Below are 225343 nucleotides of genomic sequence, written 5' to 3'. Positions count from 1 at the left end.
CGGCCCATCCACCGCCCCCGCGACACCCTTGGGGTATCCTGACCGCTCGCGCCGCCGCCCACCGGGCGGCTTTGGCGTATCCGGGCTGACCCCGGGAAAGGGCCGCAAAGCCGTCCAAATGGCTGAATCGGCATGAAATCGTCATATGCGGCCCCCATGCTGAGGCTGCAAACCGGGGGTAGGCCGTGTATGATGCGCCACCCTCTTTTATCTCTTTATCCGTAAGGAAGGATATAACCCGCGATGAGCAACTTCCTCTTCACCTCCGAGTCGGTCTCCGAAGGCCATCCGGACAAAGTCGCCGACCAGATCTCCGATGCCGTCCTCGATGCGATCATCGCGCAGGATCCGCGTGCGCGCGTGGCCTGCGAAACGATGGTGAAGACGGGCGTGGCCATCGTGGCCGGCGAAATCACCACCAGCGCCTGGGTCGACCTGGAAGCGCTGACCCGCAAGGTCATCACCGACATCGGTTATGACTCATCCGACGTCGGCTTCGACGGCGAGACCTGCGGCGTGCTGAACCTGATCGGCAAGCAATCCCCGGACATCAACCAGGGCGTGGACCGCAAGAAGCCCGAAGAACAGGGCGCCGGCGACCAGGGCCTGATGTTCGGCTACGCCACCAACGAAACCAAGGACTACATGCCGGCGGCGATCTACTACTCGCATCGCCTTGTCGAGCAGCAGGCCAAGATCCGCAAGAAGAAGAACTCGCCGCTGTCGTGGCTGCGCCCGGACGCCAAGAGCCAGGTCACCCTGCGCTATGAGGACGGCGTGGCCACCGCCATCGACGCCGTGGTGCTCTCCACCCAGCACGATCCGGACATCAAGCAGAAGGACCTCATCGAGGCCGTGCGCGAGCACATCCTCAAGCCCGTGCTGCCGGCCAAGCTGCTGCACAAGGGCACCAAGTTCCACATCAACCCGACCGGCAAGTTCGTGATCGGCGGCCCGGTGGGCGACTGCGGCCTGACCGGCCGCAAGATCATCGTCGACACCTACGGCGGCTGGGCCCGTCACGGCGGTGGCGCGTTCTCCGGCAAGGATCCGTCGAAGGTGGACCGTTCGGCCGCCTACGCCGCCCGCTACGTGGCCAAGAACATCGTGGCCGCCGGCATCGCCGACCGCTGCGAAGTGCAGGTGAGCTATGCCATCGGCGTGGCCGAGCCGACCTCCATCTCGGTCACCACCTTCGGCACCGGCAAGATCGCCGACGAGAAGATCGAGAAGCTGATCCGCAAGCACTTCGACCTGCGCCCGTACGGCATCATCAAGATGCTCGACCTGATCCACCCGATGTACCAGCAGACCGCGAGCTACGGCCACTTCGGCCGCACCCCGCAGGAAGTGAAGGGCCCGGATGGCAAGGTCTACTCCACGTTCTCGTGGGAGAAGACGGACAAGGCCGAGGCGCTGCGCGCCGATGCCAAGCTGAAGTAAGCGAGGCTTGCTTTGGTGTGAAAAAAACGGGCCGCGAAAGCGGCCCGTTTTTTTGCTTCGTGCCCTCTACGCGCGGTAGAGAGTTGTTTTTTGATTTGCTCCCTCTCCCCTCCGGGGCACGCGGGGAGCGGCCAGGGATGGCCGCGGTTTTGAGGAGCGAGGAGAGAGTTGGTGTGAGGGGGCAATCCTGCCTCAACGATGGCTCCCCCTCACCGTCATTCCTGCGAAAGCAGGAATCCAGCGACTTTCAACCTCTCCTCAGTCCACGGAAAGGCACTGGATTCCTGCTTTCGCAGGAATGACGGCTCTTAGGGCAGACTATCGCGAGCACCCTCCCCGAAGGGGAGAGGGAGCAAAGCAAAAAGGCCGCTTGCGCGGCCTTTTTTGCTGATCCGGTGAAATCCCACACTCACTTATCCGGCGAAGCCCCCGCCGAAGCGACCTTCTGCCCCGCCACCTTGTTGCGCGCGGTCGTTGCCGGGCACGTGGCGCCCTTCTTTTTCTTCGAGCACGTCGCCGCGCTGGCGACGGCTTCCGTCTTCGATCCGCGGCGGTGGTGACGGCGGGAAGTCGAAGCATCCGCCACGGCAGTAGCCTTGGCCGCGGCGACGCCGCCCTTGGTGCGGCGGGCCTTGGACGAGGCCACGGCAGCCGGCGCTTCGCCAGCCTGGGCGACCAGGGACGCCGGCGTTTCCTGGTTCTCGAAGCCGTCGTCGAGCAGGCGGGCCATCAGCCGGTCACGCGAGGCCGCGGTACGGCCGCCCATCACCACGGAGAACAGGCGACGGCCGTCCTTCACGGCGGTGGAGGCCAGGTTGTAGCCCGCGGCGTTGGTGAAGCCGGTCTTCAGGCCGTCCATGCCGGGGTACTTGTCCATCAGGTTGTTGTGGCCGCGCACCAGACGGCCGCGGAACATGAAGTCCTTGGTCGAGAAGTAGTGCGAGTACTGCGGGAAATCGTGGTACAGCGCCATGGCCAGCTTGCTCATGTCGCGGGCCGTGGTGGTGTCTTCCGGGTCGGGCAGGCCCGAGGCGTTGGCGAAGCGGGTGTTGCTCATGCCCAGCAGCTGGGCCTGGGCGTTCATCATCTCGACGAAGTGGCTCTCGTTGCCGCCGAGGCCTTCGGCCACCACGGTGGCGGCATCGTTGGCCGACTTGGTGATCATGCCGAGCACGCAATCCTCGACCGTGATGGTCTGGCCGCTGCGCAGGTCGAGCTTGGTCGGCGCCTTGGAAGCGGCCCACGAGGACACGGGCAGTTCCTGGTCCATCTTGAGCGTGCCGTTCTGCACGGCCTGGAAGGCAAGGTACAGCGTCATCATCTTGGCCAGCGACGCCGGATGGTTCGGCTCGTCCGCGTTGACCGCAGTAATGACCTGGCCGTCGGCCTCGTTGATGACGATGGCGGCGTCGCCCGCGTGGGCCATGCTCGCAAAGCCGCCCGCGACGCTCACGAGCAGTGCGAACAGACCTTGACGCCAGGTACCCCCCCTGGCCGGCGTGTTGGACTTGATAGCCACCCCGATTCCTCGCTTCCGCTGCCGCTTCAACCGGCGTTACAAACCCTGAACTGCAACGCCACCGCCACAGGCCCAGACAATACTTGAATTACATCACATAAGTCCATGTTTCCATGGACGATAAAATGATAACGGCGCCCCGGGCGCCGTCGTAACGTAAATTTCACTGTGAAAGCTTTGTCTACGTGTCAAGTGAGTGTGCCCTCAAAAGGTGTAAGGGAAAAGTCCTTTTTTCTGAAAGTCGCCACTTTTTCGCTAGAAAAAGCAACGACCTTGCCAGGGCTTTCCCTATTCCGTCGACGGCGCCACACGACGATCACTGAGCCTATCGGCCGCGCGCCCGCGGTATTGAGCGCGCCTCTGCCTGATGGGTTGCAGCGGCACATCGCCTAAAATGGCGGGATGTCTCTTATCCAACTCCAGCGCGTCGACTTCAGCATCGGCGGCCCTCTCCTGCTCGAACACGTCGACCTCTCCATCGAGGCGAACGAGCGCGTGTGCATCGTCGGTCGCAACGGCGAAGGCAAATCCACCCTGATGAAGCTCATCGCGGGCGACCTGAAGCCCGACGATGGCGAGATCCGCGTGCAGAACGGCGTGGTCGTCGCGCGCATGGCGCAGGAGGTGCCACAGGACACCGCGGGCAGCGTGTTCGACGTCGTCGCGCAGGGCCTGGGCGATCTCGGCCAGTTGCTCGCGCGCTACCATCACCTGCTTGCCGAAGGCGACATGGACGCACTCGGCGACGTGCAGTCGCAGATCGAAGCACAGCACGGCTGGGATCTCGACCGCCGCGTCACCGACGTGCTCGCGCGACTGGAACTGCCCGGTGACACCGACTTCGCGGCGCTCTCCGGCGGCATGAAGCGCCGCGTGCTGCTCGCGCAGGCGCTGGTGCGCAAGCCCGACGTGCTGCTGCTCGACGAGCCCACAAACCATCTCGACATCGAAGCCATTGGCTGGCTGGAAAACTTCCTGCGCCAGTTCGAAGGCAGCATCATCTTCGTCACCCACGACCGTTCCTTCCTGCGCGCGCTCGCCACGCGCATCGTCGAGATCGATCGCGGCCAGCTCACCGACTGGCCGGGCGACTACGACAACTACCTTCGCCGCCGCGAGGAACGCCTGCACGCCGAAGCACAGGCGAACGCGCATTTCGACAAGAAGCTCGCGCAGGAAGAAGTGTGGATCCGCCAGGGCATCAAGGCGCGACGCACGCGCAACGAAGGACGCGTACGCGCGCTGAAGGCCTTGCGAGTGGAGCGCGCGCAGCGCCGCGAGCTTTCCGGCAACGTGAAGATGACGCTGGCCAACGCGCAGGCGTCGGGCAAGAAGGTGATCGACCTGGAACACGTGCACCAGAGCTACGGCGGCCGCGTGCTGATCGAGAACCTGAGCACCACCATCATGCGCGGCGACCGCGTCGGCATCATCGGCCCCAACGGCGCCGGCAAGAGCACGCTGCTGAAGATCATGCTGGGCGAGCTCAAGCCCGAACGCGGCCACGCCACGCTCGGCACCGGCATCCAGATCGCCTACTTCGACCAGCACCGCGTGCAGCTCAACGACCAGCTCAACGCGCTGGACAACGTGGCCGAAGGACGCGAGTACATCGAGCTCAACGGCACGCGCAAGCACATCATCGGCTACCTGCAGGACTTCCTGTTCTCGCCGGAACGCGCACGCGCGCCGATCACGCGCCTGTCCGGCGGCGAGCGCAACCGCCTGCTGCTGGCCAAGCTGTTCGCGCAGCCGTCCAACCTGCTGGTGATGGACGAACCCACCAACGACCTGGACGTGGAAACGCTGGAACTGCTGGAAGAGCTGCTCACCGAATACCAGGGCACCCTGCTGCTGGTGTCCCATGACCGCGCGTTTCTCGACAACGTGGTTTCCAGCACCCTGGTGCTCGAGGGCGAAGGCAGGATCGGCGAATACGTCGGCGGCTACAGCGACTGGCTGCGCCAGCGCCCTGCTCCTGCCGCGTCCGTGTCCAAGCCCGCGGAGACCCGGGCCGCCGCTCCCGCGCAGGGCCCCGCGCCCGCCGCTGAGGCCAAGCGCAAGCTCAGCTACAAGGACGCCCGCGAACTCGAACAACTGCCCGGCCGCATCGAGGCGCTCGAAGCGGACATCGCCGCACGCACCGAGGCCATGAACGACCCGGACTTCTACAAGCAGGACAACGCCGCGGTAATGAAGGCGAACGAGGCGCTGGCCAAGCTGCAGTCTGAGCTCGATACCGCCTATGCGCGGTGGGCGGAATTGGACGGCTGAGCGGTATCACCGCCTCTCAAACTGGATCACGAGCCTCGCGAGAAACGCAGCGGCATTGCACAGTCGCGAGGGTCATGGGTGCGTCATATGCGGCGACGGCGCGTACGCCATCCTGCGGACACCACTGAACCAACGCAGCTTCACATAGCTTGGCAGGGCACCGAACAGACTGAATGAGTTGACGGGGTGCTGATCATTGACAGCCTCCGTCAACGCCTCGTCCAAGGCAGTCGCCGGCGCAAACCGTTCGCGACTCATCCAGCCCACTCCTGCCCGCATGGTCCCGCAATGTCGACGTTGCGCCTCGATCAAGGTTTCATACAAGAGCGCGGGTTCGCGACCGTACTCGCGGAACAATCTGGACTGCCACGCGAACAGACTTTGCAGACCGGGGTGGTGACTGAAGTAGGGCACTATACGCAACGGGCGAAGTAGCGTTGCCAAGGTAATATCCGCCGCGCTCAGCCGTGCACCGACAATGAAAGCTTGGCGCTTCAGCCGGTCGGCCAACGAGAGCAGAAGCGCTTCCAATTGCTCATAGACACGATCATGACGGTTGCGATCGAAACGGAAGCGCTTTATCAGAAGCATTCCCAGGACTGGCGCAGCCAGCGAACGCCAACCGCGGCGGGTGAAAAGCCCACCACACACATCGGGAAGGAAAAGTCGAGGCAGCACCTGCGGACATTCCATGATCAATTGGGTGTAGCCGAGGCGCCGCGCATAGAGTCCCAGCGACGAGTCCAGCCGCAACATCCACTGCCAGGCTTCGGCGCGTTCAGTGGGCTGATGGGGAAGAAGGGGCCTGTCAGGATAGGTCTCATCCAGGTAGCGAATGATCGGGGACGAATCACTGATGGCAACGCCGGTAGATGCGTCATGGATAAGTGGAACCGTTTGCGCACAGGAAAAGCGCCGCATCTCCTCCTTTTTGTAGGCCACGACATCCACGGCCTGCCATGCCAGACCTTTGATATCCAACGCCCAACGAACTTTCTCTACGTAGTGCGACCATCGCAACTGATACAACGTGATCATTGGCTATTCCTTGATGGAGTCGGTAAGTCATGGCGGCCTCTTGTCGATTTCTCAAGCAAAATGCGATGGAAACCGCTAGCACTTACAGCGCATGAAGCGCTTAGCCCACACTCGCTCCATGTCGGAAGTCGCTTTGCTCAACCCGTATTCTGCAAACCCTGCGATACGCCATTCACGCAAGCCACCAGCGCGGCGAGTAGCGCATCGTCGCTCTCGCCGCCTTCACGCCAGCGCTTGAGCAGGTCCACCTGCAGCAGGCTCATCGGGTCCACGTAGGGGTTGCGCAGGTCGATCGATGTGGCAAGCCGTGGCGCGTTCTGCAGCAGCGCGTCGTTGTTCTTCAGGCGCATCAGCCAGTGGCGCGTGCGCTCGAACTCGTCGCGGATCAGGCCGAAGAACGGCTCGTGCAACGACCCGGCCAATCTCGAGAACGCCTCGGCGATGCCCAGGTCGCACTTCGCCAGCACCATCGACACGTCGTCGAGCATGTTGGCGAAGAACGGCCAGTCGTGGGCCATCTCGGACATGGCTGCTTCGCCATATTCCTTGACACCGAATTCCAGCGCCGAACCCAGCCCGTACCAGCCGGGCAGGATCGAGCGGCACTGCGTCCACGCGAACACCCATGGGATGGCGCGCAGGTCCTGCACGCCGCGCATGCTGCGCCGGCGCGACGGACGCGAACCAAGCGTCATGCGTTCGATCACGTCGATGGGCGTGGCGGAGCGGAAATAGTCGACGAAACCCTCGCGGTCGACGAACGCGCGATAGTGCTCGCGGCTGCGTGCCGCCAGGCGGCTCATGCGCTCGCGCCACAGGTCTTCGCGCGGTTCCTGCGTGCGCGGGCGCAACGAGGCGCGAAGCACGGCGCCGACGGTTTGCTCCAGGTTGCGCAGGGCCAATGCGCGGATGCCATACTTGCGGTGAATCACTTCGCCCTGCTCCGTCACGCGCAGCACGCCGGCCACCGAGCCGCGCGGCGATGACATCAACGCGGGCATGATGCGTGCGCCGCCGCGACTGGCGGAGCCGCCTCGGCCGTGGAAGAAGGAAAGCCGGATGCCCGCCTCCGCCGCCACCTCCAGCAGCTCCACCTGCGCGCGCTGCAAGCCCCAGCGCGACGCCAGCGTGCCGCCGTCCTTGCCGCTATCCGAGTAGCCCAGCATCACCCACTGGCGGTTTCCGCGTGAGGCGAGGTGGTCGCGGTAGACGGGATCGTCCAGCAAGGCACGCAACGTGGCGGGTGCATTGGCCAGGTCGTCCACGGTTTCGAACAGCGGCGCCACGTCCAGCGGCACGCGCCCTTCATGGGTAAGGCCGCCGTAGCGCGCGAGCGCCAGCACGGCAAGCACGTCCGCCGCCGAGCGCGCCATGCTGATGATATACAGGCCCAAGGAAGCGACACCGTAGCGGCCGCGTGCCTCGCGCAGCGTGGCGAACACCTCATGCAGTGCGACGGCGTTGGCGTCGTCGCTGTTGGGCAGCGATTCCTCGCCGCCGGCGTAGCGGCGCAAGCGCTCGGCGCGTTCGCCCGCGTCGCGCGAGGTCCATTCCTCATCCCGCAGCAACTGGGACAGCGCATCGTCGTGCACGCGCGAATCCTGACGCACGTCCAGTCGCGCAAGGTGGAAGCCGAACGTGCGCACGCGCCAGATCAGGCGGCGCACGGCATACGCGCCGGCATGCAGGCCGCGATGGTCGATCAGGCTGGTCGCGATCAGGTGCAGGTCGTCCAGCAGTTCGTCGACCGAGGTGTAGCCCTCGGGATGGCCGTCGTCGAGCGTGGCTTCCAGGCGCGCGCCGATGATGGTGAGCAGGCTGCGGTACGGCATGTCCGCGTGGCGCGGACGCACCTTGGCGGCCGCGACAGGGAAGCGCACGCGATAGTCGAACAGGCGACTGGCCAGCTCGCTGCCGACGGGCACGCGATCTTCCGTCTGGCTCAGCAGGCGCGCCAGGCCGGCGATGTCCTCGATGTAGTGCTCCAGCACATGGGCGCGCTGCGTGGACAGGCTGTTGGCGATCGTGGCGGCGCCCACGTTGGGATTGCCATCCATGTCGCCACCCACCCAGGTGGCGAAGCTCAACAGGCGCGGGATCGGCACGGCCACGCCATAGACGGACTGCAGCGCATCGGCCAGCGACTCGTACAGCGCCGGCACGATGCGATAGATGGGGTTGGCGAGATAGAAGCCGACGTGATGGTGCTCGTCCTGCACGGTGGGGCTGACAGCGGACGCTTCGGCCGTCTGCCAGCCGGCGCTGAGCGCCATGAAGATGCGGTCGTCGTCCTCCTTGCGCTCCTGCGGCGTGCGCGTGGGATCGAAGTTGTCGACCAGGGCGCGCACGATGGCCTGCTCTTTCTCCAGCAGCGAGCGGCGCACGGCTTCGGTGGGGTGCGCCGTGAAAACCGGTTCCACTTGCAACCGTTCCAGCCATTCGATCAGCTCGCCCGCCTCCACGCCCTGCGCCTTCAGGCGCGTGAGCACGTCGAGCAGGGATTCAGGCTGCGGCGCGCCGCCCTCGCGCTGGTAGTCGCGGCGACGGCGGATGCGATGGATGCGTTCGGCGATGTTCACCGCCTGGAAATACGTGGCGAAGGCGCGCGCCAGCGATTCCGCCTTGTCCGTGTCCAGGCCGGTGAGCAGGCCGCCGAGCTCGTCGAGCGGCCCGTTTTCCACGCGGCGCGCGATGGCGGCAGTGCGGATGCGCTCCACTTCGTCAAGGAAGGCCGGGGAAATCTGCTCGGCCAGCATATGGCCGACCAGGGTGCCGAGGCGGCGGACGTCTTCGCGCAGGGGCGCGTCGTGCGGGGCGAACTCAGGACTGCGGTGCTGGTTCATCGATGCCACGTTGCGGATGTCTGGACGTCCAAGACTACCCCAAGCGGGAGGGATTTGTGCATCGCGGCAAAAGAAACAAACCAACCGTCACCGCGTGTTCCCCCAAGCCCGTCATTCCCGCGAAGGCGGGAATCCAGTGCCTTTAGCTCGGCAGGGTGTGGTGCTGCCAAAGACGCTGGATTCCCGCCTTCGCGGGAATGACGAGCAAAGAGAAGGGCGCCCCTGACACCCAGGGCGCCCAAAGTCACTTAATGTCGCGGAGAGCCAGCGTCAGCTTTCGCCGCATCCTTCTCCGGCTTCGCCTGCTTCACATACATCTCCAGCCAGCTGTTCATCTCCGCCAGCATCTGCATGATCGATTCGCGCGCGCGGTACGCATGCGCTTCGTTCGGCAGCAGCACCAGCCGCGCGGTGCCGCCCAGGCCCTTGATGGCGGCGTACATGCGCTCGCTCTGGATGGGGAACGTGCCGGAGTTGTTGTCCTGCTCGCCGTGGATCATGAGCAGCGCGTCCTTGATGTGGTCCGCGTAGTTGAACGGCGACATGGTGTTGTACACGTCCGGCGCCTGCCAGTAGTTGCGTTCCTCCGACTGGAAGCCGAATGGCGTCAGCGTGCGATTGTAGGCGCCGCTGCGCGCGATGCCCGCCTTGAACAGCCGCGTGTGCGCGAGCAGGTTGGCGGTCATGAAGGCGCCGTAGGAGTGGCCGCCCACCGCGATGCGGTTGCGGTCGGCGACGCCCCGGCGCACCACTTCGTCCACCGCCGCTTCTGCGCTGGCGACCAGCTGCGGGACATAGGTGTCATTGGGTTCCTTGTTGCCCTCGCCCACGATAGGCACGGAGAAGTTGTCCAGCACCGTGTAGCCCATGGTGAGGAAGGCCTGCGGTCCCCAGTAGCTGATGCGGTTGAACTTGTACGGCGAATCCTTGACCTGGCTTGCGGCATCCGCCGATTTGAACTCGGTGGGATACGCCCACATCAGCATCGGGCGCGGGCCGTCCTTCTTCGGGTCGTAGTTGGGCGGCAGGTACAGGGTGGCGGTGAGTTCCACGCCATCCTTTCGCTTGTAACGGATCTGCTCCTTCTTCACGCCCTTGAGCTGCGGCAGCGGGTTGGGAAAGTGGGTGAGCTCGCGCAGCTTGCCGTTGGCGCCCAGTTCGCGCACGTAGAAGTTGGTGGGCTCGGTGGGCGATTCGCGGGAGATCAGCGCGCGCGTGCCTTCCGCATCCAGCAGCATCTGCGGATCTTCGTAGTACGGTGCCTGCGACTGGAACAGGCGCGTGCTCTGGCCGGACTGCAGGTTCACGCGATCGATGAACGGACGGTCGCCCTGCGGGGACGCACCCTCGCCGAGGCGGTAGATGCTTTGGCCGTCGGCGGTGACGATGAGCCGCGGTTCGCCGTGCTCGTCGAGCATGGTCGCGGGCGTGCCGGGGTCGCGGTAACGGTCTTCCGACGAGCCCTCGCGCACCAGCACGGGCGACTGCGCCGGCTGATCCGGCGACACGCGCCATTCCTTGACCTGGCGCGTCTTCCACCAGAACTCCTCCACCAGCGCGAGGCTGCCGTTGGCCCAATGCGCACCCGCGTAGCGGCTGCCCAGCTTCGCCAGCGTGGTCGGCGCCTGATCGAACGGCGCCGCCTGCATCTGCACGATGTCGCGGATGTCCGCCTTGCGCGCGGGGTCGCCGCCATCCTGCGCCTCGGCCCACACCAGGGTGGCCGAAGCATCGGCGCGCCAGCTGATGTCGCGCACGCCGGTAGGCACGGCGTCGTTGCCGGTGGGCAGGCCTTCCATCAGCGGCAGATGGGCGATTTCCTTGACCAGCTTGCCGTCGCGATCCAGCACCTCGATGCGGCGCGGGAAGCTGTCCACCGGCACGAGGTAGGAGAACGGGCGCTCCACGCGTTCGCGCAGCAGGTAGCGTCCATCCGGCGACGGCGCGATGGAAAGGGTCAGCGCCGGCTCGCCCAGCGCAGTGACCTTGCCGTCCAGGTCCACCAGCGCGGACTGCGAGCGCAGGTAGTACTCGAACAGCTGGGCATCGTCCTCGTTGCGCAGCATGTCCTGATAGGTGCGGATGGCCTTTACGCCGCCACCGGCTTGCGTCTGCTGCGTGTCGGGCCCGGTCGGGATGATGCCGGCAACCGGCGCCGCGCCCTGCCCCTGCGGCCGCAGCTGCACGAGCAGTTGCCTGCTGTCCGGCATCCAGCGATAGCCGCGACCCGCGACGGTATTCAGCGGCAAGGCGATCAGCCGATGCGCCGAGCGCGCCGCCACGTCCACCACCCACAGCTCGTTGGTGCCCTCGCGTGCGTTCACCTGGTTGAAGGCGAGATAGCGCTGGTCCGGCGACCACGACGAAGTGGCGATGGAGAGCGGCTGCGGCAGCCCTTGCAGGCGGATCTCCTTGCCGGTGGCGACATCCATCAGCCACAGGTCCGTGCCGAACACGAAACGGCTCTGCGCATACGTGCGCGGGTTGATGCGCAGTCCCGCGAGCTTGAGTTCGGGCTGGGCCACCACGTCAATGCCCGGCAGCGGCGGCGTCTGGGTCAGCGCCAGCAGGTCACGGTGCGGGCTGATCGAGAGCTGCGGCGGCCGCGGCGCATCCACCAGCGCCTGCAGCGGCGCGGGCGGGGTGAGATAGCCCGAGGCCGGCGCAACGGCCGGCGCCATGGGCGCCTGGTCCGCCGGAACCTGTGGAGAAACAGCCAGCAGCAGGCCGACCAGCGCGAGGCGTCGGAGCGACATATCCATGTGAGGGGTCCCCTGTGTCGTAAACCCTTGCGACATTAGCGCGACTGGGCGCGGGCCAACCCGGCCATCAGTCATGGTCCGGACTGAACCGGCGCAAGCCCGTGGGCACGAAACCATCATCCGGGGACGCTATACTCCGTTGTCCCGTCGAGGGGCGCTGCGACCGTGGCTACGCAACTTGCGAACCCGGCCAGGCTCGACGGATTTCTCCTGTAACGGCGCCCGGCCAACGATGCGACCTCTCGGGTCGCAACAACCGGAGCTAAGCCACATGAACGCAGTCACCAAGGATTCCGCCCCCCAGGATTTCAAGGTTCGTGACATCTCCCTGGCCGACCTCGGCCGCCGCCGCATCCGCATGGCGGAAGAGGAAATGCCGGGCCTGATGCAGATCCGCGCCCGCTACGCCAAGGAAAAGCCGCTGAAGGGCGTGCGCCTGTCCGGCTCCCTGCATTGCACCAAGGAAACGGCCGTGCTGGCCGAAACCCTGCGCGAGCTGGGCGCGTCCGTGCGCTGGGCCTCGTGCAACATCTTCTCCACCCAGGACGACGTTGCGGCCGCGCTGGCCGCCGGCGGCCTGCCGGTGTTCGCCTGGAAGGGCGAGACGCTGGAGGAGTACTGGCAGTGCACGCTGGACATGCTCACCCACCCGGGTGAGCTCGGCCCGCAGCTGATCGTGGACGACGGCGGCGACGCCACCTTGTTCATCCACAAGGGCGTGGAGCTGGAAGAAGGCAGCGACTGGGTCAACACGCCCAGCGGCAACCATGAAGAACAGGTCATCAAGGACCTGGTCAAGCGCACCGAAGCGGAGCGTCCGGGCTGGTTCAAGAAGATCGCCGCCGAATGGAAGGGCGTGTCCGAGGAAACCACCACGGGCGTGCATCGCCTTTACCAGCTCGCCGAAGCCGGCAAGCTGCTGGTGCCAGCCATCAACGTCAACGACTCGGTGACCAAGAGCAAGTTCGACAACCTGTACGGCTGCCGCGAATCGCTGGCCGACGGCATCAAGCGCGCGACCGACCTGATGGTCGCCGGCAAGGTGGCCGTGGTGTGCGGCTACGGCGACGTGGGCAAGGGTTGCGCGCACTCGCTGAAGGGCTTCGGCGCGCGCGTCATCGTGACCGAGATCGACCCGATCAACGCCCTGCAGGCCGCGATGGAAGGCTTCCAGGTCACCACCATCGAAGAGACGCTGGGCATCGGCGACATCTACGTCACCACCACCGGCAACAAGGACATCATCACGCTGGAGCACATGGCGGCGATGAAGAACAACGCCCTGGTGTGCAACATCGGCCACTTCGACAACGAGATCCAGATGGATCGCCTGAACTCCGCCAAGGGCGTGTCGCGCGAGAACATCAAGCCGCAGGTGGATCGCTACACGTTCGAGAAGACCGGCCACAGCATCTACATGCTGGCCGAAGGCCGCCTGGTGAACCTGGGCTGCGCCCACGGCCACCCGAGCTTCGTGATGTCCAACAGCTTCTCCAATCAGACGCTGGCCCAGCTAGACCTGTGGGCGAACAAGGACACCTACGAGAACAAGGTGTACCGCCTGCCCAAGAAGCTGGACGAGGAAGTCGCTCGCCTGCACCTGGAGCAGATCGGCGTGAAGCTGACCCGCCTCACCCAGGAACAGGCCGACTACATCGGCGTGCCGGTGGATGGCCCGTACAAGCCGGATCACTACCGCTACTGATCGCGCCTTCGGGTGCATCGAAAAGGCCGCCGGAAGGCGGCCTTTTTTTTGCGCGACGTAAGCGGCGTCATCGCATGGCCGGCCCGCAGCCCAGCCACGCCATGACGCCGTGCAGCGACGGCACCTGCATCAGCCAGGGTGCGGCCATGGTCAGCATGCCGGCCGCCAGCACGAATGCGGCCGCGCCACGCCGCGCACCGGATCGCTGCAACCACCGCCCCACGCGCGCGCCCGACCAGGTGAGCGGCACCATCACCAGCCAGGTGCCGATACCGAACGCGGCCATGGTGCCCGCCCCTTTCATGGCGCTCGTCTGCAACCAGGCGGCAGCCAGCATGGTTGCGCTGAGGCCGCAAGGCATCCAACCCCAGAGCATCCCGGCCAGGAGACGACGCCACGCGGTATCGGCAGGCAACAGGCGCCGCTGCAGCGGCTGCAGCCAACGCCACAGATGAACCCCGGGGCGTCCGAGAAAGCGCAGGCGGCCACGCTGATCCAACAACCGCAACGCCACGACGATCAATACCAACCCCGTCGCCACGCGCGCCGCGATGGCGAAAGCGCGCCACTCGAACACACGCAGCAAGCCATCGCCCAGGCCACCGACCAGTGCACCCGCGAGCGCGTAGCCCAGCACGCGGCCGGCATTCAACTGCAGCGATGCCATGAGTCCGTGCCGCGGCGACCACACCGAGAAACCCGTGGCAATGCCGCCGCACATCGCCGCGCAGTGCACGCCGCCAAGCAACCCACTCAGCAGCGCCGCCGACAAGGCGAGCGGATCAATCGGCACGCGCACCGCCTTCGCCGTTGACCGCCTCGGCCTTGGCGACAACGGCGCGATCGCCAGGCTCGTCCTCGCTGAGGATATCGAGCGCCGGCGTATCCATGTCGTCGAACTGCCCCTTGCGCACCGCCCACACAAAGGCGCCGATGGCGAACGCCAGCAGCATCAGGCTCAGCGGAATAAGCATCAGCAGGATGATCACGACGCGGCCTGCTTGCCCGAGGCACGCATCAGCCGCAACGCATTGGCCGTCACCGTCAGGGACGACAACGCCATGCCGAGCGCCGCGAACGCGGGCGTCACATGGCCGGTCATCGCCAGGGGAAGCGCCAGCAGGTTGTAGCCCACGGCCCAGCCGAAGTTCTGCCGCACCACGCGCTGCGTGCGTCGCGCGAGCTGCACCGCCGCGGGAATACGCAGCAGCGACGGCGCGGTCAGCACCATGTCCGCCGCACGCTGCGCCAGCGCGGCACCCTCGCCCATCGCAATCGATACATCGGCGCCGGCGAGCACGGGCGCATCGTTGAGGCCATCGCCCACCATCGCCACCACGCAGCCTTGCGCCTGCAATGCGCGCACGAGCGCCAGCTTGTCTTCCGATGACTGGCGCGCACGCACTTCACCCAGCGATAACTGCTTCGCCAGCCGCTGCACCGCACTGGTGGAATCGCCGCTCGCGAGATGAATGCGCAGACCCATCGCCTGCATCGCGGCGATGGATTCGGCCGCGTGCGGGCGCAGCGTTTCCTGCAGGCAGAACCTGGCCACGGCGTTGCGGCCGTTGCCGAGCCAGAGCTGGCCATCGTCTTCACGCCCCGCGGCGAACGAAGCGCGCCCCAGGCGCCACACGTTTCCATGGATACGGCCGGTAACGCCCTGCCCGCTGAGCTCGCGCATGTCCTGCACGAGTATCGATGTGGACACCTCGGCGAATGCCTGGGCGACGGGGTGGCGGCTGTCCCGCTCCAGCGCGGCGGCTATGTCCCTAGCCTGCACTGGATCGAAGCCGTCGAACGTGTGCACATCGCCCACCGTCAGCTGCACGCTGGTCAGGGTGCCGGTCTTGTCGAACACCACGTCGGTGGCACGTGCGAGATTCTCCAGGCTGCCCGAACGGATCGACAGCACGCCCATGCGCGCCAATGCGCCATGGCTTGCCGCCAGCGCCGCGGGCACCGCGAGCGAAAGTGCGCACGGGCAGCTCACCACCAGCAGCGACAGCGTGACTTCGAACGCGCGTGCCGGATCATGCATGCGCCAGAACACATAGACAGCGATCGCCAGCACGATCAGCACGGAGACGAATATCCGGCCGATGCGGTCCGCCACGCGCGCCAGCGCTGGCCGCTGCGACTGCGCCTGATCGACCAGCCTGGCGAGCTGCGACAATCGCGTCGCGCTGCCAACCTGCGTGGCCACGATGCGCGCCGGCGTCTCCCGGCAGGTGGTGCCCGCGTAGATCGTCGCGCCACGCGTGCGGCTTACCGCACGGGATTCGCCGGTCAGCAGGGCTTCCTCGAACGAGGCATGGGCATCGAGCAGACTGCCATCGACGGGCACCACCTCACCCACGGCCACGCACGCCACGTCGCCCACCGCCAGCGAAGTCACGGGCACGGTGATGCGGCTTCCGTCCGCGAGCTCCTTCACCGCCAGCATGGGACGCGCGCGCGCCAGCGCATCCACCTGCGCGCTGGCAATGCGCCGGGCACGCTGCTCCAGCAGTCGCGCGGCGAGCAGCAGGAACACGAACATGGTCGCGGCGTCGAACCACACCTGCGCGCCGCCACGCATGGTCTCCACCATGCTGGCGAGGTAGGCCAGCAGCGTGGACGCCGCGATCAAGGTGTCCATGCCCGCATGACGCTGCCGAAGCTCGCGCCAGCAGCCTTGCAGGAATGGCCAGCCGGCGTAGAACACCACGGGCGTGGCGACCAGCAAGGCCACCCAGCGGAAGAAGTCGCGCGTGGCTCCCGCCATGTGGTGGCCGAAATCCAGATACAAGGCTTCGGAAAACATCATCGTCTGCATGGCGCCGAGGCCGGCGACACCCAGGCGCATCAGCCATCGGCGCTGCTCGGAAACACGCTCGCGCTCGCGCGCTGCACCGGTCGCGAGATATGGCCGGTACCCCAGCATCGCCAGTCGGGCCAGCAGCTGCGACAAGCGCGTGCGCGTCGGATCCCAGGCGATGCGGATGCGGCCCGTGACGGCATTCGCACCGGCATCGAGCACACCCGCTTCGCCCTGCAGGGCGCGATCGATCAGCCACGCGCAGGCGGCGCAGCGCATGCCGTCGGTCAGCAGGGTAATTTCCAGGCCACCCGCGACAGGCACCGCGTGTTCGCCGAGCAGATCATCGCGATCCCAGCTGGACAGGTCGGGCACGTCCTCCACGCGAGTGCCGGCCGTGCTGCGCAGGCGATAGTAGTCGCCCAGTGCGGATTGGCGTATCCATTCGGCGGCGGCGGCGCAACCGTGGCAACAGAAACCCTGGGTTTCGCCGTTGATATCAAGCCGCACCGGCAACGGCGGCAAGGTCTCGCCGCAGTGATAGCAGGCCGTCGCGCGGCCCGCCTTGCCGATGTCGACCATCGCGTCCACGATCAGGGCGTAAGGCGGATGAATCGCGCCTGTGCCGTCCACTCTCCCCGCAGCGACCAGGTGGCATTGTCGGGCCGCAGCTCGACGAGCCAGTCGTGGCCACCGTCCATGGAACCCACGCCGCGCCATCCCAGCTCGCTCGGCGACAGCTGGATGACACGCCCCTGCACGGCGGGATCACTGGAGGAAAGCGTCAGGCGAAGTTTGCCGCCACGGGGGAAATCGCCATCCATCGGTACGGCTTCGATCATGTCGCCCTTCAGGCGCAGGATCAGGCCGCGGGTGTCCACCTCCGACGGCGGCTCGCGGTCCTGCGCGGCGACCAGCAACTTGCCCACCCGGGTGACCTTGCCCACGGTCTCCATGTCTTCCCGGCCCGGGTGGACGGCGGCGAACAGCAGGGCAAAACCGATCACCACCGACGCCAGCGGCAATCCCACCAGCATCCACACCATGGGCTCGCGCCAGGTACTGCGTGTCTTGGTCATGGCATAGGTCCAAAGAAACTGCTCTTGACGGTGACCGACGCGCCCGCGTCAAGGTCACGCACGTGGAACGTCACCTCATGGCGACCAGTCACCTCGGAAGTGCTCTCCACCGTGACCGGCACCGACAGCACCTCGCCGCTTTGCGCGCTCACGTTCTTCGCGCCACCGTTGAGGCCAATGCCGGGCACATCCGCCGAGGTGACGTCGATCAGGAAACGATGTGGCTGCTCAGCCTTGTTCACCAGCTTGAGGGTGTAGGCGTTCTGAATGTTGCCTTCGGGAGTTTCGCTGTACATGGCGTTGCGGTCGCGCAGCACCTCCGCCATCAGCGGGCTGCGGTGGGTCACGCCGTACAGCCAACCGCCCATGAGGGCGAGCAAGAGCGCGCCGTAGACGAACACGCGCGGCCGCAGCACCTTGCCGGGCTTGCCGTCGATCTGGTTCTGCGTGGAATAACGGATCAGGCCCTGCGGATAGCCGACCTTGCCCATCACCTCGTTGCAGGCGTCGATGCAGGCGCCGCAGGCAATGCACTCGTATTGCAGGCCGTTGCGGATATCGATGCCGGTGGGGCAGACCTGGACGCAGATCGTGCAATCGATGCAATCGCCCAGCTGTTCCGGCGTGAACTTCGGCAACGGCTCGGCGGCCTCCCCCGTGCCCGCCAACGCGATGGTGCCACCCGCCTGGGCGCGGTGGTCCGCTGCGGACGGATGCTGGCTGGCGCGGAACACGTAGTCGTAGGCGGTGACCTTGTCCAGCAGGCCGCGCGCGCGCTCCAGCACGCTTTGCAGGCCGCGCTTGCGGGAACCGCGCGGCTCGCCGCGCATCGGATCGTAGGCGATGATCAGCGTATTGCGGTCGAACATGGCGCTCTGGAAGCGCGCGTAGGGACACATGTACTTGCACACCTGCTGGCGCAGGAAGCCCGCATTGCCCCAGGTGGCGAACGCATAGAACAGGATCCAGAACGTTTCCCAGCCACCCCAGCCGAACGGCATGCGTCGCGCGAGATCGCCAATGGGGCTGAAATAACCCACGAAGGTGAAGCCCGTCCACAGCGAGAACACCGCCCATGTAGCGTGGCGCGCGCTCTTGCGCACGATCTTCTCGCGCGTCCACGGGCCTGCGTCGAGCTTCATGCGCTTGTTGCGGTCGCCCTCGAAGCAGCGCTCGATCCATAGCGACACTTCGGTCCAAACCGTCTGCGGGCAGGCATAGCCACAGAACAGACGTCCCGCCAGCGCGGTAAAGAAGAACAGCGCCATCGCCGCGATGATCAGCAGCACCGACAGGAACAGGAAATCCTGCGGCAGGAACAGCCAGCCGAACACGTGGAATTTTCGCGCCGGAAGATCCAGCAGCACGGCCTGCCGCCCCTGCCAAGTCAGCCAGGGGAAGCCGTAGAACATGCCAAGCAGCCAGATGACGGCGGCGACGCGCAAACGATTGAAACGGCCGGACACGTCACGCGGATAGACCTTGCGTTCGCTGACGTAGTACGAGTCGCTCTCGTCATCGACGACGTGCAGGGGAATGCGGCGACTCATGGTGCTTTACCGGAACGCGCGGACGACTTCACCTGGCGGCTGGGACGAAGAAGTATCCAGGTGAACAGGCTCGACGACGCGGTCGCCAGCCAGATCAGGAAGAAGCCCAGCGTATAGCCCAGTTCCCGGCCGAGCTTCAGCGATGGAAAGGTGATGTCACGCAAGGCGATGGGATCGATAAAGGCGAAGAACACCACCGTGACCACGCCCGCGACGAAGAAGCTCGGCCACAGCAGTGCGCCCAGGCACTGCGGAGTCGGCAAGGATTCGTCACGAGGGGCCACGGTCGTGTTCCGGTGGATCATTCCGCCACCACAGCTCCGGCAGGCGGCGGATCCTTGTGTGGCGACAATGTCCACACATAGGCACCGACCAGGCGTGTGCGCGTGTCGCCAAGAATGGGCTTCCATGCCGGCATGACACCCTGGCGTCCGTCGTTCAACGTCTTGCGCAGCGATGCCTTGCTGCTGCCGTAGAGCCAGTAGCTGTCGGTGAGGTCCGGCGCGCCGACCACCTGGTTGCCCTTGCCCTGGGGGCCGTGGCAGGCCACGCAGATGGTGCCGAACAGTTTTTCGCCGCGTTCGGCGGCTTCATCCTTCGGTTGCGCCGGCTTGGACAGCGACAGCACGTACGCGATGGTGTCATCGACGGCCGTGGGTCCACCCTGCGCGGTGAGCGTCGTGGCCCACGCAGGCATGACGGCCTGCCGTCCTTCCTGGATGGTTTCCAGGATGCGATGCGGCGTGCCGCCCCAATGCCAGATATCGTCCGTGAGATCAGGGAAGCCGGTGGCGCCATGGCCCGTGGAGCCGTGGCAGGCCGCGCAGCGATTGAGGAAGATGGTGCGACCAAGCGCAACCGCCTGCGGGTTCTTGGCGAGCTCGTCGATGGGCTTGCCGGCGTAGAGCTTCAAGGTGTCGTCGAGGCGCGCGTCCTCGGCGGCCTCGTCCAGCGCCAGCTCCTTCTGGGAACTCCAGTTGCCGAAGCCGTGAAAGGTCCCCACGCCGTACCACAGCAGGTAACCCACCGCGAACACGATGGTGATGTAGAACAGGTTGATCCACCAGCGCGGCAGCGGCTTGTTGTATTCGGTGATGTCGCCGTCCCATACATGCCCGGTTTCGTCGGGCTTGGGGTCGGTCGGGCTGCGTCGTGTATTGCCGCGCAGCAGCCAGACGCAACCGATCAGGTTGATCACCACGATGGCGATGACATACCAGCTCCATGCGGAAGTCATGCGATCTCCTCCTTGTCATCGTCCAGCGGCATCTGGGCCGCAGCATCCATCTCCGGTTTCACGGAGGGTCGCCAGAGATAGAGGGTGCCGCCCACGAACAGCACGAGCAGCGCGGCTGTAATCAGTCCTGGCACCATGTCACTCCGCTCCCTCGCCGGCCTGCAGGTCGGTCTGCGATACGTGGGTGCCGAGGCCCTGCAGATAGGCGATCACGGCGTCCAGCTCCGTCTTGCCTTCGACGGCCTTGGCGGCGCCCGCGATGTCCGCTTCGCTGTAGGGATCACCGATGCGCTTGAGGGCGCGCATGTGCTGCGCGACCTCCGCGCCGTCCAGCTTGTTGTCGGCCAGCCACGGGTAAGCCGGCATGTTGGATTCCGGCACCACGTCGCGCGGGTTGTGCAGGTGCGCGCGATGCCAGTCGTCGGAGTAGCCACGCAGGCCGACGCGGGCAAGATCCGGGCCGGTGCGCTTGCTGCCCCACTGGAACGGATGGTCGTAGACCGATTCGCCCGCCAGCGAGTAGTGTCCGTAGCGCTCCGTTTCGAAGCGGAGCGTGCGCACCATCTGCGAATGGCAGTTGTAGCAGCCCTCGCGAATGTAGACGTCGCGGCCGGCGAGCTCCAGCGCGGGATAGGGCTTGATGCCCGGCAGCGGCTTGATGGTTTCCGCCTGGAACATCAGCGGCACGATTTCGGCGAGGCCGCCGAAGGAAACCGCCACGGCCACCAGGATGGCCATCAGGCCGATGTTCTTTTCGAGTTTCGCGTGTGTCTGGCTCATGTCTGTTCCCTCAGGCACGGGCGTCGGCGGCATCGGGGGCGAGCAGCGGCTGCGGCTCGGTGTTCGCGGCGGTCAGGCGGAAGGTCTTGAAGACGTTCCAGGCCATGACCAGCATGCCGGACAGCACGATCAGGCCACCGCCGAGGCGGAACACGTAGTAGGGCTTGGTGGCGTTCAGCGCTTCGACGAAGGAATAGACCAGCGTGCCGGTATCCGGATCGGTGGCGCGCCACATCAGGCCCTGCGTGACGCCGGCGATCCACATGGCGGCGATGTAGACGACCACGCCGATGGTGTGCAGCCAGAAGTGCACGTCGATCAGCTTGACCGAGTACATCTTCGGCAGGCGCAGCAGCCGCGGCAGCATGGCGTAGATGGAGCCGATGGAGATCATGGCCACCCAGCCCAGCGCGCCGGCGTGCACGTGGCCGATGGTCCAATCGGTGTAGTGGCTGAGCGAGTTGACCGTCTTGATCGACATCATCGGTCCCTCGAACGTGCTCATCATGTAGAACGAGAGCGAGACGATGAGGAACTTCAGGATCGGATCGGTGCGCAGCTTGTACCAGACGCCCGACAGCGTGAGGATGCCGTTGATCGCACCGCCCCACGACGGCGCCAGCAGCACCAGCGAGAACACCATGCCGAGCGACTGCGCCCAGTCGGGCAGCGCCGTGTATTGCAGGTGGTGCGGACCGGCCCACATGTAGATGGCGATCAGCGCCCAGAAGTGCACGATGGACAGCCGGTACGAATAGATCGGGCGGCCGGCCTGCTTGGGCACGAAGTAGTACATCATGCCGAGGAAGGCGGTGGTCAGGAAAAAGCCCACGGCGTTATGGCCGTACCACCACTGCACCATGGCATCGACGGCGCCGGAGTAGACCGAGTACGACTTCATCCAGCCGGCGGGAATGGCCAGGTTGTTGACCACGTGCAGCAGGGCGATGGTGATGATGTACGCGCCGTAGAACCAGTTGGCGACGTAGATGTGCTTCACCTTGCGCTTGGCGATGGTGCCGAAGAACAGCACGGCATACGCCACCCACACGATGGTGATCAGCACGTCGATCGGCCACTCGAGCTCGGCGTATTCCTTGCCCTGCGTGTAGCCCAGCGGCAGCGAGACGGCCGCGGCCACGATCACCAGTTGCCAGCCCCAGAACACGAAGGAGGCGAGCTTGTCGGAGATCAGCCGCACGTGGCAGGTGCGTTGCACCGTGTAGAGGCTGGTGGCGAACAGCGCGCAGCCGCCGAAGGCGAAGATCACCGCATTGGTGTGCAGCGGACGCAGGCGGCCGTAGCTGAGCCACGGCACGTCGAAATTGAGGGTCGGCCAATACAGCTGCGCGGCGATGAATACGCCCACCAGCATGCCGACCACGCCCCAGACCACGGTCATCACGGAAAACTGCCGTATGACCTTGTCGTTGTAACTCCCCTCGACGCCCACCATGAGGCCCACTCCTAGGCATAACTGAACGGCGGGAAGTCTGGGGGGCACCCCTGGATGGCCAATTGATCTGGATCAAGGGCGCAAGGGAAGTCCGCTGTCGCGGTTTGTCGCAGGGAGGTCGCCGCCACGGGCTCCGGCCTGGCGGGAACAAACAGATATCTCTATATCGCGAAAAAGAGATATATACTCGGACCATCACCTCGCCAGGGACCGTACCGATGTCGTCCATCAGCTTTGAGTTCTTCCCGCCCAAGACCGATGAACAACGGGATCAGCTCGACCAAGCCGCCAGGCTGCTCAAATCGCATGCGCCCGAATACGTCTCGGTGACCTTCGGTGCGGGCGGCTCCACGCTCAGCTACACGGGCGAAACGGTGCACCGCCTGCATACCGCCCACGGCTTGAACGTGGCGCCGCATCTTTCCTGCGTGGGCGGCACGCGGGCCGAGCTGAAGGCCTTGCTCGACGACTACCGCGCGGCCGGCTACCGCCGCATCGTGGCGCTGCGCGGCGACCTGCCCTCCGGCATGGCCACCCCGGGCGATTTCCGCTATGCCTCGGAACTGGTGCGCTTCATCCGCGAACACTCGGGCGATCACTTCCACATCGAAGTGGCGGCCTACCCCGAAACGCACCCGCAGGCCGACGACGCGCTGGCCGACCTTCGCCACTTCAAGGCCAAGGTGGACGCCGGCGCCGATGGCGCCATCACGCAGTACTTCTACAACGCGGACGCCTACTTCCGTTTCGTGGACGACGTGCAGCGGCTGGGCGTGAAGGTGCCCATCGTACCGGGCATCATGCCGATCTCGAATTTCTCGCAGCTCAAGCGTTTTTCCGATGCCTGCGGTGCGGAAATCCCCCGCTGGATCGCCAAGCGCATGCAGGCGCACGGCGATGATGCGGCATCCATCCGCGAGCTCGCCGCCGACGTGGTGGCGCAGCTGTGTCGCCGCCTGCTGGAAGGCGGCGCGCCGGGCCTGCACTTCTATACCTTGAACCGCGCCCGCGCCACGCGCGCGATTCTGGACCGGTTGCACGGATAACCGACGAGGCGAAGCGTAAGCTCGCCCGATGATCCGAGCCGCCCTGACGCTTCTGCTTTTTCTGCTGCCGCTCTGCGCCATGGCGCAGGACGGCATTCACCGCTGCATCGGGCCCGACGGCAATCCGCTGTTCACCGACCAGCCCTGTGCCGCGCTGCAGGCGACGCCGGTGAACGCACCGCCGCCGACGGCGAAGCCCGCGACAGCGCAAGGACCAGCGGACATCCTCACCGCCGCGCCGCCGGCGACGACCTGCGCGACATCTCTCGGGGAACTGCGCCAAAGCATGGTGGATGCATTCGCCACGCGCGACCCGAACCGCCTGGCCGGTCTGATGATCTGGAATGGCTACGGCCGCAATGCCGTTGTGGCAGACATCCGCTCGCTGGGCGCGCTGATGCGGCGGCCCTTGCTGGATATCCGCACCTCGGACGACGACGATCCCGCGCCAGCGGACAGCACCAGCACCTTGAGCGACCGGGAAGCGCAGCGGCAGAGCGCCGCCGCGAGCGATCAGCTGATCGTGCATACCGCCTCCAACGATGGCAGCGGCGCGCCGCGTGAAAGTCGCTTCGGCATCGTGCGACGTTCCGGCTGCCTCTGGCTGCGCGCATCGGGCTAGAACCTGTTCAAAATCTCTCGTCGGCGCATATTTCTCCTCACCCTCATCCCGCGAAAGCGGGAGGCGCCTTTCAACAGCCGCGGGGCTGGTCATCCCGTGTCTTTAAGCCTTATCGCAGCGAGTAAAGTCGCTGGATCCCCGCTTTCGCGGGGATGACGGTGGGGGAGCGGGCGTGACTGAGGAGATGTTGGACATGCTCTAACGCCCGCGGCTTTGGTGCTGCGCAAGATCGCCCTCCGGACAGGCGCGGTATCATGGCGCGATTTTTCCCCGGAGATCCCCCATGGCGCAGCAGTACCCCGATTGGATCTGGCAGAACGGTGCCATCAAACCCTGGCAGGAAGCCACCGTCCACGTGATGGCGCACGCCCTGCACTACGGTTCGTCGGTTTTCGAAGGCATCCGCAGCTACGCAACGCCCGATGGCGCGGCGATTTTCCGCCTCACCGACCACCTCAAGCGCCTGTACCAGTCGGCCAAGATCTACGACATGGTGCTGCCCTACTCGCAGGACGAGCTCGCGACCGCCTGCCGCGAAGTAGTGCGCAAGAACGGCCTGGCCGCCGCCTACCTGCGCCCGGTGGCCTACCGCGGCCTGGGCGGCTTCGGCCTGTCGGCGGAAACGCCGATCGACGTGGCCGTCGCCGCGTGGGCGATGGGTCCGTACCTGGGTCCCGAGGCATTGGAAACCGGCATCGAAGCCTGCGTTTCCAGCTGGCAGCGCTTTGCTCCCAATACCATCCCGGCCGGCGCCAAGGCGGGCGGCAACTATCTTTCCGGCCAGCTGATCGCGCGTGAAGCGCGTCGCCTGGGCTTTGGCGAGGGCATCGCCATGGCCTCCACCGGCCTGCTCAGCGAAGGCGCGGGCGAGAACCTGTTCCTGGTGTTCGACGGCGTGCTGCACACCACGCCCGCCAGCGCCTCCATCCTCACCGGCATCACGCGCGACACGCTGAAGACGCTGGCCCGCGAAGACGGCATCGAAGTGGTCGAGCGCGATATCCCGCGTGAATATCTCTACCTGTGCGACGAACTGCTGATGTGCGGCACGGCAGCGGAGATCACGCCCATCCGTTCGGTGGACGGCAAGCAGATCGGCAACGGCAAGGCCGGCCGCGTCACGCGCCGCCTGCAGGAACTGTTCTTCGGCCTGTTCAATGGCAAGACCAACGACCAGTGGGGCTGGCTGGAGCCGCTCTGAGCGGCGGGGAAATCAGGTTTTTTGCCGGTCGTTTCCGCGAAAGCGGGAACGACCGGCAGGCGCCGGTTTACTTGAACACGATGCTGGCGATGGCGCCGTTGACGCCGGTGCGCGGGCGCATCGAAACATCCCAGCCGTAGAGGTCGCACAAGCGGCGCACGATCGCCAGGCCCAGGCCCGCGCCGCTGCCGCCCGCACCTTCGCCGCGCACGCCGCGCTGAAACAGCCGCTCGGCATCCTCGGCCTTGATACCCGGACCGGTATCGATCACTTCGATGCGGTCGCCACTCACTTCCACGGTGACACGCCCTTCCAGGGTGTACTTGATCGCGTTGCCGATCAGGTTGGTCAGCGCGACGGAGAGCACCGACGCCGGCGCATTCACGCTCACCGGCTGCTTGACGATCAGCTCCACTTCCAGCGGCTTGTCGCGCATCTGCGGACGCTGGCTTTCGATGACGTCCGCGGCGACCTTCGCCACTTCGGTGGTTTCGCCACGCGTCGGGCCGCGGCGTTCGGCGCGCGACAACAGCAGCAGCGCCTCGACCAGCTCGGTGGCCTGGCGGGATGCGCGCTCGATGCGCTTGAGGCGCTCGCGCAGTTTGTCGGTCAGGTCGGGGGAACCCTGCAGCAGCTCGGTGGTGCTGGAGATCACGGCCAGCGGCGTGCGCAGCTCGTGGCTCACGTCGGAGTTGAACTCGCGGTCGCGCTCCACCATCGCGGTAAGCCGCTGCGAGTACTCGTCGAGCGCGAAGGCCAGTTCGCCCACTTCGTCGTCGGCGAAATGCGGCGCCAGCAACTCGGCCTTGCCGTTCTTGCGAAAATCGCGCAGGCGGCGCGCCAGCTCGCTCACCGGCTTGAGCACCTTGCGCGAGAGCCAGAAGCCCAGCACGAGCGAAAGCAGGCCGAACAGGAATACCGCACCGATCACACTGAACAGCAATTGCTGCTTGCCAAGCTCCTCGCGCGACACGTCGTAGCGCAGGAAGCTGATGATGCCGTTCTCCCGGAAGACGGCCAGCTTGTAGTGATGCCGCTGCCCGTCCTGGTCGCCCTCGTAGATATCGTGAACGCCGTTGCCGAGGTTCTGCCACGACAAAGGCGCACGATAAATAGTGCGGTCGCTGTACATGCTGCCGGTCAACAGGCGGGAGCCGGCGGGCGTCCCCGGATGCTGCTGCGCCTGCTGGTTCGCCCAGCGGGCATCGTCCATCAGGCTGGAGTTGACCAGTTGGTCTTCCACTCTGCTGCGGATGTTGAGCGCCGCAAATGCAAACAACGCGCTGAGGCCGAAGCCGAACAGCGCGAAGGAAACGACCAGGCGAAACCTGAGCTTACGCCTGGACTGCATCCGGTTCGACCATCCGGTATCCAATGCCGTGCCGCGTGTGGATCAGCGGCTTGTCGAAGGGCTTGTCGATGGCTGCGCGCAGGCCATGGATGTGCACGCGCAGCGAATCGCTGTCGGGCAGCTCCTCGCCCCACACGCGCTGTTCCAGGTCCTGGCGGGTCACCACCGACGGGCTGGCTTCCATCAGGGCCTGCAGCAATTTCAGGCCAATCGGGTTGAGCTGGATCGACTTGCCTTCGCGGGTCACCGTGAGCGTGTCGAGGTTGTAGGTGAGGTCGCCGACCTTGAGCACGCGGCTCTGCGGGCCCTTGCCGCGGCGAGCCAGCACCTCCAGGCGCGCGGCCAGCTCCTGCAGGGCGAATGGCTTGGTCATGTAATCGTCGGCGCCCGACTCGAAGCCGGTGAGCTTCTGTTCCAGCGCATCGCGCGCGGTGAGCATGAGGATGGGCGTCTGCTTGTGCGCCTCATGGCGCAGCTTGCGGGCCACGTCGAGGCCATCCATGCCCGGCAGGGTCAGGTCAAGCACGATCACATCGAAATCGTGCACCACGGCCAGATGCAGGCCCGTGACGCCGTCCCCCGCGAAATCGACCACATGGCCGCGGTCTTCCAGATAATCGCCGATGTTGGTGGCGATATCGCTGTTGTCTTCGATCACCAGTACGCGCATGCGTCCTCCATACGCAGCCGGCAACAGGGCCGGCCGAGGCCACAAGCTTAACAAGCTTGCGTCGCCGAAAGGGGGCCCGGGCAGGCAGGAACCTGAACAGGTCTGGGGGCCAGGCAAGAAAAAAGCCCAGGCTGGTCGACTCGTGGTCGCTCGCCTGGGCCCAAGCTACTGCCCCGATACCGAAATCTGCTGTCACCATACCTTGCGGAAGTGCCAGACAAATTGCAGTGCGGACTTTATAGGTCTGGTCCGGTTACATGACAGTTAACCGGTACTCACGCCGGCGTTAACTGTGCTCACTTGCCTACGGGCTGCTGCCGGCCGACATTCATTATGTCCTGCTTCAGCTGCTGCGACTGGCTGTTCTCTTCGTTGATCTGCCGCTGGGTCTTGCACACCGTCTTGGGGATGTTCGACCCCATCGGCTTAATCTGCTCACACACTTCACGATCCGCGTCGTTGTGCGTGAGGATCGCATTGACCTCGGACTGGTTGTTGTAGAGCTGCACCTTGGACGCCTGATCCATCGCGTCGACCGTGCCGAACTTGTCGTAAAGCGACTGCATGGAGCCCAGGTCGCGGTTGACCGTCTCCTGGTCGCCCTTCTTCACGGATTCGAACCGCCCGCCGGGAGCCATCTGCTGACGGACGCGATCGGCTACCGCGGCGAATTCGTCCTTGGTATTGGCCTTGACGTCAGGCTTGGTTTCCTTTGCGTGAACCGACGCCACCTGCAACACGAGCATCATCGCCACCGAGACCGGCAGCCAGTACTTGCGCTTCATTGAGTTCCTCCACCCTGCGGCATCCCCCCTCGGGACGCGCCCTGCAGGAACTTCCGATGGTAGAGCCCGCCGGAAGCGGCGGTCAAAGTGCCAAAGGGCCTAAGCGCGCTGGGAGCGGCGCCGTGTCGGCACCTGCACGGACGTGCCCGCTTCCGCCTCAAGAAACTGAATGATCGCCCCGGCCACGTCCACGCCGGTGGACGCCTCGATGCCTTCCAGCCCGGGCGATGCGTTGACCTCGAGGATGAGCGGCCCGCGCTTGGAGCGCAGCATGTCCACGCCGGCCACGCCCAGGCCCAGCGCCGCCGCTGCCTGCACGGCGATGCGGCGTTCCTCGGCACTGAGCGTCGCCGCCTGGGCCGTGGCGCCGCGATGGATGTTGGCGCGGAATTCGCCCGGCACGGCTTCGCGCTGCATGGCCGCGACCACTTTCTTGCCGACCACGAAGCAACGCAGGTCGGTGCCCTTGGCCTCCGCGATGAACTCCTGCACGAGGAAGTTGGCGTAAAGCCCGCGGAAGGCCTCGATGACGCTCTGCGAGGCGCTGCGTTTTTCCGCCAGCACCACGCCCGTGCCCTGGCTGCCCTCGTTGAGCTTGATGACGTGCGGCGGCTCTCCCAGCATCGCCAGCACGTCGGCGGTGTCGTCCGGATTGTCGCCGAACACCGTCGCCGGCATGTCCAGCCCCTTGGCCGCCAGGATCTGCAGCGAACGCAGCTTGTCGCGCGCGCTGAGCACGGCATCGGAGGAATTGGGCGTGTACACCCCCATCATTTCCAGCTGCCGCAGCACCGCCGTGCCGTAGAAGGTGCTGGTGACGCCGATGCGCGGGATCACCGCGTCGATGCCCTTGACCGCCTTGCCCTTGTAACGGATGGACATGTTGCCCGGCGCGATGCGCACGTAGCAGCGCAGCGGGTCGAGCACGCGCACCACGTGACCGCGCTCGCGGGCCACGTCGACCAGTCGCTGGGTCGAATACAGCCGGGTGTTGCGCGAAAGAATGGCGATCTTCATGAAACACCCGTTGTGCCCGCCCTGACGAGCCGGGGCTGTGTATAGGAAAGCGCGGGATCCACCACGAACCGCCCGTGCAATGCGCTGCGTCCGAGCAGCATGGGAAACAGCATATGCCGCCTGTCGGTCAGATTGATGTCGACCGCGAAACGCTCGCCGGCGAGCACCACGTCGGTGCGGATGAACCAGCGCACCGTGCGCCGCCCGCCCGTGTCGGTGACGGCGCGACGATCGAGTGCCAGGGTTTCGCAGGTGACCGCCACGCGATGGCGGCCGCCGACGGTGACGGAAAAACGCAGCCAGGTATCGCCCGCGCGCTCGAAACTTTCCAGCGTGTCCACGTGCAGCGAACTGCTGCGCGCGCCGGTATCGAGCTTGGCCTTGAGCAGGGGAACGCCGAGCATCGGCAATGACAGCCGCTCCCGCCAGCCGAGGGTAGTCACATCCGCCATGATCAGCGCACGCCGCAGGGATTCGTCTAGGAGCTCGGGTGGGGTCGGGAGCAAATTGGAGCGGGTGAAGGGAACAGAATCCGCCCTCTAACTCGTTGATTTACAACGAATTTGTCAGGTTTCGTCCACGTGCGTGGACTACTTTGTGGACTAATTTTCGCACACTTGCCGTCGAAAGGCACGTGGCACGTCCACCGAGGGCCAGGATGATCTACTGAAAGCTACCACGCGCGGGCGGTGTCGCCAAGGCGTGGCAGGCCGTGGCCAAGAGCACGCAGCCCACCGTGCGCGCACTGCGCAGCGGGGCTGTTCTGTTGCGGATGAGCTGTCGCGCGCTCGAAGCCCAGATGTTTTTTTCATCTGACAGCAGACGCCGAAGGTCTGAAGGCGACTCTATGCGCCCTACCGCCCTCGCGAAACCGCCCACGCAACCCCCGAACCCTGCGGTGATTCAGCTCAGACGCGAACGGTCAGAGCGGCTCTCGTTGCGGCCAGCGGAACAGGCAGATCAAATTCGTCTTTCGCAATTCTTGTCCCTGCCTAAAAACTGCTCTCCATCAGTTTTCTCGCTGGCCAGGCACTCTGTGTTCCCAGCATAAGCAAATGCTGCCCGGATTGGGAGAGGGGCAACGACGGATCGGTTGCGCATTCGCGACCACCGAATGTCGATTTGCGTGAGCAGGTCGCCCCCTCTGTTACAGCCTATCGGTCGGCCTAAGTCTGCGTCGCTTCCAGCGCCGCGCGTTCTTCCTTTGAGGAAAAGAAATGTCCTGAGTTGGCGTCGGTTGGGGAGGAGGTTTTTGCACATGGACAAGGCACGCGCTTCGGGCTCCCGCACCAAGGTCGCATATCACCCCATTGAGGCAGCCATACATTGGTCCGGCCTGTCTCGATTCGAGCGACGCATCCTCGATCTGACGAGCGGCGGAGCGCTGCCCGATCGCGCGGAGATTCCAAATTGGTCGCTGCTGCGCTTAAACGCCGATCGGATACAAGACGCGTTGGTCAACGGCGATCTCCGCTATGGCCGGCGCGGTATCACATGCGATGACCCGTCCGTGCTTCATGACCCGGATCTCACGGTACGCCACGTCGACCTGAAGGCCTGGATGATTCGTTTCTATCCAGACCAGCGCCCCGGCTTTCTGTTCGATGCCTTCGAGCGGCACCTTCATCCCGCGATCAGCATCGATGCCGTACAAGCGCTACTCGCCGACCGAGAAGCGTTGAAGGTGCAACTGGCAGATCGTCTCAAGGCGTGGGATGCACTTCAAGCAGAGTTCCATGCGCTCAGTACCGCATACGAAGCGCGCATGACCGAAGACAAGCAAACATTGAATCTCGGCGCCAGAAGCGAAGGCACCTATCTGAATATCGTGGGAGGTCTGCTGACGCTTCTTCTGGGAAAGTCGCCGAGCGGAATTCCATATTCCTCGTTTGAGACGCTGGAGGCGGTTATCAGCGCACTCACTGCGCATTTCGGCGGCCGATCCGGAATGAGCGAGCGAACGCTGTGGTCCAAATTTGCGGCCGCCAAGCGCCATCTATCGTCTTAGAACTCCGGACTGCAGATGCAGGCTGCCCCTCTGCAATTGCAGTGCAATCCCGAATCGGACGCTATTGAATACGTGGAACTTCCATTGCAACCGCTGCTAAGCGCCAAGGAGTGTCCACCATGTCTTCGCAGACAACCGTCCCTACGGCACAGCCTGAGCATCGCATCTTGCGACGTGCCGAAGTAGAGGCGAAAACCGGCTTCAAGCGGGCCCACATCTACAGCTTGATGAAAGAAGGCCGGTTCCCGAAGGCATTGCGCCTGGGCGTGCGCGCCGTGGGCTGGGATTCGGTGGAAATCGAACAGTGGATCGCTGAGCGCCTTAAAGAGCGCGCCTGAGCCTCTTCTCGTCCATGTCAACCAACGAGGAGAGCGCCATGAAGGTGGTGAGCATCATTTCGACCAAGGGCGGCGTGGGCAAGACCACGACCGCGGCCAACCTGGGCGGCTTCGCGGCCGACGCAGGGCTGCGCGTGCTGCTGCTGGACCTGGACGTGCAGCCCACGCTGTCGAGCTACTTCACGCTGGCGCTGCGCGCGCCGGCCGGCATCTACGAGATGCTGGCGTTCGCGGAGCGGCGCATCGAGCAACTGGTGTCGCGCACGGCCGTCGCCGGCCTGGACCTGGTGCTGTCGAACGACGACCGCGGCGAGCTGAACACGTTGCTGCTGCATGCGCCGGACGGGCGCCTCCGGCTGCGCCACCTGCTGCCGGCGCTGGCGCCGCTGTACGACCTGGTGCTGATCGACACGCAGGGCGCGCGCTCCGTCATGTTGGAGATGGCGGTGCTGGCCTCGGACCTGGCGCTGTCGCCAGTGACGCCGGAGATCCTGGCGGCGCGGGAGCTGCGGCGCGGCACCTTGCAGTTGATCGAGGACATCGCACCGTACCGGCATCTCGGCATCGAGCCGCCGCCGCTGTACCTGCTCATCAACCGGCTGCCCCCGGTGTCGTCGAACGCCCGGCTGATCCAGCAGACGCTGCGGCAGGTGTTCCAGGACCATGCCGGCGTGCGCGTGCTCGATACCGACGTGCCGGCGATCGAGGCCTACCCGCGTGCGGCGACGAGAGGCTTGCCGGTGCATCGCGTGGAGTTCCGCCAGCCGGCGGGCCGCGTCGCGCCGACCGCGTTGCAGACCATGCGCACGCTGGCCAGCGAGCTGTTCCCGCAGTGGCAGGAACGCTTCGCACTCGTGACCGGCCGGCCCGATGCGCAAGCCACAGCAGGGAGCGCAAGCCATGGCGAGCGCCCATGACCTCGCCCGCGGGCACAAGCGGCTGCGCGCGCTCATCGAGTTTGCGCTGGGTGAAGGCTGGCACGTCAAGCGCACGCCGGGCGGCCACCTCAAGTTCACCAAGACAGGCTGCGCGGCGATCTACACCAGCTCCACGACAAGCGATCACCGCGCCGGGCTCAACGCCCGCGCACAGCTTCGGCGCGCCGGCCGAGAAGCGCAGGCCGCCGCGTCCGCATCCACACCGGAGGACGGCCATGGCTGACCTCACGCCGCAGGACATGGCCGCCAAGCTGCTGGCCTCGGGCTTCGAGCGCAGCGGGCCAACGGCTGCCGCGCTGACCGACCCGATCGCCGACACGCCGATGGTCGTCACGCTGGATCAACTGCGCCCCTACGACCACGACCCGCGCGTGACGCGCAACCCGGTCTATGAAGACATCAAGGCCTCCATTCGCGAACGCGGCTTGGACGCGCCGCCCGCGATCACACGGCGGCCGGGCGAGCCGCACTACATCATCCGCAACGGCGGCAACACGCGGCTGGCGATATTGCGAGAGCTGTGGGCCGAGACCAAGGAAGAACGCTTCTTCCGCATCGCTTGCCTGTTCCGCCCGTGGCCCGAGCGTGGCGAGCTGGTCCTGCTCACCGGCCACCTGGCCGAGAACGAACTGCGCGGCGGCCTGACCTTCATCGAACGCGCCCTGGGCGTCGAGAAGGCACGCGAGTTCTACGAGCAGGAGACCGGGCAGGCGCTGTCGCAGTCGGAACTCGCGCGGCGCCTGGCGGCCGATGGCTTCCCGGTGCAGCAGTCGCACATCAGCAGGATGGGTGATGCCGTGCGCTACCTGCTGCCGGCGATCCCCACGCTGCTCTATGGCGGCCTGGGCCGGCACCAGGTGGAGCGGCTGGCCGTGCTGCGCAAGGCCTGCGAGCGCACCTGGGAGCGGCGGGGCTCGTCGCGCGACGTGTCGATGGACTTCGCTTCGCTGTTCCAGGACGTGCTGTCGCAGTTCGACGCCCAGCCGGACGACTTCGCGCCGCAGCGCGTGCAGGACGAACTGGTGGGCCAGATGGCCGAGCTGCTGGCGGTGGACTACGACACGCTGTCCTTGGAGATCGACGACAGCGAGAGCCGGCAGCGGGCATTGACCAGCGAGCCGGCGCCGGTGAGCCCGCCTGCATTAGCGATGTCGGCGCCGCCCGCTGTGACTGCTGCACCGAGACCGCAGATGCCAGCGTCGCCGGCCAGCATTGCGGTCACGCCCGCTGCCACGCCGTCTCTGCCCCAAGCTACGGCGCCGCGCGAAGAGAAGGATGACGAACGCCTGCAGGCGCACATCGTGTCGCCCGCGCCGACGACCGACCGGCTGCAATCCATCCAGCGCATGGTCGCCGACCAGATGGGCGACAAGCTGCCCGACTTCGCGGCCAACGTCCTTCAAGCGGTGCCGGTGCAGGCGGGCGGGCTGTACCCGATTTCGGATGTGTGGTTCATCGAGCCCGGCCTGGACGCGCCGGATCGCCTGCGCGTGCACATCGCGCAGTTCGCCCGCGAAATCGCCGACGAGGCTGCGGTGGCCGATCAGGTCGAGCCGCGCGACAGCGGCATCGGCTTCGTCTGCGTGGTTGGCAGCGAGGGGCGCAGCCTGCCGGCGTTCGCGCAGGCCGTGCTGACCCTGCTGCATGCGCTGAGCGCAGCGTCTTTGCCGGCCACCGGGCTGGATCGCACACGGCTGGCCGACGACCTGGGGCCACTGCTGCACGGCCACGGCAGCACGTCCGCGCGCCTAAGCGATGCGGGGCTGGTCAAGTTGTTCCGGTTGCTGCGCCTCGCGCGCCGGCTGCTGGATCTGGAAACCGATGCGCCGGCCGGCGCATCGGATCACGGCGCCTGAGCGGAGCAGCCCACCATGTCGGCACCGCACCCGCTCAACCAGGCCGTGATCGCGCAGGCGCTGCACGACCTGCGCAACGGGCAATTGCGACGCTGCAAGCTCATGGGGTTCGGCGAGGAAGAACTGGACGCGCTGAAGCATCCGGCCCTCGTCTCCGTCCTGGTCAATGCCACTGTGTCGTGGTGCTCGGTGTCGGTGAACCGCGAAGTGCTCAAGCGGCTGCTGAGTCAGGTGCACGACGTCGAGCAGGAGATCGCCACGGTGGACCGCATGCTGCGTCTGGGCGCGAGCACGGAGATGGTCAGCAAGTTCTTCGGCCTGACGCACCAGGAGGTGGCGCTGCGCCGGGACATCCTGGGCCTGCCCAAACGCAAGGGCCGCCACCCCGTGCTGGACGAAGCGCAGGACGTGGCCTTATGGGAGCACTGGAAGGCCGCCGTCGCGCAGCGCGACATCGCGCTGCACGACGAGGTGGCGATGCTCACGTTGAGCATGGACCTGGCCGAGACCATGAGCCTGCCCATGTCGGTCATCTGGGCGGCGATACGGAACTGGATCGACCAGGGGCTGGTGTAAGGCCATGACGACGGACAGCGCACCACGGCGCGAGGGTCCGGTGGCGCTGTCGGCCCTGTTCGACGATGCGCTCCAGAAACTGGCCCCGGCCCCTGGACCGGCGGCACCGGCCAGAGGCGCTGCTCCACAGGCTGACGCCTTTCTCTACAGCGGCAACCGGCATGAGAGCGTGCCGCGCCGGCTGTTCCTGGACCGGCGCCTGACGCCGCTGGAGCGCAACGCCTGGCAGGTGTTCCGCCTGCAGCTCAACGACGATGGCGTGACGGCCTTCCCGACCTACGACCAGCTCCGGCCGTACTTGGCGTCGATGCCCTGCGCCGCGCAGGCCTCGCACGAGACCGTGGCGCGGGCACTGACGCTGCTGCGACTTACGCGCTGGCTATCGCTGGTGCGGCGGCGCCGCGACCCCAAGACCGGCCGCATTCTCGGCAACCTCTACGTGCTGCACGACGAGCCGCTCACGCCGTTTGAAGCGATGCAGCTCGACCCCGACTACTTGGGCCTCGTCAACCAGGCGCTCACGCACGCGGCGAAGGCGGTGCAGATCGTCGGCGTGCAGACGCTCAAGGAAATCGCCGAAGACCCGATGCTCAGCGGCCGCACGCTGCCGACGCGCTTGCAGGTGCTGGCACAGCGCATGGCGACGGGCGAGTGCGCGGCGGGGAGTTATCCACAAGAGGCTGTGGATCACGAATCCGAAGAAGGCTCGCCGGCCCTTCTTCGGAATGCCGATGCGCCGTCTTCGGATTCCGAAGCAGGGCTGAAACCCGCGCCAGACGGCTCTCTTCGGAATCCGAAGCAGGACCGTACAGTACGTATTCAAAGTCATAGTGAAGTACGTACAGTACCGCGCGCACGAGGCTTGGAAGACAGCTTGCGCCTGCCCCAGCGCTTCCTGGCCTTGAAGGACGAGCAGCAGAGCGGCGCGTTGGTCGCCTTGCAGCAGGTGGACGAGTCGCAGCGGCAGGCAGTGCTGGGCGAATGGGACGCGCGCTGCCGCAACAGCGCGGTCCGCAACCCGGCCGGCTACCTGTTCGGCATCATCCAGAAGGCGATCCGCGGCGAGTTCAAGGCGTGGGCCGGCGAAAGAGGCGCGGCGCAGGCCGCGACACCGCCGCCATCACCAGCGCCATCACCAGCCGAATCGCGGCCGGCCGATCCCGCAGTGGCGCGCGCCTACCTGGACAAGATTCGGTCGAGCCTGCGGCGGCCGTGAGCGAGCTATCCCCTGGGGATAGCCGGCACAGACAGCCTTCCAGCATTGCAAACCGGGCGCAACGTGGATGCGGTTTGTTGACTGACGCCCTTCCAGCCAATGCGAATGCTGACGGCTCGTTCCCTTACCGCGAGTCGTCACCCATGGCCACCGAACGCTCTGAACCGCTGCAACTCAATCTCGGGTCGCTGCGCAGCACGATGTCGCTGACGCTGCACACCCACCACGCTTCCCGCATCTGGCATGGCCGCGCGCCGGCCGAAGGACGCCCCGGCATCATCGGCTTGAACGCCTACATCAGCGTCATGAACAAGATGAAACGGGGCTCCGAGCAGGACGACCCGTACAGCGACTGGTGGATGATGCGCATCGAGGACAAGCTGGAGCAGACGAAGGCCGCGTTGAAGGGACTGCGCGAGCAGGTGGACCAGGCCCTCGCGGACGTGCCCGCGGCGCTGTCGCTGGGCGAGAACATGAACGTGCAGCCGGTGAAGCTGCCGCTGTTCGTGAACGCCCAGCTCGGGTTCATGGCGGTCTACCTGCTGGCCGACTACGACGACTTGGCGCGGCGGCTGATCCTGGCCCACCACACGGCGCTGATCGACCGCAGCACACTGGAGCGCTGGCTCAACGATGGCGCGCATGCGCTGCGCTCCCTTTTCTCGCTGGCACAGCAGTACCGCTATTCCGGTGCGACGCGCGACGACTTTGCTTCCAAAAACGCGGTAGCGCGCACGGCGTTGGAGAAGTTCGGCGAGCTGCCGCAGGACGTGCTCGAAGGCACGCGCCGCTCGCGCTTTGCGCCACCGATCGCGCGGCGGGGCAACCGCGCCGGCACGCCGGCCGCTCACACCAACGCCGACGCCGACACCAGCACCGACACGGCATCGAAGGATGGCGCAGCCGATAGTGCTCGCGGCGAGGACGCCACTGAATGACCGCATCCACGTCATCGCTGCGCTTCGCGCCTTTGGAACAGGCAGACTTCCAGCGGCTGGAACACGCGGCCTACCTAAAAGGCCTTTTGAAGCCCTTTAAAGGTAAGGGGAGTCTGGAGACCTGGGCCAGCCAATGCACCGCGCTACGCGACGACGTGATCGCGCTGGCGCAGCAGCGCATCCTCCCGCAGGCGCGCGCCTTTCCCTTCAGCCGGCTGGACGTGCAACTGGCCCAGCAGGCCACTGGCGCAGGCACGACCTTTCTGCGCTGGCGCAACCTCGACCGTTCCAGCATGGGTGTGGCGCTGTGGGAATCGCTGCTTGCGCGCCCGACGACGCCGGCCTCGCTGATCGACGACCTGTACGCGATCGAGCTGCAGCGCATCGTGCTGAACATGCAGATCAGCCTCGCCCACACCCTTGCCCGCCAAGCCGTGGACTGCGCCAACAAGATGGCCGCAGCCGAGGCGGTCTACCTGCGGCGGGTCCAGGGACGTGCCGCGTCCACCACCACTTCACCCACCACCAAGGAGTCACCATGAGCACGCACTTCGTCGGCGAGGGCAACATCGGTTCTGCGCCGGACTACCGCGAGTTTCCGAACGGCAACGACGAGCCGCGCCGGTTGCTGCGGCTGAACGTCTACTTCGACAACCCCATTCCCACCAAGGATGGCTTCGAGGATCGCGGCGGCTTCTGGGCGCCGGTCGAACTGTGGCACCGCGAGGCCGACCACTGGAAGACGCTGTACCAGAAGGGCATGCGCGTGCTGGTCGAGGGCCGGACGATCAAGGACGAGTGGGAGGACGCCGACGACAACGAGCGCACGACCTTCAAGATCGAAGCACGGCGCGTCGGTATCCTGCCGTACCGCATCCAGGCCGTGACCCTCAGCGCGCGGACGCTGGACTCCGAGGCGACCGTACCGCCGCCCAAGGAGGCCAAGGGGACAAAGCCGCCGAAGGAAACCAAGGCCAAGGCCTGATTCCCGCAAGGGGGCGGCTGTAGCAACCCTCAGACGCCCGCCATGCACCAGCGAGCTATCCCCAGGGGATAGCGCCAAGGTCGTCCACCGAGTTCCAGTCGCTCTCCCGATACGAGCCTCCCGCTGCGCCAGCCGCCGACGACTTGTGGACAAAGCGGGGGCTGCGCCAATCGGCTTTCTTGCTGCCGGCATCTGCCGGCCCCGCCAAGCTGGGGCCATTCGATGAACCGCACATTCCAGAGGAGGCTTCATGCGCGTGTTCCTGTGCGAGAAGCCGTCCCAAGGCAAGGACATCGCCCGCGTGCTGGGCGCCAGCCAACGAGGCAATGGCTGCTACAGCGGCTCCGGCACCGTCGTGACCTGGTGCATCGGACACCTGATCGAAGCAGCGCCGCCAGAAGCCTACGGCGAGCAGTTCAAGCGCTGGTCCATCGACCAGCTTCCCATTCTTCCCGAGCGCTGGCGCGTCGAGGTCAAGCCCAAGACCGCTGCGCAGTTCAAGACCGTGCAGCAGCTGCTCGCCAAGGCGAGCGAACTGGTGATCGCCACCGACGCCGACCGCGAAGGCGAGATGATCGCCCGCGAGATCGTGGAGCTGTGCGGCTACCGCGGGCCGATCCAGCGGCTGTGGCTGTCGGCGCTCAATGACGCGAGCATTCGCAAGGCGCTGGGCGCGCTGAAGCCTTCTGGCGAGACGCTGCCGCTGTACTACTCGGCCCTGGCGCGCAGCCGGGCTGACTGGCTGATCGGCATGAACTTGAGCCGGCTGTTCACCGTGCTCGGGCGGCAAGCCGGCTACCGCGGCGTGCTGTCTGTCGGGCGCGTGCAGACGCCGACGCTGCGCCTGGTAGTCGAGCGCGACCGCGAGATCGCGCGCTTCGTGTCCGTGCCGTTCTGGGCCGTCGAGGTGGTCCTGTCGCATGCGGGCCAGCGCTTCATGGCGAGCTGGACGCCGCCGCCTGGATGCACGGACGACGCCGGCCGCTGCTTGCAGCAGCCGGTGGCGCAGCAGGCCGCCGAGCGCATCCGCAGTGCCGGCCAGGCGCAGGTGCTGTCGGTGGAGACAGAGCGCATGCGCGAAGGCCCGCCGCTGCCGTTCGACCTGGGCACGCTGCAAGAAGTCTGTTCCAAGCAGTTGGGACTGGATGTGCAGGAATCCCTGGACATCGCCCAGGCCCTGTACGAGACCCACAAGGCCACGACCTATCCTCGCTCCGACTCGGGCTACCTGCCGGAGAGCATGCTGGCCGAGGTGCCGGCCGTGCTCAATGCGGTGCTCGCCACCGATCCCAGCCTGCGCCCGCTCATCGACCGCCTGGACCGCAGCCAGCGCTCGCGCGCCTGGAACGACGGCAAGGTGACGGCGCACCACGGCATCATCCCGACGCTGGAGCCCGCCAACCTCTCCGCGATGAACGAGAAAGAGCTGGACGTCTACCGCCTGATCCGCGCGCATTACCTGGCGCAGTTCCTCCCGCATCACGAGTTCGACCGGACGGTGGCGCAGCTCGCATGCGGCGGGCAATCGCTGGCGGCCGTTGGCAAGCAGATCGTCGCTGCCGGCTGGCGCCAGGTGCTGGCAGAGCCGGAACCCGATGGTGACGGCGAGGACGCACAGCGCAGCCAGGTGCTGCCCGCATTGCAGGCCGGCCTGGCCTGCCAAGTCGGCGCGGTGGACCTGAAGGCGTTGAAGACGCTGCCGCCCAAGCCCTACACGCAGGGCGAACTGGTCAAGGCCATGAAGGGCGTCGCCAAGCTGGTCACCGACCCGCGCCTGAAGCAGAAGCTCAAGGACACGACGGGCATCGGCACCGAGGCCACGCGCGCCAACGTCATCGGCGGGCTCCTGGCCCGCGGCTACCTGGTCAAGAAGGGGCGTGCCATCCGCGCTTCCGACGCGGCTTTCACGCTGATCGACACCGTGCCGCCGGCCATTGCCGATCCGGGCACGACGGCGGTGTGGGAGCAGGCGCTGGACATGATCGAAGCCGGCACGCTGACGCTGGACACGTTCATCGAGAAGCAATCCTCCTGGGTCACGCAGCTCGTGCAGCAGTACCGTGGTGCGACGCTCGCCATGAAGCTGCCGCCGTCGCCGGCCTGCCCGCAATGCGCGGCGCCGATGCGCCAGCGCAGCGGCAAGAGCGGTGCGTTCTGGTCCTGTTCCAAGTACCCGGACTGCAAGGGCACGCTGCCGGTCGAGTCTTCGCCGGGCAAGCGTGGTGCGCCGCGCAAGCGGTCCACCGCCAAGACGCCCTGACGCCTGCGATTCCCTCTGCCGCGCCGGCCGCTTCACTGGCGGCGAGGCAAACGTCCCGCGCCCACGGGACACACCCCAGCGCGCATTCCCTTCTGCAACGGTGCGCACATCCCCTCCGGCCGATGCCGGGCAGCGGGATGGAAGGTCTTTGCTCTGCGGGTCGCGCTCCACGCGCCCGCCATGGTCGATGTGCTTGCGTCGATCGCGAGCGGTCCCCTGACGTCTTGCTTGTGCTTGGGCCCCGAGCCTGAGCATGGCGCGAGCCGTCAGGAGACCGCTCCGGTCCACGGTATTCGGTGCCGGTGCCCGCCGGCGGAACAACGGGCTCCCTTTGTGCGCGGATGTGTGCCAGAGGTTTCCGGCCCCAGCCACGAAACGGGCCGGGTGCGAATGCTGACGCAGCGAATGGCTTTGACGACGGCCTGGCCTGCAGCAGCCCACAGGTGGTTTTCTTACTCTTCCGCCGATGGCCTTCGGGTCATCGGCGCCTTGGTCGTGCCCGTCTCCAAAGCGGACGTCGGGCGGTTCCATTTCCCGGGCGACGGCGCGATGCCGCGAGTCCATCCTCGTGCCCTGCGCTGCTGACGGTCGTCAGCACCATGCCCTGGCAGCTTCGGTCTTCAAGGCTGCAGCGCGGCTCGCCGCGCTGACCAAACCCGTCCGCCTCGCACCGACCACCGCGGACGCTCGTCGTTTTCGGCGACGGTGCATTTTCTCAACCACCCGAGGGGAAGCCGATCCCCTGGGGATGCGCGCTCCTCGATCCTTCAAGGAGCACGTCATGTCTGAACCTTCCGCCGCATCTTCCGCCGCATCTTCCGCGGCATCGGTGCGCAGCGGCGCACTGGCGCTGGCCTACACGGGCAAGCGCCTGCCGCTGCAAGTCCTGCGCAGCGCGGCCGGCCACTACATCGGCACGCACGACGACGAAGGCCCGGTTTCACGGGAGTCCGTCGAGTATTTCCCGAGCCCCGAAGCCGCGCAGCGCGCCCTGGCCACTGACGCCTGGACGCAGCGCAGCCACCCCTGATTTCCCTTCCCCCAGGAGCTTACTCATGAACCTGCCATTGCGTCAGGAGCTGTACGACCAGCTCGCGCGTGAAGACGCGCATTTCAGCCGTGCGCCCCAAGCTTTCTTCGAGGCCTGGAAGCGCGGTGCGGAGATCGCCGGTGCCGAATGGTTCGGCGACGGCACCCGCGAAGGCTTGCAGCGCGCCAAGTCCAAGTGGGATCTGCGGCCCAACCTGCTGCTGCTCAACGACGCCCTCGGCGTGCTGAGCAGCGGCCAGCGGATGTTCCTGTCCGCGATGGTGAGCTTCTACAACTCCCGCGAGGGAGGCGCGATGCTCAAGCGTTGCGGCTTCGAGGGCCTGTCCGACCTGGGCGGCCTCGATCTGGAACGGCGCCAGGTCATCGCGGATCTGACGCTGAACTACAACGGCTGGTGAGCCGACCCCGGCCTGCCACCGAACTGCTTTTCCACCCCGTGAGGGACATGCGCGCTGCAAGGCGCCATGTCCCTCGTTTTCTTTCAGACCTGTCCTTCCTGGGCGCCAGCCGCCTGGCTCCCATTTCATCCACTCGCTGGGGTTCAATTCCCGGCAGGGGATTGCCTCGGCCATCCTCTGCCGGAGAAATCCCATGTCCCACTCCAACAATCCTTTCGTCCGTGGCTATGACGGCCTGTCGGTCGAGCGGCTGATCGCCATCTCTTATGACGACGACTGCCCACTGACCTACCAGCCGCTGCACGCCTCGCAGTCGCATTTGCCGGACAGCCAGGTCGTGCGCTATCCGTGCATCTTCTGCGACGACTTCGCCCTCATCACCGAGGGCCAGGACGTGCCGCCGGAGCTGGACGCGCAATGCCGAAGCCACGGCATCGCACGCACCGTGGTCTACGCCGTCATGGCCGAAGAAAACAGCAAGCCGCTGCACGTGGCCGATACCTATTCGGACGAGGCTGCGCGCGAAGTGGTTCGGCGTCTGCGCTTCGACACCGGGCACTACAGCCGGTGCTGGGAGATCAGCAGCGGCCACATCACCGAAGCCGCCTGGCATTTCCTCGCCGAGCTGGCGGACATCGCGACGCCGACGACGTTCATGTTCATCGCCTTCCGCATTCCATACAGCCAGGCGATCGGCGTGAAGCTGATCGCCACGCCCTGGACGGATGCGAACCTGCGAAAGGTCGAAGGCACGACCGCCAAGCGGCTGGATCGGGAACACCGCCGCAAGGGCATGCCCGATTGCCTGGTCGAGGTGCTGCGCCTGGCGGCGCTCGCCGACGTGCGCATGCTGGTGTTCGACGCCGATGCGCCGGTGCTCGACGGACTGCCCGTGTTCGATGAATGACCCTTCCTGAGCCCCGTTCGGGGGGCTCTTTCATTTGGTGAATCGCAGTCGCCGCGCGCTGCCGAAGCAGCGGTGGGAGAACCGGAACCGCCTGCACGGCCGCAAGCACAACAGACGCCCCGCCAATGCGGGAAGGCGCCGATGCCCATTGCCGCTCGCGCTCGCGCGATGCCGACGCCACGCTTACCCCATGTTCCGCTGACACCCGTCAGCAGCATGCCCAGCTAGCCTCGATCTTCAAGGCTAGGGCGCGGTTTTCGACCGCGTTGATCGACCAGTTCGCACCGGCATCCTTGCGCGAACGTCCATCGGTTCCGACCGATGGTGATGCCACCAAGCTGTTCCTTCAACCCACGCGGGGGTTCCACACCTTCCCCGCCTGGGTCGGGTGTGTCTCCGCTTCTTTTCTCAGGAGATTCACCATGACCAGTTCCACCGACAAGTCCTACTTCGACCTGCACATCACGGGCCTCGGGTATCTCAATCGCATCCGCGAAGTGAAGCCCAAGAAAGGCGACGCCTTCCTGGCCTGCGACATCGCGGCGCTCAACGGTCCCAGCGACGACGTGTCCTACGTCCGTTTCGACACGCGCGTCTCGGGCTCCGAAGCGCAGCACCTGGTGCGCCGTTGCATCGAGGCCGTCGATGCCGAGAAGAAGGTGATGATCGGCTTTCGCCTCGGCGACCTGTGGGCCGACACCTTCACCTATTCCAAGGGCAAGCGTGCCGGCGAACAGGGGGTGAGCTTCAAGGCCCGCCTGCTGTTCATCAGCTGGATCAAGGTCGATGGCAAGCTCGTCTACAAGGCCGAGCCCAAGACGACCGAAACCGACGATCGCCAGGATGGTGAAGCGCGCACCCCGGATCTCCCCGCGACGACCGAAGCGCCCGCTGCTCGCCAAGCCGCTGCACCGCAGGCCACCCAGCCCGCTGCCGAAGCTGCCGACGAAGCCGCTGCCGATGCCCCCGCATTGGCCGTTGCCGAGTCGTTCTGATCCGCAAGGCCCCACCCCACGGGGCCTTGTCTCTTTCGTCAGCGGGAGACCTTCATGATCACCATCCCCGGCCAATTGGCCATCAAGACCATCCACGGCAGGAACGGCGACTTCAATGTCGGCCGCCTGGCGACCTCGATCGGCGAGTTCGTCGTGAAGAACGCCGAGCTGGACCAGTACACCGAAGGCAAGTACGAGGGCGATTTCATCATCGCGGAAATCCGTCCGTCCACGTACAACGCCAACGGTCGCATGGTCATCGAAATCCGCGCCCACCTGGGCGGGATGACGCTGTCCAACATCGACGCCCTGAGCCGCGACGACGCCCGCCGGCTGAGTCCGCAGGAAGTCGATCCGCTCGATGAGGAAACGCCGGCCCCTGCGCCCGCCGCGCCGAAGGCACCCGCCCGAGGCAAGGCCCGCAAGTCGCGCGATCCCCTCGTCGATACCACGCCGTTCGGCAGCGAACCGGCCGCCACGTCACCCGCGGCATCTGCCGATGCGGACGACGCAGCGCTGTTCGGCACGCTCTGGCCGCTGGGCGAGACCGTCAAGCTCGATGCCACCGTGGATCGCCGCGTCCTGCGTCAGCAGCGCGACCGCCTCGGCGAGCTGGGCTACGAGTTCGCTCCGCTGTCCCAGGACTGGCACCTCGCTACCGCCTGACCAGTCGCCTGATCCACCGCCGCGCAAGCGGCATTCCACCACCCGCCGGGGTTCTTCCCCCGGCGGGGCGGAACTCCGGCCCTTGTCACAGGAGAAATCCCATGGGCTGGACCTATGTCCGCACCTCGCGCGATCAACTGATCCGCGAGCTGACCGCAACCGAGGACACCGATCACGGGCGCCGCGAAGTCATCGACCACGCGCTGATCGACGACGTGCTGTGGAGCGTGGTGCGCATCACCGCCAAGCAGCCAGGCTTGAGAGGCCTCGCGGCCGGCGAGTCGGTCTGCATCATCTACTGCGACCTGCTGGAGGCCTCGGGCAACGAGTGGGGCTACAAGTCCCTCGTCGAAGCCGAGCATCCCTACTACTACTCGTGCCCGCTGCGCTTTCTCGCGACGGCGCCGGAGCAATGCGCCACCTGGCGCGCAAGGGTGCACAGCTACCACGCAGGGCTCGGTGCAATGGGTGGCGCCGAGAAACCGACGGCAGGGTGAGGTTCATATGGACACCATCCTGTCATCGCTCTCGGTCTCTCTGCTTGCCTTCGTCGAAGACCAGTTGTCGAACAACGACGTGTCCTCCGACGACGAGCTGCTGGAGCACTTCGTCGCCAGCGGCCTCACGGAGGTGCAGGCGCGGCAGGCACTGACCTATCGCGACCTGTACCTGGGCCGCATCTACCTGGAAGGCTTCACGCCGGTCCGCACGGGTGCGCAGGCGCTGCGCTTCAACCCACACAGCCGGCAGTTCGAGCCGGACTGAACCACAGGCCTACCCAGGCCTGCATTCCTCTTCGTTAGCCGCCCGTCCGGCCCTGTATCCCAGGGCCATTTTTTTCGTCCCCGCAATTGTGCGCATCGGCGGCCCGCCCGTCGATGCCCATTGCTCTTTCCTCCAAGGAGATCGTCATGCAACTCGCATCCCGCTTCACCCCTCGTTCGCCGGTGCTGCGTTCCAATCATCCGCTGTCGGATGACCAGATTCGCACCGTCGCCCCGTCCATCTTCGCGGAGAACCCGCACGAAAGCCGCTCCCAGCGCTACAGCTACATACCGACCGCCGCGGTGCTCACCGAGCTTCGCAAGGAAGGGTTCCAACCGTTCATGGTGTGCCAGACCCGAGTGCGCCATGAAGACCGGCGTGAGTTCACCAAGCACATGCTGCGCCTTCGGCATGCCAGCCAGATCAATGGCGCGGAGGCCAACGAGATCATCCTGCTCAACTCGCACGACGGCAGCAGTTCGTACCAGATGCTTGCGGGGATGTTCAGATTCGTCTGCCAGAACGGCTTGGTCTGTGGCGACACGGTGGCCGACGTGCGCGTGCCGCACAAGGGCAACGTGACCGATCACGTCATCGAAGGCGCCTTCGAGGTGCTGCACGGCTTCGGCCAAGTGCAGGATTCTCGCGACAGCATGCGCGCCATCACGCTCGATGAAGGCGAGGCTGAAATCTTCGCCCGCTCGGCGCTGACGCTCAAGTACGACGACTCGGGCAAAGCGCTGCCGATCACGGAGAACCAGATCCTGCGGCCGCGTCGCTTCGACGACAACCGACCGGATTTGTGGTCGGTCTTCAATCGGGTTCAGGAGAACCTGGTCAAGGGTGGCCTGAGCGGCCGTGCCGCGAACGGGCGCCAGCAAAGCACGCGGCCCGTCCAAGGCATCGACCAGAACGTGCGGCTCAACCGGGCGCTTTGGCTGCTGGCTGACGGCCTGCGGCAACTGAAGGCTTGAACGGCCTGAACTCCAGCGGACCTGCTCGCAAGAGCATGGTCCGCTTTTTCTTGGGCGCCGAATGCCACCGGCGCGCGGGACTGTCAGTAGTGGCTTCCCTAGCGCGGCAAGCAACGGGGTCCCGGACAATCTCACTCTGGCTGCACCAACCTGGCTTTTTCCTCCCTGAAGCCAAGCAGTCCATTTCGCCGCCTCGGTTCGCTCCGGGGCGGCTTTTCTATTTCAGGACGCGGGTTGCCTGCGAATAGGGAGACGGCGCACTGCCGTTTTGCGCTCGCTGCGTGGTCGCCCATCAATCAGGCTGCGCCCATGTCCGTCGGCGATGCCGACAACATGCCCAGGTAGCCCAGACCTTCAAGGCTACGGTGCGTCGTGACGCACTGGTTGTTCTTCTCGCCGAGACGTTCACCACGTTCCTTTCCACCCCATGGGGCAATCACTGCCCATGCAGGCGGTGCTGCCTCCTTCTTCATCGAGGACATCACCATGCCCGTACCCAATGTTCCCAAACCGCTGTACCGCATCGACGAATGCCCCGACCTCATGGCCGACGGCTGCGTCGGTGACGAGAACGGCAATCTCGTCTTCCTCTCCATCTGGGCGCGCGACACCGCCGTCCAGCAGTTCCTGGCGCGCCTGACCCTCGGGCGCGACGAACAGGGGCTGGACCAGTTCCACATCGTCAACGCGCAGGGCGGCGTCATCCCGGTCTTCGTCGGCAACGTCGAGAACCTGGAGAAGCGCAGCACCCGCGCCTACCGGCGCACCTTGTTCGGATCGCTGACCAACCTGTGGCTGTTCGACCGACGCTGCGTCAGGCCCGACAAGGCCAACGCGAGCGCGCTGGCCTTGCTGCCACGCGATGCCGCTCACCGGCTCGATCGGCTGTGGACGCTGGTGCAGGACACCTGCCCGCTGCCGCTGCTCGATCACTGGCGCGACCTCGTGCTGGAGCTGCTGCACAGCCGCTCGATGCTGAGCCGCCTTCCGTTCGCCCTCGGGCCGCTGGAAGGTCACCGACTCGCCATCGACGTGCCGGCGCTGACCCAGGCGCTGGGCGGCTTGATCCGCCAGGACGTGCTCACCACCGGCGAGGCCGCGAACCGGACCCACCGCCCGCACCTGCTCGAAGCGGTGGCCTGAAGTCGTCACACCGGACATGCACGCGCGCATGTCCATCTTCCTTCATTCCCAACCAGGAGAAATCCATGGCACTCATGTTCCCGCGGCTTGCCCGCAACTTCGTCAAGAACGGGTACTTCCCGACCGACGAGCCCACGCTCGAAAGAGCACTCGCCGCACTGGCGGCCGCTGACAACGGGCCGATGTGCATCCTCGACCCCTGCGCCGGCGAAGGCGTGGCGATCGCCGAAGCTGCGCATGCCCTCGGGCGTGAGCAGGTCAAGGCGTTCGCCGTGGAGTTCGACGCGGAGCGGGCACGCCATGCCCGTGGCCTGGTCGATCACTGCCTGCACGCGGACCTGATGGACACGCTCATCACGCGCCAGTCCTTCGGCCTGCTGTGGCTCAACCCGCCGTATGGCGATCTCGCCAAGAACGCCGATGGCAACATCGGCTACCAGGGCCAGGGCCGCGCCAGGCTGGAAAAGCTGTTCTACCAACGGACGCTGCCGCTGCTGCAATACGGCGGCGTGCTGGTGTTCATCCTGCCGAGCTACGTGCTCGATGCGGAGCTGGTCGGATGGCTCACGCGGCACTTCGCCGAACTGCGCATCTACCAGGCGGTGGACAAGCAGTTTCGGCAGGTCGTGATCTTCGGCCGCCGGGTTCGCCAGCGCGACCAGGCATCGGAGTCGGTCAAAGCCGTGCGCGGTCTGCTGCTGCAGGTCGGGCAAGGCGACGCCGAAGCCGAGGAACTGCCAACCGAATGGCCGTTCCTGCCGTACACCGTGCCTTCAGGCCCGGCCGAGCCCGAGCACTTCTATCGCGTGACGATGGAGCCCGAGCAGTTCGCCGATGAAGTCGGCCGGCTGCAAGGGCTCTGGCCGATGGTCGATGCGCACCTGGGCGCCGCACAGCAGTTGCTGCGGCCACCGGCGCGTGCCTTGTCGCACTGGCATCTCGCCCTGGCCTTGGCCGCGGGCGCGATCTCGGGTGTGGTGAAGTCGAAGACCGGGCGCCTGCTCGTCGTCAAGGGCGACACCCACAAGGAGAAGACGTTGCAGACGGAGTTCACCGAACGCGACGACGGCTCCGTGGCCGAGACCCGCATCCTGACCGACAAGTTCGTGCCGGTGATCCGCGCCTGGGACATGACACCGGGCTCCGCGACACGAGGCGAGGTGTTGACCATCCGCTGATCGTTGTTCCCTGACGGCTTGCCGTCGCTTTCATTCACCCACCGGGGCCATGTCACCCCGCTGGGGTGCCGTGGCCTCTTTCATTTCTCGAAGGAGCACACCATGGCACTCGCTGTTCTTACCCCTGTCTCGCAGACGCGCTTTGCCCCCGGGCAGGTCGTCATGACCATCGGCGTCGATGCGCTGGCGCGACAAGGCCGGCTCAACCCGGTCCCCTACCTGCGCCGCCACCTCGGGGGCGATTGGGGCGATCTCGACGAGAGCGACCGGCGTCAGAACGACGCTGCGTTGCGCTCTGGCGAGGATCGGTTGTTCTCGTCCTACCAGGTCGCGCCTGACCTGAAGCTGTGGATCATCACCGAATGGGATCGCAGCGTGACCACGCTGCTGTTGCCCAGCGAATACTGATCTTCATTCACGCGGCCTCGCGCCGTTCTTCCCACCCGGGGCATGTCATCGCCCCGCAGGGGGAGGTGCATGCCCCATTTCTTTGGAGCATTACCATGTCCCTCGATACTGTCCCCACCACCGACGCCGCAGGCAGCGAACCCGTCCAGGGCGACCTGCTGGAAGCGGCGGATTCTTCTCTCACGCTCAGCCTTCAGGACTTCGTGTCCGAGTTCGGCGACGAACTGCTCGACTCCCTCAACCGCGCGAACCCGCCGGTCTACACCGGCCAGGCCCGACCGCACCGCCAGGTCGTACTGGCGAGCCTCAAGCGCAAGCTGTTCCAGGCGCAGGCCGAAGTCGTCCACGCTGTGACCGAGTTGCTGGCCGACCGCGGCGAGCGCGCCGCGATCGTCAACGGCGAAATGGGCTGCGGCAAGACGACGGTCGGCATTGCCACCGCCGCCGTGCTGCACGCCGAAGGCTACCGCCGCACCCTGGTGCTGTCGCCTCCCCACCTGGTCTACAAGTGGCGGCGGGAGATCCAGGAGACGGTGGCTGGCGCCAAGGTCTGGGTGCTCAATGGCCCGGACACGCTGGTCAAGTTGATCAAGCTGCGCGAGCAGTTGGGTGTTCCCTCTCCGAGCCAGGAGTTCTTCGTCCTCGGGCGCGTGCGCATGCGCATGGGCTTTCACTGGATGCCGGTGTTTAATCAGCGGCGCACGCTGCACGGCGACGTGGCGGCGTGCCCGGACTGCGGCCAGGTCATCACCGACCTCGACGGCGAGCCGATCAACCCGGTCGAGCTCCAAGCCGAGGAGTTCCGCCGCAAGTGCAGCCATTGCGCCGCGCCGCTGTGGACGTTGATCCGACCGCGAGGCCTGTCCGCCAGTGACCAGTCCTCGGCCGTACTCAAGGCCCTGAAGCGCATCCCCACCATCGGCGAGGTCACCGCGCAGAAGCTGATGAAGCGTTTCGGTGATGGCTTCCTGGCCTCGATGCTCGGGGACAACGTGCATGAGTTCATCAACCTCATGGACGGCAACGGCGAGCTGGTCTTTTCCGACCGCCAGGCGACCCGGATGGAGCGGGCGATGGCGAATATGGAGTTCGGTTTCGGCGAGGGCGGATACCAGCCGTCCGAGTTCATCAAACGCTACCTGCCGCAAGGCACGTTCGACCTGCTTATCGCCGACGAGGCGCATGAATATAAGAACGGCGGTAGCGCGCAAGGACAGGCCATGGGCGTGCTCGCAGCGAAGTCGCGCAAGACCTTGCTGCTCACGGGCACCCTCATGGGTGGTTACGGCGACGACCTGTTCCACCTGCTGTTCCGAGCCCTGCCTGGGCGGATGATCGAAGACGGCTATCGACCCACCAAGAGCGGCAGCATGACCTCGGCGGCCATGGCGTTCATGCGCGACCACGGGGTGCTCAAGGACATCTATTCCGAGAGCACCGGCACGGCGCACAAGACGGCCAAGGGCACCAAGGTCTCGGTGCGCACGGTCAAGGCGCCGGGCTTCGGCCCGAAGGGCGTGCTGCGTTGCGTCCTGCCGTTCACGGTCTTCCTCAAGCTCAAGGACATCGGCGGCAACGTGCTGCCGGCGTATGACGAGGAGTTCCGCGAGGTGGCGATGGACACGGCGCAAGCCGCGGCCTACCGCGACTTGTCGGGACGGCTGACCTCGGAGCTGAAGCAGGCGCTCGCCAAGCGCGACACGACGCTGCTCGGTGTGGTCCTTAACGTGCTGCTGGCCTGGCCGGACTGCTGCTTCCGGTCGGAGACGGTGACGCATCCCCGCACGCGTGCCATCTTGACGTTCGTTCCCGCTCAGTGCAACGAGCTGGAGGTGATGCCCAAGGAGCGCGAGCTGATCGAGATCTGCCGGCAGGAGAAGGCAGCGGGTCGCAAGACCCTGGTCTATTCGGTCTACACCGGCACGCGCGACACCACGTCGCGTTTGAAAGTGCTGCTGGAGCAGGAAGGCTTCAAGGTGGCGGTGCTGCGCGCAAGCGTGGATGCCTCCCGCCGTGAGGACTGGATCGCCGAGCAGCTGGATCGCGGCATCGACGTGCTGGTCACCAACCCGGAACTGGTCAAGACGGGGCTCGACCTGTTGGAGTTCCCGACCATCGTGTTTCTCCAGTCGGGCTACAACGTGTATTCCCTGCAGCAGGCCGCGCGACGCTCGTGGCGCATCGGGCAGAAGCAGCCGGTTCGCGTGATCTATCTGGGCTACGCCAACTCCTCGCAGATGACCTGCCTGGGACTGATGGCCAGGAAGATCATGGTGTCGCAAAGCACCTCGGGCGACGTACCGGAATCGGGGCTCGACGTCCTGAATCAGGATGGAGACTCCGTGGAAATCGCCTTGGCCCGTCAGCTGGTGCATTGAGCGCAGAACTCAGCGGCCCTTCGGGGCCGTTTTTTTCGCGTCAGCACTGGATCGGGTGGCCTATTGGCCATGCCGTTTCCAGAGTGCCATCCTGCGGAACGCGGTGACGATCAGTCCAACCCAAATGAGAAGCGACACGACGCCAGCTGCTATGAGCTGCAGGCTAAATCCAGGAGATGAAACTGACTCGGCCTTCTGCTGCGCGTAGTCCTGCGCCAGTAGCCACCAAAGGAGCAATTGCCCCACATTGGCAATCGTCAGGTAGAAGATGCTCCGATTGAGAGCGCGCCGTTCGATGCTCGGTGCGTCGCCCTTGGGCGCGGTCGGTTCTCGCATTACCAGTCCTCTTCAAAGAGGCTGGTCGGGCGAGCGCCTACGTCCCCAGCCTTGGGGTTGCGTAGGCATCATCAGCTTCCGGGAGGAAGCGGTTTGAGGAGGAATGCCATCTCCTTGCCTGAACTCTAGCATGACTGGCCCAATCCCCGGCCGGGCTGCACATGGGTGGCACCGGGGCGCAATCCGGTAGCGCTCAATTCCCTTTGTTTGCTGCTGGCCGCGACCGCAGCGGCGAAGGTGATGGCTCCATCTCTCGGGGAGCCGACCCAATGCGACTGTCCGCCATTCCATTCCGCCACCTGGCCGCGCCCGCTGTGCTGATCAGCGCTGCGTTGATCGCCGGCTGCGCAGCCACGGTGCAGTCGCGCGATGCGGCCCAACCGCCAGCAGCCGCTCCCGGCGCTACGGTTTCCGTCGCGGAACCCGCCACTCGTCCTGCCGCGCTTGCGGAGCAGATTCCAACGGTTCGCTACGGTCGGTACACGCTGATCGAGTTGGTACCGGAGCCCGCCCAGCGCGACCTGCTGCGGCAGGTCGTAGAGGTGGTGATTCCCCCGGGCCTCGATGCCACCGTGGGCGACGCAATGGGTCATGTGCTGCGGCGCTCGGGATATCGACTGTGCGACACCGAGGATGCCGCGGCCTTGTACGCGCTACCGCTTCCCGCGGCACATCTGCGGTTGGGGCCGCTGATGCTGCGTGACGCTCTGCTGACGCTTGCTGGGCCTGCATGGGACCTGTCGGTCGATGACGGCGCACGCCGAGTGTGTTTTACGCGCGATGCGGCGACCGATACCAACACCCCCGACGCAGCACGGCGTGCAGCGAGTATCCCGGCTGACTCAGGCCACACCGGCCAAGCCACCACCGAGGAGGGACAGCCATGAGCCTGCCGCAGCATTCACCAGCCGATGGTGCTCCACGGCCGCCCTGGCTGAAGATCGCAGTGGCCGTCTGGCTGGCGTTCGTCAGCGTCATCGCTGTCGTCAACAGTGTGGGCTTGTCGCGCCTCACCGAACAAAGCCAGGCGCACGAGCACGACGCGCAGGCGCAAGCGCTCGCAGCCCGTGTTGGCGATCTTGAACGACAAGCCCAGGCGTCCAGTCGCCAGCCCAAGCCTATGACCCAGGCGGACTTCGAGGCTTCCCGCCACACGCTTGAGGAGCGGTTGGCTCATCTGGAACAAGCGCAGGAAAGCGACTCCCACCGCGAAGACGTACAAGCACTACAGGCGCGCGTTGACAGCCTCGAAGCGAGGCTGAAGAAGACTCCCCCGATCGCGGCGGCAGTGCGCAAGCCGGTCGAACCCGTCAAGGCCAAGGTGCTCGAACCGCCGTTCAGCGTGATCGGCCTGGAACTGCGCGGCGGCGAGCGCTTCGTGTCGATCGCATTGCCCGGCATGCCGGCATTGGCCGATCTACGGCTGTTGCGGGAAGGCGAGTCGCTGGGTGCCTGGCAGTTGCAGACGATCGAGGGTCGAACTGCCGTCTTCCGGGTCGACGGCCAAATTGCGCGAATCGCGCTGCCGTAGGGGCCTTCCATGAACCGAGGTCTTGCGCAGGCGATTGGCATTGCTGTGGCCTTCATCGTCGCGGCTGGGGACGGATTCGCGCAGTCCGTACCCGTGGCGACACCGCGCATGACGCCGAGCCAGATGCAGAACGCTACCGACGCAGGGCTCGACGAGCGCCTGGCGCGCGATTGGGGTTTGCGGCCGGAGGAATGGACTCGCTATCGGCAGGTGATGCAGGGACCGCTTGGCATCTACTCCCCGAGCCTTGATCCATTGACCGCGCTCGGCATCGAGGCCCGCAGCGACGAGGAACGCAACCGCTATGCCGAACTGCAGGTGCAGGCCGAGTCGCGGCGCGTGAGCAAGGAGCTGGCCTACCAACGCGCATACGACGCGGCGTGGCAACGCCTATTTCCCGGTCAGCAGCGTGTGAATCTGCCTGGCGCCCAGGCACCCAGCGCGGGGAACAAGGGTTCTGGACGGTTGGCCGTATTCGTCAAGGCCGACTGCCCGACCTGCGATCAGCGCGTGCGCCAGCTGCAGGCCGCAGGCACCTCCTTCGATCTCTACATGGTCGGCAGCCGTCAGGATGACACGCGCATCCGTCAATGGGCGACGCAGGCCGGCGTCGATCCGGCTCGCGTGCGCGCACGCACCATCACGATCAACCACGATGCCGGGCGATGGCTGTCGTTGGGCGTGCCCGGCGAGCTACCGGCCGTTGTGCGCGAAGTGAATGGCCAATGGCAACGCCAGTAAACGCAATGAGCCCTGCGGCACGGCTGGCGAACGCCGCGTGCGTCGCCGCGTCCCTTTGCTTCTTCCTCGTCTCGAATGCCACGGCGCAGGAAATTCCTCCCCCAGCCTACCAACTGGCTGCTGCGCAGGCGGGTATCCCGCCGCCGGTGCTGTACGCCGTGGCGCTGCAGGAAAGTGGCGCACGCCTGCATGGACGCCTGATTCCCTGGCCGTGGACGCTCAACGTCGCCGGCCAGGCCCAACGCTACGCGACGAAGGCCGAGGCCTGCGCGGGCATTCGCAGGGCCTTGGCACGCACGTCCGCCAGCCGCATCGACGCCGGCCTCGGGCAAGTGAACCTCGGCTTTCATGCGCAGCGCTACGCGCAGCCCTGCGACCTGCTCGACCCGTATCGCAACCTCGCCGTCGCCGCCGACATCCTGCGCGAGCAGCACGAAGCGGGCGAGGACTGGATGGTTGCCATCGGCCGCTACCACCGACCAGCGGGTGGCGAGCCTGCCGCCCGCTATCGCCACAGCGTCCGCCAGCACCTCACCCGCGTGCTGGGGCCGCGCACGGCATTGGGCACGGCGCTGAACACCTCGCGTATCTCGTCCCGGAGCAAGCCATGAAGCGCACCCTGTTCGCCTTCCCTCTGTTCGCCACCACCCTGGCGCTGTTGCCCGCGACCGCCGCGCTGGCCCAGACCAACGCCCCAACGTCCGCGCCGCTGATCGTCGTAGAAGACCGCGGCGGCGTCTCGGCCCTGCCGTACTACCAGGCCCTCAACCCACAGGACGCGGGACCGACGCCACCGGCTGCAGGCGTGCCGGCGCCCCGCGTGAACGACCCTACCGACACCGAAGCGGCCATGCTACCGGTGCGTTCGGCGCGGCTGACGCCGGGTGACGAGCGGCGCCGCGTCATCCGCGCACCGGGCCTGAAGCCGCTGTTCCTGGTTGGCGACGACGACCGTTCGCGGGCCTGGCTGCGCCAACGTCAGGCCGTGCTGACGGACCTGCACGCCGTAGGAATGGTGGTCAACGTCTCAACCCCTGAAGCGCTGGCAGCGTTACGCCGGCTCGCGCCCGGCCTGATGCTCTCGCCGGTGTCGGGCGATGACCTGGCGCAGCGCCTGGGTCTGCAGCACTACCCGGTACTGATCACCGCCACCGGCATCGAGCCGTGACGGGTCGTCCGGTGCAGCGTCCGCCATGGCCCAGCCCCATTCGGTCGAGGTCTTGCTGCGGCCCGCGGTGGAGCTATACACCGTGGCGGTCTGCGCCGGCGCCGCGCTTTTGTGCCTGGTGGCCCCGTGGTCGATCGCGCTGAGTCCGCTGCTCGGCTCGGGTAGCGCGCTCGCGTTCCTCGCCTTCGGCGCCATCCGATGGTGGGATGCCTGGGTGATCCTGCGCTACCGACGCAACATCCGGCGCTTGCCGCGCTACGTGATGACCAGCCGCGACGTGCCGGTCAGCCAGCAGCGGCTGTTCGTCGGGCGGGGCTTCCGCTGGGACCAACGCCACACACATCGGCTGATGCAAACCTACCGGCCCGAGTTCCGCCGCTACGTCGAGCCGACGTTGAGCTACCGGACAGCACGGCGCTTGGAGGAGCGGCTGGAGTTCGCGCCGTACCCGCTGTCGCGGATGGCAAAGGCGCTCGCCTGGGACAGCCCGCTCAACCCGGTGCGGCCGCTGCCGCCGCTCGGTGGCCTGCCGCGGCTGCACGGTATCGAACCAAACGAGGTGGACGTCACCTTGCCCCTGGGCGAGCGGGTCGGCCACTCTCTCGTGCTGGGCACCACGCGCGTGGGCAAGACGCGGCTGGCCGAGTTGTTGATCACGCAGGACATCCGCCGCAAGGTGGGCGGCCAGCACGAGGTGGTCATCGTCTTCGACCCGAAGGGCGACGCCGACCTCTTGAAGCGCATGTACGTGGAGGCCAAGCGCGCCGGGCGCGAAGGCGAGTTCTACGTCTTCCACCTGGGCTGGCCGGACATCTCGGCCCGTTACAACGCCGTGGGTCGCTTCGGCCGCATCAGCGAAGTCGCCACCCGCATCGCCGGCCAGCTCTCCGGCGAAGGCAACAGCGCCGCGTTCCGCGAATTCGCCTGGCGCTTCGTGAACATCATAGCCCGCGCGCTGGTGGAGCTGGGACAGCGCCCCGACTACCTGCTGATCCAGCGCCACGTCATCAACATCGACGCGCTGTTCATCGAGTATGCGCAGCACTTCTTCGCCAAGAACGATCCCAAGGCCTGGGACGTGATCGTGCAACTCGAGGCCAAGCTGAACGACAAGAACACACCGCGCAACATGATCGGGCGCGAGAAGCGCGTGGTGGCGCTGGAGCAGTACCTCTCCCAGGTGCGCGTCTACGACCCGGTGCTCGATGGCCTGCGCAGCGCCGTGCGCTACGACCGCACCTACTTCGACAAGATCGTTGCGTCGCTGCTGCCGCTGCTGGAAAAGCTCACGACGGGCAAGATCGCGCAGCTGCTCGCCCCGGACTATGCGGACCTGAACGATCCACGCCCGATCTTCGACTGGATGCAGATCATCCGCAAACGCGCGGTGGTCTACGTTGGCCTCGATGCGCTGTCGGATGCAGAAGTCGCCGCCGCGGTCGGCAACTCGATGTTCAGCGATCTCGTCTCGGTCGCGGGGCACATCTACAAGTTCGGCATTGACGACGGCCTGCCGGGCGCGGCGGCAGGCACCAAGGTGCCGATCAATGTCCACGCGGACGAATTCAACGAGCTCATGGGCGACGAGTTCATCCCCATGATCAACAAGGGCGGGGGTGCGGGTGTCCAGGTCACGGCCTATACGCAGACGCTCTCCGACATCGAGGCGCGCATCGGCAATCGCGCGAAGGCGGGTCAAGTCATCGGGAACTTCAACAACCTGTTCATGCTGCGCGTGCGCGAGACCGCCACCGCCGAACTGCTCACGCGGCAACTGCCCAAGGTCGAGGTCTACGCCACCTCGCTGATGAGCGGTGCCACTGACAGTTCCGACCCGACCGGCCCCACGGCGTTCACGTCGAACACGCAGGACCGCATTACGTCGACCAGCGTGCCGCTGATCGAGCCGGCCCACGTCGTCGCGCTGCCGAAGGGCCAGTGCTTTGCGCTTCTCGAAGGCGGCACCCTCTGGAAGGTGCGCATGCCGTTGCCGGCGGCCGATCCCGACGAGGTCATGCCCAAGGATCTGCAGGAGTTGGCCGGCTACATGCGTCAGCACTACGTCGAGGCCGGCGACTGGTGGGAGAACCAGGGCCTGCCCGGGCTGCAGGACAGCGCGCTGCCGGCCGACCTGGTGGATGACTTCAAGCGCATGGCCGCCGAGACTGCGGAGGCCGAGGCATGAACGACCCCGCCGTTGCCGCGCAGCGCCAGCAGGTTCGCCAGCAGGGGCTGATCGCCGGTCTGGTCACGCTGCCGTTCCGCTTCTTCGGCGTGCTGTGCGGCTCGCTGCTGCTGTGCATCGTCATCGAGTGCATCGGCATGCACTTCTTCTGGCCCGAGCAGGGCTGGCATCACGCGCAGGCCATGCTCCACGACGAGCTCGCCCACGTGTCGGAGCACTTCGCGCGCAGCGCGCTCGTGCAGGAGCCGGGGCGCAGCGCACGCTGGCTCATCGAGCACGCCTACGACTGGATGTTCGTCAAGAGCGGCCTGCTCGACTGGATACGCGACGCGGCCGCGCAGTCGCGCGCGGGCGCCGGCAACACGGCCCACGACTTTCGCTACTACCTCGGCCAGGTCTACGTCCACGTCGAGAGCTACCTGATCGCGTCCGCCTACACGGTGCTCGTGTTCCTCGTGCGGCTGCTGGTGCTGACCTTGACGCTGCCGCTGTTCCTGATGACCGCCTTTGTTGGCTTCGTCGATGGCCTGGTGCGCCGCGACGTGCGCCGCTTCGGCGCCGGGCGCGAATCCGGGTTCCTCTACCACCGCGCGCGGGCCACGCTGATGCCGCTGGCCGTGCTGCCCTGGGTCACGTACCTGGCGCTGCCGGTCAGCGTGCATCCGCTGCTGATCCTGCTGCCCAGCGCCGCGCTGCTCGGTGTTGCGGTGGACGTCGCGTCGGCCACGTTCAAGAAGTACCTCTAGCGCGCTGTTGCCGAATTGGCGCCCAGCGCCGTAAAGCGGTCGCCGCCCGATGCCGATTGATTGCGGCGCTGGAAGGGCCGCGATCCGAGCATGAAGCCATCCGCATCCCCGGAGAACGGCTTCATGAACACTTCCCGCAGTCTCATGCGCATCCTGCGTCCCGGCGCCGTGCTGCTGTGCGTCTGCCTCGGGACGGTGCAAGCCTTTGCGGCGGACGCACCCACGACTGCGAACACGGCCGTCGTGTCGAGCGCGGCGATCACACCGAGCACGGGAGATGGCAGCACCGAGCGCGAGGCACTTGCCGGGCTGGCTCGACAACTTGATCTGCTCGATCGCCTCGCCGCGCACGCCGCCGCAACGGCGCCGCAAGAGCGCACCCGCTACCACTTCGACTACGCCCGCCTGCGCGAGGACGTGCAGCGCGTGCGTGCCGGCGTGCAGGACTACCTCGTGCCGCAACGCGCCCAGCCCCGCGACCCTGTGCCGCTGGCCAGCGACTACACGCGCAGCCGCGACACGGACGGCAAGGAGGCGCCATGACGCCATCCGCCGATCAGGTCGCGGCCTTCCAGGCTAACGGCGGCTTCACGCCTTCGACCGTCTCCACCGTCGCCCTGGGCTTCGTCTTCGCCGTCCTCCTGCTGTGGGGCGTGTGGGCGATGCGTACCGCCTACGTCGGCTGGGCCGATCGGCGTCTTTCCCAACGCCAGTTTCTCGGCGTCATCGTGCGCTTCGTCGCGATGTACCTGGTGCTGGGCTTCTTCCTCCTGTCCTGACCACCACGAAAGGTATTCCGCCATGAACACGTCTTCTTCCGTTGCACCCGGCACCTCCGCTGTGACATCCGATGTCGCGGCCGCTTCCGCGCCGGCATCGTCGTTGCTCTCGCGCCGCGCTGCTGCTCTCGCGCCGCTGGCCGCGCTCGCCGCACTCGCCGCGCCGCGGCCGTCTCGTGCCGCGGGCCTTCCCACGATGGAAGACCCGTCGCGCGGCACGGGCAGCGGCATCATGCAGACGCTCCAAAACTATGGCTATGACATTGTCGTCCTGGTGTCGCTCTTGGTCGTGGCCTCGATGTTCATCGGGGTCTGCTACCACGCCTACACGCGGTACTCGGAGATCCATACCGGCCGCGCGACTTGGGGGCAGTTCGGCCTGACGGTCGCCGTCGGCGCCATCCTGCTCGTGGTCGGCATCTGGCTGCTGACCAAGGCCACCGGCGTCCTGTAAGCGCACCGCGATGGCCGGCCATGCCGAAAGCCTGCAGGACGCTGCCCACGGCGGCCCGCGCGATGGGCTCGTGAGCTTCCTGCCGCATCGCCTCAACCGCGATCCGGTGGTCGTGCGCGGGCTCACCGCCGACGAGCTGTGGGTCTGCGCCGGCCTGTCGGCGGCAGCCGGCTTCATGGCCGGCCTGCCGCTGGCCTGGCTCACGCGCAGCATCGCCATGGTGCCCACGTTGATCGTCCTGGGCATCGGCGTCGGCGTCTTCGTGGGAGGCGGCCTGCTGCGCCGCTACAAGCGCGGGCGCCCCGACACTTGGCTGTACCGGCAACTGCAATGGCGGCTCGCGCTGCGCTACCCGGCGCTGGCCGCGCATGTGGGCGGCGGCCAGCTCATCACCCGCTCGGGCTGGTGGAGCACGCGGCGCCTACTGACCAACCGGCGATCTCCTGCGTTTCGACTGATCCAGCGTTCTTCGCGGGGTGCCGCATGAGTCGTTTCAAGAACGAGGTGGTGCACCTGCAGGCCCACGTCCGCACCTTGCGCCAGGGCGCCGTCGCGCTGCTGGTCATCGCGCTGCTCCTGGGCATGGGCTGGTGGAACGCACCCAAGCGCCTGACCATCCACGTGCCCCCGGACCTGCGCTCAGGCAGCACGCGCCCGTGGTGGGAGGTGCCGCCCGAAAGCGTCTATGCCTTCTCGTTCTACATCTGGCAGCAGGTGCAGCGCTGGCCGACCAATGGCGAGGAGGATTACCCGCGCAATTTGCGCTCCTTGTCGCCCTACCTCACGCCGAGCTGCCGGGCTTTCCTGCAGCAGGACTACGAGTACCGGCGCGGCAATGGCGAGCTGAGGCAGCGGGTTCGCGGCATCTATGAGATTCCGGGGCGCGGCTATGGCGACGACCCGACCACGCGTGTGCAGGTGCTGTCAACGCGCGACTGGATCGTCACGCTGGACGTGAGCGCTGACGAATACCTCGGCTCGGAACAGGTCAAGCGCGCGCTGGTGCGCTACGCGCTCAAGGTCGTGCGCATGGACATCGACCCGGAGCACAACCCGTTCGGCTTGGCCCTGGACTGCTACGCGAACGCGCCGCAGCGCATCGAGGCGCCGACGACGGCACCGGCCGCTTCGCCGGCCAATCCATCGACCGCGCTGCCGATGGTGCCGGCCAAGTCTGGCGGTGCCGCCAATCCGGCCAACTTCGCCACCCCCACCAATCCCGGCAATCCCGCATCCGCCTCGCAGGGAGACACCCCATGAAGCGCACCGTGCTGCCGGCCCTGGCCGGCATCCTCTTGTTTCTTGCGTTCGCGCCCGCGCGCGCCGTCGAAATCCTGCGCTGGGAGCGCTTGCCGCTCGCGGTGCCGCTGGTGGTGAACCAGGAACGCGTGGTCTTCATCGACCGCAACGTGCGCGTCGGCGTGCCGCCTTCGGTAGGCGAGAGCCTGCGCGTGCAGAGCGCGGGCGGTGCGATCTACCTGCGCGCGACCCAGCCGATCCCGCCCACGCGGCTGCAACTGCAGGACGTGGATTCTGGCGCGCTGATCCTGCTCGACATCGCCGCAGAGCCGGCCAAGGCGGGCCAGGCTGCGCTGGAGCCGGTGCGCATCGTCGACGGCGAGACAGCGGCCGTGCGCTACGGCGAGCAAGCCGCCTCGGTCGCCAAGACCGATGACGAGGAGTCACCCGACAACGCTGCGTCCCGCGCCCGCCGGCGCGAGACGCCGGTGGCCGTCGTGCTCACGCGCTACGCCGCGCAGAACCTGTACGCGCCGCTGCGCACCGTTGAGCCTGTCGCCGGCATCGCTCGCGTGAACCTGCGCCGCGAGCTCGCGCTGGACACGCTGCTGCCGACGCTGCCGGTGCGCGCCCGCGCGCTGGCCGCCTGGCGGCTCGAAGACCAGTGGGTGACGGCGGTGGGCCTCGTCAACACCACGGCCCGCGCGCTGGAACTCGACCCGCGTGCCCTGCAGGGCGACTTCGTGGCGGCCACCTTCCAGCATGCGAGCCTGGGACCGGCCGGGCAATCGACCGACACGACGGTCGTCTACCTCGTCACTCGCGGGCACGGCCTGGCCGATTCGCTGTTGCCCAAGATCAGCCGCATCGACGCTACCGTGAACCTGCCCGCCGCCGGTGCGGCAGGTGCCGCCGGTGCACCCCGCGCAGCGCAAGGAGCCGGCGATGAAAAGTAATCCGCTCCTGAAGTGGCTGCTGATCCCGATGGCGCTGCTCCTGCTGTTCGCCGGCATCAAGCTGTTCTCGGGTGATCGCAGTGGCAAGCCCGCGCCGGCCGGTGCCGCCACCCAGCTCACGCCCGAGGAGATGAAGGCACTCGGCATCGAGGGCGATACGCCCCGCGATACCGTCGCCACTCTGGTCGCTCAGGTCAAGCAACTGCGCAACGAGCTGCAGACCGCGCTCACCGACAACAAGAACCAGAAGACCGAGAACGAGCGCATGCGCGCCCGCGAGAGCGCGATCGATCAGCGCATCCAGACCGCGCTGGACGGCGAGCGCGGTCGCATCCAGCAAGACCGCGACCAGGTGGCCAACGACCGCCAGCAGACCCAGGGCCTGCTGCAAGATCTGCAAAAGCGCCTCGACGGACTCTCCAGCAAGAGCAGTCAGGCCGATCTGCCCGTGGGTCTCGGTCTGGAAGACGGCGACGGCAAGAACTTCGGTAGTGGCCAGGGCGCGGGCAATCGCGGCAGCACCAGTGGCACGGCAGGCACACGCTGGGTGGAACCGGATGACGCGAAGCCGCAGGCCAAGAACGGCAGCGCGGCCAGCAGCCCGAGCTTTCCCACCAGCTTCGGCCCGGCGCAGAAAACCCTGTCGAATGCCGCCGACACCGTGGCGGATGCCGGTACGCAGGCGGCAGGCGCGGTGCGCAGCTCGACCCGGCCGGTCTACACGGTACCCACGAATGCGACCCTCATGGGCTCGATCGCCATGACCGCGCTGATCGGCCGCGTGCCGGTCGACGGCACGGTGCACGACGCCTTTCCGTTCAAGGTGCTGATCGGCCCCGACAACCTCACGGCCAACGGCATCGACATTCCCGACGTGGCCGGCGCCGTGGTCAGCGGCACGGCCTCGGGTGACTGGACGCTCTCGTGCGTGCGCGGAAACATCCGCTCCGTCACGTTCGTCTTCAACGATGGCACCGTCCGCACCATGCCCGACGACAGCAAGCTCGGGCAGGACGGCAGTCAAACCGGTGGCGGCACGAACAGCGGCAGCAACGGCGGTGGCAGCACCGGCTCCACGCAAGGCGGCCTGGGCTGGATCAGCGATCCCTATGGCATCCCCTGCGTCAGCGGCGAGCGGCGCAGCAATGCGCAGCAATACCTGGGCAGCCAGGCACTGATCACCGCTGCGGGGGCCGGCGCGGCGTCGCTCATCAAGTCCGACAACGGCAGCGTGGCCGTAGTCGCCAACAGCAACGGTTCGCTCGGCACCGTCGGCATCAGCGGCAACGAGGCCATGGGCCGCATCCTGGCGGGTGGCGTGCAGGAGATGTCGCAGTGGGTCAACAAGCTCTACGGCCAGGCCTTCGCCGCGGTGTATGTGCAGCCCGGCGCCAAGGTCGCCGTGCACCTGGAGCGTCCGCTTCTCATCGACTACGACGCCAAGGGGCGCCGGGTCAATCACACCCTCGGAGGCACCCATGCGTCGGATCTGGATTGAAGCTGTGGCGACCGTGCTCACCATCGCAGTGCTGGGTGGCTGCGCGACGAGCAAGGAAAAACTGCTGCCCCATGGCGACAGCACGATGTTTGACATCTGGCAGCAGGAGACGGGCGGCGGCAGTAGCGCAGGCGGCGCGGTCGGCGGGCAGGCCGCACGCCAGCTGCTCGATGCGCGCCAAAGCCTGCGGCGCCCGCTGACCGACGCCGACACCCGTGCGACGCCCGCGGGCAACGCCGCGTACACGCGCACGGCGAGCAACGAGATTTACCGCCAGTTCCGGCGTCTGCCCAATCCCGATCTCGTCATGTACGTGTTCCCGCACCTGGCCGGCACCGATCCCGTGCCGGTTCCAGGCTACAGCACCGTTTTCCCGCTGTACCAGCGCGTGCAGTACGCAATGCCGGGCGAGCGGCTGGAGGACTACTGATGGCCTGGTTGCCATGGCCGCGCAAGGCGGTGTCGCCTGATTTCGTCTCGACCCTGCCGGTGGAAGCCCCCGACGAGGATCGCGACGACTGCGACGCCTGGGAGCGACACGTAGAGAGGCTGGCCGACGCCGGCATTCCCGAGCCGGGTCGCGCGCGGCCGCACGGCACAGCGACCGAGGCCGACCACCAGCGGCTCTACGACGTCGCGCCCGCGTTCGCAGACCTGCTGCCCTGGGTCGAATACCTGCCCGGCTCCAAGAGCATGCTGCTCGAAGACGGTCAGTCCGTGGCGGCTTTTTTCGAGCTGGCGCCGGTAGGCACCGAAGGCCGCGAGATGGCCTGGCTGTGGCGGGCACGCGATGCACTGGAGAACGCGCTGCAGGATTCGTTCGACGAGCTGGATGACCACCCCTGGATTGTGCAGCTCTACGCCCAGGACGAATCGACCTGGGACCACTACCTGCGCACCCTGGGGGACTACGTGCGCCCGCGCGCGCAGGGGAGTGCCTTCACCGAGTTCTATCTGAAGTTTTTCGCGCACCACCTGCGCGCCATCGCCAAGCCCGGAGGCCTGTTCGAGGACACGACGGTCACGCGTCTGCCGTGGCGCGGCCAAGTGCGGCGTGTACGCATGGTGGTCTACCGGCGCTCGCCCAACGCTGCAACAGCCCGCCGCGGCCAGTCCCCGGAGCAGGCCCTCGCCACGATCTGCGACCGGCTCGCCGGCGGCCTGGCGAACGCGGGCGTGAAGGCCAGGCGCCTGGCCGCAGCCGACGTCCACGACTGGCTACTGCGCTGGTTCAACCCGCATCCGACGCTGCTCGGACCCGGCGCCGAGGACCGCGAGCGCTTCTATGCGCTCACGCGCTATCCCGATGAAGCGGAAGCAGGCGGGAGCGACGCTGAGGTAGAACTGGCGGGCGGCGACTTCGCGCAGCGCCTGTTCTTCGGCCGGCCGCGCTCCGACGTGGACAGTGGCACCTGGTCCTTCGACGGCATGCCGCACCGGGTCGTCGTGATGGATCGGCTGCGCATGCCGCCAGCGACCGGCCACCTCACCGGCGAGACGCGCAAGGGTGGCGATGCGGTCAATGCCCTGTTCGACCAGATGCCCGAGGACACCATCCTCTGCCTCACGGTCGTCGCCACGCCGCAGGACGTGCTCGAAGCGCACCTGAACCACCTGGCCCGGAAGTCGGTCGGCGAGACGCTGGCTTCGGAGCAGACTCGCCAAGACGTGCAGCAGGCGCGCGGCCTGATCGGCTCGGCGCACAAGCTCTATCGCGGCGCGCTGGCGTTCTACCTGCGCGGCCGCGACCTCGACGAGCTCGATGCACGCGGCCTGCAACTGGTCAACGTCATGCTCAACGCCGGCCTGCAGCCGGTGCGCGAGGAAGACGAGGTGGCGCCGCTCAACAGCTACCTGCGCTGGCTGCCCTGCGTGTTCGACCCCGCACTCGACAAACGGCAGTGGTACACGCAACTGATGTTCGCGCAGCATGCCGCGAACCTCGCGCCTGTGTGGGGCCGCAGCCAGGGCACGGGCCATCCGGGCATCACGTTCTTCAACCGCGGCGGGGGGCCGATCACCTTCGATCCGCTGAACCGCCTCGACCGGCAGATGAACGCACACCTGTTCCTGTTCGGCCCCACCGGCTCGGGCAAGTCGGCCACGCTGAACAACATCCTGAACCAGGTCACGGCGATCTACCGGCCGCGCATGTTCATCGTGGAAGCCGGCAACAGCTTCGGCCTGTTCGGCGACTTCGCCGCACGCCTGGGCCTGAAGGTGCATCGTGTCAAGCTCGCGCCCGGCGCGGGCGTAAGCCTCGCGCCGTTCGCCGATGCGCATCGCCTCGTCGAGACACCGAGCCAGGTGCAGACACTCGACGCCGACGACCTGGACGAGGACCGCGACGAGAAGGCTCAGGCTGCGGACGCGGACGAGCAGCGCGACGTGCTGGGTGAACTGGAAATCACCGCGCGCCTGATGATCACCGGCGGCGAAGACAAGGAAGAAGCGCGCATGACGCGTGCCGACCGCAGTCTGATCCGCCAGTGCATCCTCGACGCAGCCCAGCGCTGCGTCAGCGAGAAGCGCACCGTGCTCACGCGCGACGTGCGCGATGCGCTGCGCGAGCGCGCCCGCGACGCCACGCTGCCGGAAGCGCGTCGCGCGCGACTGCTGGAAATGGCCGATGCCATGGATATGTTCTGCCAGGGCGTGGACGGCCAGATGTTCGATCGGCCCGGCACGCCCTGGCCCGAGGCCGACATCACCATCGTCGACCTGGCGACCTTCGCGCGCGAGGGCTACAACGCGCAGTTGTCGATCGCGTACATCAGCCTCATCAACACGGTCAACAACATCGCCGAGCGCGACCAGTTCCTGGGCCGGCCGATCATCAACGTCACGGACGAAGGCCACATCATCACCAAGAACCCGCTGCTTGCGCCCTACGTCGTCAAGATCACCAAGATGTGGCGCAAGCTCGGCGCGTGGTACTGGCTGGCGACGCAGAACATCGACGACCTGCCCAAGGCGGCCGAGCCGATGCTGAACATGATCGAGTGGTGGATTTGCCTGTCCATGCCGCCCGATGAGGTCGAGAAGATCGCGCGCTTCCGCGAGCTGAACCCGGCGCAGAAGGCCTTGATGCTCTCGGCGCGCAAGCAGGCCGGCAGTTTCAGCGAGGGCGTGATCCTTTCCAAAAGCATGGAAGTGCTGTTCCGCGCGGTGCCACCCAGCCTGTACCTTGCGCTCGCGCAAACCGAGCCGGAGGAGAAGGCCGAGCGCTTCCAGTTGATGCGCCAGCACGGCATCGGCGAACTGGATGCGGCCTTCAAGGTGGCCGAGAAGATCGACCGCGCCCGCGGCATCGAGCCTTTGGCGCTCGATGCGCTGACCTGAAGGAGATCGACATGCGCTGGCCTCGTCTCGATCGTTCCCGCGTCGTCCTGGCCGGGCTCGCGGCATTGGCGCTGCTCATCGTCGTCGTGGTCTGGGCGATGCTGCGTCCGGATACTTCGCCCAGCGCCGACCCCGCTGCGACGACGCTGCCCGTCGGGATGCTCGGCGGGGTCAAGCCCGATACGCTGCTCAACGCGCGGCCAGCCGCGCCGATGCCGGCCGGCCCGCCCTGGCGCTACGGCCGCTCGGATGCGCGTTTCACGGTCATCGAATACGCCGACCTTGAATGCCCGTTCTGCCGCGCGTACTTCACGGTGCTCAAGCGCTGGATCGACGCGCATCCCGACGTGGCTTGGCAGTGGCACCACCTGCCGCTGGCGATGCACGAACCAGCGGCGTCCACCGAGGCCCGCCTGGTCGAATGCGTCGGCCTGCACGGCGGCCAGGCGGCGTTCTGGCAGGCCGTCGAATGGGTCTACGCCCACACCCGCGGCGACGGCCAGGGCCTCCCCGAAGGCTTGCGTTATCCCGGCCTCACGCCAGCCGCGCAGCAGTGCGTGGACGGCGCGGCGGCCGACGCGGCGATCCGCGCGCAGGCCGCCGAAGCCGCCCAGCAGCAGATTGCCGCCACACCCACGTTGCGCCTGCAAGACCGCCAGTCCGATAAGACGCTGCTCTTGCGCGGACCTGTCGAAGGTGACGCCTTGCTGTCGGCCATCGACCTAGTAGCCGCGGGGGGCGCCGACGCCGCCCCATCGAAGGAAATGCCTGCCGAGTCCCCCGGCGACATGCCCAGGTAGCCGACGATCTTCAAGGCTACGCCGCGGATGCGTCCGCGCTGATCGCCCCGTTCGCTTTGCATCCCTGGCTGCGAACAACCACCGCGCCCGCGGTGGTGGATGCCGCTTGTTCTCGCTCGTGCTTCTTCATCTCGTCCCGGAGGGTCCACCCCCCGGGGCCGGGACCTCCCAACTTCACCCCTTGGAGGTTCGCTATGTCCTGCATCGTCGCCGACTCCCGCGCGGAGTCACTGTCCCTCATCGCCGCCCAGCACGAAGACTGGATCGTCCGGCAAGCCATCACCTTGCTGGAGCAGCGTCTCTTCAAGGCCGGTCCCTGCCTGTCGGGTCCCGCCGCCGTGCGCGACTACCTGCACCTGAAGCTCGTCGGAGAGCCCAACGAGATGTTCGCCGTCATCTTCATGGATGGCGGCCACCGTGTCCTGTCCTTCGAGCCGCTGTTCAGAGGCACGATCGACACGGCCTCGATCTATCCGCGGGTGGTGGTCCAGCGCGCGCTGGCGCTGAACGCCGCGGCACTGGTCTTTGCCCACCAGCATCCCAGCGGGGTGACCCAGCCCTCGCGCGCCGACGAGGCGATCACGCAAACGCTCAAGACTGCACTCGCGCTAGTCGACGTGCGCGTGCTGGATCACTTCATCGTGGGCGAGGGGCCGCCGTACTCCTTCGCCGATCACGGCCTGCTGTAGCCGCGGGCCTCGATCCGTTCCCGACTCTCTCCCTTCTTCAACCCGCGCGGGTAGTCCAGGCCCGTGCGGACCTGTGGCGCCTGCGCATTTCTTCCCAGGAGCTTTGCCATGCAACCCAAGATCCATGTTGTCGAAGGCGTGTCGTTCGTCGCCACGCCCTACCGCGCCGGCACCTTCATCCGTGAAGACGTGTTCTGGCGCCAGTTCACCATCACCTGCTGCGGAGAGGTCGAGTACCCGGAAGACGATCCGGTCTACGGCACCTGGTGGGCGCCTTGCAAGCTCGCGCTCGGCCAGCGCGGCCTCATCGAAGATGCGATGGCGATGGCCGCCGCGTGCGTGGCCAACGACGAGTTCGAGCTGAACTTTGACTCCGACGCGCTGGGCTTCCGGCCGGAGCTGGTCCTCGTGCATGACGAACTCGGCCGTCTGGTGCTCGCCGGCCAGGTCTGGGCTACGGCCATCCGTTGGTGCGAGCCCGTCCTCTCCGACGACGACATCGCCGCCGTTGCCAAGCAGGTCGAATACCTCCGCGTCGAGGCGGCCTTCGAGGCGGGCTGGGACAACCATTGCACGGCCGCCGGGCTCCGCCTGCAGGCGCGCGTCCTGGCCGGCCGGGTCGTCGATCCGTTCTGGCGCAAGCACGCGCTGCGCGCCGTGCAGGCTGCGGCCGCGATCCACTGATCCCCGCGGGAGCTTCGGCTCCCGCTTTTCTTTGGTCGTTGGCCGAGGCAAAGCGGGGCATCGCTCGTGCGCTTTGTTTGTCGCGGCCGGGCTCGTGTTGGCGTTCGATGGAGCCTTCGATCGACTCCGAGGACGCCTGGCATGACGGCTCCCTTCTTCATCGCTTCGCGGTTGGGGCGAACCCTTCGCACGAGCATGGCGCTGCTCGCGGCCCTCACCGCGCTGACGACGTTCAGCGCCGTGGCAATGGCCGCAGACGTGCTCGTCGTGACCGACCGCAGCCATCCGGTGCAGTCCGTGGCCGGAGCACGCCTCGTCGAGCTGGACCTGCCGGCGCGCATCGAGGCTGAACTGGCGGCCGACCTGCCCGCCGATCCAGCGCGCGCCGCCGCCATCGTGCAGCAGCGTCTGCGCGACGGCGGCCCCGAGCTGCAGCGACGCATCGCTCGCGCCTACCAGGACGTGACCGATGCCTGGGGCCTGGGCATCGCCGCGCTGCCGGCCGTGGTGGTCGATCGCCGCTACGTGGTCTACGGAGACGCGGATGTGGCCCGCGCCGTGGCACGCATCGACACGTTCCGGAGGTCCACACCATGAGCCGCCTGTCGTTGCGGTTGCCGCAGGCCTGCTCGCGCCGTGCGCGCCTGGGCCTTGCCTCGGTGCTGCTGGCCGGTGCCGCATCGTCGTTCGCGCTGGACACCGCCACGATCGTGGCCTCGACCGTCTCGCCTGACTGCCTGGCCTACCGCGTCGTCGGCATCTGCTACTGGCTGTTCTGCACGCCCTTCGGCTGCTCGGTGCGCACGTCCACCAAGGTGCGGCACTACGTGCCCGATGCCGTGGTATCGAGCTACTCGAACACGGGTGCGAACCCGTGGGTCGAGGTGCGCGCGATGAGCATGCCCAACTCCACGGCGAAGGCAGGCGGCGACGGCACGACGAACCACGACAACGAGAACAACCTCGCCAAGTTCAAGAACGCGGACGTGATCGGCCACCCTGGTGGCTACGCCTTCAGCCAGTTCGCCAGCGCGTCGGGCTACACCTGCCAGGGGGCGGGTACGGCCTTCATGCCGTACCTGCTCAGCACGCTGGACACGCTGGCCTGGCGCTACAACATCCCGGAGCTGGTCTACCCGGAAGCCCTCGTTCCCGGCATGCGCGAGATCGGCGCGCGCACGACGCTGAACCTGTGGGGCAACGTCTACGCACGTGGCGGCTTCCTTCACCAGACCGATGACTACAAGAGCGGGGCGGTGGTCGCGCAGCGCGCGGGCGACGTGGTGACCCGCCGCATGCAGCCCCACGTGTACCAGCCCTTGCTCGCCACCGCCAGCGACGGCTACTGGCCCGCCGGTGCGCTGATGGAGAGCGATGCCTCGACCGGCAAGTGGCAAGAGCTGACCCCAACGCTCTCGACCACGTGCGCGGTCTTTCCGAACAGCAACGTGCACGTGCAGGCCCAGCAGGGCGACTACGCCTTCGCGCTGTGGCGGCCCTACGCCTGCTGCCAGCGCCGCGGCCAGGTGTTCCTCGGTAGCGTCGATTTCCAGTGAGGTGATCCGATGAAAGCAGCTCTTTTCCGTTTCCTTCGACGCGCCAGGCCGCACGCACTGTCGATCACGCTCGGCTGCGCCGTCACAGCAGCCGTGGGCGTGGCCTGGGCGCAAACCCGCATCGACCCGAACAGCGTGAGCGTCAGCGGCAGCGTGATCGGCGACGACGTGCTCTACAGCGTGGGCGGTGGCCGCGCCGTCTCCATGAGCGGCGCCGGAAACATGCAGAGCATCGGCGTCGGGATCGGGTGGAACAGCAACCTGATCTGCGGAAACATGAGCATCACGACGACGCTCCAGAATCAACTCAATGGCCTGACCAATGGCTTCCAGGCCATCATGTCGTCGGTCATTCAGAACGCCACGGCCGCGGTGGCGTCGCTGCCGGCGCTGATCATCCAGCGCGCCGATCCGGGTCTCTACAACCTGCTGACCAACGGTGTGCTGCAGGCACGGCTGGATTTCGATCGCTCGAAGATGACCTGCCGCGCCATCGCCAACCGTATGGCAGACATGGCCGGCGGTCAAACCAGTTGGGACCAGCTGTCCGAAGGCATTGCGATGCGCGATGCGGTCAGCGCGAACGGCGACGGCGTGGCTTCCGTCGAGCAGGCCGAGTCCAACAAGGGCAACAACGGTGTGCCCTGGGTCGGGGGCGCCAGCGCGGGTGGTGCGAGCCAGAGCTCGATCAAGGTGGTGGGCGACGTCACCCGCGCCGGCTACAACCTGCTGAACAGCCGCAGCGTCAGCGATACCTCGTCGATCCCGCGCGCCAGCTGCGGCAATCGCCTGACCTGCCAGACCTGGAGCTCTCCCGACGATGCCGCCGCCTTTGCGACGCGCGTGCTCGGCGAACGCGAGCAGCGCACCTGCGAGTCCTGCACCAAGACGCAGACCACGCCGGGCGTGGGCCTGACGCCGGTCATCCAGGAGGAGTACGAGACCAAGCTGCAGGCGCTGCAAGACCTGGTGACGGGCGCGAAGCCCACGACGGTGGCGAACCTGGAAGCGGCCGGCAGCAACTCGCTGCCGATCACGCGCGGCGTCATCGAGGCGCTGCGCGACGAGCCCGACCAGGACCTGCTCGGCAAGCGCCTGGCTTCGGAGGCGGCGCTGTCGTCCGTGCTGGAGAAGGCCCTGCTGTTGCAGCGCACGCTGCTGACCGGCAAGAAGGAACCCAACGTCGCGGCCAACGACCTCGCCGTGAAGGCGGTCGATCAGGAGAACGGCGCGCTGGAGCAGGAGATCAACAACCTCAAGACCGAGCTCGAACTGCGGCGCGCACTCGCGGGCAACTCCGCGATGGCGATCGTCCAGCGCCACAACACGCGGGCCGGCGGCTCGCGGGGCATCTTCGAGGGCGACACCACGCGCGACCGGCTCAAGGAAGTGCAGAAGCCGCGGAGCCACTGATGGCCGGCATCGGATGGCGCTGGCTGCGGCCAGCCTGGTTGTTCAACCGCCGCGTCGGCCTCGGGCTGCTGTGGGCGCTGCTGGTCGCAGGCATTGCGGTGGCGATCAACGTCATCGGCATCGGCGTCGTCGGCAGCGTCGCGGGCTGGGAGCGCTGGCTGAGCGCGCACTCGCTGCACTTCCTGGTCTGGCGGCTGCTGCTGTACGCCGCCACGGCGGTTGGGTGGCGGTGGATGCGTGCTCGCCTGCATGAGCGCGAGCCAGAGCCCGAGGCCGGCCAGCGCCTGCGACGCGCGGAGGTGGCCGCCGTCGTCGCGGTCGTGCTGCTCGAAGCCAGCCAACTGCTGCGCGCGAATTGAAGAACGGGGAGAACGTCATGACGCTCTACACCACGGACTATCTCGAGTATTACCTCACCCTCGTGGGCTGGGTGGTCAACAACGGCATCTGGAACATCCTCGTGGCCTCGGGGGTATTCGCGTTGCCCTTCGGCGCCATCGTGATCCACGAGTGGCTGCGCGCACGCGCCGAGGGCGCGGACGAGGGCAACAAGGGTGTGCTGTCGTCCATGCGCATCGAGAACCGCGTGTGGGTGGCGATCTTCGTCATCATGTTCGCCGGCATCCCCTTCATCCCCGTCGACCTAAGCACGATCAAGTTCGACACCACGCGCTCGGCGCAATGCCAGGTCAACGTGCCTCAGCCCGCCGACACAGGCTGGGCGAACGTCTACACGACTTTGAACAATCAGAGCGCGCTGCTGCCGGTGTGGTGGTTCTTCATGCACGCCATCTCCAAGGCCGTGACCGGCGCCGCGGTGGCGGCCATTCCCTGCGGGACAGACCTACGGCAGATCCGCATGGACGTGGACGCCACGCGCATCAACGACCCGGTGCTCGCGCAGGAGGTCGGCGACTTCGTGCATGACTGCTATGGCCCGTCGCGCGCCAAACTGTTCATGAACCGGCCCACGCTGTCGGATGACCAGATGAACGACGTCACCTGGATCGGGTCGAGCTACTTCCAGAGCAATGCAGGCTTCTACGACACCTACCATTCGAGCACGCCGCGCACGGCCTGGCCTTATGACGCGACGCGCGATGCGGGCCTCGCCCAGGTGGACAGCGGAGGGGGCTACCCGACGTGTCGGCAGTGGTGGTCGGACGGCAGCAGCGGGCTGCGCGCGCGCCTGCTGGCTCAGGTCGATCCCGATCTGTTGACGCGCCTGGGGCGCTGGGCGGGCTTCCTGTCGCAGAACGAGGTCAACGACTCGGTGGTCCGCGCGGTGGTTTCGCCGAAGCAGCAGAAGATGAACCAGGGTTCCGTCTACACGGATTACGGCGGCCAGATTGAGAAATCCCTGCCCAACGTCGTAACGCGCGGCGCGGGGGACCTCGGGCTGGCCGTCGGGTCGATCGGGTTCTTCCCGGCGATGGACGTGGTTCGCCAGGCGCTGCCGATGGTGCTGTCGCTGCTGAAGATGGCGCTGGTGATCTGCATCCCGCTGGTGCTGCTGTTCGGCACCTACGAGCTCAAAGCCGTCATCACCGTGAGCTGCGTCGAGTTCGCGTTGTTCTTCGTGGACTTCTGGTTCCAGCTCGGGCGCTGGTTGGACAGCACGATCTTGGATGCGCTCTACGGCTGGGGCTTCGGAGCGAACCGGCCCCACACCAACTTCGACCCGCTGATCGGGCTGAACAACGCCTTCGGAGACATGCTGCTCAACTTCGTGCTGGCGGCGATGTTCATCGTTCTGCCGACCTTCTGGGTGACCGCGCTCGGATGGGTGGGGGTGCGCGCCGGCAACGCCATTCAAGGCTTGGCCTCCGGCACACGCGATGCTCAAGCAGCGGGAGGCAAAGGCGCAGGGGTTGCGCTCAAGGCCGCGAAATAGTTGCTTCTACGGCTGTTCGTCTTCAGGGTCGTGTGGGTCGATGCGGTGCTCGTCTGACGTGTAGAGGCCGTAGCCCGCCGACCCGTAGCGCCATTCCGTTGGGTTGGACGCCTCGTCCTCGTCGTCCTGATTTCTTGCGATCAGGACGACCAGCACCACGGCGACCAACAGAGTCACCCAGAAAGCTGCGTAGAGCAGCATGGCGAGGACTGCGAGTTGTCCCACCCACAAGATGACGCGCGTGAAGGCGGCAGGTATTCCACGAGCACTGAGGGCGGCTGCGGTACGTGTTTCTTGGCGTCGGTAGCCGCGCCAGGCGCGGCCAGCCGCCCGGCCCAGCCGGCCGCTCCAATGTGCGTTGTGCGAGTTGGTACTCATGTTGCACCTCCGTTCGACAGGGATACCCCACCCGAGCTGTGGTTTAGCTCGCCCCCCGCCGCGAGTTCGTCGCAGACGGGCTGCGTGGGTAGCCTGGCGTCATGTTGATTAGATTTTGCTTCAAAAGTAAAGCCATATGCTATTTTTACGACTCCACCTACAGGGTGGCAACATGCTTGATTGGATTTTGTGCTATTTTTATAGCATGGATGGAAAATCTCGTCACCAAGTAATCAAGAAGCTGCAGGCGGAGCTACCGCGCGGGGCGCCGTTCGATCTGGCCACCCTCGGCCGGTTTCAGGTATCGCCCCAGCTCGCGGCCCACTATGCCGACGGGGGCTGGCTCGTGCGCTTGGCGCAGGGCGTCTACGCTTTCCCCAATGACGAGTTTGGCGTCTACGGGGCACTCAAGTTCCTGCAGCGGCGGGTGCCCGGATTGCATGTCGGCGGCAAGAGTGCCCTGGCGCTGCAGGGCGTCAGGCACAACCTGGGCAGCCGGGACACCCTCGTTCTGTGGGGCGACAGCCGCTACGCGCTACCGGCCTGGTTCACCTCCCGCTTTCCAGCCCGCTACGTCCACGCCCACCTGTTCGAGTGGCCAGACACGTCACTGGCCAGCAAGACCTTGATGACACCTCCGGGCAGTCCCGAGGAGCTAAAGGTGGCGGTTTCGGAGCGGGCCGTTCTGGAGCTGCTTTACGAAGCCGGCACGAAACAAAGTCTGGAAGAGGCGCGCAATCTCTTCGACGGCTTGCGCAGCCCTCGCAAGGACATGCTCGGACAGCTGCTGTCCTGTTGCACCAGCGTGAAGGCAGTGCGCTTGTTCCTCACTTGGGCGCGCGAGACCAACTTCGTGGACGTGGATGCGCTGCTGGCGCACCACTCGGTCCGCAGCGGTAGTTCAACACGTTGGATGAGCCGAATGGACGACGGAACCTTGTTGAGCCTGAAACCTCATGGATAAAGCCTACGCCGACACGGTTCGTCTGCTGCTGTCCGTCGCGCCAGACGTGTTCGCAAGCGACGTCTTCGCCATGAAGGGTGGCACGGCTATCAACCTATTCGTGCAGGACATGCCGCGGCTGTCGGTGGATATCGATGTCGTGTACCTGCCTTGGCAGACCCCACGGGACGAAGCGCTGCAGGCGATCAATCAGGAGCTGGCGGCCATCGCCACCCGTGTCGCACCGCTGGGTGTGCAGACTCGCCTGGTTCGCTCCAAGGACTTGGGAGACACCAAGCTGATCGTCGAGAACGACTCCAGCCAGGTCAAGGTGGAGGTCAACGTCGTGTTTCGCGGTAGCGTCCTCCCGACCGAGCGACGGCCGCTAAGCAGTCGAAGCAGCGACCTGTTCGGCGTTGAATTCGAGTTGCCGATGCTGGCAAGAGACGAGTTGTACGCCAGCAAATTGGTCGCCGCGCTGGACCGGCAGCATCCGCGCGACCTGTTCGACGTATGGCAACTCTACGAATCGGGAGGCATCAGCGATGGCATGGTCGAGTGCTTCGTGGTGTACCTCGCAGGACACAACAGGCCGCCCCATGAAGTGCTATTTGGCAACGACAAGGACGTCGCGGCCGAGTATGAGCGGGCCTTTGTCGGCATGACTGAGGTGGACAGCTCGCTGGACACGCTCCTGCAAGCACGCAGGCAGTTGCGAAGCGAATTGCCGCAGCGACTGACGGCTGCGCAGCGGCAATTCCTGACCGGCCTGGTGCGAGCGGAACCCGACTGGTCCTTGCTGCACTGTCAGCATGCGGCGCAACTACCCGCTCTGCGCTGGAAGCTCAGCAACCTAGAAACCTTCCGGCAGCGCCGACCAGAAGACTTCACGAAACAGGCGGAGATCCTCGAAGGGCTCTTGGGCAAGACTTGACACGCCCCGAAGTTGCCGCTCCGAGGGGTATTCGCTAGAATGGATCACAGGAGATGGCATACCTCCTCTAACCGCCCTCCGAAGGGCTGATGATGCCTACCAAGCTCAACGTGAGCGCGGTAGGCATTTTTCTTTCCGGTTCGACCAATGCCCACCCGCTCCATGTTCTGAAGGAGCCGGAAGTGAACGAATCGTCACGCTTTCCAGGGCTCGCGATTGCGACCGCGAGCGATGAGCCCCCTCCAGGCTCGAGGAGTGCGCTCGCATTCCTGGGCTGCCCGGAGCTGCGGCCATGAATGGCTGCTTCCTGCGCTTCTACGTCCACGAGGATCAGCGCATCCATCGCACGCTGCTGTGGGAGTGGCTCCTGCAACAGGCGAACAAGCTGGGCATCCGAGGCGGGTCCGCCTTCCGGGCAATGGCCGGCTTCGGCAGCCACCACGTCCTTCATGAAGATCACTTCTTCGAGCTGGCCGGCACCTTGACCGTGGAGGTCGAGTTCATCGTCACCGACGACGAGGTGGACCAGCTGCTCGCGCTGCTGCGGAAGGAAAACGTGCGCGTGTTCTACGCACGCATTCCCGCGGTTTTCGGCGTCATCAACCCAAAACAAGGCGACCCCACGAACGGCGGTGTGTTGCCCAAGGAAGGCTCACCATGACCGAAATCTGGGCTCAGGCCGCGCTCTGGCTAGGACTGGCATTGATCGCCACACTGTTGTCGATCTGGCTGAAGGTAGCCACAGCGCTCTCGGAAATCGTCGTCGGCACGATTGCGCAGTTGATCATCGGCGCGCTGCTCGGAAGCACGATCCTGGCAGGCGATGCCTCCTGGCTCAAGTTCCTCGCCGGGGCCGGTGCCATCGTGCTGACCTTTCTGGCCGGCGCGGAATTGGACCCGGTGGTCTTCAAGCGGCAGTGGAAGGAGGCCTGCGCTGTCGGCTTCATCAGCTTCCTGGTGCCATTTCTCGGCTGTGCCGCCATTGCCCGGTTCGCGCTCGGTTGGTCGGGTCAGGCAAGCTGGCTCGCAGGCATCGCGATGTCCACTACCTCCGTCGCCGTTGTGTACGCGGTCATGCTGGAGTTCGGACTCAATCAGACGAACTACGGCAAGACGGTCCTGGCCGCCTGCTTCGTGACGGACCTGGCTACCGTCGTCGCCCTCGGCCTGCTGTTCGCGCCATTCAGCATGCGCACCCTGATCTTCCTAGGGGCCGGCGTGGTCGTCTTCATTGTTTTGCCCATCATTACGCCGTGGTTCTTCCGCCGTTTCGGTGGTCGGCCGTCAGAGCTGGAAGCAAAGTTTTTGATGTTGTGCCTATTCGGCATGGGCGCACTCGCCACCTGGGCAGAAAGCGAAGCCGTGCTGCCTGCTTACCTGATCGGCATGGTGCTGGCGGGCACCGTCGGCAAGGACCATGTGCTGGTCCGGCGCCTGCGCACGCTGACCTTTGGTTTGCTGACCCCGTTCTATTTCATTCGTGCCGGTTCGCTGGTGTCCATCCCCGCACTCGTGGCAGCGCCTGCGGCGATGCTGGTGCTGCTCGTCGCCAAGATGGTCACAAAGATCGTCGGTGTCTATCCGGTCACACGCGCCTACAAGGCGCCGCGCGGCGAGGCCGCCTATACGACCATGCTCATGTCCACAGGATTGACCTTCGGCACGATCGCGGCGCTGTTCGGCCTATCGCACAACGTCATCACCCAGGCACAGTATTCGGCCCTGGTGGCGACGGTCATCCTGAGCGCCGTAGTGCCGACGCTCGTCGCCAACGCCTTCTTCCTGCCGCGCCACTTGATCGACAAGGTTCCGGCGCAGCCCGATGAAGCCGCCGCCATCGGTGAAGGGAGCGGCGCTCCTGTGAGGAGAGCATCATGATCCACAAGATCCTACTTGGGCATGACGGGTCGGCATCCGCCGACCAGGCATACGGCTTCGCCGTCGACCTGGCAAAGCGCTACGGCGCCGAACTACACGTGCTGGTCGTGGCACGCCCCCCGGAGTTCGGTGACGAAGTGGAGGCGGAAGCTGCCATCGAGGATGCGCAGCGCCGCTACCACCACGTCCTCTCGGCGCTGAGAGTGCGCCTAGCCAACGATGGCCTGAGCGCACAAGCCCAGCTCGTCGTCGGCCATCCCGCAGAGCAACTGGTGCGTTATGCGGAGCAGCACCGCATCGACCACATCGTCGTTGGCCACCGCGGACACACGCTGTTCGAGCGCTGGCTGATCGGCTCGATTGCGCGTCAGGTCGTGGCCTACGCGCCCTGCGCGGTCACCATCGTGCGGCAGAGCAGTCCATCGCCTGCATGAGGCCTTCCAGTGCTCCTCGGCCGCATGTCACGTGCCGCCGAGAGCGTTTCCACCGCTGTAGCGCGGGCGTGCCTCCGACGCCGTAACCCGGTACCATACAAACTTTGTGTAACGGTCGCTACATGGTGAATGATGCAAACGACGACGTCCGCTTGGCTCCTTCTGACCTACAAGGTTCCGAGTGAACCGTCAAAGGTGCGCGTGGCCATCTGGCGGCGTATCCGCAGCCTGGGGGCGGTCTATATCCAGAACAGCATCTGCGTGCTGCCGGCAACCACCGAGCACCAGCGTCAATTACGCATGGTCCAAAGCGAGATCGAGCGTGGTGGCGGAGACGCCGTCATCTTCGAGACGCTGGCGCTTGACCCCAAGCAGGAGGAGCGTGTCGTCGCCTACTTCAAGAAGGACCGGGAACAGGACTATGAGGAATTCCTGGACAAGTGCGCCGACTACAAGAAGGAGGTCGCGAAGGAAGTCGATGCGGACCACTACACCTTTGCGGAACTCAAGGAAAACGACGAAGACCTCAAGAAGCTGAAGAACTGGCTGGAGCGCATCAAGACCCTGGATTTCTACGGTGCGCCGGCGCGTGAAACCGCCGAAAAGCAGCTGGCGGAGTGCGAATCGTTGCTCGATGCCTATGCGGCCGAGGTCTTTGAACGCGAGCAGAACTCGAAGGCGCCGTTGAAGGGCAATCCGCGCATCGGTGTCAATGCGCCGCCCGCGGCCAAGAAGGCCCCTCGCAAAACGACTCGGAAGAAGACGTGATCTTCCGCCGCGCTTTCCTCACAAAAGCGGTAGGTCAGCCTGGTACCGCCGCCGTGCCGAACACCTGCGCATAGAGATCCTGACCAAAGCTGGTCGATAGCGCCTCACCTACGACCAACTTGAAGGAGCGGGACCCGTCCTCTCGTCGTTCGGCACGCAGGAACAACGTATCTGCCCGGTGCTCGGCCGCGAGCCGGTGCGCAAAGTCGAACAGGTGCGTGACGGCGACGACCATGATGCGCCGCTCGCGCAGCGCGCTCACCGTTTGGCGTGCGATCTCCGACCCCTCGCGCTCGTTGGTTGAGGCGAAGGATTCGTTGGACAGGAACAGGCCGCCTGGCCGGATGGCATCGGCAATATCGTTCAGCCGCGCCAGCTCCTCGTCCAGCTTGCCGCTCTTGAGCGAAGCGTCCTCTTCTCGCTTGTAGTGCGTGAAGAGGCCGGTGCAGCGCTCACCGACATATGCCTCGGCGCAGACGAACATCCCGGCCTGCATCATCAACTGCGCGACACCGTAGGCCCGCAGAAAGCTGGACTTGCCCCCTTGGTTCGCACCCGTCACGACGATGAGGCCGCGACCCTCGGCTTCAACGGCATTGCCAACGACGGCTGCGCCCATCTTGAGAACCAAGCAGGCGTCGCGAAGGTCCTTGCAAGCAAACTGCAACGCGCCCGGCTCGGCCATGCCGGGCAAGCACCACGGGGCCTGGGCGGCGGCCAGCTTCTCGTGCAGGTTGAGGCAGGCCACGTAGAACGCCAACTCGGTGCGCAGCATCTGGAAGAAGCTCAGGACGTGATCGCAAGACTGCGCGAGCGCGTTGGACACCAGGTTGACGCCGCGATCCTGAAGTTCGCTGAGGAAGCGAGCACCGGCCTCGTCCCGCTCGTGCAGGTGGAACCCGAATTCCGGCGGCCCTCTGCGGAGCCACCGTTGCCAGAACGGACGCTTCTCGGGCGGCAGGCGCAGCACGTGGTGGATGCCTTCGTTACCGCGTCCGAGCGATGCGCTGATAAGCACTCCACCGTCGAACTTCAACGTCTTCAGGTGACGCTGCACAGTAGCAAGGTAGTCGTCGGCGAATTCGGCCCGCAGCATGGCAAAGAGCGCGCTGAATCCCGGCGACCCGAACGTCGCGCCCTCGCGCTCCGCGAAGGTCCGCAGCTTTCGCAGCATGCCGACCAAGAACTGCATCAGGTCGACCGAACTGTGGAGAACACCGCTCGGGTAGTTCATGAAACTGCCGAACCAGTGCTTCTTGCGGCCTTCGATCGTCTCGACTGCCAGGGCGTAGAGCGCGCGCAGTTCGGTCGGATGAGCAAGCGCGTCCATGAGCGCCTGTTGGCGATGCCGCACAGTTGCCGCGTCAGTATCCAGCGCCAGCAAGGTCGCCTTGCGCGCGATGTCGAGCAGAAAATCGTCGTCACCCGCCATGGCCGTCCACAAGGTGGACAGTTCGAGGTCCTGCGAGAGCGTAGCGGCATTCACCGGGACCGGTCGGTCGCCGTCGAAGTCGCGATCCGGGTGCATCAACAAGGCTTTCATGGCGGTATCCGTTTCTTCAGCCAGTCGCCGGTGACGTGGTATTTCTCGGCGATGGCCAGGGCATGCGCCAGGCCGTCAGCCGGCCGCCGTTCGAGCCTAAAGCTGCGCGCCGTCGGGTCTACCGGATCGATCGCGGCAACCATGCTCACCACCGAAGGCGAGAAGCTGGCAAGCTCGTCGAGGAAGGTCACGCAGACCGTGATGGCGTCGAGCAGGGCGAGCCGCTTGAGCACTTCGTCCCCAAGGTACAAGGCGTCTTCCAGCGTGGTCGACGAAAAAATCTCGTTGATCACCACGATCGAGCGCGGCGTCGTCTGGGCCAGGATGTGGTGCATGCGCACCAGATCGTCATGCAGCTTGCCGCGCAGATTGCGAATGTCTTCTTCGCGCTCGAAGTGAGAGAACATTCGATCGAAGAGAAACAGCTGGGCCTGCGCGGCCGGCACCGAGCAGCCGATACAGGCGAGCCAGTGAAGCTGGCCGAACATGCGCGCGAAGGTCGTCTTGCCACCTTGGTTCGGGCCGGTGATGACGATCATCCTTTCCTCGCCATGAAGATTGAAGTCATTGCAGACGATGGACTGCTGTTCCCCAAGCAGGCGGCGGCCCAGGGCCAGATCGAAGCCCGAGTGCACCTCGATGTCCTTCGTTGCGTTCGACACGTCGGGATAGTCGAACGCCAGGCCCGCACGTTTAAATGGGGCGATGAAGTCGAGCCAGCCTATGTAGAAGTGGATCTCACGGTCGAAGCGCTCCACCTGCGGATCAACGAAGACCTGGTGCTCTTGGCGGAATATCGACAGTGCGCCGAACACCTCTGGGTTCAGCCGGGCGACGCAATCCAGTACCTGGGCCTCGATGTGGTTGAGCCCCACAGTGACGGGCAGCTTGGCTAGGTAGTCCTTCACCGCGCCTCGCCGGAATTTCGCGAATGTCTGCTCGATCTCGGCGGTGTAGTCCGGCTCGTCGGCATAACGACGGACCGAGACGTCGGCGCCTTCGATCGTGACGGTATAGGTGATGGCTGCCAGATCGCGCTCCAACCATGCCGCCTGTTCCATCAACCGCGTGAAGGACGAGGACTGTGAGTAGCGCTCGATGTACTCGCGCCAGCGTCGCAGCCCGCGCGAACGCAGAAGCAGCGAGGTCAACTCCTGCCTCAACGTCGTGATGGCCTCGCCATAGCGTTGGACCGCACCAAGATGCCAGCGGTTGCGCTCGTGTTCGTTATAGCTTTTGGTCGCCAGGGGCAGTTGTTGGCGCATGCCCACGAGGCGATCGGTAAAGCCGCGCAAGGCGGCCATGATGTCCGGCTGTTCGAGGTCACGCATCACCTCCTGCCGGTACACGATGGCGTCCTCAGAGGAGAGACTGGCGTGAAAGAACCCTCCGAGGTCGTAGTCCTTCCAAGGCGAGACGACGGCCTCTACGATCTGGTCCAAGCCGAGGTCGTGAAAGCAGTCTGGCTGCTCCGCCGTGTGCACGCTGGCGCCTTCGCCCAGGATGCTCTCAAACGGGATTGCCTTGTCCAGGCCGCGATCGACCTCACGGGCGCGTGGAAGAGTTGAGCTAGCGGTGGCGTCCATGATTGTTCTATGCACCGATGAACCGCGCACGGGCTCCGAGTTCCCGCTCGATTGTCAGCAGCCGGTTGTACTTGGAGACCCGCTCGCCGCGGCATATCGAGCCGGCTTTGATGCGGCTGCTGCCCATCGCGACAGCGAAGTCTGCGAGGAAGTTGTCGCACGTCTCCCCTGAACGGTGTGAGACCACGGCCTCCCACCCCGCGTGCCGGCACAGTTCGATCGCTTTCACGGCCTCCGTCAACGTGCCGATCTGATTGAGCCTGATCAGCGCCGCGTTGCACACCTTTTCCTCGATACCGCGCTCGATGAAGCGGGTGTTGGTCACAAGGAGGTCGTCGCCGACGATCTGGATACTCTCACCCAGCTCCGCCGTCAGGGCTTGAAAGCCGTACCAGTCGCTTTCGGCCAGCGGGTCCTCAATTGAGACGATCGGGTACTTCGCAACCCAGGCCCGGTACATTGCGGTCAGCTCGCTGCTCGTCTTGGTGCGATAGTCCGTGCGCCACAGCTTGTAGCGGCCGTCCTGATGAAAAGAACTCGCCGCCACGTCGAGTGCAAGGGCGATGTCTTTCCCGGGCCTGTAGCCGGCGCGCTCGATGGCCTCAATGACCAAATCGAACGCCTCCTCATTGCTGCGCACTAGAGGCGCGAAGCCTCCTTCGTCGCCGACCGCCACCGTGAGGCCACGGCTGCTCAGCAGCCGTTGCAGGGCGTAGAACGTCTCGGCCACGTATCGCAAGGACTCCGCAAAATTCGGGGCGCCGAGCGGGACGATCATGACCTCCTGCACATCGAGACCACTGTCGGCATGCTTTCCGCCATTCACGACGTTGGCCATCGGCACTGGCAGGCGTGTGGCCTGTCCGCCGCTCAAATAGGCGTAGAGGGGCAACTGTTGACTGCGAGCAGCGGCGCGAGCACATGCCTGCGAAACCGCAAGCATGGCGTTTGCGCCCAGACGCCCCTTGTCTGCAGTTCCATCCAATTCGATCAGGCGCTCGTCCAGGCGTTCCTGATCTGTTGGGTCCATTCCGCACAAGGCGGGTGCAATGAGATCGCGGATGTTCGACACCGCTTGCTGCACGCCTCTACCTGCATATCGGAGCGGGTCGCGATCGCGCAGCTCCACGGCTTCATGAGCACCGATGGATGTGCCGGAAGGTACCGATGACGTGGATCGCATACCGTTGGACAACGCGACGCTGGCCTCCACCGTGGGATAGCCGCGGGAGTCGAGGATCTCCATTGCATCGATGGCAGTGATGTGCAGGCTTTGCATAAGTGTTTGGCGTCTCAATTCATCGGTTTACGCCCATGCCAAATTGACGAGGCGTTTGGCGCTGTGGAGATAGGATTCCGATTGCATCTCCTCAATTCTTGAGACGGTCCGAGCAAATTCCTCAGCCAACGGACCTTGCTCATACAGCTGGCTGGGTGGAACAGCCGCCGACATAATCAATTTGATGTTGTGGTCGTAAAGGACGTCGATGAGCCAGACGAATCGGCGAGCGGCAGCGCCAGCTTGAGGCGTCAACTGAGGCACTTCGGACAGGATGATGGCTTTGAAGCGACTGGCAAGTTGTAGATAGTCGTTCTGCGAATAAAAGCCTTCACACAGGCTTTGAAACGAAAACCATCCAATGTCGTTGGCGCGCCTATGGGCCTTTATTTCCCGGCCATCGACCTTCAATGCCGAGGTGTCGTCGGGGGCCTCCGCAAGCGCTTCAAAAATGCGCTCCAGCTCTGCGTTTGTGCTGTCTCCGATCGGCGAGAAGTAGGTTTTCAACCGAGTCATCATGTGCTCGCGATAGTCAATCCCGCCATCGACGTTGATGACCTGCAGCCGCTCCTTCAATAGCGAAATGGCAGGAAGAAAGCGGTCTCGATTCAAACCATCGCGGTAGAGGTCGTCCGGCGGGTAGTTCGAGGTCGTGATGATCTGGACGTGATGCTCAAATAGCTTGAGCAGAAGGCGGTAAAGAATCATGGCGTCGGCAATGTCCGACACATGAAATTCGTCCAGGCAAATGAGGTGATATCGCGATGCGAGGAGCTGTGCCAACGCATCCAACGGCTCGGCCTCTCCCTGCAGGTCTACGAGCGAGCCGTGTACGTCGTGCATGAACTCGTGAAAATGAATCCGAGTCTTCTTTTTCACGGGAGCAACTTCGTAGAAGCAGTCCATCAAAAGCGTCTTGCCTCGCCCGACGCCGCCCCACATGTAGATTCCCTGCGGGGTGGCCGGGTGAATGACAAAGCGCTTCAATGGATTCGCGATGATCGCTTCGTAGGCTTCCCAATCCTCGTAACTTTGCTGCAGGCGTCCGACCGCCGCAATTTGCGCGGCGTCCGGCGAGAGGCCACGCGCCTTGCAAACCCACTGGAAGTGCTCGGCGACATTCATACGTCCGCCTCGCTGCGCTCCGGAGCCGTCTCCCTGGCCGGGTTCCGATGGAGGACAGGGGACGGCGAGGGCAGCATGTGCTCGCGGCTCCATCGCTGGGCCGACAGCCCTTTCACCGCACGCTTGGCGGCCAGGAGCTGATGCACGGAGATCCAACCGCGCTCGAATGCCTGCGCACTGCCGGCCATGTAGACGCGCCAGACGCGGTAGGTCTGGTCCCCCACGAGGTCGATGGCATCGTTGCGGTTCGCATCCAGCCTCTCTACCCAGTGCGAGAGGGTGCGCGCATAGTGAGGGCGCAGCCCCTCCACGTCGAACACTTCGAGCTGCTGGGACTCCATCGCCGCGGCCGCTTGCGCCATCGTTGGCAGTTCGCCGTCCGGGAACACATAGCGGTCGATGAACTCGCCGGCACCGTCGCGCACGGCTTCGTCTCCGGCTCGGTTCGTGATTCCGTGGTTCAGCACCAGGCCATCGTCGGTCAGCAGCCGATTGATGGTGCCGAAGTAAACCGGCAGATTGCGGATGCCAACATGCTCGAACATGCCCACCGACGCGATCTTGTCGAACACACCCTGACCCCGGATGTGGCGGTAATCTTGCAGGCGCACATCGATGGAGTCCTGAAGCCCCAGCTCTCGGACGCGCTCGCGCACGTGCTGATACTGCCGCTCGCTGAGGGTCACGCCGGTCGCCTTCACGCCGTAGTGCCGGTGAGCCCATAGCAGCAAGGCGCCCCAGCCACATCCGATGTCGAGAAAGCGGTCGCCTGGCTTGAGCTGCAGCTTGCGGCAGATCAGATCGAGCTTGGCTTCCTGTGCCTGCTCCAAGGTTTCCGAGCCGCTCGGAAAGTAGGCGCAGGAATAGACCATCTGCCGATCGAGCCACAGCCGATAGAACTCGTTGGAAACGTCGTAGTGGTGGGCAATGGCCCGCTTGTCGCTGGCCGGGCTATGACGCCAGGGTCTCCAGCCAACGAATCGGCTGAGCAGGCGTCGATGTGCGCCCCCGGCACTCGCCAGCTCGATCGCCAGCCGAACGATGTCCGGGGCCGTCCCTTCGACGTCGATGTCACCGTGGATGTAGGCCCGTGCCAGCACACCGAGATCGGGCGGCATGAGCTTGAGCGCTGCGCTCGGATGAGGCATGCGCAAGGTGACTGCGGCCGGACCGCTGCCGAGCGTTTCGACGCGACCGTCCCAAAATTGCAGCCCCAGCGCAAGCCCGCTGTCCGCGACAAGCGGGCGCAGCGCTTCCACGATGGATGACGAAGGGATTGATGAACTCATGCATGCCTCCTGGAATCTGACCGACGTGTCGGTACGTTGGAAGATCCAGGTAGCAGTGCAACCGCTCAGAGTAGCCTGCAAATGCGCCGGTCAACATTTCCGGGGAGAAATCCTCGGAGGTGTTTATGGCGATGCAACAGCTCAGCACTTTTCTCATGACGGCACTACACACCCGGAATCGGGTCTGTAGGCATCATCAGCCGGCTGGCGGTTTCCTTCGACTAGCATCGAAGGTGGAGGAATGCCATCTCCTAGCCGTCACTATACCCTGATCGGATTCGATCCGTCCAGGCAGGACTTTAGGCCGCCTGGCTACTCAACAGCCGAGGGCATTGACCACCCTTTGAATCGCCGAACAGCCTCAAGCCACACGGTTTCACCACCGGGGCTCAACAAGGCCTTCTGCAAGGTTTCCAGGTGGGCCGCATGCAAACGACCAAGAAATGGACGCACGATGTCCGGCGGCGCCACTGGCAGGATGTGGGCCAGATGTTGCAGACACAGGCCATGGCCTCGCGCGAGGAGCTCGCGATAACGCGCGTGACGCATGAGGTCGAGAAATGTGCCCGATGCGCGTTCCAAGGCAATGGCCTCCGCTTCGCAGCCTCTGCAACGCAGGATGAACCTTTTGCCCGGCTGTATCCCCGCAGCGGAGGCTTCCCGCCGACGCCGGCGCGGACGGTACCAGACCGGCTTTGGCTGCTCGGCAAGTGCCAGCTCGCGCACGATGCCGGCCACTTGCTGCCTTGCCTGTTCGGCCAGTCCGGAAAGCGCGAAAGACGCAACGCGCGCGACCAGGTCCGGGCGCCCTAGCCGGGCCGCCTCGCATACATGGCGCTTGCAGCACGGCGCGAACAGCCACAGGCACCCTGCGGCCACGTCGTCCGCAGCCCAGCGAAGTCCCTCCAGCCAATGCGAGCTGGCATCGCCGATGGCCACGCACACCGGACAGGCATAGGGATCGCCAAGGAACCCGTTCATGGGCTTGGGAGCAGTGCCTGCGTTGGCCTGCAAGAACTTTTCCGAGACTGAGGAAGAATGGCCTAGAAGCGCCAGCGCCTGGGACAGTGCACCCCTCGGCGAGCGCTCCAGACTTCGGCCAGCTGCGAGCAGAACATCCAGGTGTTGCTGTAGAGCTTGGCCGCGGGGCTCGATAGCCAATCGCCCAACGAACGTCTCGAAGTGAGACCAGCACAGTGCATCCACGTCTTCGGCAGGCCCCATGGTCTCCAGCCATCGCTTGCGAATCAGTGACAGAGCTTTGGCGGCCGCTGCGTCCTCGGCCGAACAAGCCGGGCAACGGTGCCCTGCCGAGAAGAATAGGTGCTGGCATCGTTCGTCGATCACCGACTGCTGAAGCAACGGGCGGATCTTCGCGATGGCGCCCGAATAGGCGCGGGCGACCTGCTTCGCATACACCCCGTCATTGATGAGCGTTTGCCCATGCCGGCTGCAGAAGCCAAGGCCATCCGCGATCAGTTCGCTGATCGCGGCGACAGAGGCTCCCGCGCCAAAAGTCTTGCTGAAGTAGGCATCGGAACTCGACTTGGCCGCTTCGCAAGCGGGACAGCACCGGCGGGAAGCATGCGCACGCACTTCAAGCTGTTGAGGGCTCGAATCGGATACGGCCTGGCCCCGCAGTTCGTTGAACATGCTCGATCTAACCCTCCGCCATATGCAGGTGGCCCAGCCCACGCTCGATCAGTTCGCGACCATCACCGGACAATGCGCCCGATCGATGACGCGCTTCGCGACCGACGTCTCCGCGAGTCGCTGCATCAGTCCCCGCCGACGATGGCCAATCACGAGCAGATCGGCGTCAAGCCGCTTCGCCACGCGAACGATTTGCTCGTGAGGATTGCCCTCAGCGACTTCAGTTCTCAGATCAAGGTCCATGTTGCTCTCGCGAGATCGGAGCTGCTCCAGGAGAGCCTTGAACTCCTTGACCTGCATGTCCATGGCCACGCGTGTTTCGACTTCCGGCGTCCATGCCACAGCAACGACGTGCAGTGCCTGTCGTTCGGCCCTCGCCAGGCGAGCCGCCTGTTCAAACGCCGATTCGGCCGATGGCGTTCCGTCGTAGGCCACCAGGATCTTGTTGAACATGACCAAACTCCTTACTTCGCCTCTTGGGGTGCTCCTGGCTCATCAGGCGAACCCACTTCGCCGATCTCAATCGGAGCCTTGATGTAGAACAGGGTCAGCTTCTCGGTGGACAGCTGATCCAGCAAGCGCTGCGCGTCGGCTTCGGTCAAAGCAAAGCCAACTTCGACCGGCAGGTCGCCTGCCAGTTCAAAGAAGTGGTCCTCGTGCAGCTGACCATGGCGACCGTATCCGGCAATGGCTCGAAAGGCAGTCCCACCGTGGATGCCGATCGCCTTCGCCTGCTCCAGCAACCACTCGTAGGTGAGGATTCCGTGGTGCTTGTTGCTCTCTTGCACGAAAAACTTGAGGTAAACGCCTTGCATGTATGACTCCCTTTGTCAGTACGTTTGCTTGTCGGGAATGACGCCGCGCACACCACCGCGTGGGTTCGGCGTGTCGCCGAGGTACCGCGGTATCAGGTGCACGTGGACGTGCGGAATGGTCTGACCAGAGGCAAGACCGATGTTGACGCCCACGTTGAAACCATCGGGCGCATACTCGCGCGCCAGCCACGCCTTGGCCTCTAGCAGCAACGCCATGAGGCTTGCGCGCTCCGTGGCAGTCGCCTCAAAGAAGTCCGCGACGTGGCGGCGAGTGATGATCAGAAGGTGACCGGACGCTACCGGATTGATGTCACGGCGGACCATCGCATGCTCGTTAGCGAGCAAGTCATCGCCGCGAGCACAAAAGGGGCACGGTCCAGCCGCGATGGGGTCGGTCAATGTCGAGCGAATAGCGCGTTGACGATGAGGATGCCCAGGGCGGTCATGAGCAGCGATCCGAACAAATGAAGACTCGCTGCTCCAATTCCCCACCAATACTCTTTGCGTCCGATGAGGGTGACGATCTCTAGGGAAAAGGTCGAGAACGTGGTCAATCCTCCGATGAAGCCCGTGATGACCAGCAAGCGATACTCCGGTGGAAGGCTGGCACTGTGGGTGAAGAATGCACTGGCCAAACCGATCAGCATTCCTCCGACCAGGTTCACCGCGACCGTCCCCATGGGGACGGTCGGGAAGAGCGGGTTCAGCAAGACGCCGAGCCACCAGCGGAGCAAGCACCCGACTCCGCCGCCTCCGAACACCGCAATGACAGATAAAAGACGAGTCATGTTGCTCCTTCTTTGCCGATGGGACACTGGTCAGGAGGCATGGTTTTGAGAGCGAGGCTTGCTCCCTGGAAACACGTGCCTTGGGACCACGATGCCGGCGTACCGTGACGGTCAGGCGCATCGCACCTCCACGCACAGCATGGTTCGGCCTCGGCGCTGGACGCGCAATGGCCGAGGCGGGTGCTTGGCATCGATTCGTCGGGAGAGCTTCTAAACGCATCAGCGCGACCTTGATGTGGAATACACCAGATCGGCGAGCGAGGCAAACAAGCACCTACAGCGCCCCGATCGGGACCTGTAGGCATCATTAGCCCCAAGGGGCGGTTTCCCTGGGCGTTGCACCTAGGGCGGAGGCATGCCATCTCCCTGCTCCAAGTATAGCAGTCTTACCCCCTCAAATGGGAGCTGGCCCAAGCCGCATTGATCGAAGCGCAGCCGCCACTGGCGCGGTATATCCGATCGGGGCCAAAGGGCTGTGAAGGGCCAAGGGAATGGACCCAAGGGGAAAGGCCCTACCCGAAAAGGCCAAAAGGCTCGACCGCTTCCGATTCCTCTGGGCATCTCATGTTTCCGTTCTTCCAAAGAAAAAGGTCATCCCCGGCGATGGCGGCCTCCACACCGTCTCAGTCCCCTGGAACGGGGCTGATCTCTCCTGAGCGGGCATCGGTGCTGTTGGCCACGCCGCGGCGGCAACGGCTGCTCGACCACATCTGGCAGCGCACCTCCCTGTCCCGCAAACAGTTCGCGACCCTCTACCTCTCGCCGCTGGAGCGCTACGCCGAGCTGGTCCAGCAGTTTCCCGCTTCGGAAAGTCACCATCACGCCTATCCGGGCGGCATGCTGGACCATGGCCTGGAGATCGTGGCCTATGCGCTCAAGCTACGGCAGTCCCACCTGATGCCGGTAGGCGCTGCGCCGGAGACTCAGGCGGCCCAAGCCGAGGCGTGGACCGCCGCCACGGCCTACGCCGCACTGCTGCACGACATCGGAAAGATCGCGGTCGATCTGCAGGTCGAGTATGCCGATGGCTCGACCTGGCACCCATGGCACGGCCCGCTGCGGCATGCGTATCGCTTCCGCTACAGGCAGGACCGGGAATACCGGCTCCATGGTGCGGCCACCGGCCTGCTGTACGCCCGCCTGCTCGATGCAGCCATTTTCGACTGGCTCAGCGGCTATTCCGATCTGTGGTCCGCGTTGCTGTACGTGCTGGCTGGGCAGTACGAACATGCCGGCATCCTTGGCGAACTGGTGACCCGGGCCGACCAGGCATCAGTTGCGCAAGAACTCGGCGGCGATCCCGCGAAAGCCATGGCCGCTCCGAAACATGCCCTACAGCGCAAACTGCTCGACGGGCTGCGTTTCCTGCTCCGCGAAGAGTTCAAGTTGAACCAGCCACAAGCCTCGGACGGCTGGCTGACCCAGGATGCCCTCTGGCTGGTAAGCAAGACCGTCTCGGACAAACTACGTGCCCATCTGCTGTCTCAGGGCATCGATGGCATTCCTAGCAGCAACACGGCTGTGTTCAACGTGCTGCAGGACCACGGCATCGTCTTGCCCACGCCCGACGGCAAGGCGATCTGGAAGGCGACGGTGACGAGCGAAGTCGGCTGGACGCACAGCTTCACCTTTTTGAAACTCCCGCCAGCAATGATTTGGGAATTGGCCGATCGGCCGGTGCCGTTCGCAGGGCGTGTCCAAGTCGATGCAGATCAAGAACAGGCACCGCAGCCGTCGATGCCCAACACCCCCGAGATGCAGCGTGCCCAGGCTCAAGAGATCGATACGCCGGGCATGACGCCACCGGCTGAAACGAACATCGCGGCTGGCGTCGACGCGTTGCTTGACCTGTTGGACTTGGAGCCTTCATCCACTGCAACTGGCCCGGCATCGACGCCGAATCACGAGCCCGAGCCGAGGCCGGCAGAAGGAGGGGCGCCGTCAACGGCTTCGCCCGCCAAAGCACCCTCAAGCGTTCACGGTGCCCCTTCAGGCGAGCATTTCGTGACTTGGCTGCGCGAGGGTATCCAGGTTCGCAAACTGATCATCAATGACGCGAAGGCGCTGGTGCATACCGTGGCCGATACCGCCTACCTGGTCAGTCCTGGCGTCTTCCAGCGGTATGCCCAGGAGCACCCGCAGGTGGCGGCAATGGCCAAGCAGGATGACGTAGAGGGCTGGCAGTGGGTTCAAAAGCGCTTCGAGAAGCTGGCATTGCACCGCAAGCACGCCAGTGGTCTGAACATTTGGACCTGCGAGGTCACAGGTCCGCGCAAATCACGTCGGCTGCATGGCTACCTTTTGCAGACTCCGAACTGCCTCTTCGCGGAGCCTCCGCCCAACAATCCGTTTCTTCGCGTCGATGAGAAGTCGCCTTGAATTTCATCGCGCATGCAAGTGAGGGCCGGAGGGGACGCTATGGGGTCGTCCTTCCGAAGAACATCATCTTGCATTCGTCGAGAAGGAAGATCGCGCCGACGACAAGCAGAAACAGGATGGACAAGGCGGTTCCAGATATCGGCTCCGCCAACAGTCCGAAGTACGCCATCAGTGACGCGATGACTGCGTTGCCAATCGTTGCCGCGGCAACCCAGGCGCTTGGCATGGAAGACCAGAACCGCCCCCGGACACGTGTCAGATAGATCGTCGCCTGCGCTGAGTAAATGAGGTAGACGAAGATCAACGTCTGGGTCTGTGGGATCGACATGGCCCATCGGTCCCGCGCAGCCCAAACGACGGCGAAGCCAAGGAGCAGCCATCCCGCAGCGAGAATACCTGCGATCTTGCTAATGGCCCCGATGCTCCACTGCTCCGGTGCCTGCGAGATCCCGGCGCGGTCCGTGGCGAGCGTAATGGTGACCACATCGTTCAGCACCACGAGCACGGCAATCAACGCCAGCGACGTTACGAAGAAGCCTGTGGCCATATAGCCGAAGGTCAGCAGAACAGCCAGTTCGATCGTCCGCGCGATCTTGGTGATCGTCCAGGTCAACATCCTTCGGTAGACTCGCCGGCCGCTGTTGATGACGGCGATCATGTCCTCCAAGCCCGGCCGCGTGAGCACCACCTGGGCGGAGCCCTTGGCGACGTCGGTCGCGCTGCTGACGGCGATGCCGACTTCGGCTTGTTTGAGCGCCGAGGCGTCATTCACGCCGTCGCCTGTCATGCCGACGACGTGACCGGCTCGTTGGAGCTTCTGCACCAGCTGGAACTTCTCTTGCGGATAGCAGCGGGCGAAGCCGTCGAAGCAGAGAGGGTCCTCCGCTTGTGCCACACCGTCGCCGAAGTGGTCTCCAAGGCCCACTTGTCTTGCGACCGCCCGAGCGGTGGCTACGGTATCCCCACTGATCATCAGCACCTTCACGCCGAGATTGCGCACCGCCTGGATGAGCGCCGGTGCATCTTCCCGCAGCGTGTCGCCGAAGGCCAGCAGCCCTCGGACGATGAGGCCGTCTTCCGGCCCGGCCGCGACGGCCAGGACACGGGCTCCAGTCGCTGCAAGCTCCTCCACGCGCTGGCCCATTCCGTCGATCGACTCGGCGATCTGCGCTACTGTCGGCGGTGACCCGAGTACGACCCGAACGGTCTGGTCGCCACGGCGCACGTAGGCCTCCGACCGCTTCAGCGCTGGATCGAACGGGACGAGTCGGAGCCGATCCAGAGGTCGCAGCCCGCGTTGGGCCAGCGCCGACAGGATGCTCAATTCCAGTTGGCTTTGCGACGCCTCGTTGCAGGCCGCTGCAGCCCATACCAGCAGTTCGGCTTCGGTATCGTCTGCAGCGAGAGGAACCAGCGCGGAGATGACCTGCCGGTTTTGGGTCAATGTGCCGGTCTTGTCAACACACAGCACATCCATGGTCGCCGCTTCCTGGACGGCGGACAGGCCGGTCACGAGGACGCCCTCCCGTGCGAGCGCGCGGGCCTCAACCGCGTTGGCGACGGTGAATGCCGCGGGCATCGTCACCGGGACCGTTGCGATCACGAGCACGAGCAGGAACGGGATCAGCGCGACCAGATCAGCGCCGCTCCATAGGGCGAACACCACCAGCAACGCCGCCAGCACGGCGTCGATGGCGACCAACCGGCGAACGACGGCAAAGAGAAGCTGGTCGAGGTGGCCAGCGGACCGCGCGGAACGTACCAGCTCGGCAGTTCGACCGAAATAGCTCTTGGCGCCAGTCACGGCAACGATGGCCGTCACTTGGCCGCTGCGTACAGTGGATGCGGAGTAGATGATTTCGCCCACGCTGCGGGCGACGAGTGCGGATTCGCCTGTCAGTGCAGATTGATCCACTTCGGCCGTCCCCTCGGCAACGGTGCAATCGGCTGGAACCAGGTCGCCTGGACCGAGATGGATTTCATCGCCGGGAACAAGCTCGCGCGCGGGAATGACCCGCCAAGTGCCATCGCGGCGAGCACTGGCGGTTACTTTCAGCTTGCTTCGCAGAAGGTCCAAGACCCCTTGGGCTCGCCGCTCCTGGACGCCGCCCACACCAGCGCTGAAAAGCAGCCAAAGACCGATCAGAAGCGGTTCGTTCACCTTGCCCAGCAGCACTTCGAGGATGAGTGCGATTTCCAGCATCCAGGGAATGGGTCCCCAGAGCCGTTTGAGGATGCCCCTTGCCAGGCTGCCCTGCGCTTCTGGAATCTCGTTGAAGCCGTACTGGTGCAGTCGCGATTTCGCTTCTGTTTCGGAGAGGCCGGACCGGTCATGCGCTTCGAGCGCTGCCGTTTCCGATGCGGTTGTTGTCATGGTTTTGGCTCTCCTGCGTTCTCGTCGTCAAAGAATCTCAGAAGGCGTCCGCGATCCCGCGTCGAGCACTGTCTTCGACCGAGGTTTCAAGCTGTCATTGAGTTCATAAACGACCGGCGTTCCGTTGGCGATTTCCAGCTTCGCGACCCGATCGTCGTCCAGGTCTTCGACGATCGCGGTAAGTGCTCGCAGGGCATTGCCATGTCCAACCATCAGAACACGGCGGCCCTGGTGAAGCGAGGGGGCCACCGACTCCATCCACGCTTCGCGCACGCGGTCCATGGTCTGCAGCAGCGACTCGCCCTGCAAGGCACGGTGCGCCGCCGGCTCTGGGTAGCGTGCGTCGATCGCGATCAGGCTCGACGCTCGCTCATCTACGGGGGGCGGCGTGGCATTTGGCGAGCGGCGCCAGTGTCGTACCTTCGCCTCGCCGAAGGCGCGTAGCGCATCTTCACGGAGCAGGCCCGTGAGTCCGCCGTAGTTGCGCTCGTTCAGGCGCCAGTCCAACTGCTGTGGAATCCAGAATCGCTGCATTTCGTCGAGAGCTATCCATAGCGAATGCACACAACGCCGCAACACCGAGGCAAAAGCGAGGTCGACCTCGATGCCAGCATCGCGCAGTGCGCGGCCCGCTTCGCGCATCTGTGTTTGCCCCAGGGCGGTCAGTTCGACATCTGCCCATCCCGTGAAGCGTTGATCGCGATTCCACTCGGATTCGCCATGGCGCAGGAGAACAAGACGGCCCGACATGGCGAGCCGTCAGCGGGTTGCTCGCCTGCCGGCGCTGATGCCGAGGAGCGCGGCGAGCCCGATGCTCAAGATGGCGACCTTTTCCGCCGACGGCAACGCAACCGCCGGCCCGAAGAACCAGATGGCCGCGACCCATACGACGATGCCCGCGGCGAGCCAGCCGTCGTCGATGAAGAGGGAAATGGCTTCGCTTGCGATCAGGCGCAGGGTGCTCTCTTTGGGAACCTTCGTTGGAGCGAGCTTCGGAGCGGCGATGGCCGCAAGGCGCGCAGCGGCTGTCCGGCCAAGCCGACGGCACAGCGCCACGAGTCCCAGCGACACGACGAGAAACAACGCGATCAGCGCCAAAACGGCCCAATCCTCGCCCGGCCACTCCAGGCTCAGACCTTCACCGACCCAGAACGTACCAAAGGCCGCCAGCAGGACACCAACGCCGAACTTGAGCGTGTTCTCCGGGACGCTGGCGAGCGGGCGGTGCAGGAACAAACCCAGCACGACGACGGTCAGCAGCGCCAAGCCTGCACCGACGATGGCTGGAACCAGTGCACCACCTGCGCCTATGGCGATAACGATGAAAACCACCTCGATGCCTTCGAGCATGACGATCTTGAAAGAGGTCGTGAAGGCCAACGTGTCGATAGACGGGCCAACGGAGCACGCCTGCCTCCGCAGCGCGGCCGTCTCTTCCTCGAAGGCCTTGGCTTCGTCATGAAGCGCCAGCACACCCGCAGCGCGCAATACTGCCTTTCTCAGCCAGCGCAACCCGAAGAGCAGCAGAAGCGTTCCCACGACGAGCTGAACGGTTTGCAGCGGAATGCGCATCAGCGCGGGCCCGAGGGCCGCGACCAGGGCCAGCAAGACGGCCAGCGCTGCGGAGGTGCCAAGCAATGCGGAACGCCAGCCGCGCACGACGCCAACCGCCAGTACGATGGTCAACGCCTCGACGAATTCGACCATCGACGCCATGAAGGCGGCGAGGACAATCGGCGCGATAGAAGTCCAGTTCATGAGATTTCCTTTTGCAGCTACCTGCGGTCCGACCAGATGAGCGCCCATGTGCCTGCAGCCATCAGCACCGCCGCCAGTGCAAACCCGACGACCGGCGATAGTGCGGTCCACACCACGCCGACCGTTGCGCTGGAAACGAACTTGGCGACGCCATTCACCGACCCCAAAGCGCCGTAGCTGAGCGCCAGCTTGTCTGCGTCCACCATCTCCGCGGTGACGGTGGATTCAAGTGCCTCCTGGACCGCCACGTACAACCCGGCGATGAAGAAGATGCCCGCGAGCTGCGGCACGCTGTCAACCTGCAGCCAGAACGCCAGCGCAGTCAGAACCGCCGTCAGGGCACCGAGCACATAGCCGGCGACCAGCACGCGGACATGGCCGGCTCGGTCGGCGAGATAGCCAATCGGATACGACACGACCACCTGGACGACGTTGCGCCACACATAAAGCAGACCTGCGACCTGCGCCGCCTTCACGACACCGAACCTCGGAGTGAGCAGCGTGGTCGCGGCCAGGATCAGCAGGCTGTGAGAAAAGTCGCCTACGCCGAAGATGCCGACTGCGGCGAGATAGCGCTTGAAGCGTGCCGGCAGCCCGCGTACCGTGCTGAAGAACTTCAACGCGGGGTTGGCCGAGTGTTCTGGGTCGCGGACCAGCGTGAGGAAGGCCAGCACTGCCAGCGCGCCCGGGACTACGGACAGCCAGAGCACGAGACGGAACGGACCCGCCGGACTGTCCCATTGCAGCGCCTGTGACCACCCAAGCAGCGCGACACCGAGCAGCGGTCCCGCAACGGCACCAACGGTATCGGCCGCCCGGTGAAAGCCGAACGCGCGGCCGCGTGTCTCGGGCGACACCGCCTGGATGACGATGGCGTCGCGCAGCGGGCCGCGCAGTCCCTTGCCGAACCAAGACACGATGCGCCCCAGCAGGAGCAGGGGCCAGCCGGCGGCCAGCGCAATGAGCGCCTGGCCCACCGGCGTGAGGCCGTAGCCCACCAGTACGAGCAATTTGCGATGCCCGAGCTTGTCGGCGATGTAGCCCGAGACCATCTTGGTGAACGCCGCCACCGCATCGGCGATGCCTTCGATGATGCCCAGGACGGCTGCCGGAATGCCGAGCACGGCGAGGAAGCCCGGCAGGATGACCGTCGTGGTCTCGTAGCAGAAGTCACCCAATGCGCTCGTGATGCCCGCGCCAGCGACGGTTCGATTGAGCCAGCCCTTGGCAGTGCGCACAGGCGCAGCCAAGGCGGCTTCCTTGGATTCACTCATTTCTCGATTCCTTCCTGGTGGTGGACGCATGTGGGTACGCTCGGCCAATGTGGGCAGGTACATGGCGGCACCTTGGTCTCACGGCAGCTCGAATATGGCGAGCACGGGGTAGTGGTCCGAAGCCGCGTCGGTGATCGCGTTTCTAATGACCTGGTAGCTGCGTGCCTTGGCCGCTAGCGCCTGGGACGCCAGCAGATAGTCGCAGCGCATCGTGGCGAACTCGACGTCGCGGTAGCCCGCAGTGGGTACGGTCGGCGTCGCCGCTGCGTCGAACCGGTGTCCCAGATCGACCCACCCAGCCGCTTCGAGGTGCGCCAGCACGCTGCGGTCCAACCCTCGCAGATCGTCGGCGACGTAGCGGGCGCGGTGATGCGGCGCAAGTGCTGTCCAGTCTTCCGGCTCAGGGTCGTGTGGCGAGGCGGAGTTGAAGTCGCCGGTGATCAGGGTCAGCCGGTCCGGAGCAGCCTGCACGCCGAGGTACGCCGCTTCCCTACGGCGTACTTCGGGGCCGTTGGGGCACAGGTGCGCGCTGATGAATGTGACGGGCAATTCGCTGCCGGGCACGGCCACTTTGAGCGTGGCGAGCGTGTGATGGAAGTTCGCGCCGTCGGCCTCGAAGCTCAGCGCCCGCAACGGCGTGCGGATGAAGATGGCGACGTTCTGGCCCGTCCGCGGCGCGATGGCCAGGAAGCCGCGCATGTCGATACGCTGCTCCAACGCATAGAGCCAAGCACCGCCGTTGGCGTCGAACCCCTTGGCTTCCTGCATCAGGAAGACATCGGGACGCAGCTCGTTGACGAGCTCGACTTGGGCTCTGGCGCGCGTGTCGTCTGAGCCGTCAAGGCCCGCGAAGAGGGTGTTGTAGGTGAGGACAGTCAAAGTCACGGGGAACTCCTTTTGATCAACGGTTTTCGTCGTGGGCCTCGAAGACGTGCTGTGCGTAAGCATCCAGCAGCGCCTCGCACTGATCGAGGCGCCGTTTGGCCTCGACGCCGCGTGCGGCGCCGTAGAAGTCGAGCTTGCGGATCTTCTCGAGCCAGGTCTGGAGTTTCTTGAGGTCCGCGTCGTTCTCTTCGAGTTCGGCGTAGGTGAAGTGGCGGGCCCGCGTCTCCTTGGCGACCTCGGCGTCGAAGTCATCGCACTTGTCGATGAACTCGGCGTACTCCTCATCGCGATCCACCTTGAAGCGCCCAACCACCTTATCTTCCTGGCCCTTGTCCAGGGCGACCGTCTCCAGCAGCACGGACTCACCGGCCATCTCGTGAATTTCGTTCTCGATGATCTTCAGCCGGCGCGTGTGATCGTCGTTCTTGGGCAGCAGGCAGACGCCGTTCTGCAGGTAGACGGCGCCCATGCCCTTGAGCTTTCGCCACAGGCCGATCCGCTTCTTGGCGGGTTCGGCCGGCACCTTGTACGTGAGCATGAGCCAGTTTTGCGCTTTCATGAGTTCAATGATAATGAAACGGTCGTTACATCGCAAGAGTGCCGTATGATCATCCTGAATGTGCATCTACAGAATCCGAACTGAAACGAACTCGACGACCATTCGGAATTTGTGTATAGTGGTTGCAAGGAGATGGCGTTCCTCCCCTGACAAAACCGCAGCCGTCCTAGCGCTGCTGATGACGCCTACAGAACCTGACCTTCGTCGGGGCTGTAGGCGCTCGCGTTCACATCCCTCCCGTTGGTCAGCCCGATTGATTTCGAGCCTTGACCAATGCGCAGATTTCTCCGCCACCACAGACACATTGAGCCGCTGCCGAAGCCAGGCAGCTTGCTTCTTATCGCCCACGCCTTTTCGGCCTTGGCTCGCAAGAGGTGGGCGCTGTTCTGCGGCGGCGATCGCAACCATGCAGGCGCGCCGCCCCGCCCGGGGCCGCTCGTGCCGGGCTCAGAGGTGGCCGTTCATTTGGCCGAACTTCGGCCTGGCCGGGCGCCCAAATGAGCGCTGCGCAAACCTATCCACGTGCCCGTGCCGACTCGCCAGTCGGATTGGCTAGTCGTGGCAGTTCGTCTCTGGCGCTAGGCCTTGTCGACCAGCTCGACGCGGCCGATTCGAGACACGGCATGAGCCCGGCCAGTGCGGGAGAAAGTCCTTTCGATCGTCGCGTTTGCTCTGCTGCGGGCGTGTCGGACGTGAATCAGGCGCACGCCACTGCAATATGCGGGCAACCACTAGTCAACCCGATGGATTCGAGCAAATAACCCATGCGTAGATACCTCCGCCGCCCCGAACAAGTCGAACTACTACCGCACCTCGGTAAATGGCTTGTCATCGCTACCGTCATCGCTGCCCTGGCCGGCAGTGCTTCCGCCTTCTTCCTGCTGTCCCTGGACCGCGCGACGGAGTGGCGCGAGGCCCACCGATGGATCATCTGGTTGCTCCCCTTGGCAGGCATGGGCGTCGGACTGGTCTACCACTTCCTGGGCAAGCAGGTGGACGGCGGCAACAACCTCATCATCGACGAGATTCACGATCCCAAGAAGGTGGTGCCGCTGCGCATGGCGCCGCTGGTGCTCGGCGGGACGGTGGTGTCGCATCTGTTCGGCGCGTCGGTCGGCCGTGAAGGTACGGCGGTGCAAATGAGCGGCGCTCTCGCCGACCAGTTGACCCACGTTTTCCGTCTGGAACACGAGGACCGGCGCATCGTTCTGATGACGGGCGTCAGCGCCGGCTTTGCGGCCGTCTTCGGCACGCCGCTGGCGGGCGCCGTGTTCGGTCTCGAAGTGCTGGCCATCGGCCGGATGCGATACGACGCGCTGTTCCCGTGCGTGGTCGCCGCCATCGTGGCGGACCAGGTGTGCCTGGCCTTTGGCGTGCACCATACGCACTACATCGTTCCCGAAGTCGTGCCGATCGGTGCGTGGAGCGTGTTGGCCGTCGTGATTGCCGGCATCATCTTCGGGCTTGTGGGGGCGGTCTTCGCTACCGCAGCGCACAAGCTCGGCGCGACAGTCAAACGGCATATTGCTTACGCACCGTTGCGTCCCTTCGTAGGTGGCGTGGTAGTCGCTGTGGCCGTCTGGGCGCTCGATGCGTACAACTACATCGGGTTGGGCATCCCAGACATCGTGCGCTCGTTCCACGAGCCGATGAAGCCCTGGGACTTCCTGGGCAAGCTGGTGTTCACCGTCGTTTCCTTGGGCACGGGCTTCAAGGGCGGCGAGGTGACGCCGCTGTTCTACATCGGTGCCACCCTGGGCAACGCGCTCGCGCCGCTGTTGCACCTGCCGTTCCCGATGCTCGCCGGCATCGGCTTCGTCGCCGTCTTTGCCGGCGCGGCCAATACGCCGATCGCCACGACGCTCATGGCGATGGAGCTGTTCGGCTCCGAGATCGGGCCGCTGGCTGCCGTGGGCTGCATCACGGCCTACTTGTTCTCCGGCCATACCGGCATCTATCACGCGCAGCGAGTCGGCCACAGCAAACACAGCAAGCATCGCCGCACGGTGCCGGAAGAACTGCGCATCGCCGACTTGGCGCACTTCCGCAAGCAGAAGCACGCCGAACACGCGAAGGAGAAACCAAGCACGTCATCGGCGCCGAGCGAGTCGTCGAGCAACAAAGGCGAACTAAAGAACTCGATTGAGACACCTGCCACATCAAAGGAAAAGCATCAATGACCTCGAAAGCCAGTCAGCAGCACTTGGCCGCATTGCGGCTGTATTTCCCGACTGCAACGAAGGCGAAGGCCACGCGCTTCTGGCATCACTTGAGCGCGCCAGCACTTGCGCAGCATCTGCTCAAGGTTGCACGAGACGCGAAGATCGTCCAGGCCATATTGCACCAGGTGGGCTCCGGCTATCTGCCCGGTGAGCGGATGTCGCATCACCATCCAGAGCTAACCGACATGCGCCATCCGCAGTGCCTCGAATTGCTCGATACCGAACACCGGTTGCGCGACTTCATTCACGAGCACGCAGAGGAGTTGCGCAAGGTGCATGCAGTGCTGTTCCTCTGCGAACTGCCGCTCGGTCATGCCAAGGGGATACCTGTCCATCGTGCGGCCAGAAACAAGGATGCCGGCGATCACCACGAGGAACACGAAGGCCAGACCCAGACACCTCACGCCAACGGCTTTCAACTGACGTTTTTTACTGAGCAGGACCGTCGGCATGGCCACAAGCCCATGGGCGAATGGCTGTTGACGTTCGCAAAGGAGCATGGCGCTGTCGGCGGAACGCTGGTGGGCGGAGGCGAAGGGTTCGACCACACGGGACGATTCCACTCCAGCCACTTCTTTGAGCTGGCAGACCAGCCTCTCGCGATCACTGTTTCGGTCGATGCGGTGTCTTGCAAACGCCTGCTGGATGCGCTGGCCGAAGAGGACATCAACCTCGCCTACGTGAAGGTGCCCGTCGAGTACGGGCGCGTAGGAAAGGCGTCCAAGTAGTTCATCGAGATTTCACCCCAACCAAGAAGGAGACTGACCATGCTGACCGTTCGCAATCTTCGTCCTGAGCCAACCGTTCGCGATTGGCTACAAGAGAACAACCGCTTGTTTGCCGGCTTGCTGCTTTGGTCCGCGGCATTGCTGTGGCTGGCCGGTAGCGGACCTCGCATCGTTGAATCTGCCTGGTATCGCGTCAGTTTTGTGGAGGGTGCCATGCTGTACGACCGCATGCTAGACGAGGCCTCGTGCAAGGCCCTTTCCCTCGATGGCGTTGTGAGCTGTCTGTCTGGGGCTGAACTCGGAGCAACCGAGAAATAGGTTCTCGTGCGTTAGTGCGGCCGCTCATGCATTGCATGTCGGCGGCCGCGTTTGGCAGTTTTTCTTTTCATGCATCGGGTCCGTACATGGCAACTACCATTCAAACAATACACGCGCGCGAAATCCTGGACTCGCGCGGCAATCCAACCATCGAGGTTGACGTCAAGCTGAAAGGTGGCTTTACGGGAAGGGCCGCCGTCCCGTCTGGCGCCTCGACTGGCATCCATGAAGCCGAAGAGATTCGAGACGGCGACGCCCACCGCTATGGTGGCAAGGGCGTGCGCAAAGCCGTCTCGCATGTCAACAAGGCGATCGCGGCAGTGTTGCATGGCCTGGATGCCTGCGACCAAGCGGGCATCGACCGAGTGTTGATCGAATTCGACGGCACGCCAAACAAGTCGCGCCTCGGGGCCAACGCGATCCTCGGCGTCTCTCTGGCCATAGCACGCGCAGCGGCGCATGCGACCGATCAACCGCTGTTCCGGCACCTTGCCGGCGCTCATACGCTCCGCATGCCGGTGCCGATGTTCAACATCCTCAACGGCGGTGTTCATGCGAACTGGCAAGGACCGGATTTTCAGGAATTCATGATCGCCCCTGTAGGCGCCGAGAGCTTCTCCGAAGCGGTTCGCTATGGGGCAGAGATTTACCACCGTCTTCGCACGATCCTCAAGGACCGTGGGTACTCGACCGCAGTGGGCGACGAGGGCGGCTTTGCTCCCACATTGAAGCGCAACAGCGAAGCGGTCGAACTCATCCTGACCGCGATCGAGGGCGCGGGCTATCGCCCGGGCGACGACGTGGTGATCGCGCTCGACCCAGCGTCGAGTGGCTTCTTCAAGGACGGCCTCTACCACCTCCATAGCGAGAGCCGTCAGGTCACTGCCGCGGAACTGGTTGACCTGTACGAGGAGTGGACTACTCGCTACCCGATCGCGGTGCTGGAGGACGGCTTGGCGGAGGACGACTGGACCGGGTGGCGGCTCCTGAATCAGCGGCTCGGCCAGCGTATCGAGTTGGTCGGGGACGATCTGTTCGTGACCAATGTCGAGCGCATCGAGCGCGGCATTCGGGAGGACGTCGCCAATGCCGTGCTGATCAAGCCCAACCAGGTCGGCACGCTCACTGAAACCCGCGCTGCGGTAGATGTGGCTTACACGGCTGGCTGGGGTGCGATGGTTTCCCACCGTAGCGGCGAAACGATCGACAGCTTCATCGCCGATCTGACCGTTGCTCTCGGCACCGGTCACCTCAAGACCGGGGCGCCGTGCCGTGGTGAGCGAGTCGAAAAGTACAACCAACTCATGCGCATCGAGGAAGCGCTGGGAAGCGATGCTCTCTATGCGGGGCGCGCGGCCTTTGTTCGATAAGACGATTAGGGAGCATCACACATGACCAGAATCATTCTCGCCCGCCACGGGCATGTCGATTGGATCGCGCCAGAACGCTTTCGCGGGCGAGCGGAACTGCCCTTGTCGAAGCTGGGCGAATTGCAAGCAGAAGCCCTGGCCGGCCGGATAGCACAGAGCTGGAAGCCGACAGCCATCTACACCAGCCCGCTGTCGCGTTGCATCCGCACCGGCGAAGCAATAGCCCGGACGACCGGCGCTCCCTCCCAGGTACTGGAGGATCTGGCCGACACCCACTATGGGCAGTGGCAAGGCCTAACCCACGAGGAAGTCCGCTCGCGCTGGCCCGCTGAGTCGCGGACTTGGTTCGCGGCGCCGCACCTGGCCGTGATTCCAGATGGGGAGACCCTGGCGGACGTTCTCGTCCGAGCGCTGAAGGCTTTGCAGGTGGTTCTTCATCGTCACAGCGGTCAGACCGTGGTCCTCGTCGGGCACGACAGCATCAATCGGGTTCTTCTGTTGCAGTGCCTCGGACTTTCCCTGACGCGCTATTGGCGGATCAAGCAGGAGCCCTGCTGTGTGAACGAGATCGCGATCGACGGCGATGACTTCACCATTCATCGAATCAACGAGACACATCACACCCTGGGACTGAGCGTCTAGGTCTGTGCCGCACGCGCGAGCAAGGGAGAAAGCGGTTGGACCTTCGACATCTCAGATGCTTCCTCGCTCTGGCGGAGGAACTCCACTTCGGCCGAGCTGCGGACAGATTGCACATGGAGCAATCGCCGCTGTCGCGCACCATCAAGGAGCTTGAAGATCGACTTGGCGTGCGCTTGTTCAACAGAGATCGCCGAGGGACGCACCTGACCCGTGCGGGCGAGGTTTTCTTGCAAGACGTGCGGCGGGTCTTCACTGCGCTGGAGCAGGCCAAAGAAGGAGCCAGGGCAGCGGCTGCAGGTCACTGCGGTTTGCTGCGCGTCGCGCTGTCCGACGGTGCTACCCAGCCTCGGCTAGCAGCGTTGCTGGCCCTCTGCAGAGAGGAAGAGCCTTCCGTCGAAATCCGCCTGTCCGAGGTTCCGTTGATCGAACAGTTGCGCGGGTTGAGAGACGGAACATTCGATGCGGGTTTCGCCCGCTCCGACGAGGTTGGGGACGGGATCGACGCTTATCCGCTGTGGCGCGAGCCGCTTGTTGTCGCGGTCCCTTCACGGCACCCCCTACTTGCGCATCGGCTAATTCCCCTGGAAGAGTTGCTTCGGTACCCACTCGTCATGTGCCATCCAGAGGTTTGCGAAGGATATTGCCGGCAAGTCGACCGTGTTTTGCGCGCTGTCGAGGTTGAACCCAATATCGCCGAACGAGCTACCTCGCTGGAAATGATGCTGACCTTGGTCGCGGCCGGCTATGGAGTGGGCTTCGCAGCTGCCGAAAGGATTGCCGTATGTCGTCATCCTGAAGTTGTCGTGCGACCACTTGCGCACGACGATGCTGAGTTAACGACCTACCTCCTCACAAAGACGGATGCAGAAGGTTCCGAGCGCCTCGACGCATTCGTTGGGCGCGCTATGCGAGAAGCACAAATATCCAATCCTGAAAACTAGGCTGGAGGTTTTTTATTCTTCTTGATCTCACTTAGATTTATTTCGGTATCGGCCATCAGGTTGGTGGCTGTGCAGCCTAGCGCTTCGGCGATTCGGAGAAAGATCGCAAGCGTCGGCATATGCTCCCCGCGTTCAATCTTTCCCATGTGGGAGCGCTCGATGCCGGCCCGATGAGCTAGCGTTTCCTGTGCGGTTCCTTGCTCTGTCCGCTTCATGCGGACGGCCGTTCCGAAAGCGAACGCCGAGTCGGGCTCGTATGTTTTTGTACCGGAGGGACGCCCTCGTTGGATCGAACGCTTCTGCATTGCAGCAGCGTCAGGCATCACTACAAGTTAAACCACGTTAAACTTAACTCAAGAAACAGACCGTTGGGTTGGTGGCGTGAATTCTGCTTAGGAGCACTCGTGACATGACTGCTCGTACCCACCATGTGCCGTTGAGGATCGCTGTGTCGTCCGGGGCTCTATCGCCTCAGGTTGCAGCGTTGCTGTCCAGACAGCGAGCCGAGGAGCCTCAGACCCCTGTAGTCCTCGAAGAGGTTTCGGTTTGCGAACAGGTCTGCGGCCTGGAGGATGGCCGATACGACCTCGGCCTCGCTTTGACCACCGCTCCCGGCCACTCCTTGAATGCGCAGCCGCTTTGGCATGACGAGCTGGCACTTGCAGTGCCGATCAGGTCGCCGCTTCTGAACTTCACGGCCGTGCCGCTGGAGGAGTTCGCACACTATCCCCTGATTCGCTGGCGCAGCGACGAATACGATCCGGTGGATCAGCTCATGGAAAGGCTGCAGCAACAGGCGTGCACTCCACCGGAGATCTTCTGTGTGCGCACGTTCGAGCTGATGGCGATACTCGTGGCTGCCGGCTATGGGATAGGGTTGGGCGCAAAGTCTCGAATCGCGGCCGCGCGCGAGCTTGACATCATCATGCGTCCCCTTGCCGGTGATCGCCAGGAACTGACCACCTACATTCTGCGTCCGCCATGCGAGTTGCCCCCGTCGGTCGATCGTCTGGCCGAGCGAGCGCAGGCAATCTCTGGATAGCTGTGAATGCGGCGGCTTGCTCGCCGGGTCGCTCAATGATCCCCATGGTCCAGATCGTGTGGCTGTGGGGGACTTTGCTCCGCTCGCTGGCGTTGCAGACGTTCAGCGCGGTGCTTGCGCGACTCCGCGACCGCGGGACGCAGGTCGGCCACAGCTTCGGGCTCATCAGTTATTTCCATACCAAGGATGGCCTCAAGCATGTCTTCTAGCGTTGCCAATCCGACGGCGTCTCCGTACTTGTTTGTTACCAAGCCAATGGCTTCATGCTGGGCCAGAATTTTCTCGAAAGCCTTGGCCACGGGCTCGCTCTCGGGGAATGTGGGGATGGGGTGAAGGAAAGACACGAGTGGCGAGGCTCCCTCGCATCCTTTCGCGTAGGCCTTCAGCACTTCTCTATGCGAAACGTAGCCTCTGACGTGTCTTCTGTCGCCTGCAAACAGCGGAATTCGGCTGAATGCATCTGCGCCGGCTGCCTCAATGAGGTCTGACACAGTACACCCCTCATCCAGCATGAACACGACGGCGTGTGGCGTCATCACGTCCTCCAGCAGGATTTCCTGGCTGTAGATCAGATTGCCGATCAACTTAGCCTCAGCGCGCGAGATTGCGCCGTCTTGAGGTGCGGCCCCGACCAGGAATGAAAATTCCTTGCGGGTAAAGCGCTCGCGTTGACGCCGTGCCAACAAGCGTACCAAAGCTCGTGTAATGACCAATAGCGGTGTCATGACTCGCATGAGATGCGACAGCGTGTACCCGGTGAAGGCCGAAAACTGGCCGGCATGCCGCGCTGCAATGGTCTTGGGGATGATTTCGGCCAGAACAAGGAGCAGTACAGTGAGCACGGCGGAAAACAGCCCGACCCAAGCCTCGCCGAACAACTCCGTGGCGTATGCACCTCCAAGCGTCGCGCCCACCGTTATTGACACGGTATTCAGAATGAGAATCGTGCTAATGGCGTCGTCAACCCGAGTCTGCTTGATCTCAAGAAGCCGCGCGGCCCCGAGGCTGCCCGCCGCCCGCCGCTCCAACAATGCGGACGTGCGGACAGAAAATAAGGTCACCTCAAGCAGCGAGCAGAGATGTGACATGACGACCGTCACCACCACCCAGAATGTCAGCATTCCCATGTAATCCTCCGTGATCCATGCCATGGAGCCAAACCAGGTTTCGACCTCGATAGCTTGGGCGTAGCCCTCGGTTCGACTCGAATGAAGCTCGTGAAGTTGCAGGTGGCAAACTCAGGCGGCATATGGGTACCGGTCGAGTGAACCATAAAACCTGGCTTTGTCGATAGCTTCGATAACGAGCGCATGACCCGACCGCCAGGCTCCATTCATCTATGCCTTTCTAGGCGAATTCAGGAACGGACCATTCTTGTTGCTTCACGGTCGCGGTTACTGCGAGCACCGTTTTGTCGAGATTGCCTGCGGTCACACCATCAATGGCTGACTTGCCCCGAAGCATTGGACGGGGTTCGAGCAACGCCTCATAGATGCGCCAGGGGTCCGCACCTCTGGTCAACTTCAGAACCGCCTGAATCAACGCATGCTTGAGCGGATCGAGGTGCCAGTCTGGAACTCGCTGGCCACGATTCCCGACATTCAGCGCCAGCAAGTTGCCGGCCTTGATTTCATAGCTGATCCATCGACGGGACTTGCCAGCCATTTTGGCGTAGTCGGCGACGAGTAAGTTATGTGGCGCCTCGAACACGTCGACCAGTTCCATGCGCTGACGCTGAATATCCGAAAGAGGCTCGTCCATCGCCGACCGAGGCAATGGCACGGCAGGAAGCCGCTGCGATGCCGCGGACACAAGGGGCATCCCGTCGCCGGGTTTCGTAACGATGAGAATCTGCGGAGGCTGCGCTTCAGACTTGGGCCGAGTGCGGTCCGCCTCTACCTCTTCTTCGGACAGGACCGGAACCCCTTCAAGGTGAATTGCAAGTGGCGTGCTTGCGGCCTCGACCATGTTTTGCTCGAACAGGTCGAGGCGGTCGGCCCAATCCTGCATCATGCGTCGGCGCTGCTCAACGTACTCTGCATGGTTGTAGCTGGCGCTGACCTTGTTGGGATCGACGTGCGAGAGTTGTGCATCTACCCACGCCTTCGGATACCCGATTTCGTTCAGCGCGGTGGACATGGTGGCCCGCAGCCCGTGTCCTGTCAGAAGATCCCTGTAACCCATGCGCTTGAGTGCTCCGTTGAGGGTGTTCTCGCTGATGCGTTGCATCGGTTTGCTGTCGTGGCGGAGCAGGAAGTGTTGAGCTGGTTTGAACTGTTCCATCAGGTGTCGAACGATCTCCATAGCTTGCTCTGACAAGGGCACGATGTATGGTGGAACATCCTTGGGCAACTGCCGCTTCTTTCGCATGTCCATTTGCAGTTGCTTCACAACATCCGGCGGGATGATCCAGAGGCCGCGATCGAGATCGAACTGGTCGGGCGTCGCCATACGCAGCTCGCCGGTACGGACTCCGGTCAGCATCAAAAGTCGAAGGCCCAACTGAGTTTGCAGCCGGCCACGGTACCTGCGTAAGCGTTGCAGCAGCTTGGGCAGGTCCGCCATGCGCAGAAACGGATTGTGGTTGACGGGAGGTAGCGGCAAGGCCACGACGTCGAGATCGGATGCAGGGTTCTGTTCAAGGCCAGGCACGATCACCAGCGCATACCGGAACAACTGGTTGAACCAGGTTCTTACCTTCTCTGCAACGGACAACGCCTTGCGCTTTTCGATCTTGGCGATCACCTCTAAGAGGTCGGTGCGCTTGACGTCGTAGACAGAGCGCTTGCCGAGCGTTGGCAGTACGTCCTTGTCGAACACGCGAGGGATCTGCGACAGGGTGGTTTGCCGACCTTGTTTGAGGGCGAGCCCGCGATGCTTGAGCCACTTTCGATACACGGCGTCGAAAGTGTTCTGGTCCGCCAAGCGGACTGCCGCGCGCTTTTGCTTGCGATGAACGTGTGGATTGGTGCCCTTCGAGACCAGCCCGCGGGCCTCGTCTCGGAGAGTTCTCGCCTCGCGTAAGGTCACCTCTGGATACGTGCCGAGCGACATCCGCTTTTGTTTGCCGGCCCATTGGTAGCGGAAGTGCCAGGACTTGTTGCCATTGTCGGCAACCGCCAGGGCAAGCCCGTCTGAGTCTGAAAGGGTGTAGGCCTTGCCGGTCGGTTTGGCTTGCCGGACTGCCGTGTCTGAAAGTGCCATGCTCTTGCTCCTGTTGGGAGTCAGGAGCAGATGCTGGTCTCGTCTACCACGCCCCTCCAGCAACAAACCGGAAGCCGCCACGTCCTCAAAGATGGACTAAATAGTGGACTAAAAAGTCCTGGCTGTAGGCAGCTTCCAGCGGAACACGCTGGATGATGTCAGTGAATAAAATCCAATGGCATCAACGACTTGCAGAACTCCATGGAACTCAGCAGATCGTGAAGTGGAGCGGGTGAAGGGAATCGAACCCTCGTCAGTAGCTTGGGAAGCTACAGCTCTACCATTGAGCTACACCCGCAACGTCCGGCGATGGTAACCCGCCTCCGCGGGACTTGGGAACAACCCCTTTCAGCACGCGCCAGCGCGCCAGGCGAAATACGGCGTGAACCGGACATGGCGGGCGGCTGAACCGCATGGGTCGGCAGCGCCATCGGTCCTTGCGATGGACGGAGCTCCCGTCCGCATAATGTGTCCGCAGGCATCCGCTTTCCCTGCGTGTTTTTGCGGATGCCAGGCAAGACACCCCGCGATGATCTTCGCGTCCAGCTCCGGAGAACCCGATGCGTGTGCTTCCTGCTTTCCTGACATCGCAGCGCGGCTGGCGATGGATGGCGGTGGCCTTGCTGTCCTGCGCCAGCGGTCTTGCGCTGGCGCAAACGCAGGCGCCGCCCGACGACGGCAATCCGGGCGGCGACCCGCCCTCGCGCATCGCGCGGCTTTCCTACCGTCAAGGCGATGTGAGCCTGCTGCCTTCCGGTGATCAGAACTGGGGCGACGCCAGCCTGAACCGGCCGCTGACCACGGGCGACCGCCTGGCCACCGGCGACAGCGGCCGCGCCGAACTGCAGCTGGACAGCGGCACGCTGCGCATCGCGGACGACTCCAACTTCGGTTTCCTGACGCTCAACGACCAGCTCACCCAGGTCGAACTCACCCAGGGCACGGTGAACCTGACCGTGCGCAACATGGAGGACGGCCAAGGCTACGAGATCGACACGCCGACCGTGGCGCTGGTGGTCAACCAGCCCGGCACCTACCGCGTGGACATCAGCGAGGACGGCAAGTCCACCCGCGTGACCGACTTCGACGGCCGCGCCACCGTCTATGGTGAAGGCGGAGCGCAGCGCATGGTGGCCGCGGGCCGCGCCTACGAGTTCGCCGATTCGTCCCTCAATGACGTGACGGTCAACGACATCGAGGGCGGCGACGACTTCGACGCCTGGTGCAACAGCCGCAACCAGCGCTACGCCGCCGCGCCGTCGCAACAATATGTGTCGCCGGACGTGGTCGGTGCGCAGGATCTGGACCAGTACGGCACCTGGCAATCCGACCCGGACTACGGCCAGGTCTGGTATCCCTCGAACGTGGCCGCCGACTGGTCGCCCTACAGCAATGGCTACTGGTCTTACGTCGGCCCGTGGGGCTGGACCTGGGTAGACGCAGCGCCCTGGGGCTTCGCGCCTTACCACTATGGACGCTGGGCCCATGTCCGCGAACGCTGGTGCTGGGTGCCGGGCCCGATCGGCGTCCGCCCGGTCTACGCGCCGGCCCTGGTCGCGTTCGTCGGCGGCGCGGGCTTCAGCGTGTCCCTGAGTTCGGGCCGGCCAGTGGGCTGGTTCCCGCTGGGGCCGGGCGAGGTCTACAACCCGTGGTACCGCGCCAGCCGCGGCTACTACACCAATGTCAACGTCACCAACATCTACGTGCGCAACAACCGCACCGTGGTGATCAACAACATCAACAACAACTACAACTATTTCCGCAGCGGCCGCGACATGCCCCACGAGCGGTACATGAACCGCGACGTGCCGCATGCGTTCAGGGCCATGTCCGCACAGGACTTCGTCGCTGCCCGCAATGCCCGGCAGCACATGGCCTCAGTGGATCCTCGCCAGTTCGCCAATGCGCCGGTGATGTCCCGTGGCGTCAGCGGCCTTGCCCCCGTGCATACCAGCTTTGCGCCACCCCGCCCGTCCACGGCGCGCCAGTTGCCGACCGGCGGCTTCCAGCGCGAGGTGGTGGCGCGCACACCGCCCGCCGCTGGCTTCGCCGGCCGCCCCGCCAACGTGGCCGGCGCACCGCGCATGGCCGCCGCCGCCGCGGCACCGACCAACGTGCGGCTGCTGAACAGCGCGCCGGGCCCGGGCATGCGCACAGCCGCCCCCAACCGTCAGCAGCCATTCGCCGCGCAACCGAACGAACCGGTGCGCGGCAACCAGCCCGCGCAGGCGCAGGGCCCCGCGAACCGTCCCGCTCCGCGTTTTGACAACGAACCCGCCGCCATGCGGCCCGGCGAACTGCCTTCGGCGCGCTTTGCCCGCCCGAACGGGCCACAGCCGCCGACTCAGCGCGGCGAGAACAATCAGGCCCGGCCCGGCGTGAGCTATATCCCCAACGCCGCCGAAGACCGCCAGCGCGTCCAGCTCCAGGGCACGCTGCCCAATGTTCCCCGCATCGAACAGACTCAACCGCCACAGGCCCCGCGCCAGCCGATGAACCAGGACAATGCGGAGCGGATGCAGCGGCAGGACATGCAGCAACGCCAAGCCGTGCAGCAACAACAGGAGATGCAACAGCGCCAGGCGATGCAGCAGCAGGACATGCAGCAGCGCCGGGCCGTGCAACAACAGCAGGAAATGCAGCAGCGCCAAGCCATGCAGCAACAGCAGGAAATGCAGCAGCGCCAGGCCATGCAACGACAGCAGGAGATGCAACAGCGCCAGGCCATGCAGCAACGGCAGGAGATGCAGCAACGCCAGGCCATGCAGCGCCAGGAGACGCAGCAGCGCGGGTACGAGCCCCCGCGCGGCGGCTACCAGCCGCCCCAGCCCCAGCAGCAACGTCAGCCCCCGCAGGGCCACGAGGAACACCGCGCGCCTCCGCCGCCCCGCAAGGACGAACAGCACAACTGAGGCCCCGCAAGGCCTCCCGCCCGAAAAGGCCCGGCCATGCCGGGCCTTTTTCTGCCCCCGGCGCTTACAGCGGCTACAATGGCCCGATGCACATCACGCTCAATGGCAGTCCGCGCGACTGCGCACCCGCCACGACCGTCGCCCAATTGCTCGAAGAGGCCGGTTACGGCCAACGCCGCGTCGCCGTGGAGGTCAACCACGAAATCGTTCCTCGCAGCCTGCACGCCAGCCACGCGCTGGCCGAGGGCGACCGCGTGGAAATCGTCCATGCCATCGGCGGCGGCTGATCGCCCCGGCATCCGTGTTCACGCGACGCTCGCGCGCCGCCGCAGACTGAAGACCCCACGATGAACATCAAGACGCTCGATTCCTCCGATCCGCTGATCATCGCCGGCAAGAGCTACGGCTCCCGCCTGCTCACCGGCACGGGCAAGTACAAGGACTTCGACGAAACCCGCCGCGCCAGCCAGGCGGCCGGCGCCGAGATCGTCACCGTCGCCATCCGCCGCGTGAACATCGGCCAGGACGCCGGCCAGCCCAACCTGCTCGACGCGCTGCCGCCGGAAGAATTCACCCTGCTGCCGAACACCGCCGGCTGCTACAACGCGGTGGATGCCGTGCGCACCTGCAAGCTCGCCCGCGAACTGCTCGACGGCCACAAGCTGGTGAAGCTGGAAGTGCTCGGCGACCAGCGCACGCTTTTCCCCGACGTGGTGGAAACGCTCAAGGCCGCCGAAACGCTGGTGGCGGACGGTTTCGACGTGATGGTCTACACCAGCGACGACCCGATCCTGGCCAAGCGCCTGGAAGAGATCGGCTGCGTGGCCGTGATGCCGCTGGCGGCACCGATCGGCTCGGGTCTGGGCATCCAGAACCGCTACAACCTGCTGGAGATCATCGAGAACGCCAAGGTGCCGATCATCGTCGATGCCGGCGTGGGCACCGCATCCGATGCCGCCATTGCAATGGAGCTGGGCTGCGACGGCGTGCTGATGAACACCGCCATCGCCGGCGCCAAGGATCCTGTGCTGATGGCGCATGCGATGAAGCTCGCCATCCAGGCCGGCCGCGCCGCCTTCAAGGCCGGCCGCATTCCGCGCAAGCGCTTCGCCTCGGCATCCAGCCCGATCGACGGCACCATCGGTTGATCCATGACTGACCCGATCCACCACGACGGCGAACACGACGACGCCGAACACCCGCACTTCATGCGCCGCATCCGCAGCTTCGTGCTGCGCGAGGGCCGCATGACGCCGGCCCAGCAGCGCGCCTTCGACGAACACTGGGCACGCTTCGGCATCGACTACACCGCCGCGCCGCAGGACTATGCCGCCCGCTTCCACCGCGCCGCGCCGGTGGTGCTGGAGATCGGCTTCGGCAATGGCGAGGCGCTGGCGTGGGCCAGCGAGCATGACCTCGCACGCGATTTCATCGGCGTCGAAGTCCATGGCCCCGGCGTGGGCCGCCTGATGAACGCGCTGGCCGCACGCGATGCCACCAACGTGCGCCTGTACAAGCACGACGCCGTGGAAGTGCTGGAGAACGAAATCCCGCCCGGCACGCTGGCCGAGGCGCGCATCTGGTTTCCCGACCCCTGGCACAAGAAGCGCCACAACAAGCGCCGCATCGTCCAGCCGGCGTTCGTCGCCCTGCTCGCCTCCCGCATGGCCCCGAACGGCCTGCTGCACCTGGCCACCGACTGGCAGCCCTACGCCGAGCACATGCTCGAGGTGATGGAGGCCGCGCCGGACTGGCGCAACGACATCGGACCCGGCCAGTACGCCGAGAAACCGGCATGGCGCATCGAGACCCATTTCGAGCGCCGCGGGCTGAAGCTGGGGCACGGGGTGTGGGATCTGCTCTACCGCAAGGTGTGACCTCGCAGCCTTGCCGCCGTCACCCCTGTGACGCACAGGCAGGCAAGAAGACGATCACGTCCCACGTTGCAGGCTAGGTTCACCAGACCGCCGCACCACGCGCTTATACTCACGTCTCAAACAGGGACGAGTCGTCGCAGCGTGAAGTTCCCACTGCCCACATCCAGCCGTCGCCAAGACGCCCAGCCAAGGGGCGCTCGCTAGTGGGACTCGCCCTCACCCCTGAAATGATCCTGGTGCTGGGGCTCGTGGGCTTCACCATGCTGATGCTGGTGCTGGAGTGGATCCGCGCCGACATGGTGGCCCTGCTGGTGGTGGTCGTGATCGGCCTCACCGGGCTCATTCCCTCCGACCGCGTGTTCAACGGCTTCGCCGGTAACGCGGTCATCGCCATCATCGCCATCATGATCATGGGCGCGGGACTGGACCGCGCCGGCGTGCTCACCCTGACCGCCAGCTTCGTGATGCGCATGGCGCGCGGCGTGGAGTCCCGCCTGGGTGTGGTGATCAACCTCGTCACCAGCCTGTTCAGTGCGGTGATCCCCAGCCAGGCGCTGGCCGCGCTGATGATCCCGGTGACCAGCCGCCTCGCCGCCCGCACCGGCGTGCCGATCTCCCGGCTGCTGCTGCCGATGGCGTTCTGCATACTTACCGCCACCAACACCACGCTGATCGCCAATTCCCCGCTGATCGTGCTGAACGACCTGGTGGCCAGCTCGAACGCCAACCTGCCGGCGGGCGCGCACACGATTCCGAAGTTCGGCCTGTTCAGCGTCACGCCGGTCGGCCTCGTGCTCGCCTTCGCGGGCGTCGGCTTCTTCTACTTCTTCGGCAAGAAGCTGCTGCCCGAGCGCGAGGACGAACGCCTCAAGGTGACGCCAGGCCGCACAGAAAGCTACTTCGCCGACACCTATGGCATCGTCGGCGAAACCGCCGAACTCACCGTGACGGCGGAAAGCCCGCTGGTGGGCATGAGCATCGGCGAAGTGGAACAGCTCTATGGCGCGCCGCTGATCCTCGCGATCAAGAGCGGCAACGACGCGCGCATGGCGCCGCCAGCCGACCATGTGATCTGGGTGGGTTCCGTGCTCGGCGTGCTGGGCCCGCGCGACCAGCTCAACCAGTTCGCCAACAACCAGCTATGCAAGCTCTCCTCGCGCATGCGTCAGCTGGGCGAACTGTTCAACCCGTCCCGCGCCGGCATTTCCGAAGCCGTGATCCCGCCGAGTTCCCGCTTCCTCAAGCAGACCGTCGGCGACTTGCGCCTGCGCAAGCGTTACGGCATCTCCGTGCTGGCCGTGAACCGTGGCGACCAGGTGTATCGCGACGACGTGCGCTCGGTGAGCCTGCGCGCGGGCGACACACTGGTGCTGCACTCGAGCTGGCGCGACCTGGTGCTCGCCACCGAAGATCGCGACCTCGTCGTGGTTACCGACATCCCGAAGGAAGAGCAGCGCCCCGGCAAGATCTGGCAAGCCGTGGGTTTCTTCCTGCTCGCCAAGTGCCTTGCCCTGTTCACCCACCTCGACCTGTCCGTGGCCATGATGACCGGCGCCATCGGCATGCTGCTCACCGGCGTGCTGAACATGGACGAGGCGTACAAGGCCATCAACTGGAAAACCATCTTCGTCACCGCCTGCCTGATTCCGCTAGGCTGGTCGATGGACGCCACCGGCGCCGCCGCGTGGCTCGCCCAAGTCGTGCTGCAGCACCTGGGTCACACCAATCATTGGATCCTGCAACTCGCGCTGGCCATCCTGACGCTGCTGTTCTCGCAGGTGATGTCCAACGTCGGCGCCACCGTGATGATGGTGCCCATCGCCATCAGCGTCGCCATCGCCACCGGCAACAACCCCTCCGCCTACGCCCTGATCGTCGCCGTCTCCTCCTCCAACACCTTCCTCCTCAGCTCCGGCCATCCCGCCCTGATGATGGTCGCCGGCCCCGGCGGCTACCGCGGAAAGGATTTCCTGCGCGTGGGCTTGCCGCTGACGGGCATCGTGCTGGTATTGACGTTGGTGACGATCAATCTGATGTATCGGTGAGCGCCCTCATCGCGCGCTCGGCGTACTCACCTGAGCGGCGGTTTTGCGCAATGGGACGCAGTAACGCTGGCTGTTGCGTTCGTTCTTGATGAAGTCGAGCGGCCTAGACCGGTCAAGAAATACTTGAACGCATCCCTCAAATGGATACGTAAGGTGCGCTTGCGGAAAACGTCTAGCAATCCGCCGTGACTGGAGCGGACCCCATCCGCTCGAATCTCCAGATTAGGGAAAAACCACGACTGCAGGTTTTTCTCCCGACACCGCCAACCAAAATCGGTGTCGGCCATGAAAACGAAGTAACGCTCAGACAGGCCGTTGCATGTCTGCCACGAATCCCTTGGAATCAAAAGAAAGGAAGACTGCAGCCAATCCACGGAAAACGGCGCGCCGTTCACGTCTAATCTATTGGGATAGGCATTCAGGTAGGTATCCACATCGCGCTTGAAAAGCCTTCGGCCAAGCAGCGGAATACGCCTGCCAAGAATGGCGCGAATGGAAGGAAAGCGCCGCGCAACCAGCTCATATGAGCCGTCTGGATTACGCTGCGCAACGCCCGCACAACCAAAACTCGGAACAGTGCCACACTGTGAAATGAGGTCAGCGAAGAAATCGACAGACTCAATCTCGATATCCGGATTCACCAGTACCACCCACTCCCAGTCGCCGCCCTTAGCTCCCAAGTTGCACGCCCCCCTTTCGGTGCACTGCCACTCATAATATTTCCCCGTCCCGCGGCGACACTGGCGGGCCATGCTTCCTCGCCACTTCCGCGTATACGGTTGCATACTTGCTCGCCCAGCCTTCCGGGTCCATATATGGGATTGCAGATGTCAGCGCTCTTGCCCCCATGCGGGCCCGCATTCCGGCGTCATTGACCAGCCGGCGCATTGCACCGATAAGCTCGACAGGGCTCTCAGGATCGAACAGGAATCCGCTTTCACCATCAACGATCATCTCGCTGATACCACCTCGACGCGCTCCAATGACGGGTTTACCGAAAGCCATTCCTTCCGCGACCACCATGCCCAGGGGCTCCTCCCAGAGGGAGGGCACCACCGTGATATCCACGTTGGGATAAAAATCGCGTGGCGCTGTCCTTCCAAGGAAACGAATTCGCTCAGATGCCCATCGGCTGCGCAGCGAACTTTCATAACCGGATTGTCCGCTGCCCGCTATCCATAGCTCAACGTCCCCCAGCGCCGCCTCATCAAATGCGTGAAGCAACATATCAATACCCTTGCTCGGATCGATCCTCCCGATATAGCCGATACGAAGAGGCTTGGTCTGCAGCCGCGGTGCTAGCGCTCCGTTGACTCCCAGCTTCCATGGATCGCGAGCATTGTGAATGACTCTCTGGATAGCAACGCCACGGAAATACCCGCTATCCAAGTGGCGCTCCAGCGTGAATCGACTTACGCCGACGACCGCATCGGCACACCTACTCAGGCGCGGGTGAGGAAGCCGAAAAATTCGGCACGACAGGCACTGAGACACACAGTTCGATCCACGACTAAACATGGTGGATTTAACGCAGATGTACTCATAGCCGTGCAAAACCTGGACGATCGGAATACTCGCTCTGCTTAGAGTCCGCATGGCCAAGGCAGACCAACCATTAAGGCAATGGACAGACGCCACGTCTGGTTTTTCGGCCTCAACGACGCGCTTCAGCGCCCCCTGCATGAAGGGATTGAACGAGTCAATTGCATGCCATAGAAGCTTCTTCGATACCGGCTGGCGCTTATTATGCTTCGGAAGATAGAGATTCTTGAGCTTCGCCGTATAGACCGTAATACCATCGCGAACCTCCCTGTGCAGGCCCTCTTGCTCCGACGCAGCAACCAGTACGCAGTCGTGTCCGAGTTCCCTCATCGACCGCATCAATGTCCACACAGTAACCTCGGCGCCGCCGCCCGCTTCAGGATCGGCAAGTGCATGCAAAAACAGGATTTTCATATTCTTTTGGAACCTTTAAAACCGAACCCTTTCCCCTCCACGCGCAAGACCATGAGCAACCTGATGAGTTGGCCCACACACATCTCATCACCAGGGATCTCTGAACGAAAACCGCTCCAAGCCAACGCTTGAGAACAAGCTGGCCGGATAGACAAGGCCTTCTTCATGAGAGCGTGAACTTGGAATCGACACCTAGTGTCGACGCACGGCCGCAGGAGATGGCACGTCTCAATAAGCGCAAACGGGGTGCACGCCCAACCCTTAGAGAAATGAGGCACAACAAACCGATATAGATAGCCTGATTGAGTCGATACTCAAATCTGGATGTCAACCACACATTCTGATCAAACCACACCTGATTTCGCGCACCATAAAAGGCGCGAAGATCAGATCCGCCCATTAACCATCCCAGGAAGGAATTTCGATAGCGACTCTTAAGGTTCCACGATCCCTCCAGATCATCAAGCTCGGCAGGGCATATCAATTCGACTGCGCCGCCACTGGCAGTAATCCGGTACGTATACTCGGTGTCATCCGCGTAAAGTACGAACTCGCGCTTGGGCAAACCGATGTTCTCAAAGAGCTGGCGTGCAGCAAGTAGACCGCCGTAGGGTCCATAAGGGAGCGCCACGCGCTCCGGAAGTCCCTTTGTTGCATAGGGCCAAAGGCAAATCCGACGCCAAACTTTGAACGGTATTTGTCGATAATGAAAGCCCAAAAAACTTGATCTTGGCGGAATGGCCATCGCCATGGGTACGCCTGCAGCGATATCCGCCTGATGATCCCTTCGGAACCCGAGCACTGCGGCATGAGAAGCACCTAATTTCGCCGAATTCCTTTCCAATTGTTCGTGAAGCACCGCGAGCGCCCCTTGCTTGGGCGCGTTGTCGTCATCCATCAGCCACAGGTAATGGGCGCCGCCATCCAGAGCGGCCTGGATGCCTACCGCATAGCCATTGGCCGAACCCGTATTCTCGGTTAGCCGGATAATCTGAACGCGGCTTCCCCATTTCTCTTCGAGCAAGGCGAGATTTGAACGCGACGCGTTACTGACGATGACGGCACGTTCCATGCCTTCCTGATCGAAAGCGCGCCGCAGCAACTCGCCGAGGAAGTGAATGCGATCGGCATAGGTTACGGTTACCAAGGTGGTGGCCGCAGCAAGGCGGCGAAGCGCGTCGGTGTCAGTCATGGCGTCGAATACGGTTCAAGGCGCGCAGGACGTAGCCAAGGCTGACCAATGAGAGCGCAATACATGCGGTCACCTTGAGAGGAAGTGGACTCAGTTCGGATACGCCCAGCATCACGGCAGCACCCGCGCCGACACGCGCAACTAGCGCCGCTGACTTCCCAGCCAGCGCAGGAATGGCCGCGTTGGTACAGAACACAAGCAGCAAAAGGTCCAGGATCATGCGCCCCGTCCAAGCTATGGCCGCGCCGAGCACACCGAAGTTGGACAACAGCAGCCAAAGGCCGAACGCATAAATCGGGAGTTCGGATAGGTGAAGCTTCGCGGTCGTTGCGGGTCGCCCCATGGCCTGAAGAAGCGCGTGGGGAATCCGTGCAAGGCCGTTGACGAGCAAGCCGATAGCAAGCCAGCGAAGCAGTGGTGCCGCCTGCGTTGAGAAATCATGCCCCATCCAGAGAGACAGACCCTCTGGCGCGAAGACATACAAACACAAGGCTGCGGGGAACAGGGCCGCACACATGGCATCACCAGCGTCGGCGTACATGTGTGGCAAGAGGTCACGTCTACCGGACGCCCAAGTCGCGGTAAAGGCGGGAAAGAACACACCAACCATCGCGACCGGGGCGAAACTGAAGCGGTTCACCAGGTCCGAAGGAACAGAATAGAACGGCAAAAGCGACAGAGAGACCATGGCGCCCACGACGAGCTTGTCGAGCTGCGCCATCAGTGGGCTGATCAGGTTGCTCAGTGTGATCCAGCCGCCGAATCCGAGCAACTCGCGCAGATGGCCTCGCTGGAAGCTTCCAGGGGAAACGCGGATCGAATTCAAGCCTCTGACGATAGCGAAGTAGAGACCCGTGGTGATGACACGCGAGATGGCAAGCGACACCGTTGCAGGAACAAGACGGTGGGACCAATGCAGCACCACTAGAGGCGCTGCAAAATTGAGCAGCCCCATGATCAGGCGTACGGTATTGATCGACTGAAATCTTCCATGCGCTTCAAGAACACCAATGAAGCCTGCCGACAGGATGACGAAGGGCAGACTGATGGCGAGAATGCGCAGGCTAACCACCGCCTCGCCAACCATCGTCTCGTCGATCTTAAGCAGCCCGACGATCCATGGCGCGGAAAGCTCGATCAGCAACGCTGCCAGGACGCCCAGCACCAGCATCACCCTCAGTGCGGTAGTCGCGATGTCACCAATATCCGCCGTGTTTCCTGCGCCGATGCGGTCCGAAACGAGCTTCGTCAGCGCTCGACCCATGCCGAAGTCAAAAATGCTGAAGTAGCCGATCAGCGACCATACGATAGTAAGGAAACCAAAGCGCGCACTGCCGTAGCCCGACAGCAAAGTCGGGATGGCGAAGAACGCGAATGCCAGCGGTAGACCCGCACCGGCAAGATTCCAGGCGATGCCGTGCGCAAATGAGCGCTGCTTAGGATCGGACATGGACGGCGCGCTCAAATCACGGCGAAAGGACCGGGCACGCAGATCATCTTCGCCGCCCCGTACCTGCCACGAACAATAGGTGCAGCGATGGCACCGGACCGCGCCATGCGCTCAGAGACGGAGCGCACATGCGCGCCAGCAAGGCGAACAGCCTGATCAATAGGCATTGCTTCGCCTCAGTAAAACGTATGGCGTGTACAGGATGATCTTGATGTCCAGCCAGATGGACCAATGCTTGATGTACGAGATGTCGTACTCGACACGCCGCGCCATCTTCTCAAGCGTATCGGTTTCGCCGCGAAAACCTTTGATCTGGGCCAACCCCGTCATGCCTGGCTTGACTCCATGACGTTGCATGTAGCCGCGGAGCTTCTCGCTGAATTGATGATTGTGCTCAACCGCGTGGGGGCGCGGACCGACGATGGACATGTCGCCACGCAGCACATTGATGAGCTGCGGCAGCTCATCGAGACTGCTTGCCCGAAGGAATTTGCCAAAGCGCGTCACGCGGCTATCGTTGCGCGTGGCCTGAGTAACTTTCCCCGACGCTTCGGAATGCATACGCATCGATCGGAACTTGAGCATCTCAAATTCCCTTCCACCCAGTCCGTGGCGTTTCTGCCGGAAGAAGACCGGGCCGGATGAACTCAGTTTCACACCGATCGCGATCAGCCCCAGGATCGGTGCCAACGGCAGAAGCAGGATGGCCGCGATAAGCCGGTCTTCGATAGCCTTGGCGATACCCGCATGGCCCTCGACGCGGCTTGACCTTAAGGTGATGATCGGCACGCCCGCGACCGCAACCGCATGATGATTGATGAGCTCGTAGCCGAAGAAATCGGGCACAAGCCGAATCGTGACGGGCGTATCGATCGTCATCCGCAGGATTTTCTGGATGACTTCCTCTGCGCGCATGGGCAGCGCGATCCATATTTGATCCGGGCCATGCGTCGAAATGACTTCGGCAAGACCGAACAGATCACCCAGCGCAGCCACCCCCTGAATTTCTACCTGATCGTAAGGCGTGCTGATGCAGCCAAGCACATCCAGGCCCATCCAGGCCTTGCCACGCGCAGCAGCCACGATGCGTTGACCCGCCTGGGTGCAACCAATCAGGAGAACGCGTCTTGAGTCCAGCCCTTGAGCGCGTATGCGTCCCAGCACCCAGCGCAGCACGAGGCGATCGATGGTCAACAGAACGCCGGCCGTCACAAACCACGCGCCGGCCACCACGCGCGAATAGTGATCGGTCGTCTTCAGCGCCCAGGCGATCAGGAGCAAAAGCACCATGACGCAGGTCCATGCCATCCAGAGCCGGGCGGATTCCAACAGGCGGCGTTCGCCACGCCAGCTGCGGTAGACACCTGCCGCGGGAAAGACCACAAGCGTCAGCAATACCGTGCCTATGAGCCCGGACGTGTAGGCCGTACTCAGGTTGGCCGTGCCGAATTCAAGACGGCAGATCGCAAGCGCGGACAGCGCTATGACCACCACGTCGCCAATGCGAAGCATGACGTCTAGTAACGCGGCATGCTTCGAAAAAAGCAGGGGCTCCCCCCCTTTCAGCGTCACCCCGCCAGGAATCGATAACATCATCGCCTCCCGGCAAGCCGTGCGGTGCCGCCAACCGGGCGAGTGACCACACGCGATCGGCCGCGCCGCGACATCTTCAGGCGAGCGCTGTTCAGGCCGAACATCAGTGACCGCCCTCAACGGGATCACTGCCGTATTCGTGATAGGCGTAGGACGAGTAGCCGGTACTTCTGCGCTCGACGGCGTTGAACACGACGCCCTTGATCTTCACATCGTTCTGATCGAAGCGCTGCTTGGCGAGTGCAACCTCGCGCACCTGGTTGAGCCCGAAACGGACGACAAGAAAGTTCATGCCAGCATGGCGACCCAAGACGGCCGCATCGGTAACCGCCAGGATGGGCGGCGTGTCGATGATCAGCAGATCGTACTGCGGGCGGAGGATTTCCAGCAGTTCGTCCAGGCGACGATGCATGAGCAACTCGGACGGATTCGGCGGCACGGTTCCCCGCGCGATGAAGTGCAAGCCATCGACGTTCTGCACCGGCCGAACCACGTCTTCCAGTGAGAGCTGACCAGAGATGACCTCCGACAGGCCCCGTTCGGGAGAGCCACCGATGACGGTGTGCAATGCACCCTTGCGCATGTCGCCATCAATCAGCAGCACACGTTGATCTCCCTTGGCGATCACGGCGGCAAGATTCGACGCAATAAAGGTCTTTCCGGCGCCCGGGCTGACACCCGTGATCATAAGCACGTTGTTCTTCGCTTCGATCCGGGCAAAATGCAAGCTGGTGCGGAGACTGCGCAGTGCCTCGATGGCCAGGTCCACCGGCGCCTCGTTGGCGAGCAGCATAGGCTTTTCGGGCAGGCGCGTGCGCCGACCATGACGGAAGTTCTTCTTTTCCGCGGCGCTGCTTGGGATGGAAGCGTAAACAGACAGTCCGAGCTCTTCGATCACGGACGGATCTTCCACGCCGCGGTGGAGCATCTGGCGCACCAGCACAAAGGCCACCGCCAGGAATCCACCGAAGAAGGTCGAACCAAGGACGGCAAGCACCTTCTTCGGCTTGGCGGGCTTTGAGATATCCACGGCTGCCTTGTCGATGACGCGCACGTTACCCACCGTACCGGCGCGGGCAATGTCGAGCTGCTGCGCCTGGTTGAGCAGGCTGGTATAGGTCGCGTTGGTCACCTCGACATCGCGAGTGAGGCGCAGGAGTTCCTGCTGCGTGTCGGGAAGATCGCCAACCTGCTTGTCGATGTCGCCCTTTTGCGCCTGGAGTTGCCCGATCTGGGACAATAAGGCCTTGTACGCAGGGTGCTCGCCCGTGAAGCGGCGCTACATGTCGGCTTGTTGCAGCCGAAGCTGCTGGATACTGCTCTCGATGGCGACCGCCTGATCAAGCAAGCCCTTGGTCTGCAGGCTTATGTCGACGGATCGCGCCTTCGTCTGGAACAGATTGAGTGCGCTCTGCGCGTTGTCCAGATCCTTGCGGACTCGGGGAAGCTGGTCACGCACGAACTGGAGGCTAGTGGCGGCTTCAGCCGAGTTTCGCTCGACGTTTTGCTTGATGTAGGCATTGCTGACCCGATCAAGAAACAAGGCCGCCAGGTTGGGATCCTTGTTGTCGTAGGCCAGCTGGATGATGCCCGAGTCTTTCCCTTGCTCCGTCGCCTTGAGTTCATCCTGCAACTGATTGATGACGGCGAGCGCAGAGTGATGCTTCACGGCAAAGCGCGCACCCGGGTTCGCGCGAAGCTCGCGAACTTGCATCGTGATGCCCCGGCCGCTGGCGACTTCGCCAACACGACCATGCAACATGACGTCGCCACTATAAAGAAGCGTGTAGCTGCCGCCGCTGCCTGCGACAAGCACCATTTTTTGCTCTTCCAGCGCGAAGGGCACGGACATCTGGAAAATGTCGAGCTTCGACCCACCCCAGTCGTAGCGACTCAGGCCAAGCAGCGGTGATGCCAGCGCACCTTCTGTCTCGGGAACAAAGTTCCGCGCAATCCATCCGCCAAAGATCGGCAATCGATATGGCGCGACCTCGATCTGCAGATGAAGTTCGTCGACGGCCTTGCCGATCACCGAGCGCGATGTGATCAATGCGATCTCGGTGGTAGCCTCGGAGCTAGAGGCGCCCAGCGTCTGGCTGATCGCGCTCAGGCCTGGCAAATCCGGCACTTTCTGCTCTACCTGTATCAGCGCATCGGCTTCATAGATCGGCGTGCCGAGAATTGCATAGCCGACACCCAGCGCTAAGAAGATAGCCGTGACTATGCCGAGCAGCCACTTGTTGTCGATAAGCGTGCCCAGGAGCTCACGCAGGTCGATCTCGTCGTCCTGCGGCGTATACGTTGGTATGGATGACATGATCGATCCCGGCGCTGCCTTACTGAAATGGGTTCACCAGGAATGGGCGGCGCTGGCGCCCATCTGCGGGCGCGTCGCCGCCGTGGCGACAACGTTCCGAACAGGCTGCATGTAAGTCATCCATTTGCGCATGCCCTGCTCGATCATGCCGAATACATGCTCGAACGCCTCACGACTCTGCCGATAGGGATCGGGAATATCGGCGGCGGATACCCACCGATCGAGCAGCATCGTCTTTCCGCTCGCCTCGGGAGCGATGCCCGTCAATGTCTTGAGGTGCTCGCGCTCCATCGTCAAGACAAGATCAGCCTCGCGGAGCATGGATACCGAAAGCTGGCGCGCACGATGGTCCGCGCCATCAATGCCATGCTCCGCCAGCAGCTTGAGCGCCATCTCATCCATGGGCTTGCCCACGAGCGCACCGATGCCTGCGCTCGTGAAGCGAGCGCCCGTGTGCGACATGTGATGACGGAACAGATGCTCGGCCATGGGGCTTCGGCAGATGTTTCCGACGCATACAACAAGGATTTTCTTGAGCACAGGAATGATGAACCCACGCAAATACATGCCGTCGAGGCGGAGATGTGCGCCCGTGAGGCAACGCCTATCCGCCACGCATAATTTTGTTTATCGACGAGATAGGGCTGCGTAAGCACCGGCGAGCGCATGGCTTGCCAGAGAGCTGTTCAATCCTTGAAAGCGGCGTCATCTCGTGAACGAAATTTCTTTCTCGCGCGGTGAATACATGCACGTAATCACTGCGTAAGCGAGACCAGAAAAAGCGTAACGCAACGTCCAATGCGTCATGGACTGGACGAATCTGAAAACGTGGACGAGACATGTCTCCATCTAACGCGCTGTGGTTAGATGTGCAGCACATGGACGTCCGAATAGATCGCTGAGGCACGCGTTTACCTGCGATCTGATCACGATCATCCGAACGGATGACGATGCATCGAAACTCAATACATCACTTCGTTGTTGCTACTGATGCGCCATGTCGCGCACGCATGCATCGAGCGCCACCGCCCGATAAACACGTCAATCACCTGCAAGATCCACCTGACGCAGCAGTCATGAAACTTCGCACCATCGCGGCACTGATCGCCGCCGCTTCACTGATGACCGGGTGTGCACCCGGCCAGCACATGTCCACGCGGCCGGGAACGGCAACGAACGAGAACAGCCTCGTCGACATCGTTCCCATTACGCCATCGCAGCTGGCTGCGGAGAAAGCGAACGCGGCGGCCATGGCCATCGCACCGGCGCTGCTGGCTTACAAGCCGGAGCCCTACCGCATTGGCGCGGGCGACACGCTGTACATCACGGTGTGGGATCACCCCGAACTGACATCGCCCGCCGGGTCGCAGCAGCAGACGCTGGCCAACGGCCGCCTGGTCCGCTCCGATGGCACCTTGTTCTATCCCTATGTCGGCGAAATGAAGGTCGCCGGCATGACCATCGAAGATCTGCGCAAGGCAATCAGCAACAAGCTGTCCAAGTATGTTGAGCAGCCGCAGGTCGACGTGAACGTCATCGGCTACGGCAGCCAGCGCATCACGGTGCAGGGCGCGTTCGTCAAGTCCGATCCGCAGCCTGTCACGGCGATTCCCACCACGCTTGCGCAGGCGCTGGGCGTTGCTTCCATCAATACCGAGCAGGCCGACCTTTCGGGTCTGGTGCTATCGCGCGATGGCCGCGACTACCACGTCGACCTGGATGCGCTGAACACCGGTCGTTCGATGATGCCGGACGTCTACCTCAAGGCGGGCGATCGCCTGTTCCTGCCTTACAACGATCGCCACGAGGTGTATGTGATCGGCGAGGTGAATCGCCCGATGGCGATCACCTTCAAGACCACGGATCTCTCGCTTTCCCAGGCGCTCGGCCGCGCCGGCGGCCTCAATCCGTCGACGTCGAAGGGCAAGGCGGTCTACGTCATCCGTGGCGTCGAGGATCTGGAGAAGGCCAAGGGCAAGGTGTATCAGCTGGATGCGCAGTCGCCGAGCGCGTTTGTGCTGGCCGGCCAGTTCAAGGTGAAGGCCGGCGATGTGATCTTTGTCGGGCCGGCGAGCGTGACGCGTTGGAATCGCTTCCTTTCCCAGCTGCTGCCGTTGACCGGCATGCTCAGCAACGCCGCCAGCGCAGCCTATAACCTCGACCACTGAGACACGTCCGTTGCAAGCGCCGTGTCATGGCGCTTGCTGCATGAGCCAAGCCGACGGCATGAAGGGTGCGCCACCGCCCTTCATGCCGTCGGCTGTTCGGCGATGCACATCTTCGCCCGTTGCACCATGCCCCAAGCCCGTGGGGCCGCTTGAGCAGCCGGAGCGCAGAGCAGCGATCCGCCTGCGCACCCGACATAGCCGGCGCGCTCACTCGTCCAGCCAGACTTCCCCATCCGTCACACGCACGCCCACCCGGCGCAGATGTTCGCCGCGGCAGGGGCCGCCAACGCACAGTCCGTCAGCGTCCTGGAACGAAGCCCCGTGGGCGGCGCAGATCAGCAGGCTGTCCTTCACCAGGAACTTGCCTGGCGCCCAATCCAGTCGCCGGCCCGCGTGAGGGCAGATATTGAGGTAGGCGTGCACCGCGTCATCGCGGCGCAGCACGATGACGCTTTCCTCGCCGTCGCGCAGCATGGCGTCGACGGCAATCGCGCCGTGGTCGGGGATATCGTCCAGCCGGCAAAGCGCCTGGTCGGGAGTTGCTGTGTCCATAGGCACTTGCCTCTTTGGCCGTAAGGCCCCATCGTTACGCATGTAAGTCGTTGATTTTATCACACGGATTTTTAACACATGCGCTTTTCACTGCCCATGCCGCGTCGTTCCCGCCACCCGCTGGTCCGCGCCCTGTCCCTGCTGATCGGGCTGGCCGTGGTCGGCGTGCTGATGGTGTTTGGCCTGGTGGTGGCCGGCGTCTTGCTGGTGGGCGGCGCCCTGGTGTTCGCCCTGCGCCAATGGTCGCGCAAGCGTGGCGTTGTGTCGCCTGCGGGCGCCCACAGCCACAAGCCCGAGGTGATCGAGGGCGAATTCGTGGTTCTGCGCCAGACGCGCCACGCCGCCCATTGAGCCTGGCGGTTCGGGGGCTACTGAGACCCCTGCTCGGCTGAGAATTATCGGCGCAAGATCCGGATGGCTGCGCTAGGACAGCGGCACTAGGCTGGACGCATCAGTTCACCGGATGTCGATCATGAACGCCCGTGCCAACGAAACCACGCTAGAACACGTTCGCCAGCTGCTGGAACGCGCGGACGAAGCCCCGACCCTGCAAGCACTGGCCGAGGCCGCCAGCCTCAGCCCCAGCCACCTGCAGCGCGCCTTTCGCCGCCGCTATGGCATGAGCCCGGCCGAGTATCACCGCGCCCGCCGTTTCGGCCAGCTGAAGAACGCCCTGCGCAAGGGCGCCGCGGTGACGGATGCGGTGTACGACGCCGGCTTCGGCTCCGGCAGCCGCGTCTACGAGCACAGCGACCGCCTGCTCGGCATGACGCCCGCCAGTTATCGGGCCGGCGGTGCCGGCGCGGATATCCGCTACACCACCACCGCCACCCCGCTGGGCCGCCTGCTGGTGGCCACGACATCGCGCGGCATCTGCTCGGTGACGCTGGGCGATACGGATGCGGAGCTTACAGAGCGGCTGGCGAACGAATTTCCCAAGGCCTCGCTGGAACGCGTGGACGCCGGCCGCGAGGAATGGCTGGATGCGGTGATTGCCCGCATCGCCAGCGAACTGGGCTGGAGCCACGCCGCCGCGCCGGAGCTGCCACCGCTCGATGTCGCCGCCACCGCCTTCCAGTGGCGCGTATGGAACGCGTTGACGCGCATCCCCGCCGGCACCACCAAGAGCTACGGCGAACTGGCCGCGGAATTGGGCATGCCCAGAGCGGCGCGGGCCATTGGCAACGCCTGCGGCAACAATCGGCTGGCCCTCATCGTGCCGTGCCATCGCATCGTGCGCGAAGACGGCTCGCTGGGCGGTTGGCGCTGGGGCGTGGAGCGCAAGCGCGAACTGCTGGCCAGCGAGCAGCACCGCGACGAACCGCAGCGAAAGCGCTCGGCCGCCTGACTTGAGCGGTATTCAAGACTACCTTGCGGAAGCCTCGCTTCTGCCATGGCTTCGCCCGGATTAGTGTTGCTGTGCCTGTAAACTCTAGGCGGCATCCGCCCCGCGATGCTCCCCGCGCACCCTGCCATGACCGACACGACGACCGCCAACGCCGCGCCCGCGGCGACTTCGCCCTTTGCCGACGCCCGCGTGCTGGTGCCGTTGGGCCTGTTTGCGCTGTACATCATCTGGGGCTCGACCTATCTGGGCATCCGCTACGCGCTGGAAAGCTACCCGCCGTTCCTGCTCGCCGGCCTGCGTTTTCTTGGCGCGGGCGTGGCGTTGTTCGGCTTCCTGCGGCTGCGCGGTGTGGCCATGCCGACGGCGCGCCAATGGCGCAATGCGGCCGTCACCGGCATCCTGCTGCTGGGCTTCGGCAACGGCTTGGTGTGTTTTGCCGAGGAACGCGTGAGCTCGGGCATCGCGGCGGTCGCCGTCGCCAGCATGCCGCTGTTCGCCGCGCTGTTCTCCGGCCTTTACGGTGAATGGCCGTCGCGGCGCGAAACCGTGGGCCTGGTGATTGGTTTCGTCGGCGTGATCGTGCTGAACCTGGGCAGCGGCCTTTCCGGCTCGCGCATCGGGGCCATCGCACTGCTGGTGGCCGCCATGAGCTGGGCCTTCGGCGCGACCTGGAGCCGCCGGCAGGACATGCCTGCCGGACCGATGAACACGGCCGCGCAAATGCTCTGCGCCAGTGTCGCCATGCTGGGCGTGGGCTTCGCCAGCGGCGAGCGATTGCCGGAACACCCCACCGTGCGCGCCACCGTTGCATTGGTGTATCTGGCGGTGTTCGGCTCCATCATCGCGTTCAGCGCCTTCCTATACGTGCTCAAGCACGCGCGCCCGGCGCTGGCGACCAGCTACGCCTACGTGAACCCGCCGGTGGCCGTGCTGTTCGGCGTGCTGCTCGCCGGCGAGAGCGTGGGGCCGTATGACCTGATCGGCATGGCCATCATCCTGTTGGGCGTGGGCGCCATCACGCTGGCGCGCCAGCGCCGCTGACGCGTTTCGACCTTGGTGGGCTTGCCTCGCACGCGGCGGGGCGACCACCATGCCCCGATCCGCATGGGGACACGCCGATGAATGCGACGAACGAAGGTCTGATGGCCCGCGCCGCGCTGCGCAGTGCAGCTTGGTCGGAGAAATGGTTTCCCGACGCCTGGGTGTTCGCCGCGCTGGGCGTGATCGTCGTCGCCATCGCCGCGATGGCCTTCGGCGCCTCGCCCAGCGTTACCGTGAACGCGTTCGGCGACGGTTTCTGGAGCCTGATCCCCTTCACCATGCAGATGGCCTTCGTGGTGATCGGCGGCTACGTGGTCGCCACCGCGCCGGTGGTCGCACGCTTCATCGAGTGGCTGGCACGCGCGCCGAAAACGGGTCGCGGCGCGATCTGCTATGTGGGCTTGATCAGCATGCTGGCGTCGCTGTTGTCGTGGGGCTTCTCGCTGGTGTTCGGCGGGCTGCTCGTGCGTGCATTGGCGCGTCGCGACGATCTGCGCATGGACTACCGCGCTGCAGGCGCCGCCGCCTACCTGGGCCTGGGTGCGGTATGGGCGATGGGGTTGTCGTCTTCCGCGGCGCAGTTGCAGGCCAACCCCAAGAGCATGCCGCCGGGGTTGATCAACATCACCGGCGTGCTGCCTTTCAGCGAGACGATTTTCCTGTGGCAGTCGCTGGTGTTGACCGCCGTGCTTATCGCGGTGTCGCTGTTGGTGTGCTGGCTCACTGCGCCGTCGGATCGCAGCGCGCGCACGGCGGATGATTTCGGCGTCGTCGATACCTCGACGCCTGCCCTGCCCCCGCGGCAACGTCCCGGCGAATGGCTGGAATACAGCCCGCTGCTCTCGGTGCTGATCGGCCTGCTCGGGCTCGGCTGGTTGGGCTACGAGTTCGCCAACAAGCCGGTGGTCACGGCCATCGCCAACCTCAATACCTACAACTTCCTGTTTCTCACCGCGGGTCTGCTGCTGCACTGGCGGCCACGCAGTTTCCTCAACGCCGTGGCGCGGGCCGTGCCCAGCACGGCGGGCGTGCTGATCCAGTTTCCGTTGTATGGCGGCATTGCCGCCTTGCTCACGCATGCGCCCGGCGTGGGCGATGTGACGCTGTCGCATCGCCTGTCGGGCTTGTTCGTGCACATCGCCACCACGGATACATTCCCGCTGGTGATGGGCGTCTATTCGTCCGTGCTCGGCTTCTTCGTGCCTTCGGGTGGTGGCAAGTGGCTGGTGGAAGCGCCTTATGTGATGCAGGCGGCGAACGACCTGCATGTGCACCTGGGCTGGGCGGTGCAGGTGTACAACGCCGCGGAAGCCCTGCCCAACCTGGTCAATCCGTTCTGGATGCTGCCACTGCTCGGCGTGCTGGGACTGAAGGCGCGCGACGTGGTGGGCTTCACCTTCATGCAGCTGGTGGTGCACGTGCCGCTGGTGCTGGGCTTGCTGTGGGTGCTGGGCCTGACGCTGACGTACGTGCCGCCCGTCATGCCGTAGCCAATGAAAAGGGCGCAGCCTTCGCTGCGCCCTCTTGTTTGCCTCACGCGACGATCAAAGCTCGCGCAATGCCGTCGTCACCGGCAGGCGTGCCGCACGCACGGCCGGGTAGAGGCCGCCGATAAAGCCGATGGCCAACGCCCACTTCAGGCCCGTCCACAGCAGTTCCGGCGACACGCGCAGCTCGAAGCTCAGCTTGCCTACCGTGCCAGCCGCCAGTGTCGAGGCGCTGTAGCCGTTGAAGATCAGCCACGCGAGCAGGCCGCCGAGCACGCCGCCGATCAGTGCGAGCAGCATGGTTTCCAGCATCACCGCCACGACCACGGGGAACCCGCGGAAGCCAATGGCACGCAGCGTGGCGATCTCCCGCGCACGCGAGGCGACGGCGGCGAACATGGTGTTGAGCGCGCCGAACATCGCGCCGATCGCCATGATCAGGCCCACCGAAATGCCCATCACGCGGATGACCTTGGTCATGCCTTCCGATTGCTTGCTGAAGTAGTCCAGCGTGGTGCTGACATCGACCTTGAGCTGCGGGTTGTCTTCCAGCTCCTTCTTGAAGGCGTCGTACGCCTTGGGATCGGTGAGCCGCACCATGACCGACGCGCGGCTGCTGCCACGCCGATAGGTATCGGCCACCACGCTGGCGTCGCCCCACACTTCGGAGTCCATCGCATCGCCCGAGGCGAATACGCCGACCACCGTCCACTGCTGGTTGCCCAGCTTGATCGTGCGGCCGGGCGCGAGCCCGTCGAACTGCTTGGCCGCGCCCTTGCCCACGATCAGCTCGCGCATGCCGGGCTGGAAGTTGCGGCCCTCGATGATCTTCACGTTGGGACGCACGGCCCAGGCCTGCTCGCCGACACCACGCAACTGCACGCTGCCTTCGTCGTCCGCCGTGCCACCCTTGAGCGGAAGATTGGCCGCCACGACGATTTCGGGCGAGGCGATGGGCTGGCCCTTGGCATCCTTGGCGATGCCGGTGGCCTGCGGAATCAGCGTGACGCTGTCGTGGTCGAGCACGGACATCACTTCGGCGGCAGACGAGCCGCGCATCACGATGGCGGTGTCGGCGCTGCCGGTCTTGCGCAGCGTTTCGCCGTAACCCTCGCCCATGGCCAGCAGCGCCACCAGCACGCCCACCACGCCGGCGATGCCGATCACGATGACGGCCGACGAACCCACGCGCTGGCCCAGCGTGCTGATGCCGACGCTCGCCACCGACGCGGCGCGCCGACCAGAGCGCGTGAACGCCATCCACAGCGCGAACAGCAGGACCAGCACGATGGCGCCCTGCCATGGCAAGGCAATCCAGAAGGCAATCGCCGCGACCACAAGAACGAGCAGACCGAGATTGATCAGGAAATTATTCATGTCGCTCTCCTCAGCGGCCCGCGAGCGCGTCGACGATGTTCAAGCGCATCGCCCGTATGGCCGGCAACGCGCCCACCAGCAGGCCGATGGCTATCATCAGCACCACGCCAAGGATCCAGCTGCTGGCGCCGACCACCGGCAGGTTGAGCATGCCGCCGCTGCCGGCGCTGATCGCCGGAATGATCAGCGATGCAATCGCCAGGCCGATCACGCCGCCGAGCAAGAGCAACAGCACGGATTCCGCCAACACGATGCCGAGCACCGCGTGGTTGGAGAAGCCGATCGTCTTGAGCACCGCCAGCTCGCTGGTGCGCTCGCGCACCGCCTGCATCATGGTGTTGCCCGAGAGCAGCAGCAGGGTGAAGAACACGGCGCCCATGATCGAGCCCACGATCAGGCCGATATCCGCCAGCTGCTTCATCCAGTTCGCGGTGGCGGCCTGTTCGGTCTGCGTGCGCGTTTCGTGGTCTGAGTTCGCGGAAATCGCATCGATGGCCTTGGCCACGCGGTCAGCCTGGTTCACGTCGCTCACGCGCGTGACGTACCAACCCACCTGCCCGCGATTGAACGGCGTGGTTTCGTCGAAGTACTTCCAGTGCAGCAGCAGCATCTGGTCGTAGAAGCCGCCGGACTTCTTGTCCTTGGAATGCAGGATGCCCACGATGTCGAACGTCCAGTTCTTGCTGCCCTGGCGATTCGGGAAGATGGTGGACTGCAGCGGAATCTTGTCGCCCACCTTCCAGTTGAACCGCTTCGCCAGCGCCTCGCCGACGAGCACGCCGGTGCGCGTGTCGTCAAATGCCTTGCGCTCGGCCGGGTTCACCTCGATCTCGGGATACAGGTCGATGTAGTTGGGTTCCACCGCGAAGCTGAAGACCTGGTTGTGCGGATCCTGGTAGGCGCCGCCGAACCAGTTGGCGTAGGTCACCATCTTCACGCCCGGCACCTGCGCAATCTGCTGTTCCAGCGATTGCGGCAAGGTCTGGATGAATGACAGCTTGGAGCCCGTCTGCAGGCGCTGCGCGCCATTGGCGCTCTGGCCTGCCTGGTTGAACGAGGTACGCACCGCATCGAGCATGCCGAACAGCAGGAACGCGGCAATGATCGATACCAGCGTGAGTATCGTGCGGGTCTTGCGCCGGAACAGCGCCGCCCAGATGAGATGGAGATATTTCATCGTCGCATCCTCACGCCACGGCCTGTTCGACCAGCGTGCCCTTGTCCAGATGAAGCGTGTGGTTGGCGTACTCGGCGGCCTTGGGATCGTGCGTGACCATCACGATGGTCTTGCCGTGTTCGCGGTTGAGCACGCGCAGCAGGCCGAGCACTTCCTCGGCGGACTGGCGATCCAGGTCGCCGGTGGGTTCGTCGCACACCAGCAAGGTCGGGTCGGACACGATGGCGCGCGCGATCGCCACGCGCTGCTGCTGGCCGCCGGAGAGTTCGCTGGGCTTGTGCGAGGCGCGCTCGCCCAGGCCCACCAGTTGCAGCGCGATGGATGCGTTCTTGCGACGCTGCGCGGCGGACAGCTTGGTGAGCAGCAGCGGCAGTTCCACGTTGCGCTGCGCGGAGAGCATCGGCATCAGGTTGTAGAACTGGAACACGAAGCCCACGTGCGCGGCGCGCCACTTGGCGAGCTGCCCGCCGCTGAGCTGATCCAGGCGCTGGCCGGCGACGGTGATGCTGCCGCCGGTCGGCGTATCGAGGCCACCGATGAGATTGAGCAAGGTGGTCTTGCCCGAACCGGACGGACCCATCAGCGCGAGGAAGTCGCCTTCGGCGATGTCCAGGTTGATGTGGTGCAGCACTTCCACTTTCTGCTTGCCGCGTTCGTACACCTTGGAAAGGTCGCGGGTTTCGATCAACGTGCCCATGGCTGTAGCTCCCGATGCGAATTGCCAGGCATCGCCGGTGGCGATGCTCCCGATCACGCGCTGCTACCGATCACTGCGCAGGTTTGGCTGCGCTCTTGATGCGGTCGCCGTCCTTCAGTTCCGCCGGTGGCGACACCACCACGGTGTCGCCCACGTCCACGCCTGTCGGCAGCAGGCTCTGGTCGCCGATTTTCGATGCCGTGCCTGGCACGCCGCGCTGCTGCACGGTGTCGCCGCGGACGATGAACACCACGCCGTGGCCGTCGCGCTGGGCGATGGCCGCCGTCGGCACCAGCGCGCCTTGCGGCGCCTGCGCCTGGGGCTCGTCCTGCTTCTGTTCCAGGAACGACACGCGCACGCCCATGTCGGGCACGATGCGCGCATCCTTCTTCTCCATCGCCACGCGTACCTTCACGGTCGCCTTGCCGCGGTCGGCGGCAGGCACAATGGCGATGACGTGGGCGGGAATCTTCCAGTCGGGATAGGCGTCCAGCACCGCCTCGGCGGGCATGCTCGGGTTGACGCGGCCGATGTAGGCCTCGTTGACGTCCACGTCCACTTCCAGCGAATCCATGTCGACCACGGTGCCGATGCCGGTGCGGGTGAAACCGCCGCCCGCGGAGAACGGCGAAACGATTTCGCCGACCTGGGCGTCCTTGGTGGTGATCACGCCGTCGAATGGCGCGCGGATTACGCAGTAATCGAAATTGACCTTGGCCTCGACCACCTGGGAGTCCGCCGACGCTGCGTTGCGTTGCTGCGAGATCAGCTGGGCGCGCGTGCTATCGACCAATGTGCGCGATTGTTCGGCGATCTGCTTGGCGACCAGGCCGCGCGTGGCGAGCTGCTCGTTGCGCGCCGCGTCGCGCTCGTTCTGCGCAAGCTGGGCCTGGAACTGTGCCACCAGCGCGTGCGCCGCCGCCGCCGCCGTGCGCGCGGCTTCCAGCGCCGCCTTGTACTGCGAGTCGTCGAGCCGCGCCACCACCTGGCCCTGCTTCACGTGATCGCCTTCCTCGATCAGCACCTCGGTGAGCGTGCCGGTGATCTGCGCGGATACCGTGGCCTGCCGCCGCGCGGTGACATAGCCCGTGGCCTGCAGCACAGCGCCGGCCGCGGCATTGGCCACCGGCGATTGCGCCTGCGCGGTCTGCACCTCGATGGCGCGATGGCCCATCACCAGCCAGGCCACCAGCCCGGCGACCGCCAGCACGAGCACCACGCCGCCGAGGATCCACGGCCAGCGCCCCGGGCTCTGGCCATGCTCTTCGCGCAAATGTTTCTCGATGCGCAGTTCCTTCAACAGATCCGCATTCGCCACACGCTCTCCCTGCCGGTCCCCGCCGGTTCCTCATCTATGTGCACACGATGCTGGAGCGGCCGCGCCGCCTCCAGAGGCCCTCATCAGTCAAACGCGGTGACAGATGTCACGCCACCGATGCCGCGGGCCGAAAGCCGGGCCGGTTGTACTCGCAAGCCGTCCCCGAAAAAAGCTGACATGACAACAGACTGGCGCGTACGGCACGGGATGGTACCCTTCCGCCCCATGTCATACGCCATCACGCCCCCCGCGATTCCGAGCCTGCCCATCATCGGCAGCGAACAGCGCTTTCCCGTGCGCCGCATCTTCTGCATCGGCCGCAACTACGCCGAGCACGCCCGCGAAATGGGCGCCACGGTGGACAAGGATACCCCGCTGTTCTTCACCAAGCCCGCCGATGCGGTGGTCACCGACGGCGCCGACGTCATCTACCCGCAAGCCACGCAGGACCTGCACCACGAGGTGGAGATGGTGGTGGCGCTGGGCGGCGGCGGGCACGACCTGTCCGCCGAGGAAGCTGCCAAGCGCATCTGGGGCTACGGCGTGGGCCTGGACCTGACCCGCCGCGACCTGCAGGCCATCGCCAAGGCCAAGAGCCACCCGTGGGACGTGGCCAAGGGCTTCGACCACTCGGCGCCGGTGTCCGCCCTGCGGCCGGCCGGCGAGGTGACGCTGGGCGCGGACACCGCGCTGACGCTGGAAATCAACGGCCAGCAACGCCAGCACGGCCGGCTCGGCGACATGGTGCATGGCGTGAACGAGATCATCGCCATCCTGTCCACTCTGTTTGAGCTGAAGGCTGGCGACCTGATCTTTACCGGCACGCCGGCGGGGGTATCGGCCCTGCAGCGCGGCGACCGTTTCCGCGCCGAGCTGGCCGGCGTCGCCGTGCTCGAAGGCAAGGTTGCCTGAACCTGTGGACGCGAATGCCTGTCGCGTCCATGGTCTGCTGCGTTAGAGTTCCAGCGCCATCCGGGCCCAGGGAGAGAAAAGCATGAGCATGCTCAAAGAGTTCAAAGAATTCGCCATGCGCGGCAACGTGATCGACCTCGCGGTCGGCGTGGTCATTGGCGGCGCCTTCGGCAAGATCGTCACGTCGCTGGTCGACCAGATCATCATGCCGCCCATCGGCATGCTCACCGGCGGCATCGACTTCTCGCAGATGAAGTGGGTGCTCAAGCCGGCCGACAATACCGATCCGGCGCACAAAATCGCGGAAGTGGCTATTGGCTATGGCACCTTCATCAATACCCTGATCCAGTTCCTCATCATTGCCTTCGCGATCTTCCTGGTGGTCAAGGCGATCAACAAGCTCAGCCGCAAGGAGGAGGCCGCACCGGCCCCTCCGCCGGCGGACGTGGTGTTGCTCACCGAGATCCGCGACCTGCTGAAGTCACAGAACCCGAAGTAAGCGACGGGGAACCTTGCGCGAAAGGCGCCTGCGGGCGCCTTTTTCGTTTTAGCCGCATGTGCGTTCCCCGCACCATGACTTCTGGCCTAAGCGGCCACATGGGCGCGGGCCATAATCGACGTTTCCGCCCAAGGATTGTCCCAATGCGCCGACTGCCGCTTACCCTGCTCTCCGCCAGCCTGATGCTCGCCATCGGCACGGCGAACGCAGCCACCCAGACCACCATCCCCGCCGCAGCCGTAAAGACGGCCAAACAGCTGCGTGACAAGGCGATGAACGACAACACGGCGTACGACGTCGTCACCTCGCTCACCACCGAAGTGGGCCCGCGCCTGGCGGGCAGCCCGGCCGACGCACGCGGCCGCGAATGGGCCATCGCCAAGTTCAAGGCGCTGGGCTTCGACAAGGTCTATACCGAGCAGGTGACCTATCCGCTGTGGGAGCGCCGCAGCGAGCACGCGGAAATCGTGGGCCCCTTTCCGCAGCCGCTGGACCTGATCGCGCTGGGCTATTCCGCCGGCACGCCCAAGGGCGGCCTCACCGCTGAAGTCGTGCGCTTCGACAGCCTCGACGCGCTGAAGAAGGCCGATCCGGCGAGCGTGAAGGGCAAGATCGTCTACGTGGACGCGCGCATGCAGCGCCACAAGGACGGCCATGACTACGCCATCGGTTCAGGCGTACGCGTCGGCGGCCCGGTGATCGCCGCCAAGATGGGCGCCGCCGGCTTCCTGCTGCGCTCCGCCGGCACCGATGCCAACAGCCGCACGCCGCACACCGGCGTCACCGGCTTCAAGGATCCCAAGGAAGCCATTCCCGCCGCCGCGCTTTCCAACCCCGATGCCGACCAGCTCGATCGCGTGCTGGGCTACGGCAAGCCGGTCACCGTCAAGCTCGACCTCGACTGCGGCTTCAACGGCACCTACACCGGCGCCAATGTGATCGGCGAAGTCACCGGCAGGAAGCACCCGGAACAGGTCGTCGCCATCGGCGGCCATCTGGATTCGTGGGATCCGGGCACGGGCGCCATCGACGACGGCGCCGGCGTGGCCATCGCCATGGCGGCGGGCAAGCTGATCCACGACATGCCGCAGCGCCCGGACCGCACCATCCGCGTCATCGCCTTCGCCAACGAGGAGATGGGCCTGTGGGGCGGCCGCGCCTACGCCGACAAGCACGCGTCGGAGGTGTCGAAGTTCCAGCTGGGCACCGAGTCCGATTTCGGCGCACGCAAGATCTGGCTGATGACCGCCAGCGTGAAGCCCGAAGCGCGCGGCGCCATGGATCAGATCGCCAAGGTGCTCGCCCCCATCGGCGTGGACTACGACGCCAAGAAGCCCGGCGGCGGCGGCTCCGACCTGTCGCAGATGCACGGCAAGGGCATGGCCGCGCTCACCCTGGTGCAGGACGGTACCGACTACTTCGACTACCACCACACCGCCAACGACACGCTCGACAAGATCGACCCGAAGGAACTGGCGCAGAACGTGGCGGTGTATGCGGCGTTCTCGTACATGGCCGCGCAGGCGGACGGCGACTTCGGCTCCAAGCCGGGTGCGTTCAAGGACGATGGCGCGGAGGAGTGATCCTTCCGCTTCGCCACAAAAAAGGGCGGCCATGGGCCGCCCTTTTTTGTGTAGCACCGCAGTGCCGTCGCAAGCCCATCAATGGGCCGCTTGCGCCTCGGCCACCTGGCGCTTGCGCGAGAAACGCGCATGCAGCCTATCCAGGTACAGATAGATCACCGGCGTCAGGTACAGCGTGAGCACCTGCGACACCAGCAGGCCACCGACCACGGCGAGGCCGAGCGGACGGCGCGTCTCCGCGCCCGCGCCCAGCCCCAGCGCAATCGGCAAGGTGCCGGCGAAGGCGGCCATGGTGGTCATCATGATCGGGCGGAAACGCACATGGCAGGCCTCGACAATGGCCAGCGCGGGGTCTGTGCCTTCGTTGCGCTGCTTCTCCAATGCGAAGTCGATCATCATGATCGCGTTCTTCTTCACGATGCCGATCAGCATCACGATGCCGACGAAGGAGAACAGGTCCAGCGGCGCGCGGAAGATCATCAGCGTGAGCAGCGCGCCCACGCCGGCCGATGGCAGGCCCGAGAGAATCGTCAGCGGGTGGATGAAGCTCTCGTACAGAATGCCCAGCACCAGGTAGATCACGAACACCGCCAGCACCAGCAGCAGGCCCATGCCCTGCATGGAATCCTGGAAGGCCTGCGCCGTGCCCTGCACGCTGCCGGTGATCGACGGCGGCAGGTTCATCTGCTTCATCGCGCCCTCGATGCTCGCCACCGCTTCGCTGAGGCTCACGCCCGGCGCGAGATTGAACGACACCGTGACCGCCGGGATCTGTCCCTGGTGATTCACCGTCAGCGCCTGCGGCTTGCGCTCGAAGCTCGCCACCGCGTTGAGCGGCACCAGCGTGCCGTTGCTCGAGGTGACGTAGAGCTGCGACAGCACCTCCGGATCGTTCTGCAGGGCGTAATAGACCTGCAGGATCACCCAGTACTGCGATGCCGAGCCGTAGATGGTGGAGATCTGGCTGGCGCCGAAGGCCGAGCCCAGCGCCGTCTGCACCTGGTCCATGGTGAGGCCCAGCGTGCCGAGCTTGTCGCGGTCCACGTTGACGACGATGGACGGCCCATTGAGATCCAGGTCGCTGGTGACGTCCTGGAAGCCGGGCAGCTTGGCGAACGCGGCGATGACCTTGCCCGACCAGTCGTACAGCGCGGCCGTATCGATCGACTGCAGCGTGTACTGGTACTGCGCCTTCGACTGCCGTCCGCCCACCTGGATCGACGGCGGGTTCTGTATGTAGGCACGGACGCCCGGCACCGCGGCGAACTTCGCGCGCAGCTCCTGGATGATGCCGTTGACGTCGAGTGGCCGCTGGTCCGCAGGCTTCAGGGTGAGCGACAACGAGCCGTTGTTGGTGGTGGTGCGCGCGCCGCCGCTGCCCACCGACGACATGTAGCTGGCGATGTTCGGGTCGTCGGCCACGATCTTCGCCAGTTGCTGCTGGCGCTGCATCATGCCGGTGACCGAGGTGTCGTCCGGGCCTTCGACGTTGACGTTGAGCTGGCCCGAATCGCCGGCCGGGATGAAGTCCTTGTCGACCACCACGAACAGCAGCGCCGTCGCCAGCAGGCTGGCCGCGAACAGCCCGAGAATGCTGCGGGGGTGATGCACAGCCCAGGTCAGCGTGTTGACGTAACCGCGCCGCACGCGCTCGAAGCCGGCGTCGAACCACCGCACGATGCGCGCCTTCTTCTCGTGCTCCGCATGCTTGAGGAAGCGGCTGCACAGCATCGGCGTCAGCGTGATCGAGACGAAGCCCGAGATCAGGATCGCCACGCTCAGCGTCACCGCGAACTCGTGGAACAGGCGCCCCACGATGCCGCCCATGAACATCACCGGCAGGAACACCGCCACCAGCGACAGCGTCATGGAGAAGATGGTGAAGCCGATCTCGCTGGCGCCCTTCATCGATGCCTCGTACGGATCCATGCCGTCCTCGACATGGCGCACGATGTTCTCGAGCATCACGATGGCGTCGTCCACCACGAAGCCGACCACCAGGGTCAGGGCCAGCAGCGAAAGATTATCCAGGCTGTAGCCCAGCGCGAACATCGCGCCGAACGTGCCCACGATGGATACCGGCAAGGCCAGCGCCGGGATCAGCGTGGCGGATGCGTTGCCGAGGAACAGGTAGATCACCAGCACCACCAGCACGCCCGCGAGCATCAGGGTGAACTGCACGTCGTTCACCGATTCGCGGATGGATACGGAGCGGTCGTACAGCACGGCCAGCTTGATCGACGGCGGCAAGGTAGCCTCGAACGTGGGGAGCACGGCGCGGATGCGGTCGATGGTGGCGACGGTGTTGGAACCGGGCTGGCGCTGGATGGCCAGCACGATGGCGCGCTCGCCGTTGTACCAGCTCGCCACCTGGTCGTTCTGCACGCTGTCCTCGGCCTTGCCGAGATCGGACAGGCGCACCGGCGCGCCGTTGCGATAGGCGACGATGATGTTGTTGTACAGGTTCGCGCGCTGCAACTGGCCGTCCGAACGGATCTGCAGCAGTTGGCGATGGCCGTTGAGCGAGCCGGTGGCAAGGTTGACGTTGGCGGCCGACACGGCGCTTTGCACGGTATCGATGCCGATGCCGCTGGCGGCCAGCTTCTGCGGATCCACGCTGATGCGCACGGCGTATTTCTGCGAGCCGTACACGTTCACCTGGGCCACGCCGTCGATCATCGACAGGCGCTGCGCCAGCTGCGTTTCCGCATAGTCGTCCACCACCGACAGCGGCTGCGTGCGCGAACGCAAGGTGAGGTAGAGGATGGCCGCATCCGCCGGATTCACCTTGCGGAAGGTCGGCGGCGTGGGCATGTTGGTGGGCAGCTGGCGCTGCGCCGAGGAAATGGCGGCCTGCACGTCCTGCGCGGCGCCATCGATGTTGCGATCGAGCTCGAACGTCAGCGTGATCGAGGTGGAACCCAGCGCGCTGGTCGACGTCATCGACTGGATGCCGGCGATGGTGGAGAGCTGGTTCTCCAGCGGCGTAGCCACGGCGGTCGCCATGGTTTCCGGTGCGGCGCCGGGCAGGCTCGCGTTCACCGTGATGGTGGGGAAATCGACGTTGGGCAGCTCGTTGACCGGCAGCTTCGGATAGGCGGCGATGCCGAACACCAGCAACGCCACCATCAGCAGCGTGGTCATCACCGGGCGTTGGATGCAGAGGGCGGGCAGATTCATGGAGGGACGCGGCTCAGCCGTTGCCGGTCACGACGTGCACGCGCGCGCCATCCACGAGCAGCAGTTGGCCGTCCGTCACCACGGTCTCGTTGCCCGAGAGCCCTTTCTCGATGACGATCTGCGAACCCGTGGTGGGCCCCGCGGTCACCATGCGCTGTTCCACCGTGTCGTCCGCGTTGGCGACGAAAACGAAGCTGCCCAGCGGCGAATTCTGCAGGGCCACCACCGGGATCGTCACCACGTTGGTCAGGCGCGTGGTCGGCAAGGACACTTCCACGAACTGGCCCGGCGTGAGCCGCACGTCGTCGTTGGCGTAGCGCGCCTTCAACTGGATGGTGCTGGTGGTGGCGTCCACGGCGTTGTTGATGAAGTCGAGTTCGGCCTGCATCGCGGGGCCCTTGGAGCCCGGAATGTTCACCGTCACCGGCACCGTGCCGCGCGCCATGGTCGCCTTGATGCCGTCCAGCCCCGTCTCGGGAATGGCGAAGGTGACGTGGATCGGGCGGATCTGGTTCAACACCACGATGGAGGTGTCGTTCGCGCTGACCTGCGCGCCGGGATACACGAGCGGCGCACCGGCGATGCCGTCGAACGGCGCCTGGATCTGCGTGTAGCCGAGCTGCGTGCGCGCCAGTTCCACCGCGGCCTGGTCCGCCTTCACCGAAGCGGTGTAGATGCCCTGGTTGGCCTTGTAGGTGTCGTAGTCCATCTGCGACACGTAGCCCTTGCCGAGCAGCGGCTGGTAGCGCTTGATGACGGTGTTGGCGTTGTCCAGCTGCGCCTGGTCCTTGGCCAGGTTGCCCAGCGCCTGGTCCAGCTGTGCCTGCAGCAGGCTCGGATCGATGCGCACGATGGTGTCGCCCTGCTTCACCTGCCCGCCGGGCGTGAAATGCAGCGACTGCAGCTGGCCGCTCACCCGCGCCTGCACGTTCACCGTCGAGAACGCTTCGGCGCGGCCGATGACCTTGAGGGTGAGATCGAGATCGCCGCGATGCGCCGCCGCCACCTTCACCGGCACGGACACCGGCGCGACCGGCGTCTTTGCGCGTGCGCGCTCGCCGCCGCGATACATCTGCGCGGCGACGATGGCCGCGATGATGACCACGGCCAGCGCTACCCCTTTCCTGCGTGACTTGCCCAGCATGATGTCTCCAACCACCCATCGTCACCCGCGCGTGCTGCGCAGGCGTGCCTTTGTCGGCCGCGTCGCCGGTCCATGAAGAGGTTTACGCATGCACGGGCGCACGACGCGGGCGGGGCAATGCCCACCCCGCGTCCCAGGACCGCATGATCGACCGTCAGCAACCGGCTGACGCCTGCCGTCAGGCAGACGTAATATTGCTGGCAAAGTAGTGTGGCGCGCGCATGACGCGCACCTGCCAAAAGGCCTGGACGGCGTGGTTTTTTGGGGACGAAGCCTGGAAACCCGTTTAGCGGGTCACGCTTCGCCCTCCTCCTCGCCCGCGCCGGCATCGAGCGCCTGCAGGTTTTCCTTCATGCGGTTGAGCACGCCAAGCGCCTGCTCCAGCTCGGCCACCGGAATGCCCTTGGCGGCATCCTTGCGCACGCCGCGCGCGATGAGTTCCATGTCGGCGATGACGCCACGCGCCTGATCGGTGACGTACAGGCGCCAGGCGCGACGGTCCTTGGGGTCGGGGCGGCGCTCCACGAAGCCGGCGGCCTGCAGGCGGTCGATCACGCGGCCCACGGCGATGGGTTCCATTTCCAGCGATTCGGCCAGCTCGGTCTGCCGCATGCCTTCGCGGTGGTAGAGCATCTTGGTGGCCCGCCATTGCGCGCGGGTCAACCCGAATTTCACGGCGCGTCTGTCGAAGTGCTTGCGGATAAGCAAGGTGACGTCGTTGAGCAGATAGCCGAAGGAAATGTCTTCTGCCTTAGTCATGGCGATGGATCAGTCCCAGCGGGCCGGAGGGAAGGTCAAGCATACGTCGCAACATTTTACGAAGCCAATGCCGATGGACATACAGATCATCACAGGTGACATCACCAGCCTCGACGTGGATGCCATCGTCAACGCCGCCAACCGCACCCTGCTGGGCGGCGGGGGTGTAGACGGCGCCATCCACCGTGCCGCAGGCCCGCGCCTGCTGCAAGCCTGCCGGGCCATACCGGAGGTCAGCCCCGGCGTGCGCTGCCCCACCGGCGAGGCGCGCATCACGCCGGGTTTTGCACTGACAGCGCGATACGTCATTCATACCGTGGGCCCCGTCTGGCAGGGCGGCGACAACGGCGAACCCGAGCTGCTGGCGAGCTGCCACGCGCAAAGCCTGTCGCTGGCCACCGAATACGACCTCGACGCCATCGCATTTCCCGCGATCAGCTGCGGCATCTACGGCTATCCGCCCGAGCTGGCCTCGCGCGTCGCGTTGCGCAGCCTGCGCGATGCGTCCGAAGGCGGTCCGCGGCGCGTGCTGGTCTGCTGCTTCAGCGACGCCATGGCCGACATCTGGCGCGATGCGCTCAACGAAGCTTGAACGGATACAGCGGCGGCAAGGGCGATGCATCGGTCGCCTCCGGAGGGGACTGCCAGACGAAGCCGTCCTTGAACGCGGCGGCGAGCCGGTCGCCAAGGCCGGGTTCGTCCGCGCCGGCGTAACGCTTGCGCTGCAGCGCCTCGATCGCTTCGCGCTGCTGCGTGGCCGACAGCGCCGCGGCCAGCTCACCCAGGTTCTGCAGCGAGGGCCGCTCCGCGCGCGCCCAGTCCAGCAATGCGCGAGCTTGCGCGGCGGCATCGCTGCCGCGTGCCTGGGCCAGGAACGCGGCGCGTAGACGTGCCGCCGAGCCTTTCGCATCGTTCGTGGAAGGAACAACCGATGCCGGCTTGGCGCGGCGACGCCACAGGAACCACGCCAGCAGACTCAGCAGCCACAGCCCGAAGCTGATCAAGGCGAGCGTGCGCCACCACCCGCCCTCGACCACGCTGGCGGACGGTTGCACCGCCGCCGCGGCATCGGGCGCGGCATTCGCTTGCGGCACCGATGGCGCCGATGAAGCGGGCGCGCCGGCGCCGGGCAGCACGGTATAGGTGTGGGCGGGAATGCGCGCGGTTTCGGCGTGGTTCTCCGCGACGTTCCACCAGGTGAGCGTAGTTTCCGGAATGGTGAGCGTGCCGGCGCGGTTGGGCACCACGGCAAAGCTCTGCTGCCGCTGGCCCACCAGCCATTGGCCGTCCACCTTCGTGCCGTTCACCGGCTTGTCCGGATACACCGTGGCGCCCTGCAGCGCGGGCAGGCTGAGCGCGGGCAAGGCCTCGTACGGCAGGCCCGTCGCCTGCAGGTTCATCACCAGGTTCAGCGGTTCACCGACGTGCAGGTCGCCGTGCGCGGGGCCGCCATCCAACGTCAGGGTGAGCGCACGCGCCGGCAGCCACGCGCCCTTCGCTGCCTGGGCCGGCGCGGGGCTCACGTCGATGTCCACCGCGGGCGAAGCCGCGGAAACCGGCGTGCCGTTGCCGAAGAAGGCATCGGGGTTGGCCATGTTGACCGACTCGCCCTGGAAGGCCACCGAAGGAATCTGCACGCGCCCCTCGCGCTGCGGCGTAGCGGCATAGCGCCGCTCGATGACGTTGTAGCGGCGTCCGCCACGCTCCGCCTGATAGTTGATTTCGCCGCCGAGGCGACGGAAGTCGACGCCCGTCACCTGCGGGTCTTCCAGCGAGCCGCTGGTCAGGTCAGTCGCGAAAAACAGCCGCACGGTGTAGACCAGTTGCTGGCCCACATAAGCCTTCGCCGGATCGACGGTGGCTTCGAGGAAGACATCCTTCTGCCCGGCCGCCGCGGCGCCGTTATCGGCCTGCGTGACATCCAGGTCGAGCGGCGCGGTGGTTCCGCCAGCGAAGGACAGCGCGGGTATGCGCAGCGTGCCGGTGTGCAGCGGCCGCAACGCCACGCCCACGGTCACCTGCGCAGAGCGCTGTCCGTTGATGATGCTGACGCTGGTGTTGCTCGACGAACCGAGCACGGCGAAGTCATGCGACAAGGCGCTCAGGTCCGGCGCCGCCGCCATGCCGCTACCGTTGGCGCGCAGATTCAGCGTGACGGTTTCGCCCAGCTCCACGCGGTTGCGATCGAGCGTGGCCTGCACGTCGGCAGCCAGCGATGCCAGCGGCCACAAACATGCGAGGCCGCACCACAGGAAGATCAAGGCACGCAACTTCACGGCGAATCACCCTCGCTCGGCGCCGCGCCGCCATGGCGCTGCCGGTATTCAAGCTCGAACTTGCGCCGCAGCAGCGCGCCCGGATCGTCAGGCACGCGTTGCAGCGCCTGCCGCACGTCGGCCGGCAAACGCGCCTGGGCATCGTCCTTGTCGATGACGCCCAGTTCGTGCGGGCCGTGCTGACCCTTGTCCCCGCCCTGCTGCTTGCCCAGCGCCGCATCCATCTGTTTCTGCAAGGCCTGCTGGGCCTGCTCCTGCCGTGCGCGTTCCTGCGCCTGCTGTTCGGGCGTTTGTGTCTGGTTGGCGGAACCCTGCTCGGGCGACCGATCCATGGGCTGCTGGCCGGACTGCGTGTTCTGCTGGCTGCTGTTGCCCTGTGCATCGCCATGCGCGTCCTGGGACGGTTTGCCCTGGCCCTGATCCTGATTCTGCTTGTCCTGGTCGCGCTGCTGGCCGGACTGGCCCTGCGCGTTGTCAGGCGGCGTGGTGGACGGGCCGGATCCCGCCTTGCCCTTGTTGTCCTTCGCGCCGTTGTCGTTCTGCGGTGAATGGGGCTGGCGATGCATCCAGTCTTCCACCGCCTTGCGGTTGGCCTGCGCATCGCTGTTGTTGGGGTTGGCCTTGAGCGCGCGGTCATAGGCATCGAGCGCGCCCTGGTAGTCGCCCTGTTTCGCCAGCGCATTGCCCAGGTTGTATTGCGCATCGCTGCCGGAAAGCGGACGCAGGTCCTTGCTCGCCGTGGCGTAATCGCCGGCGCGATACGCCGCCGCGCCGCGCCACGCGGGATCGCGCGCCACCTGCTGCGCCTGCCTGGCGTCGCCACGCTGAAGGGCCGCGGCCGCCTGCTGGTCCGGGCGACGCCACAGGTCGCTCCATGCGCTGGCGCGCGCGGTGCCCGGCAACGCGGGCAGCAAGGCCAGCGCCGCGATCATCAACCAGCCCCGGCGGAACGATGCGGCGGCCAGCGGCAGCAGCAGCAATAGCAGCCAGGGGCCGCGATCCTGCCATTCGTCGCCGTGCATGTCGCTGGCAAGCACCGCCGGGCTACGCGTGCTCAGTTCCGCGGCGAGCGCGCGGACGTCGCGATCGTCGTCCGTCATGGGCACGTAGGCGCCGCCGCCGGTGGTCGCCAGCGTGCGCAATGCCTCGTCGTTGCGCCTGGCCATCAGCACACCGCCCTGAGCGTCGTGCTGGAAGCCGTTGTCGGCCAGCGGTACCGGCCCTCCTTGCGGCGTACCGATGCCGAGCACCGACACGCGCACGCCATCCGTCGTCGCCTTGCGCGCTGCCGCGAGGGCGGGGTCGTCGACGTCGTCCGTCACCAGCACCAGCGAACCGCCGCCCACTTTCGCGTCGCGGATCAACGCGGCACCACGTTCGATGGCCTGTGCGGCGTTGTCGCCGTCGACCGGCATGGTGTCGGGTGCGAGCGCATCCAGCAGGTCGTTGAGCGCCGAAGCATCGGAAGTCAGCGGAGCCACCACGAAGGCCTCGCCCGCATAGGCGACCAGTGCATTGAGCCCGTCGTGATTGACCGCGAGCAGGTCACGCACCTTGTAACGCACGCGGTCCAGCCGGCTGGGCGACACATCGCGCGCCAACATGCGCTGCGACATCGACACGGCCACGACCTGCGCGGCGCGCTTGGCGTAGAGCGGCTGGGCGACGCGGCTCCAGGTGGGGCCCGCCATCGCCAGCGTGGCGAGCAGCCAGCCCGCCGCGAGCAGCCAGGGCGAAGCACGCCGCTGGGTAACGTTTCCCTTCAGCAGGAACGGCAGTAATTCGGGATCGACCAGGCGGGACAGCTGCTCGCGAACGCCATGGCGACGCGCGGCGAAGGCCACGAGTAACGGCAGGGCGAACAGCGCCAGCAGCCACCAGGGACGCAGGAAATGAAACTGCTGCAAGGCCTCGCTCATGCGAACGCCTCCCGCCGGCGCGGCCGCGGAACGAAGGCCAGCAGCCACGCCGCGACCGCCACTGCGAGCGGCCAGCGGAACAGCTCGTGGCGCGGACGCAAGGAAGGCCCCTGTTGCGGCATGGGCTCCAAGGCATCGATGGCGCGGTAGGCGTCCGCCAGCTGGTTCGAATCGGTGGCGCGGAAATAGCGGCCGCCGGTTTGCGTGGCGATGGAACGCAACATGCCTTCGTCCAGATCGGCTGACGGATTCACCGTATGCGTGCCGAACAGGTCGGGCACGTTCATCTCGGTGGCGCCGATGCCGATGGTGTAGATGCGCACGCCGGCCGCTTGCGCGGCATGCGCCGCATCGAGCGGGGCGATGTTGCCCGCATTGTTCACGCCATCGGTGAGCAGCACGACCACGCGCGCCTGTTCCGGCTGGCCGGCAAGACGTTTCACGGCCACGCCGATGGCATCGCCGATCGCCGTCTCGGTGCCCGCCAGGCCAACGGCGGCGCCCTGCAGCTGCGCCTGCACGGCATGAAGATCGTAGGTGAGCGGCGTCACCAGGAAGGCGCGGCTGCCGAACAGGATCAAACCCATCTCATCGCCGCTGCGGCGCGCAATGAAATCGCCGGCAATCGCCTCGACGGCGCCGAAGCGGCTCACCGGCTGCCCGCTGAGCTGCATGTCGTCGGTGCGCATGCTGCCGGAAAGATCGACCGCGAGCATCAACGCACGCCCGCTGCGCTGCTGCGCCTGCGGCGGCCCGACCCATTGGGGCCTGGCCGCAGCGACCAGCAACGCCAGCCACGCAAGCACGAGCAGCCACGTGCGCCAGCCGGCGGCGCCCTGGCGTTCCGGCGCATCCAGATGCAGACCGGGGTGAGGAAGATGCAGCGCCTGCTGCGGCGCCGCGGGCCGCAGCCACCAGCGCAACAGCCACGGCAAAGGCGCCAGCACCAGCACCCATGGCCACGCGAATTCGGTCATGGCCGAACCTCGGTTGCTTCCGGCACGCCTCGCACGTGACTCGCACGCGCCGACGTTCCTTGTCGCCAGGCCTGTTGCAGCCATCGACGCGTCGCGCCGGCAGCCTGCTCGGCATCGAGCGTGGCCGATGGCTGGTACATCGCGGCGTCGAGCGTGTTGAGCTGTTCGAGCGTCGATGCATCGACGCGCACGCGCGCCAGCGTCTGCCGCCACGCATCGCCGCGCTGCTGCGTGGCGAGCGGATCGATGCGCAAGGCGCCGCGCCGCAGCAGCTGATGCAGTGCCGATGCCAGCGCCTGCGGCTGTTCACGCCACAGGGCGAGCACGCGATCCACTTCCGCCAGCACCTGCGCTTCCGCGGCACGACGGCGGCGCTGACGGCGCCACCACCAGAGGCCGACGAGGGCCACCGCCAAGATCATTGCGGCCAGTGCCCACCATCCCGGCGCCGGCGGCCACCACGATGGCTGCGGCGGCAGGTGGATGTCGCGCAGCAAGGGGCCGTTCCGTGGCGCGGACGCGATCATCGACGCACCCCGGGAGCAAGCAGCGACAGCACGGCATCCAGCGGGTCGGCGGCGGTATCCACCGTCGCGCGGGGAAGCCCGAGCGACTGCGCCATGCCATTGAGCCGCGCCTGCCCCGCGCCAAGCGCCTGCTGGAACTCGCGGCGCTGCCGCTCGCCAAACAAGGCCACGTCGCGTCGCACGCCTTCGTGCTCCATGGGATATCGGCCGGCCGGCGGCATGCCCAACTCCAGCGCGTCAGCCACCACCAGAACACGTATGCCTGCCTTGTGCGAGAGATCCAGCAGACGGCCACGCGCCGCCTCGTCACAGCTCAAGCCATCGCTGATCAGCAGCACGCGATTGGCACCATGCATCAAGCGTCCCGCGCGCAACAGCGCGTCCGACAGTGGCTCGCCTGGCACCGGCGCGTCGTTCGCATCCCAGTCGGCCAGCGCGCCGCACACTGCCAGCGCACCGCGCGTACCTCCTTGCGGGCGCAATAGATGGTGTCCGTTGCCAAACGACATCACGCCCACGCGTTCGCCGGCGCGCACCGCATACCAGGCCGCCAACGCGGCAGCACGCGCCGCCTGCACGGATTTCAGGCGCACGCGCGTACCGAAGCGCATGCTTTCATGCGCATCCAGCAGGATCAGCAGGCGACCTTCGCGTTCCTCCTGGAACAACTTCGTATGCAGGCGGCCGCTGCGCGCTGTCAAACGCCAGTCGAGCCGGCGCACGTCGTCGCCCGGCTGATAGACGCGCGACTCCGCGTAATCCATGCCACGCCCGTAGAGTCGGCCGGACTGCTGGCCCGCGCGCATGGCGTGGCTCTCCAGCCGCGGCAGCGCCGCCTTGGCGACACGTGCGCGCAACGCCACCAGTTCGCCCAGATGCACGCGCGTGCGGCCGTCCGCGCCTGTGCTCATGTTCACCACGGCGTTCACGGCAATGGCACGAGATCCAGCACGCGACGAATCACCTGGTCGCTGCGCACGCCTTCGGCTTCCGCCTCGTAGCTCAGCAATACGCGATGGCGCAGCACTTCGTGGACGATCGCATGCACGTCCTCAGGCAAGGCGTAGTCGCGGCCGGCCAGCCACGCGTGCGCACGCGCACAGCGATCCAGTGCGATCGTGCCGCGCGGGCTGGCGCCCCAGGCAATCCAGCGTTTCAGCTCCGGCCCGTAGGCGCCCGGATCGCGCGTGGCCAGCACCAGCTGCGTGATGTATTCCTCCAGCGCCGGCGCCATGTGCACGTCGAGCACCGCGTCGCGCGCGCTGAATACGTCCGTCTGGCTCAGCGAGGGCCGCGCGACGGGCGCCGGGTGCAGGCTGGTGCGCGCCTGTTCGCGCGCGAGCTGCAGTATCGCCAGTTCCGCGGCGGCATCCGGATAGCCGATGGTCACGTGCATGACGAAACGGTCGAGCTGGGCCTCGGGCAACGCGAAGGTGCCTTCCTGCTCGATCGGGTTCTGCGTCGCCATGACCATAAAGAGTTCCGGCAGGCGCCAGGTGCTTCGGCCCACCGTGATCTGGCGCTCCGCCATCGCCTCGAGCAGGGCGGATTGCACCTTGGCCGGCGCGCGGTTGATCTCGTCCGCCAGCACGATGTTGTGGAACAGCGGCCCCTTCTCGAACTCGAAACTGCCCGATTGCGGGCGAAACACATCGGTGCCGGTGAGATCGGCCGGCAGCAGGTCGGGGGTGAACTGCACGCGATGGAAATCCGCCTCGATGCGCCCCGCCAGGGCCTTCACCACGGTGGTCTTGGCTAGGCCGGGCGCGCCTTCCACCAGCAGGTGGCCGTCCGCCAGCAAGGCCACGAGCAGGCAATCGATCAAGTGCGGCTGGCCGATGACGCTGCGGCGCAGCTCATCTCGGACGTGCAGGAACGCCTGCTGCAGGCGGGTTGAGGGGGAGGCCTCGGGCATATCCATCGGGGATTCCATCGGGGTGAACGTACGACAGACCTTGGCGAACTCCGGAAGTTTAATACCCATGACTTCCGGCCCCCATGCGAGTGGGCAACTGCCTGAAAACAAAAGGGGCGGCCAAGGCCGCCCCTTCTTTCAACCGGATGCCCTGCGGTTACTGCAGGCTCTCGCTCAGGATGCGCGGCGTCACGAAGATCAGCAGCTCCGCCTTGTCGCTTTCGCGCGAGGTGTTGCGGAACAGCGCGCCGATGCCCGGAATGTCGCCCAGGCCCGGCACCTTGGTGGCCGAATTCTGCTTGGTGATTTCGTAGATGCCGCCCAGCACCACCGTCTGGCCGTTGTCCACCAGCACCGAGGTGTTGATCTCACGCGTGTCGATGGTCGGCACCTGGCCGCTGCCCGGCACGGTGACGTAACCGGCCAGCGCATCCTTCTTCACGTTGATCATCAGGTACACGCGGCCGTCGGAGGTGATGGTCGGCGTCACCTTCAGTTCCAGCACGGCGTCCTTGAACTGCACCGTGGCGGTGCCGCTGCCGGCGGCACCCGTGGCGCTGTTCTGGTAGGTCACGTAGCCGATTTCCTGACCCTGGCGGATCACCGCTTCCTGCTGGTTGGCGGTGATGACGCGCGGGCTGGAGATCACCTCGCTGCGGCCCTCGGTCTGCGCGGCCGAGAGTTCCAGGTCGAGCGCGTAGTTCTTGCCCAGCACGCCCAGCGCAAAACTACCGGCCGAAGTCGTCGTCGGGAGGTTCACATTGATGCCGCTCGCCGTGCCGTTCCCAAGATCTGTGCCGCCGGTCGAAATGGTCTGACCGCTCGGGTTGGTGCGCTTGCCCTGCACGCCGAACTTGGCGCCCAGCTCACGGGTGAAGTTGTCGGTGGCGATCACGATGCGCGACTCGATCAGCACCTGCTGCACCGGCTTGTCGAGCACGGAGATCAGCGCGCGCAGCTCACGGATCTTCTGTGGGTTGTCGTTGATCAGCAGGGTATTGGTGCGCTCGTCGAACGAGACGCTGCCACGCGACGACAGGAACCCGTGCGATGCATTGTTCGCACCCGCGCCACCACCCGTGCTCTGCATGCTGCCCTGGGTCAGCAGCTTGGCGATGTCCTTCGCCTTGCCATAGCTGATCGGCACGTAGTCGGTCACCAGCTCGGCATTGTCCTCGGCCTTGATGCGGGCATCGGCGATGCTCTGCTCGTACTTGGCCAGTTCCTCCTGCGGCGCGATCCAGATCACGTTGCCGTTGCGGCGCTTGTCCAGGCTCTTGGCGCGCAGCACCACGTCAAGCGCCTGATCCCATGGCACGTTGACCAGTCGCAGCGTCACGCTGCCGCCCACCGTGTCCGAGGCCACCAGGTTGAGGCCCGAGATATCGGCCAGCAGCTGCAGGGCCGAGCGCACCGGGATGTCCTGGAAGTTGAAGGTCACGCGGTTGCCCGTGTAGACCGGATCCTGGCCCTTGGCGAGCGCGGCGTCGGCCTTGGCGTCCTTCTTCTTCGGAGCCACCTCGACCACGTACTGGTTGCCGCTCTGGTAGGCCGACGTGTCGACGCTACCCTTGGTGCTGATTTCCATGTGCGCGCCGCCGCGCGGGCCTGCCTTGGTGACGATCTGCTGCACCGGCGTGGCGAAATCGAGCACGTCCAGGCGCTGGGCCAGGTTCGGCGGCAGGTTGGCGTGATCGATGTCGACGATCACCTTGTCGCCCTGGTGCTTCATGTCGGCATTGGCGCCCGCGCCGCTGAAATCGATCAGGATGCGGCCCTCGCCGTTCGGGCCGCGACGGAAGTCGATGTTGGACACGGCCGGGCCGTTGGCCAGCGACGGCAGCGCCTTGGACGGGTCGATGCTCGCGGCCGTCGTGGTGGTCTGTGCCTCGGTGCCGTTGTTGACGGTCAGCACCAGGCTGTTGCCTTCCACCCGCGAACGGTAGGTCGAGTCGCGGACCAGCTCGACCACCACGCGGGTACGGCCGCCGGCGGATACCGCCGACACGCCCGTGGTCGCGCCCTTGCCGATATCAAGATGCCTCGCGGCGGCGTTGTCGGTATCGGGCAGGTCCACGGCGATGCGCGGCGGGTTGCCGGTGGTGAAGATCTTCGGCTCCGGCACCGGGCCCTGGGCGAAATTCAGATGCAGCTCGACGCGGCCGCCGGGCAGCGTGTCGTAGCTGATGTCCTTCAGGGTGCTGGTGGCTGCCGCCGCCGCGTTCGACCAGGCAGCGCCCAGCGCCAGCAGGCTCACCACCACATAACGGCTAGCCTGGCGCATCACGCGGCCCCGAACAGTTTTGGATTGGTTGCTCATTGCATCAGCCCCTGTTTCTTATTTCTCGCTGAGCGCGATGCTGGCGGAACGTTCCATCCAGCCACCGTTGCCGTTGGAAACCAGTTCCACCAGGTCGATATGGTCATCGCCGATCGCGGTGACCCGACCATAGTTCTGGCCCATGTATTCGTTGCGATGGACGCGATGGATCACGCCCCCCGGATCCTTCACCAGCACTTCCATGCCGGCACCGGCCCCCACGGTGCCCACCATCTTCAGGCTGTCCAGCGCAAACATTTCCAGCGGTTCCTTGGCGCGGTTCTCGTCCGGCCGGGGCCCCGTGTTGCTGGTGTTCTGAAGCTCGGCCGTGCTCGGACTGAACGGATCGCGCTTGTCCTGGTCGGCGTACTGGAAGGTTTCGAAGGTCTTGATCACGGGCAGCGGAGGAATCGGCGCGCCCTTCTTCTGCTTTTCCTGCGCAACCCACTGGTGCAGGTCGTCCTGCCCGCTGCAACCAGCGAGCATCAGGCCGACGCACAACACCAGCGACGCTTTCGCCAGGAAGGCAGGCGCAGCGGCAGTCAACTTGCTCATTTCTGCCCCCCTGTCTTCGCGGCCGGCTTGCCGTGCGGCGACTTGGCGTTGGCCGCCTTGGCCGACGCGCTTTCGTCTTCGTCCAGATAGCGATAGGTCTTGACCGTGCCCTGCAGCACCAGCAGGCCGCTCTTGTCCTTCGGCGTCAATGACACGTCATGCATGGTCAGGATCACTACGCGGGGCAGAGACGCCACGCCGCTGATGAAGGTGCCGAACTGGTGGTACGTGCCCACCATGCGCAGCTGGATCGGCTTCTCGGCGTAGAAGTCCTTGGGCGTTTCCGGGCCCGGCTGGAACAGCTCGGTCTCCAGTCCCGCCGACAACGCCGTCTGGGAAACGTCCACCAGCAGCTCGGGCATTTCGGTCTTGCTCGGCAGCTGGCGCAGCAACTGACGCAGCATGTCCTGCATTTCATCCAGCTGCTGCTGGAGCGCTTCGAGATTGACCGACTTGGCCTGCTTCTCGGAGAACTCCTTCTTCAGCTGGTCTTCCTTGGCGACGGCGGCCTGCAGCTGGTCCTGCTGGTCGCTGATGAACAGGTACCAGCCCAGGAAGACGATGACGGCGAGCACCAGTCCGGTGAAGAACGTCTTTACCGAGGTCGGCCAGCCGCCGATGTTGTTGCGATCGAGGCTCTGCAACTCCTGGAGGAATTTCATGCCTTGGCTCCTCCGTTGGTTGCGGGCGCGGCCGGCTTGGGCGCCGCCACCGGGGCCGGAGCCGCGGTGCTCGCCTTGGCAGGCTGCGCGTGGGGCGCCGTGGCGGCGTGGGCCGGCGCAGCTGCCGGGCCCGTCGAGGCCGGCGCATGACCATCATCCGCGCCTTCGCCGTTCTCGTCGGTCTTGGGACGATTCAGCGCGACGTCCAGCCCGAAGGCGTAAGGCAGGCGCGTGTCGCCGCCCTTCGTGCCTTCGGAGCGCTCGGTCTTGCGCAGGTCGGCATGGCCCATCCAGGGCGAGGACTCGATGTTGCGCATGTACTCGGCCACGCTGGCGTTCGATTGCGCCACGCCATCCAGCGTCATCGAATCGCCCGACTGCTTGAGGCCATTGAGGCGCGCGCTGGCAGGAATGGTCTTCACCAGTTCGTCGAACAGGTGGACCATCTGCGAACGGTTGGCCTGCAGCTGCTCGATGATCTGCTTGCGCGCCAGCAGGCTCTCGCGAACCTTTTCCAGGTCCTTGATCTTGGTGATGCGCTCGTCGAGCTGCTTGATCTCGTTCTGCAGGTAGGCGTTGCGGTCATTCTGGGTGCCGATGCGCGCATCCATCCAGAACGACCACAGCAGCACGACCAGGATCGCCGCGACGAACGCGGCGCCCAGCTGCATGAAAAACTCGCGCTCGCGCTGCTTGCGGCGCTCGGCGCGCCACGGAAGTAGGTTGATGTGTGCCATCAGTCAAAGCTCCTCAGCGCGAGGCCGACCGCGATCATCAAGGCGGGAGCATCCTGTGCGAGGGACTGGGCCTGCACGCGAGGCGACAACGACATGCGCGCCAGCGGGTTGGCCACCACGCAGGGCACGCCGAGCTGCTGTTCCAGCATGGGGCCGATGCCTTCGATGGAGGCGCAACCGCCGGCCAGCACGACCTGGTCGACCTTGCTGTATTCGCTGCCTGCGAAGAAGAACTGGAGCAGGCGGCTGATCTGCTGCACCAGCGATTCCTTGAACGGCTCCAGCGCCTCGCTCTCGTAGGAATCGGGCAGGCCGCCCTTGCGCTTGGCGCGGCCGGCTTCCTCGTAGGAGAGGCCGTAGCGGCGCATGATTTCATCGGTGAGCTGCTTGCCGCCGAACACCTGCTCGCGCGAATAGATGGTGCGCTGGTTGCGCAGCACCGACAGCGTGGTCATGGTGGCGCCGATGTCGACCACGGCCACCAGCGCGTCGCGACCGACGTTCAACTGGTCGGCCACCATGGCGAAGGCGTTTTCCATCGCGAAGGCTTCGACGTCGACCACCTTGGCGGACAGGCCGCCCAGGTCGAGCGCGGCCACGCGCATGTCCACGTTCTCGGTGCGCGAGGCCGCGAGCAGGATGTTGTTCATTTCCGGGTTGTCGCGCACCGGACCGAGCACTTCGTAGTCCAGGCTGACTTCTTCGATCGGATACGGGATGTACTGGTTGGCCTCGACCTGGATCTGTCCTTCGAGGTCATCCTCGGACAGCTCGCTCGGCATCGGGATCACGCGCGTGATCACCGCCGAACCGGCGACCGCCGCCGCCGCATGCTTGAGCTTGGAACCCGAACGCGCGAGGGCGCGCCGGATGGCTTCGCCCACGGCCTCGACTTCGACGATGTTCTTCTCGACCACAGCATTGGGGGGCAGTGGCTCGACCGCGTAGTGTTCCACGCGATAGCGACCGCCGGCCTGGCTGAGTTGCAGCAGCTTGACGGCTGTCGAACTGATGTCGACACCAACAAGCGGCGGCTTCTTGGGTGTAAAAAGCCCCACGATTTTCCCCCTTGCCCCTGGGCGCCCGGACCAGTGACTGGCACAGTGCGCGTCGGCATTTAATCCAAAAATTAACGTATTGGCAACGGCCTACGAGCGTTTTCTCGACTCATTCGCGTGACGGCATGCACAGGTTTAACGAATGGGCCGGTGGCCTGTTTTTTGCTGTGACAACCACGGTTCATGCCGTGGATACTGCTACATCTATACTCTGTCTTGTTTTGACTCACGTCTCGCAAACACCCAATCATGCAAATTCTTAAGCGGTTGCTGCGCTGGATCCTGGCCCTGGCCTTCACGGGTTTGCTGCTGGGCGTTGCAGCCGTCGGCGTGGCCTACTGGCTTATTTCCCCTCGCTTGCCCTCGGTGGCCGTCCTCAAGGACTACCACATGCAGGTGCCGCTTAGAGTGCTCTCCGCGGATGGCAAGCTGATTGCGAGCTTCGGCGAGACCCGACGCATCCCCGTGGCCATCGGCGACGTCCCCGAGCGACTCAAGCACGCCGTGCTGGCCGCCGAGGATGCCAGCTTCTACCAGCACCCCGGCGTGGACTGGCATGGCATTGCTCGCGCCGGCTGGCACGTGGTGACGTCCGGCGGCGACAAGGGGCCGGGCGGTTCCACCATCACCCAGCAGGTGGCCCGCAATTTCTTCCTGAGCCCGGAAAAGCTCTATTCGCGCAAGCTGACGGAGATCTTCATCGCCCTGCGCATGGAGAGCGAGCTGACCAAGGACCAGATCCTGGAGCTCTACCTCAACAAGATGTTCCTGGGCCACCGCTCCTACGGCGTGGCCGCCGCGGCCTCCTACTACTACGGGAAGACGCTGGACCAGCTCTCCGTGGCCGAATGCGCCACCATCGCCTCCACCTTCCAGCTGCCCTCGCTGGTGAACCCGCTCAACAGCCCCAAGCGCATGATCGCGCGCCGCAACTGGGTGCTGGGGCAGATGCTGGAGAACCGCTACATCTCCAAGGCCGAGTACGACCAGGCCGTCGCCGAGCCGAACAATGCCTCGCCGCATGAGCCGCCGATCGAGGTCGACGCGCCGTACCTGGCGGAAATGGTGCGCCTGCAGGTGCTCGACCGCCTCGGCAACGACGCCCTCACCGAGGGCTACGTGGTCAAGACCACGGTGGACAGCAAGCGCCAGCAGGCGGCGGTGGACGCCGTGCGCTCGGGCCTGATCGACTACGACCACCGCCACGGCTGGCGCGGCCCGGAGGCCCACCAGGAGCTGGCGGCCGACGCCGATACGGACGAGCTGGAACGCGCCCTGGCCGGCTATACCGACATCTCCGGCATGGCTCCGGGCATCGTCACCCAGGTCTCGCCCACCGAGGCCAGCGTCTACCTGGCCAGCCGCGAGCAGATCAAGCTCAACCTGGAAGCCATGAGCTGGGCGCGCCCGCGCATCGACGACACCCGCGTCGGCGCCACGCCCAAGAGCGTGTCCACCGTGCTCAAGCGCGGCGACGTCATCCGCGTCTCCCGCGACGACAAGGGCCAGTGGCAGCTCACCCAGATCCCGGCCGCGCAGGCGGCGATGGTGTCGCTCAACCCGGAAGACGGCGCCCTGCAGTCGCTGGTGGGCGGCTTCAACTTCCTGCGCAGCAAGTTCAACCGCGCCGTGATGGCGGCCCGCCAGCCGGGTTCCAGCTTCAAGCCGTTCATTTACTCGGCGGCCTTCGAGCGCGGCTTCACCCCGGCCTCCATCGTCAACGACGCCCCGCTGGCCCTGCCCGACCCCTCGCGGCCGGGCGGCCTGTGGACGCCCTCCAACGACGACGACAAGTTCGACGGGCCGATCCCCCTGCGCGAAGCCCTGGTGCAGTCGAAGAACCTGGTCTCGGTGCGCCTGCTGGACGCCATTGGCGTGCGCTACGCCCGCGAATACGTCACCCGCTTCGGCTTCAGCCTGGATTCCCTGCCGAGCAACCTGTCGATGGCACTCGGCACGGCCTCGGTCTCGCCGATGAGCATGGCGCGCGGCTACGCCGTGTTCGCCAACGGCGGCTACCTGGTCACGCCCTACTTCATCGCCGAGATCGACGATCGCGACGGCAAGCCGGTCTACCAGGCCAACCCCGCCCGCGCCTGCCGCACCTGCGCCGAGCGCCTGCTGGACACCCGCACGCCGGGGCCGCCGCCGGCCAACGCCAGCGCCGCGCCGGGCAACGCCGTGGCTACCGCAGGCAGCGCCGGCGGCACGCCGGCGACCTCCGGCAGCGTGGCCGGGGTGGGCGATGCCGTGCTCCCGGCCGACGCCCATGGCGAGGGCGCGCACCCGCCGGTGCTGGCGCCGCCGGTGATCGACGTGCGCAACGACTACCTGATCACCTCGCTGATGCAGGACGTGATCAAGCGCGGCACCGGTTCCGCCGCGATGGCCCTGGGCCGCACCGACCTGGCCGGCAAGACTGGCTCCACCAACGATCACCGCGACGCCTGGTTCGCCGGCTTCAACGGCGACGTGGTGGCGGCCGTGTGGGTGGGCTATGACGACTTCAGCTCGCTCGGCAAGGGCGAGTTCGGCGCCAAGGCGGCGCTGCCGATCTGGATGTCCTACATGGGCGCCGCCCTGAAGGACCTGCCGCCCTCCACCCTGCCCATGCCGCCGGGTATTTCGACCGTGCAGATCAACGGCAAGTCGGAAATAATGAAGGTCGAAGACGTGGACCGCATGAAGCAGCAAGCCAACCAGGAACAGGAGGACCAGGATCAGCAGCACGCCTACGACATCTTCTAATCGTCGGCAGCGCCGGTTCTTCCCCAGCCGACTGCCGCCCGCGCTTGCATCCGCAAGCGCCAGATTGCCGGAGGAATGAGGCATGGCACGAGGTCAGCACCATCGCATCCACGCGCAGGATCGCCTTCAGCGCAACCGTCTGCGCGTCGCCCAGGAGGCGGCGCGACTGATGAGCGAGCACGGCATCCGCGATTTCCACCACGCCAAGATCAAGGCCGCCGAGCGGCTGGGCATCCTCGATGCGCAGGCACTGCCGCGCAACAACGAGATCGAGGAAGCGCTGCGCGAACACCAGCGCATCTTCCACGCCGAATCCCAACCCCAACTGCTGCAGGAACGCCGCGAGGCCGCCGTGGAGGCCATGCGCTTCCTCGAGCGTTTCGATCCACGCCTGGTCGGCGCGGTACTGGAAGGCACCGCCGATACGCATTCGGCCGTCTGCCTGCACGTGTTCAGCGATACCCCGGAAAGCGTCGTGCTGTTCCTGCAGGAACGCGGCGTCCCCCTCACCCAGCAGACGCGGCGCCTGCGCGTCACGCGTGACGATCAGAAGGAATACCCCGTGCTGCTGTTCGCGGCGGACGGCCTGCCCTTCGATATCACCGTGCTGCCGCGCGACGCGCTGAAACAGGCGCCGCTGGATCGCATCGATGAAAAGCCCATGCGTCGCGCATCGCTCGCTGCGGTCGAGGAACTGCTCGCCACGGCGGACAACGATGACGAGTTCGAGCGCATGTTGTCCTCGGCGTTGAGATGAGCGGGAGCGAGTGATGAGAAGTGAGAAGTGAGAAGTGAGAGCGTAGCTGCCACCGCTCGCCGTTCGCCTGTCTTCCTTTACTCCCTGCCCATCGCAGTCCCATAAAAAAAGCCCCGGTAAAACCGGGGCTTTTTCTTGCGCGGCAGACGGAGCGATCAGCGCTTGTCGGCGGCCACGTAATCGCGCACGTTGGCGCCAGTGTAGATCTGGCGCGGACGGCCGATGCGCGAGCCTGGGGTTTCGTGCTGTTCGATCCAGTGCGAGATCCAGCCGGCGGTGCGGGCGATGGCGAACATCACGGTGAACATCTCGGTCGGGATGCCCAGCGCCTTGTAGATGATGCCGGAGTAGAAGTCGACGTTCGGGTACAGCTTGCGCTCGACGAAGTAGTCGTCCTTCAGCGCTGCCTCTTCCAGCTTCATCGCCACTTCGAGCAGCGGATCGTTGATGCCCAGCTCGCCGAGCACCTTGTGGGTCATCTCGCGGATGATCTTGGCGCGCGGGTCGAAGTTCTTGTACACCCGGTGGCCGAAGCCCATCAGGCGGAAGTTGTCGTTCTTGTCCTTCGCGCGCTTGACGGCGGTCTCGACCTTGTCGGCCGTACCGATCTCCTCGAGCATCTTCAGCACGGCCTCGTTCGCGCCGCCGTGCGCCGGGCCCCACAGCGCGGTGATGCCGGCGGCGATGGAAGCGTACGGATTGGCGCCGGTCGAACCCACCAGGCGAACGGTCGAGGTCGAGGCGTTCTGCTCGTGGTCGGCGTGCAGGATGAACAGGAGGTCCAGCGCCTTGGCGGCCACCGGGCTCATCTGCAGCGGCTCGCTCGGCACTTCGAACATCATGTGCAGGAAGCGGTCGACGTACTCGAGGTTGTTGCGCGGATAGCGGAACGGCCAGCCGATCGAGTAGCGGTAGCAGGCGGCGGCGATGGTCGGCATCTTGGCGATCAGGCGGATCGCGGCCAGCTTGCGGTCGTCGGCGTTATCGACGTCGATATCGTCGTGATAGAAGGCCGACAGCGAAGCCACCGAGGCGGCCAGCATGGCCATCGGGTGCGCGTCGTGGTGGAAGCCCTTGAAGAAGTCCTTCAGGGACTCGTGCATCATCGTGTGATGCGTGATGTCGTGCTCGAACTTGGCGAACTGGTCCTTGGTCGGCAGCTCGCCGTTGAGCAGCAGGTAGGAGGTTTCGAGGAAGCTGGACTTCTCCGCCAGCTGCTCGATCGGGTAACCACGGTACAGCAGCACGCCCTCGTCGCCGTCGATGTAGGTGATGGCGCTCTTGGTGCTGGCGGTGCTGCCGTAACCCGGGTCATAGGTGAAATGGCCCGTGTCCTTGTACAGCGTTCCGATGTCGATGCATGCGGGACCGAGCGTACCGCTCAGCAGGGGCAGTTCACTGCTGCGGTTGGTCGACTCATCCACCAACTTGACGATCTTGGAATCGGACACGGAAAACCTCCTTCACGAAATGTCATCGTCGACGTATCGCGATCAGCGATGGCCGGCGAGGTAGGGTTGATGCCGCAATGGGGAAGGCTGCGACACCTCGCCGCCCATTATCGCATATCGACTCGCCAACATGCCCTAGCGGATGGTCGGATGGCGAACGCAAAAAAGCACGGGGCGAGCTGATGCTCGCCCCGTGCGATCAAGCATGCTTACGCCACGTGGCCGCGGCGTGACAGCAGATGCGTTCGCGCGATTACTTCTGCGCGTAGCGCTTGCGGAACTTGTCGACGCGACCGCCGGTGTCCAGCGTCTTCTGCTTGCCGGTGTAGAACGGATGGGAGTGGCTCGAGATATCCACCTTGGTCAGCGGGTACTCGTTACCGTCTTCCCACTTGACGGTTTCCTTGGTGGCGATCGTGGAACGCGTCAGGAACGCGAAGTCCGACGACAGGTCCTGGAACACCACCGGGCGATAATTCGGATGGATATCGGGCTTCATGACTGGCTCAAAGCGGTGGGTGAAAAGAGCGGCATTTTAACCACAGCCCCTCCCCATTGGCAAGCCCGTCAGTCACTTGGACTCGAAAACCCGCCCTGAAAGGCCCTTTCAGGCGCCCAGCGCCCGCCGCACCATGGCCCCGAAACGGGCCTGGTCCACCTCCATCACGATGCGGGCATTGGCCGGCCTGCCCAGGCGGGCCGTCCAGTCCACCACCGTGGCGCCACGGGTCAGGCGGCCGTCCATCTCCACCGCCACATGGCGCTCCTCGGCCCGCGTCACCATGCCCGGGTCGATGGCCACCGCCATCGCCAGCGCATCGGCGGCGATCACGCCGCGGCGGCCGCGCTGCGCGTTGAACGCGCGCGCGGTGCCAAAGACCTGCTCGAAGAACGTCGCGCGCTTATCGCCCGCGGCGATCCAGCGGTTGAATTCCTCGTCATCGAAGGCATGGCGCAGCACCACTTCCCAGTCGACCAGGTCGAACATCGGGAAGGCTTCGAACACCACATGCGCAGCCTCGGGATCGAAGCCGATATTGAACTCGGCGGGGATCTTGCCGGTATTGCCGAGCCCCGTGACCGCACCACCCATGATCACCAGGCGCTTCACGCGCTGCGGCAGGGTGGGGTCCAGGCGCACGGCCAGCGCGAGGTTGGTCAGCGGCCCCAGCGCCACCAGGGTGAGATCCGGGTGCTCGTGCGTGAGGCGGATCAGCGCGTGCACCGCGTGCTCGCCGGCGGCACGGCAGGAAGGCTCGGGAAAGCCGACGTCGCCCAGGCCATCGGAACCATGCACGTGCACGGCGTCCTCCTCCGGCATGCGCACCAGCGGCGTGGGGCAACCCGGAAACACCGGCGTCGGCGTGCCCACCAGGTCCACCAGCGTGCGCGCATTGCGCACGGTATGCGCCAGACCGACATTACCCGCCGCGATCGTCAGGCCGAGCACCTCGGCATGCGCATGCGCCATCAGGATGGCGAGCGCGTCGTCCACGCCCGGGTCGGTGTCGATCAACAGTTGCAGCTGGCTCATGGCGATCTTTCGGAAGAGGGATTGGTTAGCTTAGGGCCTTGCCGCCCGTGCGCAAAGCCTGTGGGCTACGCCACGGCAGGATGCAGCGGCATCGTGAAACCCCGTTTACGCGTGCGCGTAACGGGCCGCGGCGCCGATCCAGCGCGTGATGAGCAACTCCGCCTGTCGCGGATGATGCGCCAGCAACTGCGCCCCCACCTCCTGCACGGCCGGCAGCAGATGCGCGTCCCGCGCCAGGTCAGCGATGCGGAAACTCAACTGGCCCGTCTGTCGCGTGCCCAGCACTTCGCCAGGGCCGCGCAGCTCGAGGTCTTTCTCGGCGATGCGGAATCCGTCATTGGTTTCGCGCATGACCTGCAGGCGCTCGCGCGCCAACTGGCCGAGCGGCGGCTGATACAGCAGTACGCAGTTGGACGCGATGGCGCCGCGCCCCACCCGTCCGCGCAGCTGATGCAACTGCGCCAGCCCGAGGCGCTCGCTGTTCTCGATCACCATCAGGCTGGCATTGGGCACATCCACGCCCACTTCGATCACCGTGGTCGCCACCAGCACCGACAGCTCGCCGGCCTTGAAGGCGTCCATCACCGCCTGCTTTTCCTTGGGTTTCATACGCCCATGGATAAGGCCGATACGGCAGTCGGATAGCGCCGCCGACAGTTCCGCATGGGCCACTTCGGCAGCCTGTGCGCGCAGCTGTTCGGATTCCTCGATCAGCGTGCACACCCAGTAGGCCTGCCGCCCTTCCAGGCATGCGGCATGGATGCGCTCGATCACGTCGAAGCGGCGCGCATTGGAAATGGCGATGGTCTGCACGGGCGTGCGGCCCGGTGGCAACTCGTCGATGGCGGATACATCGAGATCGGCATACGCGCTCATCGCCAGCGTGCGCGGTATGGGCGTAGCCGTGAGCACCAGCTGGTGCGGCACGAGGCCGGACGCGTGATCCGCACCCTTGTCGCGCAACGACAAGCGCTGCTGCACGCCGAAACGATGCTGCTCGTCGACGATCACCAAGCCGAGCTGCGCGAACTGCACGCCCTCCTGCATCAAGGCGTGCGTGCCGATCACCACGTGCGCGCCCGACGCCACGCGCTGCAAGGCCTGCTGGCGCGCCTTGCCCGCCACCTTGCCGGCCAGCCACGCCACCTCGATGCCGAGCGGGGTCAACCAGTGGCGAAAATGATTCAGATGCTGCTCGGCGAGCAACTCGGTGGGCGCCATCAAAGCGACCTGCTGGCCCGACTCGACCGCGGCAAGCGCGGCCAGCGCCGCCACGATGGTCTTGCCGCTGCCGACATCGCCCTGCACCAGCCGCAGCATGGGGTGCGCCCCGGCAATGTCTTTCGCGATCTCGCCCGAAACGCGCTGCTGCGCCCCGGTAAGGCCGAACGGCAGGCTCGCCAGCAGGCGCTTGCGCAATTCGCCCGTGCCCTTCAGGCGCGGCGAGTGTCGCCGACGCACGGCTGCGCGCATGCGCTTGAGGCTCAGGTGCTGGGTCAACAATTCCTCGAACGCCAAGCGCTGCTGCGCCGGATGGCGCCCGGTCGTGAGTTGGCCCAGATGGGCATCCGGCGGCGGCCGATGCACATAAAGCAGGGCTTCGCGCAGCGAGGTCAGGCCGTGTTGGACGCACAGTTCGGCGGGAATCAGCTCGAGCTGCGCGTCCGGCGGCAACAGCGCCAGCGCCTTGGCGATCACGCCGGCCAGGCGCTTCTGGCCCAGGCCTTCGGTGGTGGGATAAACCGGCGTCAGCAGATCGTCGACCGCCGCGGGGGCGTCGCCGCTCAGGCGCTGGTACTGGGGATGCACCATCTCCAGGCCCTGGGCCGCCTGCCGCACTTCGCCGTAGCAGAGCAGGCGCGCGCCAGGTTTCAGCTGCTCCGCCTGGTTGCGGTTGAAATGGAAAAAACGCAGCACCAGGGTTTCGTGCGAGCCGTCGGTGATGGCGACCTTCAATTGCGGCCGGTAGCGAAACCCGCGCTCGACGGCTTCGATGGTGCCCTCGACCTGCGCGCGCTCACCGGGACGCAGGTCGGCAATGGGCGTGACGCGCGTGCGGTCTTCGTAGCGCAGCGGCAGGTGGAACCACAGGTCCTGCACGCGCTCCAGCCCCAACCGCGACAGCGCTTCCGCCAGCGCGGGCCCCACGCCGGGCAGCGACGACACCGGCGTGGCGCCGGGGTCGGACAGTATCGTGGCGGCGTTGGCGCGAGAGGGCGGCATCGACAAAGCCTAACCGGGCGAGCCGTCCAGCCACAGCCGGGCACGATGACCCGGCTGTCGGCCTGGAACCTGCGGATCGGTCAGTCGAGCACCATCACGGCGTCGACCTCGATGGCGGCCAGCTTGGGCAGCGCCGAGACCTCGATGGTCGAGCGTGCCGGGTACGGCGCCTTGAAGTACTCGGACATGATTTCGTTGACGGTGGCGAAGTGGCCGAGATTGGTCACATAGATGCCGATGCGCACGATCTTCTCCAGCGAACCGCCGGCGGCCTCGGCAACCGCCTTGAGATTGACGAACACCTGGCGGGCCTGGAGCGCGATGTCGCCTTCGACCATAGCGCCGGTGGCGGGATCGAGCGGAATCTGGCCCGAGAAATACACGGTATTGCCCGTGCGCACGGCCTGCGAATAAGGGCCAATGGCCGCCGGCGCCTTGTCGGTGGTGATGATGCTGCGGGACATGGAAAAGCCTCGTGGTTGCTCAGACCGACAGTCTAAAACCAGGAGTGAGTGAAGAGGAGCGAGAAGTGAGAGAAAGCCCTCTCGTTTCTCACTCCTCTTGACTCGCTCCTCGCTCAAAGCGGGTAGCGGTAGGCGCCGCTCACGACGCCGGTACGGCGCACGCGGCGGATCACTTCGGCGAGGTGCTTGCGGTTCTTCACTTCCAGCGCGAACAGCAGCGTGGCCGCCGCCGCATCGCGCTCGACGTATTCCACGTTCTCGATGTTCGAGTTCGCGGCGGCGATGGCGGCCGCCACGGTTGCGAGCACGCCCGGACGGTTGATGACCTCGATGCGCAGCTCGGCCCGGTAATCGCCCTGCACGTCGCGATCCCATTCGATCGCCACGCAGCGCTCCGGCGACTTGCGCAGCTCGACCACGTTCGGGCATTCCACGCGGTGCACCACGATGCCCTTGCCCGAGGAGAGGTAACCGATGATCTCGTCACCCGGCAACGGATGACAGCAATTGCTGAAGCTGAGCACACCGCGCTCGGCGCCGGTAATGCGGATCTTCTCCATCGCATGCGGCGACTGCTGCACGTCGGTGGTCTTCTTGCCCCGCGCGGCCACCAGCTGGTTGGCGACGAGATGCGGAACGCGATTGCCCAGTGCGATATCGGAGAGCAGTTCTTCCAGCCGCTTGAGCTTGGAGGTTTCCAGGAAACGATCCAGCACGGCGGGCGGAATGGCGTCGAGGCTGGTGCCCAGCGCGTCGAGCGCGCGGTCCAGCATGCGATGGCCGAAGTCCACGGCGTCCTCGTGCTGCAGGTGCTTGAGGTACTGGCGGATCGCCGTGCGCGCCTTGCCGGTGACCACCGACTCCAGCCACGCCGGGTTCGGCAGCGCCGACGGCGCGGTGATGATTTCCACCAGTTGGCCCGACTCCAGGCGCGTGCGCAGCGGCACCAGCTTCTTGTCCACGCGCGCGGCCACGGCGTGGTCGCCCACGTCGGTGTGCACGGCATAGGCGAAGTCGAGCGCGGTGGCGTTGCGCGGCAGCGCGAGAATGTCGCCGCGCGGCGTGAACAGATAGACCTCGTCCGGGAACAGGTCGATCTTCACGTTCTCGATGAACTCGGACGACGACACCGTGTTCGCCTGGCTGTCCGCCAGCGAAGAGAGCCATTCGCGCGCACGCGCCTGCGCGCTGTTGGCCGGGCCGGAATCGGTCTTGTAGGCCCAGTGCGCGGCCACGCCGCGCTCCGCCACCGAATCCATCTCCGCCGTGCGAATCTGCACCTCGATGGGCGCGCCGAACGGCCCCAGCAGCACGGTGTGCAGCGACTGGTAGCCATTGGCCTTGGGAATGGCGATGAAATCCTTGAAGCGGCGATCCACCGGCTTGTACAGCCCGTGCACCGCGCCCAGCGCCATGTAGCAGCTCATGGCCGAATCGACCACGACGCGGAAGCCGTACACGTCCATCAGCTGCGCGAAGCTCTTGTGCTCGTTGCGCATCTTGGAATAGATGCTCCACGGCGACTTGATGCGCCCCACCACCTTGGCGCCGATGTGATCGGCGGTCAGGCGCGTGGACAGCGCACCCTCGATCTTGCCCATGGCCTCGCGGCGGTTGCCCAGCGCGGCGCGGATGCGCTCGCTGATCACGCGGTAGCGATCGGGATAGAGCGCGCGGAAGCCCAGGTCCTGCAGCTCCGCCTTGAACTTGTTCATGCCCAGGCGCTGGGCGATGGGCGCGTAGATTTCCAGCGTCTCGCGCGCAATGCGGCGGCGGGACGGGGCGTCCTTCGCGCCCAGGGTACGCATGTTGTGCAGGCGGTCGGCCAGCTTGATCAGGATCACGCGCAGGTCGCGCGCCATGGCCAGCAGCATCTTGCGGAAGCTTTCCGCATCCGCTTCCTGGCGGCTGGAGAAGCGCATCTTGTCCAGCTTGGTGACGCCATCGACCAGCTCGGCCACGGTGTCGCCGAACTCGCCGGCGAGCTCGGTGCGGCTTAGCGTGGTGTCTTCCAGGGTGTCGTGCAGGATCGCCGCGATGATGGTCTCGGCGTCCATGCCCAGCTCGGCCAGGATGCCGGCCACGGCCACGGGATGCGTGATGTAGGGCTCACCGCTCTTGCGGGCCTGCCCCTCGTGGGCCACGGCGCCCACTTCGTAGGCGCGGATCACGCGGGCGACCTGCGCTTCGGGCAGGTAGGCGACGCGCTCTTTCAGCGCCAGCACATACGGTGGCAGCGTCGACGTATCCAGAGGGGTGGAGTCCGTGACGGCCGGCATGGATGTTCGGTCCCCGCTCAGGCGACCGCCTCGCTGCGTTTGCGTGGCGCGAGGATGGCGGCGCAAGGCCCGCAGCGCAAAGCGCCGGACAAGCCGGCGCCGGGGCGTTGCTGGCTACAGCCGCCGCCTTCCATCAGTCGTCCCCGCCCTTGGAGAGGTCGTCGTCCACCTCGGCGGCGGCCCACTCCAGCGCCTCGCGCTCGGCGCGCTCGCGCTCGGCCTTGTCGATCTCGTCGATGGTGGCCTGGTCGATGCGGCGATCGGCGATCTCGCGCAGGGCGAGCACCGTCGGCTTGTCATGATCGGGACTGACTGCCGGCTCGGCACCCTTGGCGAGCTGGCGGGCGCGCTTGGTCGCCATCAGCACCAGTTCGAAGCGGTTGTCGACCACCTGCAGGCAGTCTTCCACAGTAATGCGGGCCATCTGAAATCCTTAGAGAATAAAGCGACTTATCACCCGTCAGTGTAGCCAGCGCGGGCTTTGCTGGCAATGCAGCAAATGCTTATGATGCGCGGTTCACGCGACCTGCAGCCTTACCCCATAGACTTATGGGGCCTGTACACAATAAAAAACCAGACAGTACAATATTGTACCCCCCCTACCCTTCGGGACAGTCGCCTCCATGCCGTCCGCCCTCCGCTCACTCGTCATGCGAAGCCTGCCCCTGGTGGCTATCGCGCTGCTCGCCGGCTGCACGATCGCCAAACCGCGTACGGACGACCCGTACGAAAAGATGAACCGCAAGGTCTACGCGTTCAACGACTCGCTGGACAAGGCCGTCATCCGCCCGGTGGCGGTGGGTTACCGCAAGGTGACCAATCCGACCATCCGCCGCTGCGTGAGCGACTTCTTCACCAACATCCACATGCCGATCTCGGTGGCGAACGACCTGCTGCAGGCGCGCCCGAAGGAGGCGCTGCAGGGCAGCGGCCGCTTCATCGTCAACCTGACCCTGGGCATCGGCGGCTTCTTCGACCCGGCGAGCCAGCTCGGCATCCCGCTGAAGGAAACCGATTTCGGCATCACCCTCGCGCGCTGGGGCGTGCCGGATGGCCCGTACCTGGTGGTTCCGTTCTTCGGGCCGACCACGGGACGCGATTTCTGGCGCGTGCCGGTGGATGGCTACTTCTTCGACCCGATCAGCTACTTCGAGCGCAACAACCACTACGAGTACGGCCAGCAGTACCTGCCTGAGCTGATGTACCTGGTGACCATCCGTTCCAGCGCCATCGACGCGGAAAGCTTCCTCAATTCGGCCTACGACCCCTACGCCTTCATCCGCGACGCGTACCGCCAGCAGCGCATCTACCAGATCTACGACGGCAACCCGCCGGAAGACGTGATCGAGCAGATGCAGGGCCTGAAGGACAAGAGCTTCGATCCCGACCAGCTGCTGGAAGAACAGCAGAAATGGGAGAACGGGAAAAAGCCGCAGGCGAGCGACAACCAGCCCGCGCCGGCCGAGCCGAAGAAAGACTGAGCCGCCCGTTCCGGGCAACGAAAAAGGGGCCGAAAGGCCCCTTTTTCATGTCACGCAACCGTGCGGGCGATCAGGCCATCAGCCCCTCGACCTCGCACACGCTGGCGAGCAGGTGCATGCCCTCGGGCATGTTCTGCACGCGCAGCCGGTGGCCGCGTTCCGCCGACTGCGCGAGCACCGCCAGCACGCAGGCGAGGCCGGCGCTGTCGCTGCGGGTGACGCCCGCAAGATCGAGCACCGAGCGCCCGTCGCGCGCCGCCGCCGCGCCGATGACCGCCAGCGCCGCCGCGGCATTGCCGAAGGTCAGCTCGCCGGACACACGCACGCTGCCCGGTGTGGCCTCGTCGACGCGCACGGCGGCCACCGTTGCACTCACGGCTTGGAACCCGGCTGGCCCTTGGTGTCCTGCTCCATTTCCTTCAGCGCCTTGTCGCCCTGGGTCTCCAGGTTGCTGATCAGCTTCTCGATGCCGACCTTGCGGATCTCGGCATCCACCTGGTTGCGGTAGTTGGTGATGTAGGAAATGCCTTCGATGATCACGTCATAGGCCTTCCAGGTGCCGCTCTTGTCCTTACGGAAGGCGTAGTCGACGGCCACGGTCTTGCCGTCGTCCATCACCACCTGGCTGCGCACGATGGTGCGCTTGTCGTTGAGGTCGCCGCTGAACGGCAGCACCTTCACGCGGCCCTTGGTGTAGTCGAGCAGGCCCTCGGCATAGCGGTGGGTGATGGAGTTGTAGAACGCCTTGGCGAAGCGCGAGCGCTGGTCGGGCGTGGCCTCGCGGGCGTGCTGGCCCAGCACCAGGATGGACGCGTAGTCGATGTCGAAGTGCGGCAGGAAGGCGTTGTCGATGACGCCGATCAGCTTCTCGCGGTTGTTCTTCAGTTCCTGCTGGTGGCCTTCGATCGCCTTGGCGAGATCGTCGGATACCGCCTGCACCACCTGCACCGGCGTCTGCTGCGCACCCGCACTCTGTGCGGCGTCCTGCGCGAACACGGGGGCGGCGATCACGCTGCCGAAGGCGATGGCGGTGGCAATGGCCAGACTGCGCAACATGGGGAAACTCCTGGGGAATGGGTCGTTGGTATATCGGTACGCGAGACGCCGGTTCAATGCTTGTCGCCGCCCGGCTTGGCGCCGTCGGCCGGCTTTCCGGCGGACGAGCCGCTCACCAGGAACTTGCCGATCAGATCCTCGATCTGCATGGCCGACTGGGTCAGCACCAGCTCATCGCCGTTCTTGAGCATGTCCGGCGAACCGCCGGGCTGGATGGCAACGTACTGGGTACCGATCAAACCACTGGTGAACACCGCGGCGGCCGAATCGTCGGGAATCTGGTCGTAGCGCTTGTCGATGGCCAGGGTGACCTCGGCATCGAGCTTCACCGGGTCGGCGGTGATCGACTGCACGGTGCCGATAGCCACGCCGGCCATCTTCACCGGGGCGCCCACCGAGAGCGCGCCCACGTTGGTGAAGCGGCCCTTGACCACATAGCTGCCGCCCAGGTTGTCGGCCACGCCGCCGGCACCGAAGAACTTGCCGAGCATTTCCTCCAGCTGCTGGGCCGGGCGGGTGAGCGCCAGGGTGCCGCCGTCGGCAAGGTTCTTCTTGGAGTTGCCGTACTGCAGGCCGACGTATTGGTCGCCCAGCAGGCCGCTGGTGAAGATGGTCGCCACCGAGTTGTCGGGAATCTGGTCGTAGCGCTTGTCGATGGACAGCTTCACGTCGGCCGTCTCCTTGCCCGGATCGAGCACGATCGACTGCACCTGGCCGATGCGCACGCCCGCCACTTTCACCGGCGCGCGCTCCTTGAGCTGGCCGATGTTGGCGAAGTGCGCTTCGACGGTGTAGCTGGGCCCGCGGCTGGTGTTGGCCACCGACGTGGTTTGCGTGGCGAGATAGCCCAGCGCGGCAAAGCCGAGCACGATGAACAGGCCGGTGCCGACGGCATAGGATTGTCTCTGGCTCACGGCACGATCCTCATGGAAAGGTGATTGGATAGGGTCACGGCGGCGCTCCTCGGATCACTCACATCAGGAACGCGGTGAGCACGAAGTCGAGCGCCAGGATGGCGATGGACGAAGCGACCACGGTACGCGTGGTGGCATAGGCCACGCCCTCGCTGGTCGGCGGCGTGGTGTAGCCCTGGAAGACGGCAATCAGCGACACCACCGTGCCGAACACGATGCTCTTCCACAGCACGCCGTTGATCACGTCCTTGACCAGTTCGACGGTGGCGGTCATGTTCGACCAGAAGGTGCCGTTGTCGATGCCCAGCCAGGTCACGCCCACCAGGTGCCCGCCGAAGATGCCCAGCGCGCAGAACACGCAGGTCAGCAGCGGCATGGCGATCACGCCGGCCAGGAAGCGCGGCACGGCGACGTAGGCGATGGGATCCACCGCCATCATCTCCATCGCGGCGATCTGATCGGTGGCGCGCATCAGGCCGATCTCGGCGGTGATGGACGTGCCCGCGCGGCCAGCGAATAGCAGCGCGGTGACCACCGGCCCCAGCTCGCGGTAAATGGCGATGGCCACCACCGTGCCGGTGGCCGAGGTGCCGCCGAAGATCGACAGCACGTCATACAGCTGCAGGCCCAATACCATGCCCACGAACAGGCCGCAGACCATGATGATGATCAGGCTCATCGCGCCGACGAACCACAGCTGGCGCACCGTCTCGCGGTAATGGCGCAGGCTGCGCGGCACCGCCGACAGCATGCGCAGCAGGAACAGGCCGCACTCGCCGATCTGCGACAGCGAACGCGTCACGATGTTTTCAGAACGCACCGCGTTCATGCGCCACTCCCTGGAAAGCCAAGCGCCTTGCCCAGATCGCCCGCCGGATACTGGAACGGCACCGGGCCGTCGGCCTCGCCACCGAAGAACTGGCGCGTCCAAGGCGAGCCGTCGTCGGCGATGGTCTTCGGGTCGCCCTGCGCCACCACCTTGCCGTTGGCGATGAGATAGATGTGGTCGGCCACCTGCTTGATCGCCTCCAGCTCGTGCGCCACCAGCACGCTGGTGATGCCCAGCGTCTGGTTGAGCGTGCGGATCAGCTTGAGCACCTGGTTGAGCGCGATGGGATCGAGGCCGACGAAGGGTTCGTCGTACAGGATCAGCATCGGATCGAACACGATGGCGCGCGCCAGTGCCACGCGGCGCGCCATGCCGCCCGAGAGCTCCGAGGGCATCAGCGCCGCCGCGCCGCGCAGGCCGACGGCCTGCAGCTTGGTCAGCACGATGTTGCGGATCAGCACTTCCGGCAGGTCGGTGTGCTGGCGCAGCGGAAAGGCCACGTTCTCGAACACGTCGAAGTCGGTGAGCAGCGCGGAGTTCTGAAACAGGTAGCCGATGCGCTCGCGCAGCTCGAACAATTTGTCGCGCGGCAGCGTCGGCACATTCTGCCCGTCCACCCAGACCTCGCCCGCATCGCCGCGCATCTGCCCGGTGATGTGCTTGAGCAGGGTCGTCTTGCCGGTGCCGCTGGGGCCCATGATGGCCGTTATCTTGCCGCGCGGGATATCCATGTCCAGCGCGTCGAAGACTTTCTTGCCATTGAGCACCGTGGTCAGGCCACGGACGCGCACCAGGGCGCTGTCGTCGGGCTTGGCGCTAACGGAGTCGGTCATGGGCGGCACAAGGGCTGGGGAAAGTGGGCAAGTTAGCCGAACAGGGGCGTGAAGGCCATGCGCCCATGGTCAGGGGACTCAGGAATGGCCAACAAAACAAGACCTTGCCGATGGTCAACGGTTCCCTGGCGCGCAGGCCCATGGGATCGATCCCGCCTTCCGTGCCCGCGAGCGAACGCTTACGGCAAAAGGCCGGGAATCAGGCCAGCAGCTCCTGGATCAGCGCCTCATGACGCTTCCATTGCAGCGCCGAGCGCTGGCGAACGGCGCGCACGATGGATTGCAGGTCCTGCAGCGCGGTCTCGAACTGGTCGTTGACGATGATGAAGTCGAACTCGTGCGCGTGGGCGATTTCCTCGCGCGAGTTGTGCAGCCGGCGCGCGATCACGTCCGCGCTGTCCGAACCGCGGCCACGCAGGCGGCGCTCCAGCTCCACGCGCGAGGGCGGCAGGATGAACACGCTCACGCAGTCGGGCTTGCTCTTGCGGATCTGGCGCGCGCCCTGCCAGTCGATTTCCAGCAGCACGTCGCGCCCCTCGGCCAGGAGCGTATCAACCGTGGTGCGCGAGGTGCCGTAGAGGTTGCCGTGCACTTCGGCATGCTCGAGGAAGATGCCTTCGGCGATCTCCTGCTCGAACGCCTCGCGCTCCACGAAGAAATAGTGGCGGCCGTACTGCTCGCCAGGACGCGGCGGCCGGGTGGTGTGCGAGATCGACAGCGAGATGGACGGCTCACGCTCCAGCAGCGCGTTGACCAGCGTCGATTTGCCCGCGCCCGACGGCGCGGCCACCACGAACAGGGTACAGGCGGCGCTTTCCGCGGCTGGCGTGGTCGTATTCATTCGATGTTTGCACCCAAACCCAAGGCAACCCCGGAAACAGCGCCTTCCTGCGCCATCTTGACGCCCTGCACCTTCCTCCAGGCACGGCCCGGGCTACGACGGGAAGGGGCGCTGGGCATGGGCAGCGAAAGCTCACGGGAAAGTCCCCAGTATAGCCAGATACCGCCCGGCACCCGACCATCTTCCCCGTCGGGCCAGCGCCTTTCCTTCTGCGTCGCTTCCTAGCGAGCGGGGGCCGCCGCCGCGCTCCCCAGCCACGCGACGTGGGGCAGTACCGGGATATCGAGGCTTTCGCGCAGGTGCGCCAACGCGCGCTCGTGACGCGCGGGGGACGCTGCCGCGGTGGCGTCCTCCAGCACGCGGACGTCCAGGCCGCGCATATGCGCATCCAGCGCCGAGCACATCACGCAGGCGTCGGTCGCGGCGCCGGCGACGGCCAGTTCGCGGGTCTTGAGGTCTTCCAGCAGGGCGGGAAGCTGGGTCTGGTAGAAGGCCGAGTGGCGGGATTTCAGCAGGACGATATCGCTGGGCTGCGGCCGCAGATGCGCGAGGAGCTCCGCCGAGACCTCCTTCCCCTCCCGGGCGGTGAACTCCAGCACGGCCTCCCACGGATCGTGCCATCGCCCGAAGTTGTCGTTGCAATACACCACCGGGATGCGCTGCCGGCGACAGCCCGCCGCAGCCGCTGCAATGCCGGGAGCGGCATCCTTCAAGGCGCGGGCGAGCGCTTCACCGTCTTCGAACTGGAAGTCGCCGAAGAGGTCGACAAGCAGCAGCGCACGATGGTCGGAGCGGTTCATCGGCAGATCATGGCCGGCCGCGCGGCATGCGAGATGTTCGCTCGGCCTTTCACAGCGTGCTGATACAAATTGCGCGGATGGGTCGCGTGCACTGGGATTACCTTAAACCGAAGTCACGGCGTGAGCGTGCGAAAGCACTCGTGAGGCCGCCGCCAGCGAGACGAGAAAGCGGTGTCAACGCCGGGAGCGCTGTGGGCCTGGCTGATACCACGGAGCCATCTGCACGGGAATTCGACCATGGCCATGCTGTGTATCGGAATTTCCGGCTGGCATTACGACACGTGGCGAGGCGTGTTCTATCCGGAGGATCTCCCCGTCGATGGCGAGCTTGGCTACGCCGCGCGCCAGTTCCGCTCCATCGAACTCAATGCGTCCTTCTATCGCTTGCAGCGCCCGGAGGATTACCGCGCCTGGTACCGGAGCACGCCCGCCGGCTTCGTTTTCGCCGTGAAGGCGCCGCGCTTTCTTACCCACGTGAAGCGCCTGAAGGATCTCGCCCAGCCGTTCTCGGTGTTTCTTTGCTCGGGCCCGCTGGAGCTGCGGGAAAAACTGGGGCCGTTCCTGTGGCAGTTGCCGCCGAACTTCCACTTCGAACGCGATCGCATCGAAACCTTCTTCGCCGGCCTGCCGCGCCGGGGCGAGGACGCCTGCGCGCTGGCCCGCCAGCACGCGCGCACGCCCTGCCCAAAAAATTTCGCACGCAAGCGCCTTCGCCATGCGCTCGAAGTTCGCCACCCGAGTTTCCTGGACGAGGACTTTATTCGCCTGGCGCGTGTCTACGGTGTCGCGGTCGTGGTGTCGGATGGCGCGGGGCGTTGGCCGATGCTGCAGGACGTCACCGCGGGTTTCATGTACGTGCGGTTGCATGGCGAGCAGTCCCTCTACAGCAGTCGATACGATGACGCCTCGCTGGCACGCTGGGCGCGCCGCATTCGATCCTGGCTACGGGGCGGCACGTCGGCAAAGCGCGATCTTGTCGTTCGGGACGGTATGCCCGTGCGCCGCTCGCGGGATGTCTATGTGTATTTCGACAACGACGCGCACGTGGACGCGCCTTTCGACGCCCTGCGCCTTGCCGACCGCCTGCGGCGGTCTCTTCCAAGCTAAACCGCTCAACCCTGCTGCGGCTTCAGGACGATCTTGGTCCATCCCTTGTCGCGGGCATCGAAGTGCTTGTACGCATCCGGCGCGTCCTTCAGCGGAAGCTCGTGCGACACGATGAAGGAAGGGTTCGCCCTGCCAGCCTCGATGAGTTTGCACAGTCGGCGGTTGTACGCCTTCACATTGGCCTGGCCGGTGCCCATGCGCTGTCCCTTGCTGAAGAACTGGCCCATATCGAAGGCGATCTTGCCTTCCTTGGCCAGCGCGTCGGAGCCGCCGGGATCCTTGGGCATGAACACGCCGACCACGCCGATGACGCCCGTTGGCCTCACCGCCTTCACCAGGTTGTTCATCGTCAGGTTGGGCACCTCGTGCCCTTTGCAGTTGAAGCACTGGTAGCCCACGCATTCGCAGCCGCGATCCGCGCCGCCGCCCGTCCATTCCACGACCTGGTCCGCGCCCTCGCCTTCGGTATCGTCGATGGCGATGGCGCCGATCTTCTCGGCCAGCGCCAGGCGTTCCTTGATGGAATCGACCACGAAGACCTTGGCCGCGCCCCTGATCATGGCGGAGTACGCAGCCATCAGGCCGACCGGGCCTGAGCCATAGATCACCACCGACTCGCCCGGAAGCACGCCGGCCAGTTCGGTGGCGTGGTAGCCCGTGGGGAAAATATCCGCCAGCATCACGTAATCGCTTTGCTGCTCGCGCGCAGCCTCTGGCAGCACAAGGCAATTGAAATCGGCATAGGGCACGCGCAGCAGTTCCGCCTGGCCGCCACGGTACGGGCCCATTTCCGCGTAGCCATAGGCGCCGCCCGCCTTGCCCGGATTCACGGTAAGGCAGAAGCCGGTCAGGCCTCGCTCGCAGTTCTCGCAGAATCCGCAGGCGACATTGAATGGCAGGCAGACCAGGTCGCCGACCTTCACGTGATCCACGGCGTCGCCCACTTCGATCACCTCGCCCAGCGTTTCGTGCCCGAGCACCTGGCCGGACTCGACGCTGGTGCGGCCGTCGTACATGTGCAGATCAGAGCCGCAGATATTGGTGGTGCTGACGCGCACCAGCGCGTCCGTGGGCTTTTCGATGCGCGCGTCCGGCACGTTCTCGACCTGCACGTCGCGCGGCCCTTTGTAGACCAGAGCTCTCATGTCGCTGTCTCCTGGATGTCTGCGCCCGCTGGGCGCGTGGAAGAGGATCTCGAGACATCACAGGCACGAAAGGTGTCATGCGTCCCGCCATGCATCGCAAACAGCAAAGGGGCGGCCCGGAAGGACCGCCCCCGCCGGTCAGTCGTTCTTGTGGCTCTGCTGACCTGCCTTCACATGCTGCTCGTGGCTGCCGCCGCGCTGGCCGCTCGAGCCACTGCCCGAACTGGCCTGCTTGCCTTCCTGATTCTTGTGGCTCTGCTGGCCAGCCTTGACGTGTTGCTCGTGGGATGCATGGTCTCCGCCACGATTGCCCTGATTGGTATTCGCCATGTCGTCACCTCAAGCGCACCCGATAAGGAAGTTGCAACCGCTGTGCGCGTCGCGATCACGGGCTTAGCTTGACCAATGGCGTGAAGACCTGGCGTCAGGCACTCATGAAACATGTTTGCATGTTTGTGAAAGCGAACGCCGCTTGCCGTTAGCGCGGCATGGTCGAGTTCGCATGAGTGGATGCGTGCTGTCGCCGTTCGGTCATGGCACGGGCGTGATGGAAACCACCGGCGGCGTGGTCGCGGCCGCGATGCGCTTCTTTCGCTTCACCGGCGCACGCGACGCGGGCAGCGCGTAAGCCACCACGTAGTCACCTGATCGCGTGCGCAAGCCGCCATGGCCGCCTGCGGAGATCACGATGTATTGCCGCCCGTCCGCGCCTTCGTAGCTCATGGGCGTGGCCTGACCGCCGGCCGGCAGCCTGGCGCGCCACAGTTCCTTGCCCGTGCTTACGTCGAAGGCACGCAGGTAGTCGTCCGCCGTGGCGCCCATGAACACCAGTCCGCCCGCCGTGATGATGTTGCCGCCGATATTGAAGATGCCGGTGGGCAGCGGCAGGTTGACGTGCAGGCCGAACGGCCCGGTGTCGCGCGTGGTACCGACGTCGTGCTGCCACACGATGCGCCGGGATGTCAGATCCACCGCCGCCATCTGGCCCCACGGCGGCGCCTTGCACGGCACGCCCAGCGGATTGAGCCAGGGTTCCACCTTGGTGGCGTAAGGCGTGCCGTATTGCGGGTTCCACTCGAAATCCTTGGCGTGCGGCGGCGTGCCCTGACCGTTCCACGTGGGGATGTCGCCGCTCTGCTCGGGTTTCTTGCGAGGAAACGACTGCGCGACGAACGGTATGAAGCTGGTGTTGACCACCAGCCAATGGCGCACCGGATCGATCGACCCGCCCTGCCAGTCGACGATGCCGTCGAAGGCGGGATAGACCAGCGTCTTGCGGGTGGTGATGGGCGTGTAGGCGCCTTCGTAATGCATGCTGCGGAACTGGATGCGGCACACCAGCTGATCCAGCAGGGTCGCGCCCCAGGCATCGCGCTCGCGGATGCGTGGCGGCGCGAACGATGGCATGCCTACCGAATACGGTTGCGTCGGCGCCACGTGATCGCCCGGAAGCCCGTCCTGCGGCGCCGGCTTTTCCGTCACCTCGGCAAGCGGATGGCCATCGCGCCGATCCAGCAGGAAGAGTTCGCCTCGCTTGGTGGTCTGCACCAGCGCGGGCACGACATGCCCCGCGCCGTCGGGCAGATCGACCAGGGACGGGCCGATGGGTACGTCCATGTCCCACAGATCGTGATGCAGCGTCTGGAAGTGCCAGCGTGGCGCGCCGCTTTCGATGTCCAGCGCAACGACGCTGCTGGAATATTTTTCGTCGAACGGCCGCCGGTTCGCCCCGTAGTAGTCGGGTACCGCGTTCCCGGTGGGCAGGTAGACTAGCCCGAGCGCTTCGTCCGCCGTGTACACGCCCCACGCGTTCGGCGTACCGCGCGTCAGCACATCGCCTGCGTCCGGATGCGCGACCTCTCCCGGCTTTCCCACGTCCCATGCCCACACCAGCGCCCCAGTGATGGGATCGAACGCGCGCACCGCACCGGAGGGTTCGTTTTCCGCCTGCCCGTCATAAATCCATCCGCCCAGGATCACGCGGTCCTTGATCACCAGCGGCGGCGAACTGACGAAATGAAACCCCTTGCCCATCGGCGCGAGGTACCGCGTCAACGAGACGAAACCATGCTCGCCGAATCCCTCGCAGGGCTTGCCGGTGCGGGCATCCAGCGCAACGAGGCGCGCATCCGCAATCGGGGCGATGATGCGCTCGGGACAGTCGGTGCCTGCCGGCGCGCGGTAGTACGAAACGCCCCGGCAATTGACGTACGCGTTCTCGCTGGTGTCGGCGTGCGGGTCGAAGGTCCAGCGCGCCTTGCCGGTCACCGGGTCCAGCGCAATCACATGGCTATGCGGCGTGCACAGGTAAAGGCTGTCGCCAATCTTGATCGGCGTCGCCTCGAAATTGAATTCGTGATGGTTCTTCTTGTCGGTCGGATACGGCAGGTCGCCCGTTCGATACGTCCACGCCGGTTCGAGTTCGGACACGTTGGCCGTGGTGATCTGATCGAGCGGCGTGAACCGGTCGCCGCGTGGCGTGCGGCCGTAAAAAGGCCAGTCCGCGTCGGGCACATCGCTGTCGGCACCGTTGCGTACCTCGTCGCCGTCGCTCTGCGGCGCATGGACTGCTCCAACGCTCGCGGCCAATCCGCCAAGGAGCACGCAGAACGCAACGCATACGATGGCCGTGGCGGCCTGGCGTGATGCATGCGGCGCGGCGCCGACCAGCTTGCGCTGCACCGGCGGCAACCATAGCCAGATCAACAGCAGCGTCGGCACGAGCAGCCGGGGTTCCAGGTACCAGAAGTTGAGCCCGCTCTCGAACAGCGACCAGACCACCGTACCCAACCAGACGACGCCATAGAGCCATGCGCCCGCCCGCCGCCGCGCCCACAGCAGCCAAGTGCTCAGCACCGTGACGGCTCCAGACACCGCGTAATAGGGTGATCCCCCGAGGACAAGCAGCCAGATGCCGCCGACCAGCAGCCAGGCGCCGATCACGGCGAACACGAGCGCGGTGATCCAAGGTCGCGCAGACGGCGGGGAAGCCGATGTAGCCATGGCGTAAGCTCCCGTGCTGATGTGCGAAGGGAACGCTAACGCTTGCCCATGTCGCGATCCGCATCACGCGCGGTGCGCTCTTCGCCTTCGTTGATTTTCCTGTCGCGCTCCCGCTGCTGTTCGGCATCCTTGTCGGCGACCTCGTTCTGGTTGCGGTCGCCGGACTCGTGTTTGGCTGGTCGGTGTTGCTCGTTCATGGTTGCTCCCGCGGGTCTTCGCGTCAAAGGCGCGTTGGAGTCTTGTCCATCCCTGTACGTGTCGTCGTGAGGCAGGCATGAAGAGCGGCGCCACATTCGTCATGGCCGCGCAAGAAATTCGGAAAGCGGCGAGAAAGAGGCCGTGGCTTCGAGCCATGTTCGCGCACCGTCACGGAGAAGCGCTGCAGCAACGCGAGCAGAACATCACGGCCTGCACGCCAAGCAAACACTTCGCAGTCCGTGAACTCACTGCGACGCAACCAAGCTTTCCACGGGAATCCAACCCTCTTCCGGAGAACCCCATGGCATCCATCAAGACGATTGAAGAACTGTTCGTGCACGAGCTGTCGGACATCTACAGCGCCGAAAAGCAGCTGACACGCGCGCTGCCCCGCCTGTCGCGCGCCGCATCGGCGGAGGAGCTATCCGGCGCATTCCAGAGCCACGCCGAAGAAACGCAAGGCCAGGTGGAGCGCATCGATCAGGTGGTCGAGGCGCTGCAGATCCGACTCAAGCGCATGAAATGCGCGGCGATGGAGGGTCTGGTCGAGGAAGGCCGCGACGTCATCGACAGCATCGCCGAAGGTCCGCTGCGCGATGCCGCCCTCATCGCCGGCGCGCAGAAAGTGGAGCACTACGAGATCGCGGCCTATGGCACCTTGCTGGCCCTGGCCAAGCAGCTGGGCTACGACGACGCCATCCCGCTGCTCAAGGAAACGCTGGAGGAAGAAAAGGCCACCGACAAGAAGCTCACGCAACTCGCCCTGCAAGGCGGCAAGAATGAGGAAGCCGCCCAAGCGACGGCAAAGGCCTGAGGAAACCCCGCGCGGTTCCCGCGCCTCGGCTACTCAGGCCGGAGCGCGGACATCCTCGGGCGTCATTCGATGTTCTGCACCTGCTCGCGCATCTGTTCGATCAGCACCTTCAGCTCGACGGCGGCATTGGTGCTGCGCACGTCCACGGCCTTGGAACCGAGCGTGTTCGCTTCGCGGTTGAATTCCTGCATGAGGAAATCCAGGCGGCGGCCGACCGGCTCCTTCGTGCCCAGCACGCGGCGCGTTTCGGCAATGTGCGTGGTCAGGCGATCCAGTTCCTCGTCGACATCGCTGCGGGTGATCTGCAGCACCAGTTCCTGCTCCAGCCGGCCCGGGTCGGCGGGCTGCTTGAGGTCGGCCAGGCGCGATTCCAGGCGGGCGCGCAGGCCCTCGCGGATCTGCGGCATGAAGCTGCGCACGTCGGCCACGATGCGCTCGATGGCGTCGAGCCGCTCCTTGAGCAGGGCCGCCAGCTTGGCGCCTTCGCGTTCGCGGGTGGCGGTGAGCGCGTCGAGCGCGCGGTCGAGCACGTCGAGCAAGGCGGCCTGCAGCACGTCGGGATCCACGTCCGACTGCTGCAGCACGCCCGGGAAGCGCAGCAGCTCGGTGAACTCGATGTTCATGCGGGGGAAGCGCGCTTCCAGGTCCAGCGCCAGCTCGGAAAGCCGCGCCAGCGCCGTGGCGTTGACCTGCAGCGACTCGGCGCGGGCTTCGCCGCGCAGGCGCACGGTGACGTCCACCTTGCCGCGCGACAGCCTGGCCGCGATGCGCTCGCGCAGGGCAGGCTCGAACACGCGCAGTTCGTCGGGCAGGCGCGGGCTCAGTTCCAGGTAGCGGTGATTGACCGTGCGCAGCTCGCAGCTGAGCGTGCCGGCGGGGCCAGTCGTCTCGGCGGAGGCATAAGCCGTCATGCTGCGGGTCATCGGGAGCCTGCGGGTGTCGGAAAGGGCGCAATGGTAAACTTTCCCGCCCTGCCTTGCCCAATGGCCGCATTCCATGAGTTCTCCCAGCCGCCCCAGTGGCCGCGCCAGCGACCAGCTGCGCACCGTCACCATCGAACGCCACTACACCCGCCACGCGGAAGGCTCGGTGCTCGTCAGTTTTGGCGACACCCGCGTGCTGTGCACCGCCAGCATCGAGGACCGCGTGCCGCCGTGGCTGCGCGGCAAGGGTGAGGGCTGGGTCACGGCCGAGTACGGCATGCTGCCCCGCGCCACCAGCACCCGCACGCAGCGCGAAGCCGCGCGCGGCGGCCAGGGCGGCCGCACCATGGAAATCCAGCGCCTGATCGGCCGCAGCCTGCGCGCCTGCGTGGATCGCCAGGCCCTGGGCGAGCGCGTGATCACGCTGGACTGCGACGTCATCCAGGCCGACGGCGGCACGCGCACCGCCGCCATCACGGGCGCCTACGTGGCCCTGGTGGATGCCGTGAGCACCCTGATGAAGCGCGAGAACCTGCGTCGCAACCCGATCATGGGCGCCGTCGCGGCGGTGTCGGTGGGCATCTACCAGGGCGTGCCGGTGCTGGACCTGGACTACGCGGAAGACGCCAACTGCGACACTGACATGAACGTCGTGATGAACGACGGCGGCGGCTTCATCGAGGTACAGGGCACCGCCGAAGGGCACGCCTTCCGCCGCGACGAGATGGATGCCCTGCTGGGCCTGGCCGAGAAAGGCATCGCCGAACTGGTCGCCGCGCAGCGCGTGGCGCTGGAACTCTCCTGATCCCACGGAAACACGCATGTCGCGCATCGTCCTCGCCAGCAGCAACCCCGGCAAGCTGAAGGAGTTCAACGCCCTGCTGGCCGACAGCGGGCTGCACGTCGAGCCCCAGTCCGCCTTCAACGTGCCGGACGCCGACGAAACCGGCCTCACCTTCGTGGAAAACGCCCTGCTCAAGGCCCGCCACGCGTCGCGCCTCAGCGGGCTGCCCGCGCTGGCCGACGACTCGGGCCTGTGCGTGGAACACCTGCGCGACGCGCCGGGTCTGTATTCGGCGCGCTACAGCGGCCACCACGGCGACAACGCCGCGAACAACGCCAAGCTGCTGCGCGAACTCGACGGCGTGCCGACGGAGCAGCGCGGCGCGTTCTTCATCTGCGTGCTGGTGTTGCTGCAGCACGCAGACGATCCGGCGCCGCTGATCGCCGAAGGACGCTGGCACGGCCGCGTATTGCCCGAGCAACGCGGCGAACACGGCTTCGGCTACGACCCGCTGTTCCTGCCCGATGGCGAAACGGTGAGCGCGGCCGAACTCCCTCCGGGCCTCAAGAACCGCATCAGCCATCGCGGCCGTGCGCTGGCCCTGCTGCGCAGCCAGCTCGCCGAACAGCACCGCTAAGCCATGCCGCTGATCGCACCACCGCTGTCGCTGTACGTCCACATGCCGTGGTGCGTGAAGAAATGCCCGTATTGCGATTTCAATTCGCACGGGCTGCGCGGCGAACCGCCGCCGTACGATGGCTACATCGACGCGTTGTTCGCCGACCTCGATGCCGACCTGCACGACTTCGGCGACGCCGTGCACGGCCGCACCGTGCACAGCATCTTCTTCGGCGGCGGCACGCCCAGCCTGTTCGCGCCGGCGCTGATCGATCGCTTCCTCGACGGCGTGCGCCGTCGCCTGCCGCTGGCGCAGGATGCGGAGATCACGCTGGAGACCAATCCCGGCACGGTGGAACATGGCCGTTTCGATGGCTATCTGGCGGCGGGCGTGAACCGTCTTTCGTTCGGTATCCAGAGTTTCGACGACGCCAAGCTGAGCCGGCTGGGTCGCATCCATTCCGCCAGCGAGGCCGAGACGGCGGTGAAATCCGCGCAGGATGCGGGCTACCGCAACATCAACCTCGACCTGATGTACGCCCTGCCCGAGCAAACGCAGGAGGGCGCGCTGGCCGACGTGGCGCGCGCCGTGGCGCTGCAGCCCACGCACATCTCGCACTACCAGCTCACCCTGGAACCCAACACGGCCTTCGCCGCCAACCCGCCGCCCCTGCCGGACGACGACCACGCCTGGGCCATGCAGGAGGCCTGCGAACAACAGCTGGGGGCCGCCGGCTATAGGCAATACGAGGTATCCGCCTACGCCCGCCCCGACCGCCGCTGCGTGCACAACCTCAATTACTGGCGCTTCGGCGACTACCTGGGCATTGGCGCCGGCGCCCACGGCAAGATCACCGACGCCGCCCGCGGCGAAGTCATCCGCCGCTGGAAAACCCGGCATCCCAAGGCCTACCTGTCCGCGCCGGGCAGCAAGGAGCGCATCGGCGGCAGCGGCGCGGTGGCGGGCGACGAGCTGCCTTTCGAGTACATGCTCAACGCCCTGCGCCTGATCGACGGCGTCCCCATGGCCGACTTCGCCGAGCGCACCGGCCTGCCCGTCGAGCGCATTGCGGATGCCATGGCTCAGGCGCGGCGGAAGGGCTGGCTGACCGATAGCCCCGACCGCCTGCAGACGACCGCGCTCGGCCAACGCTTTCTCAACGACGTCATTTCCGGATTTCTTGACTGAATCCACCGTCCGGCCGATAGCGGACGTCCCACGCCAGCCTTAGACTCTTGGCCATCCGGGGGGAATGAATCTAGGGTCTGTATGGAAGTCGAACAGCAGGGTCGACGGCCGTCGCTTGCACCCGATCGGGATCTGCGTCCCGATCATGCCAGCTGGGCGCCGCGTGCCCGTCGACTGATCGAAGAAACCCATGCGCTGTGCGTCAGCTGGCTGGAAACACCGCTGCGCCAGTGCCTGGTGGAGGCGGAGCAGCGCCTCTATGCCCAGGCGGAGCGCTCGCGCAATCCCGTCGAACAGCAGCAATGCCTGTATGGCCGCCAGATGCTGCAGCAGCAGCGTCCGGCCGTGGAGCGGCGTTTCGTCGAAGGCATCCGCCAGCATTTCAATGGCGTGGGCGCCCAGCCCGAACCGGAGACGCCTGCCGACGCGCTGCGTCGCCCCCTGGAACTGCTCGACGCCACCGAACACGAGCAGATGGCCGCGCTGGAAAAGCTGGTCGCGCGCGGCGAGGCCCGGCACGGCGCATCGCTGTTCGAACTGGGCTACCGCCTGGCCGTACTGGTGGGCCAGCCACCGCTGGAAGGCGAGTGCCTGCCGCTAGGCCCGCACGCGTTGGCCACCTCGTTCCGCCAGGCCATCAACTCGCTGGAACTGTCCCTCGAACACAGCCTGCTTTTGCTGCAGAGTTTCGACAACGTCATGGTGCACGGCCTGTCGACGCTGTACGACACAGTGAACGAACACCTGCGCGCCGACGGCATCCTGCCGCAGCTGCGTGCCTTCCCCACCCCGCCGCGCGCCATGCAGGAAAGGCAGCCGCGCCACGCCGGCGGCGACAATGCGCCCGCCCCGTTCCAGCGGCAGCAGCCCACGACCACCGCGCCCGCGCCCGCCACCGCCCCGCGCAGCGACAGCATCGCCGTGCTCGACAGCCTGCGCGAGATGCTCGCGCAACATCGCGCGAACCAGGGCGCGCTGGATTACCACAGCGGTCGCGCGGCCACGCCGGAAGAACTGCAGCTGGCGCTGGACGCCCTGCAATTGCACGTCAGCGACGTCGCCGACAACGCACGACGCGAACTGCTGAGCGCGCAGGCGCTGCGCGACGAGCTGATGACCCAGCTCAACGCGGGCCGCCCGCAAGGTTCGGCGCAGATGCACCTGACCGCCGAGCAGGGCGACACCGTGGAACTCGTCGCGATGCTGTTCGAGCAGATGGACCGCCAGCTGCATCACCAAGGCAACGCGCATTCACTGTTGGGCGACCTGCAACTGCCGCTGCTGCGCATGGCCGTGGCGGACCAGGATTTCTTCAACCAGCGCGAACATCCCGCGCGCAAGCTGCTGGGCCTCGTCACCGAAGCGGCGAACGACTGGCTGGACGCGCCCGACGGCGACATCGACCGCTCGCTCGAAGCCAAGCTCACCCAGCTGGTCGACCGCGCACGCCGCGAGCCGCCCAGCACCGGCCTCTACACCAGCCTGCTCGCCGACATCGAACATCACCTTGGCCTGCTCAACCGCAAGGCGCAGATCGCCGAGCGCCGCCAGGTGGAAGCCATGCAGGGCCGCGAGCGCCTGGAACAGGCACGCCACCACGCCAATGCGCTGATGACGGAGCGCTTCGAGAAGTGCAACCCGCGCGGCTTGCTGCGCACCCTGCTCGAACGCGCATGGTCCGACGTGCTTGCGCTGACGTTGCTGCGCCACGGCGAAGACAGCGAAGCCTTCGTCTCGCGCCTGCGCATCACCGACCAACTGCTCGGCCAATTGCCCGTGACCGATCGCCACCTGTTGCAGGCGGAGGTGGAATCCGGCCTGCAGCAGATCGGCATGCACGCCGAGGAAGCCGTGCAGGTGGCGCAGCGACTGCTGGGCGTCCCCGCGCAGGGCGCGCCCAGCCAGGACACCGCGACCACCACCGAACTGGCCCTCAAGCTCAAGCAGCGCCAGCGCCTGGGCGAACACCTTGCCCCGGAAACTCCCGCGCCTGCGGCACCCGCGCCAGCCCCGCCGCCCGAGTCGCCGGAAACACGCATCCGCCAGCGGCTGCGCCAGTTGCCCTTCGGCAGCTGGTTCGAGTTCATCGACCCCGCCAACGGCCGCGTCACGCCACGCAAGCTGGCCTGGTACTCGCCGGTCTCGGGCAACAGCCTGTTCGTGACCCGGCGCGGCCTGCGCAGCCAGGAAATGACGCTGGAACAGCTGGCGCATGAAATGGTCTGCGGCCGCGTGCGCGAAATACCGCCGATGAAGGAAAGCCTGCTCGACCGCGCCTGGCACGCCCTGACCAGCCACCTGCGCCAGATCACCAGCGGCCACGGCACGTCCCCGCGCTCAGGAGCATCCACGTGAGCGAAAACGTCGCCTCCATCGACCAGCGCCGCGCCCTGCGCAAACGCGCCAACTTCACCGCCGTCGTCACCGACGTCATCACCGGCCAACCCATCGGCCACCTGGGCAATCTTTCCGCCAATGGCATGCTGTTGATCAGCACGCGCCCACCGCGCAGCGAAGCGATCTATCAGGTGAGCCTGTCCCTGCCGGGCCTGGGCAGCGCGCCGCAGAGCATCGAGGTGGGCATACAGGAACAGTGGCACGAGGCCGCGGCCAGCCCTGGGCAGGTGTGGGCGGGGTATCGCATCGTGGCGATCGACGATGCGGATGCGGCGTTGCTGGATGCGTGGCTGGAACAGCCGGATCGGGAATAGGTTTGGGTTGGGGCTGGTGCGATCTTTATGTGCGGCGTTGCATGAGCGCTCTCGCTCGGCCCCGACAGTGCGAAGCGCACGAGGGTCTTATATCGGGCCTCAAGGGCGTATAGGCCTCATTCTTTAGCCGTCATTCCTGCGAAGGCAGGACAAGCGCGAAGCGCGCAGAACGCCCGTAGGGCGGCCCCGAAGGGGCGAGCGAAGCGAGTCATCCAGTGACTTTGCTTTTGGCTGTCGCGTTGCGGCGATTGGCGCCTTCGTGCGTTCCCGCGACCGGGCCGCCTACGCGGCGGGCGTTTCGACCTTCTGCCGAAGGCCGAGTCACTTTTCTTTTGCTGGCCCAAAAGAAAAGTAACCCAAAGAAAATGGCCTTCAGAGCCAACGCCCGCAGCATTCCGTAGGGATAAGCCCGAACGCTTGAGGTGCGTTGTGGCTTGGCAACCTTCGCCGCTACACAGCGGGTACTTCGGAGCGCTTCGCAACGCGCCGTGACGGTGAGGGCTTAAAGCAGCGTGCGCTACGCTTCCCGATCGCTGAGGTTGGGTAAAGCGGACGCTACGCTTCCCGACCGTTTTGGAGAGCTCGCCACCTTGTGGCAAGCCATTCCTGTAGCGCGGCATTCCATTTCCGGAACACGACACTCCGACATAACGCCTCGCTCCTGCTCTTAGCAGCCTGTTCAAATCTCGCGTGAGTCCACATTTCGCCTCACCGTCATCCCCGCGAAGGCGGGGGGCGCTTCATCAACAGCCGAATGGCTGGTCATCCAGCGACTTTACGCGCTGCGAGAAGGATTAAAGACACTGGATCCCCGCCTTCGCGGGGATGACGGTGAGGGGACAGTTGTTGCTCCGGAGATTTTGAACAGGCTCCAAGGCAGGCGCTGCGCGCCTGCCACGACGCGATGTGCCGCACAGCGGCACGAGCCGTCGGCTCGACGCTCTTGATCTTCCGGGTCCCCGTATGAGGCGGCGGGCGGGTGGAGGAATAGCCCGCAGGGTGGCTCGCAAGGATGCGAGCCAGTTTGTCGTCAGGGCAGGATGCCCTGTCGACAAACCCCGCAACCCGTCCGCGTACCTATCGGGCTTCAGCCCGATAGGCGCCTCATCCGGGGGCCCTTCTCTTTGGTTACTTTCTCTTGGGCAAGCAAGAGAAAGTGACCCGGCCTCCGGCAGGAGGGCGGAACGCCCGCCGCGTAGGCGGCCCGGTCGCGGGAACGCTAAAAAGTGCCGACCGAACTCCACGCGAAAACCCAGCGCAAAGTCACTGGATCCCGGCCTTCGCCGGGATGACGGCTAAAGAATGAAACGGCGAGGCATAGGTAGCCATGCCACTCTCCTCAAGCGGATGCCCAAACAAATCCACCGCCCACTCAACCCAGCCCCCCCCAAAACTGGCGATCCCATCCCCACCGCGCCATCATGTCCCTCTCTCCCCGCCTCCCAACCCCCAGACACCAAGGCACACTCCCGGAGTCACCATGCAAGACCGCCTCGCCCCCCTTTATCCCCAGCACCTCGCCACGCTGCGCGAGCGCGCCGACAAGGCGCTTGCCCTGGGCGGCTTCGATCATCTGGTGATCGCCGCGGGGACGCCGTTGCGCAAGTTCCTCGACGACCAGGACTACCCCTTTGTCGCCAACCCGCATTTCCGCCACTGGCTGCCGCTGACCGACACCCCGGGAAGCTGGATCGTCCACACGCCGGGCCGAAAGCCCAAGCTGATCTATCTGCAGCCCAAGGACTACTGGCATGTCGTGCCGGCCGCGCCCACGGGTTACTGGGTGGAGCATTTCGACATCGAGATTGTGCGCAGCGCGACGGACGCCGTGGCCCTGCTGCCGGGCGAGAGCACGCGTCGGGCCATCATCGGGCCCGAGTGCCCTGCGGTGCCTGGCGCGGAAGCGAACAACCCGCAGGCGGTGATGGATTACCTGCACTGGCATCGCTCGATCAAGACGCCGTACGAGCTGGAGCTGATGCGTGAGGCGAGCCGCATCGGCGCCCGCGCTCACCGCGCGGCCGAGCAGGCGTTTCGCGCCGGCGAGAGCGAATTCGGCATTCACATGGCCTACCTCGCCGCAGCGCGCCAGGTCGACGCCGAGCTGCCCTACGCCAGCATCGTGGCCCTCAACGAACACGGCGCCGTGCTGCACTACACGCACTTCGACCGCAAGGCGCCCTCGGAAAGCCGCTCGTTCCTGATCGATGCGGGCGCCAGCGCCGCCGGCTACGCAAGCGACATCACGCGCACCTACGCCGCCAGGGGCCACGAGGAATTCCAGGCGCTGATCGACAGCGTGGATGTCGCCCAGCGCGGTTTCGCGGCCAAGGTGCGCGTCGGCCAGAGCTATCCCGAGCTGCACATCCATGCGCATCACGTGCTGGCCGAGGTCTTGCGCGAACACGGCATCGTGCGCATGAGCGCCGAGAGCGCCGTGGCATCCGGTGTCACGTCGGCCTTCTTCCCGCACGGCCTGGGCCATCCCATCGGGCTGCAGGTGCACGACGTCGCCGGGTTCCAGGCCTCCGAAACGGGCGGCACCATCGCCCGCCCCCCGGGCCACCCCTACCTGCGCATGACGCGCGTACTCGAGCCGGGCATGGTCGTCACCATCGAACCGGGCCTGTACTTCATCGACATGTTGCTCGACGAACTGCGCGACAAGCCGGTAGCCGCGGATATCGACTGGACCCGGGTGGAGCGCTTGCGCCCCTACGGCGGCATCCGCATCGAGGACGACGTGGTGTGCACCACCGACGCGCCGGAGAACCTCACGCGCGACGCCTTCGCGTCGCTCTGAAAACCTTCCACCAAGGGAATGGATGCTCATGATGTCCAAGGACACCGTGTCGGTCGCACGTGACCGACACACGTTTTTCATCTCGCTGACGCTTCTACTGCTGCTGGTCCTGTTCCCGATCCTTCGTGCGGATCGGTATTACAGCGACGACGTGACCCGTGCGATCACCGGTTTTTATGGCTGGGATGCGAATGGCCGGCACCTGGCCATGCTGGTCATGCGCCTGCTCCAGTTCAATCTTCGCCATCTTGTCGATATCTCGCCGCTGCCGCAGATAGGCGCCATTGCGGTACTCGCGGCCACCAGCGTGCTGATGGCGCGACGCTATCGCATCGAGTCGCCGTGGCTGGCCGCCCTCATCGCCTTCCCCCTCGGTGCACAGCCGTTTTTCCTGGAGAACCTGTCGTACCGCTTCGACGCCTTGGGCATGTCGCTGGCCTTGTTCACCGCATGGCTCCCCTTCATGGCCGCTGGCGCTGCTCGCAAGGGCTGGATACTCGGCGCGATCGCTCTGTTCGCCAGCCTCTGCTTCTATCAGCCCGCGTTGACGGCCTTTCTGATCTTTACGTTGATGGAGCTGGTGGTCGGCCAGGCAGAACAACGCCCGCCACGCGAATTGATACGGACACTGGCCGGGCGGGTGGCCCAATGCATCGTGGCCATGGCTGCTTACCAGCTGCTGATCGCTCCCACCATCGAGGACTGGCTGAAGGAGCACAGCGCCACGATCCGGGGCGTGGGCGAGCTGTGGGTGCTGAAGAGAAACGCCCTGGATTTCTATGGCTATATGGCGGGCGCCTTCAATACGCATTGGCTGCGATGGGCGGGCCCGCTGCTGCTGGTGATGGCCGCGATGCCTGCGCTGCTTGCGTTTCGCTATGCCCGCCAACAACGGTCGCGTTGGGGCATGGTTCTTTGGCCAGCCTTTGGATTGCTCATCCCTTTCCTGGCGACGCTGTCGATCACGCTGCCCATGCTTCCCCTGCGTAACCCGGTGATACTGCCGCGCGTGTTCATGGGCGTCGGTGCGCTTCTCTGTGCGGGCTTGATCTGCATCTGCTGCGCTATTCGCGCCTGGGGGCGGTCCCATCGCTGGGTGATGGCCTGCGCAAGCCTCTGGGCGCTGGGCATGGCAAGCTTTGCCGCCGTCTATGGCAATTCACTGGGTGCCCAGAAGGCGCTTGAGGAACGGGTGGCGTCGACCCTGTCGAACGACGTGGCGGCACTGGCCGCAGAGCATCCGGTCCACTACATCCTGATCGATGGATCGGTCGGACTCGCTCCCGTGACGGAGCGCGCCGCGCAGGAGTTTCCGCTCATCAGGACGCTGATCTTCCCGTACCTGCGCGAGGCGGATTTCCACACGTCGTATTACCTGCGCTACTACTTGAGCGACACCCCTGAGCTGGCCCGCGAGCCGGGCTCGCAGGCTCGCGTTGCCGCCATCCTGGCGCAGGCGTGCAGCGCGCCGGTGCTCATGACACGCGGCAACTACGCCGTGCGCCTGGTCGATGACACGGTCGTGGCCACCTTTCCTGCGGGAACCCCAAAGGGCTGCTCGTAAAGCCATACCCGGCACGGGTACGGCTTGCCATCGCGGGGATGGGAAGGAGCACCCATCCCGGGGCAGCCAGCATGACCGGCAACGACGCTAGGTAAAAACACCTACACCCAAAAGCGCCTTTTTCGTAGCGACATTTCAGCCCACGCGGCTATCCACCGCTGCGTCAACCTCCCGCACGACAACTTCACATACCTTCCGTATGCTCGCCCCTAGATGAAGCTTTGGGGGCTTTGAAGCATGTCCATGCCGTCCGCCGAGCCGGCCAGTCCGGGCCGCGCTGCCGCCGATCCGCCAAGGCCGCCGCTGCGTCGACTGGGGCGCGAGCTGATCCTGCTCGTCATCGCCAAGATCGCGTTCCTGTCTGCGATCTGGTGGGTGGTCGCAGCGCATTACGAACGACCTGACACCCGACCCGCCGCCATCGAGCATCTGCTCGCGCCGGCATCCTCTTCTTCCTCAACGCAAGCAGGCAGCCCATGATCATCGACTCCGATGTCGTCACGCTCTCACGCCTGCAGTTCGCGCTGACTGCGCTCTATCACTTCCTGTTCGTGCCGCTCACCCTGGGCATCGTGTGGATCCTCGCCATCATGGAGAGCGTCTATGTGATGACAGGGCGCGAAGTCTGGAAGCGCATGGTGCAGTTCTGGGGCGTGCTGTTCGGCATCAACTTCGCCATGGGCGTCGCCACCGGCGTCACCATGGAGTTCCAGTTCGGCATGAACTGGGCCTATTACGCGCATTACGTGGGCGACGTGTTCGGCACGCCGCTGGCCATCGAGGGCCTGATGGCGTTCTTCCTCGAGGCGACGCTGGTGGGTCTGTTCTTCATGGGCTGGAACCGCATGTCGCGGGTGTCGCACCTGCTCACCACGTGGTTCCTCGCGCTGGGCACCAACCTTTCCGCGCTGTGGATCCTCATCGCCAACGGCTGGATGCAGAACCCGGTGGGCTCGGCCTTCAATGCGCAGACCATGCGCATGGAGGTCACGTCCTTCACCGAGGTGATGTTCAACCCCGTCGCGCAGGCGAAGTTCGTGCACACGGTGAGCGCCGGCTACGTGGTGGGTTCGATGTTCGTGCTGTCGATCAGCGCGTGGTATCTGCTGAAGGGGCGCAACACCGATTTCGCCAAGCGCTCGATGACGGTGGCCGCCAGTTTCGGCCTCGCCGCGGCGCTGTCGGTCGTGGTGCTGGGCGATGAATCGGGCTACGCGGTGTCCGAGAACCAGAAGATGAAGATGGCCGCCATCGAGGCCATGTGGGAAACGGAACCCGCGCCGGCGTCGTTCACCCTGGTCGGCGTGCCCGACGTGGAGAACCACACCACGCATTACGCGCTGCGCATTCCGTGGGTGATGGGCCTGATCGGCACGCGCTCCATCGACAAGCCGATTCCGGGCATCGCCAACCTGGTGGAGGACACCAAGGGGCGCATCAACAACGGCATCCTCGCCTATGACGCGATGCTGGTGCTGCGCGAGGACAAGAACAACGCGCAGGCCAAGGCGATACTCGCCGCGCATGACAAGGACATGGGCTACGCCCTGCTGCTGAAGCGCTTCATGGACGACCCGCGCAAGGCCACGCCGGCGGATATCCAGAAGGCGGCCGACAGCACCATTCCGAACGTGCCGGTGCTGTTCTGGTCGTTCCGCCTGATGGTGGCCTGCGGCTTCTACTTCATCGCGCTGTTCGCCTTCATGTTCTGGCAGGCGAGCAAGCGCCAGCTCGACAAGCGGCGCTGGCTGCTCAAGCTCGCACTGTGGAGCCTGCCGCTGCCGTGGCTTGCCGCGGAGCTGGGTTGGATCGTGGCCGAATACGGGCGCCAGCCCTGGGCCATCGAAGGCATCCTGCCGACCGCGCTGGGCGTATCCAGCGTGACGGCCGGACAGGTATGGACCTCCCTGGGCGGTTTCGTGCTGTTCTATAGCGTGCTGGCCATCATCGACGCCACGCTGATGGTGAAGTACGCAAAGAAGGGGCCGGACGGCCTCGGGCTGTGGCCGCCCGCCGAGCCCGTGCCGCCGGTGACCCACCTTGCCACGCGCGTCGGCGCCTGAGGAGAACGCCATGTTCGACTATGAAACGCTACGCGTGATCTGGTGGGCCCTGCTCGGCGTGCTGCTGATCGGCTTCGCCATCATGGACGGCTTCGATTTCGGCATCGCGGCGCTGCTGCGCGTGCTGGGCAAGACCGAGGACGAACGGCTGGTGATGCTGGAAACCATCGAGCCCACCTGGGAGGGCAACCAGGTGTGGTTCGTACTGGGCGGCGGCGCGGCGTTCGCGGCGTGGCCGCAGCTGTATGCCGTGTCGTTCTCCGGCATGTACCTGGCGATCTTCCTGGTACTGGTCGCGTTGATCCTGCGTCCAGTGGGCTTCAACTTCCGCGGCAAGGTGCACGACGAACGCTGGCGCAACGTGTGGGACTACGTGCTGATCGCCTCGGGCATCGTGGTGATGCTGATTTCGGGCGTGGCGTTCGGCAACCTGTTCCTCGGCGCGCCGTTCCAGTTCGACAACGACTTGCGCATGACCTGGCACGGGAGCTTCTTCGAACTGCTGCATCCCTTCGCGCTGGTGGCGGGCCTGGTGTCACTGACCATGCTGCTCGCCCACGGCGCCTGCTGGGCGGCCTACAAGGCCGACCACGTGGTGGCCGACCGCGCGGTGCGCGTCGCGCGCTTCACCACGCTGGCCTATGTGGTGCTCTACGTGCTCGCCGGCATCTGGCTGGCCTATGGCGTGGCGGGCTACGCTATCGTCGGCCCGGTGGTGACCGATGGCGTGTCCAATCCGCTGTTCAAGCAGGTGGCGCACGGCAGCAGCTGGTTCGCCAGTTATATGGAGCATCCTTATTTCTGGCTGGCGCCGGTGCTGGGTTTTGCCGGCGCCATCGGCGTGCAGCTCACGGTGGGCAAGAAGGGCCTCGGCGGCTTCGTCAGCAGCAGCCTGATGGTGGCGGGCACCATTCTTTCCGCCGGCTTCGCGCTGTTTCCCTTCCTGCTGCCCTCGCGCCTCGATCCGCGCTCCAGCCTCACGGTGTGGGACGCATCATCCAGCCAGGGCACGCTGGGGCTGATGCTGGCGATGACGGTGATCTTCATGCCCATCGTCATCATCTACACCAGCTGGGTGTACCGCGTGGTGCGCGGTCGCGTCACGCTGGAGCACGTGCGCCATTCCGGCCACGGTTACTGAGAGAGGAACGACGCCATGTGGTATTTCTCCTGGATTCTCGGCCTTGGCCTCGCCACCGCGTTCGGCATCCTCAATGCGATGTGGTACGAGGTGCACGCCACGGACGAGGCGCATCAACGCAAGGAGCCGCGTCCGCCCTTGGGTTGACGCTTGAGGTGATTCGCGGGGCGCATCGAGTGCGCCCCGCGGGCATCGATCAGCGCGAGGCCAGCAGCGCCTCGATCTCGTCCGCATCCTTGGGTACGCCGTCGGTCAGCACGTCGTTGCCTTCCTTGGTCACCGCCACGTCGTCCTCGATGCGGATGCCGATGCCGCGCCAGCGCTCGGCGACGGTGAAATCGCCGGGCGGCACGTAGATGCCCGGCTCCACCGTCACCACCATGCCGGGTTCGAGCACGCGCGGCTCGCCGTCCACGCGGTAGTCGCCCACGTCGTGCACGTCCAGGCCCAGCCAGTGACCGGTCTTGGCGGGGAAGAAGCGCTTGTAGCTGCCTTCCGCGATGGCGTCGTCGGCACTGCCCTTGATCAGGCCGAGCGCGCACAGCCCTTCGGTGATCACCCGCACGGCCGCTTCGTGCGCCGCGTTGAACGCGCGCCCGGGCAGCACTTCGTCGATGGCCGCCAGCTGCGCGGCCAGCACCACTTCGTACAGTGCCCGCTGCTCGCGGCTGTAGCGGCCGTTCACGGGAAAAGTGCGCGTGATGTCAGAGGCGTAGCAGTCCACTTCCGCGCCGGCGTCCACCAGCAACAGGTCGCCGTCGCGCAACATGGCGCGATTGGCCGTGTAGTGCATCACGCAGGCATGCGCGCCGCCGGCCACGATGGGCGGAAACGCGGGAACGGCGCCGCGGCTGCGCATCACACGCAGGATTTCGGCTTCCACCTCGTATTCATGGCGGCCGGCGATGGCCGACTGCATGGCCGCACGATGCGCTTCGGCGGCAATCGATGCCGAGGCGCGCATCAGTTTCAGCTCGGCACGCGACTTGTACAGGCGCAGGTCGTGCAGCAAGTGGCCCAGGGCCACGAACTCCTTCGGCACCACGCCGCCGCCGCGCAGCTGGCGCAGGCGGCGCATCCAGCCCAGCAGGCGCGCATCGAACTCGGGTTCGCGGCCGAAATGGCAGTAGACGCGGGCCCTTCCCTCGATCATGCCGGGCAGGATGTCGTCGATGTCGTCGATGGGGAACGCATCGTCCATGCCGTGCTCGCTCACGGCGCGGTCCGTGCCGATGGACTCGCCGTGCCAGCGCTCGTGCTCCGCGTCGCGCTCGCGGCAGAACAGCACCGTCTCGCCATGCTTGCGGCCCGGCAGCAGGGCCAGCACCGCGTCAGGCTCGGGGAAACCCGAGAGATAGTGCAGGTCCGAATCCTGCCGGTACGGCCAGTTGGCGTCCGCGTTGCGCACGCGCTCGGGCGCGGCGGCGATCAGCAGCACCGCGTCCTCGCCCGCCATGCGCATCAGCTGGCGGCGGCGGCGGGCGTATTCTTCGGGCGAGATATTCAATGCACGGTGTCGTTGCTGGGGCCGTGGGGGTTCGAGCATTCGGCGAACAGCAGCATCGCGCCCATGCGCACGAATTCGTGCACTTCGATCAGCGAATCCTCGTCCTCGGCCTCGTCGCCGAACTCGAAGGAAGAGGCCGCGATGGTGCCCAGATCCTTCAGGATCTCCTGCGCCTCCTCCGACAGCTTGGCGTGCGTCTCGGCGCCGCCCAGACCGAAGCCGCCCAGGAAACCCCGGCACCAGTCGACCAGGGCGTCGGCGCGCTCGCTCACCGGCCGGTCGTCGGCGGGCAGCAGGGGTTCGAAGCCCAGCTCCGGATCGGCCAGCTCCGTTTCCGTCTGCTTCACCAGGCGCTCCAGCAGCGCCTGGTCGCCGGGAGACGGCGTGGCGGCCTCGGCGTCCATGTGCAACGCCTCCACCAGCGACTGCTTGCCGATGCGCCCACCGCCAGCCAGGAAGCCGCACAGCGAGCCATGAAGGCCGCTGGCATCCTCGGCCAGTTGAAGACGGGCCGCCGCGGCGTCCAGTTCGTCGTAGCCGATCAGCTCGTGCGCTGTCATGGCTGGGCTCCTTTGAAGACAATGGCCGAGTTTAATGCACTGGTTCCCGAAACGCCCCGAGCGCCTGCTGCTTTGACCGATGTGCCTGCTATAGTTCCGGCCCATGAGCGCGTCCGATTCCGTCAAGCCAGACCCCGTCAAGCAAGAGCTTGCAGCCCTGGGCGAGCAGGTCGACCGGTTGCTTGATGCCGTGCGCCGCCTCACCGAGGAAAACCGCAGCCTGCGCCACAGCCAGGAACAGCTGGCCAGCGAGCGGGCCGGTCTCATGGCGCGCAACGAACAGGCGCGCAGCCGTGTCGAGGCAATGATCCAGCGACTGAAGGCGCTCGAGAACAATGGCTGAGAGCAGCGTGGGTACCACCGCCAACGAACCGGTCGCGTTGCGGCTGGTGGATCGCGAATTCCTGATCGCCTGCGCGCCGGAAGAGCGCGAGGGCCTGCTGGAATCGGCCGCCTACCTCGACCGCAAGATGCGCGAATTGCGTGCCAACGCCAAGGCGCCGGGCTTCGACCGCCTGGCCGTGCTGGCCGCCATCAGCGTCACGCACGAGTTCCTGGCGCTGCGCAAGCAGCACACCGGCTCTGATCAGAGCGTGACCGACGGCATCACCGCGTTGCGTCGCAAGCTTGAAGCCGCACTGGACGCCCACATAAAATAGTCCACGGCGTTTTCTGCGGTGTGCGCCAGCACACTCTTACATTTGCCTTGTTCCTAAATACGGCCCCGGGTCGGCTTTTCATCGGCTGTTGTGCATGTCCGCCACGTGCGGAAAGCCTTGAGGCCATGTCGCCCTCCCACCTGATCCATCGTGGATCAAGGTCGTTTGGTGGGCAGCGGCATCGCGGTTAACGCCACCTCATTCCCTTCGTGCGGCGCCGACAGGCGCCGCACGTGCAAAGGGCTCGCGAACGCCCCGCGGCGGCGCCAGCCCAGGGCCGCTCGCTTTGCAGGAGACGCGAACGTGGACGCCAATGCCCAGCGACGCGAACTACGCCGGCAACTGGCCGAACAACGCCGCGCCCTGACGCCCCCGCAGCGCATCGCTGCCGCGCAGGGGCTGCGCCGCAGCCTGGAACAGCTTCCCGAATACCTTACCGACGCGCGCGTGGCCGGCTACTGGGCCTGCGACGGCGAGCTGCCGCTGAACCTGGTGATCCCGCCGCTGGCGACGCGCGGGCAGCAATTCCTGCTGCCGGTGATCGGGCCGAACCGTCAGCTGCGCTTTGCCCCCTGGCAGTCCGGCGAGGACGTCCAGCCCAATCGCCATGGCATTCCCGAACCGGCCGCGCCGAGCGAACTGCTGGAGCCCTTCCAGCTCGACCTGGTGCTGGTGCCGCTGATGGCCTTCGACCGCCGTGGCAACCGCCTGGGCACGGGCGGTGGCTATTACGACCGCGCGTTCGCCTTCCTCAACGAACAGGTTCGCCCCACCGAGCCGCTGCTGGTCGGCATCGCCTACGCTTTCCAGGAGCTGCCGGAGATCGCGGAAGAGCCTTGGGACGTGCCGCTCGATTTCATCGCCACCGATCGGGAACTGATCGACTGCCACGCCAACGGCGAGGATGGAGAAGCTCACGCATGAGCAAAAATACCCAGTACTGGTTGATGAAATCCGAGCCGGACGCCTTCTCCATCGACGACCTGAAGAAGAAGGGTCAGGAGCACTGGGACGGCGTGCGCAACTACCAGGCGCGCAACTTCATGCGCGACGGCATGCGCATCGGCGACAAGATCTTCTTCTACCACTCCAACTGCGCAGAACCCGGCATCGTCGGCATTGCCGAAGTGGCCACCGACGCGTATCCCGACCCCAGCCAGTTCGACCCCAAGAGCAAGTACTTCGATGCCGCCAGCTCGCGCGACAACCCGCGCTGGATGCTGGTGGACGTGAAGTTCGTGAAGAAGCTCAAGCGCACCATCACGCTCAAGGAACTGCAGGCCGAGCCGGCGCTCGCCGAGATGGCGCTGGTGCGCAAGGGCAACCGCCTCTCCGTGATGCCGGTGGGCGCCGAGGAATGGCGCCACATCCTGGCGATGGAATAACTTTTCTCCTTACCGGAAACCCAAGCGCATGAGCGCCAACGAAAAACGCCAGGCGGGCGAAGCCGCCATCCGCTACGTCGAGGCCGGCGCCATCGTCGGCGTTGGCACCGGCTCCACCGTCGCCTTCTTCATCGATGCACTGGCCGACCTGAAGGACCGCATCCACGGCGCGGTGTCCAGCTCGGAACAGTCCACCGCGCACTTGAAGCGCGTGGGTATTCCCGTGCTCGATCTCAACGCCACCGGCCGGCTCACGCTCTATGTGGACGGCGCGGACGAGTGCGATCCGCACAAGCGTCTCATCAAGGGCGGCGGCGCGGCGCTGACGCGCGAAAAGATCATCGCCGAGGCCAGCGACAAGTTCGTCTGCATCATCGACTCGAGCAAGCAGGTGCCGGTGCTGGGCAAGTTCCCGCTGCCCATCGAAGTGATCCCGATGGCGCGCAGCCTGATCGGCCGCGAAATCGTCAAGCGCGGCGGCAACCCGGTGTGGCGCGACGGCGTGGTCACCGACAACGGCAACTGGGTGATCGACGTGCACGGCTGGCAGATCACCGACCCGGTGGGGCTGGAGAGCGATCTCAACCAGATCCCTGGCATCGTGACCGTGGGCCTGTTCGCGCGCCGCCCGGCCAATGTGGTGCTGGTGGGTGACAAGGTGATGGGCTGACGGCCGGCCATATTGGCGTAGAAGCGTGAAGAACGCCTCCCGGGAAACCTGGAGGCGTTTTGCTTTCAGTCCGTCATCGTTGGTGTGTCATTGCCCAGGGGGCCCGGCTGCCACGCGAGGAGCGCATCCCAGCTATCCCACCAGCTTGTTCCGCCGCCCGCGCACCGCTAGGCTCGTTCCCGGGGACCAGGAGCGGTAGATGGAATTTATCGCTTGTCCGTCAGCGCCCGGCGTCACCGGAAGCCGACGGTATCGTTATCGCAACCGCACCGACGCATGCGCCGCAACCGCGCAGGAACGGTCGTGTCCGCGTGTCCCCGCACGCGCCTGCGCCTTGCAGGCATCCGCAGCCAGCAATGCCAGAGAGGAAGGGGACTCCACATGCCGAACGGCGAAAAGATATGGATAGCGCAGAACGAGCAAAAGAGCGGCCCCTTTCCCGAAGAAGATGTGCGCCAATGGATAGCTGAGAAGCGCTACGGCCCGGACACGCTGGCCTGGCACAAGGGTCTGCCCGCATGGGTACCGCTGTTCTCGCTGTTTCCGCAAAGCGACGCCGCGCCACCGCTCCCGCCGCCACCGGTGACGGGCCCGCCGGCCGTGTTCACGGCGGAGGATCGTCCGGGCTCAACCTACCACTACGACGAGCAGGCACGCGCACCCGCGCCTGCCGCTGCCGACGACGCACCGCACGACAGCTATGCTTCGTCCGGCCCAAGCCGGCGCGACCTGCCTGCGCCGCCGTCCCTGCACTGGGGCCTGGTGTTCCTTTTCAGCATTCTCACCCTGGGCATCTTCACCATCGTCTGGCCCTTCATCCAGGCGAACTGGGTGAAGAAGATCGACGGCGACAGCAAGGCCACCACCATGCTCGCGGTCGGCCTGGTCTGCATCCTGGCGGGCCAGGTGGTGTCGGCCGGCAACAAGGCGTCCGTTCTCGGCGGCCTGCTCGTGCTGGCCTACTACGTGCTCTGGTACGTCGCCTACTTTTCCATGGCCGGCTCCATCAAGCGCAGTCTCGCCGACTATCACCTTCCCGTCGAGATCGGCGGCGTCACCCTGTTCTTCTTCACCACGTTCTACCTGCAAGGCCAGCTGAGCTGGATCGCGCGCTGGAAGGACACAGGGTCAAGCAACCCGAAGCCGCCCAAGGGTGCGTTTTATTTCCTTCTGCTGGTTCCGGTGTTCGTGATTGCGATGTTGGCGGCAATCGCGATACCGGCGTATCAGAGTTATGTGCAGCGGGTGCATGCGATTCAGGCGCAGCGCGGGGAGTAAGTTCGCGCGTTGAAATGTTGTTGGTTGCTGGGCCGTCTTTGTGGCGGGCTTTTTTTGTGAGTTGTTTGAAGTTAGAGCTAGGAGACGTTTTGTTGCCTCTGATGGATTTGTCCAGTAAGGGTCGTTTCATACCCCCAAATCAAAAACAAAAGCCCGCCGTGAAGGCGGGCTTTTTTGCTCGGTGGACGTATGCGTGCAGGCCTCGGATTGTTCGCCCCATCCATGGGGCTCACCCCTTCGCGCTGCGCGCTGCGGGGCCAGCGCGTTGCGCTGTCCAAATTCGTTCCGGACGAATTTGTCGAACGGGTCCGATTCCCCGACCCTCCCAGCCAAAAACAAAAAGCCCGCCGTGAAGGCGGGCTTTTTGTTTTTGGCTGGGAGACTAGGATTCGAACCTAGATAAACGGAGTCAGAGTCCGTTGTCCTACCGTTAGACGATCTCCCAAAACCCTGCTGGGCGGTGCGCTCTGACTTGATGCACCGGCCAGTCGAAGCGGGATTAGCGCTTCGAGAACTGGGTAGCGCGGCGGGCCTTGTGGAGACCGACCTTCTTGCGCTCGACCTCGCGGGCATCGCGGGTCACGAAGCCTGCCTTGCGGAGCTGGGACTTCAGGGATTCATCGTACTCGATCAGGGCGCGGGCGATGCCGAGACGGATCGCGCCGGCCTGGCCGGTGATGCCGCCGCCAGCGACGGTGACGTTCACGTCGAACTTGTCGGTCGCTTCGATCAGCTCGAGCGGCTGACGAACGATCATGCGCGACGTCTCACGACCGAAGAACTGGTCGAGGGTCTTGCCGTTGACGGTGATCGCGCCGGTGCCCTTGCGCAGGAACACGCGAGCGGCGGAGGTCTTGCGGCGGCCGGTGCCGTAGTTCTGCTGGATCGCCATGATGATTCCTTAGATTTCCAGCGCCTGCGGCTGCTGAGCGGTATGCGGATGTTCGGCGCCGCCGTACACCTTGAGCTTGCGGTACATCGCGCGGCCGAGCGGGTTCTTCGGCAGCATGCCCTTGACGGCGATTTCGATGACGCGCTCCGGGTGCGTGGCCAGCATGTCCTTGAGACTGGTGGTCTTCAGGTTGCCGACGTAGCCGGTGAAGCGGTGGTACATCTTGTCGTCCAGCTTGGCACCGGTGACGGCCACCTTCTCGGCGTTGACCACGACGATGTAATCGCCGGTGTCGACGTGCGGGGTGAATTCCGGCTTGTGCTTGCCGCGCAGACGGCGAGCGATCTCGGTCGAGAGACGACCGAGCGTCTTGTCCGTGGCGTCGATCACGAACCAATCGCGCTTGACGCTTTCCGGCTTGGCGCTGAACGTTTTCATTTCAGAATACCTGGGCTGCCGCCCCAAGGGCGGTACACATAATCGGTGGAACAAAGGCGCGAGATGATAACGGAGTTTTCATCAATCGCGCAAGCCCACCGACCGGTGGGATGCGAGCTGGCAATGATAGCATGACCACCATGGCGCTTGAAAAGCCCCCCCATACTAGAAAACAGAAGATCGCCGCCCTCGCCGACCAGTGCGTGCAGTGCGGCCTGTGCCTGCCGACCTGCCCCACCTATGGGCTGGACGGCAATGAGGCGGAGTCGCCGCGGGGCCGCATCGCCATTGCCGCGGCGCTGGCCCGCGGGGAGGCGGAGCCCACCGCCGCCCTGCGCATTCACCTGGACCATTGCCTGGGCTGCCTCAACTGCCAGCGCGTGTGCCCCGCCAACGTCAAATACGACGAGCTGCTGGTGGAAACCCGCGCGTTGATCGGCCCCGCACCGGAGCGTCCGCGGCAGCTGCTGGCGATGCTGAAGCAGCCGACCTTGCTGCGTCTCGCCGCGCGGGTCGCCGGCGCCACCGGTCTGGCGCATTGGAAGAAGCGCCTTGCCGATCGCCTGCCGGCGAATTCGGCGTGGCGCGCCGCGCTGGCGACGTGGTCCGACGCCGAAACCACACTGCCTGTCTCATCCGCACCGGTTACGGAAACCGACCAGACCGTGGTGGCGATTTTCCCCGGTTGCGTCGCCAGCGTCGAAGACGAAGCGGCGGAGCGTGCCGCCGTGACGCTGTTGCAGACGGCGGGCTACCGGGTCCATCGCTTGCCGGCTTTCTGCTGCGGCGCGATGGATCTGCATGGCGGCGATATGGATGCCGCCGACCGCCTTGCCGAGCGCGTGCGCGAGAGCTGGACACAGGCCGGCGCGACGCGGCTCGTCACGGTGACGCCCGGCTGCCTGGGCACGCTGCGGCGCGCCCTGCCCGACGTCAGCGTGACCGATCCGGCGACCCTGCTCGCGGAACGTATGGATCGCCTGAGCTTTCGCCCGCTCGAGCGCCGCATCGCCCTGCACCTTCCCTGCACGCAGATCAATGTCGCGCGCAGTGAATCCGCCCTGCAGAAACTGCTGGGCAAGGTGCCCTCGCTCGATGTCGCCGTGGTGCCGCGCCCGCCGCACTGCTGCGGCGCGGCGGGCGCGCACATGCTGGAATTCCCCGAGCGCGCGGCGCGCCTGCGCGACGGCGTACTGGGGCAGATCGCCACCTTGGCGCCGCAGCAGCTGTTGTCGTCCAATATCGGATGCCGCCTGCACCTGGCCGCAGGCATGGATGCACACGGCACGCACTGGCCGCACATGCATCCGCTCACGCTGCTCGCGCAGCAACTGGAGAACCCGCCATGAATGCACGCACGCTTTCCCCGCTCGACCGCTTGCTGGCGGGCATCGAACGCGCGCTGGAAACCGTGTCCGGCGCGCCGGAAGCGGCCCGCCCCTCGCCGGCCGACGCCTTCGACGAGGCGGACATGGATGACGCCGAGCGCCGCCACGCCGCCGGCCTCATGCGCATCAACCACACGGGCGAAGTCTGCGCGCAGGCGCTTTACGACGGACAAGCCGCGCTGGCGCGCAACGAAGACACCCGCGAGCACCTGCTGCACGCTGCCGCCGAGGAAACCGACCACCTGGCCTGGTGCGCCGAGCGGCTGAAGGAACTGGACAGCCGCCCCAGCCTGTTCAATCCCCTGTGGTACGCCGGCAGTTATGCCATCGGCGCCTTGGCCGCGCTCGCCGGCGACCCGGTGAGCCTGGGTTTCGTGGTGGAAACGGAGCGCCAGGTGGAGGCGCATCTGGAAGAACACCTCGACAAGCTGCCGCCGCAGGACGAGCGCTCGCGCGCCGTGCTGTCGCAGATGCAGGCGGACGAGATCCGGCATGCGCACAACGCGCGCGAACGTGGCGGCATTGACTTGCCGTTTCCGATTCCCGGCGTGATGCATCTGACGTCGATGGTGATGAAGGCGGTGGCGTATCGGGTTTGAGGCCCAGAACACTGCCCGGTACTTCAGCGTCATTCCCGCAAAAGCGGGAGGTGTCCACAACAGCCGGAGGCAGCCAGCGCCGCGGGGTGTGATGAAAGACACTGGATTCCCGCTTTCGCGGGAATGACGGTGAGGGAAATATGCGGCGTCGCAAGTGCGAGCTCACCCCCTGCGCTTTCTGGGACAAAGAGACGACAGGGTAAAGAAAAACCCGCCTTTCGGCGGGTTTTTCGTTACATCAGGTTGCGGCCGTGGAAGAGCTCTTCGATCTCGCGGCGCAGCAGCGACTCGATGCGCTGGCGCTCCTTGAAGGAGAGATCGTCGGCGTGGGCCTCGAACAGATAGGTGTCCAGGTCGAAGTCCTTGATGTGCATCTTCGTGTGGAACATGTTTTCCTGATACACGTTCACGTCGAACATCTCGTACTTCTGGCGGATGTGCTTGGCCAGGTAGTCCTGCACGGAATTGATCTTGTGGTCGATGAAGTGCTTCTTGCCCTTCACGTCGCGCGTGAAGCCGCGCACGCGGTAGTCGGCGATGACGATGTCCGACTCGAAGCTGTCGATCAGGTAGTTCAGGGCCTTCAGCGGCGAGATCACGCCGCAGGTGGCCACGTCGATGTCCGCGCGGAAGGTCGCGATGCCGTTGTGCGGATGCGTTTCCGGGTAGGTATGGACGGTGATGTGGCTCTTGTCCAGGTGGGCCACCACGGCATCGGAGATGGTGTCGCGGCCCAGCTTCTCCACCACCGGCTCCTCGGAAATGAGGATCGTGACCGAGGCGCCTTGCGGATCGTAGTCCTGGCGTGCAATGTTCAGGATGTTGGCGCCGATGATTTCGGCCACATCCGTCAGGATCTGGGTGAGACGATCGGCGTCGTACTGTTCGTCGATGTATTCGATGTAACGCTGGCGCTGCTCTTCGGACACCGCATAGCAGATGTCATAGATGTTGAAGCTCAGTGCCTTGGTCAAATTGTTGAAGCCCTGCAGACGCAGGCGCGGAAGCGGTTTCACCACAGCGACTCTCCAGGCCGGGAAGGGGCCATTAGCAGAGGGCGGGTTAGCTACAAGGGTCCCCGCTGGATAATTGAACGTGAAAGCAGGAAGCTTCCACGACCCTTGTGACCGGAGCGCGACAAAGGGATCGCGTCCGAAAGACCGTGAAGTATGCGGCAAAAAAAAGGAAAACTGAACCTTCGGCAGGTCAGGCTAGTTTGCCATAATGCCCGGAGGGGGGATGGATTGGACCGTCGGGGGGCGCGAGCGGCCCCCGTTTGAATCTATGGGATCTAACGTGGCGCAACTCAAATACCAGCTTCAGCAAGCCTTTGAACGTTCCCAGGCGCCAGCCAGTTTCGCACCGGATCCGGCCTCGATGGAGCGCTTTCTGGCGCTTTGCCACCGCCGGCGTTACCCGGGCAAGACGGCGATCATCCGGCCGGGCGATCCCGCCAATACGCTCTATTACATCGTGGACGGCTCGCTGGCCGTCTGCACGGAAGACGAGCAGGGCCGCGAGCTGATCCTCGCCTACCTGAGCCGCGGGCAGTTCATCGGCGAGATGGGCCTGTTCGTGGAGCAGGCGCAGCGCGAATCCATGGTGCGCACCCGCACCGCCTGCGAGATGGCCGAGATCAGCTACGAGCGCCTGTTCCAGCTGATGGAAGGGCCGCTGCGCGAGGAGTGCCCGAAGATCCTGTTCGCCATCGGCTCCCAGCTGACCCACCGCCTGCTGCGCACCTCGCGCCAGGTCAGCCGCATGGCCTTCATGGACGTGACCAACCGCATCTCCAAGACCCTGCTGGACCTGTGCCAGGAGCCGGATGCGATGACTCACCCGGACGGCACCCAGATCCGCATTTCCCGCCAGGAAGTGAGCCGCATCGTGGGCTGCTCGCGCGAAATGGTCGGCCGCGTGCTCAAGCAGCTCGAGGAGCAGGGCATGATCGACGTGGCGGGCAAGACCATCGTGGTCCGCGGGACGCGCTGAGTCAGGCCAGTTTCCGAAAAAAACCCGGCTTCGGCCGGGTTCTTTTTTGCCTGAACAATTGTTCAGAGTCTTCAATCTCGCCCGCCGTCATTCCGGCGCAGGCCGGAATGACGGCGGGACAAGGTGCGCTCACGCGACCATCTGGACAGCTTTTCAAGCCAGCCCCTTATGCACTGGCGCTGCGCTTCCGCTCGGGCTGGTAGACCATATAGACGTCCGCCCGCTCGTAATGCGAGCCCGGACGCACCGAGGGTTGCAGCACGAAGCCGGCCTGCTCGTACATGCGCAACGCGGTCTTCAGGCGGCTGTTGGATTCCAGGAACAGTCGCTTGCCGCCGCGCCGCTCGAACTCGGCGATGGCCGCCGCCAGCAGGCAGCGGCCGGCGCCCATGCCCCGGAAGGTCTCGTCCACGCCCATCTTGGACAGCTCATAGACGCCGGGCGACTCCTGCAGCAGGGCGCAGGTGCCGATGACCTCGCCCGCCAGGCGCGCAAAGAAGATCGCGCCGCCCGGCGCCAGCACGTAGCGCTCCGGGTCGCCCAGCATGTCGCGGTCGATGTCCTCGATGCGGAAATGGCGTTCGAGCCATTGCGCGTTGAGCCGGTAAAAATGCTCCCTCAGGGCGGGCTCGTAGGGCACGACCTCCAGCGCCGCCGAGGTCAGCGTGGCGTGCTCGGCCAGCATGGCCTCGACCACCGGACGTTCGTTCAGTGCATTCTCGGTGGCGGCCAGCGCGCTGAGCAGCGCCTCCAGTCCCTCCTCCCCAAGGGATTTCACGATGCCGCGGCGCACCGCCACCCAGATCGGGCCCAGCGAGGAGAGGTCGGCGCGCCCCTTGTCGGTGAGCGCGAGCAGGCTGCGGCGGCCGTCCTGGGCGTCCTTCTTGCGGCAGACCAGCCCCGCGTCCACCAGCTTGTCGGCCAGCTGGCTGACCGCCGAATGGGTCTGGCCGATCGCCTGCGCCACGTCGCTCACCGTGGTTTCGCCGTTTTCCCAAAGGAAACTCAGCACCGGGAACCAGCGCGACTCCACGCCGGCCCCGCAGGTGCGATAGACCTCGTCCACGGCCGCGTAGAAGTGGTCGCTGAGCGACTTGAGCCGGCTGCCGAGTGCCAGCTGGGCAAGCGAAGGGAGGTACATCCGACGACCCTCTAACTTATTATGTAAGCACTAACGTAATTCGATCCCCGACCCGGGACAAGACCGGATACGGCCAAACGCCATGTCCCTGGCGTCCGCTGTCGCAGGACGAATACCCCCGCCCCGCGCGCGTGCACAGGGTGCACCCGGACGGGGTAAAAGCCGGTTAGAACCAGTCGACGCGCGTGATGGTGCGACCCAGCGCCTTTTCCAGCTTCTTGCAGAGCTTGGGCGTGCCGTTGACCAGCACCGCCTCTGCCGCAGGCTTGAGCATGGGGGCATCGGCCAGCGAGTCGCTATAGGCCACATGCCACTCGCGAACGCCGAAAGCCGCCAGCTGCGCGGGTTTGCGGCGCCCCACGTTGTGCAGCTTCACGCGCATGCCCAAGGGGCCCGGATACAGCTGGGACGCCAGCACCTCGATGCCGCCCAGCCCCAGCTGGGCCAGGATGTGGCTGACCAGCACCTGTTCGCAGCCAGTGACCACGATGACCCGGTCGCCCGCCGCCTGATGGCGGCGCAGCGCGTTCAGCCCATCGCGGCAGAACTGCCTGGGACGCCGCACCAGGCTCGCGCCGAAGGCTTCCGCCGTGCTCCGGTAACGGTGCTCGTTGAGGCCGATCAGGCCCACGTGTACCAGCGCCCGCTCGGCCAGCCGGCGCGAGAACGGCGACACCACCAGCATCCACGGCAGCGCACAGAGCGCGCCCAGCTTGCGCAGCCACGAGCGGCGATAGCGCTCGCGCATGAACAGGTAGAAGGCGTCGCCGTGGATCAGCACGCCATCGAAATCGAACAACACCGTGCGCGGCACGGCCACGGCCGTCTCCGCCGCTGCCGGCTCCAGACTGGTTTCCCCTGTGGTCATACGTCTACTTCGGGTGGGCGCTCAGGTCGAGGCGAACAGGCGCTGCAATTCCGCGCCCGGATCGTCGGCGCGCATGAAGGCCTCGCCGACCAGGAAAGCATGGATGCCGGCATCGCGCAGCGTGGCCACGTCGTCGGGCGTGTGGATGCCCGACTCGCTGACCAGGATGCGGTCATATTCCATCAGCTGCTGCAGCTCCAGCGAGGTTTCCAGCGAGGTGTGGAAGGTGCGCAGGTTGCGGTTGTTCACGCCGATCAGCGGCACCGGCAGGGCGAGCGCGCGCTCCAGTTCCTCGGCGTCATGCACTTCGCACAGCACGTCCAGGTCGAGGTCGGCGGCAAGCAGGGAAAGCTCCAGCAGTGCCGCATCGCTCAGCGCGGCGACGATCAGCAGGATGCAGTCGGCGCCGATCGCGCGGGCCTCGTACACCTGGTACGGGTCGATCACGAAATCCTTGCGCAACACCGGCAGCGAGCACGCCGCGCGCGCCTGCTGCAGGAAATCCTCGCTGCCGTGGAAGAAGTCCTTGTCGGTCAGCACGGACAGACAGGCCGCGCCGCCCTTTTCGTAGCTCCGTGCGATGGCGGCCGGGTCGAAGTCGGGACGGATCACGCCCTTGCTCGGGCTGGCGCGCTTCACCTCGGCGATCACCGCGGGCAGGCCGGCGTCGATCTTGGCCTCGATGGCGGCCGCGAAACCACGGGTTTCCGGCAGGTCCGCCACGCGCGCGCAGAGCTCGGCCAGCGGCAGCCTGGCGCTGCGCTCGGCCACTTCCTCGGTCTTGCGGGTCAGGATGCGCTGAAGAATGTCGGTCATGGCAAAAGCTTGATAGGTCAGTGCATGAAGAGAGCGTGAGCGTCAGCCCGCCCCGGCCAGCCGCCGTGTCGCGGCGACTAAGGCGTCCATTTTTGCACGCGCCGCACCGCTGGCAATGGTGGAACGCGCCAGCTCGATGCCCGCGCCGATGGAATCCACCACGTTGGCTGCGTACAGCGCGGCGCCCGCATTGAGGCACACGATGTCGTGCGGCACGCCGCGCCGCCCTTCCAGGGCTTCCAGCAACATGGCGCGCGATTCCTCGGCATTCTCCACGCGCAGGTTGCGGCTGGAGGCCATGGCCAGGCCGAAATCCTCCGGCTCCACTTCGTACTCGCGCACTTCGCCGTCGCGCAGCTCGCCCACCAGGGTGGCCGCGCCCAGCGAGATCTCGTCCATGCCGTCGCGGCCCCACACCACGAGAGCGTGCTTGGCGCCAAGCTGCTGCAATACGCGCACCTGAATGCCGACCAGATCGGGATGGAACACCCCCATCAGGATGTTGGGCGCGCCCGCGGGGTTGGTCAGCGGCCCGAGGATGTTGAACAGCGTGCGCACGCCCATTTCCTTGCGCACCGGCGCCACCACCTTCATGGCCGGATGATGGTTGGGCGCGAACATGAAGCCGATGCCGACCTCTTCCATGCACTGCGCCACCTGGGCCGGCGGCAGGTCGATCACCGCGCCCAGCGCCTCGAGCACGTCGGCGCTGCCGGACTTGGACGACACGCTGCGACCGCCATGCTTGGCGATGCGCGCGCCCGCCGCCGCGGCGACGAACATGGACGCGGTGGAGATGTTGAAGCTGGAGGCGCCATCGCCGCCGGTGCCCACGATGTCCACGAAATGCGCGTGCGGCGGCAGCTCCACCTTGGCGGACAGCTCGCGCATCACGCGCGCCGCGCCGGTGATCTCGCCCACGGTTTCCTTCTTCACGCGCAGGCCGGTGATGATCGCCGCGGTCATCAGCGGGCTCACCTCGCCGCGCATGATCTGCCGCATCAGCTCGATCATCTCGTCATGGAAGATCTCGCGATGCTCGATGGTGCGCTGTAGCGCCTCCTGCGGCGTGATGGTGACGCGGCGCCCCACGGTCCCGGCGCTGTTCATGCCGCAAGCTTCAACGGCAGGCCCAGGAAGTTGCGCAGCAGGTCATGGCCGTACTGCGTAAGGATGGATTCGGGATGGAACTGCACGCCCTCGACCGGCAGCGTCTTGTGGCGCAGGCCCATGATCTCGTCGATGCTGCCGTCCGGGTGCTCCGTCCAGGCGGTGACTTCCAGGCAATCGGGCAGCGAAGACTGCTCCACCACCAGCGAGTGGTAGCGCGTGGCCTCGAACGGATCGGGCAGCCCGGCGAACACGCCCTGCCCGCGATGGCGCACCGGCGAGGTCTTGCCGTGCATGATCTGCTTGGCGCGGATCACCTTGCCGCCGAACACCTGCCCGATGGCCTGATGGCCCAGGCACACGCCGAACACCGGAATCTCGCCCGCCAGCTCTCGCAGCACGTCCAGCGACACGCCCGCATCGTCCGGCGTACCGGGGCCCGGCGAAATCATGATGTGCGAAGGCCTCAGGGCCCGGATGCCCGCCACGTCCAGCGCATCGTTCCGCACCACCTTCACCGCCTGCCCCAACTCGCCCAGGTACTGCACGAGGTTGAAGGTGAAGCTGTCGTAGTTGTCGATCATCAGCAGCATGGGCTACCTAAGTATTTGATATTTCGTATCTTTCAGCAAGACCGAGAAACCTCGCATCCAGGTCGCCCAGACGTCCGAGCTCGTATCCGCGCGAACAAATCGGGGTAACCGCCGCGGATCTCGGCGGCAACGGAGCCGACGAACGGCGGTCAATTCTAACGGGCTACCTTGCCGCGCCGCAGCACATGCGTGCGATCGACCTTCCATCAGCGTTTGCCGAGGTGGCGTCCGGTCACGCGGCGTGCCGCACCCGGATGGGCTCCACCGATACGTTGACCCGATAACCAAGCTGCAAGAGCGCGCTCTCCACCTGCTCAAGCTTCGACTTGTGCGTCAGATCCAGCAGGCGATCTACCTGGGGCGCGTGCATGCCAAGCATGCGGCCGAGGTCCGCCTTGCGCACACCCTTGGCCTGCATGGCCTGGTAGAGCCCCACCTTGGCGACGTCGAGCGCCGGCAAGGCCACCCAATGTTCGCCACGCTTCTTGTCCGTGGCCACAGGAATCGGCTGGCGATCGTCCATGTAGGACTGCAACACCAGCGCGATGGCGTCGACGGACTCGCGCAACGCGTCTTCCACCGAATCGCCGACGCTATTGAACGCCGGCAGGTCGCGGCACGTCGCCACGAATGTGCCGCCCGCCTCGACCAGCTTGATCGCATATTGCATGTCATCGCTCCGCTGGATGCCTCGGCTCTTACAGCCCAAGGTCTTTGAGAATCTTCTTTCTCAGGGGCTCCGGGATTTCCTTGGAGCCGTGATGGGGAACCACGGAGGAGTTTCCGTTGAACGTCACGAACTGGTGACTTCCACGCTGACGCTTAAACACCACGCCTTGCGCCCTGAGCCACCGGATGAACTCGCTGTACTTCATCGCCTCCGGACACCTCGCCACCATAGCACTAACAGCTATGTTAGTCACAACATTTTTGTTAGCCATCGGACAGAGACCCACCGAGTGAGGCACCGTCATCACCAAACACGTGAACGCGGAAGTCATTCGCCCCCTTCGCGTCCTTGAGCACCTCGCGCCTCGCGTCGATAGCCGGAGGCCTCCGGCACGTCACTGCTGCCCTCCTCCAGCCACGCGCGGTACTCGGGCACCGTGCGCTTGAGGTGCTGCTCCAGCCAGATCAGTTCCTCCTGCGACCGGGTGACGCCCCACATCATCACGAAACGTGTAATCCGCCCGGCGATATCCGGGCTCGCCTCGTAGACTGCGTCGGAATCGTCCTGCACCTGTCCCCGCCTCGCGCCCTTCCTGTCGCCTATGCCCAGGATCAGCCAGTCCAGGGAGATGCCTCGCTCCCGCGCGATGGCCGCGCAGAGGGCAAACGGCGGACGGTTCCGCTGGCGCCAGTTGCTGGGCGCGCTAGGCGCCAGACGAAGCGCGGCGGCGAGCGCGCTATCGCTTCCCACTTCGTAGACCTGGCGCATCCGCAGGATGATGTCGTTCGCATTCATCCCGTCGCCTTCAGCGCGAGTCATGTAAGTCCTACACGGCTGCCGATCACTAAACACATTTGATGTATTACCTTTCTCTTTGTGTTTCACATCGCACCAAAGTGATAGAGAGACTCCCTTGCCACTGCCCGAAAGCCATCGCCTTGAAACGCCGCTGCAGACGGCGCTTGTGCATGCGCCGGCGAGCGGAAAAGCCGGGAGCGTCCCGGGACATGTCGATGCCGCGGGCTACCCCGCGGACACCGGAGGAGGGAGCCACGCGAACACCACGACCTGGCAGCACGGCGCAGCGCCCGCGAAAAGCTCCGCGAGAGAAGCGCCGTGACGCTCGCCCCATCACAGCGACCGCCATGACGCGACGACACCACGAACGCTGAAAGTCCGTGATGCGTTGAGTTTTGCTTTCGCTTGATACGCAACGCCGAGACTACGCCTTGGCGGCGATCGCTTGCAGCTGACTTTCGAATCGAACGCAGGTAGTCCGACACCTACAGAAAACATCGCGTAGCAATGTCGGTGCGCGGCCGCTTATCTCCAAACGGTAGGATGTTTGCCAGGTCAAGTGGCATATGCGCCGGTTCTTTGTACGACCTATCTGAAATCACCTCGGTGCAAGCCGGGGCAATACCGGACGCTGCCAAACGCTGACGCCCGCTGCCTGCGCACAGCCCGACGTATTCATGATCTCCGTCAACGCAATCGCGAAGCACGGATCATGAACGCATGGTGCCAACACTCAAGTTTCTCGAGGCGCTGTCGATGCTGCCGTCGGTGGCACGAATTCGGCGCCGGGCGAAGCGGGCATGGGGCGGGAGCGTGCCGATACAACTGGACTTTGCCCTGGTAGGCGCGCAGATCGCCGATCACATACTCCTGTTCTCGGACGACCAACGCGCTTACATACGCGGCGTGATCGAATACGCGCTGAAGGAAGGCCCGCACTATCTGCGGGTGCTCGTGCTGCGCCCCTTGCTGAGCACGCTCTTCGAGCACGCCAGGCGCATGGGAAATGAGCATGAGGCCGCTATTTTCCAGCACCTTTACGTGCCCGACCACACGGAAGACCACGGCCCTGCGTAAGTCCCGCGTGCGCGATGGCAATCACCCGCGAGCTCGCGCGCGATGGATCAGTGGAGAGATAACAACCGCAGCACGGCGCGCGGGATCAGCCCATCAGGCGCGCGGGATCGAGCATCGCCGCCGTCACACCGGCATCCTGCACATGGCTAGGCAGCGCACGACCCAAGGCAAGATGGGCGCAGGCTTCGCCCATGGCGGCGGATGTCTGGATGCCGTAACCGCCCTGCGCCGCCACCCAGAAGAAATCGTTCCTGCCGGGCGCAAAGCCGCCGACCAGGTCGCCATCGGCCACGAACGAGCGCAAGCCCGCCCAGGTGCGCGTGGGCCGGCGAATGCTCATCGTGGTCGTCTCCTCGATGCGATGGATGCCCATGGCGATGTCGAGTTCTTCGGGCTGCACGTCGTGCGGCGCCACCGGATCGGCATTCGCGGGGCTGCCCAGCAGCAGGCCGGCATCGGGCTTGAAGTAGAACGTCTCCTCGACGTCGGTGACGAAGGGCCAGTGCGCGGTATCGACGCCGGAGGGTGGTTCGAACAGAAACGCGGAGCGACGTTTCGGCTGGATGCCGATCGGCGCCACGCCGGCCAGCGCGGCGATCTGATCCACCCACGCGCCGGCCGCGTTGAGCAGCAACGGCGCACGGAAACTGGCGTCGCCCGCATCGATGAACCAATGCCCCGGCCCACGCTCGATGCTGCGGATATCCACGCGCACGCGCAGCTGTCCGCCTCGCGCGCGCAGCCCGCGCAGGAAACCCTGGTGCAACTCGTTCACATCGATATCGGCCGCGCCCGGCTCGTACAGGCCAATCTGCGCCATCTCCGGGCGCAGCACCGGCACGGTGTCGCGCAACCACGCGGCGTCCACCACGCGAAGACCCTGCGTTCGCGAGGCCATTTCCGCGTGCAGCGCATAGACCTTCTCGATCTGCTCCGCGGTGCCGACGCTCAGCGAGCCGCGCGGCGAGAGAATCGCGTGCTGGGCAAAGCCCTCCGGCGGATGATCGAAGAAGCGGCGCGCCGCGCGCGTGAGCGCACGCACCTGGGCCGAGCCGTAGGTTTCGGAGAACAACGCCGCGGAGCGACCGGTTGAATGCATGCCGGCGTGTTCCTCCCGCTCAAGCACCAGCACGCGCGCGTGCGGCGCGAGGAAATAGGCCACGGAGGCGCCGGCCATGCCGGCTCCGATCACGATGATGTCGGCGTCGTGCAGCGTGCTCATGCAGTCTCTTTTTCCCGAACGGATTGACGGGCCACCACGCTGGTGGCGGTAAGGTCGGCGGTGACGTTGCCCAGCGTGGCGAGCGCATCCGGCAAGGCGTCGACGGCGAGCATCAAGCCCAGCGGCCCCACCGGCACGCCCATCGCCTGCGCCACCGGAAGATTGGTCGCCATGAAGCTGACGGCGCCCGGCAAGCCCACCGAGCCCAGGCTGATCACCACGGCCAGCAAGGCGGCGGCGAACAGGGGTGCGACGCCCACGTGGATGCCGTACGCCCAGGCGATGAAACAGGCCGACGTCACGTACTGCACGGGGCTGGTCAGCCGGAACAGGCTAACCGCCATCGGCAGCACCAGCGCATTCACCTGTGGCGGATAGCCGAGTCGGCGCTCCGCGCTTTCCAGCATGGCCGGCAGCGAGGCGAGCGATGACTGCGTACTGGCCGCCACGATCTGCGCCGGCACCAGCGCGGGCACGAACCGGCGCAAGGTCTCACCGCCCCATACGACGGCCACCGGCAACATCAGCAGCGTCAGGCAGAGGTAGAGCACGCATTCGACCAGCACGTAGATGCCGAGCGCGCTCAGCATGTGCAGGCCCGCTCGCGCACACACCGCAAGGATCAGCGCGAACACGCCCAGCGGCGCCACCCACAATACCCAGCGCACGATCACGATCATGGTGTCCGCGATGGCCTGGAAGAACGACACCACCAGCGTGCGCCGCGCCGCCTCGATGCGCGTGAGCCCGAAGCCGAAGAAAAGCGCGAACACCACCAGCGGCAACATGGCGCTCTGCGCCGCCGCGTTGATGGCATTGGACGGCACGATGCCGTTGAACCACTCCGCCCAGCCCACCGCGCCCGTGGCCGCAGGCGCGTGCGTCGCCACCGCGCTTTCCAGCGCCGTGGTAAGCGACGGGTTATGCGGAAACAGTGCGAACAGATGCGGCGCGGCAGCGGCGGCAAACAGCGCACCGCCCGCCAGGATCAGGATGAAGGCCACGATGGCGCGGCGCGCGATGCGTCCGGACGCCGCGGCGTCGCTGGCCGTGTTCACGCCCACCACCACCAGCGCGAAGACCAGCGGCACCACCGTCATCTGCAGCGCGTTGAGCCACAGGCGGCCCAGCGGTTGCACGGCATCCGCCACCTGCACGGCCGCCAGCGGCGACCAGGCCGCCAAGGTCAATCCACCCGCAGCGCCCAGCACCAGGCCGATGAGTACCCGCGTGGTGGGGCTCAAGGCTGCGCCTCCACGGCGGGCAGATGCCACGACGTGCGCAGCCGCGCGTACTCGCTCTGCGGCAGCAGCACGAACACGGGCTGCTCCTCGGGTTTCATCCAGGCGAGCAGGCGTCGCATCACCGGCTCGGGCATGGCGGTGCATCCTGCGGTGGCATCGGTGGGCGATGCCCACAGGTGCGCGAAGATGCAACTGCCGCCGCCGCGCTGACCCTTGGCGTTGTGCTCGATGACGAAGCCGATCTTGTAGCGCTGGTCGCCATCGAGGTGCAGGTCGCGCCGCATGGGTTCGCTCGCGCCTTCCACGGCCTTCTCGCCGACCTTCCTGCTGTCGACGATCTGGTTGTAGTAGGGCGAGCCGTCGACGTCGACGCACCAGTCGGTGTCCGTCATGGCGTGGTAGGGCATGCGCGTACCGGCGTTGGCCGCGTAGCCGAACGCCTCGCCGATGCGATAGACACCCGCCGCGGCGCGTCCATCGCCCTCGCGCTTCTGCGGACCATCCGCCTGCGGCTCGCTCAAGCCCAGGCCCCAGGCCGCGCCGGACTTGCCCACGGTGACGGCCTGCGCGGATACCACCGGTTTCCAGCCATCGCCCGACCGCTCGAAGGCGCGCAGCACGCCGTGGTCGGCGTTCCAGTCGGGCGTGATCACCAGCACCATCTGGCGCGACGCCTTCCAGTCGGCATCGCCTGCGGATGCCACGACAGGGCCGATGGCGGCAACGGCCAGCGCGGCGGCAAGAAAGCGACGGATCGTGATGCGGTGCGAGGACATGGTCATGCGCTGCCGTTGGAAGAGTGGCTAGGGATCCAGCATCTGCTGGACGCGTTCGATATTGGCAAGCACGTGCTGGTGTCGCTGCTCGTCGCCTTCGCACAGCTGCACGAACACGCCGTCCAGCAGGTGCTGCAACGCCGACTGGTACAGCACCGGCTGGATGTAGGGCCGCTCGTCATGCGCGGAAACCAGCAGCGCCATGTCCGCCATGGCGCGCAACGGGTTGGAGGTATGCCGCGTCACGGTGATCAGCAGTCCACGGCGCTCCTTGAAGAAGCGCCCGATCTTGCACAAGGCCGGATGGTTGCCGTGTTCGCAGAACAGCAGCAGCACATCGTCCGCGCCTGCGACGGACACGTTCGCCGCCATGCGTCCCGTATCGACGCTGTGCACGGAAGGCACGCCCAGCAGCGACAACCGAAGCGCGAAGCTGCGCACATGGATGTCATCGTCGCCCAGGCCCATCATGAAGACCCTGCCGCGCGCACCGGCGGCGGCAATCGCATCGGCCACGGCCTGCAGCGTTTCCGGCGCGTTGATGAGGCGGGTTTCCTCTTCCGCCGCGGATTTGCATCGCCACAGGTTGCCGGCGGTCGATTCGTCGGGGGCATCCGGCGCCTGCGCCGCCACTTGCGCGGCATCGCCGTTGTCGGCGCGCGCCATCGCTTCGCCCACCGAGTACTTGAGATCCGGGTAGCCCTTGAAGCCCAGCTTCTGCGTGAACTTGACCACGCTGGACTGGCTGATGCCCAGCGCATCCGCCAGTTGTTGCGAGGAGTAGTCGCGCAACAACTGCGCGTTCTCCAGGATGAAATCGGCGACGCGCCGTTCGACCGCCGACATCTGGTCGCGTTCGGCGCGGATTTTCACCAGCGGCGACATGTCAGGCTTCCAGCTTTTCCAGGCCGCGGATTTCGCGGATGCCGAGGCCCGGCGCTTCGGTCACCGAGATCTCCGACTCGTTGAACACCACGCCGCCATCCACCGGGTTGTATTGGCACAGCGAGGGACCGTCCAGGTCCACCTTGGTGATCACCGCCGAGCGGGCCACGGCCACGTGCACCGCCGCCGCGACGCTGATGCTGCTTTCCAGCATGCAGCCGATCATGCACTCCACGCCGTACATGCCGGCGATGTCGGCGATGCGCATGGCGTTGGAGATGCCGCCCGTCTTCATCAGCTTGATGTTGATGATGTCGGCGGCGCGCATGCGGATCAGCTCCATCACCTCCATCGGGCCGAACACGCTTTCGTCGGCCATGATGGGCGTGTGCACGCGCTCGGTGACGTAGCGCATGCCTTCCAGGTCGCGCGCCTTGACCGGCTGCTCGACCAGCTCCAGCCGCACGCCGGCATCTTCCAGGGTGCGCAGGGCGTACACCGCCTGTTTGGCCGTCCATCCCTGGTTGGCGTCCAGGCGCAGCAGCGCGCGGTTTTCCACCGCCGCGTAGATGGCCTTGACGCGCTCGATGTCCACGCCGATGTCCTTGCCCACCTTGATCTTCAGCGACTCGAAGCCGCGCTCCACCGCGCTGATGGAGTCGGCCACCATCTTGTCGATGTAATCGACGCTGATGGTGATGTCGGTGGTGATCACCGGGTCGCCACCTCCGAGCAGCCGGTACAGCGGCGCGCCGTACATCTGCCCCCACAGGTCGTAGATGGCGATCTCCACGGCGGCCTTGGCGCTGGTGTTGCGCTCCATCGCGGTCTGGATCAGCTGGGTGAGCCGGTTGAGCTCGGCGATGTCCTGGCCGATCAGGCGCGGCGCGATGTAATGGCGGATCGCATCGAGGATGGAGCCATGCGTATCGCCCGTGATCACCGCGGTCGCCGGCGCCTCGCCATAGCCGACGTGGCCGGTGTCGGTGTGCACCATCACCACGATGTCTTCCACCTGGTTGACGGTACGCAGCGCCGTCTTGAACGTCGTCTTCAGCGGCACCCGCAGCATGCCGAACTGGATGTCGGTGATTTTCATGGGGCTCGAAAGCTTCCTGTCTTCGATGAGGGGCGGGGAATGGCGCGCGTTCACGGGCGCACGTGCACGATGCTGGTCATGCGGTCGACATAGGTGTGCGTGTCGTCGTACATCAACGGCAACAGCGGCGTCACCGACACCTCGTTGAGCTTGACGCCGCGCAAGCCCTTGCCGTCGCGGTACGAGATGCCGCCGGTGTCGTGGATCACGTAGGGCTCGCCGTCGAGCTTGCCGATCACCATCATCACGTGGCCCGGGATGTAGACGAGGTCGCCCACCTTGAGCGCCATCGCGGCCTTGAGCCGCGCGTCATGGCTGTCCTTCTCGCCGAACGCCTGATGGGTGAAGCCGGGGCTGATCGCCTGCTTGCTGGTGTTGCGCGGCATCTGCACGCCCAGGCTGCGATAGACGTCCGACACGAAACCGCTGCAATCGCGGCCGTCATAATCATGCCCCCAACCGTAGCGCTCGCCGAGGAACTTGAAGGCCTGGCGGATGATGTTGGCCTCGGTCAGCGGCAGGTAGTCGTCCTGCGTATCGGCGTTGCGCTGGATCAGCGCGGGCGAGAAAGCGAGCTTGCCGTCCGCCTGACGGATCGGCAGCTCCACCGCATAGGACGCATACGGCGACTGGCCGTTCACGGGCTGATCCGGCGGAAGATCGGACAGCACCGGCACGGCGATGCCCATGTCCAACTGCAGCTGCGACACCGCCGGCTGCTCCGGTGTGAACACCGTGCGCACGGTGCCGCCGGTGACGATGCGCCGCGGCGTGCGGCCGGCATAGGCAAGCACTTCCGTCGATGTCCCTTCGGCGACGTTCTCGCGATGCGTCCACGCGGCGTAGCGCGGGCTCACCACGAACAGCCAGCGGCCATCGCGACTGGTATGTGCGATGAGCACCGGCGTGCCGGGAAACTCCGCGGTTTCCTGGAACCGGTCGATGTCCGTATCGTCGTTCGAGGTGAACACGCGCGTATCGGTCGGGAAGGTGCGCAAGGCGGCGCGCCGCACGATCATGCCGTAGCGGCTGGCCTGCTGCGCCGGCACGGCATCGAGCGCCAGCGCATCCGTGAGCTGATCGCGCAGGCTGTCGGGCACCGGTTGGCCCTTGGCGTCGTAGAGCTTGCGCCTGGGGTATTGCGAGAGATCGGTGATCCAGCCCGTGACGGTCGCGCGATCGAGCTGCGCGGGCAGCGCATGCAGGTCGTGCATGGACGCGTCGACCTTGAGCAGGTTGGCGTTGCGCTGCGCGATCTCGCCGGCATCGAGCAGGACGCGATCGGGCTGCGCCGACTGCCTGATCCAGAAATCCGGTGCGAGCATCGCGTTGTTGGCGATGCCGATGATCCCCGAGGGCGGCACGGGAAGCGTCGTGGGCGCCTTGTCCGCCAGCGCCGGCGCGGCGGCAATGGCAAGCATCAGGCAGAGCGTCAGGCGAGGCATGGTTGGCATGTTGATTCCTAGGCAATGGCCAGCGACGACATCACCGACGCCACCAGCAGGCCGAACCCCGTACCGAGGATGTAGCCGAGCAGCGCCAGCAGGATGCCCACTGGCACCAGCGAGCGCGAGTAGCTGGCCGCGAGGATAGGCGTGGCCGCGACGCCGCCGATGCAGGCCAGCGAAGAGATGCCGCACAGGTACAGGTCGAAATGGAACACGCGCGCCGCCAGCGCCAGCAGCACCGCATGGATGGCGATGATGCAGATGCCGCAGCCGATGTAGAGCGGCGCCGAGCCGATGCCTTCGAAGTTGCTCTGCGAGGCGAGGATGGCCACCACGCTGATGAGCATGGCGCTGGAAATGGTGTTCGCACCCGCGAAGCGCGCCAGCGGCGTGTGTGCCGCGATCAGTCCCAGCGCGGTGGCGAGCATGATGGTCCAGGTGGTCGCGGAGATCATCTCCGAGGTCGGCAGGCGTGTCGCCAGCCAGGCGGAGAACGCCGCGGCGGCGAGCGCCATGCCCAGCCACAGCAGCACGTTGTCAGGGGTGGTGGGGCCGTTGCTGCGGGTTTCCTCCACCACCATGTCCGCGCTCGACCGCGCACGCGTCCAGCGATTGAACTGCGTGGCGACGCGGCCCAGCCCAAACAGCACCACCACCCACATGGAGTAGCACAGCGCATCGGTGAGCAGGGAAAATGCCAGCAGCCGATCCGGCATGCCGATGGCCTGCTTCACCGCCACCATGTTCGCGGTGCCGCCGATCCAGCTGCCCGACAGCGCGGCCAGCGGCTGCCAGGCATTGCCCGGCAGCCAGTAGCGGAACATCAGGAAGGTGCCGACGAAGGCCACGAACAGGCAGGCCATGGTGACGAAGAACACGGCAAGCACGCGCGGCCCCAGCCGGTAGATGGCGCGCAGGTCGCAATTGATCATCAGCAGGAACAGCAGCGCCGGCACCATGTGCGCGATCAGCATGGTCTGCGTGCCGCGGATCTCGTCGTTGACCTGCCACAGGCCGGTGACGGCCAACGCGGTGACCAGCAGATACGTCAGCACGATGGGCGGCAGCACCTCGAAGATCCGCCACTGGAAACGCCGCTCGATCGCGGGAAACAGGCCAGCCGCGAGCAACATGACAGCGAGATAAGGCCAGGCCGTGTGGATCATGCGTCCCCTCTGACTCCCCGATCACATACGTTTTTGGAATACATCACCCACGTTTTGGAATATCTAATTCACGCGACGTGTTGCCGGAGCATAATTTATTGACCGTCGTTTGCAAGCCATGCTACACAGCCACTTCGCCTTGTTCCTGGGGAAGTGGCAGGTGCGCATCGTTTCGTCTTCTTTCGTCTTGCGACGCCTGCGTGGCGTGTCGATCGCGCTGGCCATTGTCTGCCTGCCATTCGCGGCGGTGGCGGCCAGTGCCGACCAATCGCCGGTGCAGCAGGTCATCACGCTGATCGACGCCGGGCAGTTCAAGGCCGCCGACGCGGATATCGGCAAGGCGCTCGCACAACCAGGAGTTACAACAGACACACACGAAGCGCTGCTGTTCCAGCGCGAGCGCATGCGCCGCATCCTGCTCGACTTCACCCTGGATGCCGACGCCGCCAAGGCGCGCGTGCGCAAGCAGATTCCGGACCTTACCGACGCGGAGTTCGCACGCTGGGATCAGCAAGGGCTGATCGAACACCAGGTGATCGACGGACGCACGCTCTACTTCAAGCGCGCGCCGAACAACCTGTTCCTGCTCAGCGCGGAAGCGGCGGCGCGGCGCGCGCATCCGGCGCCGTCCAGCGACGATCCGATGGAGACGCTCAACGATCATCACCGCGCCGCACGCCGCGAGGCGCTCGCCACGCATCGCAGCAGCGTTACGCCCAACCACGTGCGCGTGACCGAAACCGTCACCGTGCACGCCGATGCCGTACCCGCCGGCGAGACGATCCGCGCCTGGCTGCCCTTCCCGCGCGAGCTGCCCGGGCAGCAGGAAGACGTGCGGCTGGTCGACAGCCAGCCCGGTGGCGCCCGCGTGGCGCCCGCAGGCACGCTGCAACGCACGGCCTACCTGGAGAAACAAGCGCAGGCCGGCCAGCCCACCACCTTTGCCGTCACCTACGAACTCACCATCTACGCGCAGTACCACGACATCGATGCGTCGAAAGTCGTGCCGACGAAGATCACGCCGGAACTGGCGCCCTACGTCGCGGAGCGCGCGCCGCACATCGTGTTCACCGACGATCTGCGCGCCTACTCGCGCAAGGTGGTAGGCGACGAGAAGAACCCTTACCGCATTGCGCAGAAGCTGTTCGCCGCGGTGGACCGCATCCCCTGGGCCGGCGCACGCGAATACTCCACCATCAGCAACCTCAGCGACTACACGCTGCATGCCGGCCATGGCGATTGCGGCGAGCAGACCATGCTGCTCATCGCCCTGCTGCGGCTCAACGGCATTCCCGCGCGCTGGCAGTCGGGCTGGATCTTCTCGGACGGCAGCTACGAGAACATCCACGATTGGGGCCAGCTGTATCTCGCGCCCTACGGCTGGGTGCCGATGGACGTGACCTTCGGCCAGCTGCAACCGGGCAAGGGCGACGACCCCGCGCTGCAGTGGTTCTATCTCGGCGGTCTCGATGCGTATCGCATCGCCTTCAACAGCGATTTCAGCCAGCCCTTCGTTCCGCCCAAACAGTTCTTCCGCTCCGAAACGGTGGATTCGCAGCGCGGCGAACTGGAATGGCGCGGCGGCAACCTGTATTTCGACCAGTGGGATTACGACTTCACGTGGCAGCGCTTGCCCGCTTCCACAGGCAAGGGGAACGCGGAATGATCGGCCGCGCACTTCGCAGCATGACAGGTCATCAGGCGCTGCCGGATCTTTCACCACAGGAACATCCATGACCCTCGCAACGGTTGCTCCCCGTGCCTCGCTCGATGGCGTCAGTCTCGACGCACTGACCGCACGGCTTGGCACGCCGCTGTACGTGTATTCGGCCAGCGCAATCCGGGAGCGCATCCGTTCCTTGCAGGCGGCGCTGCATGGCATGGACGCCCTGATCTGCTTTGCCGTAAAGGCCAATTCCAATCGCGGCGTGCTCGGCTTCATGCACGAGCATGGCGTGGGCGCGGACATCGTTTCCGCTGGCGAGCTGTGGCGCGCGCTGCAGGCAGGCATACCGGCGGAACGCATCGTGTTCTCCGGCGTGGGCAAGAGCGCATCGGAAATGGACGAGGCGCTTGCCGCCGGCATCCTCCGTTTCAACGTGGAATCGCACGACGAACTGCTCACCCTGCAACGCGTGGCGCGCGCCCGCGGCACGGTGGCTCGGGCGGCCGTTCGCATCAACCCTGACGTGGACGCGCTCACCCACGCCAAGATTTCCACTGGCAAGGCGGAGAACAAGTTCGGCGTGAGCATCGACGAGGCGCGCCGCTGGTTCGCATCACGACACGAACTGAGCCATGTCCAGCTCGATGGACTGCATGTGCATATCGGATCGCAGGTCCTCAGCCTTGGGCCGTTCCGGGAAGCATTGCAGCGCGTGGCGGCGTTCTGGCGCGAGCTGGTCGCGCAAGGGCATCCGATCCACAGCATCGATGCGGGTGGCGGGCTGGGCGTGTGCTACCGCGAAGGCCACGACCAACCGGTGGACGCCGCCGACTACATCGCCATCGTGCGCGAAGCGCTCGCCGGCTTTGAAGGCCGCCTTCTGCTGGAGCCCGGCCGCTACCTGGTCGGCGAAGCCGGCGTACTGCTCACTCGCGTCATCCGCACCAAGCACGGCGACCAGCGCAACTTCCTGGTGCTCGACGCAGCGATGAACGACCTTGCCCGCCCCGCCCTGTACGATGCGTGGCACGACATCGTGCCGGTCGCGGAAAACACACACCCGATGACCACCTATGACATCGTGGGTCCCGTCTGCGAAACCGGCGACACCTTCGCGCGCAATCGCGCCCTGCCCACCTGCGCGCCCGGCGACCTGCTGATGATCCGCACGGCGGGCGCCTATGGCGCCTCCATGGCGTCCACCTACAACTCGCGCCCGCTCGCCGCCGAGGTCATGGTGGATGCGGGGCGCTACGCCGTGGTGCGGCAACGACAGCGTTTTGAAGACATGGTCGCCGGCGAACAGCCGGCCAAGCATTGGGAGACCGCATGAAGATTGGCTCGCTCGGTATCGCACTGGCGCTCGCGCTTGGCAGCAGCGCCGCCCTCGCGCAGCAGGATCCGCCCATCACCCTCGACACGCATGTGGACATTCCTTTTGCATACATGCGCGAAGCTCGCTTCGACGTGGGCAAAGCCACGCCGCTGCAGGTGGATCTGGACAAGATGCGCCGCGGCGGACTCGACGCCGTGTTCTTCATCGTCTACGTGGATCAGGGCCCGCTGACGCCCGCCGGCTGGGCGCAGGCGGTGGCGCAGGCGAAAACCAAGTACGACGGCATCGACCTGATGCTGAAGGCCTATCCCGACCAGATCCGCCTGGCCCGCACGCCCGACGATGTGCGGGCCAACAAGGCCGCGGGCCGTCTCTCGGCGATGATCGGCGTGGAGAACGGCTATTCGCTGGGCCATGACATCAAGAACCTGGATACCGCCTTCCAGCGCGGCGCGCGCTATGTCGGCCTGGCCCACATGGGCAACAACGACCTGTGCAGCAGCTCCACGCCGGAAGCGCACCTGGGCGACACGCCGCTGCCCGAATACGGCATCACCGATTTCGGCCGCAGCGTGGTCAAGCGCGCCAACCAGCTCGGCATCATGGTGGACGTCTCGCACTCCTCCGATGCCTGCGTGCGCGAGGTGCTGGCCTTGTCCACCTCGCCGGTGATCGCGTCGCACTCTTCCTCGCGCGTGCTGGACAACCATCCGCGCAATCTCTCCGACGACCTGCTGCGCGCCATCGCCGCCAAGGGCGGCGTTATCCAGGCCGTGGCGGTGCAGGAGTTCATCCGCCTCGACCCCGCGCGCGAACTCGCCGTGAAGGCCTTGCAGGCGCAAGTGGCCAAGCAGGCTGGCGACAAGGAGTTCGACAGCGAGAAGCTCGAATACACGCCCGCCTACATCGAAGGCATGAAGCGGATCGACGCGGCCCTGCCGCCGCCCACCGTGGACGACTACGTCGCGCACATCAAGCACATGGTCGAGGTGGCCGGCGTCGACCACGTCGGCATTGCCTCGGATTTCGACGGTGGCGGCGGCCTCGCCGGCTGGAACGACGCCACGCAGACGCGCAACGTCACCGCCGCCCTCCGCCGCGCCGGCTTCAGCGATGCGGACATCGCCAAGATCTGGGGCGGCAACCTGCTGCGCGTGTGGGGTGAGGTGACTCGGCGGGCGACGGCGAACCATGCGGGCTGAGCTCGCCACGTTCGCCGCGCTGGCGCTGGCCGTGCTGCCGCCGCTCGCGCACGCCGACGGCACGCCGGCCCTGTCGCCCGCGACGACAGCGGCCCAGGCCGGCCTGGTCGATATCCGCCAGCTTGCGCCCGATATCGCCGAGGACATCAAGTACGCCGGCAGCGACAACTTCGTCGGTGCGCCGGTGGATGGCTATCTCGCATCCAAGTGCCTGCTGCTCAAGCCAGCCGCGGAAGCACTGGCGCGCGTGGAACGCGACCTGCGCGCCAGCCACCAGCGGTTGAAAGTGTTCGACTGCTACCGGCCGGCGCGCGCCGTGAAGCACTTCGTGCGCTGGGCCGGCGACCTGTCGGATCAGCGCACCAAGGCCGCGCACTATCCCAGGCTCGACAAGAGCGCCCTGCTGGGCGACTACATCGCGCCGGTCTCCGGCCACAGCCGCGGGGCGACGGTGGACCTCACTCTGATGCAATGCGATGCGCAGGACGCGCGTTGCACGCCGCTCGACATGGGCACCGACTTCGACTACTTCGGCACGCTCGCCAACACAGACTCGCCGGAAGCCACGCCCGCGCAGCACGCGAACCGCGACGTGCTCAAGCGCGCCATGGAGCGCGAAGGCTTCCGCAACTACGCGATGGAATGGTGGCACTACACGCTCGCGCCCGAACCCACGCCCAACGTCATCTATGACGTGCCGGTGCAGTAGTGCGGCGTGAAGAACAACCCTTTGCCCGTCATTCCACACGTTCCCGCAAGCACGCCTTACGGATCACGAGG

Annotated in this window: 219 protein-coding genes, 2 tRNA genes, 1 other RNA gene and 6 riboswitches; of the genes, 112 read left to right on the top strand and 110 right to left on the bottom strand. The window is 65.4% G+C overall.

Features of this window, described 5'->3' with window-relative positions:
* The first annotated feature begins 243 nt into the window (after positions 1-243).
* Complete coding sequence (metK, locus tag BDW41_RS07595) at positions 244-1443, top strand: methionine adenosyltransferase (protein ID WP_074545853.1); 1200 nt, start codon at positions 244-246, stop codon at positions 1441-1443.
* A gap of 409 nt (positions 1444-1852) precedes the next feature.
* Here metK and BDW41_RS07590 read toward each other — a convergent pair whose 3' ends face one another.
* Complete coding sequence (locus tag BDW41_RS07590; RefSeq protein ID WP_074545856.1) at positions 1853-2962, bottom strand: D-alanyl-D-alanine carboxypeptidase family protein; 1110 nt, start codon at positions 2960-2962, stop codon at positions 1853-1855.
* Positions 2963-3364: 402 nt separating this feature from the next.
* On the opposite strand from BDW41_RS07590, the gene BDW41_RS07585 reads away from it, so the two are divergent.
* Entirely contained in the window at positions 3365-5236 is a 1872-nt protein-coding gene (locus BDW41_RS07585; protein ID WP_074545860.1) for an ATP-binding cassette domain-containing protein, read from the top strand.
* Between the two features lie 72 nt (positions 5237-5308).
* Here the strand turns inward: BDW41_RS07585 and BDW41_RS07580 are convergent, their stop codons facing one another.
* The 3 genes from BDW41_RS07580 to BDW41_RS07570 form a co-directional block, all read right to left on the bottom strand.
* Positions 5309-6274 (bottom strand): glutathione S-transferase family protein, encoded by a 966-nt coding sequence (locus BDW41_RS07580; protein WP_074545863.1) that lies wholly within the window; start codon positions 6272-6274, stop codon positions 5309-5311.
* Between the two features lie 137 nt (positions 6275-6411).
* The gene (gene ppc, locus BDW41_RS07575) at positions 6412-9117 is read right to left on the bottom strand and encodes a phosphoenolpyruvate carboxylase (RefSeq protein ID WP_074545866.1); all 2706 of its coding nucleotides are present in this window, start codon (positions 9115-9117) and stop codon (positions 6412-6414) included.
* 248 nt (positions 9118-9365) lie between these two features.
* Positions 9366-11798 carry a prolyl oligopeptidase family serine peptidase gene (locus BDW41_RS07570; protein WP_233496813.1) on the bottom strand — a complete coding sequence of 811 codons (2433 nt, stop codon included), beginning with the start codon at positions 11796-11798 and terminating at the stop codon, positions 9366-9368.
* Positions 11799-12022: 224 nt separating this feature from the next.
* A riboswitch (S-adenosyl-L-homocysteine riboswitch) is annotated at positions 12023-12110 on the top strand.
* A 40-nt stretch (positions 12111-12150) separates the two neighbouring features.
* Here BDW41_RS07570 and ahcY point away from each other — a divergent pair.
* A complete protein-coding gene (gene ahcY / locus BDW41_RS07565) occupies positions 12151-13584 on the top strand; it encodes an adenosylhomocysteinase (protein WP_074545875.1) in 1434 nt (477 codons plus the stop codon).
* A gap of 67 nt (positions 13585-13651) precedes the next feature.
* On the opposite strand, the gene BDW41_RS07560 is transcribed toward ahcY, so the two are convergent.
* From BDW41_RS07560 to ccoN, 10 genes are read right to left on the bottom strand one after another with little or no spacing between them, the layout of a single operon-like run.
* Positions 13652-14377 carry a sulfite exporter TauE/SafE family protein gene (locus BDW41_RS07560; RefSeq protein ID WP_074546383.1) on the bottom strand — a complete coding sequence of 242 codons (726 nt, stop codon included), beginning with the start codon at positions 14375-14377 and terminating at the stop codon, positions 13652-13654.
* Complete coding sequence (ccoS, locus tag BDW41_RS07555) at positions 14367-14573, bottom strand: cbb3-type cytochrome oxidase assembly protein CcoS (protein ID WP_074545878.1); 207 nt, start codon at positions 14571-14573, stop codon at positions 14367-14369. Before ccoS ends, BDW41_RS07560 begins: the two co-directional genes overlap by 11 nt.
* Positions 14570-17017, bottom strand: coding sequence for a heavy metal translocating P-type ATPase (locus BDW41_RS07550; RefSeq protein WP_233496802.1), 2448 nt, complete (start codon positions 17015-17017; stop codon positions 14570-14572). Before BDW41_RS07550 ends, ccoS begins: the two co-directional genes overlap by 4 nt.
* The gene (locus BDW41_RS07545; protein WP_074545882.1) at positions 16978-17463 is read right to left on the bottom strand and encodes a hypothetical protein; all 486 of its coding nucleotides are present in this window, start codon (positions 17461-17463) and stop codon (positions 16978-16980) included. The genes BDW41_RS07550 and BDW41_RS07545 overlap by 40 nt, the downstream gene beginning before the upstream one ends.
* On the bottom strand, positions 17460-19013 hold the full coding sequence (locus BDW41_RS07540; RefSeq protein WP_074545886.1) for a 4Fe-4S dicluster domain-containing protein: 1554 nt from the start codon (positions 19011-19013) through the stop codon (positions 17460-17462). Before BDW41_RS07540 ends, BDW41_RS07545 begins: the two co-directional genes overlap by 4 nt.
* The gene (locus tag BDW41_RS07535) at positions 19010-19318 is read right to left on the bottom strand and encodes a hypothetical protein (RefSeq protein ID WP_074545890.1); all 309 of its coding nucleotides are present in this window, start codon (positions 19316-19318) and stop codon (positions 19010-19012) included. The genes BDW41_RS07540 and BDW41_RS07535 overlap by 4 nt, the downstream gene beginning before the upstream one ends.
* The gene (gene ccoP / locus BDW41_RS07530) at positions 19315-20250 is read right to left on the bottom strand and encodes a cytochrome-c oxidase, cbb3-type subunit III (protein WP_074545893.1); all 936 of its coding nucleotides are present in this window, start codon (positions 20248-20250) and stop codon (positions 19315-19317) included. The genes BDW41_RS07535 and ccoP overlap by 4 nt, the downstream gene beginning before the upstream one ends.
* The gene (locus BDW41_RS07525; RefSeq protein WP_074545895.1) at positions 20247-20387 is read right to left on the bottom strand and encodes a cbb3-type cytochrome c oxidase subunit 3; all 141 of its coding nucleotides are present in this window, start codon (positions 20385-20387) and stop codon (positions 20247-20249) included. Before BDW41_RS07525 ends, ccoP begins: the two co-directional genes overlap by 4 nt.
* Position 20388: 1 nt before the next feature.
* Positions 20389-21030, bottom strand: coding sequence for a cytochrome-c oxidase, cbb3-type subunit II (gene ccoO, locus BDW41_RS07520; RefSeq protein ID WP_074545898.1), 642 nt, complete (start codon positions 21028-21030; stop codon positions 20389-20391).
* 10 nt (positions 21031-21040) lie between these two features.
* The gene (ccoN, locus tag BDW41_RS07515; RefSeq protein ID WP_074545902.1) at positions 21041-22486 is read right to left on the bottom strand and encodes a cytochrome-c oxidase, cbb3-type subunit I; all 1446 of its coding nucleotides are present in this window, start codon (positions 22484-22486) and stop codon (positions 21041-21043) included.
* A gap of 218 nt (positions 22487-22704) precedes the next feature.
* Here ccoN and metF point away from each other — a divergent pair, with 218 nt between their 5' ends.
* From metF to BDW41_RS07500, 3 genes are all read left to right on the top strand, one after another.
* Complete coding sequence (metF, locus tag BDW41_RS07510) at positions 22705-23532, top strand: methylenetetrahydrofolate reductase [NAD(P)H] (protein ID WP_074545904.1); 828 nt, start codon at positions 22705-22707, stop codon at positions 23530-23532.
* 28 nt (positions 23533-23560) lie between these two features.
* Entirely contained in the window at positions 23561-24154 is a 594-nt protein-coding gene (locus BDW41_RS07505; protein WP_074545907.1) for a DUF4124 domain-containing protein, read from the top strand.
* A 283-nt stretch (positions 24155-24437) separates the two neighbouring features.
* The gene (locus BDW41_RS07500; protein WP_074545910.1) at positions 24438-25355 is read left to right on the top strand and encodes a branched-chain amino acid transaminase; all 918 of its coding nucleotides are present in this window, start codon (positions 24438-24440) and stop codon (positions 25353-25355) included.
* 67 nt (positions 25356-25422) lie between these two features.
* Here the strand turns inward: BDW41_RS07500 and BDW41_RS07495 are convergent, their stop codons facing one another.
* The 5 genes from BDW41_RS07495 to BDW41_RS07475 form a co-directional block, all read right to left on the bottom strand.
* A complete protein-coding gene (locus BDW41_RS07495) occupies positions 25423-26706 on the bottom strand; it encodes a HAMP domain-containing sensor histidine kinase (RefSeq protein ID WP_074545914.1) in 1284 nt (427 codons plus the stop codon).
* Positions 26690-27376: a response regulator transcription factor gene (locus BDW41_RS07490; RefSeq protein ID WP_046972192.1), complete on the bottom strand. Its 687-nt coding sequence runs from the start codon at positions 27374-27376 to the stop codon at positions 26690-26692. Before BDW41_RS07490 ends, BDW41_RS07495 begins: the two co-directional genes overlap by 17 nt.
* Positions 27377-27672: 296 nt before the next feature.
* Positions 27673-28161 (bottom strand): hypothetical protein, encoded by a 489-nt coding sequence (locus BDW41_RS07485; protein ID WP_074545917.1) that lies wholly within the window; start codon positions 28159-28161, stop codon positions 27673-27675.
* A gap of 99 nt (positions 28162-28260) precedes the next feature.
* Positions 28261-29178 carry a 30S ribosomal protein S6--L-glutamate ligase gene (gene rimK / locus BDW41_RS07480; RefSeq protein ID WP_074545920.1) on the bottom strand — a complete coding sequence of 306 codons (918 nt, stop codon included), beginning with the start codon at positions 29176-29178 and terminating at the stop codon, positions 28261-28263.
* Positions 29175-29630, bottom strand: a complete 456-nt coding sequence (locus tag BDW41_RS07475; protein ID WP_074545923.1) for a RimK/LysX family protein — start codon at positions 29628-29630, stop codon at positions 29175-29177. The genes rimK and BDW41_RS07475 overlap by 4 nt, the downstream gene beginning before the upstream one ends.
* Before the next feature lie 806 nt (positions 29631-30436).
* Between BDW41_RS07475 and BDW41_RS07470 the strand changes: the two genes are divergently transcribed.
* The 19 genes from BDW41_RS07470 to BDW41_RS07375 all read left to right on the top strand — a co-directional run bounded on the left by BDW41_RS07470 (position 30437) and on the right by BDW41_RS07375 (position 46048).
* Positions 30437-31186, top strand: a complete 750-nt coding sequence (locus BDW41_RS07470) for a hypothetical protein (RefSeq protein WP_074545927.1) — start codon at positions 30437-30439, stop codon at positions 31184-31186.
* A gap of 119 nt (positions 31187-31305) precedes the next feature.
* On the top strand, positions 31306-31524 hold the full coding sequence (locus BDW41_RS07465; protein ID WP_074545930.1) for an AlpA family transcriptional regulator: 219 nt from the start codon (positions 31306-31308) through the stop codon (positions 31522-31524).
* A gap of 38 nt (positions 31525-31562) precedes the next feature.
* Complete coding sequence (locus tag BDW41_RS07460; protein WP_074545933.1) at positions 31563-32441, top strand: ParA family protein; 879 nt, start codon at positions 31563-31565, stop codon at positions 32439-32441.
* Positions 32425-32685: a hypothetical protein gene (locus BDW41_RS07455; RefSeq protein WP_074545937.1), complete on the top strand. Its 261-nt coding sequence runs from the start codon at positions 32425-32427 to the stop codon at positions 32683-32685. Before BDW41_RS07460 ends, BDW41_RS07455 begins: the two co-directional genes overlap by 17 nt.
* The gene (locus BDW41_RS07450) at positions 32678-34318 is read left to right on the top strand and encodes a ParB family protein (RefSeq protein WP_074545940.1); all 1641 of its coding nucleotides are present in this window, start codon (positions 32678-32680) and stop codon (positions 34316-34318) included. The genes BDW41_RS07455 and BDW41_RS07450 overlap by 8 nt, the downstream gene beginning before the upstream one ends.
* A gap of 15 nt (positions 34319-34333) precedes the next feature.
* Positions 34334-34894 carry a DUF2857 domain-containing protein gene (locus BDW41_RS07445; protein ID WP_074545943.1) on the top strand — a complete coding sequence of 187 codons (561 nt, stop codon included), beginning with the start codon at positions 34334-34336 and terminating at the stop codon, positions 34892-34894.
* 4 nt (positions 34895-34898) lie between these two features.
* The gene (locus BDW41_RS07440; protein ID WP_074545948.1) at positions 34899-36110 is read left to right on the top strand and encodes an STY4528 family pathogenicity island replication protein; all 1212 of its coding nucleotides are present in this window, start codon (positions 34899-34901) and stop codon (positions 36108-36110) included.
* A 143-nt stretch (positions 36111-36253) separates the two neighbouring features.
* The gene (locus BDW41_RS07435) at positions 36254-37048 is read left to right on the top strand and encodes a PFL_4669 family integrating conjugative element protein (protein WP_074545952.1); all 795 of its coding nucleotides are present in this window, start codon (positions 36254-36256) and stop codon (positions 37046-37048) included.
* Complete coding sequence (locus BDW41_RS07430; protein ID WP_074545955.1) at positions 37045-37590, top strand: DUF3158 family protein; 546 nt, start codon at positions 37045-37047, stop codon at positions 37588-37590. The genes BDW41_RS07435 and BDW41_RS07430 overlap by 4 nt, the downstream gene beginning before the upstream one ends.
* A complete protein-coding gene (locus tag BDW41_RS07425; protein ID WP_074545959.1) occupies positions 37587-38033 on the top strand; it encodes a single-stranded DNA-binding protein in 447 nt (148 codons plus the stop codon). The genes BDW41_RS07430 and BDW41_RS07425 overlap by 4 nt, the downstream gene beginning before the upstream one ends.
* Positions 38034-38283: 250 nt before the next feature.
* Positions 38284-40293 carry a DNA topoisomerase III gene (locus BDW41_RS07420; RefSeq protein ID WP_074545964.1) on the top strand — a complete coding sequence of 670 codons (2010 nt, stop codon included), beginning with the start codon at positions 38284-38286 and terminating at the stop codon, positions 40291-40293.
* Between the two features lie 781 nt (positions 40294-41074).
* Positions 41075-41323, top strand: coding sequence for a hypothetical protein (locus BDW41_RS07410; protein ID WP_074545969.1), 249 nt, complete (start codon positions 41075-41077; stop codon positions 41321-41323).
* A 25-nt stretch (positions 41324-41348) separates the two neighbouring features.
* A complete protein-coding gene (locus tag BDW41_RS07405) occupies positions 41349-41741 on the top strand; it encodes a hypothetical protein (RefSeq protein WP_074545972.1) in 393 nt (130 codons plus the stop codon).
* Between the two features lie 193 nt (positions 41742-41934).
* Entirely contained in the window at positions 41935-42648 is a 714-nt protein-coding gene (locus BDW41_RS07400) for an ABC transporter substrate-binding protein (protein ID WP_074545977.1), read from the top strand.
* A 422-nt stretch (positions 42649-43070) separates the two neighbouring features.
* Complete coding sequence (locus BDW41_RS07395) at positions 43071-43643, top strand: STY4534 family ICE replication protein (RefSeq protein WP_074545980.1); 573 nt, start codon at positions 43071-43073, stop codon at positions 43641-43643.
* A gap of 54 nt (positions 43644-43697) precedes the next feature.
* A complete protein-coding gene (locus BDW41_RS07390) occupies positions 43698-44309 on the top strand; it encodes a DUF3275 family protein (RefSeq protein WP_074545983.1) in 612 nt (203 codons plus the stop codon).
* A 101-nt stretch (positions 44310-44410) separates the two neighbouring features.
* The gene (locus BDW41_RS07385) at positions 44411-44806 is read left to right on the top strand and encodes a hypothetical protein (protein WP_074545987.1); all 396 of its coding nucleotides are present in this window, start codon (positions 44411-44413) and stop codon (positions 44804-44806) included.
* A 7-nt stretch (positions 44807-44813) separates the two neighbouring features.
* The gene (locus BDW41_RS07380; protein ID WP_074545989.1) at positions 44814-45074 is read left to right on the top strand and encodes a hypothetical protein; all 261 of its coding nucleotides are present in this window, start codon (positions 44814-44816) and stop codon (positions 45072-45074) included.
* Between the two features lie 146 nt (positions 45075-45220).
* A complete protein-coding gene (locus BDW41_RS07375) occupies positions 45221-46048 on the top strand; it encodes a DUF932 domain-containing protein (RefSeq protein ID WP_074545992.1) in 828 nt (275 codons plus the stop codon).
* Between the two features lie 296 nt (positions 46049-46344).
* On the opposite strand, the gene BDW41_RS22985 is transcribed toward BDW41_RS07375, so the two are convergent.
* Positions 46345-46536, bottom strand: coding sequence for a hypothetical protein (locus BDW41_RS22985; RefSeq protein ID WP_146217322.1), 192 nt, complete (start codon positions 46534-46536; stop codon positions 46345-46347).
* Here BDW41_RS22985 and BDW41_RS07370 point away from each other — a divergent pair.
* The 4 genes from BDW41_RS07370 to BDW41_RS07355 all read left to right on the top strand — a co-directional run bounded on the left by BDW41_RS07370 (position 46535) and on the right by BDW41_RS07355 (position 51155).
* Positions 46535-47191 carry a hypothetical protein gene (locus tag BDW41_RS07370; RefSeq protein WP_074545994.1) on the top strand — a complete coding sequence of 219 codons (657 nt, stop codon included), beginning with the start codon at positions 46535-46537 and terminating at the stop codon, positions 47189-47191. The two genes, BDW41_RS22985 and BDW41_RS07370, sit on opposite strands and share 2 nt — an antisense overlap.
* 44 nt (positions 47192-47235) lie before the next feature.
* Positions 47236-48369, top strand: coding sequence for a DUF6094 domain-containing protein (locus BDW41_RS07365; RefSeq protein WP_255412964.1), 1134 nt, complete (start codon positions 47236-47238; stop codon positions 48367-48369).
* Positions 48370-48471: 102 nt separating this feature from the next.
* Positions 48472-48777, top strand: coding sequence for a hypothetical protein (locus tag BDW41_RS07360; RefSeq protein WP_074545999.1), 306 nt, complete (start codon positions 48472-48474; stop codon positions 48775-48777).
* Positions 48778-48872: 95 nt separating this feature from the next.
* Positions 48873-51155 (top strand): DEAD/DEAH box helicase family protein, encoded by a 2283-nt coding sequence (locus tag BDW41_RS07355; protein WP_074546001.1) that lies wholly within the window; start codon positions 48873-48875, stop codon positions 51153-51155.
* Positions 51156-51215: 60 nt separating this feature from the next.
* Here the strand turns inward: BDW41_RS07355 and BDW41_RS07350 are convergent, their stop codons facing one another.
* Entirely contained in the window at positions 51216-51491 is a 276-nt protein-coding gene (locus BDW41_RS07350) for a hypothetical protein (RefSeq protein ID WP_074546004.1), read from the bottom strand.
* Between the two features lie 55 nt (positions 51492-51546).
* A riboswitch (Fluoride riboswitch) is annotated at positions 51547-51614 on the bottom strand.
* Positions 51615-51760: 146 nt separating this feature from the next.
* On the opposite strand from BDW41_RS07350, the gene BDW41_RS07345 reads away from it, so the two are divergent.
* Genes BDW41_RS07345 through BDW41_RS07315 form a run of 7 tightly spaced genes read left to right on the top strand, consistent with a single transcriptional unit; the run spans position 51761 to position 57862 of the window.
* Positions 51761-52378, top strand: a complete 618-nt coding sequence (locus BDW41_RS07345; RefSeq protein ID WP_074546005.1) for a PilL N-terminal domain-containing protein — start codon at positions 51761-51763, stop codon at positions 52376-52378.
* Positions 52375-53022, top strand: a complete 648-nt coding sequence (locus BDW41_RS07340) for a hypothetical protein (RefSeq protein ID WP_074546007.1) — start codon at positions 52375-52377, stop codon at positions 53020-53022. The genes BDW41_RS07345 and BDW41_RS07340 overlap by 4 nt, the downstream gene beginning before the upstream one ends.
* Before the next feature lie 9 nt (positions 53023-53031).
* Positions 53032-53763 carry a TIGR03759 family integrating conjugative element protein gene (locus BDW41_RS07335; protein ID WP_074546009.1) on the top strand — a complete coding sequence of 244 codons (732 nt, stop codon included), beginning with the start codon at positions 53032-53034 and terminating at the stop codon, positions 53761-53763.
* A 5-nt stretch (positions 53764-53768) separates the two neighbouring features.
* A complete protein-coding gene (locus BDW41_RS07330) occupies positions 53769-54374 on the top strand; it encodes a transglycosylase SLT domain-containing protein (protein ID WP_074546010.1) in 606 nt (201 codons plus the stop codon).
* On the top strand, positions 54371-54931 hold the full coding sequence (locus BDW41_RS07325; protein ID WP_074546012.1) for an integrating conjugative element protein: 561 nt from the start codon (positions 54371-54373) through the stop codon (positions 54929-54931). The genes BDW41_RS07330 and BDW41_RS07325 overlap by 4 nt, the downstream gene beginning before the upstream one ends.
* Positions 54932-54956: 25 nt before the next feature.
* Complete coding sequence (traD, locus tag BDW41_RS07320; protein ID WP_074546014.1) at positions 54957-57116, top strand: type IV conjugative transfer system coupling protein TraD; 2160 nt, start codon at positions 54957-54959, stop codon at positions 57114-57116.
* Positions 57113-57862 (top strand): TIGR03747 family integrating conjugative element membrane protein, encoded by a 750-nt coding sequence (locus tag BDW41_RS07315; protein ID WP_074546016.1) that lies wholly within the window; start codon positions 57113-57115, stop codon positions 57860-57862. The genes traD and BDW41_RS07315 overlap by 4 nt, the downstream gene beginning before the upstream one ends.
* On the opposite strand, the gene BDW41_RS23855 is transcribed toward BDW41_RS07315, so the two are convergent.
* Entirely contained in the window at positions 57859-57987 is a 129-nt protein-coding gene (locus tag BDW41_RS23855; RefSeq protein ID WP_255412963.1) for a hypothetical protein, read from the bottom strand. The genes BDW41_RS07315 and BDW41_RS23855 overlap by 4 nt on opposite strands.
* On the opposite strand from BDW41_RS23855, the gene BDW41_RS07310 reads away from it, so the two are divergent.
* The 17 genes from BDW41_RS07310 (at position 57986) to BDW41_RS07225 (ending at position 73166) form a co-directional block, all read left to right on the top strand.
* Positions 57986-58405 carry an RAQPRD family integrative conjugative element protein gene (locus tag BDW41_RS07310; protein ID WP_083337457.1) on the top strand — a complete coding sequence of 140 codons (420 nt, stop codon included), beginning with the start codon at positions 57986-57988 and terminating at the stop codon, positions 58403-58405. The two genes, BDW41_RS23855 and BDW41_RS07310, sit on opposite strands and share 2 nt — an antisense overlap.
* A complete protein-coding gene (locus BDW41_RS07305) occupies positions 58402-58641 on the top strand; it encodes a TIGR03758 family integrating conjugative element protein (protein WP_074546018.1) in 240 nt (79 codons plus the stop codon). Before BDW41_RS07310 ends, BDW41_RS07305 begins: the two co-directional genes overlap by 4 nt.
* 22 nt (positions 58642-58663) lie before the next feature.
* Positions 58664-59095: a TIGR03745 family integrating conjugative element membrane protein gene (locus tag BDW41_RS07300; RefSeq protein ID WP_083337458.1), complete on the top strand. Its 432-nt coding sequence runs from the start codon at positions 58664-58666 to the stop codon at positions 59093-59095.
* Positions 59096-59105: 10 nt separating this feature from the next.
* On the top strand, positions 59106-59582 hold the full coding sequence (locus BDW41_RS07295) for a TIGR03750 family conjugal transfer protein (RefSeq protein WP_074546020.1): 477 nt from the start codon (positions 59106-59108) through the stop codon (positions 59580-59582).
* Complete coding sequence (locus BDW41_RS07290) at positions 59579-60355, top strand: PFL_4703 family integrating conjugative element protein (protein WP_074546023.1); 777 nt, start codon at positions 59579-59581, stop codon at positions 60353-60355. The genes BDW41_RS07295 and BDW41_RS07290 overlap by 4 nt, the downstream gene beginning before the upstream one ends.
* Entirely contained in the window at positions 60352-61290 is a 939-nt protein-coding gene (locus tag BDW41_RS07285; protein WP_074546025.1) for a TIGR03749 family integrating conjugative element protein, read from the top strand. Before BDW41_RS07290 ends, BDW41_RS07285 begins: the two co-directional genes overlap by 4 nt.
* Positions 61280-62788 carry a TIGR03752 family integrating conjugative element protein gene (locus BDW41_RS07280; protein ID WP_074546027.1) on the top strand — a complete coding sequence of 503 codons (1509 nt, stop codon included), beginning with the start codon at positions 61280-61282 and terminating at the stop codon, positions 62786-62788. The genes BDW41_RS07285 and BDW41_RS07280 overlap by 11 nt, the downstream gene beginning before the upstream one ends.
* Entirely contained in the window at positions 62769-63218 is a 450-nt protein-coding gene (locus BDW41_RS07275; protein WP_074546029.1) for a TIGR03751 family conjugal transfer lipoprotein, read from the top strand. The genes BDW41_RS07280 and BDW41_RS07275 overlap by 20 nt, the downstream gene beginning before the upstream one ends.
* Positions 63218-66130, top strand: coding sequence for a conjugative transfer ATPase (locus tag BDW41_RS07270; RefSeq protein WP_074546031.1), 2913 nt, complete (start codon positions 63218-63220; stop codon positions 66128-66130). Before BDW41_RS07275 ends, BDW41_RS07270 begins: the two co-directional genes overlap by 1 nt.
* An 11-nt stretch (positions 66131-66141) precedes the next feature.
* Complete coding sequence (locus BDW41_RS07265) at positions 66142-66930, top strand: DsbA family protein (protein ID WP_074546034.1); 789 nt, start codon at positions 66142-66144, stop codon at positions 66928-66930.
* 194 nt (positions 66931-67124) lie between these two features.
* On the top strand, positions 67125-67619 hold the full coding sequence (locus BDW41_RS07255; RefSeq protein ID WP_074546036.1) for a JAB domain-containing protein: 495 nt from the start codon (positions 67125-67127) through the stop codon (positions 67617-67619).
* 108 nt (positions 67620-67727) lie between these two features.
* A complete protein-coding gene (locus tag BDW41_RS07250) occupies positions 67728-68303 on the top strand; it encodes a hypothetical protein (protein WP_074546038.1) in 576 nt (191 codons plus the stop codon).
* Positions 68304-68498: 195 nt separating this feature from the next.
* A complete protein-coding gene (locus BDW41_RS07245; protein WP_199535303.1) occupies positions 68499-68900 on the top strand; it encodes a TIGR03757 family integrating conjugative element protein in 402 nt (133 codons plus the stop codon).
* A 5-nt stretch (positions 68901-68905) separates the two neighbouring features.
* Positions 68906-69859 carry a TIGR03756 family integrating conjugative element protein gene (locus BDW41_RS07240; protein ID WP_074546386.1) on the top strand — a complete coding sequence of 318 codons (954 nt, stop codon included), beginning with the start codon at positions 68906-68908 and terminating at the stop codon, positions 69857-69859.
* A 9-nt stretch (positions 69860-69868) separates the two neighbouring features.
* Positions 69869-71272 carry an integrating conjugative element protein gene (locus tag BDW41_RS07235; RefSeq protein ID WP_074546042.1) on the top strand — a complete coding sequence of 468 codons (1404 nt, stop codon included), beginning with the start codon at positions 69869-69871 and terminating at the stop codon, positions 71270-71272.
* Complete coding sequence (locus tag BDW41_RS07230) at positions 71272-71631, top strand: hypothetical protein (RefSeq protein ID WP_074546044.1); 360 nt, start codon at positions 71272-71274, stop codon at positions 71629-71631. The genes BDW41_RS07235 and BDW41_RS07230 overlap by 1 nt, the downstream gene beginning before the upstream one ends.
* Positions 71632-71648: 17 nt before the next feature.
* Positions 71649-73166, top strand: a complete 1518-nt coding sequence (locus tag BDW41_RS07225; RefSeq protein WP_074546046.1) for a conjugal transfer protein TraG N-terminal domain-containing protein — start codon at positions 71649-71651, stop codon at positions 73164-73166.
* A 6-nt stretch (positions 73167-73172) separates the two neighbouring features.
* On the opposite strand, the gene BDW41_RS07220 is transcribed toward BDW41_RS07225, so the two are convergent.
* Positions 73173-73544, bottom strand: a complete 372-nt coding sequence (locus BDW41_RS07220; protein ID WP_074546048.1) for a DUF3742 family protein — start codon at positions 73542-73544, stop codon at positions 73173-73175.
* A 205-nt stretch (positions 73545-73749) separates the two neighbouring features.
* Between BDW41_RS07220 and BDW41_RS07215 the strand changes: the two genes are divergently transcribed.
* The 6 genes from BDW41_RS07215 (at position 73750) to BDW41_RS07190 (ending at position 78501) form a co-directional block, all read left to right on the top strand.
* Positions 73750-74508: a type IV toxin-antitoxin system AbiEi family antitoxin domain-containing protein gene (locus BDW41_RS07215; RefSeq protein WP_074546387.1), complete on the top strand. Its 759-nt coding sequence runs from the start codon at positions 73750-73752 to the stop codon at positions 74506-74508.
* Positions 74501-75421, top strand: a complete 921-nt coding sequence (locus tag BDW41_RS07210) for a nucleotidyl transferase AbiEii/AbiGii toxin family protein (RefSeq protein WP_074546051.1) — start codon at positions 74501-74503, stop codon at positions 75419-75421. Before BDW41_RS07215 ends, BDW41_RS07210 begins: the two co-directional genes overlap by 8 nt.
* Positions 75422-75461: 40 nt before the next feature.
* A riboswitch (Fluoride riboswitch) is annotated at positions 75462-75527 on the top strand.
* 186 nt (positions 75528-75713) lie between these two features.
* A complete protein-coding gene (locus BDW41_RS07205; protein WP_074546053.1) occupies positions 75714-76082 on the top strand; it encodes a DUF190 domain-containing protein in 369 nt (122 codons plus the stop codon).
* Positions 76079-77299 (top strand): cation:proton antiporter, encoded by a 1221-nt coding sequence (locus BDW41_RS07200; protein WP_074546055.1) that lies wholly within the window; start codon positions 76079-76081, stop codon positions 77297-77299. Before BDW41_RS07205 ends, BDW41_RS07200 begins: the two co-directional genes overlap by 4 nt.
* Positions 77296-77733, top strand: coding sequence for a universal stress protein (locus BDW41_RS07195; protein WP_074546057.1), 438 nt, complete (start codon positions 77296-77298; stop codon positions 77731-77733). The genes BDW41_RS07200 and BDW41_RS07195 overlap by 4 nt, the downstream gene beginning before the upstream one ends.
* A gap of 132 nt (positions 77734-77865) precedes the next feature.
* Complete coding sequence (locus BDW41_RS07190; RefSeq protein ID WP_199535297.1) at positions 77866-78501, top strand: Chromate resistance protein ChrB; 636 nt, start codon at positions 77866-77868, stop codon at positions 78499-78501.
* A 34-nt stretch (positions 78502-78535) separates the two neighbouring features.
* Here the strand turns inward: BDW41_RS07190 and BDW41_RS07185 are convergent, their stop codons facing one another.
* The 10 genes from BDW41_RS07185 to crcB all read right to left on the bottom strand — a co-directional run bounded on the left by BDW41_RS07185 (position 78536) and on the right by crcB (position 88579).
* Complete coding sequence (locus BDW41_RS07185; protein WP_074546061.1) at positions 78536-80044, bottom strand: DNA mismatch repair protein MutS; 1509 nt, start codon at positions 80042-80044, stop codon at positions 78536-78538.
* Positions 80041-81630 (bottom strand): hypothetical protein, encoded by a 1590-nt coding sequence (locus BDW41_RS07180; protein WP_083337459.1) that lies wholly within the window; start codon positions 81628-81630, stop codon positions 80041-80043. Before BDW41_RS07180 ends, BDW41_RS07185 begins: the two co-directional genes overlap by 4 nt.
* Positions 81631-81637: 7 nt before the next feature.
* On the bottom strand, positions 81638-82909 hold the full coding sequence (eno, locus tag BDW41_RS07175) for a phosphopyruvate hydratase (protein ID WP_074546063.1): 1272 nt from the start codon (positions 82907-82909) through the stop codon (positions 81638-81640).
* 27 nt (positions 82910-82936) lie between these two features.
* Entirely contained in the window at positions 82937-84034 is a 1098-nt protein-coding gene (gene zapE, locus BDW41_RS07170; protein WP_074546065.1) for a cell division protein ZapE, read from the bottom strand.
* Positions 84031-85323: a cyclopropane-fatty-acyl-phospholipid synthase family protein gene (locus BDW41_RS07165; protein WP_074546067.1), complete on the bottom strand. Its 1293-nt coding sequence runs from the start codon at positions 85321-85323 to the stop codon at positions 84031-84033. The genes zapE and BDW41_RS07165 overlap by 4 nt, the downstream gene beginning before the upstream one ends.
* Before the next feature lie 180 nt (positions 85324-85503).
* Positions 85504-85584: riboswitch (Fluoride riboswitch) on the bottom strand.
* A 51-nt stretch (positions 85585-85635) separates the two neighbouring features.
* On the bottom strand, positions 85636-86976 hold the full coding sequence (locus BDW41_RS07160) for a hypothetical protein (protein ID WP_074546069.1): 1341 nt from the start codon (positions 86974-86976) through the stop codon (positions 85636-85638).
* A gap of 48 nt (positions 86977-87024) precedes the next feature.
* A complete protein-coding gene (locus BDW41_RS07155; protein ID WP_074546071.1) occupies positions 87025-87429 on the bottom strand; it encodes a universal stress protein in 405 nt (134 codons plus the stop codon).
* An 11-nt stretch (positions 87430-87440) separates the two neighbouring features.
* Entirely contained in the window at positions 87441-87791 is a 351-nt protein-coding gene (locus BDW41_RS07150; protein ID WP_074546073.1) for a DUF190 domain-containing protein, read from the bottom strand.
* 15 nt (positions 87792-87806) lie between these two features.
* Entirely contained in the window at positions 87807-88283 is a 477-nt protein-coding gene (locus BDW41_RS23850; protein ID WP_255412962.1) for an HIT family protein, read from the bottom strand.
* Positions 88187-88579 carry a fluoride efflux transporter CrcB gene (gene crcB, locus BDW41_RS07140; RefSeq protein ID WP_074546075.1) on the bottom strand — a complete coding sequence of 131 codons (393 nt, stop codon included), beginning with the start codon at positions 88577-88579 and terminating at the stop codon, positions 88187-88189. The genes BDW41_RS23850 and crcB overlap by 97 nt, the downstream gene beginning before the upstream one ends.
* A gap of 291 nt (positions 88580-88870) precedes the next feature.
* A riboswitch (Fluoride riboswitch) is annotated at positions 88871-88954 on the bottom strand.
* A 189-nt stretch (positions 88955-89143) separates the two neighbouring features.
* On the opposite strand from crcB, the gene mobH reads away from it, so the two are divergent.
* Complete coding sequence (gene mobH / locus BDW41_RS07135; RefSeq protein ID WP_074546077.1) at positions 89144-90958, top strand: MobH family relaxase; 1815 nt, start codon at positions 89144-89146, stop codon at positions 90956-90958.
* Positions 90959-90995: 37 nt separating this feature from the next.
* Here mobH and BDW41_RS07130 read toward each other — a convergent pair whose 3' ends face one another.
* The 6 genes from BDW41_RS07130 to BDW41_RS07105 all read right to left on the bottom strand — a co-directional run bounded on the left by BDW41_RS07130 (position 90996) and on the right by BDW41_RS07105 (position 97874).
* The gene (locus BDW41_RS07130; RefSeq protein ID WP_074546079.1) at positions 90996-93332 is read right to left on the bottom strand and encodes an HAD-IC family P-type ATPase; all 2337 of its coding nucleotides are present in this window, start codon (positions 93330-93332) and stop codon (positions 90996-90998) included.
* A 27-nt stretch (positions 93333-93359) separates the two neighbouring features.
* A complete protein-coding gene (locus BDW41_RS07125) occupies positions 93360-94082 on the bottom strand; it encodes a 2,3-bisphosphoglycerate-dependent phosphoglycerate mutase (protein WP_074546081.1) in 723 nt (240 codons plus the stop codon).
* A 9-nt stretch (positions 94083-94091) separates the two neighbouring features.
* On the bottom strand, positions 94092-95090 hold the full coding sequence (locus BDW41_RS07120) for a TMEM165/GDT1 family protein (RefSeq protein WP_083337461.1): 999 nt from the start codon (positions 95088-95090) through the stop codon (positions 94092-94094).
* 17 nt (positions 95091-95107) lie between these two features.
* The gene (locus tag BDW41_RS07115; protein WP_074546083.1) at positions 95108-96364 is read right to left on the bottom strand and encodes an MFS transporter; all 1257 of its coding nucleotides are present in this window, start codon (positions 96362-96364) and stop codon (positions 95108-95110) included.
* Positions 96365-96442: 78 nt separating this feature from the next.
* Positions 96443-97249 (bottom strand): endonuclease/exonuclease/phosphatase family protein, encoded by an 807-nt coding sequence (locus tag BDW41_RS07110; protein WP_074546085.1) that lies wholly within the window; start codon positions 97247-97249, stop codon positions 96443-96445.
* Between the two features lie 16 nt (positions 97250-97265).
* Complete coding sequence (locus tag BDW41_RS07105; protein WP_199535296.1) at positions 97266-97874, bottom strand: Chromate resistance protein ChrB; 609 nt, start codon at positions 97872-97874, stop codon at positions 97266-97268.
* Between the two features lie 53 nt (positions 97875-97927).
* Positions 97928-98003, top strand: a riboswitch (Fluoride riboswitch).
* Between the two features lie 569 nt (positions 98004-98572).
* Here BDW41_RS07105 and BDW41_RS07100 point away from each other — a divergent pair.
* The 6 genes from BDW41_RS07100 (at position 98573) to BDW41_RS07070 (ending at position 104029) form a co-directional block, all read left to right on the top strand.
* Complete coding sequence (locus tag BDW41_RS07100; RefSeq protein ID WP_074546089.1) at positions 98573-99988, top strand: voltage-gated chloride channel family protein; 1416 nt, start codon at positions 98573-98575, stop codon at positions 99986-99988.
* A complete protein-coding gene (locus tag BDW41_RS07090; RefSeq protein WP_233496801.1) occupies positions 99985-100758 on the top strand; it encodes a DUF190 domain-containing protein in 774 nt (257 codons plus the stop codon). Before BDW41_RS07100 ends, BDW41_RS07090 begins: the two co-directional genes overlap by 4 nt.
* 39 nt (positions 100759-100797) lie before the next feature.
* A complete protein-coding gene (locus BDW41_RS07085; RefSeq protein ID WP_074546091.1) occupies positions 100798-101076 on the top strand; it encodes a hypothetical protein in 279 nt (92 codons plus the stop codon).
* Between the two features lie 86 nt (positions 101077-101162).
* Complete coding sequence (eno, locus tag BDW41_RS07080; protein WP_074546400.1) at positions 101163-102446, top strand: phosphopyruvate hydratase; 1284 nt, start codon at positions 101163-101165, stop codon at positions 102444-102446.
* Between the two features lie 21 nt (positions 102447-102467).
* A complete protein-coding gene (locus tag BDW41_RS07075; protein ID WP_074546092.1) occupies positions 102468-103088 on the top strand; it encodes a histidine phosphatase family protein in 621 nt (206 codons plus the stop codon).
* Between the two features lie 35 nt (positions 103089-103123).
* The gene (locus BDW41_RS07070) at positions 103124-104029 is read left to right on the top strand and encodes a LysR family transcriptional regulator (protein ID WP_074546094.1); all 906 of its coding nucleotides are present in this window, start codon (positions 103124-103126) and stop codon (positions 104027-104029) included.
* Here BDW41_RS07070 and BDW41_RS07065 read toward each other — a convergent pair.
* Entirely contained in the window at positions 104026-104334 is a 309-nt protein-coding gene (locus BDW41_RS07065; RefSeq protein WP_074546402.1) for a helix-turn-helix transcriptional regulator, read from the bottom strand. The genes BDW41_RS07070 and BDW41_RS07065 overlap by 4 nt on opposite strands.
* A gap of 104 nt (positions 104335-104438) precedes the next feature.
* On the opposite strand from BDW41_RS07065, the gene BDW41_RS07060 reads away from it, so the two are divergent.
* The gene (locus BDW41_RS07060; protein WP_074546096.1) at positions 104439-105071 is read left to right on the top strand and encodes a LysR family substrate-binding domain-containing protein; all 633 of its coding nucleotides are present in this window, start codon (positions 104439-104441) and stop codon (positions 105069-105071) included.
* Positions 105072-105103: 32 nt separating this feature from the next.
* On the opposite strand, the gene BDW41_RS07055 is transcribed toward BDW41_RS07060, so the two are convergent.
* The 3 genes from BDW41_RS07055 to BDW41_RS07045 all read right to left on the bottom strand — a co-directional run bounded on the left by BDW41_RS07055 (position 105104) and on the right by BDW41_RS07045 (position 108573).
* Entirely contained in the window at positions 105104-106222 is a 1119-nt protein-coding gene (locus BDW41_RS07055) for a CNNM domain-containing protein (protein ID WP_074546098.1), read from the bottom strand.
* Positions 106223-106418: 196 nt separating this feature from the next.
* The gene (locus BDW41_RS07050; protein WP_074546100.1) at positions 106419-108275 is read right to left on the bottom strand and encodes an integrase arm-type DNA-binding domain-containing protein; all 1857 of its coding nucleotides are present in this window, start codon (positions 108273-108275) and stop codon (positions 106419-106421) included.
* 224 nt (positions 108276-108499) lie between these two features.
* A tRNA-Gly gene (locus tag BDW41_RS07045) sits at positions 108500-108573 on the bottom strand.
* Between the two features lie 262 nt (positions 108574-108835).
* On the opposite strand from BDW41_RS07045, the gene BDW41_RS07040 reads away from it, so the two are divergent.
* The 5 genes from BDW41_RS07040 (at position 108836) to BDW41_RS07020 (ending at position 115109) form a co-directional block, all read left to right on the top strand.
* Positions 108836-111187: a DUF6600 domain-containing protein gene (locus BDW41_RS07040; RefSeq protein WP_074546102.1), complete on the top strand. Its 2352-nt coding sequence runs from the start codon at positions 108836-108838 to the stop codon at positions 111185-111187.
* 86 nt (positions 111188-111273) lie between these two features.
* Positions 111274-111474: a sulfur carrier protein ThiS gene (thiS, locus tag BDW41_RS07035; RefSeq protein ID WP_074546104.1), complete on the top strand. Its 201-nt coding sequence runs from the start codon at positions 111274-111276 to the stop codon at positions 111472-111474.
* Between the two features lie 60 nt (positions 111475-111534).
* Positions 111535-112335: a thiazole synthase gene (locus BDW41_RS07030; protein ID WP_074546106.1), complete on the top strand. Its 801-nt coding sequence runs from the start codon at positions 111535-111537 to the stop codon at positions 112333-112335.
* A 3-nt stretch (positions 112336-112338) separates the two neighbouring features.
* Positions 112339-113064, top strand: coding sequence for a tRNA (guanosine(46)-N7)-methyltransferase TrmB (trmB, locus tag BDW41_RS07025; RefSeq protein WP_074546108.1), 726 nt, complete (start codon positions 112339-112341; stop codon positions 113062-113064).
* A gap of 227 nt (positions 113065-113291) precedes the next feature.
* Complete coding sequence (locus BDW41_RS07020) at positions 113292-115109, top strand: SLC13 family permease (RefSeq protein WP_074546110.1); 1818 nt, start codon at positions 113292-113294, stop codon at positions 115107-115109.
* 26 nt (positions 115110-115135) lie between these two features.
* On the opposite strand, the gene BDW41_RS22980 is transcribed toward BDW41_RS07020, so the two are convergent.
* From BDW41_RS22980 to BDW41_RS06990, 8 genes are all read right to left on the bottom strand, one after another.
* On the bottom strand, positions 115136-115750 hold the full coding sequence (locus tag BDW41_RS22980; RefSeq protein WP_146217321.1) for a hypothetical protein: 615 nt from the start codon (positions 115748-115750) through the stop codon (positions 115136-115138).
* A gap of 70 nt (positions 115751-115820) precedes the next feature.
* The gene (locus BDW41_RS07015; protein WP_074546112.1) at positions 115821-117065 is read right to left on the bottom strand and encodes a glycosyltransferase family 4 protein; all 1245 of its coding nucleotides are present in this window, start codon (positions 117063-117065) and stop codon (positions 115821-115823) included.
* A 163-nt stretch (positions 117066-117228) separates the two neighbouring features.
* A complete protein-coding gene (locus tag BDW41_RS07010) occupies positions 117229-118257 on the bottom strand; it encodes a glycosyltransferase (protein WP_074546115.1) in 1029 nt (342 codons plus the stop codon).
* Entirely contained in the window at positions 118250-119707 is a 1458-nt protein-coding gene (locus tag BDW41_RS07005; protein WP_074546117.1) for a flippase, read from the bottom strand. The genes BDW41_RS07010 and BDW41_RS07005 overlap by 8 nt, the downstream gene beginning before the upstream one ends.
* A gap of 156 nt (positions 119708-119863) precedes the next feature.
* The gene (locus BDW41_RS07000) at positions 119864-121429 is read right to left on the bottom strand and encodes an undecaprenyl-phosphate glucose phosphotransferase (RefSeq protein WP_146217320.1); all 1566 of its coding nucleotides are present in this window, start codon (positions 121427-121429) and stop codon (positions 119864-119866) included.
* Entirely contained in the window at positions 121404-122540 is a 1137-nt protein-coding gene (locus tag BDW41_RS23910; RefSeq protein WP_343125754.1) for a polysaccharide biosynthesis tyrosine autokinase, read from the bottom strand. The genes BDW41_RS07000 and BDW41_RS23910 overlap by 26 nt, the downstream gene beginning before the upstream one ends.
* A 39-nt stretch (positions 122541-122579) precedes the next feature.
* Positions 122580-123617, bottom strand: coding sequence for a Wzz/FepE/Etk N-terminal domain-containing protein (locus tag BDW41_RS23905; protein WP_343125753.1), 1038 nt, complete (start codon positions 123615-123617; stop codon positions 122580-122582).
* Between the two features lie 33 nt (positions 123618-123650).
* Positions 123651-124184 (bottom strand): low molecular weight protein-tyrosine-phosphatase, encoded by a 534-nt coding sequence (locus BDW41_RS06990; protein ID WP_074546121.1) that lies wholly within the window; start codon positions 124182-124184, stop codon positions 123651-123653.
* 509 nt (positions 124185-124693) lie between these two features.
* Between BDW41_RS06990 and BDW41_RS06985 the strand changes: the two genes are divergently transcribed.
* A complete protein-coding gene (locus BDW41_RS06985) occupies positions 124694-125785 on the top strand; it encodes a polysaccharide biosynthesis/export family protein (RefSeq protein WP_074546123.1) in 1092 nt (363 codons plus the stop codon).
* Between the two features lie 207 nt (positions 125786-125992).
* On the opposite strand, the gene BDW41_RS06980 is transcribed toward BDW41_RS06985, so the two are convergent.
* Positions 125993-126337, bottom strand: coding sequence for a Rieske (2Fe-2S) protein (locus tag BDW41_RS06980; protein WP_074546125.1), 345 nt, complete (start codon positions 126335-126337; stop codon positions 125993-125995).
* A gap of 78 nt (positions 126338-126415) precedes the next feature.
* On the opposite strand from BDW41_RS06980, the gene BDW41_RS06975 reads away from it, so the two are divergent.
* The 4 genes from BDW41_RS06975 (at position 126416) to BDW41_RS06960 (ending at position 130216) form a co-directional block, all read left to right on the top strand.
* Positions 126416-126688 (top strand): hypothetical protein, encoded by a 273-nt coding sequence (locus BDW41_RS06975; protein WP_074546127.1) that lies wholly within the window; start codon positions 126416-126418, stop codon positions 126686-126688.
* A gap of 121 nt (positions 126689-126809) precedes the next feature.
* Positions 126810-127685, top strand: coding sequence for a methylated-DNA--[protein]-cysteine S-methyltransferase (locus BDW41_RS06970; protein WP_233496799.1), 876 nt, complete (start codon positions 126810-126812; stop codon positions 127683-127685).
* 126 nt (positions 127686-127811) lie between these two features.
* Complete coding sequence (gene yedA / locus BDW41_RS06965) at positions 127812-128726, top strand: drug/metabolite exporter YedA (RefSeq protein ID WP_074546132.1); 915 nt, start codon at positions 127812-127814, stop codon at positions 128724-128726.
* A gap of 101 nt (positions 128727-128827) precedes the next feature.
* Positions 128828-130216: a TIGR00366 family protein gene (locus BDW41_RS06960; protein WP_074546404.1), complete on the top strand. Its 1389-nt coding sequence runs from the start codon at positions 128828-128830 to the stop codon at positions 130214-130216.
* 54 nt (positions 130217-130270) lie between these two features.
* Here the strand turns inward: BDW41_RS06960 and BDW41_RS06955 are convergent, their stop codons facing one another.
* From BDW41_RS06955 to BDW41_RS06940, 4 genes are all read right to left on the bottom strand, one after another.
* Positions 130271-131590: an ABC transporter permease gene (locus BDW41_RS06955; protein WP_074546134.1), complete on the bottom strand. Its 1320-nt coding sequence runs from the start codon at positions 131588-131590 to the stop codon at positions 130271-130273.
* A 10-nt stretch (positions 131591-131600) separates the two neighbouring features.
* On the bottom strand, positions 131601-132767 hold the full coding sequence (locus tag BDW41_RS06950; protein WP_074546136.1) for an ABC transporter permease: 1167 nt from the start codon (positions 132765-132767) through the stop codon (positions 131601-131603).
* Positions 132768-132777: 10 nt separating this feature from the next.
* Complete coding sequence (locus BDW41_RS06945; protein ID WP_074546138.1) at positions 132778-133464, bottom strand: ABC transporter ATP-binding protein; 687 nt, start codon at positions 133462-133464, stop codon at positions 132778-132780.
* Positions 133465-133534: 70 nt separating this feature from the next.
* Positions 133535-134782 carry an efflux RND transporter periplasmic adaptor subunit gene (locus BDW41_RS06940; RefSeq protein ID WP_074546140.1) on the bottom strand — a complete coding sequence of 416 codons (1248 nt, stop codon included), beginning with the start codon at positions 134780-134782 and terminating at the stop codon, positions 133535-133537.
* Between the two features lie 225 nt (positions 134783-135007).
* Here BDW41_RS06940 and BDW41_RS06935 point away from each other — a divergent pair, with 225 nt between their 5' ends.
* The 3 genes from BDW41_RS06935 (at position 135008) to BDW41_RS06925 (ending at position 137776) form a co-directional block, all read left to right on the top strand.
* Positions 135008-135694 carry a fumarylacetoacetate hydrolase family protein gene (locus BDW41_RS06935; protein WP_074546142.1) on the top strand — a complete coding sequence of 229 codons (687 nt, stop codon included), beginning with the start codon at positions 135008-135010 and terminating at the stop codon, positions 135692-135694.
* Between the two features lie 82 nt (positions 135695-135776).
* Complete coding sequence (mscL, locus tag BDW41_RS06930) at positions 135777-136193, top strand: large-conductance mechanosensitive channel protein MscL (protein ID WP_074546144.1); 417 nt, start codon at positions 135777-135779, stop codon at positions 136191-136193.
* Between the two features lie 143 nt (positions 136194-136336).
* Positions 136337-137776, top strand: coding sequence for a M20/M25/M40 family metallo-hydrolase (locus BDW41_RS06925; RefSeq protein ID WP_074546146.1), 1440 nt, complete (start codon positions 136337-136339; stop codon positions 137774-137776).
* A gap of 78 nt (positions 137777-137854) precedes the next feature.
* On the opposite strand, the gene BDW41_RS06920 is transcribed toward BDW41_RS06925, so the two are convergent.
* The 3 genes from BDW41_RS06920 to BDW41_RS06910 all read right to left on the bottom strand — a co-directional run bounded on the left by BDW41_RS06920 (position 137855) and on the right by BDW41_RS06910 (position 142859).
* Positions 137855-140956 carry an efflux RND transporter permease subunit gene (locus tag BDW41_RS06920; protein ID WP_074546147.1) on the bottom strand — a complete coding sequence of 1034 codons (3102 nt, stop codon included), beginning with the start codon at positions 140954-140956 and terminating at the stop codon, positions 137855-137857.
* A 13-nt stretch (positions 140957-140969) separates the two neighbouring features.
* The gene (locus BDW41_RS06915) at positions 140970-142100 is read right to left on the bottom strand and encodes an efflux RND transporter periplasmic adaptor subunit (protein WP_074546149.1); all 1131 of its coding nucleotides are present in this window, start codon (positions 142098-142100) and stop codon (positions 140970-140972) included.
* Between the two features lie 294 nt (positions 142101-142394).
* A complete protein-coding gene (locus BDW41_RS06910; RefSeq protein ID WP_074546151.1) occupies positions 142395-142859 on the bottom strand; it encodes a MarR family transcriptional regulator in 465 nt (154 codons plus the stop codon).
* Between the two features lie 73 nt (positions 142860-142932).
* Here BDW41_RS06910 and BDW41_RS06905 point away from each other — a divergent pair, with 73 nt between their 5' ends.
* On the top strand, positions 142933-143451 hold the full coding sequence (locus BDW41_RS06905) for an O-acetyl-ADP-ribose deacetylase (protein ID WP_074546405.1): 519 nt from the start codon (positions 142933-142935) through the stop codon (positions 143449-143451).
* Here the strand turns inward: BDW41_RS06905 and BDW41_RS06900 are convergent.
* From BDW41_RS06900 to BDW41_RS06850, 11 genes are all read right to left on the bottom strand, one after another.
* Positions 143438-145135 (bottom strand): BatD family protein, encoded by a 1698-nt coding sequence (locus BDW41_RS06900; protein ID WP_074546153.1) that lies wholly within the window; start codon positions 145133-145135, stop codon positions 143438-143440. The genes BDW41_RS06905 and BDW41_RS06900 overlap by 14 nt on opposite strands.
* Positions 145132-147054: a tetratricopeptide repeat protein gene (locus BDW41_RS06895; RefSeq protein WP_074546155.1), complete on the bottom strand. Its 1923-nt coding sequence runs from the start codon at positions 147052-147054 to the stop codon at positions 145132-145134. The genes BDW41_RS06900 and BDW41_RS06895 overlap by 4 nt, the downstream gene beginning before the upstream one ends.
* Positions 147051-148031: a VWA domain-containing protein gene (locus BDW41_RS06890; protein ID WP_074546157.1), complete on the bottom strand. Its 981-nt coding sequence runs from the start codon at positions 148029-148031 to the stop codon at positions 147051-147053. Before BDW41_RS06890 ends, BDW41_RS06895 begins: the two co-directional genes overlap by 4 nt.
* Complete coding sequence (locus BDW41_RS06885) at positions 148028-148558, bottom strand: DUF4381 domain-containing protein (protein ID WP_074546159.1); 531 nt, start codon at positions 148556-148558, stop codon at positions 148028-148030. Before BDW41_RS06885 ends, BDW41_RS06890 begins: the two co-directional genes overlap by 4 nt.
* Positions 148555-149469 (bottom strand): DUF58 domain-containing protein, encoded by a 915-nt coding sequence (locus tag BDW41_RS06880; RefSeq protein ID WP_199535295.1) that lies wholly within the window; start codon positions 149467-149469, stop codon positions 148555-148557. The genes BDW41_RS06885 and BDW41_RS06880 overlap by 4 nt, the downstream gene beginning before the upstream one ends.
* A gap of 14 nt (positions 149470-149483) precedes the next feature.
* Positions 149484-150479 carry a MoxR family ATPase gene (locus tag BDW41_RS06875; RefSeq protein ID WP_074546163.1) on the bottom strand — a complete coding sequence of 332 codons (996 nt, stop codon included), beginning with the start codon at positions 150477-150479 and terminating at the stop codon, positions 149484-149486.
* A 151-nt stretch (positions 150480-150630) separates the two neighbouring features.
* Positions 150631-152757 (bottom strand): type IV pilus secretin PilQ, encoded by a 2127-nt coding sequence (locus tag BDW41_RS06870; protein WP_074546165.1) that lies wholly within the window; start codon positions 152755-152757, stop codon positions 150631-150633.
* 54 nt (positions 152758-152811) lie between these two features.
* On the bottom strand, positions 152812-153348 hold the full coding sequence (locus tag BDW41_RS06865) for a pilus assembly protein PilP (RefSeq protein WP_074546169.1): 537 nt from the start codon (positions 153346-153348) through the stop codon (positions 152812-152814).
* Positions 153345-154010, bottom strand: a complete 666-nt coding sequence (gene pilO, locus BDW41_RS06860) for a type 4a pilus biogenesis protein PilO (RefSeq protein ID WP_074546173.1) — start codon at positions 154008-154010, stop codon at positions 153345-153347. Before pilO ends, BDW41_RS06865 begins: the two co-directional genes overlap by 4 nt.
* Positions 154007-154747, bottom strand: a complete 741-nt coding sequence (locus tag BDW41_RS06855) for a PilN domain-containing protein (RefSeq protein ID WP_074546175.1) — start codon at positions 154745-154747, stop codon at positions 154007-154009. The genes pilO and BDW41_RS06855 overlap by 4 nt, the downstream gene beginning before the upstream one ends.
* On the bottom strand, positions 154747-155805 hold the full coding sequence (locus BDW41_RS06850) for a pilus assembly protein PilM (RefSeq protein ID WP_074546178.1): 1059 nt from the start codon (positions 155803-155805) through the stop codon (positions 154747-154749). Before BDW41_RS06850 ends, BDW41_RS06855 begins: the two co-directional genes overlap by 1 nt.
* A gap of 249 nt (positions 155806-156054) precedes the next feature.
* On the opposite strand from BDW41_RS06850, the gene BDW41_RS06845 reads away from it, so the two are divergent.
* Both BDW41_RS06845 and BDW41_RS06840 read left to right on the top strand, forming a co-directional pair.
* Positions 156055-158553: a penicillin-binding protein 1A gene (locus BDW41_RS06845; protein WP_074546180.1), complete on the top strand. Its 2499-nt coding sequence runs from the start codon at positions 156055-156057 to the stop codon at positions 158551-158553.
* Positions 158554-158635: 82 nt separating this feature from the next.
* Positions 158636-159310 carry a hypothetical protein gene (locus BDW41_RS06840; protein ID WP_074546183.1) on the top strand — a complete coding sequence of 225 codons (675 nt, stop codon included), beginning with the start codon at positions 158636-158638 and terminating at the stop codon, positions 159308-159310.
* Between the two features lie 155 nt (positions 159311-159465).
* Here BDW41_RS06840 and BDW41_RS06835 read toward each other — a convergent pair whose 3' ends face one another.
* The 7 genes from BDW41_RS06835 to rpoZ all read right to left on the bottom strand — a co-directional run bounded on the left by BDW41_RS06835 (position 159466) and on the right by rpoZ (position 167685).
* Entirely contained in the window at positions 159466-160761 is a 1296-nt protein-coding gene (locus tag BDW41_RS06835; protein ID WP_074546185.1) for a citrate synthase, read from the bottom strand.
* A 253-nt stretch (positions 160762-161014) separates the two neighbouring features.
* Positions 161015-161260, bottom strand: coding sequence for a type B 50S ribosomal protein L31 (locus tag BDW41_RS06830; protein ID WP_074546187.1), 246 nt, complete (start codon positions 161258-161260; stop codon positions 161015-161017).
* A 108-nt stretch (positions 161261-161368) separates the two neighbouring features.
* Positions 161369-162295, bottom strand: coding sequence for a nucleoside hydrolase (locus BDW41_RS06825; protein ID WP_074546189.1), 927 nt, complete (start codon positions 162293-162295; stop codon positions 161369-161371).
* Between the two features lie 105 nt (positions 162296-162400).
* Entirely contained in the window at positions 162401-164518 is a 2118-nt protein-coding gene (recG, locus tag BDW41_RS06820) for an ATP-dependent DNA helicase RecG (RefSeq protein ID WP_110301549.1), read from the bottom strand.
* A gap of 80 nt (positions 164519-164598) precedes the next feature.
* Entirely contained in the window at positions 164599-164982 is a 384-nt protein-coding gene (locus tag BDW41_RS06815; protein WP_074546193.1) for a RidA family protein, read from the bottom strand.
* Between the two features lie 113 nt (positions 164983-165095).
* Positions 165096-167261, bottom strand: coding sequence for a bifunctional (p)ppGpp synthetase/guanosine-3',5'-bis(diphosphate) 3'-pyrophosphohydrolase (locus BDW41_RS06810; RefSeq protein WP_074546195.1), 2166 nt, complete (start codon positions 167259-167261; stop codon positions 165096-165098).
* A 133-nt stretch (positions 167262-167394) separates the two neighbouring features.
* On the bottom strand, positions 167395-167685 hold the full coding sequence (gene rpoZ, locus BDW41_RS06805) for a DNA-directed RNA polymerase subunit omega (RefSeq protein ID WP_074546197.1): 291 nt from the start codon (positions 167683-167685) through the stop codon (positions 167395-167397).
* A gap of 199 nt (positions 167686-167884) precedes the next feature.
* Between rpoZ and BDW41_RS06800 the strand changes: the two genes are divergently transcribed.
* Complete coding sequence (locus tag BDW41_RS06800; protein WP_074546199.1) at positions 167885-168742, top strand: VacJ family lipoprotein; 858 nt, start codon at positions 167885-167887, stop codon at positions 168740-168742.
* Between the two features lie 70 nt (positions 168743-168812).
* On the opposite strand, the gene BDW41_RS06795 is transcribed toward BDW41_RS06800, so the two are convergent.
* The 7 genes from BDW41_RS06795 to BDW41_RS06765 all read right to left on the bottom strand — a co-directional run bounded on the left by BDW41_RS06795 (position 168813) and on the right by BDW41_RS06765 (position 174015).
* The gene (locus BDW41_RS06795) at positions 168813-169118 is read right to left on the bottom strand and encodes an STAS domain-containing protein (RefSeq protein ID WP_083337463.1); all 306 of its coding nucleotides are present in this window, start codon (positions 169116-169118) and stop codon (positions 168813-168815) included.
* Positions 169115-169798, bottom strand: a complete 684-nt coding sequence (locus tag BDW41_RS06790) for an ABC transporter substrate-binding protein (protein WP_074546200.1) — start codon at positions 169796-169798, stop codon at positions 169115-169117. The genes BDW41_RS06795 and BDW41_RS06790 overlap by 4 nt, the downstream gene beginning before the upstream one ends.
* A 53-nt stretch (positions 169799-169851) precedes the next feature.
* Complete coding sequence (gene mlaD, locus BDW41_RS06785) at positions 169852-170712, bottom strand: outer membrane lipid asymmetry maintenance protein MlaD (RefSeq protein ID WP_074546202.1); 861 nt, start codon at positions 170710-170712, stop codon at positions 169852-169854.
* Between the two features lie 58 nt (positions 170713-170770).
* Complete coding sequence (gene mlaE / locus BDW41_RS06780) at positions 170771-171541, bottom strand: lipid asymmetry maintenance ABC transporter permease subunit MlaE (RefSeq protein ID WP_074546204.1); 771 nt, start codon at positions 171539-171541, stop codon at positions 170771-170773.
* Positions 171538-172374: an ABC transporter ATP-binding protein gene (locus BDW41_RS06775; protein WP_074546206.1), complete on the bottom strand. Its 837-nt coding sequence runs from the start codon at positions 172372-172374 to the stop codon at positions 171538-171540. Before BDW41_RS06775 ends, mlaE begins: the two co-directional genes overlap by 4 nt.
* A gap of 199 nt (positions 172375-172573) precedes the next feature.
* Positions 172574-173215 carry a guanylate kinase gene (gene gmk, locus BDW41_RS06770; RefSeq protein WP_074546208.1) on the bottom strand — a complete coding sequence of 214 codons (642 nt, stop codon included), beginning with the start codon at positions 173213-173215 and terminating at the stop codon, positions 172574-172576.
* 221 nt (positions 173216-173436) lie between these two features.
* A complete protein-coding gene (locus tag BDW41_RS06765) occupies positions 173437-174015 on the bottom strand; it encodes an isochorismatase family cysteine hydrolase (protein ID WP_074546209.1) in 579 nt (192 codons plus the stop codon).
* Positions 174016-174252: 237 nt separating this feature from the next.
* Here BDW41_RS06765 and BDW41_RS06760 point away from each other — a divergent pair, with 237 nt between their 5' ends.
* Positions 174253-175122 (top strand): DUF72 domain-containing protein, encoded by an 870-nt coding sequence (locus BDW41_RS06760; RefSeq protein WP_074546211.1) that lies wholly within the window; start codon positions 174253-174255, stop codon positions 175120-175122.
* A gap of 5 nt (positions 175123-175127) precedes the next feature.
* Here BDW41_RS06760 and BDW41_RS06755 read toward each other — a convergent pair whose 3' ends face one another.
* From BDW41_RS06755 to BDW41_RS23355, 4 genes are all read right to left on the bottom strand, one after another.
* Positions 175128-176267 carry a glutathione-independent formaldehyde dehydrogenase gene (locus tag BDW41_RS06755; protein WP_074546213.1) on the bottom strand — a complete coding sequence of 380 codons (1140 nt, stop codon included), beginning with the start codon at positions 176265-176267 and terminating at the stop codon, positions 175128-175130.
* 138 nt (positions 176268-176405) lie between these two features.
* Entirely contained in the window at positions 176406-176597 is a 192-nt protein-coding gene (locus BDW41_RS06750; RefSeq protein ID WP_074546215.1) for a hypothetical protein, read from the bottom strand.
* Positions 176598-176798: 201 nt separating this feature from the next.
* A complete protein-coding gene (locus BDW41_RS06745) occupies positions 176799-179270 on the bottom strand; it encodes a membrane-bound PQQ-dependent dehydrogenase, glucose/quinate/shikimate family (protein WP_074546217.1) in 2472 nt (823 codons plus the stop codon).
* Positions 179271-179305: 35 nt separating this feature from the next.
* Positions 179306-179467 (bottom strand): hypothetical protein, encoded by a 162-nt coding sequence (locus BDW41_RS23355; RefSeq protein ID WP_158536984.1) that lies wholly within the window; start codon positions 179465-179467, stop codon positions 179306-179308.
* 302 nt (positions 179468-179769) lie between these two features.
* Here BDW41_RS23355 and BDW41_RS06740 point away from each other — a divergent pair, with 302 nt between their 5' ends.
* Complete coding sequence (locus BDW41_RS06740) at positions 179770-180282, top strand: ferritin-like domain-containing protein (protein WP_074546220.1); 513 nt, start codon at positions 179770-179772, stop codon at positions 180280-180282.
* 62 nt (positions 180283-180344) lie between these two features.
* Here the strand turns inward: BDW41_RS06740 and BDW41_RS06735 are convergent, their stop codons facing one another.
* Positions 180345-181205 (bottom strand): YicC/YloC family endoribonuclease, encoded by an 861-nt coding sequence (locus BDW41_RS06735; RefSeq protein WP_074546222.1) that lies wholly within the window; start codon positions 181203-181205, stop codon positions 180345-180347.
* A 73-nt stretch (positions 181206-181278) separates the two neighbouring features.
* Between BDW41_RS06735 and rph the strand changes: the two genes are divergently transcribed.
* From rph to cydX, 11 genes are all read left to right on the top strand, one after another.
* Positions 181279-182010 (top strand): ribonuclease PH, encoded by a 732-nt coding sequence (gene rph, locus BDW41_RS06730; protein ID WP_074546223.1) that lies wholly within the window; start codon positions 181279-181281, stop codon positions 182008-182010.
* A gap of 16 nt (positions 182011-182026) precedes the next feature.
* On the top strand, positions 182027-182626 hold the full coding sequence (gene rdgB, locus BDW41_RS06725) for an RdgB/HAM1 family non-canonical purine NTP pyrophosphatase (RefSeq protein WP_074546225.1): 600 nt from the start codon (positions 182027-182029) through the stop codon (positions 182624-182626).
* Between the two features lie 3 nt (positions 182627-182629).
* Positions 182630-183796: a radical SAM family heme chaperone HemW gene (gene hemW, locus BDW41_RS06720; protein ID WP_074546227.1), complete on the top strand. Its 1167-nt coding sequence runs from the start codon at positions 182630-182632 to the stop codon at positions 183794-183796.
* Between the two features lie 81 nt (positions 183797-183877).
* On the top strand, positions 183878-186151 hold the full coding sequence (locus BDW41_RS06715) for a DUF1631 family protein (RefSeq protein WP_074546230.1): 2274 nt from the start codon (positions 183878-183880) through the stop codon (positions 186149-186151).
* Positions 186148-186507, top strand: a complete 360-nt coding sequence (locus BDW41_RS06710; protein ID WP_074546232.1) for a pilus assembly protein PilZ — start codon at positions 186148-186150, stop codon at positions 186505-186507. The genes BDW41_RS06715 and BDW41_RS06710 overlap by 4 nt, the downstream gene beginning before the upstream one ends.
* Before the next feature lie 1480 nt (positions 186508-187987).
* Positions 187988-189310, top strand: a complete 1323-nt coding sequence (pepQ, locus tag BDW41_RS06705) for a Xaa-Pro dipeptidase (RefSeq protein WP_074546234.1) — start codon at positions 187988-187990, stop codon at positions 189308-189310.
* A 31-nt stretch (positions 189311-189341) separates the two neighbouring features.
* The gene (locus tag BDW41_RS06700) at positions 189342-190874 is read left to right on the top strand and encodes a glucosyltransferase domain-containing protein (RefSeq protein ID WP_158536983.1); all 1533 of its coding nucleotides are present in this window, start codon (positions 189342-189344) and stop codon (positions 190872-190874) included.
* 237 nt (positions 190875-191111) lie between these two features.
* Positions 191112-191354, top strand: coding sequence for a cytochrome oxidase putative small subunit CydP (gene cydP, locus BDW41_RS06695; RefSeq protein ID WP_233496798.1), 243 nt, complete (start codon positions 191112-191114; stop codon positions 191352-191354).
* Complete coding sequence (locus BDW41_RS06690) at positions 191354-192937, top strand: cytochrome ubiquinol oxidase subunit I (protein WP_233496811.1); 1584 nt, start codon at positions 191354-191356, stop codon at positions 192935-192937. Before cydP ends, BDW41_RS06690 begins: the two co-directional genes overlap by 1 nt.
* A 10-nt stretch (positions 192938-192947) precedes the next feature.
* Positions 192948-194078 carry a cytochrome d ubiquinol oxidase subunit II gene (gene cydB / locus BDW41_RS06685; protein WP_074546239.1) on the top strand — a complete coding sequence of 377 codons (1131 nt, stop codon included), beginning with the start codon at positions 192948-192950 and terminating at the stop codon, positions 194076-194078.
* A 15-nt stretch (positions 194079-194093) separates the two neighbouring features.
* Positions 194094-194225, top strand: coding sequence for a cytochrome bd-I oxidase subunit CydX (gene cydX / locus BDW41_RS06680; RefSeq protein ID WP_074546241.1), 132 nt, complete (start codon positions 194094-194096; stop codon positions 194223-194225).
* A gap of 49 nt (positions 194226-194274) precedes the next feature.
* On the opposite strand, the gene BDW41_RS06675 is transcribed toward cydX, so the two are convergent.
* Complete coding sequence (locus BDW41_RS06675; protein WP_074546243.1) at positions 194275-195624, bottom strand: aminopeptidase P N-terminal domain-containing protein; 1350 nt, start codon at positions 195622-195624, stop codon at positions 194275-194277.
* The gene (locus BDW41_RS06670) at positions 195582-196145 is read right to left on the bottom strand and encodes a UPF0149 family protein (protein WP_074546246.1); all 564 of its coding nucleotides are present in this window, start codon (positions 196143-196145) and stop codon (positions 195582-195584) included. Before BDW41_RS06670 ends, BDW41_RS06675 begins: the two co-directional genes overlap by 43 nt.
* Positions 196146-196248: 103 nt before the next feature.
* Here BDW41_RS06670 and BDW41_RS06665 point away from each other — a divergent pair, with 103 nt between their 5' ends.
* The 7 genes from BDW41_RS06665 (at position 196249) to BDW41_RS06635 (ending at position 200137) form a co-directional block, all read left to right on the top strand.
* Complete coding sequence (locus BDW41_RS06665; protein ID WP_074546248.1) at positions 196249-196488, top strand: TIGR02449 family protein; 240 nt, start codon at positions 196249-196251, stop codon at positions 196486-196488.
* A complete protein-coding gene (locus tag BDW41_RS06660; protein ID WP_074546250.1) occupies positions 196481-196804 on the top strand; it encodes a cell division protein ZapA in 324 nt (107 codons plus the stop codon). Before BDW41_RS06665 ends, BDW41_RS06660 begins: the two co-directional genes overlap by 8 nt.
* Before the next feature lie 7 nt (positions 196805-196811).
* A non-coding RNA gene (ssrS, locus tag BDW41_RS06655) (6S RNA) lies at positions 196812-196998 on the top strand.
* 109 nt (positions 196999-197107) lie between these two features.
* Positions 197108-197728 carry a 5-formyltetrahydrofolate cyclo-ligase gene (locus BDW41_RS06650; protein ID WP_074546252.1) on the top strand — a complete coding sequence of 207 codons (621 nt, stop codon included), beginning with the start codon at positions 197108-197110 and terminating at the stop codon, positions 197726-197728.
* Positions 197725-198189, top strand: coding sequence for an EVE domain-containing protein (locus BDW41_RS06645; RefSeq protein WP_074546254.1), 465 nt, complete (start codon positions 197725-197727; stop codon positions 198187-198189). Before BDW41_RS06650 ends, BDW41_RS06645 begins: the two co-directional genes overlap by 4 nt.
* A 28-nt stretch (positions 198190-198217) precedes the next feature.
* Positions 198218-198859 (top strand): ribose-5-phosphate isomerase RpiA, encoded by a 642-nt coding sequence (rpiA, locus tag BDW41_RS06640; protein WP_074546256.1) that lies wholly within the window; start codon positions 198218-198220, stop codon positions 198857-198859.
* 381 nt (positions 198860-199240) lie between these two features.
* Positions 199241-200137: a GYF domain-containing protein gene (locus BDW41_RS06635; RefSeq protein ID WP_074546258.1), complete on the top strand. Its 897-nt coding sequence runs from the start codon at positions 199241-199243 to the stop codon at positions 200135-200137.
* Between the two features lie 371 nt (positions 200138-200508).
* Here the strand turns inward: BDW41_RS06635 and BDW41_RS06630 are convergent.
* From BDW41_RS06630 to rplM, 3 genes are all read right to left on the bottom strand, one after another.
* A tRNA-Gln gene (locus BDW41_RS06630) sits at positions 200509-200582 on the bottom strand.
* 54 nt (positions 200583-200636) lie between these two features.
* Complete coding sequence (gene rpsI, locus BDW41_RS06625) at positions 200637-201029, bottom strand: 30S ribosomal protein S9 (protein ID WP_074546260.1); 393 nt, start codon at positions 201027-201029, stop codon at positions 200637-200639.
* A 9-nt stretch (positions 201030-201038) separates the two neighbouring features.
* Complete coding sequence (gene rplM / locus BDW41_RS06620; RefSeq protein ID WP_019463923.1) at positions 201039-201467, bottom strand: 50S ribosomal protein L13; 429 nt, start codon at positions 201465-201467, stop codon at positions 201039-201041.
* A 131-nt stretch (positions 201468-201598) separates the two neighbouring features.
* On the opposite strand from rplM, the gene BDW41_RS06615 reads away from it, so the two are divergent.
* Complete coding sequence (locus tag BDW41_RS06615; protein ID WP_074546263.1) at positions 201599-202816, top strand: (Fe-S)-binding protein; 1218 nt, start codon at positions 201599-201601, stop codon at positions 202814-202816.
* Positions 202813-203454 carry a 2-polyprenyl-3-methyl-6-methoxy-1,4-benzoquinone monooxygenase gene (coq7, locus tag BDW41_RS06610; protein ID WP_074546265.1) on the top strand — a complete coding sequence of 214 codons (642 nt, stop codon included), beginning with the start codon at positions 202813-202815 and terminating at the stop codon, positions 203452-203454. The genes BDW41_RS06615 and coq7 overlap by 4 nt, the downstream gene beginning before the upstream one ends.
* Positions 203455-203687: 233 nt before the next feature.
* On the opposite strand, the gene speD is transcribed toward coq7, so the two are convergent.
* Entirely contained in the window at positions 203688-204473 is a 786-nt protein-coding gene (gene speD / locus BDW41_RS06605; protein WP_019465856.1) for an adenosylmethionine decarboxylase, read from the bottom strand.
* Between the two features lie 277 nt (positions 204474-204750).
* Here speD and crp point away from each other — a divergent pair, with 277 nt between their 5' ends.
* A complete protein-coding gene (gene crp / locus BDW41_RS06600) occupies positions 204751-205446 on the top strand; it encodes a cAMP-activated global transcriptional regulator CRP (RefSeq protein WP_074546267.1) in 696 nt (231 codons plus the stop codon).
* Between the two features lie 166 nt (positions 205447-205612).
* Here crp and BDW41_RS06595 read toward each other — a convergent pair whose 3' ends face one another.
* From BDW41_RS06595 to BDW41_RS06560, 8 genes are all read right to left on the bottom strand, one after another.
* The gene (locus BDW41_RS06595) at positions 205613-206587 is read right to left on the bottom strand and encodes a helix-turn-helix domain-containing GNAT family N-acetyltransferase (protein ID WP_074546269.1); all 975 of its coding nucleotides are present in this window, start codon (positions 206585-206587) and stop codon (positions 205613-205615) included.
* Positions 206588-206753: 166 nt separating this feature from the next.
* Positions 206754-207455 (bottom strand): HAD family hydrolase, encoded by a 702-nt coding sequence (locus tag BDW41_RS06590; protein ID WP_074546271.1) that lies wholly within the window; start codon positions 207453-207455, stop codon positions 206754-206756.
* 21 nt (positions 207456-207476) lie between these two features.
* Positions 207477-208271 (bottom strand): indole-3-glycerol phosphate synthase TrpC, encoded by a 795-nt coding sequence (trpC, locus tag BDW41_RS06585; RefSeq protein WP_074546274.1) that lies wholly within the window; start codon positions 208269-208271, stop codon positions 207477-207479.
* 42 nt (positions 208272-208313) lie between these two features.
* On the bottom strand, positions 208314-209381 hold the full coding sequence (gene trpD, locus BDW41_RS06580) for an anthranilate phosphoribosyltransferase (protein WP_074546276.1): 1068 nt from the start codon (positions 209379-209381) through the stop codon (positions 208314-208316).
* The gene (locus tag BDW41_RS06575) at positions 209378-209974 is read right to left on the bottom strand and encodes an aminodeoxychorismate/anthranilate synthase component II (RefSeq protein WP_074546278.1); all 597 of its coding nucleotides are present in this window, start codon (positions 209972-209974) and stop codon (positions 209378-209380) included. The genes trpD and BDW41_RS06575 overlap by 4 nt, the downstream gene beginning before the upstream one ends.
* Before the next feature lie 232 nt (positions 209975-210206).
* Positions 210207-210644, bottom strand: a complete 438-nt coding sequence (locus tag BDW41_RS06570; protein WP_074546281.1) for a type II toxin-antitoxin system HicB family antitoxin — start codon at positions 210642-210644, stop codon at positions 210207-210209.
* Positions 210645-210672: 28 nt separating this feature from the next.
* Positions 210673-210975, bottom strand: a complete 303-nt coding sequence (locus BDW41_RS23665) for a type II toxin-antitoxin system HicA family toxin (protein ID WP_233496797.1) — start codon at positions 210973-210975, stop codon at positions 210673-210675.
* On the bottom strand, positions 210972-211439 hold the full coding sequence (locus BDW41_RS06560) for a helix-turn-helix domain-containing protein (protein ID WP_074546284.1): 468 nt from the start codon (positions 211437-211439) through the stop codon (positions 210972-210974). The genes BDW41_RS23665 and BDW41_RS06560 overlap by 4 nt, the downstream gene beginning before the upstream one ends.
* 723 nt (positions 211440-212162) lie before the next feature.
* On the opposite strand from BDW41_RS06560, the gene BDW41_RS06555 reads away from it, so the two are divergent.
* The gene (locus BDW41_RS06555) at positions 212163-212519 is read left to right on the top strand and encodes a hypothetical protein (RefSeq protein ID WP_074546287.1); all 357 of its coding nucleotides are present in this window, start codon (positions 212163-212165) and stop codon (positions 212517-212519) included.
* 85 nt (positions 212520-212604) lie between these two features.
* Here the strand turns inward: BDW41_RS06555 and BDW41_RS06550 are convergent, their stop codons facing one another.
* From BDW41_RS06550 to BDW41_RS06520, 7 genes are read right to left on the bottom strand one after another with little or no spacing between them, the layout of a single operon-like run.
* Positions 212605-213741 (bottom strand): FAD-binding oxidoreductase, encoded by a 1137-nt coding sequence (locus tag BDW41_RS06550; protein WP_074546290.1) that lies wholly within the window; start codon positions 213739-213741, stop codon positions 212605-212607.
* Positions 213738-214985: a dicarboxylate/amino acid:cation symporter gene (locus BDW41_RS06545; RefSeq protein WP_074546292.1), complete on the bottom strand. Its 1248-nt coding sequence runs from the start codon at positions 214983-214985 to the stop codon at positions 213738-213740. The genes BDW41_RS06550 and BDW41_RS06545 overlap by 4 nt, the downstream gene beginning before the upstream one ends.
* Entirely contained in the window at positions 214982-215761 is a 780-nt protein-coding gene (locus tag BDW41_RS06540) for a L,D-transpeptidase family protein (RefSeq protein WP_074546413.1), read from the bottom strand. The genes BDW41_RS06545 and BDW41_RS06540 overlap by 4 nt, the downstream gene beginning before the upstream one ends.
* Before the next feature lie 27 nt (positions 215762-215788).
* Complete coding sequence (locus BDW41_RS06535; RefSeq protein ID WP_074546294.1) at positions 215789-216646, bottom strand: MurR/RpiR family transcriptional regulator; 858 nt, start codon at positions 216644-216646, stop codon at positions 215789-215791.
* A gap of 1 nt (position 216647) precedes the next feature.
* Positions 216648-217745: a dipeptide epimerase gene (locus BDW41_RS06530; protein WP_074546297.1), complete on the bottom strand. Its 1098-nt coding sequence runs from the start codon at positions 217743-217745 to the stop codon at positions 216648-216650.
* 50 nt (positions 217746-217795) lie between these two features.
* Positions 217796-219190 carry an SH3 domain-containing protein gene (locus tag BDW41_RS06525; protein WP_074546415.1) on the bottom strand — a complete coding sequence of 465 codons (1395 nt, stop codon included), beginning with the start codon at positions 219188-219190 and terminating at the stop codon, positions 217796-217798.
* A gap of 17 nt (positions 219191-219207) precedes the next feature.
* The gene (locus tag BDW41_RS06520) at positions 219208-220359 is read right to left on the bottom strand and encodes a DUF819 family protein (RefSeq protein WP_074546299.1); all 1152 of its coding nucleotides are present in this window, start codon (positions 220357-220359) and stop codon (positions 219208-219210) included.
* Between the two features lie 118 nt (positions 220360-220477).
* On the opposite strand from BDW41_RS06520, the gene BDW41_RS06515 reads away from it, so the two are divergent.
* From BDW41_RS06515 to BDW41_RS06500, 4 genes are all read left to right on the top strand, one after another.
* On the top strand, positions 220478-222025 hold the full coding sequence (locus BDW41_RS06515) for a transglutaminase-like domain-containing protein (RefSeq protein ID WP_083337467.1): 1548 nt from the start codon (positions 220478-220480) through the stop codon (positions 222023-222025).
* 67 nt (positions 222026-222092) lie between these two features.
* Positions 222093-223358: a diaminopimelate decarboxylase gene (lysA, locus tag BDW41_RS06510; protein ID WP_074546301.1), complete on the top strand. Its 1266-nt coding sequence runs from the start codon at positions 222093-222095 to the stop codon at positions 223356-223358.
* Positions 223355-224563, top strand: a complete 1209-nt coding sequence (locus tag BDW41_RS06505) for a dipeptidase (RefSeq protein WP_074546304.1) — start codon at positions 223355-223357, stop codon at positions 224561-224563. Before lysA ends, BDW41_RS06505 begins: the two co-directional genes overlap by 4 nt.
* Positions 224553-225272, top strand: a complete 720-nt coding sequence (locus BDW41_RS06500; RefSeq protein WP_083337468.1) for a M15 family metallopeptidase — start codon at positions 224553-224555, stop codon at positions 225270-225272. Before BDW41_RS06505 ends, BDW41_RS06500 begins: the two co-directional genes overlap by 11 nt.
* Positions 225273-225343 lie beyond the last annotated feature (71 nt).

It is taken from the genome of Dyella sp. AtDHG13 (genome assembly GCF_003201105.1).
GTDB lineage: Bacteria > Pseudomonadota > Gammaproteobacteria > Xanthomonadales > Rhodanobacteraceae > Dyella > Dyella jiangningensis_B.
The sequence above is the reverse complement of the archived record's forward strand: the minus strand, read 5'-3'. Positions and strand labels throughout refer to the sequence as shown.

Bases quoted from the DNA above. Each gene is read 5' to 3' on its own strand.
- metK (WP_074545853.1), top strand. From the start codon at position 244: ATGAGCAACTTCCTCTTCACCTCCGAGTCGGTCTCCGAAGGCCATCCG.
- BDW41_RS07585 (WP_074545860.1), top strand. From the start codon at position 3,365: ATGTCTCTTATCCAACTCCAGCGCGTCGACTTCAGCATCGGCGGCCCT.
- BDW41_RS07580 (WP_074545863.1), bottom strand. From the start codon at position 6,274: ATGATCACGTTGTATCAGTTGCGATGGTCGCACTACGTAGAGAAAGTT.
- ppc (WP_074545866.1), bottom strand. From the start codon at position 9,117: ATGAACCAGCACCGCAGTCCTGAGTTCGCCCCGCACGACGCGCCCCTG.
- BDW41_RS07570 (WP_233496813.1), bottom strand. From the start codon at position 11,798: ATGGCGCCGGCCGTTGCGCCGGCCTCGGGCTATCTCACCCCGCCCGCG.
- ahcY (WP_074545875.1), top strand. From the start codon at position 12,151: ATGAACGCAGTCACCAAGGATTCCGCCCCCCAGGATTTCAAGGTTCGT.
- BDW41_RS07545 (WP_074545882.1), bottom strand. From the start codon at position 17,463: ATGACCAAGACACGCAGTACCTGGCGCGAGCCCATGGTGTGGATGCTG.
- BDW41_RS07540 (WP_074545886.1), bottom strand. From the start codon at position 19,013: ATGAGTCGCCGCATTCCCCTGCACGTCGTCGATGACGAGAGCGACTCG.
- BDW41_RS07535 (WP_074545890.1), bottom strand. From the start codon at position 19,318: ATGATCCACCGGAACACGACCGTGGCCCCTCGTGACGAATCCTTGCCG.
- ccoP (WP_074545893.1), bottom strand. From the start codon at position 20,250: ATGACTTCCGCATGGAGCTGGTATGTCATCGCCATCGTGGTGATCAAC.
- BDW41_RS07525 (WP_074545895.1), bottom strand. From the start codon at position 20,387: ATGGTGCCAGGACTGATTACAGCCGCGCTGCTCGTGCTGTTCGTGGGC.
- ccoO (WP_074545898.1), bottom strand. From the start codon at position 21,030: ATGAGCCAGACACACGCGAAACTCGAAAAGAACATCGGCCTGATGGCC.
- ccoN (WP_074545902.1), bottom strand. From the start codon at position 22,486: ATGGTGGGCGTCGAGGGGAGTTACAACGACAAGGTCATACGGCAGTTT.
- metF (WP_074545904.1), top strand. From the start codon at position 22,705: ATGTCGTCCATCAGCTTTGAGTTCTTCCCGCCCAAGACCGATGAACAA.
- BDW41_RS07505 (WP_074545907.1), top strand. From the start codon at position 23,561: ATGATCCGAGCCGCCCTGACGCTTCTGCTTTTTCTGCTGCCGCTCTGC.
- BDW41_RS07500 (WP_074545910.1), top strand. From the start codon at position 24,438: ATGGCGCAGCAGTACCCCGATTGGATCTGGCAGAACGGTGCCATCAAA.
- BDW41_RS07495 (WP_074545914.1), bottom strand. From the start codon at position 26,706: ATGCAGTCCAGGCGTAAGCTCAGGTTTCGCCTGGTCGTTTCCTTCGCG.
- BDW41_RS07490 (WP_046972192.1), bottom strand. From the start codon at position 27,376: ATGCGCGTACTGGTGATCGAAGACAACAGCGATATCGCCACCAACATC.
- BDW41_RS07485 (WP_074545917.1), bottom strand. From the start codon at position 28,161: ATGAAGCGCAAGTACTGGCTGCCGGTCTCGGTGGCGATGATGCTCGTG.
- rimK (WP_074545920.1), bottom strand. From the start codon at position 29,178: ATGAAGATCGCCATTCTTTCGCGCAACACCCGGCTGTATTCGACCCAG.
- BDW41_RS07475 (WP_074545923.1), bottom strand. From the start codon at position 29,630: ATGGCGGATGTGACTACCCTCGGCTGGCGGGAGCGGCTGTCATTGCCG.
- BDW41_RS07470 (WP_074545927.1), top strand. From the start codon at position 30,437: ATGGACAAGGCACGCGCTTCGGGCTCCCGCACCAAGGTCGCATATCAC.
- BDW41_RS07465 (WP_074545930.1), top strand. From the start codon at position 31,306: ATGTCTTCGCAGACAACCGTCCCTACGGCACAGCCTGAGCATCGCATC.
- BDW41_RS07460 (WP_074545933.1), top strand. From the start codon at position 31,563: ATGAAGGTGGTGAGCATCATTTCGACCAAGGGCGGCGTGGGCAAGACC.
- BDW41_RS07455 (WP_074545937.1), top strand. From the start codon at position 32,425: ATGGCGAGCGCCCATGACCTCGCCCGCGGGCACAAGCGGCTGCGCGCG.
- BDW41_RS07450 (WP_074545940.1), top strand. From the start codon at position 32,678: ATGGCTGACCTCACGCCGCAGGACATGGCCGCCAAGCTGCTGGCCTCG.
- BDW41_RS07445 (WP_074545943.1), top strand. From the start codon at position 34,334: ATGTCGGCACCGCACCCGCTCAACCAGGCCGTGATCGCGCAGGCGCTG.
- BDW41_RS07440 (WP_074545948.1), top strand. From the start codon at position 34,899: ATGACGACGGACAGCGCACCACGGCGCGAGGGTCCGGTGGCGCTGTCG.
- BDW41_RS07435 (WP_074545952.1), top strand. From the start codon at position 36,254: ATGGCCACCGAACGCTCTGAACCGCTGCAACTCAATCTCGGGTCGCTG.
- BDW41_RS07430 (WP_074545955.1), top strand. From the start codon at position 37,045: ATGACCGCATCCACGTCATCGCTGCGCTTCGCGCCTTTGGAACAGGCA.
- BDW41_RS07425 (WP_074545959.1), top strand. From the start codon at position 37,587: ATGAGCACGCACTTCGTCGGCGAGGGCAACATCGGTTCTGCGCCGGAC.
- BDW41_RS07420 (WP_074545964.1), top strand. From the start codon at position 38,284: ATGCGCGTGTTCCTGTGCGAGAAGCCGTCCCAAGGCAAGGACATCGCC.
- BDW41_RS07410 (WP_074545969.1), top strand. From the start codon at position 41,075: ATGTCTGAACCTTCCGCCGCATCTTCCGCCGCATCTTCCGCGGCATCG.
- BDW41_RS07405 (WP_074545972.1), top strand. From the start codon at position 41,349: ATGAACCTGCCATTGCGTCAGGAGCTGTACGACCAGCTCGCGCGTGAA.
- BDW41_RS07400 (WP_074545977.1), top strand. From the start codon at position 41,935: ATGTCCCACTCCAACAATCCTTTCGTCCGTGGCTATGACGGCCTGTCG.
- BDW41_RS07395 (WP_074545980.1), top strand. From the start codon at position 43,071: ATGACCAGTTCCACCGACAAGTCCTACTTCGACCTGCACATCACGGGC.
- BDW41_RS07390 (WP_074545983.1), top strand. From the start codon at position 43,698: ATGATCACCATCCCCGGCCAATTGGCCATCAAGACCATCCACGGCAGG.
- BDW41_RS07385 (WP_074545987.1), top strand. From the start codon at position 44,411: ATGGGCTGGACCTATGTCCGCACCTCGCGCGATCAACTGATCCGCGAG.
- BDW41_RS07380 (WP_074545989.1), top strand. From the start codon at position 44,814: ATGGACACCATCCTGTCATCGCTCTCGGTCTCTCTGCTTGCCTTCGTC.
- BDW41_RS07375 (WP_074545992.1), top strand. From the start codon at position 45,221: ATGCAACTCGCATCCCGCTTCACCCCTCGTTCGCCGGTGCTGCGTTCC.
- BDW41_RS07370 (WP_074545994.1), top strand. From the start codon at position 46,535: ATGCCCGTACCCAATGTTCCCAAACCGCTGTACCGCATCGACGAATGC.
- BDW41_RS22985 (WP_146217322.1), bottom strand. From the start codon at position 46,536: ATGGTGATGTCCTCGATGAAGAAGGAGGCAGCACCGCCTGCATGGGCA.
- BDW41_RS07360 (WP_074545999.1), top strand. From the start codon at position 48,472: ATGGCACTCGCTGTTCTTACCCCTGTCTCGCAGACGCGCTTTGCCCCC.
- BDW41_RS07355 (WP_074546001.1), top strand. From the start codon at position 48,873: ATGTCCCTCGATACTGTCCCCACCACCGACGCCGCAGGCAGCGAACCC.
- BDW41_RS07350 (WP_074546004.1), bottom strand. From the start codon at position 51,491: ATGCGAGAACCGACCGCGCCCAAGGGCGACGCACCGAGCATCGAACGG.
- BDW41_RS07345 (WP_074546005.1), top strand. From the start codon at position 51,761: ATGCGACTGTCCGCCATTCCATTCCGCCACCTGGCCGCGCCCGCTGTG.
- BDW41_RS07340 (WP_074546007.1), top strand. From the start codon at position 52,375: ATGAGCCTGCCGCAGCATTCACCAGCCGATGGTGCTCCACGGCCGCCC.
- BDW41_RS07335 (WP_074546009.1), top strand. From the start codon at position 53,032: ATGAACCGAGGTCTTGCGCAGGCGATTGGCATTGCTGTGGCCTTCATC.
- BDW41_RS07330 (WP_074546010.1), top strand. From the start codon at position 53,769: ATGAGCCCTGCGGCACGGCTGGCGAACGCCGCGTGCGTCGCCGCGTCC.
- BDW41_RS07325 (WP_074546012.1), top strand. From the start codon at position 54,371: ATGAAGCGCACCCTGTTCGCCTTCCCTCTGTTCGCCACCACCCTGGCG.
- traD (WP_074546014.1), top strand. From the start codon at position 54,957: ATGGCCCAGCCCCATTCGGTCGAGGTCTTGCTGCGGCCCGCGGTGGAG.
- BDW41_RS07315 (WP_074546016.1), top strand. From the start codon at position 57,113: ATGAACGACCCCGCCGTTGCCGCGCAGCGCCAGCAGGTTCGCCAGCAG.
- BDW41_RS07310 (WP_083337457.1), top strand. From the start codon at position 57,986: ATGAACACTTCCCGCAGTCTCATGCGCATCCTGCGTCCCGGCGCCGTG.
- BDW41_RS23855 (WP_255412963.1), bottom strand. From the start codon at position 57,987: ATGAAGCCGTTCTCCGGGGATGCGGATGGCTTCATGCTCGGATCGCGG.
- BDW41_RS07305 (WP_074546018.1), top strand. From the start codon at position 58,402: ATGACGCCATCCGCCGATCAGGTCGCGGCCTTCCAGGCTAACGGCGGC.
- BDW41_RS07300 (WP_083337458.1), top strand. From the start codon at position 58,664: ATGAACACGTCTTCTTCCGTTGCACCCGGCACCTCCGCTGTGACATCC.
- BDW41_RS07295 (WP_074546020.1), top strand. From the start codon at position 59,106: ATGGCCGGCCATGCCGAAAGCCTGCAGGACGCTGCCCACGGCGGCCCG.
- BDW41_RS07290 (WP_074546023.1), top strand. From the start codon at position 59,579: ATGAGTCGTTTCAAGAACGAGGTGGTGCACCTGCAGGCCCACGTCCGC.
- BDW41_RS07285 (WP_074546025.1), top strand. From the start codon at position 60,352: ATGAAGCGCACCGTGCTGCCGGCCCTGGCCGGCATCCTCTTGTTTCTT.
- BDW41_RS07280 (WP_074546027.1), top strand. From the start codon at position 61,280: ATGAAAAGTAATCCGCTCCTGAAGTGGCTGCTGATCCCGATGGCGCTG.
- BDW41_RS07275 (WP_074546029.1), top strand. From the start codon at position 62,769: ATGCGTCGGATCTGGATTGAAGCTGTGGCGACCGTGCTCACCATCGCA.
- BDW41_RS07270 (WP_074546031.1), top strand. From the start codon at position 63,218: ATGGCCTGGTTGCCATGGCCGCGCAAGGCGGTGTCGCCTGATTTCGTC.
- BDW41_RS07265 (WP_074546034.1), top strand. From the start codon at position 66,142: ATGCGCTGGCCTCGTCTCGATCGTTCCCGCGTCGTCCTGGCCGGGCTC.
- BDW41_RS07255 (WP_074546036.1), top strand. From the start codon at position 67,125: ATGTCCTGCATCGTCGCCGACTCCCGCGCGGAGTCACTGTCCCTCATC.
- BDW41_RS07250 (WP_074546038.1), top strand. From the start codon at position 67,728: ATGCAACCCAAGATCCATGTTGTCGAAGGCGTGTCGTTCGTCGCCACG.
- BDW41_RS07245 (WP_199535303.1), top strand. From the start codon at position 68,499: ATGGCGCTGCTCGCGGCCCTCACCGCGCTGACGACGTTCAGCGCCGTG.
- BDW41_RS07235 (WP_074546042.1), top strand. From the start codon at position 69,869: ATGAAAGCAGCTCTTTTCCGTTTCCTTCGACGCGCCAGGCCGCACGCA.
- BDW41_RS07230 (WP_074546044.1), top strand. From the start codon at position 71,272: ATGGCCGGCATCGGATGGCGCTGGCTGCGGCCAGCCTGGTTGTTCAAC.
- BDW41_RS07225 (WP_074546046.1), top strand. From the start codon at position 71,649: ATGACGCTCTACACCACGGACTATCTCGAGTATTACCTCACCCTCGTG.
- BDW41_RS07220 (WP_074546048.1), bottom strand. From the start codon at position 73,544: ATGAGTACCAACTCGCACAACGCACATTGGAGCGGCCGGCTGGGCCGG.
- BDW41_RS07215 (WP_074546387.1), top strand. From the start codon at position 73,750: ATGGATGGAAAATCTCGTCACCAAGTAATCAAGAAGCTGCAGGCGGAG.
- BDW41_RS07210 (WP_074546051.1), top strand. From the start codon at position 74,501: ATGGATAAAGCCTACGCCGACACGGTTCGTCTGCTGCTGTCCGTCGCG.
- BDW41_RS07205 (WP_074546053.1), top strand. From the start codon at position 75,714: ATGAATGGCTGCTTCCTGCGCTTCTACGTCCACGAGGATCAGCGCATC.
- BDW41_RS07200 (WP_074546055.1), top strand. From the start codon at position 76,079: ATGACCGAAATCTGGGCTCAGGCCGCGCTCTGGCTAGGACTGGCATTG.
- BDW41_RS07195 (WP_074546057.1), top strand. From the start codon at position 77,296: ATGATCCACAAGATCCTACTTGGGCATGACGGGTCGGCATCCGCCGAC.
- BDW41_RS07190 (WP_199535297.1), top strand. From the start codon at position 77,866: ATGCAAACGACGACGTCCGCTTGGCTCCTTCTGACCTACAAGGTTCCG.
- BDW41_RS07185 (WP_074546061.1), bottom strand. From the start codon at position 80,044: ATGAAAGCCTTGTTGATGCACCCGGATCGCGACTTCGACGGCGACCGA.
- BDW41_RS07180 (WP_083337459.1), bottom strand. From the start codon at position 81,630: ATGGACGCCACCGCTAGCTCAACTCTTCCACGCGCCCGTGAGGTCGAT.
- eno (WP_074546063.1), bottom strand. From the start codon at position 82,909: ATGCAAAGCCTGCACATCACTGCCATCGATGCAATGGAGATCCTCGAC.
- zapE (WP_074546065.1), bottom strand. From the start codon at position 84,034: ATGAATGTCGCCGAGCACTTCCAGTGGGTTTGCAAGGCGCGTGGCCTC.
- BDW41_RS07165 (WP_074546067.1), bottom strand. From the start codon at position 85,323: ATGAGTTCATCAATCCCTTCGTCATCCATCGTGGAAGCGCTGCGCCCG.
- BDW41_RS07160 (WP_074546069.1), bottom strand. From the start codon at position 86,976: ATGTTCAACGAACTGCGGGGCCAGGCCGTATCCGATTCGAGCCCTCAA.
- BDW41_RS07155 (WP_074546071.1), bottom strand. From the start codon at position 87,429: ATGTTCAACAAGATCCTGGTGGCCTACGACGGAACGCCATCGGCCGAA.
- BDW41_RS07150 (WP_074546073.1), bottom strand. From the start codon at position 87,791: ATGCAAGGCGTTTACCTCAAGTTTTTCGTGCAAGAGAGCAACAAGCAC.
- crcB (WP_074546075.1), bottom strand. From the start codon at position 88,579: ATGACTCGTCTTTTATCTGTCATTGCGGTGTTCGGAGGCGGCGGAGTC.
- mobH (WP_074546077.1), top strand. From the start codon at position 89,144: ATGTTTCCGTTCTTCCAAAGAAAAAGGTCATCCCCGGCGATGGCGGCC.
- BDW41_RS07130 (WP_074546079.1), bottom strand. From the start codon at position 93,332: ATGACAACAACCGCATCGGAAACGGCAGCGCTCGAAGCGCATGACCGG.
- BDW41_RS07125 (WP_074546081.1), bottom strand. From the start codon at position 94,082: ATGTCGGGCCGTCTTGTTCTCCTGCGCCATGGCGAATCCGAGTGGAAT.
- BDW41_RS07120 (WP_083337461.1), bottom strand. From the start codon at position 95,090: ATGAACTGGACTTCTATCGCGCCGATTGTCCTCGCCGCCTTCATGGCG.
- BDW41_RS07115 (WP_074546083.1), bottom strand. From the start codon at position 96,364: ATGAGTGAATCCAAGGAAGCCGCCTTGGCTGCGCCTGTGCGCACTGCC.
- BDW41_RS07105 (WP_199535296.1), bottom strand. From the start codon at position 97,874: ATGCACATTCAGGATGATCATACGGCACTCTTGCGATGTAACGACCGT.
- BDW41_RS07100 (WP_074546089.1), top strand. From the start codon at position 98,573: ATGCGTAGATACCTCCGCCGCCCCGAACAAGTCGAACTACTACCGCAC.
- BDW41_RS07090 (WP_233496801.1), top strand. From the start codon at position 99,985: ATGACCTCGAAAGCCAGTCAGCAGCACTTGGCCGCATTGCGGCTGTAT.
- BDW41_RS07085 (WP_074546091.1), top strand. From the start codon at position 100,798: ATGCTGACCGTTCGCAATCTTCGTCCTGAGCCAACCGTTCGCGATTGG.
- eno (WP_074546400.1), top strand. From the start codon at position 101,163: ATGGCAACTACCATTCAAACAATACACGCGCGCGAAATCCTGGACTCG.
- BDW41_RS07075 (WP_074546092.1), top strand. From the start codon at position 102,468: ATGACCAGAATCATTCTCGCCCGCCACGGGCATGTCGATTGGATCGCG.
- BDW41_RS07065 (WP_074546402.1), bottom strand. From the start codon at position 104,334: ATGCAGAAGCGTTCGATCCAACGAGGGCGTCCCTCCGGTACAAAAACA.
- BDW41_RS07060 (WP_074546096.1), top strand. From the start codon at position 104,439: ATGACTGCTCGTACCCACCATGTGCCGTTGAGGATCGCTGTGTCGTCC.
- BDW41_RS07055 (WP_074546098.1), bottom strand. From the start codon at position 106,222: ATGGCATGGATCACGGAGGATTACATGGGAATGCTGACATTCTGGGTG.
- BDW41_RS07050 (WP_074546100.1), bottom strand. From the start codon at position 108,275: ATGGCACTTTCAGACACGGCAGTCCGGCAAGCCAAACCGACCGGCAAG.
- BDW41_RS07040 (WP_074546102.1), top strand. From the start codon at position 108,836: ATGCGTGTGCTTCCTGCTTTCCTGACATCGCAGCGCGGCTGGCGATGG.
- thiS (WP_074546104.1), top strand. From the start codon at position 111,274: ATGCACATCACGCTCAATGGCAGTCCGCGCGACTGCGCACCCGCCACG.
- BDW41_RS07030 (WP_074546106.1), top strand. From the start codon at position 111,535: ATGAACATCAAGACGCTCGATTCCTCCGATCCGCTGATCATCGCCGGC.
- trmB (WP_074546108.1), top strand. From the start codon at position 112,339: ATGACTGACCCGATCCACCACGACGGCGAACACGACGACGCCGAACAC.
- BDW41_RS07020 (WP_074546110.1), top strand. From the start codon at position 113,292: ATGATCCTGGTGCTGGGGCTCGTGGGCTTCACCATGCTGATGCTGGTG.
- BDW41_RS07015 (WP_074546112.1), bottom strand. From the start codon at position 117,065: ATGAAAATCCTGTTTTTGCATGCACTTGCCGATCCTGAAGCGGGCGGC.
- BDW41_RS07010 (WP_074546115.1), bottom strand. From the start codon at position 118,257: ATGACTGACACCGACGCGCTTCGCCGCCTTGCTGCGGCCACCACCTTG.
- BDW41_RS07005 (WP_074546117.1), bottom strand. From the start codon at position 119,707: ATGTCCGATCCTAAGCAGCGCTCATTTGCGCACGGCATCGCCTGGAAT.
- BDW41_RS23905 (WP_343125753.1), bottom strand. From the start codon at position 123,617: ATGTCATCCATACCAACGTATACGCCGCAGGACGACGAGATCGACCTG.
- BDW41_RS06990 (WP_074546121.1), bottom strand. From the start codon at position 124,184: ATGTATTTGCGTGGGTTCATCATTCCTGTGCTCAAGAAAATCCTTGTT.
- BDW41_RS06985 (WP_074546123.1), top strand. From the start codon at position 124,694: ATGAAACTTCGCACCATCGCGGCACTGATCGCCGCCGCTTCACTGATG.
- BDW41_RS06980 (WP_074546125.1), bottom strand. From the start codon at position 126,337: ATGGACACAGCAACTCCCGACCAGGCGCTTTGCCGGCTGGACGATATC.
- BDW41_RS06975 (WP_074546127.1), top strand. From the start codon at position 126,416: ATGCGCTTTTCACTGCCCATGCCGCGTCGTTCCCGCCACCCGCTGGTC.
- BDW41_RS06970 (WP_233496799.1), top strand. From the start codon at position 126,810: ATGAACGCCCGTGCCAACGAAACCACGCTAGAACACGTTCGCCAGCTG.
- yedA (WP_074546132.1), top strand. From the start codon at position 127,812: ATGACCGACACGACGACCGCCAACGCCGCGCCCGCGGCGACTTCGCCC.
- BDW41_RS06960 (WP_074546404.1), top strand. From the start codon at position 128,828: ATGGCCCGCGCCGCGCTGCGCAGTGCAGCTTGGTCGGAGAAATGGTTT.
- BDW41_RS06955 (WP_074546134.1), bottom strand. From the start codon at position 131,590: ATGAATAATTTCCTGATCAATCTCGGTCTGCTCGTTCTTGTGGTCGCG.
- BDW41_RS06950 (WP_074546136.1), bottom strand. From the start codon at position 132,767: ATGAAATATCTCCATCTCATCTGGGCGGCGCTGTTCCGGCGCAAGACC.
- BDW41_RS06945 (WP_074546138.1), bottom strand. From the start codon at position 133,464: ATGGGCACGTTGATCGAAACCCGCGACCTTTCCAAGGTGTACGAACGC.
- BDW41_RS06935 (WP_074546142.1), top strand. From the start codon at position 135,008: ATGTCATACGCCATCACGCCCCCCGCGATTCCGAGCCTGCCCATCATC.
- mscL (WP_074546144.1), top strand. From the start codon at position 135,777: ATGAGCATGCTCAAAGAGTTCAAAGAATTCGCCATGCGCGGCAACGTG.
- BDW41_RS06925 (WP_074546146.1), top strand. From the start codon at position 136,337: ATGCGCCGACTGCCGCTTACCCTGCTCTCCGCCAGCCTGATGCTCGCC.
- BDW41_RS06920 (WP_074546147.1), bottom strand. From the start codon at position 140,956: ATGAATCTGCCCGCCCTCTGCATCCAACGCCCGGTGATGACCACGCTG.
- BDW41_RS06915 (WP_074546149.1), bottom strand. From the start codon at position 142,100: ATGCTGGGCAAGTCACGCAGGAAAGGGGTAGCGCTGGCCGTGGTCATC.
- BDW41_RS06910 (WP_074546151.1), bottom strand. From the start codon at position 142,859: ATGACTAAGGCAGAAGACATTTCCTTCGGCTATCTGCTCAACGACGTC.
- BDW41_RS06905 (WP_074546405.1), top strand. From the start codon at position 142,933: ATGGACATACAGATCATCACAGGTGACATCACCAGCCTCGACGTGGAT.
- BDW41_RS06895 (WP_074546155.1), bottom strand. From the start codon at position 147,054: ATGAGCGAGGCCTTGCAGCAGTTTCATTTCCTGCGTCCCTGGTGGCTG.
- BDW41_RS06890 (WP_074546157.1), bottom strand. From the start codon at position 148,031: ATGACCGAATTCGCGTGGCCATGGGTGCTGGTGCTGGCGCCTTTGCCG.
- BDW41_RS06885 (WP_074546159.1), bottom strand. From the start codon at position 148,558: ATGATCGCGTCCGCGCCACGGAACGGCCCCTTGCTGCGCGACATCCAC.
- BDW41_RS06880 (WP_199535295.1), bottom strand. From the start codon at position 149,469: ATGAGCACAGGCGCGGACGGCCGCACGCGCGTGCATCTGGGCGAACTG.
- BDW41_RS06875 (WP_074546163.1), bottom strand. From the start codon at position 150,479: ATGGATATGCCCGAGGCCTCCCCCTCAACCCGCCTGCAGCAGGCGTTC.
- BDW41_RS06870 (WP_074546165.1), bottom strand. From the start codon at position 152,757: ATGCGCCAGGCTAGCCGTTATGTGGTGGTGAGCCTGCTGGCGCTGGGC.
- BDW41_RS06865 (WP_074546169.1), bottom strand. From the start codon at position 153,348: ATGAGCAAGTTGACTGCCGCTGCGCCTGCCTTCCTGGCGAAAGCGTCG.
- pilO (WP_074546173.1), bottom strand. From the start codon at position 154,010: ATGAAATTCCTCCAGGAGTTGCAGAGCCTCGATCGCAACAACATCGGC.
- BDW41_RS06855 (WP_074546175.1), bottom strand. From the start codon at position 154,747: ATGGCACACATCAACCTACTTCCGTGGCGCGCCGAGCGCCGCAAGCAG.
- BDW41_RS06845 (WP_074546180.1), top strand. From the start codon at position 156,055: ATGCAAATTCTTAAGCGGTTGCTGCGCTGGATCCTGGCCCTGGCCTTC.
- BDW41_RS06840 (WP_074546183.1), top strand. From the start codon at position 158,636: ATGGCACGAGGTCAGCACCATCGCATCCACGCGCAGGATCGCCTTCAG.
- BDW41_RS06830 (WP_074546187.1), bottom strand. From the start codon at position 161,260: ATGAAGCCCGATATCCATCCGAATTATCGCCCGGTGGTGTTCCAGGAC.
- BDW41_RS06825 (WP_074546189.1), bottom strand. From the start codon at position 162,295: ATGAGCCAGCTGCAACTGTTGATCGACACCGACCCGGGCGTGGACGAC.
- recG (WP_110301549.1), bottom strand. From the start codon at position 164,518: ATGCCGCCCTCTCGCGCCAACGCCGCCACGATACTGTCCGACCCCGGC.
- BDW41_RS06815 (WP_074546193.1), bottom strand. From the start codon at position 164,982: ATGTCCCGCAGCATCATCACCACCGACAAGGCGCCGGCGGCCATTGGC.
- BDW41_RS06810 (WP_074546195.1), bottom strand. From the start codon at position 167,261: ATGCCGGCCGTCACGGACTCCACCCCTCTGGATACGTCGACGCTGCCA.
- rpoZ (WP_074546197.1), bottom strand. From the start codon at position 167,685: ATGGCCCGCATTACTGTGGAAGACTGCCTGCAGGTGGTCGACAACCGC.
- BDW41_RS06800 (WP_074546199.1), top strand. From the start codon at position 167,885: ATGCCGTCCGCCCTCCGCTCACTCGTCATGCGAAGCCTGCCCCTGGTG.
- BDW41_RS06790 (WP_074546200.1), bottom strand. From the start codon at position 169,798: ATGTTGCGCAGTCTGGCCATTGCCACCGCCATCGCCTTCGGCAGCGTG.
- mlaE (WP_074546204.1), bottom strand. From the start codon at position 171,541: ATGAACGCGGTGCGTTCTGAAAACATCGTGACGCGTTCGCTGTCGCAG.
- BDW41_RS06775 (WP_074546206.1), bottom strand. From the start codon at position 172,374: ATGACCGACTCCGTTAGCGCCAAGCCCGACGACAGCGCCCTGGTGCGC.
- gmk (WP_074546208.1), bottom strand. From the start codon at position 173,215: ATGAATACGACCACGCCAGCCGCGGAAAGCGCCGCCTGTACCCTGTTC.
- BDW41_RS06765 (WP_074546209.1), bottom strand. From the start codon at position 174,015: ATGAACCGCTCCGACCATCGTGCGCTGCTGCTTGTCGACCTCTTCGGC.
- BDW41_RS06760 (WP_074546211.1), top strand. From the start codon at position 174,253: ATGGCCATGCTGTGTATCGGAATTTCCGGCTGGCATTACGACACGTGG.
- BDW41_RS06755 (WP_074546213.1), bottom strand. From the start codon at position 176,267: ATGAGAGCTCTGGTCTACAAAGGGCCGCGCGACGTGCAGGTCGAGAAC.
- BDW41_RS06750 (WP_074546215.1), bottom strand. From the start codon at position 176,597: ATGGCGAATACCAATCAGGGCAATCGTGGCGGAGACCATGCATCCCAC.
- BDW41_RS06745 (WP_074546217.1), bottom strand. From the start codon at position 179,270: ATGGCTACATCGGCTTCCCCGCCGTCTGCGCGACCTTGGATCACCGCG.
- BDW41_RS23355 (WP_158536984.1), bottom strand. From the start codon at position 179,467: ATGAACGAGCAACACCGACCAGCCAAACACGAGTCCGGCGACCGCAAC.
- BDW41_RS06740 (WP_074546220.1), top strand. From the start codon at position 179,770: ATGGCATCCATCAAGACGATTGAAGAACTGTTCGTGCACGAGCTGTCG.
- BDW41_RS06735 (WP_074546222.1), bottom strand. From the start codon at position 181,205: ATGACCCGCAGCATGACGGCTTATGCCTCCGCCGAGACGACTGGCCCC.
- rph (WP_074546223.1), top strand. From the start codon at position 181,279: ATGAGTTCTCCCAGCCGCCCCAGTGGCCGCGCCAGCGACCAGCTGCGC.
- rdgB (WP_074546225.1), top strand. From the start codon at position 182,027: ATGTCGCGCATCGTCCTCGCCAGCAGCAACCCCGGCAAGCTGAAGGAG.
- hemW (WP_074546227.1), top strand. From the start codon at position 182,630: ATGCCGCTGATCGCACCACCGCTGTCGCTGTACGTCCACATGCCGTGG.
- BDW41_RS06715 (WP_074546230.1), top strand. From the start codon at position 183,878: ATGGAAGTCGAACAGCAGGGTCGACGGCCGTCGCTTGCACCCGATCGG.
- pepQ (WP_074546234.1), top strand. From the start codon at position 187,988: ATGCAAGACCGCCTCGCCCCCCTTTATCCCCAGCACCTCGCCACGCTG.
- BDW41_RS06700 (WP_158536983.1), top strand. From the start codon at position 189,342: ATGTCCAAGGACACCGTGTCGGTCGCACGTGACCGACACACGTTTTTC.
- cydP (WP_233496798.1), top strand. From the start codon at position 191,112: ATGTCCATGCCGTCCGCCGAGCCGGCCAGTCCGGGCCGCGCTGCCGCC.
- cydB (WP_074546239.1), top strand. From the start codon at position 192,948: ATGTTCGACTATGAAACGCTACGCGTGATCTGGTGGGCCCTGCTCGGC.
- cydX (WP_074546241.1), top strand. From the start codon at position 194,094: ATGTGGTATTTCTCCTGGATTCTCGGCCTTGGCCTCGCCACCGCGTTC.
- BDW41_RS06675 (WP_074546243.1), bottom strand. From the start codon at position 195,624: ATGCTCGAACCCCCACGGCCCCAGCAACGACACCGTGCATTGAATATC.
- BDW41_RS06670 (WP_074546246.1), bottom strand. From the start codon at position 196,145: ATGACAGCGCACGAGCTGATCGGCTACGACGAACTGGACGCCGCGGCG.
- BDW41_RS06665 (WP_074546248.1), top strand. From the start codon at position 196,249: ATGAGCGCGTCCGATTCCGTCAAGCCAGACCCCGTCAAGCAAGAGCTT.
- BDW41_RS06660 (WP_074546250.1), top strand. From the start codon at position 196,481: ATGGCTGAGAGCAGCGTGGGTACCACCGCCAACGAACCGGTCGCGTTG.
- BDW41_RS06645 (WP_074546254.1), top strand. From the start codon at position 197,725: ATGAGCAAAAATACCCAGTACTGGTTGATGAAATCCGAGCCGGACGCC.
- rpiA (WP_074546256.1), top strand. From the start codon at position 198,218: ATGAGCGCCAACGAAAAACGCCAGGCGGGCGAAGCCGCCATCCGCTAC.
- BDW41_RS06635 (WP_074546258.1), top strand. From the start codon at position 199,241: ATGCCGAACGGCGAAAAGATATGGATAGCGCAGAACGAGCAAAAGAGC.
- rpsI (WP_074546260.1), bottom strand. From the start codon at position 201,029: ATGGCGATCCAGCAGAACTACGGCACCGGCCGCCGCAAGACCTCCGCC.
- rplM (WP_019463923.1), bottom strand. From the start codon at position 201,467: ATGAAAACGTTCAGCGCCAAGCCGGAAAGCGTCAAGCGCGATTGGTTC.
- BDW41_RS06615 (WP_074546263.1), top strand. From the start codon at position 201,599: ATGACCACCATGGCGCTTGAAAAGCCCCCCCATACTAGAAAACAGAAG.
- coq7 (WP_074546265.1), top strand. From the start codon at position 202,813: ATGAATGCACGCACGCTTTCCCCGCTCGACCGCTTGCTGGCGGGCATC.
- BDW41_RS06595 (WP_074546269.1), bottom strand. From the start codon at position 206,587: ATGTACCTCCCTTCGCTTGCCCAGCTGGCACTCGGCAGCCGGCTCAAG.
- BDW41_RS06590 (WP_074546271.1), bottom strand. From the start codon at position 207,455: ATGACCACAGGGGAAACCAGTCTGGAGCCGGCAGCGGCGGAGACGGCC.
- trpC (WP_074546274.1), bottom strand. From the start codon at position 208,271: ATGACCGACATTCTTCAGCGCATCCTGACCCGCAAGACCGAGGAAGTG.
- trpD (WP_074546276.1), bottom strand. From the start codon at position 209,381: ATGAACAGCGCCGGGACCGTGGGGCGCCGCGTCACCATCACGCCGCAG.
- BDW41_RS06575 (WP_074546278.1), bottom strand. From the start codon at position 209,974: ATGCTGCTGATGATCGACAACTACGACAGCTTCACCTTCAACCTCGTG.
- BDW41_RS06570 (WP_074546281.1), bottom strand. From the start codon at position 210,644: ATGCAATATGCGATCAAGCTGGTCGAGGCGGGCGGCACATTCGTGGCG.
- BDW41_RS23665 (WP_233496797.1), bottom strand. From the start codon at position 210,975: ATGACTTCCGCGTTCACGTGTTTGGTGATGACGGTGCCTCACTCGGTG.
- BDW41_RS06560 (WP_074546284.1), bottom strand. From the start codon at position 211,439: ATGAATGCGAACGACATCATCCTGCGGATGCGCCAGGTCTACGAAGTG.
- BDW41_RS06555 (WP_074546287.1), top strand. From the start codon at position 212,163: ATGGTGCCAACACTCAAGTTTCTCGAGGCGCTGTCGATGCTGCCGTCG.
- BDW41_RS06550 (WP_074546290.1), bottom strand. From the start codon at position 213,741: ATGAGCACGCTGCACGACGCCGACATCATCGTGATCGGAGCCGGCATG.
- BDW41_RS06540 (WP_074546413.1), bottom strand. From the start codon at position 215,761: ATGTCCTCGCACCGCATCACGATCCGTCGCTTTCTTGCCGCCGCGCTG.
- BDW41_RS06535 (WP_074546294.1), bottom strand. From the start codon at position 216,646: ATGTCGCCGCTGGTGAAAATCCGCGCCGAACGCGACCAGATGTCGGCG.
- BDW41_RS06530 (WP_074546297.1), bottom strand. From the start codon at position 217,745: ATGAAAATCACCGACATCCAGTTCGGCATGCTGCGGGTGCCGCTGAAG.
- BDW41_RS06525 (WP_074546415.1), bottom strand. From the start codon at position 219,190: ATGCCTCGCCTGACGCTCTGCCTGATGCTTGCCATTGCCGCCGCGCCG.
- BDW41_RS06520 (WP_074546299.1), bottom strand. From the start codon at position 220,359: ATGATCCACACGGCCTGGCCTTATCTCGCTGTCATGTTGCTCGCGGCT.
- BDW41_RS06515 (WP_083337467.1), top strand. From the start codon at position 220,478: ATGCTACACAGCCACTTCGCCTTGTTCCTGGGGAAGTGGCAGGTGCGC.
- lysA (WP_074546301.1), top strand. From the start codon at position 222,093: ATGACCCTCGCAACGGTTGCTCCCCGTGCCTCGCTCGATGGCGTCAGT.
- BDW41_RS06505 (WP_074546304.1), top strand. From the start codon at position 223,355: ATGAAGATTGGCTCGCTCGGTATCGCACTGGCGCTCGCGCTTGGCAGC.
- BDW41_RS06500 (WP_083337468.1), top strand. From the start codon at position 224,553: ATGCGGGCTGAGCTCGCCACGTTCGCCGCGCTGGCGCTGGCCGTGCTG.